The sequence below is a fragment of the Thiocapsa marina 5811 genome (assembly GCF_000223985.1).
Classification (GTDB): domain Bacteria; phylum Pseudomonadota; class Gammaproteobacteria; order Chromatiales; family Chromatiaceae; genus Thiocapsa; species Thiocapsa marina.
The window spans coordinates 187844-418529 of sequence record NZ_AFWV01000002.1; the positions used below are offsets into that span (position 1 = coordinate 187844).

195 protein-coding genes and 5 pseudogenes (2 of these 200 cut by a window edge) are annotated in these 230686 nt (G+C 63.5%); 94 read left to right on the forward strand and 106 right to left on the reverse strand.

The genetic code is table 11. The features are described from left to right. Positions 1-536, reverse strand: partial view of a transporter substrate-binding domain-containing protein gene (locus tag THIMADRAFT_RS03245; protein WP_007191532.1) — the 5' end (the start) only. It extends 565 nt beyond the left edge of the window; only the first 536 of its 1101 coding nucleotides appear in the window; it begins with the start codon at positions 534-536; its stop codon lies off the left edge, out of view. A gap of 224 nt (positions 537-760) precedes the next feature. After that, complete coding sequence (locus THIMADRAFT_RS03250; protein WP_007191533.1) at positions 761-2776, reverse strand: mechanosensitive ion channel family protein; 2016 nt, start codon at positions 2774-2776, stop codon at positions 761-763. 188 nt (positions 2777-2964) lie between these two features. Here THIMADRAFT_RS03250 and gltS point away from each other — a divergent pair, with 188 nt between their 5' ends. Continuing rightward, entirely contained in the window at positions 2965-4173 is a 1209-nt protein-coding gene (gltS, locus tag THIMADRAFT_RS03255; protein ID WP_007191534.1) for a sodium/glutamate symporter, read from the forward strand. 2 nt (positions 4174-4175) lie between these two features. After that, positions 4176-5711: a TAXI family TRAP transporter solute-binding subunit gene (locus tag THIMADRAFT_RS03260; protein WP_007191535.1), complete on the forward strand. Its 1536-nt coding sequence runs from the start codon at positions 4176-4178 to the stop codon at positions 5709-5711. 162 nt (positions 5712-5873) lie between these two features. Here THIMADRAFT_RS03260 and THIMADRAFT_RS03265 read toward each other — a convergent pair whose 3' ends face one another. The 5 genes and pseudogenes from THIMADRAFT_RS03265 to THIMADRAFT_RS27350 form a co-directional block, all read right to left on the reverse strand. Next, entirely contained in the window at positions 5874-6203 is a 330-nt protein-coding gene (locus THIMADRAFT_RS03265) for a mechanosensitive ion channel protein MscS (protein ID WP_007191536.1), read from the reverse strand. A 103-nt stretch (positions 6204-6306) separates the two neighbouring features. Continuing rightward, positions 6307-6519, reverse strand: coding sequence for a hypothetical protein (locus tag THIMADRAFT_RS03270; protein ID WP_007191537.1), 213 nt, complete (start codon positions 6517-6519; stop codon positions 6307-6309). Then, positions 6516-7319, reverse strand: coding sequence for a DUF2092 domain-containing protein (locus tag THIMADRAFT_RS03275; protein WP_007191538.1), 804 nt, complete (start codon positions 7317-7319; stop codon positions 6516-6518). The genes THIMADRAFT_RS03270 and THIMADRAFT_RS03275 overlap by 4 nt, the downstream gene beginning before the upstream one ends. Positions 7320-7419: 100 nt before the next feature. Further along, positions 7420-7716, reverse strand: a pseudogene (locus tag THIMADRAFT_RS03280) (DUF1254 domain-containing protein); the annotation flags it as partial. A 30-nt stretch (positions 7717-7746) separates the two neighbouring features. After that, positions 7747-8856, reverse strand: coding sequence for a DUF3387 domain-containing protein (locus tag THIMADRAFT_RS27350; protein ID WP_007191540.1), 1110 nt, complete (start codon positions 8854-8856; stop codon positions 7747-7749). Between the two features lie 321 nt (positions 8857-9177). On the opposite strand from THIMADRAFT_RS27350, the gene THIMADRAFT_RS03290 reads away from it, so the two are divergent. Continuing rightward, positions 9178-9432, forward strand: a complete 255-nt coding sequence (locus tag THIMADRAFT_RS03290; protein ID WP_007191541.1) for a type II toxin-antitoxin system Phd/YefM family antitoxin — start codon at positions 9178-9180, stop codon at positions 9430-9432. Further along, the gene (locus tag THIMADRAFT_RS03295; RefSeq protein WP_007191542.1) at positions 9422-9703 is read left to right on the forward strand and encodes a type II toxin-antitoxin system RelE family toxin; all 282 of its coding nucleotides are present in this window, start codon (positions 9422-9424) and stop codon (positions 9701-9703) included. The genes THIMADRAFT_RS03290 and THIMADRAFT_RS03295 overlap by 11 nt, the downstream gene beginning before the upstream one ends. Positions 9704-9796: 93 nt before the next feature. Here the strand turns inward: THIMADRAFT_RS03295 and THIMADRAFT_RS03300 are convergent, their stop codons facing one another. The 3 genes from THIMADRAFT_RS03300 to THIMADRAFT_RS03310 form a co-directional block, all read right to left on the reverse strand. Beyond that, entirely contained in the window at positions 9797-9988 is a 192-nt protein-coding gene (locus tag THIMADRAFT_RS03300; RefSeq protein WP_007191543.1) for a hypothetical protein, read from the reverse strand. A 345-nt stretch (positions 9989-10333) separates the two neighbouring features. Further along, on the reverse strand, positions 10334-10912 hold the full coding sequence (locus tag THIMADRAFT_RS03305) for a peptidylprolyl isomerase (protein ID WP_007191544.1): 579 nt from the start codon (positions 10910-10912) through the stop codon (positions 10334-10336). A 68-nt stretch (positions 10913-10980) separates the two neighbouring features. Further along, on the reverse strand, positions 10981-11601 hold the full coding sequence (locus THIMADRAFT_RS03310; RefSeq protein WP_040729486.1) for a hypothetical protein: 621 nt from the start codon (positions 11599-11601) through the stop codon (positions 10981-10983). Between the two features lie 230 nt (positions 11602-11831). Here THIMADRAFT_RS03310 and THIMADRAFT_RS03315 point away from each other — a divergent pair, with 230 nt between their 5' ends. The 3 genes from THIMADRAFT_RS03315 to THIMADRAFT_RS27735 all read left to right on the forward strand — a co-directional run bounded on the left by THIMADRAFT_RS03315 (position 11832) and on the right by THIMADRAFT_RS27735 (position 14386). Then, positions 11832-12248, forward strand: a complete 417-nt coding sequence (locus tag THIMADRAFT_RS03315) for a hypothetical protein (protein WP_007191546.1) — start codon at positions 11832-11834, stop codon at positions 12246-12248. Positions 12249-12432: 184 nt separating this feature from the next. Next, entirely contained in the window at positions 12433-13962 is a 1530-nt protein-coding gene (locus THIMADRAFT_RS03320) for a helicase HerA-like domain-containing protein (RefSeq protein WP_007191547.1), read from the forward strand. 154 nt (positions 13963-14116) lie between these two features. Then, positions 14117-14386, forward strand: a complete 270-nt coding sequence (locus tag THIMADRAFT_RS27735; RefSeq protein WP_007191548.1) for a hypothetical protein — start codon at positions 14117-14119, stop codon at positions 14384-14386. Positions 14387-14428: 42 nt separating this feature from the next. On the opposite strand, the pseudogene THIMADRAFT_RS27740 reads toward THIMADRAFT_RS27735, so the two are convergent. Continuing rightward, positions 14429-14536: pseudogene (locus tag THIMADRAFT_RS27740) on the reverse strand (hypothetical protein); the annotation flags it as partial. Positions 14537-14636: 100 nt separating this feature from the next. Here THIMADRAFT_RS27740 and THIMADRAFT_RS27745 point away from each other — a divergent pair. From THIMADRAFT_RS27745 to THIMADRAFT_RS03340, 3 genes are all read left to right on the forward strand, one after another. After that, the gene (locus THIMADRAFT_RS27745) at positions 14637-15521 is read left to right on the forward strand and encodes an SEC-C metal-binding domain-containing protein (RefSeq protein ID WP_007191549.1); all 885 of its coding nucleotides are present in this window, start codon (positions 14637-14639) and stop codon (positions 15519-15521) included. Between the two features lie 37 nt (positions 15522-15558). Beyond that, complete coding sequence (locus THIMADRAFT_RS26260; RefSeq protein ID WP_007191550.1) at positions 15559-16416, forward strand: methyltransferase domain-containing protein; 858 nt, start codon at positions 15559-15561, stop codon at positions 16414-16416. Positions 16417-16497: 81 nt separating this feature from the next. After that, positions 16498-17592: an alpha/beta hydrolase gene (locus tag THIMADRAFT_RS03340; protein ID WP_007191551.1), complete on the forward strand. Its 1095-nt coding sequence runs from the start codon at positions 16498-16500 to the stop codon at positions 17590-17592. 152 nt (positions 17593-17744) lie between these two features. On the opposite strand, the gene THIMADRAFT_RS03345 is transcribed toward THIMADRAFT_RS03340, so the two are convergent. From THIMADRAFT_RS03345 to THIMADRAFT_RS03360, 4 genes are all read right to left on the reverse strand, one after another. Beyond that, complete coding sequence (locus THIMADRAFT_RS03345) at positions 17745-19076, reverse strand: alpha-amylase family glycosyl hydrolase (protein WP_007191552.1); 1332 nt, start codon at positions 19074-19076, stop codon at positions 17745-17747. A gap of 72 nt (positions 19077-19148) precedes the next feature. Further along, entirely contained in the window at positions 19149-21125 is a 1977-nt protein-coding gene (glgA, locus tag THIMADRAFT_RS03350; protein ID WP_083829194.1) for a glycogen synthase, read from the reverse strand. Positions 21126-21309: 184 nt separating this feature from the next. Then, positions 21310-22698: a GH1 family beta-glucosidase gene (locus tag THIMADRAFT_RS03355; RefSeq protein WP_007191554.1), complete on the reverse strand. Its 1389-nt coding sequence runs from the start codon at positions 22696-22698 to the stop codon at positions 21310-21312. Positions 22699-22708: 10 nt separating this feature from the next. Then, a complete protein-coding gene (locus THIMADRAFT_RS03360; RefSeq protein WP_007191555.1) occupies positions 22709-24391 on the reverse strand; it encodes an ABC transporter ATP-binding protein/permease in 1683 nt (560 codons plus the stop codon). 219 nt (positions 24392-24610) lie between these two features. Between THIMADRAFT_RS03360 and THIMADRAFT_RS03365 the strand changes: the two genes are divergently transcribed. From THIMADRAFT_RS03365 to mdoH, 5 genes are all read left to right on the forward strand, one after another. Beyond that, positions 24611-27730 carry a discoidin domain-containing protein gene (locus THIMADRAFT_RS03365; protein WP_007191556.1) on the forward strand — a complete coding sequence of 1040 codons (3120 nt, stop codon included), beginning with the start codon at positions 24611-24613 and terminating at the stop codon, positions 27728-27730. 53 nt (positions 27731-27783) lie between these two features. Beyond that, entirely contained in the window at positions 27784-31239 is a 3456-nt protein-coding gene (locus tag THIMADRAFT_RS03370) for a GH36-type glycosyl hydrolase domain-containing protein (protein ID WP_007191557.1), read from the forward strand. A 404-nt stretch (positions 31240-31643) separates the two neighbouring features. Next, complete coding sequence (locus tag THIMADRAFT_RS03380) at positions 31644-33209, forward strand: glucan biosynthesis protein (RefSeq protein WP_007191558.1); 1566 nt, start codon at positions 31644-31646, stop codon at positions 33207-33209. Then, on the forward strand, positions 33194-33802 hold the full coding sequence (locus THIMADRAFT_RS03385; RefSeq protein ID WP_007191559.1) for a hypothetical protein: 609 nt from the start codon (positions 33194-33196) through the stop codon (positions 33800-33802). Before THIMADRAFT_RS03380 ends, THIMADRAFT_RS03385 begins: the two co-directional genes overlap by 16 nt. Then, positions 33799-35910 carry a glucans biosynthesis glucosyltransferase MdoH gene (mdoH, locus tag THIMADRAFT_RS03390; protein ID WP_007191560.1) on the forward strand — a complete coding sequence of 704 codons (2112 nt, stop codon included), beginning with the start codon at positions 33799-33801 and terminating at the stop codon, positions 35908-35910. The genes THIMADRAFT_RS03385 and mdoH overlap by 4 nt, the downstream gene beginning before the upstream one ends. Before the next feature lie 364 nt (positions 35911-36274). Here the strand turns inward: mdoH and THIMADRAFT_RS25380 are convergent, their stop codons facing one another. After that, positions 36275-36895 carry a NeuD/PglB/VioB family sugar acetyltransferase gene (locus tag THIMADRAFT_RS25380; RefSeq protein WP_007191561.1) on the reverse strand — a complete coding sequence of 207 codons (621 nt, stop codon included), beginning with the start codon at positions 36893-36895 and terminating at the stop codon, positions 36275-36277. A gap of 24 nt (positions 36896-36919) precedes the next feature. Beyond that, entirely contained in the window at positions 36920-38662 is a 1743-nt protein-coding gene (locus tag THIMADRAFT_RS03395) for a glycosyltransferase (RefSeq protein WP_007191562.1), read from the reverse strand. 302 nt (positions 38663-38964) lie between these two features. Here THIMADRAFT_RS03395 and THIMADRAFT_RS26985 point away from each other — a divergent pair, with 302 nt between their 5' ends. Continuing rightward, positions 38965-39105 carry a hypothetical protein gene (locus tag THIMADRAFT_RS26985; protein ID WP_007191563.1) on the forward strand — a complete coding sequence of 47 codons (141 nt, stop codon included), beginning with the start codon at positions 38965-38967 and terminating at the stop codon, positions 39103-39105. A 216-nt stretch (positions 39106-39321) separates the two neighbouring features. Here the strand turns inward: THIMADRAFT_RS26985 and THIMADRAFT_RS28490 are convergent, their stop codons facing one another. The 13 genes from THIMADRAFT_RS28490 to THIMADRAFT_RS03460 all read right to left on the reverse strand — a co-directional run bounded on the left by THIMADRAFT_RS28490 (position 39322) and on the right by THIMADRAFT_RS03460 (position 54725). Then, positions 39322-39711, reverse strand: a complete 390-nt coding sequence (locus THIMADRAFT_RS28490) for a GtrA family protein (protein WP_050799466.1) — start codon at positions 39709-39711, stop codon at positions 39322-39324. Between the two features lie 553 nt (positions 39712-40264). Beyond that, complete coding sequence (locus THIMADRAFT_RS03405) at positions 40265-41209, reverse strand: glycosyltransferase family 2 protein (RefSeq protein ID WP_007191565.1); 945 nt, start codon at positions 41207-41209, stop codon at positions 40265-40267. Then, complete coding sequence (locus tag THIMADRAFT_RS03410; RefSeq protein ID WP_007191566.1) at positions 41206-42072, reverse strand: NAD-dependent epimerase/dehydratase family protein; 867 nt, start codon at positions 42070-42072, stop codon at positions 41206-41208. The genes THIMADRAFT_RS03405 and THIMADRAFT_RS03410 overlap by 4 nt, the downstream gene beginning before the upstream one ends. Continuing rightward, on the reverse strand, positions 42069-42788 hold the full coding sequence (locus THIMADRAFT_RS03415) for a sugar phosphate nucleotidyltransferase (protein WP_007191567.1): 720 nt from the start codon (positions 42786-42788) through the stop codon (positions 42069-42071). The genes THIMADRAFT_RS03410 and THIMADRAFT_RS03415 overlap by 4 nt, the downstream gene beginning before the upstream one ends. An 11-nt stretch (positions 42789-42799) precedes the next feature. Then, positions 42800-43798 (reverse strand): NAD-dependent 4,6-dehydratase LegB, encoded by a 999-nt coding sequence (locus THIMADRAFT_RS03420; protein ID WP_007191568.1) that lies wholly within the window; start codon positions 43796-43798, stop codon positions 42800-42802. 294 nt (positions 43799-44092) lie between these two features. Next, positions 44093-45640, reverse strand: coding sequence for a hypothetical protein (locus THIMADRAFT_RS03425; RefSeq protein WP_007191569.1), 1548 nt, complete (start codon positions 45638-45640; stop codon positions 44093-44095). Then, complete coding sequence (locus THIMADRAFT_RS03430; protein WP_007191570.1) at positions 45637-47937, reverse strand: glycosyltransferase; 2301 nt, start codon at positions 47935-47937, stop codon at positions 45637-45639. The genes THIMADRAFT_RS03425 and THIMADRAFT_RS03430 overlap by 4 nt, the downstream gene beginning before the upstream one ends. Beyond that, a complete protein-coding gene (locus THIMADRAFT_RS03435; protein WP_007191571.1) occupies positions 47924-48685 on the reverse strand; it encodes an ABC transporter ATP-binding protein in 762 nt (253 codons plus the stop codon). The genes THIMADRAFT_RS03430 and THIMADRAFT_RS03435 overlap by 14 nt, the downstream gene beginning before the upstream one ends. Then, a complete protein-coding gene (locus tag THIMADRAFT_RS03440; RefSeq protein WP_007191572.1) occupies positions 48682-49464 on the reverse strand; it encodes an ABC transporter permease in 783 nt (260 codons plus the stop codon). Before THIMADRAFT_RS03440 ends, THIMADRAFT_RS03435 begins: the two co-directional genes overlap by 4 nt. After that, positions 49461-50453: a sulfotransferase family protein gene (locus THIMADRAFT_RS03445; protein ID WP_007191573.1), complete on the reverse strand. Its 993-nt coding sequence runs from the start codon at positions 50451-50453 to the stop codon at positions 49461-49463. The genes THIMADRAFT_RS03440 and THIMADRAFT_RS03445 overlap by 4 nt, the downstream gene beginning before the upstream one ends. 387 nt (positions 50454-50840) lie before the next feature. Further along, positions 50841-52208: a DegT/DnrJ/EryC1/StrS family aminotransferase gene (locus THIMADRAFT_RS03450; RefSeq protein WP_007191574.1), complete on the reverse strand. Its 1368-nt coding sequence runs from the start codon at positions 52206-52208 to the stop codon at positions 50841-50843. Positions 52209-52332: 124 nt separating this feature from the next. Beyond that, positions 52333-54177: an Hsp70 family protein gene (locus THIMADRAFT_RS03455; protein WP_007191575.1), complete on the reverse strand. Its 1845-nt coding sequence runs from the start codon at positions 54175-54177 to the stop codon at positions 52333-52335. Further along, complete coding sequence (locus tag THIMADRAFT_RS03460) at positions 54174-54725, reverse strand: DUF2760 domain-containing protein (protein ID WP_007191576.1); 552 nt, start codon at positions 54723-54725, stop codon at positions 54174-54176. The genes THIMADRAFT_RS03455 and THIMADRAFT_RS03460 overlap by 4 nt, the downstream gene beginning before the upstream one ends. A 209-nt stretch (positions 54726-54934) precedes the next feature. On the opposite strand from THIMADRAFT_RS03460, the gene THIMADRAFT_RS03465 reads away from it, so the two are divergent. From THIMADRAFT_RS03465 to THIMADRAFT_RS03500, 8 genes are all read left to right on the forward strand, one after another. Further along, positions 54935-55213 (forward strand): DUF2934 domain-containing protein, encoded by a 279-nt coding sequence (locus THIMADRAFT_RS03465; RefSeq protein ID WP_040729502.1) that lies wholly within the window; start codon positions 54935-54937, stop codon positions 55211-55213. Between the two features lie 369 nt (positions 55214-55582). Then, positions 55583-56119, forward strand: a complete 537-nt coding sequence (gene msrA, locus THIMADRAFT_RS03470; protein WP_007191578.1) for a peptide-methionine (S)-S-oxide reductase MsrA — start codon at positions 55583-55585, stop codon at positions 56117-56119. A gap of 41 nt (positions 56120-56160) precedes the next feature. Then, a complete protein-coding gene (locus THIMADRAFT_RS03475; protein WP_007191579.1) occupies positions 56161-56874 on the forward strand; it encodes an HAD family hydrolase in 714 nt (237 codons plus the stop codon). 6 nt (positions 56875-56880) lie between these two features. Beyond that, a complete protein-coding gene (tgt, locus tag THIMADRAFT_RS03480) occupies positions 56881-57990 on the forward strand; it encodes a tRNA guanosine(34) transglycosylase Tgt (protein WP_007191580.1) in 1110 nt (369 codons plus the stop codon). Positions 57991-58214: 224 nt separating this feature from the next. After that, the gene (gene yajC / locus THIMADRAFT_RS03485) at positions 58215-58547 is read left to right on the forward strand and encodes a preprotein translocase subunit YajC (protein ID WP_040729699.1); all 333 of its coding nucleotides are present in this window, start codon (positions 58215-58217) and stop codon (positions 58545-58547) included. Between the two features lie 147 nt (positions 58548-58694). Then, positions 58695-60551 (forward strand): protein translocase subunit SecD, encoded by a 1857-nt coding sequence (gene secD / locus THIMADRAFT_RS03490; RefSeq protein WP_007191582.1) that lies wholly within the window; start codon positions 58695-58697, stop codon positions 60549-60551. A gap of 252 nt (positions 60552-60803) precedes the next feature. Beyond that, on the forward strand, positions 60804-61754 hold the full coding sequence (gene secF, locus THIMADRAFT_RS03495; protein ID WP_007191583.1) for a protein translocase subunit SecF: 951 nt from the start codon (positions 60804-60806) through the stop codon (positions 61752-61754). A gap of 114 nt (positions 61755-61868) precedes the next feature. Beyond that, positions 61869-62900: an FAD:protein FMN transferase gene (locus tag THIMADRAFT_RS03500; protein WP_007191584.1), complete on the forward strand. Its 1032-nt coding sequence runs from the start codon at positions 61869-61871 to the stop codon at positions 62898-62900. An 80-nt stretch (positions 62901-62980) separates the two neighbouring features. Here the strand turns inward: THIMADRAFT_RS03500 and THIMADRAFT_RS03505 are convergent, their stop codons facing one another. From THIMADRAFT_RS03505 to THIMADRAFT_RS03520, 4 genes are all read right to left on the reverse strand, one after another. After that, positions 62981-63304 (reverse strand): P-II family nitrogen regulator, encoded by a 324-nt coding sequence (locus THIMADRAFT_RS03505; protein ID WP_007191585.1) that lies wholly within the window; start codon positions 63302-63304, stop codon positions 62981-62983. 72 nt (positions 63305-63376) lie between these two features. Further along, complete coding sequence (locus tag THIMADRAFT_RS03510; RefSeq protein ID WP_007191586.1) at positions 63377-64387, reverse strand: sodium-dependent bicarbonate transport family permease; 1011 nt, start codon at positions 64385-64387, stop codon at positions 63377-63379. A 92-nt stretch (positions 64388-64479) separates the two neighbouring features. Further along, positions 64480-65607 carry an NAD(P)/FAD-dependent oxidoreductase gene (locus tag THIMADRAFT_RS03515; protein ID WP_007191587.1) on the reverse strand — a complete coding sequence of 376 codons (1128 nt, stop codon included), beginning with the start codon at positions 65605-65607 and terminating at the stop codon, positions 64480-64482. A 209-nt stretch (positions 65608-65816) separates the two neighbouring features. Beyond that, on the reverse strand, positions 65817-66455 hold the full coding sequence (locus THIMADRAFT_RS03520; RefSeq protein WP_040729505.1) for an arylesterase: 639 nt from the start codon (positions 66453-66455) through the stop codon (positions 65817-65819). On the opposite strand from THIMADRAFT_RS03520, the gene THIMADRAFT_RS03525 reads away from it, so the two are divergent. From THIMADRAFT_RS03525 to THIMADRAFT_RS03580, 11 genes are all read left to right on the forward strand, one after another. After that, a complete protein-coding gene (locus tag THIMADRAFT_RS03525; RefSeq protein ID WP_007191589.1) occupies positions 66454-67143 on the forward strand; it encodes an ABC transporter ATP-binding protein in 690 nt (229 codons plus the stop codon). The genes THIMADRAFT_RS03520 and THIMADRAFT_RS03525 overlap by 2 nt on opposite strands. Next, a complete protein-coding gene (locus THIMADRAFT_RS03530; protein ID WP_007191590.1) occupies positions 67140-69629 on the forward strand; it encodes an ABC transporter permease in 2490 nt (829 codons plus the stop codon). Before THIMADRAFT_RS03525 ends, THIMADRAFT_RS03530 begins: the two co-directional genes overlap by 4 nt. Positions 69630-69784: 155 nt before the next feature. Next, entirely contained in the window at positions 69785-70141 is a 357-nt protein-coding gene (locus THIMADRAFT_RS03535) for a c-type cytochrome (RefSeq protein ID WP_007191591.1), read from the forward strand. A gap of 113 nt (positions 70142-70254) precedes the next feature. Beyond that, positions 70255-70752 carry a c-type cytochrome gene (locus tag THIMADRAFT_RS03540; protein WP_139052679.1) on the forward strand — a complete coding sequence of 166 codons (498 nt, stop codon included), beginning with the start codon at positions 70255-70257 and terminating at the stop codon, positions 70750-70752. Between the two features lie 1216 nt (positions 70753-71968). After that, on the forward strand, positions 71969-73234 hold the full coding sequence (locus THIMADRAFT_RS03545; RefSeq protein ID WP_158308354.1) for a choice-of-anchor D domain-containing protein: 1266 nt from the start codon (positions 71969-71971) through the stop codon (positions 73232-73234). Between the two features lie 200 nt (positions 73235-73434). Next, a complete protein-coding gene (locus THIMADRAFT_RS03550; protein ID WP_040729516.1) occupies positions 73435-74937 on the forward strand; it encodes an ISNCY-like element ISThma1 family transposase in 1503 nt (500 codons plus the stop codon). Positions 74938-75327: 390 nt separating this feature from the next. Beyond that, on the forward strand, positions 75328-76092 hold the full coding sequence (locus THIMADRAFT_RS03555) for a hypothetical protein (RefSeq protein ID WP_139052680.1): 765 nt from the start codon (positions 75328-75330) through the stop codon (positions 76090-76092). A 110-nt stretch (positions 76093-76202) separates the two neighbouring features. Continuing rightward, complete coding sequence (locus THIMADRAFT_RS25385) at positions 76203-78611, forward strand: Lcl C-terminal domain-containing protein (RefSeq protein WP_007191597.1); 2409 nt, start codon at positions 76203-76205, stop codon at positions 78609-78611. 171 nt (positions 78612-78782) lie between these two features. Beyond that, positions 78783-80894 carry a class I SAM-dependent methyltransferase gene (locus tag THIMADRAFT_RS24380; protein WP_007191598.1) on the forward strand — a complete coding sequence of 704 codons (2112 nt, stop codon included), beginning with the start codon at positions 78783-78785 and terminating at the stop codon, positions 80892-80894. Positions 80895-80924: 30 nt separating this feature from the next. Beyond that, positions 80925-81959: a rhamnan synthesis F family protein gene (locus tag THIMADRAFT_RS03575; RefSeq protein WP_007191599.1), complete on the forward strand. Its 1035-nt coding sequence runs from the start codon at positions 80925-80927 to the stop codon at positions 81957-81959. Positions 81960-82056: 97 nt separating this feature from the next. Further along, positions 82057-84639, forward strand: coding sequence for a hypothetical protein (locus THIMADRAFT_RS03580; RefSeq protein ID WP_007191600.1), 2583 nt, complete (start codon positions 82057-82059; stop codon positions 84637-84639). Between the two features lie 240 nt (positions 84640-84879). On the opposite strand, the gene THIMADRAFT_RS03585 is transcribed toward THIMADRAFT_RS03580, so the two are convergent. Further along, positions 84880-85077, reverse strand: a complete 198-nt coding sequence (locus THIMADRAFT_RS03585; protein WP_007191601.1) for an Alvin_2107 family globule sulfur oxidation protein — start codon at positions 85075-85077, stop codon at positions 84880-84882. Positions 85078-85478: 401 nt separating this feature from the next. On the opposite strand from THIMADRAFT_RS03585, the gene THIMADRAFT_RS03590 reads away from it, so the two are divergent. The 5 genes from THIMADRAFT_RS03590 to soxZ (THIMADRAFT_RS03610) all read left to right on the forward strand — a co-directional run bounded on the left by THIMADRAFT_RS03590 (position 85479) and on the right by soxZ (THIMADRAFT_RS03610) (position 90814). Beyond that, the gene (locus THIMADRAFT_RS03590) at positions 85479-86522 is read left to right on the forward strand and encodes an AAA family ATPase (protein WP_007191602.1); all 1044 of its coding nucleotides are present in this window, start codon (positions 85479-85481) and stop codon (positions 86520-86522) included. Next, a complete protein-coding gene (locus THIMADRAFT_RS03595) occupies positions 86515-87822 on the forward strand; it encodes a vWA domain-containing protein (protein WP_007191603.1) in 1308 nt (435 codons plus the stop codon). The genes THIMADRAFT_RS03590 and THIMADRAFT_RS03595 overlap by 8 nt, the downstream gene beginning before the upstream one ends. A 211-nt stretch (positions 87823-88033) precedes the next feature. Then, positions 88034-89560 carry a M48 family metalloprotease gene (locus THIMADRAFT_RS03600; protein WP_233490176.1) on the forward strand — a complete coding sequence of 509 codons (1527 nt, stop codon included), beginning with the start codon at positions 88034-88036 and terminating at the stop codon, positions 89558-89560. Between the two features lie 414 nt (positions 89561-89974). Continuing rightward, the gene (soxY, locus tag THIMADRAFT_RS03605) at positions 89975-90448 is read left to right on the forward strand and encodes a thiosulfate oxidation carrier protein SoxY (protein ID WP_007191605.1); all 474 of its coding nucleotides are present in this window, start codon (positions 89975-89977) and stop codon (positions 90446-90448) included. A 54-nt stretch (positions 90449-90502) separates the two neighbouring features. Then, the gene (soxZ, locus tag THIMADRAFT_RS03610; RefSeq protein WP_007191606.1) at positions 90503-90814 is read left to right on the forward strand and encodes a thiosulfate oxidation carrier complex protein SoxZ; all 312 of its coding nucleotides are present in this window, start codon (positions 90503-90505) and stop codon (positions 90812-90814) included. Between the two features lie 34 nt (positions 90815-90848). Here soxZ (THIMADRAFT_RS03610) and THIMADRAFT_RS03615 read toward each other — a convergent pair whose 3' ends face one another. Further along, positions 90849-91790, reverse strand: a complete 942-nt coding sequence (locus tag THIMADRAFT_RS03615) for a lysophospholipid acyltransferase family protein (RefSeq protein WP_007191607.1) — start codon at positions 91788-91790, stop codon at positions 90849-90851. A 262-nt stretch (positions 91791-92052) separates the two neighbouring features. Between THIMADRAFT_RS03615 and THIMADRAFT_RS03620 the strand changes: the two genes are divergently transcribed. After that, positions 92053-92481, forward strand: a complete 429-nt coding sequence (locus THIMADRAFT_RS03620) for a rhodanese-like domain-containing protein (RefSeq protein WP_040729535.1) — start codon at positions 92053-92055, stop codon at positions 92479-92481. A gap of 63 nt (positions 92482-92544) precedes the next feature. Here the strand turns inward: THIMADRAFT_RS03620 and THIMADRAFT_RS03625 are convergent, their stop codons facing one another. The 4 genes from THIMADRAFT_RS03625 to THIMADRAFT_RS03640 form a co-directional block, all read right to left on the reverse strand. Next, positions 92545-93120: an iron-sulfur cluster co-chaperone HscB C-terminal domain-containing protein gene (locus THIMADRAFT_RS03625; RefSeq protein ID WP_007191609.1), complete on the reverse strand. Its 576-nt coding sequence runs from the start codon at positions 93118-93120 to the stop codon at positions 92545-92547. 111 nt (positions 93121-93231) lie between these two features. Beyond that, positions 93232-93714, reverse strand: coding sequence for a Fe-S cluster assembly transcriptional regulator IscR (gene iscR, locus THIMADRAFT_RS03630; protein ID WP_007191610.1), 483 nt, complete (start codon positions 93712-93714; stop codon positions 93232-93234). A 175-nt stretch (positions 93715-93889) separates the two neighbouring features. Continuing rightward, positions 93890-94666: a serine O-acetyltransferase gene (gene cysE / locus THIMADRAFT_RS03635; RefSeq protein ID WP_007191611.1), complete on the reverse strand. Its 777-nt coding sequence runs from the start codon at positions 94664-94666 to the stop codon at positions 93890-93892. 214 nt (positions 94667-94880) lie between these two features. After that, complete coding sequence (locus THIMADRAFT_RS03640; RefSeq protein WP_007191612.1) at positions 94881-95666, reverse strand: RNA methyltransferase; 786 nt, start codon at positions 95664-95666, stop codon at positions 94881-94883. 70 nt (positions 95667-95736) lie between these two features. Between THIMADRAFT_RS03640 and THIMADRAFT_RS03645 the strand changes: the two genes are divergently transcribed. Together THIMADRAFT_RS03645 and THIMADRAFT_RS03650 are read left to right on the forward strand one after the other, a co-directional pair. Next, positions 95737-96537: an inositol monophosphatase family protein gene (locus tag THIMADRAFT_RS03645; protein WP_007191613.1), complete on the forward strand. Its 801-nt coding sequence runs from the start codon at positions 95737-95739 to the stop codon at positions 96535-96537. Positions 96538-96920: 383 nt separating this feature from the next. Continuing rightward, positions 96921-97427: a CDP-archaeol synthase gene (locus THIMADRAFT_RS03650; RefSeq protein WP_007191614.1), complete on the forward strand. Its 507-nt coding sequence runs from the start codon at positions 96921-96923 to the stop codon at positions 97425-97427. A gap of 106 nt (positions 97428-97533) precedes the next feature. On the opposite strand, the gene THIMADRAFT_RS03655 is transcribed toward THIMADRAFT_RS03650, so the two are convergent. Beyond that, positions 97534-98505 carry a metallophosphoesterase gene (locus THIMADRAFT_RS03655; RefSeq protein WP_007191615.1) on the reverse strand — a complete coding sequence of 324 codons (972 nt, stop codon included), beginning with the start codon at positions 98503-98505 and terminating at the stop codon, positions 97534-97536. A gap of 373 nt (positions 98506-98878) precedes the next feature. On the opposite strand from THIMADRAFT_RS03655, the gene THIMADRAFT_RS03660 reads away from it, so the two are divergent. Next, the gene (locus tag THIMADRAFT_RS03660) at positions 98879-100306 is read left to right on the forward strand and encodes a GH1 family beta-glucosidase (protein WP_007191616.1); all 1428 of its coding nucleotides are present in this window, start codon (positions 98879-98881) and stop codon (positions 100304-100306) included. Continuing rightward, positions 100303-101196, forward strand: a complete 894-nt coding sequence (locus THIMADRAFT_RS03665; RefSeq protein ID WP_007191617.1) for a glycosyltransferase — start codon at positions 100303-100305, stop codon at positions 101194-101196. Before THIMADRAFT_RS03660 ends, THIMADRAFT_RS03665 begins: the two co-directional genes overlap by 4 nt. Before the next feature lie 7 nt (positions 101197-101203). On the opposite strand, the gene THIMADRAFT_RS03670 is transcribed toward THIMADRAFT_RS03665, so the two are convergent. After that, complete coding sequence (locus THIMADRAFT_RS03670) at positions 101204-101389, reverse strand: hypothetical protein (protein ID WP_007191618.1); 186 nt, start codon at positions 101387-101389, stop codon at positions 101204-101206. Positions 101390-101735: 346 nt separating this feature from the next. On the opposite strand from THIMADRAFT_RS03670, the gene THIMADRAFT_RS24385 reads away from it, so the two are divergent. Then, positions 101736-102335 (forward strand): fasciclin domain-containing protein, encoded by a 600-nt coding sequence (locus THIMADRAFT_RS24385; RefSeq protein WP_007191619.1) that lies wholly within the window; start codon positions 101736-101738, stop codon positions 102333-102335. A gap of 176 nt (positions 102336-102511) precedes the next feature. Here the strand turns inward: THIMADRAFT_RS24385 and THIMADRAFT_RS24390 are convergent, their stop codons facing one another. The 12 genes from THIMADRAFT_RS24390 to THIMADRAFT_RS03735 all read right to left on the reverse strand — a co-directional run bounded on the left by THIMADRAFT_RS24390 (position 102512) and on the right by THIMADRAFT_RS03735 (position 121633). Further along, positions 102512-106486, reverse strand: a complete 3975-nt coding sequence (locus THIMADRAFT_RS24390) for an EAL domain-containing protein (protein ID WP_007191620.1) — start codon at positions 106484-106486, stop codon at positions 102512-102514. A gap of 291 nt (positions 106487-106777) precedes the next feature. Next, the gene (locus THIMADRAFT_RS03685) at positions 106778-109159 is read right to left on the reverse strand and encodes a sensor domain-containing protein (RefSeq protein WP_007191621.1); all 2382 of its coding nucleotides are present in this window, start codon (positions 109157-109159) and stop codon (positions 106778-106780) included. After that, complete coding sequence (locus tag THIMADRAFT_RS03690; protein WP_007191622.1) at positions 109159-109440, reverse strand: circadian clock KaiB family protein; 282 nt, start codon at positions 109438-109440, stop codon at positions 109159-109161. The genes THIMADRAFT_RS03685 and THIMADRAFT_RS03690 overlap by 1 nt, the downstream gene beginning before the upstream one ends. After that, a complete protein-coding gene (gene kaiC / locus THIMADRAFT_RS03695) occupies positions 109437-111176 on the reverse strand; it encodes a circadian clock protein KaiC (RefSeq protein ID WP_007191623.1) in 1740 nt (579 codons plus the stop codon). Before kaiC ends, THIMADRAFT_RS03690 begins: the two co-directional genes overlap by 4 nt. A gap of 235 nt (positions 111177-111411) precedes the next feature. Next, entirely contained in the window at positions 111412-111906 is a 495-nt protein-coding gene (locus THIMADRAFT_RS03700) for a hypothetical protein (protein ID WP_007191625.1), read from the reverse strand. Between the two features lie 5 nt (positions 111907-111911). Then, a complete protein-coding gene (locus THIMADRAFT_RS03705; RefSeq protein ID WP_007191626.1) occupies positions 111912-112460 on the reverse strand; it encodes a chemotaxis protein CheW in 549 nt (182 codons plus the stop codon). Further along, positions 112450-114249, reverse strand: a complete 1800-nt coding sequence (locus THIMADRAFT_RS03710) for a diguanylate cyclase (RefSeq protein WP_007191627.1) — start codon at positions 114247-114249, stop codon at positions 112450-112452. Before THIMADRAFT_RS03710 ends, THIMADRAFT_RS03705 begins: the two co-directional genes overlap by 11 nt. An 18-nt stretch (positions 114250-114267) precedes the next feature. Further along, entirely contained in the window at positions 114268-114618 is a 351-nt protein-coding gene (locus THIMADRAFT_RS03715; protein WP_007191628.1) for a response regulator, read from the reverse strand. Positions 114619-114767: 149 nt separating this feature from the next. Continuing rightward, positions 114768-117068, reverse strand: a complete 2301-nt coding sequence (locus tag THIMADRAFT_RS03720; RefSeq protein ID WP_007191629.1) for a hybrid sensor histidine kinase/response regulator — start codon at positions 117066-117068, stop codon at positions 114768-114770. A 10-nt stretch (positions 117069-117078) separates the two neighbouring features. Next, the gene (locus tag THIMADRAFT_RS03725) at positions 117079-118590 is read right to left on the reverse strand and encodes a CheR family methyltransferase (protein ID WP_007191630.1); all 1512 of its coding nucleotides are present in this window, start codon (positions 118588-118590) and stop codon (positions 117079-117081) included. Continuing rightward, positions 118590-119666 (reverse strand): chemotaxis-specific protein-glutamate methyltransferase CheB, encoded by a 1077-nt coding sequence (gene cheB, locus THIMADRAFT_RS03730; protein ID WP_007191631.1) that lies wholly within the window; start codon positions 119664-119666, stop codon positions 118590-118592. The genes THIMADRAFT_RS03725 and cheB overlap by 1 nt, the downstream gene beginning before the upstream one ends. 14 nt (positions 119667-119680) lie before the next feature. Further along, positions 119681-121633, reverse strand: coding sequence for a methyl-accepting chemotaxis protein (locus tag THIMADRAFT_RS03735; RefSeq protein WP_007191632.1), 1953 nt, complete (start codon positions 121631-121633; stop codon positions 119681-119683). A 184-nt stretch (positions 121634-121817) separates the two neighbouring features. On the opposite strand from THIMADRAFT_RS03735, the gene malQ reads away from it, so the two are divergent. After that, a complete protein-coding gene (malQ, locus tag THIMADRAFT_RS03740; protein ID WP_007191633.1) occupies positions 121818-123326 on the forward strand; it encodes a 4-alpha-glucanotransferase in 1509 nt (502 codons plus the stop codon). A 179-nt stretch (positions 123327-123505) separates the two neighbouring features. Here malQ and THIMADRAFT_RS03745 read toward each other — a convergent pair whose 3' ends face one another. The 3 genes from THIMADRAFT_RS03745 to THIMADRAFT_RS03755 form a co-directional block, all read right to left on the reverse strand. Beyond that, positions 123506-123847, reverse strand: coding sequence for a TusE/DsrC/DsvC family sulfur relay protein (locus THIMADRAFT_RS03745; protein ID WP_007191634.1), 342 nt, complete (start codon positions 123845-123847; stop codon positions 123506-123508). A 255-nt stretch (positions 123848-124102) separates the two neighbouring features. After that, a complete protein-coding gene (locus tag THIMADRAFT_RS03750; protein WP_040729728.1) occupies positions 124103-125464 on the reverse strand; it encodes a DegQ family serine endoprotease in 1362 nt (453 codons plus the stop codon). Between the two features lie 290 nt (positions 125465-125754). Continuing rightward, positions 125755-126228, reverse strand: coding sequence for an Hsp20 family protein (locus tag THIMADRAFT_RS03755; protein WP_007191636.1), 474 nt, complete (start codon positions 126226-126228; stop codon positions 125755-125757). A gap of 193 nt (positions 126229-126421) precedes the next feature. Here THIMADRAFT_RS03755 and THIMADRAFT_RS03760 point away from each other — a divergent pair, with 193 nt between their 5' ends. Beyond that, positions 126422-126811 carry a YchJ family protein gene (locus tag THIMADRAFT_RS03760; protein ID WP_007191637.1) on the forward strand — a complete coding sequence of 130 codons (390 nt, stop codon included), beginning with the start codon at positions 126422-126424 and terminating at the stop codon, positions 126809-126811. Between the two features lie 27 nt (positions 126812-126838). Here the strand turns inward: THIMADRAFT_RS03760 and THIMADRAFT_RS03765 are convergent, their stop codons facing one another. Beyond that, positions 126839-127690: a Uma2 family endonuclease gene (locus THIMADRAFT_RS03765; protein ID WP_007191638.1), complete on the reverse strand. Its 852-nt coding sequence runs from the start codon at positions 127688-127690 to the stop codon at positions 126839-126841. 250 nt (positions 127691-127940) lie between these two features. Between THIMADRAFT_RS03765 and THIMADRAFT_RS03770 the strand changes: the two genes are divergently transcribed. The 8 genes from THIMADRAFT_RS03770 (at position 127941) to THIMADRAFT_RS03805 (ending at position 138891) form a co-directional block, all read left to right on the forward strand. Beyond that, positions 127941-129773 (forward strand): NADH-ubiquinone oxidoreductase-F iron-sulfur binding region domain-containing protein, encoded by a 1833-nt coding sequence (locus tag THIMADRAFT_RS03770; protein WP_007191639.1) that lies wholly within the window; start codon positions 127941-127943, stop codon positions 129771-129773. Continuing rightward, complete coding sequence (locus tag THIMADRAFT_RS03775) at positions 129770-130489, forward strand: 2Fe-2S iron-sulfur cluster-binding protein (RefSeq protein ID WP_007191640.1); 720 nt, start codon at positions 129770-129772, stop codon at positions 130487-130489. The genes THIMADRAFT_RS03770 and THIMADRAFT_RS03775 overlap by 4 nt, the downstream gene beginning before the upstream one ends. Next, positions 130489-131028, forward strand: a complete 540-nt coding sequence (locus THIMADRAFT_RS03780; protein ID WP_007191641.1) for an NADH-quinone oxidoreductase subunit B family protein — start codon at positions 130489-130491, stop codon at positions 131026-131028. Before THIMADRAFT_RS03775 ends, THIMADRAFT_RS03780 begins: the two co-directional genes overlap by 1 nt. A 274-nt stretch (positions 131029-131302) precedes the next feature. Continuing rightward, positions 131303-132787, forward strand: a complete 1485-nt coding sequence (locus THIMADRAFT_RS03785) for a Ni/Fe hydrogenase subunit alpha (protein WP_007191642.1) — start codon at positions 131303-131305, stop codon at positions 132785-132787. 304 nt (positions 132788-133091) lie between these two features. Beyond that, positions 133092-133850 carry a P-loop NTPase family protein gene (locus tag THIMADRAFT_RS03790; RefSeq protein ID WP_007191644.1) on the forward strand — a complete coding sequence of 253 codons (759 nt, stop codon included), beginning with the start codon at positions 133092-133094 and terminating at the stop codon, positions 133848-133850. Between the two features lie 134 nt (positions 133851-133984). Next, the gene (locus tag THIMADRAFT_RS03795) at positions 133985-136513 is read left to right on the forward strand and encodes a DNA translocase FtsK (protein ID WP_007191645.1); all 2529 of its coding nucleotides are present in this window, start codon (positions 133985-133987) and stop codon (positions 136511-136513) included. A gap of 188 nt (positions 136514-136701) precedes the next feature. Beyond that, complete coding sequence (gene lolA, locus THIMADRAFT_RS03800; RefSeq protein WP_007191646.1) at positions 136702-137409, forward strand: outer membrane lipoprotein chaperone LolA; 708 nt, start codon at positions 136702-136704, stop codon at positions 137407-137409. A 189-nt stretch (positions 137410-137598) separates the two neighbouring features. Next, on the forward strand, positions 137599-138891 hold the full coding sequence (locus THIMADRAFT_RS03805) for a replication-associated recombination protein A (protein WP_007191647.1): 1293 nt from the start codon (positions 137599-137601) through the stop codon (positions 138889-138891). A 95-nt stretch (positions 138892-138986) separates the two neighbouring features. Here the strand turns inward: THIMADRAFT_RS03805 and THIMADRAFT_RS03810 are convergent, their stop codons facing one another. The 14 genes from THIMADRAFT_RS03810 to ndk form a co-directional block, all read right to left on the reverse strand. Then, positions 138987-139418: a host attachment protein gene (locus THIMADRAFT_RS03810; protein ID WP_007191648.1), complete on the reverse strand. Its 432-nt coding sequence runs from the start codon at positions 139416-139418 to the stop codon at positions 138987-138989. 159 nt (positions 139419-139577) lie between these two features. Continuing rightward, positions 139578-140024 (reverse strand): DUF1841 family protein, encoded by a 447-nt coding sequence (locus THIMADRAFT_RS03815; protein ID WP_007191649.1) that lies wholly within the window; start codon positions 140022-140024, stop codon positions 139578-139580. A 61-nt stretch (positions 140025-140085) separates the two neighbouring features. Next, positions 140086-140724, reverse strand: a complete 639-nt coding sequence (nth, locus tag THIMADRAFT_RS03820; RefSeq protein WP_007191650.1) for an endonuclease III — start codon at positions 140722-140724, stop codon at positions 140086-140088. A 255-nt stretch (positions 140725-140979) separates the two neighbouring features. Continuing rightward, complete coding sequence (locus tag THIMADRAFT_RS03830; RefSeq protein WP_007191651.1) at positions 140980-141753, reverse strand: LysM peptidoglycan-binding domain-containing protein; 774 nt, start codon at positions 141751-141753, stop codon at positions 140980-140982. A 47-nt stretch (positions 141754-141800) separates the two neighbouring features. Then, complete coding sequence (locus THIMADRAFT_RS03835) at positions 141801-143162, reverse strand: TrpB-like pyridoxal phosphate-dependent enzyme (RefSeq protein ID WP_007191652.1); 1362 nt, start codon at positions 143160-143162, stop codon at positions 141801-141803. Between the two features lie 236 nt (positions 143163-143398). Then, positions 143399-145009, reverse strand: a complete 1611-nt coding sequence (locus THIMADRAFT_RS03840) for a right-handed parallel beta-helix repeat-containing protein (RefSeq protein ID WP_007191653.1) — start codon at positions 145007-145009, stop codon at positions 143399-143401. Between the two features lie 43 nt (positions 145010-145052). Further along, complete coding sequence (gene der / locus THIMADRAFT_RS03845; RefSeq protein WP_007191654.1) at positions 145053-146453, reverse strand: ribosome biogenesis GTPase Der; 1401 nt, start codon at positions 146451-146453, stop codon at positions 145053-145055. Between the two features lie 5 nt (positions 146454-146458). Beyond that, a complete protein-coding gene (gene bamB, locus THIMADRAFT_RS03850) occupies positions 146459-147760 on the reverse strand; it encodes an outer membrane protein assembly factor BamB (RefSeq protein ID WP_007191655.1) in 1302 nt (433 codons plus the stop codon). 17 nt (positions 147761-147777) lie between these two features. Beyond that, on the reverse strand, positions 147778-148404 hold the full coding sequence (locus tag THIMADRAFT_RS03855; RefSeq protein WP_007191656.1) for a YfgM family protein: 627 nt from the start codon (positions 148402-148404) through the stop codon (positions 147778-147780). A gap of 61 nt (positions 148405-148465) precedes the next feature. Next, complete coding sequence (gene hisS / locus THIMADRAFT_RS03860) at positions 148466-149740, reverse strand: histidine--tRNA ligase (RefSeq protein WP_007191657.1); 1275 nt, start codon at positions 149738-149740, stop codon at positions 148466-148468. A gap of 57 nt (positions 149741-149797) precedes the next feature. After that, complete coding sequence (locus tag THIMADRAFT_RS24395) at positions 149798-150901, reverse strand: helix-turn-helix domain-containing protein (protein ID WP_007191658.1); 1104 nt, start codon at positions 150899-150901, stop codon at positions 149798-149800. Positions 150902-150912: 11 nt separating this feature from the next. Further along, positions 150913-151707, reverse strand: coding sequence for a type IV pilus biogenesis/stability protein PilW (gene pilW, locus THIMADRAFT_RS03875; protein ID WP_007191659.1), 795 nt, complete (start codon positions 151705-151707; stop codon positions 150913-150915). After that, positions 151704-152834, reverse strand: coding sequence for a bifunctional tRNA (adenosine(37)-C2)-methyltransferase TrmG/ribosomal RNA large subunit methyltransferase RlmN (locus THIMADRAFT_RS03880; protein WP_007191660.1), 1131 nt, complete (start codon positions 152832-152834; stop codon positions 151704-151706). Before THIMADRAFT_RS03880 ends, pilW begins: the two co-directional genes overlap by 4 nt. An 8-nt stretch (positions 152835-152842) precedes the next feature. Next, complete coding sequence (ndk, locus tag THIMADRAFT_RS03885; protein WP_007191661.1) at positions 152843-153271, reverse strand: nucleoside-diphosphate kinase; 429 nt, start codon at positions 153269-153271, stop codon at positions 152843-152845. 290 nt (positions 153272-153561) lie between these two features. On the opposite strand from ndk, the gene THIMADRAFT_RS03890 reads away from it, so the two are divergent. After that, positions 153562-154518, forward strand: coding sequence for a hypothetical protein (locus THIMADRAFT_RS03890; RefSeq protein ID WP_007191662.1), 957 nt, complete (start codon positions 153562-153564; stop codon positions 154516-154518). A 61-nt stretch (positions 154519-154579) separates the two neighbouring features. On the opposite strand, the gene THIMADRAFT_RS03895 is transcribed toward THIMADRAFT_RS03890, so the two are convergent. The 9 genes from THIMADRAFT_RS03895 to THIMADRAFT_RS03935 all read right to left on the reverse strand — a co-directional run bounded on the left by THIMADRAFT_RS03895 (position 154580) and on the right by THIMADRAFT_RS03935 (position 163362). Further along, positions 154580-155836 carry a fibronectin type III domain-containing protein gene (locus THIMADRAFT_RS03895; RefSeq protein ID WP_040729558.1) on the reverse strand — a complete coding sequence of 419 codons (1257 nt, stop codon included), beginning with the start codon at positions 155834-155836 and terminating at the stop codon, positions 154580-154582. Positions 155837-156316: 480 nt separating this feature from the next. Then, entirely contained in the window at positions 156317-157825 is a 1509-nt protein-coding gene (locus tag THIMADRAFT_RS03900; RefSeq protein ID WP_007191664.1) for a bifunctional metallophosphatase/5'-nucleotidase, read from the reverse strand. Between the two features lie 114 nt (positions 157826-157939). Next, positions 157940-158809 (reverse strand): energy transducer TonB, encoded by an 870-nt coding sequence (locus THIMADRAFT_RS24400; protein WP_050799467.1) that lies wholly within the window; start codon positions 158807-158809, stop codon positions 157940-157942. Positions 158810-158816: 7 nt separating this feature from the next. Further along, complete coding sequence (locus tag THIMADRAFT_RS03910; protein ID WP_007191666.1) at positions 158817-159221, reverse strand: ExbD/TolR family protein; 405 nt, start codon at positions 159219-159221, stop codon at positions 158817-158819. Between the two features lie 6 nt (positions 159222-159227). Beyond that, a complete protein-coding gene (locus THIMADRAFT_RS03915; protein WP_007191667.1) occupies positions 159228-159617 on the reverse strand; it encodes an ExbD/TolR family protein in 390 nt (129 codons plus the stop codon). Beyond that, positions 159607-160422, reverse strand: a complete 816-nt coding sequence (locus THIMADRAFT_RS03920) for a MotA/TolQ/ExbB proton channel family protein (RefSeq protein ID WP_007191668.1) — start codon at positions 160420-160422, stop codon at positions 159607-159609. The genes THIMADRAFT_RS03915 and THIMADRAFT_RS03920 overlap by 11 nt, the downstream gene beginning before the upstream one ends. A 46-nt stretch (positions 160423-160468) precedes the next feature. Beyond that, entirely contained in the window at positions 160469-160891 is a 423-nt protein-coding gene (locus THIMADRAFT_RS03925; protein ID WP_007191669.1) for a hypothetical protein, read from the reverse strand. A gap of 126 nt (positions 160892-161017) precedes the next feature. Beyond that, the gene (locus tag THIMADRAFT_RS03930; RefSeq protein WP_007191670.1) at positions 161018-161578 is read right to left on the reverse strand and encodes a L,D-transpeptidase; all 561 of its coding nucleotides are present in this window, start codon (positions 161576-161578) and stop codon (positions 161018-161020) included. A 203-nt stretch (positions 161579-161781) separates the two neighbouring features. After that, positions 161782-163362 carry an AmpG family muropeptide MFS transporter gene (locus THIMADRAFT_RS03935; RefSeq protein WP_040729559.1) on the reverse strand — a complete coding sequence of 527 codons (1581 nt, stop codon included), beginning with the start codon at positions 163360-163362 and terminating at the stop codon, positions 161782-161784. A 261-nt stretch (positions 163363-163623) separates the two neighbouring features. Between THIMADRAFT_RS03935 and THIMADRAFT_RS03940 the strand changes: the two genes are divergently transcribed. Next, the gene (locus THIMADRAFT_RS03940) at positions 163624-164187 is read left to right on the forward strand and encodes a hypothetical protein (protein ID WP_007191672.1); all 564 of its coding nucleotides are present in this window, start codon (positions 163624-163626) and stop codon (positions 164185-164187) included. 1047 nt (positions 164188-165234) lie between these two features. Here THIMADRAFT_RS03940 and THIMADRAFT_RS03945 read toward each other — a convergent pair. Then, entirely contained in the window at positions 165235-167496 is a 2262-nt protein-coding gene (locus THIMADRAFT_RS03945; RefSeq protein WP_007191674.1) for an NADP-dependent malic enzyme, read from the reverse strand. A 158-nt stretch (positions 167497-167654) separates the two neighbouring features. Continuing rightward, positions 167655-168374: a Crp/Fnr family transcriptional regulator gene (locus tag THIMADRAFT_RS03950; RefSeq protein ID WP_007191675.1), complete on the reverse strand. Its 720-nt coding sequence runs from the start codon at positions 168372-168374 to the stop codon at positions 167655-167657. Positions 168375-168595: 221 nt separating this feature from the next. Between THIMADRAFT_RS03950 and THIMADRAFT_RS03955 the strand changes: the two genes are divergently transcribed. The 6 genes from THIMADRAFT_RS03955 to THIMADRAFT_RS03980 all read left to right on the forward strand — a co-directional run bounded on the left by THIMADRAFT_RS03955 (position 168596) and on the right by THIMADRAFT_RS03980 (position 173384). Next, positions 168596-169024: a c-type cytochrome gene (locus THIMADRAFT_RS03955; RefSeq protein WP_324603122.1), complete on the forward strand. Its 429-nt coding sequence runs from the start codon at positions 168596-168598 to the stop codon at positions 169022-169024. Between the two features lie 25 nt (positions 169025-169049). Beyond that, positions 169050-170471 (forward strand): cbb3-type cytochrome c oxidase subunit I, encoded by a 1422-nt coding sequence (locus tag THIMADRAFT_RS03960; protein WP_007191677.1) that lies wholly within the window; start codon positions 169050-169052, stop codon positions 170469-170471. 276 nt (positions 170472-170747) lie between these two features. Continuing rightward, positions 170748-171167: a DsrE family protein gene (locus tag THIMADRAFT_RS03965; RefSeq protein ID WP_007191678.1), complete on the forward strand. Its 420-nt coding sequence runs from the start codon at positions 170748-170750 to the stop codon at positions 171165-171167. Between the two features lie 63 nt (positions 171168-171230). After that, positions 171231-172091 carry a formylglycine-generating enzyme family protein gene (locus THIMADRAFT_RS03970; RefSeq protein WP_007191679.1) on the forward strand — a complete coding sequence of 287 codons (861 nt, stop codon included), beginning with the start codon at positions 171231-171233 and terminating at the stop codon, positions 172089-172091. Positions 172092-172491: 400 nt separating this feature from the next. Then, positions 172492-172860, forward strand: coding sequence for a hypothetical protein (locus tag THIMADRAFT_RS03975; RefSeq protein WP_007191680.1), 369 nt, complete (start codon positions 172492-172494; stop codon positions 172858-172860). After that, on the forward strand, positions 172857-173384 hold the full coding sequence (locus THIMADRAFT_RS03980; RefSeq protein WP_007191681.1) for an RES family NAD+ phosphorylase: 528 nt from the start codon (positions 172857-172859) through the stop codon (positions 173382-173384). The genes THIMADRAFT_RS03975 and THIMADRAFT_RS03980 overlap by 4 nt, the downstream gene beginning before the upstream one ends. 531 nt (positions 173385-173915) lie before the next feature. Here THIMADRAFT_RS03980 and THIMADRAFT_RS03985 read toward each other — a convergent pair. The 4 genes from THIMADRAFT_RS03985 to chrA form a co-directional block, all read right to left on the reverse strand. Next, positions 173916-177077, reverse strand: coding sequence for an efflux RND transporter permease subunit (locus THIMADRAFT_RS03985; protein ID WP_007191682.1), 3162 nt, complete (start codon positions 177075-177077; stop codon positions 173916-173918). Then, positions 177074-178453 (reverse strand): efflux RND transporter periplasmic adaptor subunit, encoded by a 1380-nt coding sequence (locus tag THIMADRAFT_RS03990; protein ID WP_007191683.1) that lies wholly within the window; start codon positions 178451-178453, stop codon positions 177074-177076. Before THIMADRAFT_RS03990 ends, THIMADRAFT_RS03985 begins: the two co-directional genes overlap by 4 nt. Then, positions 178450-179166 carry a CerR family C-terminal domain-containing protein gene (locus THIMADRAFT_RS03995; RefSeq protein ID WP_007191684.1) on the reverse strand — a complete coding sequence of 239 codons (717 nt, stop codon included), beginning with the start codon at positions 179164-179166 and terminating at the stop codon, positions 178450-178452. Before THIMADRAFT_RS03995 ends, THIMADRAFT_RS03990 begins: the two co-directional genes overlap by 4 nt. A 600-nt stretch (positions 179167-179766) precedes the next feature. After that, a complete protein-coding gene (gene chrA, locus THIMADRAFT_RS04000; RefSeq protein WP_007191685.1) occupies positions 179767-181182 on the reverse strand; it encodes a chromate efflux transporter in 1416 nt (471 codons plus the stop codon). 83 nt (positions 181183-181265) lie between these two features. Here chrA and THIMADRAFT_RS04005 point away from each other — a divergent pair, with 83 nt between their 5' ends. The 7 genes from THIMADRAFT_RS04005 to THIMADRAFT_RS04035 all read left to right on the forward strand — a co-directional run bounded on the left by THIMADRAFT_RS04005 (position 181266) and on the right by THIMADRAFT_RS04035 (position 187035). Beyond that, positions 181266-181565, forward strand: a complete 300-nt coding sequence (locus THIMADRAFT_RS04005) for a hypothetical protein (protein WP_007191686.1) — start codon at positions 181266-181268, stop codon at positions 181563-181565. A gap of 96 nt (positions 181566-181661) precedes the next feature. Next, positions 181662-182246 carry a cytochrome c oxidase subunit 3 family protein gene (locus THIMADRAFT_RS04010; RefSeq protein WP_007191687.1) on the forward strand — a complete coding sequence of 195 codons (585 nt, stop codon included), beginning with the start codon at positions 181662-181664 and terminating at the stop codon, positions 182244-182246. An 8-nt stretch (positions 182247-182254) separates the two neighbouring features. After that, positions 182255-182536 carry a cytochrome C oxidase subunit IV family protein gene (locus tag THIMADRAFT_RS04015; protein ID WP_040729750.1) on the forward strand — a complete coding sequence of 94 codons (282 nt, stop codon included), beginning with the start codon at positions 182255-182257 and terminating at the stop codon, positions 182534-182536. A 6-nt stretch (positions 182537-182542) separates the two neighbouring features. Next, entirely contained in the window at positions 182543-183421 is an 879-nt protein-coding gene (locus THIMADRAFT_RS04020) for a CbbQ/NirQ/NorQ/GpvN family protein (protein ID WP_007191689.1), read from the forward strand. Positions 183422-183622: 201 nt separating this feature from the next. Continuing rightward, complete coding sequence (locus tag THIMADRAFT_RS04025) at positions 183623-184036, forward strand: hypothetical protein (RefSeq protein WP_007191690.1); 414 nt, start codon at positions 183623-183625, stop codon at positions 184034-184036. After that, entirely contained in the window at positions 184029-185132 is a 1104-nt protein-coding gene (locus tag THIMADRAFT_RS04030) for a 4Fe-4S binding protein (protein WP_007191691.1), read from the forward strand. The genes THIMADRAFT_RS04025 and THIMADRAFT_RS04030 overlap by 8 nt, the downstream gene beginning before the upstream one ends. Before the next feature lie 64 nt (positions 185133-185196). Continuing rightward, positions 185197-187035: a nitric oxide reductase activation protein NorD gene (locus THIMADRAFT_RS04035; RefSeq protein ID WP_007191692.1), complete on the forward strand. Its 1839-nt coding sequence runs from the start codon at positions 185197-185199 to the stop codon at positions 187033-187035. Positions 187036-187334: 299 nt separating this feature from the next. Here the strand turns inward: THIMADRAFT_RS04035 and THIMADRAFT_RS04040 are convergent, their stop codons facing one another. The 4 genes from THIMADRAFT_RS04040 to THIMADRAFT_RS04055 all read right to left on the reverse strand — a co-directional run bounded on the left by THIMADRAFT_RS04040 (position 187335) and on the right by THIMADRAFT_RS04055 (position 190284). Continuing rightward, positions 187335-187886 (reverse strand): hypothetical protein, encoded by a 552-nt coding sequence (locus THIMADRAFT_RS04040; RefSeq protein ID WP_007191693.1) that lies wholly within the window; start codon positions 187884-187886, stop codon positions 187335-187337. 213 nt (positions 187887-188099) lie between these two features. Further along, positions 188100-188735 carry an SCO family protein gene (locus THIMADRAFT_RS04045; protein WP_007191694.1) on the reverse strand — a complete coding sequence of 212 codons (636 nt, stop codon included), beginning with the start codon at positions 188733-188735 and terminating at the stop codon, positions 188100-188102. Continuing rightward, a complete protein-coding gene (locus THIMADRAFT_RS04050) occupies positions 188732-189172 on the reverse strand; it encodes a hypothetical protein (protein WP_007191695.1) in 441 nt (146 codons plus the stop codon). The genes THIMADRAFT_RS04045 and THIMADRAFT_RS04050 overlap by 4 nt, the downstream gene beginning before the upstream one ends. Positions 189173-189312: 140 nt before the next feature. Continuing rightward, a complete protein-coding gene (locus tag THIMADRAFT_RS04055; RefSeq protein ID WP_007191696.1) occupies positions 189313-190284 on the reverse strand; it encodes a LysR family transcriptional regulator in 972 nt (323 codons plus the stop codon). A gap of 302 nt (positions 190285-190586) precedes the next feature. On the opposite strand from THIMADRAFT_RS04055, the gene THIMADRAFT_RS04060 reads away from it, so the two are divergent. Continuing rightward, positions 190587-191228 carry a TusE/DsrC/DsvC family sulfur relay protein gene (locus tag THIMADRAFT_RS04060; protein ID WP_040729566.1) on the forward strand — a complete coding sequence of 214 codons (642 nt, stop codon included), beginning with the start codon at positions 190587-190589 and terminating at the stop codon, positions 191226-191228. Positions 191229-191362: 134 nt separating this feature from the next. Here THIMADRAFT_RS04060 and THIMADRAFT_RS04065 read toward each other — a convergent pair whose 3' ends face one another. The 3 genes from THIMADRAFT_RS04065 to THIMADRAFT_RS04075 form a co-directional block, all read right to left on the reverse strand. After that, positions 191363-192658, reverse strand: coding sequence for a hypothetical protein (locus THIMADRAFT_RS04065; protein ID WP_007191698.1), 1296 nt, complete (start codon positions 192656-192658; stop codon positions 191363-191365). A gap of 201 nt (positions 192659-192859) precedes the next feature. Continuing rightward, positions 192860-193126, reverse strand: coding sequence for a DUF2249 domain-containing protein (locus THIMADRAFT_RS04070; RefSeq protein WP_007191699.1), 267 nt, complete (start codon positions 193124-193126; stop codon positions 192860-192862). A 3-nt stretch (positions 193127-193129) separates the two neighbouring features. Beyond that, positions 193130-193567 carry a hemerythrin domain-containing protein gene (locus tag THIMADRAFT_RS04075; RefSeq protein ID WP_007191700.1) on the reverse strand — a complete coding sequence of 146 codons (438 nt, stop codon included), beginning with the start codon at positions 193565-193567 and terminating at the stop codon, positions 193130-193132. Between the two features lie 204 nt (positions 193568-193771). On the opposite strand from THIMADRAFT_RS04075, the gene bchE reads away from it, so the two are divergent. Further along, positions 193772-195436 (forward strand): magnesium-protoporphyrin IX monomethyl ester anaerobic oxidative cyclase, encoded by a 1665-nt coding sequence (bchE, locus tag THIMADRAFT_RS04080; protein ID WP_007191701.1) that lies wholly within the window; start codon positions 193772-193774, stop codon positions 195434-195436. 181 nt (positions 195437-195617) lie between these two features. On the opposite strand, the gene THIMADRAFT_RS04085 is transcribed toward bchE, so the two are convergent. Beyond that, positions 195618-198275 carry a YbcC family protein gene (locus tag THIMADRAFT_RS04085; protein WP_007191703.1) on the reverse strand — a complete coding sequence of 886 codons (2658 nt, stop codon included), beginning with the start codon at positions 198273-198275 and terminating at the stop codon, positions 195618-195620. Positions 198276-198288: 13 nt separating this feature from the next. Beyond that, positions 198289-199902 carry an NADH-quinone oxidoreductase subunit L gene (locus THIMADRAFT_RS04090; protein ID WP_007191704.1) on the reverse strand — a complete coding sequence of 538 codons (1614 nt, stop codon included), beginning with the start codon at positions 199900-199902 and terminating at the stop codon, positions 198289-198291. A gap of 205 nt (positions 199903-200107) precedes the next feature. Between THIMADRAFT_RS04090 and THIMADRAFT_RS04095 the strand changes: the two are divergent. Then, positions 200108-200365 (forward strand): annotated as a pseudogene (locus tag THIMADRAFT_RS04095) (O-methyltransferase); the annotation flags it as partial. 89 nt (positions 200366-200454) lie between these two features. Here THIMADRAFT_RS04095 and THIMADRAFT_RS04100 read toward each other — a convergent pair. From THIMADRAFT_RS04100 to THIMADRAFT_RS04110, 3 genes are all read right to left on the reverse strand, one after another. Continuing rightward, positions 200455-200991, reverse strand: a complete 537-nt coding sequence (locus tag THIMADRAFT_RS04100) for a GNAT family N-acetyltransferase (RefSeq protein ID WP_007191706.1) — start codon at positions 200989-200991, stop codon at positions 200455-200457. Positions 200992-201641: 650 nt separating this feature from the next. Then, positions 201642-202382, reverse strand: coding sequence for a GIY-YIG nuclease family protein (locus THIMADRAFT_RS26430; protein ID WP_139052681.1), 741 nt, complete (start codon positions 202380-202382; stop codon positions 201642-201644). Then, entirely contained in the window at positions 202366-203820 is a 1455-nt protein-coding gene (locus tag THIMADRAFT_RS04110; RefSeq protein WP_139052682.1) for a hypothetical protein, read from the reverse strand. The genes THIMADRAFT_RS26430 and THIMADRAFT_RS04110 overlap by 17 nt, the downstream gene beginning before the upstream one ends. Positions 203821-204879: 1059 nt before the next feature. Between THIMADRAFT_RS04110 and THIMADRAFT_RS04115 the strand changes: the two genes are divergently transcribed. From THIMADRAFT_RS04115 to THIMADRAFT_RS27360, 6 genes are all read left to right on the forward strand, one after another. Further along, the gene (locus tag THIMADRAFT_RS04115) at positions 204880-205197 is read left to right on the forward strand and encodes a hypothetical protein (protein WP_007191710.1); all 318 of its coding nucleotides are present in this window, start codon (positions 204880-204882) and stop codon (positions 205195-205197) included. 468 nt (positions 205198-205665) lie between these two features. Next, positions 205666-206754 (forward strand): ribosome small subunit-dependent GTPase A, encoded by a 1089-nt coding sequence (gene rsgA / locus THIMADRAFT_RS04120; protein WP_007191712.1) that lies wholly within the window; start codon positions 205666-205668, stop codon positions 206752-206754. 167 nt (positions 206755-206921) lie between these two features. Then, the gene (locus tag THIMADRAFT_RS04125; protein ID WP_007191713.1) at positions 206922-207290 is read left to right on the forward strand and encodes a hypothetical protein; all 369 of its coding nucleotides are present in this window, start codon (positions 206922-206924) and stop codon (positions 207288-207290) included. A gap of 82 nt (positions 207291-207372) precedes the next feature. Beyond that, the gene (locus tag THIMADRAFT_RS04130; RefSeq protein WP_040729776.1) at positions 207373-208365 is read left to right on the forward strand and encodes an NAD(P)-dependent alcohol dehydrogenase; all 993 of its coding nucleotides are present in this window, start codon (positions 207373-207375) and stop codon (positions 208363-208365) included. Between the two features lie 42 nt (positions 208366-208407). Further along, entirely contained in the window at positions 208408-208692 is a 285-nt protein-coding gene (locus tag THIMADRAFT_RS04135) for an HdeA/HdeB family chaperone (protein WP_407635141.1), read from the forward strand. 52 nt (positions 208693-208744) lie between these two features. Further along, the gene (locus tag THIMADRAFT_RS27360) at positions 208745-208885 is read left to right on the forward strand and encodes a site-specific integrase (protein ID WP_040729580.1); all 141 of its coding nucleotides are present in this window, start codon (positions 208745-208747) and stop codon (positions 208883-208885) included. 77 nt (positions 208886-208962) lie between these two features. On the opposite strand, the gene THIMADRAFT_RS27750 is transcribed toward THIMADRAFT_RS27360, so the two are convergent. The 3 genes from THIMADRAFT_RS27750 to THIMADRAFT_RS04150 all read right to left on the reverse strand — a co-directional run bounded on the left by THIMADRAFT_RS27750 (position 208963) and on the right by THIMADRAFT_RS04150 (position 211853). Continuing rightward, positions 208963-209100, reverse strand: coding sequence for a hypothetical protein (locus tag THIMADRAFT_RS27750; protein ID WP_233490178.1), 138 nt, complete (start codon positions 209098-209100; stop codon positions 208963-208965). Beyond that, positions 209097-209588: an RpnC/YadD family protein gene (locus THIMADRAFT_RS04145; RefSeq protein WP_007191717.1), complete on the reverse strand. Its 492-nt coding sequence runs from the start codon at positions 209586-209588 to the stop codon at positions 209097-209099. Before THIMADRAFT_RS04145 ends, THIMADRAFT_RS27750 begins: the two co-directional genes overlap by 4 nt. Before the next feature lie 549 nt (positions 209589-210137). Further along, the gene (locus tag THIMADRAFT_RS04150) at positions 210138-211853 is read right to left on the reverse strand and encodes a winged helix-turn-helix domain-containing tetratricopeptide repeat protein (protein WP_083829201.1); all 1716 of its coding nucleotides are present in this window, start codon (positions 211851-211853) and stop codon (positions 210138-210140) included. 228 nt (positions 211854-212081) lie between these two features. Between THIMADRAFT_RS04150 and THIMADRAFT_RS04155 the strand changes: the two genes are divergently transcribed. The 4 genes from THIMADRAFT_RS04155 to soxZ (THIMADRAFT_RS04170) are packed head-to-tail and all read left to right on the forward strand — an operon-like array spanning position 212082 to position 214414. Then, positions 212082-213167 carry an alpha/beta fold hydrolase gene (locus THIMADRAFT_RS04155; RefSeq protein WP_007191719.1) on the forward strand — a complete coding sequence of 362 codons (1086 nt, stop codon included), beginning with the start codon at positions 212082-212084 and terminating at the stop codon, positions 213165-213167. Between the two features lie 35 nt (positions 213168-213202). Next, positions 213203-213538 (forward strand): hypothetical protein, encoded by a 336-nt coding sequence (locus THIMADRAFT_RS04160; RefSeq protein WP_007191720.1) that lies wholly within the window; start codon positions 213203-213205, stop codon positions 213536-213538. A gap of 41 nt (positions 213539-213579) precedes the next feature. After that, the gene (soxY, locus tag THIMADRAFT_RS04165; RefSeq protein WP_040729585.1) at positions 213580-214044 is read left to right on the forward strand and encodes a thiosulfate oxidation carrier protein SoxY; all 465 of its coding nucleotides are present in this window, start codon (positions 213580-213582) and stop codon (positions 214042-214044) included. A gap of 52 nt (positions 214045-214096) precedes the next feature. Beyond that, the gene (gene soxZ, locus THIMADRAFT_RS04170) at positions 214097-214414 is read left to right on the forward strand and encodes a thiosulfate oxidation carrier complex protein SoxZ (RefSeq protein ID WP_007191722.1); all 318 of its coding nucleotides are present in this window, start codon (positions 214097-214099) and stop codon (positions 214412-214414) included. A 654-nt stretch (positions 214415-215068) separates the two neighbouring features. Here the strand turns inward: soxZ (THIMADRAFT_RS04170) and THIMADRAFT_RS27755 are convergent. After that, positions 215069-215455, reverse strand: a pseudogene (locus THIMADRAFT_RS27755) (Rpn family recombination-promoting nuclease/putative transposase); the annotation flags it as partial. A gap of 940 nt (positions 215456-216395) precedes the next feature. Between THIMADRAFT_RS27755 and THIMADRAFT_RS24405 the strand changes: the two are divergent. After that, complete coding sequence (locus THIMADRAFT_RS24405; RefSeq protein WP_007191724.1) at positions 216396-218222, forward strand: ATP-binding protein; 1827 nt, start codon at positions 216396-216398, stop codon at positions 218220-218222. Beyond that, a complete protein-coding gene (locus tag THIMADRAFT_RS04185) occupies positions 218219-218860 on the forward strand; it encodes a response regulator transcription factor (protein ID WP_139052683.1) in 642 nt (213 codons plus the stop codon). The genes THIMADRAFT_RS24405 and THIMADRAFT_RS04185 overlap by 4 nt, the downstream gene beginning before the upstream one ends. Positions 218861-218968: 108 nt before the next feature. On the opposite strand, the gene THIMADRAFT_RS04190 is transcribed toward THIMADRAFT_RS04185, so the two are convergent. After that, positions 218969-220696, reverse strand: coding sequence for a cation:proton antiporter domain-containing protein (locus THIMADRAFT_RS04190; protein ID WP_007191726.1), 1728 nt, complete (start codon positions 220694-220696; stop codon positions 218969-218971). A 314-nt stretch (positions 220697-221010) separates the two neighbouring features. Here THIMADRAFT_RS04190 and THIMADRAFT_RS25395 point away from each other — a divergent pair, with 314 nt between their 5' ends. The 6 genes from THIMADRAFT_RS25395 to yciA all read left to right on the forward strand — a co-directional run bounded on the left by THIMADRAFT_RS25395 (position 221011) and on the right by yciA (position 227142). Beyond that, positions 221011-222747: a carbohydrate porin gene (locus tag THIMADRAFT_RS25395; protein WP_139052684.1), complete on the forward strand. Its 1737-nt coding sequence runs from the start codon at positions 221011-221013 to the stop codon at positions 222745-222747. Between the two features lie 289 nt (positions 222748-223036). Next, positions 223037-223498 carry a MaoC family dehydratase gene (locus THIMADRAFT_RS04200; protein ID WP_007191728.1) on the forward strand — a complete coding sequence of 154 codons (462 nt, stop codon included), beginning with the start codon at positions 223037-223039 and terminating at the stop codon, positions 223496-223498. Between the two features lie 80 nt (positions 223499-223578). Then, entirely contained in the window at positions 223579-224742 is a 1164-nt protein-coding gene (locus tag THIMADRAFT_RS04205) for a CaiB/BaiF CoA transferase family protein (protein WP_007191729.1), read from the forward strand. Between the two features lie 172 nt (positions 224743-224914). Beyond that, entirely contained in the window at positions 224915-225703 is a 789-nt protein-coding gene (locus THIMADRAFT_RS25400; protein WP_007191730.1) for an enoyl-CoA hydratase/isomerase family protein, read from the forward strand. A gap of 53 nt (positions 225704-225756) precedes the next feature. Further along, complete coding sequence (locus tag THIMADRAFT_RS04210; RefSeq protein WP_007191731.1) at positions 225757-226581, forward strand: enoyl-CoA hydratase/isomerase family protein; 825 nt, start codon at positions 225757-225759, stop codon at positions 226579-226581. A 123-nt stretch (positions 226582-226704) separates the two neighbouring features. Beyond that, a complete protein-coding gene (yciA, locus tag THIMADRAFT_RS04215; RefSeq protein WP_050799472.1) occupies positions 226705-227142 on the forward strand; it encodes an acyl-CoA thioester hydrolase YciA in 438 nt (145 codons plus the stop codon). Positions 227143-227282: 140 nt separating this feature from the next. On the opposite strand, the gene THIMADRAFT_RS04220 is transcribed toward yciA, so the two are convergent. Beyond that, a complete protein-coding gene (locus THIMADRAFT_RS04220; protein ID WP_007191733.1) occupies positions 227283-228842 on the reverse strand; it encodes a class I adenylate-forming enzyme family protein in 1560 nt (519 codons plus the stop codon). A 578-nt stretch (positions 228843-229420) separates the two neighbouring features. On the opposite strand from THIMADRAFT_RS04220, the gene THIMADRAFT_RS27365 reads away from it, so the two are divergent. After that, positions 229421-229681: a hypothetical protein gene (locus tag THIMADRAFT_RS27365; protein ID WP_199484203.1), complete on the forward strand. Its 261-nt coding sequence runs from the start codon at positions 229421-229423 to the stop codon at positions 229679-229681. Between the two features lie 29 nt (positions 229682-229710). Further along, a pseudogene (locus tag THIMADRAFT_RS04230) lies at positions 229711-230061 on the forward strand (chromate transporter); the annotation flags it as partial. Positions 230062-230544: 483 nt separating this feature from the next. Here the strand turns inward: THIMADRAFT_RS04230 and THIMADRAFT_RS04235 are convergent. After that, a protein-coding gene (locus tag THIMADRAFT_RS04235) for an arylsulfatase (RefSeq protein WP_007191736.1) crosses the window boundary here: on the reverse strand, positions 230545-230686 show its end. Its footprint extends 2234 nt past the window's final position; only the last 142 of its 2376 coding nucleotides appear in the window; its start codon lies off the right edge, out of view; its stop codon occupies positions 230545-230547.

Sequence of the window (230686 nt, forward strand, 5' to 3'; positions counted from 1 at the left end):
CCGCCGTGAAAGTGGGCGTTTCGGCGGCGCTCGGCCAGCCAGATCAACACTCCGATCAAGGTCAGCAGTCCGAGCAGGGCTGCCACGCTGTGCAGGAAGCGACCGGAGAAGAGGCGCTGCAGGGTCGCCACGAAGCCACCCTCGGGGTGCTGCACGACCGCGATGCCGAGCCCCGAGGTGTAGAAGGGTTGGGTGAAGTCCACCCGCTCCTCGCGCGCGCCGGTGATGGTCAGCGCCGCGGCGACGGCATCGACCTCGCCCGCGGCCACGGCGTCCACCATCCGGCTTAGATCCAGCTCCACCAGCCGGTAGTCCAGGTTCAGCCGCTCGGCGATCTGCGCCCACAGATCGATGGCGATGCCGCTCCAGCTTCCGTCGGCGTCCCGCATCGCGAACGGCGGGACCTGGCGGGTGCCGATCATCAGCGGTGCCCGGCCGGCCCCGACGGCTTCCGGCTCCGTTTCCGGTTGCGCACGCACCAGCCCGGAGGCCGCCAGGCAGGTCACCAACAGCAGGGCGGTCAGCAGCGGGTGCATGCCCCGACGGGCATCGATGAGGGCCGCCGCATGCGTGTCGGCGTTGGAGCTGAACCGCGTCCGGAGCGGTATGCGTCGTCTCTTTATTGGATCTGCCTCGGCCGGACCCTGGAGCGTTCGAGGTGACGCGGTTCAGGATCGTGGAAAAACGCCGTCGACCTGCGTCCGTGCCGAGCTTCGGGGGTGCACTCACCGTCGGACTCATCCGGCGCTCGACAGGTCGTTCATGGCGTAGTTGACGGCGATTGCCGCGTATTTTCACACGCTTTCTGCCCGTTGTCCTCGCGCAGATACAGCGTCTGACTCGGGAACGCGATACTCAGCCCGTTGGCCTCGACGATGGCGCAACAGCGAAAGAGCACGTCCTGCTTGACCTCGAGCCAGCCTTGCCAGTCGAAGGTCTTGGAGAAACAGTAGATCAGGATGTCGATCGAGCTGTCGCCGAGGGCATCGAGATAGACCAGCAGCGTTCGCTTGATTCCCTGTCCGTCCATAGTGTCGGCGATCTTGGCCAGTTGTTGTTGCGTGTAGCCGGAGATGTCGGTGGTCGCGTCGGCAATGCCCTCATGGGCGATCAGCATGGTACGGATGTCGTCGACGGTTTTCTTCACCTGCGCCATGTCGCTGCCGTATTCCAGTCCGAGCGTGAACTTGATGCGCCGGCCTAGTTTGCGCCGGCTCCAGTTGCGGACATCGACACCGGCCAGATAGGCGTTGGGTAGATAGATCACCGCGTTGTCGAAGGTCCGGATCTTGGTACTGCGCAGGCCGACATCGATCACCATGCCCTCGCCGTTGGGCGTCACGATCCAATCGCCCTGCCGGCACATGTCGTCGGCGATGATGGAGATGCAGCCGAAGATGTTTGCGATGGTCTCCTTGGCGGCGAATGCGACGGCCAGACCGCCGATTCCGAGCGAGGCCAGCAGGGCGCGGATGTCGAAGCCGAAGCGCTGCAAGAGGTACAGCGCGGCGATCACGACCACCGTGAAGCGGATTATGCTGGACATGAAATTGACCAACTCTCCGCGCAGTGTCGGATAGCGATGCCACAGCTCGCTCGAATAGAGCATCACGAAGTTGTCGATCAGGCGAAGCAGCGCCCACACGATCAGCACGACGTACAGGCTGCCGAGCACGTCCAGGATCCGCTCGTCGGATTCGCGCAGGAACAGGATGCGCGTTGCCTGGGCGATGGCGATCAGCACCAGCAGGACGCGTAGCGGACCATAGAATGATTGCTCGAGCAGGCGGACGAAGCGCTCGGATTCGGAGGGGTCCGCCAGTGCGCGCCGCGCCTGTTTCGGAAAGGCGCGTCGCAACAATCGCAGCAGCACCGGCAGCAGAATGAGGCCGATTCCAGTCAACGCCAGAAACAACGCGGCGGCGGCGAAAAGTTGGCCGACGCTGATGAGCTGGCCGATGCGGTATGGACTGCCGGGTATCCTCCGGGCGTTGATGTCGCTGGCCCAGGGCCGCGCGTCGATGGCGCCGATCAGTGCGCTGATGCCGACCCAATCCAAGAGTTGGTTGCTGATCGCCGCGCCCTTGACAAACCCGAGCAGCGACTGCGCCACGGCGCCGTAGACCTCGGCGTGTTGGCTGTAGTCGCGATAGGTGTCGACCAAGGTTTGCTCGGCGCTGCTCAGCGTAGCCGGCTCGGCCGCTTGAAGACGCCGCACGGCGTGCCCGAAAGGGGCCAGGTTGAACAGGGTTCGATGCGCGAAGCGGTCGAATGCCTCGTTGAAGTCCGTGGTCGGTGCGAACCGGATCCAGTCACGCGCGACTGTCGTGAGCAGATCCGTAAAACTCTGGCTCAGAATCGCGCTGTTGAGGCGCAGGATCGCGGTCATCTCGGCGATCTTGTCCCCGCCGGCTCGGGCCTGCGACACGGCGTCGCGCAGACGCTCCAGGGCGGCCGCGGTCACGCTCGGCGCCAGGTCATCGCCGTTTCCGGAGAGGATGGTCCGGGTGAGTTGCTCCAGAATCGCGTCGCGCTCGTGCGTGAGCCGCGCCCTGCCGACGGCATCGGCGGTGGCGGCAATCCGCTGGTCGAGGTTGGCGACGGCCAGCAGTTGCGGCTGCATGAACAGTGGGCTGCTGCCGAGGTTCTCCGCGCGCATCGCGGGCGCATCGCTTGCCGATACGATCGCCGAGTACACGAGCAGTCCGATGAGCAGCACGGCGAGCGTTCGGATGCCGTGGCGGTCTCGGCTCGGGACGGTCGGTGGTCGGCGCATGAATCGCTCCTGATCGCGGATCGGACCACGCCCGCGGTGCGCGCCGGATTGTGCGGCATCATCGGGGCTCGCGGCTGACCATTTCGCGCCAAATGAAGACGACAGCCATGCTGCGCAGGATGGTCACCGAATAGACTTATCCGATAGACTCGGAATCTGCAATCGGCGACGCAGAGGTGTCAGACGCCATGGCCATCGAAATCCCGCTGCCGCTGACCGTGGTATTCGCCATCCTGGTGCTGTTGGTCGGCCGTTGGCTGATCGGGCGTATCGACTTCCTGGCCCGTTACAGCATCCCAGATCCGGTGGTCGGCGGGCTGATTGTCGCCGTGATGCTGACGGCCGTGCGGGTCGGCACCGGTGCCGAATTGTCCTTCGACATGGGACTGCAATCGCCGCTGCTGCTGATCTTCTTCTCGACCGTCGGGCTCGGCGCCGATGTGCGTACGCTGGGGCAGGGCGGTCGCAAGCTGCTGTTGCTGTTGGGTGCGGTGGTGGTCGCGCTGGTGCTGCAGAACGTCGTCGGCGTGGCCATCGCGATCGGGCTCGATCTCAACCCGCTAATGGGCATCCTCGGCGGCTCGGCGACACTGGCGGGCGGGCACGGCACCGGTGCCGCCTACGGGCAGGTTTTCGGCGAGGTGAACGGTCTGCAGGGTGCCGTCGAGGTGGCCATGGCCTGCGCGACCTTCGGGCTGATCCTGGGCGGTGTCCTCGGCGGACCGGTTGCGCAATGGCTGATCCGCCGGCACCGGCTGCAACCTGGGGTTCAGACTCCGGGGCTGCTCGGTCCCGGCGAGGTCCCTCGGGACGAGCGCCGCGCCTTGAGCCCGGAATCGCTGATCGAGACCATCCTGATCCTGATGTTTTGCATGGGGGTCGGCACACTGCTGGCCGAGCATCTGGTCATCCCCGGCATCACCTTGCCCACCTTCGTCTGGTGCCTGCTGGTGGGGATCGTCCTGCGCAATGCCCTGAGTCTGAGCGGGTTGTACCGCATCGACGGCCCCACCATCGAGCTCATGGGGACCGTCAGCCTGTCGCTGTTTCTGGCCATGGCGCTGATGTCGCTGCGCTTGTGGGAGCTGGTCAACCTGGCCCTGCCGATCCTGATCATCCTGCTCGCCCAGGCCTTGCTTGCGGTGCTCCTGGTGGTGTTTCTGACCTTCAATGTCATGGGGCGCAACTATGACGCCGCCGTGATTGCCGCCGGTCAGTGCGGTTTCCAGCTCGGCGCGACGCCCACCGCGATCGCCAACATGCAGGCCGTGACCAGTCGCCACGGGTTGTCGCCGATGGCCTTCCTCTTGGTGCCCATCATCGGCGCCTTCTTGATCGACATCTGCAACGCACTGGTCATTCAGGGCTTCCTGGCGCTGCCCTGGTTCGGGTTCTGATCATGCCGATATCAAGCCGCAGCCTCGTTGTTCTCGGCGCCGTCCTGCTGGCGCTGCTCCTGGTCGGTTGTGCGGAGGGGCCGGATGAGTCCGGCGTCACCCAAGTGGTGCAGGAGCGTCTGACCCGGGCCCTGGGTGCCGACACCATGGAGATCACCAGCCTGCGACGTCTCGGAAGCGGCCCGCTGGACCCCGGTGCGGACGGACGTCAACGCCGCATCGTTTACTACAACGCCGTGCTGACCTTTGGTCGCGATTTGGACTTCTCCTCCTGGGACACGCTCAACGTCGCCGCCTTCAGCACTCTGCTCGGTGCCACCGAGCGCGGCATCGAGGGCCTCGCACAGGACGGCAACCGTGCCGGCGACCGAGTCTATGTCCGCGGCAGCGTCAGCTTCGAACGCGGTGCCGAGGGTTGGATGCCGGTCGATGTCTTCCGCCCGGAGGTCGGTGTCGCCACTGCAGGCCCAGCCGGCGCTGCGGAGTCGCGCCGCATCATCGAGCAAATCAACGCCCTGCTGGCGAATGCCGGCGACCATTCCCTCGAGCGCGAGCGCATCATCACCGAGGTGCTCGACAGCGCCTACACCGACATTACGCTGCGGCTCGACCGGCTGGATCGGGCCCTGATCATTGCCGGCGGCTCGCCGGACGGCGAGTACGCTCGCGTGGCGCAGTTGCTTGCCGCCGAGCTGATCGCCGAGGGGACGCTCTCGAACGCCGTGCAGAGCCGCGGCAGCAAGGAAAATCTGGAACTGCTGCGTGCCGGGAAGGTGGACATCGTGCTGGTGCAGAACAACGTCGCGGCCCGGGCAATGCTCGGCGGCGAGCCGTTCGCCGCGCTTGGCCCACAGTATGACCTGCAGGCCCTGGCCAGCCTGTTTCCGGAGCCGCTGCACCTCGTCGTCGCGGCCGACTCTCCCATCGGCAGCGTGCAGGAGCTGGTCGGCAAGCGGGTGGATATCGGCAACCCCGGTTCCGGTTCTTATCTGAATGCCGTCGCGTTGCTCGCCGCGGCCGGCATCGATCCGGCCGAGCTCGGCGCCGTCTACGAGACCGGTCTTGCCGGCGGGCTGGAATTGCTCGACAAGGGCGAGGCCGACGCCGTCATCGCCACCATCGGCGCCCCGGCCCGCGCGCTGCAGCAGGCCGCAGCTCAAGGCCGCGTTCGGCTGCTGCCGCTCGGCGCCGAGCTGCGTGAACTGCTGACGCGAGAAGGTACAGGCTATGTCCCCATCGAGCTGCCCGCGTCCACCTATCCAGGTCAACGTGAGCCGGTGCCCACCGTCGCCGTGACCGCCCTGCTCGCGAGCGGCGATGCCTTGCCGAAGGCCGACGTCGATCGTGTGCTCACGGCACTGTTCGACCGTATCGACTTCCTGCGTGCCGGCAGCGCAGCCGGCTCGCTCATCACACGGGCCAGCGCCCGGATCGGACTGACCATTCCGCTGCATCCGGCGGCGATCGACTACTACGAGCGCTTGTCGCAGCCGCCGCCGCGATCGCCATCACCGGAAACGACCCGTCCGGGCTCCTAAAGGTGATTCACCCAGACGCGTTGCAAGACCACGAACAAGAACGCCGTCGCGCAGCCGAATTTGCAGCGGACCTGATAGCAGGTACGCCTCGAAGGTGTTCGGTGTCATTCGGCTGTCATGCTTGTTCACGTAAGGTAGCCCCAAGCCCTGCCGCCACAGCTGCTAGGTGACTGGTGCCGGCGCGAGCGCAGCGCGGATGGCCTGAATCTCCGACGGGGCGCGCTCGGCCCTGCGCCCGAACGTGGCCGCGGATGCCGCGTTGTCATGCGCCGCTTGTAGATTGCTCAAGGCCTTGCGGTACAGCGCGATCAGCTGGGTCTTGGCCTCCTCGGTCCTGTCGGTCTGCGCCTCCGCTTCGGCGATCTTCGACTCCAGCGTCGAAGAGGTCACCAACCATGCGGGCAAGGGGCTGTCGGCCTCCTGAGCATAGGCCGACGTCAACCAGGCGGCCCACAGGATGCAGGCGGTCACGACAAGGAGACGGGTTCGCATACGCTTCGGCCTTTCGGGGAGCTAAACCGTGTCCCCGCCGAGGTTCGGGATGCACCGAGGAAATGGGCTCACCCCGAGCTCGGCATCGCGCTTCGGCTGCGGGTTAGCAGTTATACACGCCGACCGCGCAACGCCGCACGGTGCGGCGTCCCACCCCGGCAACGCTCACGGGTGTGAGCGGGCGCCCGACGATGGCTTCGGCATTCGGGATGAAGCTGTGAAAACCGGGGATAGAAAGCCGCTCGCCGAATTCAGATCCGCCGATGGCGGCGAGCGCCGCAATCAGCATCACGGCAAATCGTTTCGATGCCTTCATTGCGCTTCTCCCATTTGGAAATGTTTCGGTAGTTCATCGGTACCCTCGAGATTCTTCAGGTCGACCTTCTTGGCATCCGTTGGGTTCGTGAAGCTGAAGTCCGTGGCCGCGACCGCGTCGCCGGTCTTCCAGTCCCTGATCTCGATGCTGTACTGCGGTTCACCGTTCATGAGCTTCGAGCTGATCACATATCGGCATGGGTAGGGGTGCTCCCCTTGAGCGATCCAGATCTGCCAGTCGACCTCTTTGGCGCGAAACGCGAGATAGTCGCATTCGACGCCACCGATCACGCCGCTGCCGAGATCCTTCACGTCGACGACATCCGCCATCAGCGCCTCGTAGGGGTTCGGCAACAGCAAGTCCGCCGCAGGGAGTGGCCGGTTGTGCTTGCGCAATTCATCGACCAGGTGCTCCACGGTACCCGGTACGTCTTCCTGCGCATAGATGTTCAGGTCCTTGCCCAGCAAGGTCAGCGTTTTGCCGTCGAAGGACATCTCGACGTTTGCAAATCCGCTGGAGCGCGTCGCCAGGATCTTGTCGGGGCGATCAAGCGTCACGGTACCGGACCCCGCAAGCGCGAGTTTCTGGTCATCTTTGGTGACGACCTCGAGGATGGCGTCGTAGTCGAAGGCGATGGCCAGCTGCGCCGTCAAGTAGTCCGACATGGCCTTGAGCAACCGCTTGGCGTCCGCCTCGTCGGCACTTGCCGTCACGGACGTCCCCAGCAAGACCATCACGGACAGCGCCGCAGCAGGCAGGCTGTACGGGGAGAGATTAAGAAACATGCGCGAGGTGGTCATTTAAGCGCACCTCTTCGAGCCGAGATTTCCCGTGGGCTGATCTTCAATGTCTATCTCCTGTTGGTGTGGACTGTCGGTGTGGAATGGATCACTGAACCGTTCAGCCGACATCGGTTCCGTCCGCATCGGTGCGGCCCGGGATGACCATGTCACCTGTCGCAACCTTGATGTGGATCGTGTCATCGGGCATCTCGACGCTCCGGTCGGGGACGCTGATCAGGAAGGTCTGCGTCAGCGCGACGCAGGTGCGGCTACCGGCCGATTCGATCACCGGCATCCACAGGCTATACATCGGGAACAGGACGTGGCGCTTGCCCATGTCGGGAGGCGAGAAGACCATCGGCTCCTTGCCCGGATCGAGCCATGCCAGCGAATAGAGCCTGTCGGCATTCGCTTGCTCGGCGTTTCCGTGCTCAGGGCTGCGGACTCAGGGCTGCGGACTCAGGGCTGGGATGGAACGTACACGTAGGCCGTCGGAACATTGGCCCCGACCACCTTGATGGCGTTGCTTGACCAGAAACTGCCGAGCGAGACGGTCTCGCCGGCGGGAAAGTCGCCGATCTTGATCTCGTTGCCGGTCACCTCGTAGGTGCCCGAGCCCGGCGGCATCTGGAAGGACACCTGGCATGGGCTGGAGTCGCAGTTCGCGGTGTCGCCGGGTTTGATCGTCACCTGCATGACGCCGGAGACCTGATCCCCGCTCGACGCACAGGCAGTCAGTCCGGATAGTGCCAGGGCGGAGACCAGCCAAAGGCCGTTGCGCGGACGGGCCCGCAGGTTTTGCAAGGATTGCGCTGTATTCATCGTCAGTGTCCTCAACGCCGGTCGCCGCAGCGGCGACGAATGTGTTCGAAATGGTCCGCGTGATAGCCTCGTATTTCCGAGGATTCTGCCAGGCTTCGTCGCCTCGGTCTGACCATTTCACGCCAATCTGCGGGGGGCGTCCCCCGTCCGATCCGACCACGGAGTCAGCGACTCGAGCATACCACTCGTGCGGGCGCAGCATCTCGGTCAGCTCGCGGGCCATCAGCCGGAGCGCGCCGCTTTGCATGACCTCGCGCGCCGAGGCATTCTCGGCCAGCGCGTCGTAAAACGCGATCTCTTCGGTGCTCAAGCCCAGCGCCTCGTCCTGCCGTTGCGCCTCGCGCAGGTCCCGCGCCAGGTCGATCAGACGGGCGATCATCTCCGCTGTCGTGATGGCCTTGTTGGTGTAGCGCAGCAGGGCGTCTTCCAACGCCTCGCGGAATTTAAGGCTGCGCACCAGGTTGCTGCGCTCGGTGCTGCGGATCCGATCGTTCAGCAGCTTGCGCAGCGTCTCCAGGGCCAGATTCTTCTGCTCCAGCGCGGCGACACGCTCCAGGAACTCATCGCTCAGGATGTCCAGCCGCGCCTCGTCGAGGCCGGCCACCGCGAAGAGGTCGATCACCTCGTCCGCATCCACCGCTCCGCCGATCACCTGTCGCACCGCGGCATCGATGTCCCGCTGCCGGGCGCGACTGTCCGGACCCTTGCCGTCGTCCGCCCATGTTGCTCCCAAGTATCGCCCTCAAAGACGATGGATCTCATCAAGCTGCTCCGGTGTCGGGCAGTAGCCGGTCGACAGTGCGTGCGTCTGCGAAGAGCGAGCGATTTGATCCATCAGTGATCGGTTCTGGAGAACTTAGAGTGTTTCTTGCTCGCAGTGCAGGATCCCGAAAAGACAAAGCCCGACGTCTCTGGTTTGGAGAACGCGCGAGCGCTACCGCAGTCACTACCCCGGCTTTTCGTAGCTCATGGCAGGTTACTCCGAGGATCTCGACTTGCGCAGAGACCTATTGCGGATGCTATTCTGAGCGCCTTGAATCGAGCGGAGATCGTCATGACCCATACCATCCTAGCGGAGGTTACCGCCAGCGTGTCCGAATTGAAGAGGAACCCCATGGGGACGGTGGCGGCTGGCGACGGCTTTGCGGTCGCCATCCTCAACCGCAATGAGCCGGCCTTTTACTGCGTGCCGGCTGATGCATACGAGGCGCTGATGGATCGGCTGGAAGACTTGGAGCTCAATGCGCTGGCAGATGCCCGCCTCGCGGACGGACAGGCACCACAGAAGGTGTCGTTGGATGATCTATGAACTGGCCTTCCATCCGGAGGCGCTGAAGGAATGGGTCAAACTGGATCCATCGGTCAGAACCCAGTTCAAAAAGAAACTCGCCGAACGCCTGCTCAATCCGCGCGTCCCGGCGGCACGACTTTCGGGGCGCTCAAACCGCTACAAGATCAAATTGCGAACGGTGGGCTACCGACTCGTCTATGAGGTTCGGGACGCCGAGTTGCTCATCCTCGTCGTGGCCGTGGGAAAGCGCGATCGCGATGCGGTCTATCGAATCGCCACGAGTCGTTAGGGCAGCTACGCTGTGTACTGCGCATCGCCGTCGTTGCGGGTGCATAAGGGTTTGGGACCGGCGGGATACATTGCCTGTCCCGCCGGGTACGGGTCAGCCGAGGCTGCTCAGGACATCGGCCTCGATCTGTCGGGCATAGGGGCCGAAGCGATTTTGCTGCTCGCTCGCCCACTGCACGTCGGCCCACGTCTGCATCCGCAGCTCGGGCTGGCCTTCCGGGCGGAGACATTCCGCCGAGCGGGGTCGGGCATCACGATAGTCTCGGTCGAGATCGATGTCGTACATGGCTGGATCCTCGGTGCTTCTGGCTGAAAAAGGTCGAAGACGCGGATCCTGAGGCAAAGACTGCACCAAAATCCGACGACGCCTGTCATCTTTCGGAAACTCTGAGTCCATTCATCGGGAAATTCAATCCCGAGCGGCTGTGTCGCCGTCGGAGTCGTGCTTGGAGATCAATCGGATCTTGCAAGGTCGGGAGTCGATGAAGGGCGGATCGTGACCAGGCGATGCGCGCCCGCCAGGATTATCGCGATGCGGAGGGTTCGGTCGGTCGGGCAGCGGCTCGGGGCCTTTGGCGGCCCCGAATTGGTGCAGCCCTCGACCCGAAACGGGTCGAGGGTTCTACCGACCTTAGAGCGCGCGGCAATCCGAGAGGACGACCTCGGTCTTGGTTCCGCCGGAGCGCGAACCCTGTGCTTCCATCGCCTCGACGACATCCATTCCCTCGACGACCTTGCCGAAGACCACGTGCTTGCCGTCCAGCCAAGGTGTCGCATCGACCGTGATGAAGAATTGCGACCCGTTGGTGTTGGGACCGGCGTTGGCCATCGAGAGCATGCCGGCCTCGGTGTGCTTCAGCTCGAAGTTCTCGTCGGCGAACTTCTCCCCGTAGATGGATTCGCCGCCCGTGCCGTTGCCGCGGGTGAAGTCCCCGCCCTGGATCATGAAGCCCGGGATGATCCGATGGAAGGGACTGCCGGCATAGGTGAGCGGCTTGCCGCTCTTGCCCATGCCCTTCTCGCCGGTGCAGAGCGCGCGGAAGTTCTCGGCCGTCTTCGGGACCACGTCGGCGAACAGCTCGATCGTAATGGTGCCGGCGGGCTCGCCGCCGATCGTCACGTCCAACGCGACCTTGGGGTTGTCAGCAAGAGCGGGTGTCGTCATAGCAGCTAAGAGTACCGTGGTGAGGTAAAGGGATGGTTTTGACATGGTCAATTCCTGTCGTGGTGGAACCTTGTGGGTGATCGTCGGATAAAAAGGCCGGGGGCGGCCGCGTATTATGCGACAGGCGGCTCCGTCTCGCTCCCGACGAGTCCCTCCGGCGGAGGACACCGTGCAACCAACGCATCGGGCAGCTCTCCGCGGCCGGCTTGGTAGAGCGCGCCGGACTCGAGCATGATGGTCACCATCACGGCAAGCAACAGGGGCACAACGCCGATGCGTGCCCAGATGGCGCTGGCCATGTCTTGGGACTCGATCTTGTGCCGCTCCATCTCCTGCATCGCCGGCGGAAGCGTCCTCAGCTGTGCCGCGATCTCGGTCTCGTCCGGCTTGCCGATCAGGGCGATGCTCAGGATCGCGGCGCACACCAGGTAGGCGATCACGATCAGCCGATAGCGGCTTGCGGCCAACCGCCAGTGGGCTGCGGCGAACCAGCTCGTGTTCTTGCCGCGTTGCCTGGACCGCATCCAGGTGACACCGATCAGCACCAATGAAAGGGCGAGCGGGATCGAGACCGCAAGCCACTTGTAACGCCCGATCATCGAATCGGGCTCCGCCATCGAGCCCGCGAGCAGCGCAACCCCGATCATGAGGTTGAAGACGATCAGGTTGACCATCGCCAGCTCATGCGGCGTCTTGGCCTTGCGGCGGGTTGTCTCATCGACGGGGAAGAACATGGTTGTCGCGTCCGTGGAGGTCAATCGGAACGTCCGATCCGGGTCGCGCGAAGACCGCCCCGGAAACGACTTCATTTTGGAGCCTCTGCTCCCGAGAACGCAAACCCGAGAGACGGGACAACGCGCGGTGCCGGTCCCTGAACCGGACCCGGGCGCGGCGGTGCGGTCGGGTTTGTGCGATCATCGCTCGACCGTCACGAAAACGAAATCACCGAGGAGCCAGGACGAGGATGCCCGAGATCACCACTTACGCGGACAACAGCGCCGAGGCTATGCTGCGCGTCATCTCACTTTTCATCATCGGCGACGGGGAGGTGAAGGACGAGGAGATGGAGATGCTCGAGCAGCTCGGCGTGTTCGAGCGCTTCGGCGTCGACCGCGATGACTTCGCGCGGATCTTCGACGGTTACTGCGACGATCTCATCGCCCACGCGGGCACGGCTCGCTTCGTCGGGCTCGCCGATCCGGATTGGGTCGACACCATCCTGGCGCCGGTCACCGACCGCGTCTCGCGCCGGACCTTGGCGCGGATGCTCCTGCTGCTGGCGCGCTCGGACGGCTTCTTTGCCGACGCCGAGCTCGCGATCTATCGTCAAATGCTCGACCGTTGGGAGATCGAGATCGACTCACTCGCCGACCCGGACTGAGCGGCGGCCGATACAGGCCGCCGGCCGTGCGCCAGGCAGGGCTCGGCTCAATTCAACAAAGGTGACGCCTGAATCCGGCATTTAGAACCGAAAAGGCACAAAGGACGCAAAGGAAAACAAGATGTTGCAATGCGAATATTGTTCACCCCTCGGCTGAATAGCGTCATTACACGGAGTGCCTGACATGACCCAGTCCATCCTCGTCGGAAAAGGGCCCGAGCCGGTCTCGATCCTCTCGCGCATGGCCAACCGGCACGGTCTGGTCGCGGGTGCGACGGGCACAGGCAAGACGGTGACCTTGCAGCGGCTCGCCGAGCAATTCAGCCGCATCGGCGTGCCCGTGTTCCTCGCCGACGTCAAGGGGGACCTCGCGGGTATCAGCCAGCCGGGCGGCGGCAACCGGCGTGTCGCCGAGCGGGTTGCCGAGATGGGCTTGGAGCAGGAGGAGGGCTTTGTCTTTGCCGGCAATCCGGTGATGTTCTGGGACATCGAGGGCCGACAGGGCCATCCGGTCCGCACGACCCTGACCGAGATGGGGCCGGTGTTGTTGTCGCGGCTTCTGAATCTCAACGAGGTGCAGGAAGGCGTCATCAACATCGTCTTCCATGTCGCCGACGAGAACGGCTGGCTGCTTCTGGATCTGAAGGATCTGCGCGCCTTGTTGGCGCATGTGGCCGAGAACGCCGCGGAGCTCCGGACCCGTTACGGGAACGTCTCCTCGGCGAGTGTGGGCGCGATCCAGCGGCGCCTGCTGGTCATCGAGAAGCAGGGCGGGGATCTCCTCTTCGGCGAGCCTGCGCTCGCGTTGCAGGACATGATGCAGACCGACGAGCGGGGCCGCGGTTATATCAACATCCTGGCCGCGGATACGCTCATCCACACCCCGGAGATCTATTCGACCTTCCTGCTCTGGCTCCTCTCCGAGCTGTTCGAGGAGCTGCCCGAGGCGGGCGACCAAGACAAGCCCAAACTGGTCTTCTTCTTCGACGAGGCGCATCTGCTCTTCAAAGACGCGCCCAAGGTCCTGCTCGACAAGATCGAGCAGGTCGTGCGGCTGATCCGTTCCAAGGGTGTCGGGGTCTATTTCGTCACGCAGAACCCGATGGATGTCCCGGACACCGTGCTCGGGCAGCTCGGCAACCGAATACAGCACGCCTTGCGCGCCTTCACGCCGCGCGATCAGCGCGCGGTGCGGGTCGCCGCCGAGACCTTCCGACAGAATCCGGCGCTCGACACCGAGGCCACCATCACCGCGCTCGGCGTCGGCGAGGCGCTCGTCTCGACCCTCGACGAGCAGGGGATCCCGGGCATCGTCCAGCGGGTGAACGTCGCGCCGCCCGGAAGTCACCTCGGCCCGATCGAGCCCGAGGCGCGCAAGGCCGTCATGGAGCAGTCGTTGGTGAAGGGGGTCTACGACGTCACGATCGACCGAGTCTCCGCCTACGAGATCCTGGAGCAGCGCGCCGAGCAGGCCGCCGCGGCCTCGGCCGCGCCCGAGATCCCCGATCTGTCCGAGTACTTCGGCCGAGGCGGCAAGACCGCCCCGACGTCGTCGACCGGCAAGGCCCCCGCCCGACGCGCCAGCACGCGTCAGACCCCCGTGGAAGCCTTCGCGACCAGTGCCATGCGCTCGCTCGGCAGCCAGATCGGTCGTCAGCTTGTCCGCGGGATCATGGGCTCGCTGACCGGCGGGGGTACGCGCGGGCGCAGGTAACCAGCCCCGGCAGTCGACCGCTTCGCGCCGCATGCAAGGGTTTGACGCGGTCGGTGATCTCGTCTATTAAATTTCTCATACATCGGGTGATGGCCGTTCTACGGCCGGATCCGGGGTATCGGACACACACGAGACGCTCCCGAACGAGGTTCGGATGGGCAGCACAGCGCAGGGCAGGCCGCCCGAGAGTCGGGCCCGGCTGCTGTTTGATCGGTACGCGCTTGCAGGAAACGACGACTACGAAGGACATTATTCCGCCGCTCTCGGCGTCGAGATCCTCTCGGACGGAGACTACTGGCTGGCTGTCGGCGTCGTCGATCCACCGAAGCCGCTCTCGACATGGATCCTCGCCCGTACAATCAGTTCGACCCAGAGCGAGGCGGTAGGCGATACGCGTCTTATTGGTGTCGAACCATTCCGTTAGGCCTTTCGCAAGGGGCTCGCTCTGGCACAGAACCCCGAGCTCCGTGTTCAGCTTGCCGGAGCGCGGATCCGGATTCGGGGATCCGACGAAGAGAGCCTCTTGATCGAAAACCGAGGTCTTGGCGTGCAGGCTGACCCCCGATGAGCCGATGAGCCGATGAGCTTGGTGAACTTGCCCCGTTCCACAAGGCGCGGTCGGTTCAGTGTCGCGTCATGAACGTTAGGCAATTATGACCTGGAGATGATAAACAATGCTCGAACAGCTGCCGGCGCCTGACAACGACAGGTATCGATTCACCTGCTCTTCCGGAGATCATGCCGACGAGCAGTACGAACTGCGCCTCAGCGTTTGTCCCAACCCGGTTTGTCGATGCGGGTCCATCTCCATCCAGATGACCTCGGACGCCTCGACCGATCACGGGGTCTCGCTTCCGCCGGCAACATTTCTGATCGACGTGATGAACGGTTGCCTCGATACGACGGGCGACAAGACGATGCAGGCTGAGCAAGCCCTGGGGGAGCTCTTTGTTGATCGCTTATCGGACGAGGATTGGGCATCGCTGAGAGGTATTTTCTTCTCCGTGAAGCGCTTCCTGACGGAAAACGCCGCGGATGAAGATCTCGATGTCTATTTCCCGGTTTCTGAGATCGATCGCGACAGTTTAATGGTGGATTTCCACCAGATTCTGCCATATGCGGAGATAAAGCTTGTCGAAGCCTGCGACAAGCGATTTGCGCTGATGGAGCACTATTGCGTCAAGCCGGGGTGCAGCTGCTCGGATGTCTTCGTCACCTTGGTGAACGCGGACGTCGTCAGCGAGGTTCCGTCGGCCGACGACGAGCCCGTGCTGGTCATCGATTACAAGAGCAGGAGTTGGCGCGTTGAGAGGCTTGGTCGTGAAAACGCCGTTCTGTTGGAGCACCTCGGAACAAGGCTCAGCACGGAAGACGATGCACGCCACTTTCAAGCTCGTCACGATCGACTTCGGTCGCTTTACCTCTTATACAAGCAGCGCCATCGCTCGGGTTCTTCCACCAGGGTTCGAGATGCACGCAAAGTCGGTCGAAATGATCCTTGTCCCTGCGGTAGCGGCAAGAAATACAAGAAGTGCTGCTTGGGCTCCGCGGGTCGCTGATTGCTACATCAGGAACAACCGGACGTCGGACCGCGCAATGCCGAAGCACATCACGAGCGTGATCGACAATTTTCGTGGAGATCCATCCGAGACCTATTCGGTGCGCTGTATCGAGTCGTTTCGGACGGTGGACAGGATCTTCCGGGCTCTCGCGGATGATTCGGTCGATCCGACCGAGGGCACGAAGATCGAAGCACGGGCGGATGTCGAAAGCGATCGGCCTGACCCGGAGCCGACGACTCAGGCGTCGGTGCAAACGCGGTGGCGCTTCGATCAGGAAGTTGCCGAGAATTTTCCCGTCGAGGCGCGTCAAAATATCCCCGATTACGCCCGCGTGCTTGACGTCTGCATCGAGGTTGCAGACATGTTCTTGGAGAAGGACGCCCCGGTGATCGATGTCGGTTGTGCCTTGGGCGAGGCATTGAAACGTCTTTACGCGCGCGGTTATCGGCGTTTGTACGGCATCGATAACTCAAGCGATATGCTGGCGCGAGCGTTCAATACGACGGATCGCGCAATAACCTATATCCTTTCCGACAAGTTTTCGTCCGAGCATGGCCCCTATCGGCTGGTGACCGCCAACTGGACGCTCCATTTCATCAAACAGCGGGAGGCGTATTTAAGGGACATCCATGCAGCGCTCGAAGACGGCGGTTTTCTCGTCTTGACCGAAAAGGTGATGCTGTCATCGATGATGGATCGTCTCTATAAGCAATTCAAGTTGGACGCGGGACTGAGTCAGGACTATATCGATTACAAGGAAGAGGCGTTGAAGGATGTCCTCGTGACCTATCCGTTGGATTGGTATCTGGTCAAGCTCAGGCAGATCGGTTTTCGGTCGGTGGAGATTCTCAACGCGAGACTGTCGTTCGTGACCTTTCTCGCGCGCAAGTAGAGGGTTTTGTCGTCCGGACCGATGGCGATACGGTGATGTTTTCGGGTGTTTTACGTCGAAGGCAATCAGGAGGGTATCTCGATGTTTGTCGTGACGAACCGGAAGGTCAACACGCGCAAGGAAGGACTGGATCTCTTCGGCGATACGCCGAATACCGTCGGTCCCAACGAGTTGCGGCTCGTCAAGGTCACCAAACAAGGCTCGCACTACACCACCGAGCTACTCACCGACAGGCTGACGCAGGCCGAGGTGCGTGAGCTGAAGCGACGCCATGCACTCGACATCGACGAGCGGGCGGATTGGTACGCGAGCTTACGGGTCGCCTGCGATCTGATGGAGCAGGCGGCACGCGAGAAGCGCCATCTGCTCGTCTATGTCCACGGTTACAACAACGACATGAAGGACGTGCTGGGCACGGCCGAGACGCTTCAGGCGATCTACAACGTCATTGTCCTTCCGTTCAGCTGGCCGGCGAACGGCGGCGGAGCGGTCAGCGGGACGGCGGCCTATCTCGACGATAAACAGGATGCGCGGGTCTCGATGGACGCGCTCAACCGCTTCTTCGAGAAGGTGCAGCTTTACCATGAGAAGCTGACCGAGGCACGTCGCGATGCCTTTTGGCAGCAGGCGATTGCGGAGGACGGCGGTCGGGGCAATCGAGAGGCCGTGCAGGCGCGTTTCACGCAACTGTTGGCCGATGACTGCAAGATCACGCTCAATCTGATGTGCCACAGCATGGGCAACTATGTGCTCAAGTACGCCCTGCAACCGAGCGCCGCGGCCGCCGCGAAGCTTATCTTCGACAATGTGTCGTTGGTCGCCGCCGACGCAAACAACGCGGCGCACGAGAACTGGGTTCAGCGCATCCAGGCCCGAAATCGTCTCTATGTCGTTATCAACGAGAACGACTTCGCGCTTGCCTGGTCGCGTCGCAAGCCGGGCGATGCGCAGCGGGCGCGGCTCGGCCACTACCTCAAGAACCTATTCGCGGTGAATGCACGCTATATCGACATCACCCGTGCCGACGGTGTCGGCAACGCCCACGGCTATTTTGCGGGCGAGCCGGTGGCGCGCAACGCGGCGCTCAAGGCCGTATTCAGCGATGCCTTCGAAGGCAGGCGGGCCGAGGAGCGGTTGTCTTATGCGGCCGATATCAACGCCTATCGGTTGATGTAAGCCGCGTTCGGAGTGACGACGAAGGTTCGGGTGAGAAACGGGCTTTCGTGTTCCATTAGGTCTTGCAGGTGACGCGGCTTAAATGAGTGAACCGCGCCGACACGAGGGCTGATGGCGTTCGCGTATCTGTACGCTTTGCTTCTGAACCGTCTCTAAGCGACCTGCGCCCGGTCTTCGTTCCCGCGCTCTGCGCTACGGGAGTCGCCGTCGGAGCGCACGGCCGGGGTCACCCAGACACGTCCCATGCCGGGCCCGAGATCGAACTCGAAGGGTGTCGGGATGCGATCCATGGGTGAGTCGGGCGAGACGTCCTGCATCGGGTCGGTTGTTCGGGCGACCTGGCAGATGTCGTCGATCCGAAGGTGTTGGTGGTTCCAGGGATCCTTGTTCAAGGCGAGCAATGCCGTGTCCCGACTCGTGTCGGACCCTTTGCGGAGCAGGAGGATGGCCGGATTCGGATGATGGAGGCGCTCGATCGGTCCTTCCTGACGGAACACCGGGGAACGGTCCTTGATTCCGTTGACCTCGGCGATGAAGTCGGTGAGATCGGCGTTCGTGCCCTCCCAGTCGTCGGGGCAAGTGTTCACGACGTCGAGCCGCCGTCTGAAGCCATGCTCGAAACCGATCGGGATCATGACGCCCGCGGAGAAGAGCGCGGCGAACAGGTAGCGCTGCTTCATGGCGTCGGGGTTGCCTCCGCACTCCTGAAAGAGCCGCTCCGTATCGTGGCTTTCCGGAAAGCTGATCGAGGGGACCAAGCGGCGCGTCTGCTCGTATTGCTCCAGCAGCCATCCGCCCTCGAAGTCCCACCATTTGGAGCTGTTGAAGATGGCGTCGAAGCCGGCGGCCGCGGTCTCTCGGGTTTGTTCCGGCGAGCAGCCCAGTGTCTCGGCGACGAAGACGACATCCGGATGCCCCTTGCGGATGTGCGCAATCAGCTGCTCCCAGACCGGTCTCGGGATCTGGTAGGCCGCGTCGCAGCGAAAGCCGCGAAAGCCGAGCGCGACCAGGTACTCGACCATCTCGATGCAGTAGGCCAGAAGCCCCGCGCGATCGGGCGAGCCGCGGTGATCGAACTGTGCCAGGTCGTGCCAAACGACCCGATTCCCGTCGGACTCGACACAGAAGGCGCTGGCGACCTCGTTGCCCTCGCGCACGAACCAATCGGGGTGCTCGTGCACCAAGCGCGAGTCCTTGGCGCAATGGTTGATCACGAGATCGATCATCATGCCGAGACCGAGTCGATCGGCTTCCGCGACCATGGCGCGAACCTGCTCCTCCGCTGTCCGATCCGTATCAGGCGAGACGAAGGTGGTGTTGATGGCGAAATGATCCGCGATCGAGTAGAGGGAGCGGGACTGACCGAGGATCTGGATCGGGTTGACGAAGATCCAGTCGAAACCCATACGCGAGGCCCGCTCGAGGTGGGGCGTCCAGTCCTTGAAATGTCCGGCGAGCCGGGGAAACAGATTGTAGATCTTCATCGAGCCGATGCGCTCCTTGCCGCGCCCGGGCGCGGCGGATTGGGGGCTGGGGCGAGTCCGTCGCGCGGCCGTTCAGCCTTCGCGGATATAGTCGTAGATGTTGAGGTAGTCCTGGCCGGGCGTGCTCCAGGAGTAGTCGGTGCGCATCCCGTTCTTCATCAATTCCCTGAAGTGCTCTGGATGGTTGCGATAGCAGGCGATGGCGCGTCCCAGGGCTGATTCGAGGCCGGCGTTGTCGAAATCGCGGAAGACATAGCCGTTGCGCTCGTGCAGCGGGCGGTGCGAATAATCCTTGTCGAACACCGTGTCGGCGAGTCCGCCGACCTCCCGGACGACAGGCACGGTGCCGTAACGCAGTGCGATCAACTGGGTCAGCCCGCAGGGCTCGAAGCGACTCGGGACCAGCATCATGTCCGCGCCGGCATAGATGAGGTGAGAAAGATCTTCGTCGAAGCCGATCTCCAGATGACAGTCGGGGCTGTCGTTGAGCATCCGTTTGAGGCCCCAGAAATCGCCGTTGATTCGGTCATCCGGACTGGATCCGAGCAGCACGAACTGGGCGCCGCGCTCCAGCGTGTAGAAGATGGCGTGGCGCACCAGATCCAGGCCCTTTTGCGGGTCGAGTCGGCCGATGAAGGCGACGATCGGCTTCTCGTTGTCGGCGAGCATCAGGCGATGACGCAAGGCGCGCTTGTTGTCGTACTTGCCGTCGATGCTCTCGACGCTGTAGCGCACCGGGATCTGGTGGTCGACCTCGGGGTTCCAGATGTCGTAGTCGATCCCGTTGACCACCCCGCCGTATTTCATCTGATGGGTATGCAGGGTCGGCTCCAGACCGAATCCCTGGCCCTGGTCCTTGGTCTCGAAGGCGTAGCGCGGCGAGACCGTGGTGATGAAGTTGGAATAGACGATCCCGGCCTTGAGTAGATTCAGTGCCTTGGGATGTGTGTTGTCGGCCATGCGATCCTGATTGAAGAAGCGTTCGGGTCGATGCAGGCCCGTTGCGTGCAGGATCTCGACGCCCGTCACCCCTTGATGCGCAAAGTTGTGAATGGTCAAGCAGACCCGCGGATGGGTCATCCCGAGCGGCTGATAGAACTCGTAGAGGAACACCGGGACCAGCGCGGTCTGCCAGTCGTGCACATGGATGACGTCAGGGTGCTTGCCCGCCTTCCAGAGGAACTCCATCGCGGCACGCGAGAAGAAGGCGTAGCGCAGCACGTCGTCCTTGAAGCCGTAGATGCTGCCGCGGTTGAAGAAGTTGTCCTGCGAGTGCGGCTCGATGAAGAAGCACTTGCGCCCGTGCACGAAGCCGAAGAAGACCGTGCAGTGGATGGCGCCGTCGTACCAGGGGACCCAGAGATCCTTGTAGACCTCGTGCATCTCGAAGATCTGGTCGTGCCGCAGGGTTGCGTACATCGGCAGGATGATCTCGACATGATTGCCGCGGATCGCCAGCTCGCGGCTCAGGCCGAAGACGACGTCGGCCAGCCCGCCGACCTTGGCGACCGACGCCAGCTCGGGCGTGATATGGACAATAAAGAGGTTCGGCCGCGCGGGTGCGGGCGGCGGGGGTTCCGGCTCGTGGATGGGTTCGGGCTCGGAGGGCTGCTCGGATTCCGGCTGACGCTCGGGTTCGGCCACCGGTTCGGCCACCGGTTCGGAAGGCGGCTCGGGTGGCGGTGCCGACGGCTTCTCGGGTACCGGCTCCGAGACTGGCTCTGGCTCCCTCGGAGGTATCGGCGCAGGCTTGGGCGACGGCTCCGGGTCGCGCGTCGGACGGGGTCGCGTCGGGGGTGGTGCCGGGTACCCCGCGGGAGCGGATGTCTCGGTTTCGGCCGCAGTGCTCACGGGTGTCTCCGCCGGAGGCGATACACCTTGCTTCGGCACCGGCGAATCCGAGCGGACCGGGGCGCCCCTTGTCGCGTCTGCCGGCAGGGGCGCACGGCCTGCTGCCGCGGAGTTGGAGGCGGTGTGCTTGGATGCGCCGCTGCGTGCGGCGTCTCTTTTCGATCCGGTTGGCTTGGATCCAGTCGGCTTTTTCGCCATGCCTGTTTTCTTCCTGCAGCGGTGTTCGTTCCGGGTACGACTCAGCGACCGATGACTAGTGTACCCCGGGCGTCGCGCCGCGGCGTCCCTGGACGGGCGATCGCGGGAACCGATCCGAGGGACTCGATCGAAGCTCCCGCGCGACCCGGTCCGCCCCGATTCACTCTGCTCCGCTCTGCGCCGCTCATTTTGCTGCGGTCGGGTCGCCGTGCTGCCGGCCGCCGCCGTAACGGCGAATCGCGTCGCGATAAAAGCGACCGCTGTCCTTGATCAGGCGTTGCCGATCGACGGGGTCGACGCGGACCAGGCCGAAGCGCTTCGCGTAGCCGTAGCTCCACTCGAAATTGTCCAGCAGCGACCAGGCGAAATAGCCGCGCAGATCGACCCCTCGGCGCAGCGCGCGGGAGGCCGCGCGCAGATGGCTGCGCAGATAGGCGAGGCGCTCCCGGTCGCGGAGACGCCCCGCGACCGGCTGCGGGTCCTCGAAGGCCGCGCCGTTCTCGGTGATGTAGACGGGCGGGTTGCCGTAGCGTCCCTGGATCCAGACGAGGATGTCGGTCAGCCCCTGCGGATGGACCTCCCAATCCATTGCGGTGTGCGGGCGCGTGTCTTGGCGCACGCGGCGGGCTCCGACCGGCTGCGCGGTCGGATCGGCGCGCACGACCGAGCGTGAGTAATAGTTCACGCCGACGAAATCCGGCGGGGCACGCAGGGCGTCCAGCTCGCTTGCGCTGAAATCGGGCCAATCCGTTCCGAAGATGGTCTGCATCTGCGCGGGGTAGCGGCCGAAGAAGACCGGGTCGAGAAACCAGCGATTGATGAAGGCGTCGCGTCGCGCGGCGGCGTCTTGGTCTTCGGGCGAGTCACTCGCCGGGTCTTGCGGCTCGAGGTTGACGGCAAGCCCGATGCGTTCGATGCCCTCGGCGCGACCACTCGCCGAAGCCGCCGCATGGGCGCGCAGCAGGTTGTGCGCGACGATCGCGCTCTCGCGCGGGTTGCAGTGCCCGGGCGCCAGGTCCCCGTAAAGATAGCCGCCTGCCGTGATGACCCAGGGCTCGTTCAGGGTGATCCAGAGGCGCACCCGATCACCGAGGGCGCGGTACAGGATCTGCGCATAGTCCGCGAACCACCCCGGACTTGCGTCGCTCGCCCAGCCACCGCGCGCGTCGAGCGCCTCGGGGAGATCCCAGTGGTAGAGCGTGAGCATGGGTTCGATCCCCTGCTCGAGCAACGCATCGACCAGGTGTCGGTAGAAATCCAGGCCCGCCTGATTCACTCGCCCGGTGCCCTCGGGGAGGATCCGCGCCCAGGCCACGCTGAAGCGATAGGCGTTGAGCCCGAGCGACGCCATCAAGGCGACATCCTCGCGCCAGCGGCTGTAGTGATCGCAGGCGATATCGCCGGTGTCGTCGTTCAGGACGCGACCGGGCGTATGGGCGAAGCGATGCCAGATGCTCGGTCCGGCACCGTCCGCGAGCGGCGAGCCCTCGATCTGGTAGGCCGAGGTCGCCGCGCCCCAGAGAAAGCCGTTCGGCGGCGAGTCGGTCGGCATCGCGGGTGTCCGTTCGCTCATGTCTTCTCGCTCATGTTTGGGCGCTCCAGGAGCCGTCTTGTGCGACCAGCAGCACCTCGTCGTAGGCGGCGGGGTCATCGTCCTCGTCGCCGAGCGTGATGTAGGTCATCCCGCGCTCGCGCAGCATCCCGAGCAGCTCGTCGATCTGGCATTCGCTCAGCGCCCGGGTCGGGTGGTCGAGCATGACGAAGGCGGGCTCGGCGAGGATCACCCGCGCGAATGCGAGCAGCTGTTGCTCGCCGAGCGAGAGCAGCTCGTTCCAATTGCGCTCCATATCGAGCCCTCCCGCCCGAACGAGCGCGGGCTCGAGCTTGAGTGCCCGCAGGTTTGCGAGGATCCGCTCGTCGGTGAAGGAGCCGTTGGAGTCGCTCGGCGTGACCAACTGCCGCAACGTCCCGGGCGGCAAATAAGGCCGCTCCGGAAGGAACATGAGGGCTCGGTTGTTCGGGCGCAGGATTCGCCCTTCGCCCGCGTCCCAAAGTCCGGCGGTCGCGCGGAACAGGGCGGTCTTGGCCGACTCGTTCGGCGCGATGATCAAGAGCCGTTTACCGCGCGGGACCGTCACGGACAATGCCTTGACCAGATCACGCCCGCTGCGCGGCGAGCGCAGGGTGAGTGCGTCGAATGCCACGCGGTCGCCGTCGTCGCGGATCTCGATGTTCGAGGACCGTGGAGTTTCGCCGTCGCCCATCGCCTCGCGCAGCCCCGCCAGGCGTGCGATCACGGCCGTGTAGGCCGAGATCGACTGGAACTGGGTGACGATCAGCGAAAAGGCGCCGAGCAGGTGGGCGAAGGCGATCGCGGACTGGGCAATGACCCCGAACTGGGCCTCTCCCTTGATGAACAAGGGGGCGACGACCAAGGCCGGGATGATTTGGATCATGTAGTTGTAGCCGGTGGTGAAGAATCCGAGGTTGCGGTTCACCAGGATGATGCGCTGGAAATTCGCGGTCAGATCGGCGAGGCGCTCGAGTAGCTGGTATTTCAGCCGAGCCTCGCGTCGCAGGAGTGCGATGGAGTCGGCGTTCTCGCGGACATGGATCAGCCGCGAGCGAAAATTCGCCTCCTTGTCCAGCTGGTCATAGTTTAAACGGATCAACGGCTTGCCGAGGAGAACCGTCATGAACGAGCCCAATGCCGCATACGAGACCGCGACGATGAACAGGAGCGGGCTGATGCTCCACATCACGCCCGAGAAGGCGATCACCGTGAAGCTCGCGTTGAGCAGCATCAACACGAACGACAAGGTGGTCGCGGTCAGGGAGCGGATGTCCTCGCTGATACGCTGATCCGGATTGGCGAGATCCCCCGTGTCCTGCAGGCGAAAATAGGTTCGATTGTCGAGATAACGCTCCACCGCCCTGGCGGTGAGCCAGTTGCGCCAGACCAGACCCAGGCGCTCCTCGCAGTAGCGAAAATAGACCGCGACCAGGGTCGAGAGCGCGAAGACGCCGACATAGAGGAGGGCGAAGTGCATGAAGCCGCCCATGTTCTTGTTTTCGATCGACGTCATGAAATCCCGGCCGACGTAGCTGTTGAGCACGTTCAGGCCGTTGATGCCGAACAGGAGCAGGATCAGCAAAGCAAACAGCAGCTTTGCTTTGCCGCCGACCTCCGAGCGCGCCAGCATGGCGAGCATCTCGAGAAAGCGTTTCCAGGTCGTGCGGCTGATGGTTGTGCGCAGTGCGATCATGTGGAGCCGGGCCTTCGAGAGCGTAGAAGCGAGTGCCGGCGGAGCGCACGACGACCCTTCCGGCTACACTGGCCGAACGTCGCGGATGACGCCGGCCGGGCGCGAGTATAGCCTTACGCCCCGATCGGTTGCGTGATCGGTTGCGCGGGATTCTCGACGCGATCCCGCCGACCCCCGAACCGACGCCCTTCAACCCCCACCCCGCGGGATCCGCAGCCCATGAGGACCGAGATACCGGAAGACTTTGTCGACCCCTCGCGCTGGCAGGCCTACGCCTCGGGACGGGCGCAGCTCCGGCTGCAGTGCGATACCGGTCCCGACGCATCGGCGCTGCGGCTCGACTTCGACTTCCACGGCGGTGGCGGCTTCGTCGTCGCCCGCCGTCCCGTGACGCTGACGCTGCCGCCGGCCTACTGTCTTCGGCTCGCCCTGTGCGGCGCGATGCCGCCCAATCGGTTCGAGCTGAAGCTCGTCGATCCGGGCGGGACCAACGTCTGGCGCTACCAGCAGGAGATGCCCGTACTCGACGGCGACTGGCATGTTCTCGAGATCCCGAGCCGCCTGATCGACTTCGCCTGGGGGCCGGCCGGCGGCGGTGTCGCGCGCGAGATCGGTGCGATCGAGATCGCGATCGTCGCAGGCTCCGGCGGGCGAGGCCATCTGTGCGTCGCCGACCTTCGCATGGAGGACCGCACGCCGCCCTGGCCTCCCGAGATCGAGGCATCGGCTGCCCTGCCTGGACATCCGCCGCTGGCCGTCCTCGACACCGGATCCGAGAGCGACTGGCGTGCCGGCAGCGGTTGCGGGGAGGCATGGCTCACGTTGGATTTCGGCCGCGAATGCGAGTACGGCGGATTGATCCTGCACTGGAGCGACCCCGCGTACGCCCCGGCTTGCGCGCGCGCCTTCCGCGTGCAGGCATCGAACGACCGGGAGCAGTGGCGCCTGATCTACACCGCCACGCGTGCCGGTGGCGCCTGTAGCTTCGTCGGCCTGCCGAACGCGTCCTCGCGCTATCTGCGCCTTGCGCTCGATCCGGGGCCCGACGGCACCTATCCGGCGCTCGGATCGATCGAGCTTCAGCCCGATGCCTTTTCGCGCTCCGCCGACGAGCTCTTCCATCATGTCGCCGCGCGCGCGCCGCGCGGGCGCTATCCGCGTTGGCTCTATCGCGAGCAGACCTACTGGACGGCGGTGGATGTCCCCGACGGGGGGATTCCGGCCCTGCTCAACGAGGACGGCTCGATCGAGGTCGGTCCCGCCGCGGGCCGGGGCGCCGGCTGGACGCTCGAGCCCTTCCTGTTCATCGACGACGATTTGCTCGGCTGGGCCGAGCTGGCGCCGATACCGTCTCTGGAGCAGGGCGAGCTGCCGATCCCCTCGGTGAGCGGGGCGGGGGCCGGTCTGGTCCTCGCAACCATCGCCTATGCGGCCGGTGCTCTTGGGCAGCGGGTGCTCTATGCACGGTATCGTCTGGAGAATCGACGAGACACCCCGGTTGCGGCCACACTCTTCGTCGCGGTGCGCCCCTTCCAGATCTCGCCGCCGTGGCAGGGCTATGCCGACATCGGCGGCGTGAGTCCGATCCATCGGCTTGATTATCGCGACGGTCGGGTGCGGGTGAACGACGCGGAGGTTCTGATCCCGCTGAGCGCGCCGAGCGGCTTCGGCACGGCGACCTTCGATCAGGGTGCGATCATCGATCGGCTCGCCCTCGGCCGGCTCCCGCCGGACCAAACGGCGGACGACCCGCTCGGCTTCGCCTCGGGTGCGCTGCGGTTCGATCGGGTGCTCCCGCCCGGCGGGGTCGAGGAGGTCGTGATCGCGATCCCGTTCGCCCGAGACTGTGCGGGGTCGGACGTGGAGGCGCTGCGTCTCGGGCGCTGGCTCGATGCGGACGCAGGATTCGCCGAGGCGGTGCGCGACTGGTCGCAGCGGCTCGGCGCCGTTGCCTTCACGCTGCCGCCCTCGGCCCGCATCCTCGCGTCGACCGCCAAGACGGCGCTGGCCCACATCCTGGTCAACCGCGACGGTCCCGCCTTCCAGCCCGGGCCGCGTCGCTACACCCGCTCCTGGATCCGCGACGGCGCGGTCATGTCCGCCGCGGTGCTGCGCATGGGCTGCCGGACCGAGTCGGCCGACTTTATTCGCTGGTACGCAGGGTTTCAGACCGAGGCCGGCGAGGTGCCCTGCTGCGTCGATCACACCGGCCCGGATTGGCTGCCCGAGCACGACAGTCTCGGCGAATTCATCTTCGCCGTCGCCGAGCCGGTGCGTTTCACCGGCGATCGGCAGCTCGCGGCGGATCTCTGGCCTGCCGTGTGTCGCGCGGTGGCCTATCTGGAGCAGCTGCGCGCCAGTCGGTTGACCGATGCGGAGCGCACGCCCGAGCGTCGGGCCTGTTTCGGTCTTCTGCCCGAGTCGGTGAGCCACGAGGGCTATCTCGCCCAGCCGGTGCACGCCTACTGGGACGATCTCTGGGCGGTGCGCGGGCTCAAGGATGCCGCCTGGCTCGCCGAGATCCTCGGCGAGGATGCCGAGCATGCGCGTCTGACCGCGCTCTGCGAGGATTTTCGCAGCACGCTCTACGCCTCGATCGCGCTGACCATGTCCGAGCGCGGGATCGACTTCATCCCCGGCTCGGTGGAATGGGCCGACCCCGATCCGACCGCCATCGCGGTGGCCCTGACCCTGATCGACGAGGGCCATCATCTGCCCGAGGCGGCCTTGCAGCGCACCTTCGAGGCGCTGCTGGATCGCTTTCGCGCCATGCACGATCAAGGCGTGGACTGGACCAACTACAGCCCCTACGAGGTCCGCGTGGTCGGAGCCCTCGTCCGGCTCGGGCGCCGTCGCGAGGCCCATGAGGTTCTGCGTGTCCTCCTTGCCGATCTGCGCCCGCCGGCCTGGCATCAGTGGCCCGAGATCATCTGGCGGGATCCGCGCGCGCCCGGCCATCAGGGCGATCTGCCCCATGCCTGGATCAGTGCCGAGTATGTCCTGGTCTTCCGCGATCTGTTCGCCTACGAGCGCGAGGCGGACTGCTCGCTCGTGGTCTGTGCGGGGATTCCGCGTGAGTGGCTGGATGAGGGCCCGGTGAGCGTGACCGGTCTGCCGACCCGGGACGGCCACCTGGATCTTCATCTCGGGCGCGGGGCGGGGGATGCCTTCGAGCTGAGTCTCTCCGGACTCGACCGGATCCCGCCGGGCGGGATCCGCTTCGCCCCGCCGCTCGATCTCGCGTCGCGGTCGATCTGCGTGAACGGCGAGCCGGCGGACGAGGTCACGGCGACCGAGCTGGTGATCCGGGCCTTGCCGGCGCGCGTCGTCGTGACCTGAGCCGAGTCTCCGGCTGCCGGGTTTTTTTGTCACGCCTATCACGGACCCTCACGATGGACACTGATCGCTACAACCGACCGCAGGTCGCGCCCCCCGTCGAGTATCGGCTCACGAACGGGCGCTATGCGGTGTCGTTTTCGGAGGTCGGCAGCGGTGCGTCCTCATTGGACTGGATCGGCCTGACCCGCGGACGGACGGATCCCGTGATCGACGATCTGGGCTCGGTCCTCTATCTGCGCGATCTGGAGACCGGGCGTTTTTGGTCTGCGGGCTATCAGCCGACCCGCGTCCCGGCGACGCTCTACCGCTGTCGCGCGATCGGCGAGGGTTCCGAGGCACGCGTCGAGCTCGAACGCGAGACCGAGGAGCTGCTGACCCGTCTGAGCCTCGGCGTCGAGGCCGCGTCCGATCTGGAGTGTCGCCGTCTGAGCCTGCGCAATCGATCCGCGCGTGCGCGGCGCATCGAGGTGACCAGCTATCTGGAGGTCGTGCTGAACGACCCGAACGCGGACGCCGCCCATCCGGCCTTCAGCAAGCTGTTCGTCCAAACCGATCGCGACACCGACTCCGGCGCACTCTTGGCCCGACGCCGGCCGCGTGCCGCCGAGGAGCGATGGCCCTGGCTGGTCCACGCCGTTGCGGGCGCGCAGCCGATCGAATGGGAGACCGATCGTCGACGCTTCCTCGGACGCGGCGGCAGCCCGCATGCCCCGGCGGCCTTGATCGGCACGGAGTCCCTGTCCGGTGCGCTCGGCAGTGTCCTGGATCCGATCCTCGCCTTGCGCGTCGTCGTCGAGCTCGCACCCGAGGGGGAAGACGAGATCCTCTTCCTGACCGGGGTGGCGGAGGGGCGCGAGGCGGCCTTGGATCTGATCCAACCCTTTCGAAACGGACGCGACGCCCGGTCCCCGGCGGGGCGGTTGTCGCAGCCTCCGGAGTCCGCGACGACGACGGCGCCGCCATGCGCCGACACGGATGCGATCGACCGGGACGGGGCAGCCCTGCGATGCTTCAACGGACACGGTGGATTCTCGTCGGATGGTCGTGTCTATGTGATCCGCCTGCCTTGGCACCGGAGCGCGCTGCTCCGTCCGCCTCAGCCTTGGATCAACGTGGTCGCGAACGAGCGTGCCGGGTTCCTGGTCAGCGAGACGGGCGCGGGCTACACCTGGTGCCGCAACAGCCAGGCCAATCGACTGACCCCTTGGTTCAATGACCCCGTCGGCGATCCGCACGGCGAGGCACTCTATCTGCGCGACGAGACCGAGGGTGATTCGGAAGCGGTTGCGCGGGACTGTGAAGTCTGGTCGCCCCTGCCGGGTCCGCGCCCGGCGCCGGTGGCCTACGAGGTTCGCCACGGTTTCGGCTATTCCGCGTTTCGCTCCGATTACAAGGACCTGGAGCAAGAGGTCACGCTCTTCGTGCCGCGTCGTGACCCGGTCCGTATCCTGCGCATGCGCCTGACCCATCGCGGGACGCACCCGCGCACGCTCTCGACCTTCGCGTATCAGCATCTGGTCTTGGGCAGTCAGCCGAGCACCCCCGGCGCGATCGAGACCGCATTCGATCCGAAGCGCGACATCCTGCGCGCAGTGAATCCGGCTGCGGGCGACTTCGCCGGTGCGATCGTCTTCGCCGCGACCCTGGTCACGCGCGGTCGGGTCGAGCCGGTCGGCTTCGGCTGCGATCGCGCTGAATTTATCGGCCGTCATCGCGACCTCGTCTCCCCGGCCGTGGTCGTCTCCGGCGCCGATCTCCGCGATGCCGACGGCCCTGGCCTGGACGCCTGCTTCGCGCAGCAGTCGAGGATCCGGCTTGCCCCCGGCGAGACGGCGGAATGCGTCTTCCTGCTCGGGGAGTGTCTCGACGAGGCGGAGCTGGATGCCCTGCTCGCACGCTATCGCCGTGCGAATGCGGTCGCCGAGGCCCTCGCCGAGGTGACGGGGTTCTGGACCGACCTGACCGACGCACTCCGGGTCGAGACCCCGAGCCCGGCGATCGATCTTATGCTCAACGGCTGGCTGACCTACCAGAACCTGGCCTGCCGCCAATGGGCGCGCTCGGCCTTTTATCAGTCCGGCGGCGCCTTCGGCTATCGCGACCAGCTGCAGGACGCCTCGGCCCTGGTCGGCCTGCGCCCGGATCTGACCCGCGCCCAGATCCTGCTGCACGCCGCTCATCAATTCACCGAGGGCGACGTGCTGCACTGGTGGCATCCCGCCCCTCTGGAGCGTGGTCTGCGCACCCGTTTCTCGGACGATCTGCTCTGGCTGCCCTTCGTGACGGCCGACTACATCCGCGCGACCGGCGACATGGCGATCCTGGACGAGTCCGTCCCGTTTCTGAAGGCGCCGCTGCTCGCGCCGGGCGAGGACGAGGTCTACCTTCGGCCCGAAGACAGCGGCGAGTCGGCCGACCTCTACGCGCATTGCTGTCGGGCGATCGACCGTTCGCTCGCGCGCGGCGCACACGGTCTGCCGCTGATGGGGACGGGTGATTGGAACGACGGGATGAATCGCGTCGGGCGTCTCGGGCGCGGGGAGAGCGTCTGGATGGGCTTCTTCCTGTATCGCATCCTCGCCGATGTGCTGCCCATCTGCGAACGGCGTGGAGACGCCGCGCGCGTCGCCGCCTACGCGGCCTATCGCGACGCACTCATCCCGGCACTCGAAGACGCCGGCTGGGACGGGGCCTGGTATCGCCGCGCTTACGACGACGACGGCCTTCCGCTCGGCTCGCACACCGACAGCGAATGTCGGATCGATGCGCTCGTGCAGGCCTGGTCCGTGCTCTCGGGCGCGGTCGATCGCAGCCGTGCCGAGCAGGCGATGGCCGCGGTGCACTCCGAGCTGATCGACGAGGACCGAGGTCTCATCCGCCTGCTCGCGCCGCCCTTTGTCGACACGCCGCAGGATCCGGGGTACATCAAGGGCTACGTGGCAGGCGTGCGCGAGAACGGCGGCCAGTACACCCACGCGGCTTGCTGGGCCGTGATGGCGTTTGCCGAGCTCGGTCACAACGCGCGCGCGGCCCCGTTGCTCGAACGCCTCACGCCGGTCTGGCACACGAGCACGCCCGAGCGGTTGGCCAACTACGGGCTCGAGCCCTACGTGGTGGCGGCCGACATCTACGGCGTGGACCCGCATGTCGGGCGCGGCGGCTGGAGCTGGTATACCGGCTCCGCCGGCTGGCTCTATCGGGCGGCGCTCGAGTCGGTGCTCGGGCTGCGTGTCGAGGCGGGGCGCACGCTGCTGATCCGGCCCTGCATCCCGAGCGATTGGCCCGGATTTCGGATCCTCTACCGCCTCCCCGACGGGGCGACGCGTTGCGACATCCGGGTCGGGAATCCGCATGGAGGCACCGAGGTCGTCGTCGCCCGTTTGGACGGGCAGGACGCGGCGCTCTCGGCGGGAACGGCGCGGATCGTCCTGCCGGTCCCTGCGCGGCTCTATCGGATCGAGATCGAGCTGGGTCGGCGAGTCACCGAGGGCGATGATTTCGCGGCCTGACCCGTGTTGCGACCGCTCTCGGGGGCTTCACGTAGACCTGCTGCTCACTTAAGATGTGTAGGTATATTGACCTGATTGACGGCGGTGGAGAAGGAGCCCGAGTCCCTTGCTCCGGATCGATATCGCGTCGCACGCCAGCGTCATCCTCACCTTCGCGGTGCTTACCGCGGGCCGGCCGATCGGTCGGCGCCGCGGCGGCCGTGCGTCGACGGCGAGTCCGCGGCGATCGATCCGAATCCCTCCTCGACGATTCCGATGCAAGGGCGCGGCCGAATACCGAGCCTCGCGATGGCGGTTGTCCGGATCTCACGGGCGCCGCACCCGACACCGACGCTTCCGCCATTCACGAGACTAAAACGCTCTCCGACCGGCATCTCTTACTGGACAACCTGGCGCTTCCGACTATGAATCGATCACGCGACATCAAACGCATCTCCGTCGGCCTGCTCGTTGCTTTTACGATGGCGCTGGCGGGAGAGACCTTCTCCCAGCCCGCCGCCGCGCCGGAGGATGCCGGCGTGCCCGGTGCCTTCACCTTTGCAAGTGTCGTGCGCCGCGCCGCCGAGTTGGCGCAGGAGCCCTATCAAAGGGATGCGCCCGAGCTTCCCGATGCCTTTGCATCGCTCGACTACGACGGGTTTCGCGATATCCGTTTTCGACCGGATCACTCTCTTTGGCGCGGCGACGGGCTGCCGTTTCAGGTCCAGTTCTTTCATCGCGGATTCATGTTCCAGGACCGGGTAACCATCAATCTGATCGACGGGGATGAGGTCACACCGGTCGAGTTTTCGACCGAGCTGTTCGATTACGGCAAGAATTCCGTCCCCGAGCAGATCCCGCACGACTTGGGATTCGCGGGCCTGCGTTTGCTCTACCCGATCAATCGCGACGATCTCTTCGACGAGGTCGCGGTTTTCCTCGGTGCGAGCTATTTCCGCGCGGTGGCCCAGAATCTGAATTACGGGATCACCACGCGTGGTCTCGCGATCGACACCGGTCTGTCGACCCGCGAGGAGTTTCCGCTGTTTCGCGAGTTCTGGATCGAAAAGCCGGCCGAGGACGCCGTCGAGATCACGGTCTATGCACTCATGGACAGCCCGAGCGTCGCAGGCGCCTTTCGGTTCGTGATCAAGCCCGGGCTCGAGACGACCATGGATGTTAAGAATCATCTCTATTTCCGGGACCCGGTCGAGAAGGTCGGCATTGCGCCCTTGACCAGCATGTTCATGCACGGCGAGCTCACCGAGCGGTTCATGGATGACTTCCGCCCCGAGGTGCACGACTCGGACGGACTCATTATCGAGACCGGAACGGGCGAGCGCATCTGGCGCCCCTTGACCAATCCGCTCGGTCTGCGCATCAGTACCTTCCAGGTCGAGAACCCGCGGATGTTCGGTCTGCTGCAGCGCGACCGCGACTTCGCCCACTATCAGGACCTCGAGGCCCACTACCACAACCGCCCGAGCGCGCAGGTCGAGCCCATGGGCGAGTGGGGCAAAGGTGTGGTCGAGCTGGTCGAGATCCCGAGCACATCGGAGCGCTACGACAATATCGTCGCCTTCTGGACACCGGAGCGTCGCGTCGAAGCCGGCGACGAGATGGAGTTTGCCTATCGTCTGAGTTATGCGGCCGATCCCGAGGCGCGCCTGACCGGAGGCCGCACCTTGGCGACGCGCATCGGCGCTGCCGGCACGGACCAGCTGGATTCGGATCGACGCAAGTTCGTCGTGGATTTCGTCGGCGAGACCTTGTCGGAGCTGCCCCCGGATACCCCGGTCATGGCGACCGTGACCACCTCCTCGGGCGAGCTGTCGCCCCCGATTGCACAGCACAATCCGGAGACCGGAGGCTGGCGCCTCTTCTTCGAGCTGACACCCGAGCGCGGTCGAACCGCGGAGCTGCGGGGCTTCCTCTATGACGGGAGCGATGTGCTGTCGGAGACCTGGAGCTTTGAATGGATCCCGCAGTGAGTGCGCAGATCGCCGACGCATTGCATACGCCATTCGACGGCGGCGAGCCGGTGGCCGCATCGCCCGCCGACTGGGGGCAGGCTGCGCCACGTGTCGCCCGTTATCTGCGGGCGCTCGGGGTTCGCGACCGGCGTGATTCGGAGCTCTTGATGGCGAGAATCCGCGACCGATTCGAGCATCGGGTCGAGACAAACCTCGTCGCAAGCGCCGTGGAAACGGGTATCGAGGAGGCATCCGATCTGCTCGATGAGTGGTTGGCCACCGAGCTCGGTTCGGACGTCCCGGGGCCGATGCGGGGCGTGGCCCGCGCCGTGGTTCTAAGCGGCGCGGTTCCCGGCTGGGTCGGCGTCTGGTCGGGACGCACGCCCCAACACGGTGATCAATCCGGCAATCGGCCGATCGGCGAGCGCATCCGTGCCGGCAGTCTTGCGCCCGTCCCGGATCTAGCGCCTCTTTCCATGGTGACGCAGCGCATCGATCCCTGCTGTTATCGTCTCTTCCGACGGCTTGCACGCCGGCTGCGCTGGGCGCGTTCCGGATCGATTCCCGGCTCTGTTCAGCGTCGGCAAGCGAATCGCGGACGATCCGTATGACGGGCGTCTCCTCGCAAGTGCGTGCCGACCCCGCCTATCGTCGGATCATCTTCTTTTCCCTCGTGTTGCTGACCACCTTCGGTGCCATGAGCCTGCTCAGCGGCGTCTTCCAAGAGGGCGGCATCACCCCGCTGGAGTTCGCGCTGTTGCTGCTCTACGCGATCTTGATCCTCTGGATCAGTGCATCGTTCTGGACCGCTGCCATTGGCTTTATCCGATTGCTGGTCCGTGTGGAGGCGCCGCCGCCGAGCGCGCGCTCTGTCGGGGCGACGCCCGGCGCGGCTTTCAAAACGGCCCTTGTCATGCCTGTCTACAACGAGGATCCCGAGCGGGTCTTCGCCGGCTTGCGTGCGATCGACCGATCGCTGCAGGAGACCGGACAGGCCGAGGGTTTCGATATCTTCGTCCTCAGCGACACGCGCGACCCGGACATTTGGGTCGAGGAGGAGCTGCAATGGCGAAAATGGGCCGTCGAGGCAGGCCTGCCCGAGCGCGTCTTCTATCGCAACCGTGTGGAGAACACGAGCCGCAAGAGCGGCAACCTGGCCGATTTTTGCCGCCAATGGGGCGGGCGCTATCGCTACATGATCGTGCTCGACGCGGACAGTCTCATGTCGGGCGAGACCCTCGTTGAGATGGTTGCGCGCATGGAGCGCAATCCGGACGTCGCGCTGATCCAGGTCCCTCCGGTCCCGGTCAACCGGGTCTCGCTCTTCGCGCGTGTCCTGCAGTTCGCCAGCAGCCTCTACGGGCGAATCTTCGTCGCCGGGCTGAGCTATTGGCAGGGCGATACGAGCAACTACTGGGGTCACAACGCCATCATCCGGGTCGAGGCGTTCGCGGCCCATTGCGGTTTGCCCGAGCTGCCGGGGCGCGAGCCGTTCGGCGGCGAGATCCTGAGCCATGATTTCGTGGAGGCCGCGCTCCTGCGGCGCGCCGGCTGGAAGGTTTGGCTCGCCGACGATCTGGGCGGGAGCTACGAAGAGATCCCCCCGACCCTGATCGACTATGCCAAACGCGACCGCCGCTGGTGTCAGGGCAACCTCCAGCACGCGCGTCTCGTCTTCGCAGGCGGTTTCAGGCCCTTGAATCGGGTCCATCTGGCGATGGGCGTCATGTCCTACATGGCCTCGCCGTTGTGGCTTCTGTTTCTGCTGCTCACGGGCGTGCAGGCGTACCTGAACAGCCTGGATGTGCCGGTGTATTTCTTCGGCGACTATCTCCTGCCGATCTGGCCCGTGTCTTACGTAGTCGAGATGGCCACGGTCCTCTGGGTGACGCTGGCCATGCTCTTTCTGCCGAAGCTGTTCGCCCTGGTTCTTCTCGCCGTGCGTCCGCGCCTGGGCGCAGCCTACGGCGGCCTGGCGCGCGCCGCGCTCAGCGTCCTGCTGGAGAGTCTACTGTCGGTCCTCTATGCCCCGGTGCTCATGCTCTTTCAAAGCAAGTTCGTGGCCTCGATCCTGCTTCGCAAGGTCGTCGGCTGGCCGCCCCAGCAACGCGGCGATCACGGGACCGGGCTGAGGGAGGCGCTCGGCGCCCATGGCGGCCAAACCCTGTTGGCGGTCGGGGCAGGGCTGTTGACCTACTTCTACGTCCCGGCGTTTTTCTGGTGGTTCACGCCTGTCTTGGCCGGACTCCTGCTTGCGATCCCGGTCTCGATGGCGACCAGTCGGGTCTGGCCCGGAGAGCGGGCGAGGACGCTCGGACTCTTCCTGACACCCGAGGAGCACAAGCCGCCGCGTGTGCTCGAGCTGCTGACCGAGCAGATGAGGAACACCGGAAGCGCCCTCTGCTCGGCAGACACGGGTTCGGATGAACGCGGCTCGGAGGAGATCGCCGGCGATCTCTGGTATCGCGCCGTCATCGATCCCTGCGCCTATGCGCTCCATGCCTCACTCCTGCCGGAAGAGATCCCCAACCGGCGACGCAGGCATTATCTCGAGGGTCTGATCTTTCAACTCCAGGACGAGGGACCGGACAGTCTGAGTGCCGCTGAAAAGCGGGTCCTCCTCTCGCATCGCGACGGGCTCGAAGAGCTGCATTTGCTGCTTTGGTCGGCGCCGGCGGGTCAGGCTGCCGTTAACGCGCCATCCCCGCAGCCGAGCTGAGGCGATCTCTGTCAACTTTCATAACATCTGACTTGTCTAGACTCTCGCCTTCGGTGGCGAGCTTGCGGCTGTCACATCGCTTGCTATGCTCCGGCCAGAACTCGCTGAGCGCTACCGTCTATCCTGCATCAGTTAGTGTGAAAGTCTCCGGCAAAGGCTTAATGAATAAAGTCAGCCCGGCTTCGCCTATTCGCGTGGCGCTGTTCCCGGAGGATCGTCCGGCGCCACGCCGCGTATACGCGAAACTCATTCAGACCTAACTATCCGCCAAGCGGTTCGCCTTTCCAAGGACCCGAGTGCATGTTAAGCGTACCTTGCGAAACGCCCTCCGCTTTTACCGAACGAAACACCCGATTGAGGCCTTTTAACCAATCATCCGGGCAGGGCAGCCGACAAAAGTACCTGGCGAAGAGATGGGTTTTACCACCACGGACCCAGCGCCAACAACCACCTCGTCGGTTACCTCGATACCGTCGATAATTGTTGCCCCGGCACCTATGAAGCAGTGCTTTCCGACCTTACTCCGACCCGCAATTGTCGTATTCACTGAAATATGCGTGAATTCGCCTACAACACTTTCGTGCTCGACTGAGCATCCGGTATTTATAATGCATGCTCTCCCTACGCGTGCCATCGGTCCCACATGAGCATGATGGGCGACAAAGGTGCCGGCTCCGATCTCTGCACCGACGCCGATCGTGGCAGTTTGCGCGATCAGGGTCGCGACGGCCCAACCTCGGCGCGCCACCGCCTCCATCTGCGCCTCGCGCTCAATGCCAACGCCTGACGCCGGCAGACAGCTCCATCCAGCACCGATGGTCTCCGGCCAGGCCTTTTGAACTACGAAATCGAGAAATGTCTCGCCGACACGCGCATTCTTATCAACGAACACGAACCGATCATAGCCCGATGAAAGCGCGACGTCGGCAACTGAACGGGCATGGCCGCCGAAACCGAGTACGATCAACCCCTTCTTCACTGCCATGAAATCACTTAAGGTCGTGCCTGATCACGAGCAGAGTGCGTCAAGCTCGTCGATGTGCTCGGCGACGACATCGTTCCACGTTCGCTGCGACAGGCGCTTGAACACCGGACGTTGCAGTCTGAGCAATTCCTCCCGATTGAGAAGTCCCCACTCGATGACACGAACCATGTCCCGCCAGTCATAGGGATCAAAAAACATTGTCTCCCGCAACGGAGCATCGTCCAACACCTCCAACGCAACGGGGATTCGGGACATTAACACGGGTGTTCCCACTGACAAAGCTTCGGTGAAGGTGAATGGACATCCGCCCTCGCTAAGACTGGGACAGATCGAGAGGTCGGCGAGCCGATAACACGCGGCTAACTCAGAAACATTCAGCCCTTTAAGGCACAGCACGTCGTGCTGAAGCCGGCGTTCTAGGATGAACTGAGCGATTTCCGGCAGTGACCATGGGTCACCCGTCAATACTAGCTTGTGCTGCACAAATCGCTGACGCAGTAAATGCTCATACGACCGCAATAAGGTCAGTACATTCTTGTTTGGGCGAAACTGGCTCGCATAGAACAGGAAGCGTGCCCCCGTATTCTCGAATCCTGCCGGCTCAGCAAAAACGGATCGCCTGAGCGCGGCGCCGAAAAGGCTTTCGCAATAATTCTTGGACGCAGCTCGACTGTCCGGAAAACCCTTGACGTCTATACAGTGAGCCAACCCATTCGGTGCATGCTTAATCGTTCGAACGGTCTTATCCGACACATGGAACTGCGTAACAAGGGTGCTCCACTTCACGTGATCGCTGTAGGTCACGATGCGATCGGCTCCGTCAATCGTTTCGCAGATGTCTTCGAAGGTCTCCATGGTGCGCTCGCCCCCGATCTCCGCGAAAGCCACAGGAAAGTCCGAGATCACAACGTCTGGCACACACAGAAGTCGCGGTGCATCGATGCGGTTAAACGAAGGCCAGAACGCTGTCGGGCAGTACCAGGCCGAAACATGCGATAGACTGTTCGCAATACGGACTAGCTCATCTACCTCGCTTTGCTCCATCCGGCGGTACAGACGGTACACGAACGAGTCGCCCTCCGGGCGCTGCCATACCCCTCGCAATCTATCGGCGAGCGCCGAGATCGGAGGGCGCTGCTGTATTTGTCGAGACGGCACCTTTAAAAAGAGAGTAAACTCCTTTATGAGCACATAGACTAGTAGCGGTGCAGCCGCAAGCGCCGCTAGTAAAACCCAATAGATCGCTACGCCGGAAAATACCCAGATTCGCTTCGTCTGTACCAGCGTCGTCTCGATCCATCGGATATGCTCTGCGCCCATCGACTTCGCACTGGCAAGCAGTCTGCCCAAGAATGTCATTCGATACGTACGATCGCGTAGCGATTTCAATTTGTCATATAAGCGCAGTGCGACGTACTGTGCATCCGGAGAGACGATATAAGTCTCTTCGATATCGACGCGCTCGTCTTCAAATAGTTTGAGTATAGCCTCGCGTGACCAGCTCGGGCAAAGCACAACGAAGCGAACGTTGTCGCACCGGTGCGCTGCCTTTAGGAACGCGGCCAAATAACGTCCTAAACCCTGTGCGCGGATGTCGACAGCAGGCGGATAAGCCAGATAGATACCGTAGTGCTTCACTGACGCTTCAGAATCACGTTCAGAAATGTAATCGTTGCCGCCACCGTTTACGGCAGGAGCGGTTGGGGCAGCCCCGATCGCCACTTTACGATCGCCGGAATCAAGCGACACTAAGACGCCTGCCCGCATTGGCGATCCGCGTCAGTGACACTGGTCGTGAGCTGTTGCTGAGGTCTTGCTGCAACCTGTGCCGGGTGTGATCCAGAAACGTTGACGACATCTGTGCCAACGCCTCCTTCGGACGGCGTTGCAAATACCCTTAATTCGATGATCCGAAGATCCTGTTGAGTCAGCATCATGGCTTGTATCCGATCGAGTGAGTATCAACAAATCTGGTCGATGACTTAAGGGCGCTATCAGGTTTGGGCGGTGGCGCAACGTTGCCTAAAATGTGCTTGTGGAGACACGCAACCGCAACGAGGAGGTCCAGGATGGGTGACGATACGGCCAAGCGGGGGATCGGTGCAAGTCGGCGGGAGGAACCGGTCCTCGCCCCGTTTGGGCTGGCTGCGGAGGTGATCCGCTGCGGTGCGCGGGACATTCCGCAGCTGGCGATCGACGCGGAGGTGTAGGGCTCGCTGAAGCAGTAGAGGAGGCCGTTTGCTGGCGAACGGGGAATCGTTATGCGCGTCGAACGTGTCTCGTCTTGTAATCATAGTGCTTTGGGGAAATGCGCCGCGACGCGCCGCAGAAGAGACTGCGGCGCGGAGCGGCAATGCCGCACCGGCGACCGACGGGCGTGCTCCGGAGCGGAAAAAATGCGCGTGACCGTTGTAGACAATCAAGAGTCAGCCGTTGCCTCGAGGCCGAAAAACCATGAGCTTGTTGAGACTATAGGACACGCTGACATAGACCGCGCCCGCCAGCACCTGCGCCACGTACGGATTGGTGTCTGTTTCGTGTACTAGCACTGAAAGTGAAACTAGATTAATGGCGTATGCAAAAAGGAAAATAAGAATAAAAACTACGAATTCTCGGCGCTTTGGGTTTTGACTCCGAAAGGTATACCTTCGGTGCAGAAGATACGAGCCGCCAACAGTCACAACGTAGCCGATCACGTTCGCCCACTCCGCTGTTAGGCGAAGAAAGTACATGCTCGAAAAAATTATGAAATAGCCTGCGACTGTATTGAAAACGCCGACCAAGATAAACCGGCTCACCTCTTTTATGGATTGCACATGAGCACCCAGTAACGACAGCTAAACAACAGTCGACTCAGTGGAACCCCCGTCCCAACCAAAGCGGAAGCTTCAGGTCGCAAGATCCGGAGCGGGGGCCCGAGGAGTTCAATCTGACGGTTTTCACGCACTTTTCGGTCCCGCGCTCCCGTGCCGGAAAAATGCCGGCCTGCGTTCTTCAAAATAATGATATTTCTATGAAATACCGCTTTTCTGGGGTCGGGCGAGAGCTGCGTGAGCGGAACATGGGCTAGAGCAGGCGAATTGAACATCCTAGCGGGGCCACGGCGAAATTTCAGTAGACCATAGGATCGCTACTTTGACAGATGGACCAAGTCCGCCGATCAACCGAGAGCGGTATATTCATCATATCCGCAAGTAACCAACGGTTGAACGGGTGCCGGATTTTTTGCGACTGTTTCGAGCGGGACGAAACACATGTCGTCGGTCAAGCGAAATCAGGCTTTCTCTTCCGAGAAGACACCAGCGTCCTTCTTCTGTCGTCTGGACGGTTCGCAGATTTACGCACCGATCACAGTTGGCCTTATTAATGCTAAATATTGATCCTTTGTTCGACGATATAGTGCGGGCGCCCCTTGACTTCCTCATAGATTCCGCCGATGTAGATCCCTATGATACCCATAAAGATCAGCTGAATCCCGCTGAAGAAGACCAGCAGAGTGACCAGCGTTGTCCAGCCACTGGGCAAATCTGAGCTTACGAAATACTCCCAGACCGCATAGATACCAATAAGGAAGCCGAAGACGGCAAGCGAGATGCCGACGATTATGCTTAACTGCAGTGGCTTGGTGCTAAATGAAAGAATGCCGGCCGCAGCTAAGTTGAGCATCCGGCCGAACGAATATTTTGTTCTTCCCCCTTCCCGTTTGGCTGCCACGTAATTGACGGAGCCCTGCTGGAACCCTATCCACGCGAAAATGCCACGCAGGAACAGATTGCGCTCTCGTATCTGATGGCGCAAGATCTTGGCGACCCGGCCCGAGATTAAACGAAAATCCGCCGCGTTCGCTGTAATATTCGTTCGCGAAACGATGCTTAGCGTGTGATAGAACAGATTTCCTAACACACGTCGTATCAGGTGACCGCCTTCTGTGTCCTTTCGGATGGTGTGCACGATTTCATCGCCGAGTTCGTACCGTTCCAAGAGCGCCGGGATCAGGCTTGGAGGATGCTGGAGGTCGCTGTCCATCATGATGATCACATCTGCGTCCCGCGCTGCGTCGATCCCTGCCAGTAGCGACATCTGATGCCCGAATCGAGCAGACAAAGCCAGTACCTGTGCGTCGGGGTCGTCCGTGGCTACTCGCCGCAGTATGGCCAACGTATCGTCCGTGCAACGGTCTACGACAAACAGCATCCGTGTGCGGTAGCGTCCTTCCAAGGCTCGCAAGACTTCACGGGTTCTCAGGTAAAATCGCTCGATGACTTCCTGCTCGTTGTAGACAGGCGTCACGAGCGTGAGCGCTTTTCTTTTCATCTTGTGGTGTCTTCGGGCTGCAGCGCAATAGTCTTGCGGACGTCGGCATAGATGACCGGCACATCGCATCCGGCGCGCGGCGCGTGTGATGCCGATGACTCGACCGCCCCCCAGTCCAAGCCCGCCTCTCGCAGCATCCGGTCCAGCAGATCCCTCATCGAGGTCGGCACGCCACTGGCGACATGATAGATTTCTCCGGCCAGGCCGCGATCGGCGATCGCACTGAGCTGCTCGAACGCCTGCTCGGCCGACACGTAGTCACGTACGGACTCCAAGTTGCCGACCATAAAGCGGTCCCGTGTACCTTGCTTGATCGCGTCGATCATGCGCTGCACCCGACCGACGAACAGTCGATCCGGCAGGCCTGGTGCGTAAAGGTTAAAGAGACGTGCCACAACCACGTCCCGACCGTGCACACTGGCAAAGTAGCTCCCGACTTGAGTCTGAAACGCCTTCGTCAGCCCGTAAATAGACATCGGCGCGAGGCGCCTGGACTCGGGCACGGGATTTTCAGCGGGGTTGACCAGACCGTACTCCGCCGCGGAGCCCAAGAGCACGAGACGCGCGGAAAACTCTTGCTCCCCAAGCAGCTCAAGCAAGGTACGGGCCGACCAGGCATTGACTGAGAGGTCGGAGTCCAGATTCCCACTGTAACGCGCAGCGAGATGAAAGATCAGGCTCGGCCTAACGGCATCTAGCGTCGAAGCGAGTTGCTCGCGAACACAGACGTCGCAAATGTTTAGCTCCGGATTGGTCCCTGTGCGCCGAGCCGTGGCGACAACGTCTTCACCGCGACGTGTCCTCAGCCACGGGACGAACAAACGCCCCAACGGGCTTGCAGCACCCGTCACCAACACAGTCATGGAGTAAGCCCAATGCCAAGACGACCCGACAACTCAGCGAAATGCTCGTCGGCGTACTCGTAGTCATCCGGCCGTCCGATGTCCAGCCAATAGCCGTAAAACGGCCTTATCCATATGTCGTCGCGACGACGAATGCCGTCGAGCATCAGGTTGTCGAAACCATAGGGCGCCCCGCGCTCTAACCGCTCGATGACGCGTTTGCTGATGCAGTAGATCCCCATGCTGACATCGAACTCATAAACTGGCTTCTCGCGGAATCCCTTAAGGCACTGCCGGTTGTCGAATTCAAGCACGCCGAAGTCGATGCGAACATCGCGTCGATATGCCGATACGGTCACGTCTGCCCCTCGTTTCAAATGGGCGTCGATGAAAGCGGCGTAGTCGAGATCGCACAAAATGTCCCCGTTCATGACGAGAAAATCGTCCGGAAGGTCGGGGATGAGGGTCAGAGGTCCGATTGTGCTCAGCGGTTCCTGTTCAAGAGAGTAGTCCAATTTCAGTCCCCAGCGCGACCCATCGCCGAAGTAGGCCATGATTAGGTGGGAGAAGTGATTTACCGCCAGCGTGACATGGGTAAAACCGGATTTTGCAAGCTGAATCAGGACGATCTCCAGGATGGAGCATCGCCCGCCCAAAGGCACAAGCGGTTTGGGGATCAGCGTGGTAAAGGGCCGCAATCGAGTCCCCTTGCCTCCAGCGAGAATAATGGCGCGCATGCGTTAGTGGTCTATATGTTGTAGTGCCATGCCTTATACCTGGCACGGTTCTCGGCGTTACGAAACCAGTCAACGGTCTCGGCGAGTCCGCGCTCAAAGGAGTACTCGGGCTGCCAGCCAGTGAGCTCTCTCATTTTGGACGGGTCGCCAAGAAGCCGTGAGACTTCAGAGTTTTTCGGACGCAGTCTCCTGACCTCAGTATCAATGCTGACCACGACCCCCAAGGCCTTGCAAACAATTTCGACGACATCAGCAACCGAGTATTCCGTCCCCGTCGCAATATTGACCTCCTCCCCGACTGCAGCGTCACACTCCGCCAGCGCGAGGAATCCTGTTGTGATGTCCGTGACGTAGTTGAAGTCGCGCGTCGGCTTCGTGCTGCCCAGTTTCAAGTCTGAGTCCCCGGAAAGCAGCTGTGTAATGATAGTGGGAATCAACGCTCGGGCCGACTGGCGTGGGCCATAGGTATTGAACGGTCGAGCGACAACTACCGGCGTATCGAAGGAACGATAGAAGGATTCCGCCAGTCGGTCCGCGCCAATCTTGGTTGCACTGTACGGCGACTGTCCTTGCAACGGATGATTCTCGTCGATCGGCACGTACCGTGCAGTGCCGTAGACCTCGGACGTCGAGGTCACGACCAAACGCTGGACTCCGAGCTGCCTGGCAGCCTGCAACACGTTCAACGTCCCCTTGATGTTCGTATCGACGTAGGAGTCCGGCGAATGATAGGAAAATGGAATCCCGATCAGCGCCGCCAGGTGAAACACGACGTCACAATCTTTCATCGCTTCGCGAACGCCATTGGGATCCCGAATATCTCCCGCGAAGACCTCCATCGTATCCAGCTGGGACTTATCAAGCGCATCCAGCCAACCCCAGCTACTAAACGAATTGTAGTAGACGAACGCCCGAACCGAACATCCGTGCGCGAGAAGCGCCTGCGTCAAATGACTCCCGATGAAGCCGTCGGCGCCAGTGACAAGTACCTTTTTGTTCCGCAGTTCCATAAGCTCCTCTCGTTTAGATAGGGCCTGCCTTGGTGACGCGCTAGTAACACGATCTTGATGTCACAGCCCCACCAAAAAACGCAAGCCGCTTTCCGGGCGGATTCGCCTCCTCTGCTCAAAAACGATCGTGAAAGACCAATCCGTAAGACAAGTCGTGTTTAGCACGTATCTCGAACAGGAACTTGACCGCACGCCCAACATCCGAGTTCCGTCACACCGGAGTTCGGGCGGCCGTCGCACGCACGCGCTGACAACCACCGCGGTCTAGCAGCCCCTGAAATTGTCAACAGCCACTCACTTGTCCACCAGAATAATCTCCCCGTTTTTGTCGAGTCGAGCAGACAATATTAGCGTTTCCCCACCTGGACCGCCGATATCCTGACAGCGTTCGGTTGTTGGAACCGGAAAGCGGCGTGCAACAGAGTGCAGGCGATCGACATTCGCAGGTGTGCAGATTGTAGCTGAGACGTTCTCTCCAGAGTGTTGCATAGCCCCTTCCAGTATGGGGTTCAGGAACGTATATACATCGCCAAGGAAGCCAGTGTGGTCCTTTATTAGCACATTGTGCTTGTTTGATAGCTCCACTACTGCGAGAGCTTGCCGCAAAACGGATTGCTCGATCTCTTTGTATCGATGGGCCTCAACAGCAAACAGCGAGCTAATAATAACGATCGCAGAGACGACGGCAGAGGCATGGAAACGGTCAAGATCTGCCGGGCGGCGAGATCGCAAGGAACTCATTAACGTGAGAACGACGAGCAAATAACCTATAGACACGGGAAAGAGAACGCGATCAATATCGTTTAATTTCGAGCCGAGGAAAACTACTGCAGACAAAGGCAGCAAGAAAATTGCGACGGCTGTTATCGATAGGGCGATCAGCGACGGAGCTATCTCTCTATGATTCAAGATACTGCCTGAAAATAATAGAAACGCAAACAAAAGAAGCACGGGAAATGTAAAAATATTGTATCGCCAAGCGGTTTTGAGGCAAGCTTCAATGGCAGCGGTGATGCCCTGCACTGAAAGCAGATCAGGCGCAAGGGACAACGCCATACCTTCAGACCCGAGGTGCCCCGCCAGGAGATAGGCGATCAACACATACGCACTATAAAGCGCAAAACCAGCAAAGATCGGCAGGCCGATGCGTTGCGCATGCAAAAGCTTGAAATTTGCAGAGCGCTTCTCAAGAGAGTTTGATGGAATCCAAAAAAACGAAGCGATCGGCAAAAAGATCAAGACTAAAGCGAGTGCCTGGTAGATGCAGAGCAAAACACACACGGTCACGGCGGAGCTGAATGCCAAAAACACAGACCGACTGCGGAGCTGCCGAATCGCAAACCCTAGTATGGCGAGAAATAGTACGGCGGTCACTTGGGCGGCCGCAAAACGTCCATACCAAGCCCCCGGCCAGAGGGGAAGTGCCCCGGCTATCGTGGAGATCACCCAGCGGGAGTAACCGCCGCACAAGGGAGACACTGCCCAGCGCGCAACGAAATAGCGTGCTACCGCCAAACATGCAGTTGCCATCGCAACTCCGACGACTTCTCCATTTCCAAGAAGCCATTGCAGGTAGTATCCGGTCGGATGCAGCGGCCGTGCGGGAAATGACGTAATCCATGTTCCAAAATAGCGGATTCCGTACGCATCGAACGCACTAAACATACCCCATTCTTCGGTCAAAGGGTAAACGGACCAAAGGATAAGGGAAACAATAGCGATTAAGGTGAGCCCTTCAAGCGAGATCAGTGACCACTTTACAGAGGCGCCATTTGCAGGAGAATCGTCGGGCCTACTTTCCAGTTCGCCGGACGATGATATGGTGTTCTCGTTCTGCATCATAAGCATTCCCGAACTGCTGCCCAGTATTGCCCGGCCAGCCGGGGCGAATTTTGCTCCAGGAGCTGCTCCGCACTCGGTAGCCCAGCTACCGCTTCGTCAGTGTGGGTTTCCATTCGTTTCAGCTGGCGCGCCATGTCAGCGGTGTCCGATGCGTCCATCCAATTAAGCCCTAACGAGAACTGGGCGTCGATCTCCCGCATCGCCGGATAGTCACTCGACAGCGAAGGAACACCCAGCTGAGCGGCCTCTAAGACGCTAAAAGTGCCGTTGTCCTGCCGTGCGGGATGCCACAGGAAGACCGCGCCAGCGAGCGCTTCCCCATAGGCCTTTTCAGAGATCTCCCCTGACCAGTCGATATTCTCGCGAAGACACGAATTGCGCTCGGCTATAGTGGCGGCGCGCTTCTGGTAGTCGTTTTGGGGCTCGTGCAGCCAATCGCTCGACAATAGTCCAGTCACTTTGCACCGCAAGCTTCCACCAAGCTCATCGTAATACATCCGCAGCGCAATGATCGCATTGAGGTGATTCTTGTGCGGGGAGGCGTTGGTCGTCCAGATAAAATAGGGCTCGCGTTCTTTATTTTGGGCAAAATTCGGTATTTTGCCTAACCGCGGCATCAGCATTGGGACCCGGTACAGCTTTTCGGCAGTAATCCCAGCATACTGCTTGGCATCCGATTCGGTAGAATGGGTGGTCACGAGCACTCTTTGGGCCTCGCGTACAAAACGCAGGAATGCAATGTTTACGGAAGGATCGATCACATCGAAGTAACGCTGCAGGTAATCGAAAACGACCGTGATGTACGGGCGGATCGGCAAGAGTGGTTTCGAGACCCGGTCACTGATGAACAACCAAAGGTCGCAGTCGGCGAACTGGCGTATCCCGTCGTCCGGAACGAGATATTGCTCGGATCCGGGATCCCAGGCGTGGCCCTGAAAACGCATAGCACGCCGAGCAGAGTCGGCATCAAGGACGCGCCACCGGAAGCGGCGACGTGCGATCGGCCGGGGCAAATCGCCGAGCACATCGTCGTCGTAATGCGGGTCGTCCGGATAGGCCAGCACGATGTCTGCCAACTCGCCCGCGGCGCGACTACCCTCCAAGAGTGCTTCCGCCACGAGCTTGGCGGCCCGCAGCGTCCCACCGCGGTAGGCTAGCGGCAGTATCACCGCAATGCGCCGTGGGCCTGAATATGATAATGGGCGTCTTGCGTCTTCTGCCCGCCCGGCTTCGATATCCGCCGCGATACGCACGAACCCTTGGCGCCAGAAGGGTTCGCAACGATCCGGATGCATCAGCTCGATCAATCGCAACTGGCTCTTTCGTATCTCCTCAATCAGAACGGCATCACCCGAGAGTATCGCCTGAAGCTTTGCACGCGCTTCGGTCGTCGTCTCGCAGCGCCCCGGAAGACCAAGGCCTCCCAGGCGATCAAGCATTCCGCCGCTCATAAACACTAGCGGCATTCCGAGGCGAACCGCCTCGAAGGGATGATAGTGCACATGATTGGGCTCACGTGATTGGTAATACATCACGCGGAGTTCGCGCATACTTCGTGCATAAGCATCAGCGGGCAAGTAACCCAGCACCTTTGGATCCTGGAAGTGAAGCGGCTGGGCGCCAGCGATCTTGTAGGGCAGATCACCGAAATCGGCAACGAAGTCATCATAGATCCGCCTATAGTATTCATTGAATGCCAGGTCCGGGCACACGAACATAACGGTTGGCTCCGAGCCGCGCCATTCATCTGCACGCGGTTCAGGGTCTGACATCCCGAGTGGGAGAAACAACGCACGGCTCCGCAAAAAACTGTCCTCAGCTTTGGGCAGGTGTTCGTAGGCGACTGCAAAATAAAAACGCCCCCCCATCGTCTCGACTGTCGCTCGCCCTCGGGAATACCAGTGCAAGATGCGCGTGTAATTCATCGATGAAAATTGACCGTATGCCCTCAACAGGGCCACCCCTTGGAAGTGGCGACTGATCTCCTCAAGAATTTCGGGTTTGTGTACGATGAAGAACAGGACGTCGAAATATCGGTTTGCGATTGCCCACGCGTCCCTCCCGGGTCTGCCGTACCAGTCCGCCGCGTTGAGTATGGCGAGCTCGTCAGCGGGAATGGTCAATGACGCGTCCAACGAGTCGTCGACGGACGCGCTACGGAAACTAATATCATTTGGAAAGCGCTTGGGAAGAAAAATCTCCGAGATACCGACGCGATTCAGCATGGCGATCTCAAAGCGACGCGCCGCCGAATGGTTCAATAACCACATCACGCGAATTTTTTTATCGGTTTCCACTGAGCTCGCTCACCCGTTTGAATTCTTCTATTGCGCTTGAGATTGGTCCATCGTATAGCAGCCGACCACCATCCAGAACGATGCCGCGCGCGCACATCGCGGAGAGGGAGCCGACGTCGTGAGACGCTAGCACAAGAATCTCGGATTGTTCGATCAGAGAAAAAATGCGCTGCTTTGCCCTTACCATAAATGTAGCATCGCCTGCACCGATCACCTCGTCCAATAGCAGGATGTCCCCGCCGACGGTGGTCGAGATGGCAAAAGCGAGCCGTACCTGCATTCCCGCCGAATAGGTCTTTATCGGGTAATCGATGTATTCGCCGAGCGCCGCGAAGGCGACGATCTCGTCCTCCTTGGCCCGCATTGCAGTAGGCGTTGCACCAAGCAGTAATCCGCGGTAAAGGATGTTCTCGCGACCGGTCGCATCCGGTTCGAAACCGAGCCCGAGGTTGAACAGCGCTCGCAACTCGCCATGAACCTCAATGTTGCCTCCGGATATCGGATACAGTCCAGCGACCGCTTTTAGGAAGGTGCTTTTGCCCGCCCCGTTGCGGCCGAGGAGCCCCACGCGCTCACCCTGTCCGATGTCTACAGAGACGTTGCGGAGTGCATGAATATCTGCCACCTGTGTTCTATTATCGCCGAGGCGGAAGCGTTCCCCAATCCATGCAAGTAGCGAGCGCTGCTTGAAAGCGCTGCAGGCGTAATGGAGATCGACGTTGAGGAGCCGAATGCGGGGTGCGTTCATAGATAGAAGATCACGCTGCGCTCGACTCGTCTTCCGACGAAGATCGCAAAGATGCCAAACAGCGCAGCAGTACCGAAGCAGAACAAATAGTTCGTGGCGGTTGGCCATAGGCCATCCAGCAACGGTGCGCGCACGATCTGCAGCAGGTGATAGATCGGATTGTAATCCACGAGAAAATCCAGCCCCCCCTCACGAAACATGCGCACCTCAAAATAGACAGGAGAGACGAACCAGCAGGCTTGCAGGACCAACCCCATGGCATGCGGAAGGTCACGAAAGCGTGCCCCGGAATACGCCAACAGAGTGGCTAGCGGCCAACCAATGAGCAGTGCCGCCGGGTACAGCGTTGCGATCGCGAGCCAACTCCAGCCAAAATTCTGCGGCAATACGACGAGGGTCCAGCCAAGCATTGCGAGACTGGCTGTACATAAGACCAGCGTCGCAGTCAACACGGTACGCAGCGAGTATATCGCCAGCGGCTGGCGGAATTGTTTGATATAGGCGTCCGCCTGGACGAAGCTCAGGGAACCCCCCGCGCAGCAGGCGCCGACGAACTCCCAAACGACGACACCGGATAGAATGTGTACCGAGAAACGCACGATGTCGGCACCAAACAACCGACTTAGGACAAGGGAAAGTAATAAGGTGAGGCCGAGCGGCTGGATTATCGTCCACAGCACGCCGAAATACGATCGGCGCCACCGCGAACGTAAATCGGAAAGCGACAGATGCATCCAAAAATACCGCGCGGCCCAAACCTGCGCGAGGTAGGCGCTCATCGTCCCCGTATCCGTCCGCTCAGCCAATGTAAGGATTCCAGTAATCTCCATCCGCGCGAGCTCGTAATATCGCGGTAGAGTGCGCTAAGTTGTTCATAGCTCGCCGACAGTTCTTCGAGGCGAGCCTTCAGATGCGCGTTTTCGCGCTCAATGTGTTTGCAGCCGCCCAAGAGTTCGGCCGTATCCGCGCCGCGACGGGCCTTGACGGTGTCCGAGAGCGAGGCGCGCGGCAGGTCCTGGCCCTGCAACCGGGTTTCGAACAACCCACAAGCAAACCGGTAAAGTTCGGTGTCGCAGGGCACTTGTGTGCGGATCCTGGCGATGAGGTCTTCGGAAGGCTGCTCGATTGCGACCGATGAGCGGTTCTCCGCCTGGGGTGCGACAGCATACTCCGGTGCATCCAAAAAAATCCCGCGAAACAGGTCAATTGAGGCGGAAAACCGCTCGGTGAGCCCGAAGAAGGGCATCGCCTCGATATTTCGTTTGGCACTTTCCAGGTGGCCCGTCATGTCGCTGCCGTCGAAGGTCGACAACATCTTGGTCTGCACATCCCCGAGGGCGGCCGCACGGACATAGGCGTTTTTGGTACTAACGAACTCATCCAGGCTGGCGCCCTGTGCAAACGCCATAGCGACCTGCAGCTCATGGCTCGCAACCCGACTGTGAGGATCCGAGCCGTTGAAGTTACGTGGGTCGTGCCACGACCTATAATTGGAAATCGTGCGGGCGACGGGGTCGCGCAGAAAGGTCACCACGCGGGCGTCGGGATAGTACTTACGGAACAATCCGAGAGGCACGTGCCCAAATACGAACGGACTATGACGATTCGCCTCGACGTACTGCTCGAAAGTCTCCGTTCCTCCTTCTGGCGCCTCGCCCGTTAAACATCGCACCCTCGCGCCTAACTGATCGAAGCTGCACTGCAGGTAAGCCTCGAACGCCGTTCCGGAGCATTTTGGGATATGCACAAATGCGAGCGGTTGTCTCAAAAAACGTTTCTCCTGTTGCACAGGTAGGAAGGTGGTCGCAGTGCCGAAGGAATCGCATTACGCGTAAGTCTGCAGCACCCGGATTTCCATGAATGTTGCTCGGCTCGTGTGTCGCGTTCGCTGTGGCTTACGGGGATAGTTGATGCGATGGATTGAGGCCTATCGAAAAGCAGGGCGATCGAGGCAACAGCTTCATGCCCCGCATTAAACCCCGGAGATCTGGTCCGTGTCGCAACATTCAGGCAGGGTCTCATCCCAGGCAGGCACCCGTCGTCCGCGCTTACCAGCCTTATGTAAATGGCAATACTTTCGAATAGGTGATCGGCCCAGGAACGACGTTGGGTACCATCGAGCGAAAACGATTGACGATTCCTTCTAAGCGCAACTCTACGACAACGCTCGACTGATCGTCGCGCAAATGGTTTCCACCTCCGATTCGGACAAGTCCGGATAACTTGGGAGATTAATGCCGCGGGCCGAAATGGACTCCGCGACGGGCAGCGACTCACCCGTCGCATGATGAGGCATGGTATGAGCCGGATGAAAAACCGGACGGGTATCGATCCCGGCATTCCTAAGGTGCGCGCGCAGCGGATCGCGAGCCAGCGGATCGTTTAGCGCAATCGAACACATCCAAAAGGAGTGCCGCGTGCCGGGGAGTGTGTCGTGAAAGCTGAGCGGAAGTCCGCGGAGACGTTCTCTGTAGCAAGCGGCGATCTCGCGTTTACGAGCAAGGATCGTTTCTGCAGCTTCAAGTTGGGCGACGCCGATCGCTGCACAGATATTCGTCATCCGGTAGTTGTAAGCGAGGGTGTCGTGCCAATACTCGCGTGATCGCGATACTCCCTGAGTTTTCAGATGGATTGCTTTCTCGATGACTCGGGGGTCCGTGGAAACCACCATCCCGCCTTCACCGGTGGTAATCGTCTTGTTGCCGTAGAAGGAGAATGTTGCGACGTCGCCGAAGGTGCCGACATGTTGATCCCTGTAGAGCGTACCGAAGGCTTCAGCGCAGTCCTCGATCAGCAAGAGGCCGTGTTCACGGCAAAGTTCGACGATAGACTCCATGTCGCATGGCAGCCCATACAGGTGAACAACCATCACGGCACGCGTACGCGGCGTGATCTTGCGCCGGATATCATCCGGATCAACCTGCCAGCTATCAGCTCGCGAATCGGCAAAAACCGGCTTAGCCTGCGTTTGCAAGATGGTGTTCACCGAGGCGATGTACGTCAGCGAGGGCACAATAACTTCGTCGCCCTGACCAATACCCAGGGCTTCGAGCGCGAGGTGGAGAGCTACTGTACCGTTGCAAACCGTGGTGGCTGCCGCAATCCCCACGTAATCGATAAAACCAGATTCGAATCGCTCTATGTAATCACCTTTGGAAGAAATCCATGTCGAATCGAGGCAGCGATTAACGTATTCTTTTTCACGGCCGGTAAGGAACGGTTTATAAACTGGAATCATTGGCTGTTGCTTAGGTTGGAAATGCTTATGCACACGCCCCTTCTGGCGATTAGCGCGATGGCTGGAGCTATAATCAAATCTGGTCGATGTCTTAATGGCGCCATGGTGTTGGGGCAGCGGAGTACCGTTGCTGAAAATATGTTGTTCAGGCACCCAACCGGAGCCAAGTGATACAGGATGGGGAACGATAAGGGGAAGCGCGGCTTCGGTGCAAGTCGGGGCGAGGGACCGGGTGCGACCGTAATTGATGCGCGGCATGTCAAGGACACCACAGGCGTAGGCCATCTATCCGTCTCCGTCACGCCGCCGGGCCAGCCGCAGCTCTAAGGCCGGCATGAAACATGCCGCATGCGTGACGTCCTTTTGCCGGCGCGGCGCGCCACGCATCTCCGCAAAATAGCCGGTCGGGTTATCCCCCGTTGCCGCGCGTGTTGAAGGCGACGTTCCAATGCTCGTCCGGCGTGTCGACCGGGATCGCCGTCAGCTCCAGGGTGCCGACCTCCGTCACCGTGGCCTGAAGCCGAACCGCGACGACCTCGCCAGTCTTGTGAGCCTTCGCGGGCAGCACGGTCTGGATCTCGGCAAGCTCCTCGAGCTCCTCGTCGCGCCACTCCTCGAGCAGCTCGCCGACCTCGTCCTCGCGCCGGACGCTCGAGCCGAAGAAGCGAAAGCGCACCGGCTCGCCGACCACGAGACCGAACTCCTGCGGCGGGGCGACCGGGTCGGAGCCTTCTTCCAGACCGAAGGGGACCAAGCAGAGCGCCTGGATCTCGGGCTCCATGCCGGGGATGGCCGGCATGGCGCTTTCAACCCCGACATAGTAGGAGTGCGAGGTGCCGCCGCGGATGCGCACCCCGCCGTGGCGTCGGACATGGGCATAGAAGGCGGCCCCGCGGGCCACGGCCAGGTCCAGATCGCGTGCGTCCAAGAGCCGCGCATGGGGCGCGTCCTCGGCGGCCAGCCATTGGTTGAGCACCTCGAGTACGCGCTCCCGGAGGATCGGCGCCTTGAAGACGCCGCCGTTGAAGAGGACGGCGGTCGGATGCAGGAAGCTCGCGCCGGGCGTTTGGGCGACGAAGCCCTGCAGATCCTCGGTCGCTCCGGTTTGTCGGCCGAGGAAGGCAGCCAGATGGCGGGTCACGGCCGGATCCTGCGCATAAGGCAGGCCGACCTTGGTGATCGCGCCGCGCGCGCGGCTGGCGGGGCGGCTGTCGGCGCTGACTGCCGGGAAGAAACCCTCGATGAGTGTCGATCGAACCTCGTCGCGGGTCAGCTCGGTACGGATGCTGCCGCCGATCAGACGGGAGCCGCGGCTCGGGACCACGACCGGAATGCTTTCCAGGTCGGGATCTGCGAGCAGTGATTCCTTGGCGATGCGGCAGCCGTGCGTCAGGGCCTGCAGCTGCCAGCGATCCAGCTCCACGCCGGTCTTCGCCAGCTTCTGTTTCAACAGGTGGGCGAGGGTCAGGTCCATGTTGTCGCCGCCGAGCAGGATGTGCTCGCCGACGGCAACGCGCGTCAGCTCAAGTGCCCCGTCCTCCTCCGTGACCGCGATCAGCGAGAGGTCCGTGGTCCCCCCGCCGACGTCGACCACCAGGATGATGTCGCCGACCTGCACCTCATGCCGCCAATCGCCCTTGGTGTCGTTCACCCACGAGTAGAGCGCCGCCTGAGGTTCCTCGAGCAGAACCAGGTGCTCGATGCCGATCGCACGGGCCGCCTCGGCGGTCAGCTCGCGTGCGGCCGGGTCGAAGGAGGCGGGTACTGTGACCGTGACCTCCTGACGGCTTAGCGGGTCGTAGGGAAACTGCCCGTTCCAGGCATCGCGCAGATGGGCGAGGTAATGCACGGTGGCATCGAAAGGCGAGATCCTCGGGATCTCGTCCGGTGCGCCGGCCGGCAGGATCGCGGACTTGCGGTCGACGTCCGGATGACAGAGCCAGCTCTTGGCGCTCGAGACCAGACGAATCGGCGTTGTGGTGCCTTGGTTGCGGGCCATCTCGCCGCAAATGCGAGTGACATCGGTCTGCCAGGGCAGGCCCAGATCCGCGGCCTTGAGCTCGTCCGGATGCGGCAGATAGAGACAGGACGGCAGCAGGGGGCGTGCCTCGACGGAGCCGGGCCCGATCAGCTGCGGGATGGAGACGAGACCCTGGACGATGTTCTCGCCCTCGCTCTTGTCAGAATCCACGAACGAGAGTGCGCAATGGGTCGTCCCCAGATCGATGCCGACGGCGTAGCGATAGTGGCTCACAGCTCCACCTCCGCGGCGGCAAGGATGCGCAGGTCATGTCCGCCGGTGGTCTTGGGAAGATCCATCTCCACGACACGCCAGCCGCGATGCACGAGCGTTCCCTGGAACGGCGGTTCTCCGAGGACGTTGCCGGTCGGTCGGTTGGCGGAGGCGTCGAAACCGGGCGCCAGGGTGACGCGGCTCCCCTCTGGTTCCTCGCGCACCGGAGCGATCTTCAGATGCGCGTTCAGCACATCCCGACAGCCCTGATGAACGATCCGCGCGGCCGCGCCGATCTCCTGATCGGAGGCGCCTTTGATGTCTTCTTTCAGGAAGTCCACCAGGCGCCCTTCTTTTTGAAGCAAACCGAGCAGGAGCAAGGCCGAATCAGGCGCCGCGCTTGCCGGAGGCCGCGCGGCGGGCGCTGCGGGGCGTGCCAAGGCGTGGTCGGTGCCGCCCTCGGCAAGTGCCTCGACGCTGCGTGCGAAGCGCGGATCCTTCAGGATACGTTTGAAACTGGTGAAGGCGATGAAGGCCCTCCGGAAGAAGGAAGGCGTTGCTGAGCCCATGGAAGCATCCTCATTACGGCCGATTTGATCAGTTCGGGCGGCGGGCAATCGCGCGCCGTCCCGAGGTGCGCATGGTACCGCGCCGCTCGCCGTCACTCGACCGCGGATTTCAACGAAACCGCTTGTATACCTCTCCGACAGCGGCGCGATGGCATAATCGGGGCATCACGAACCGCCCGGATCGGGCGAGACCAGGGGTCCCCAGTCAGATGAATCCGACGAACCGTTCGGCGTTCCTTACGCCCAGCAGCGACGAGCGACGCAAGATGATCGAGATCGCCGCCTACTATCTCGCCGAATGTCGCGGCTTTGCACCCGGTGGAGCGGAAGCCGATTGGCTGTGTGCCGAGCAAGCCATCAACGCCATCATCGCCGACAGACGCGCCGACCGCACCGATGGCGCTTCGGCGCATCGCGGAGGGCATCCCGACGATGTGGTGGAAGGGATTCGCAACGCCCTCAAGCTGAGCGGCGGGTTGTCCGGCTGACCTGCACCAGGGGCGGAGCAGGAATGAGCCGGCTGGTCCGGCGACGTCGAATCCCCGTTTGACCGAGCGACGGCCAAAAAAAAAGCGCGACGGGCGTCGCGCTCGGAAGTTACCACCAAAGGAGGATGGAGGAGTGCACCGAAGCGCGAAGCTTCAGTACATCACCAGTTTCTTATTTACCGTTTCTCTTGTCAAGCCATTCTTGAAGGGTCGCCAAGCCGATCCGAAATCCCGATTTGCGCGCAAGGCTATTGCGGGATTGGTCTCGCCCCCAATTGTCCGGTCCGGGAGGGGCCGAAACGGGTGATGATTTCACAAGGCCTCGGAGCGCTACGGCGCGGTGACGAAGCACAGCTGGAGCGAAGAGAGATGGCGATTGAAACAGCGACACTCGGCGGTGGGTGTTTTTGGTGTCTGGAGGCGGCCTTCCAGGGGCTCGAAGGCGTGCAGTCCGTCGTCTCCGGATATGCCGGAGGCGCCGGTGCTCAGCCGACGTACCATCAGGTCTGCACGGGCACGACCGGCCATGCCGAGGTGGTCGAGATCGGTTTCGACACGACGCGGATCGACTTTGAAACACTCCTCGAGGTCTTCTTCACGATCCACGACCCGACGACCCTGAACCGGCAAGGCGCCGATGTCGGCAGCCAGTACCGCTCGGTGATCTTTTATCAATCCGATGCGCAGCGCGAGATCGCCGAACGGGTGATCGCGCGGCTGAACGCCGAGGGCGTGTGGCCCGAACCCATCGTCACGCAGGTTCAGCCTGCCCCGACCTTCTACCCGGCCGAGGCATATCATCAGGATTACTACCGCCGTAACCCGAGCCAGGGCTACTGCCGGGTCGTCATCTCGCCCAAGCTCGCCAAGCTCAGGGCGCATCATGCGGCACTTCTGGCCGAGTGATCCCGGTCGACGAATCGGCGCGGTCGGCGCAGGATAGAGCGATGCCCGCTCGCCCCATTCGACTCATCACACTCGACCTGGACGATACCGTCTGGCCCTGCGTGCCCGTGATTCAGGCCGCCGAGGAGGCCTTTCACGCTTGGCTGCATCGGCATGCCCCGCGTCTGGCCGAGGCCCACGATCTGGCGAGCATGCGCCGTCACCGTCGCGAGCTGATGGACGCCATGCCCGAGATCGCGCATGACCTGGGCCAGATCCGTCGCCGCTCGCTGGCCATGCTGTTGGAGTCGTTCGACTACGCGGTCGGGCTCGCCGAGGAGGCGATGGCGCTGTTCGACGAGCATCGCAATCGCGTCGAGCCCTTCGATGACGTCTCCTCGGCGCTCCGAACACTGTCGGAGCGTTACCGCTTGGTCTCGCTCACCAACGGCACCGCCAACCCCGAGGCGACACCCCTGCGCGGGCTGTTCGAGCGCAGCATCACGGCCGCCGATGCCGGTGCTGCGAAGCCCCATCCGGCGCTCTTCGTTCTCGCACTCCAGCATGCAGGCTGTGCACCCGGCGAGTGCCTGCACCTCGGGGACGATCCCTGGATGGATGTCGAAGGGGCTCGGGCGGTCGGGATGACCGCGGTCTGGGTCAATCGCTACGGGCGGACCTGGCCCGACGAGCTGGCGCCGCCGACCCTGACGGTAAGCACGCTTCATCAACTCCTGGAATGGCTCGACGCCGAGCCGCAGCGCGACCCGAGGTAAGCACGCATGGATTTCGATCTCCTGGCCAACGATGGATTGGCTCGGCGCGGCCGTTTGACCTTCGCGCGCGGGATGGTCGAGACCCCCGCCTTTATGCCGGTCGGCACCTACGGGACCGTCAAGGCGATGACCCCGGAGGAGTTGACCGATCTCGGGGCCGAGATCGTGCTGGGCAACACCTTCCATCTGATGCTGCGCCCCGGCACCGAGATCATCCGCCGCTGCGGCGACCTGCACGCCTTCATGCACTGGGAGCGGCCCATCCTGACCGATTCGGGCGGTTTCCAAGTGTTCAGCCTGGGCGAACTGCGCAAGATCACGGAAGAGGGTGTGCATTTCCGCTCGCCGGTCGACGGCAGTCCGGTCTTCCTGAGTCCCGAGATCTCGATGCAGGTCCAGCGCGAGCTCGGCTCCGACATTGTCATGATCTTCGATGAGTGCACGCCCTATCCGGCGGACGAGGCGCAGGCGCGGGCCTCGATGGCGCTCTCGCTGCGCTGGGCGGCGCGCTCGCGCGTGGCCCACGGCGACAACCCCTCGGCCCTTTTCGGCATCGTCCAGGGCGGCATGCACGAGGAACCGCGAGCCGAATCCTTGGACGGGCTCATGACCATCGGCTTCGACGGCTATGCCGTGGGTGGCTTGTCGGTCGGCGAAACGGAGGCGGAACGGTTGCGCATCCTCGATTTTCTGGCCGACAAGCTGCCGAAGGATCGCCCGCGCTATCTGATGGGTGTGGGCACGCCGGAGGACATCGTCGCCGCCGTCGGTCGCGGTATCGACATGTTCGACTGTGTCATGCCCACCCGCAACGCACGCAACGGCGACCTCTTTACGCACCAAGGCAAGGTCAGGATCCGCAACGCTGCCAATCGCACCGACGAGGGTCCGGTGGATCCCCTGTGCGACTGCTACTGCTGTCGCCATTACAGCCGCGCCTACCTGCACCATCTGGACAAGTGCAAGGAGATCCTCGGCGCGCGTCTGCAGACGATCCACAATCTCCACTACTACCAGACCCTGATGCGCGGTCTGCGCGAGGCCATCGCCGCAGGCCGCTATGCCGACTTCGTCCGCGAGTTCGAGGCGTTGCGCGCAACACCCGATCCGGCATGATCCAAGACGCGTCCTTCCGAGGCCAAGGTTCGCCGCGACGTCGGGCCGATCTCGAAACCAGGCCCGTCGCGATCGACGCGTCTTGCGCGACGCTGCAACTTCCTCCGCGCTATGCCATAATTCGGCGCCGAGTTTTCCGGAGGTTGTGCGGCCTTTTCGGCCCCGTCCTCGTCCTAAACCGCCGGATCGCAACCGAGCGATCCCCAGACCATAGGCACTGAATGATGAGCTTCCTGATCTCCGATGCCGTCGCCCAAGGCGAGGCCGCCGCCGGTGCGGGTGACCCCTTTCTGGCACTTCTCCCGTTGGTGTTGTTTGCTGTCGTCTTCTACTTTCTCCTGATCCGCCCGCAGTCCAAGCGCCAGAAGGAGCACCGCAAGATGGTGGAGTCCTTGGCCAAGGGTGACGAGGTCGTCACCATCGGCGGGATTGCCGGCCGCATCGCCGAAATCGGAGACAATTTCGCGCTTCTGGACATCGCCGACGGCGTCGCGGTGAAGGTCCGGCGCAGTGCGGTCGAGTCCGTGATGCCGAAAGGGACGCTGAAAGACCTGTAAATCCTTCGCCCGCACCTCGGCCGCGGCGCCTCGGGCGCCGCGGCGTCTTGGCCGGAGTCCTCCGGCTCAGGGCGCGGGCGCCCTCCTTGGCGCCGGCCGATGTCCGGTCCATCCCCGATCGCGCCCGCTGTTGCGACTGGAATTGCAATGAACCAATATCCCTTGTGGAAGAATCTCCTGATCCTGGGCGTCATCCTCGGCGCCTTGCTCCTTGCGGTTCCGAACCTATTCTCTCAGGACCCGTCGATCGAGATCACCGCGGCGCGTGGCTCCGAGGTGACCGAGGCCAGTCTTGCCGAGGTGCGTGCCGCGCTCGAAACCGCCGATGTCCCCGTGAAGGACATCGAGACGCGCGAGGGCGGCAAGCTGCTGGTGCGTTTCGCCTCCTCGGGCGCTCAGCTGGCGGGGCAGGATGCGATCGAGCGGGCCCTCTCGGAGCGTTACCGCACCGCGCTGACCTTGTCGGCAGACCTGCCCGGCTGGGTGCGGTTTCTCGGCCTCAACCCCATGTCGATGGGTCTGGATCTGCGCGGCGGCATCCATGTCGTGATCGACGTGGACATGGAGGCGGCTCTGGACCAGGCGCTCGAGCGCTATGTCGGCGACATCCGCACCGAGCTGCGTGACCGCAAGATCCGCTACCTCACCGTTGCACGCGAGGGTTCGCGCATCCTGATCAAGTTCAACGATGCGGCGATGCGCGACGATGCTCAGCGGGCGCTGAACAACGAGTTCCGGGATCTCGACATCCAACCCCTCGACGAAGGCGGCGATTTCGTCATCGCTGCGAGCCTGCCCCCGGCCCAGCAAGAGGAGGTCCGCTCCTTCGCGCTGCAGCAGAACATCACGACCCTGCGCAACCGCGTGAATGCGCTCGGTGTCGCGGAGCCCAGCATTGCCCGGCAGGGCGATCGCCGCATCGTGGTCCAATTGCCGGGCGCGCAGGACCCCGGGCGCCTGAAAGAGCTGCTGGGCGCGACCGCGACGCTCGAATATCGCCTCGTCGATACCGAGCACAGCGTCGCCGATGCCCTCGATGGCCGTGTTCCGGTCGGCAGCCGGCTCTATCGCGAGCGCGACGGCACGCCGATCCTGCTCAATCGTCGGGTCATCGTGACCGGCGATCAGATCACCGATGCCTCCGCCGGCTTCGACAGCCAGAGCGGGAGTCCCGCGGTCTTCGTGAACCTGGACGGGCAGGGCGCCCGGCGCATGCGGGATGTCACGACCGAGAACGTCGGCAAGCCGATGGCCGTGGTCTTTATCGAGAACGTGACCACCACCGAGGTTGTCGACGGGGAGGCGGTCAAGCGAACCCGCAAGGTCGAGGAGGTCATCAGCGTCGCGACCATTCGCGAGCCCTTCGGGCGCCGTTTCCAGACCACCGGATTGGACAGCAGCAACGAGGCGCACAATCTGGCGCTGTTGTTGCGCTCGGGCGCCTTGGCGGCCCCGATCCAGATCGTCGAGGAACGCACCATCGGTCCCAGCCTCGGACAGGACAACATCGACCAGGGCTTTCTGTCGGTCATGATCGGTCTCGGGCTGGTATTGGTCTTCATGGCGCTCTACTACCGCGTCTTCGGGCTGGTCGCGAACGTCGTCCTGGTGGTGAATCTCGTGATGATCGTCGCGATCCTCTCGATGCTCCAGGCCACGCTGACCTTGCCCGGGATCGCCGGCATCGTGCTGACCGTTGGCATGGCGGTCGATGCAAACGTTCTGATTTACGAGCGAATACGCGAGGAGATCCGCAACGGCAGCACGCCCCAGGCGAGCATCCACGCCGGATTCGACAAGGCGCTATCGACCATCGTCGATGCGAACGTCACGACACTCATTGCGGCCGTCGTGCTCTTTAGCTTCGGCACCGGACCGATCAAGGGGTTTGCCGTCACGCTCTTCATCGGGATTCTGACCTCGATGTTCACGGCAATCTTCGGGTCTCGCGCAGTTATCAATCTGATCTACGGCGGCCGGCGCGTGAAGAAGTTGGCGATTTGAACCGCGCTCTCGGGTGGCGCTCGATACCCCGGTGCCTGGTGCGCCGTCGAGGCCGCCCGAGGTCTCGACGTCGCGCGGTTCAAGTGAAAACGGGATAAAGACTTCAATCGTGTTTCTCTCCGAAGCTCGGAGATGAATTTCTAGCGGATTTCACGCTGAATCGGTGCAGGCCGCGCCGAACGCGATTGAACCAATGACGATCTCAATTCAGGGCGCTCGATGTCCAGAGCGCCCTAAACCAAGGGCGATTCGATGAGAGACCTGAGTGTCATCAATGAGCTGAATATCGATTTCATGGGTATTCGCCGCCCCGCGGTGATCTTATCCGGGGTCGTGCTGCTGCTGTGTATATTGGCCATGGTGATCCGTGGCTTCAATCTCGGATTGGACTTCACCGGTGGCACCGTCCTCGAGGTGGGATACCAAAATCCGGCCGAGCTCAGCGATGTCCGAACGGCACTCGAGGCGAAGGGCTTCACGGGTGCAACCGTCCAGCACTTCGGCACGCGCAGCGACGTCTTGATTCGTCTGGCCCCGGAGGCAGGCGAGGAGGCGAGTGCTGAGCTGAGCGACAGTGTGTTTCAGGCATTGAGCGAGGCGGTCGGGGGGCAGGTCGAGCTGCGTCGCGTCGAGTTCGTCGGGCCTCAGGTCGGCGAGGAGCTTCGCGAGCAGGGCGGACTCGCGGTCCTCTTCGCGCTGATCGGTATCCTGGTCTATGTCGCCTTGCGCTTCGAGTGGCGCTTCGCGGTGGGTGCGGTCGTTGCCATTGTGCACGACGTCATCTTCACTGTCGGGATGTTTGCACTCTTTCAGATCCCCTTCGATCTGACCGTCCTGGCCGCCGTGCTCGCGGTCATTGGCTACTCACTGAACGACACCATCGTCATCTTCGACCGCATCCGCGAGAATTTCCGCCGGATGCGCAAGGGAACGGTCATCGACATCACAAACGTCTCGATCAACCAAACCTTGTCGCGGACCGTGGTGACCTCGGGGACCACCCTGCTCGTGCTCATCGCGCTCTATATCTTCGGCGGCGAGGCGCTCAATGGTTTCTCGCTGGCGCTCATCATCGGCGTCGTCGTCGGTACCTATTCAACCATCTTCGTGGCCACAGCCGCGGTGATCCTACTCGGCGTGAGTCGCGCCGATCTCCTTCCGGTTCCCAAGGAGGGTGCCGAGGCCGGCAGCAGCCTGCCCTAGCCACGCGGCGACGTGGCGCGGCAAGCGCAACTCGCGATACCGGTTGTCGCCCCGCATGCCGGGCGGGTCGCGACCGTCGTCATGAGCAGTTCTTCTTTCGCGAGGTGAGCTCATATGGGTCTCTTTCCCGTCCTGGTCGCCTTGTGCGCGTTGCTTTTGGCCGGCTGCGGCGAGCGTGGCGCCCCTTCGATCGAGATCGAAGGTCCTACGATGGGGACCTACTATTCGGTCAAGGTCGCCCGCCCTCCGTCGGGGATGACCGCGGAGGCGCTCAAGCTCGATGTGGAGTCGGTTCTCGACCGGGTGATCGCCGAGATCTCGACCTACGAGCCGACCTCCGAGCTGTCCCGCCTCAACGCGAATCCCGGCACGGATTGGATCCCCATCTCGCCCGAGCTATATGCCGTGATCGCGCAAGGCCAGCACATCGCTGCCCTGAGCGACGGTGCCTTCGATATCACGGTCGGTCCCCTGGTCAACCTATGGGGTTTCGGGCCCGAGGCGCGACCGGCCGTGCTGCCGACCCCCGAGCAGATTCAGGCCGCGCGCGAACGCGTCGGCTGGCACAAGATCGAGCTGCGCGCGTCCCCGCCGGCCATCCGCAAGGCCCGGGGCGATGTCTACATCGATCTCTCCGCGCTGGGTGAAGGCTATGGCGCGGACCGGGTTGCGGCGGATCTCGATGCGCGAGGCGTGGCCGATTACATGGTTGCGGTAGCCGGCACCATCCGCGCGAAGGGGCTCAACCCCAAGGGCCAACCCTGGGCGATCGCGATCGAGGAGCCGCTGCCGGATCGACGCAGCGTGCATCGGATTGTCCCGGTATCCGATCGTGCCATCTCGACCTCGGGTGATTATCGCAATTTCTTCGAGAAGGACGGCAAACGCTATTCGCACGAGATCGACCCCGCGACGGGTGCCCCGATCGAGCGTAATTTGGGTTCGGCGACCGTCGTTGGAGACCGTGCGATCCTCGTCGACGGGCTTGCGACCGCCTTCATGGTACTCGGCGAGCAGCGCGCGCCGGCACTCGCCGTCTCGCAGGGGATTGCCGCCTATTTCATCGTCCGCGACGGTGATGCGCTGCACGGTGTCGCAAGCCCGGCCTTCGAGGCGTATCTCGCACGATCGACGCAGGACGAGTGACCATCCGGCACATCGGAGCCGCAAGGATCCCTCGGTCACGCAGCAACCCATCCCCTCTGCCGCCGGCTCACCGGGTTTGCTCAGGTCGTCATCGGCCGCTCGAATTTCTCATGGTTGAGCACCGCGACATCGGATACGAACACGGTCAGGTGGTAGCCCTGGCCGATCAGTGCGTTCAGGTCATCGAGCAGGCCGGACATGCGATCCGGCGGCAGAATGACCTTCAGAAGCAGGTTCGTGTCGATCTCCAGGTTGCCCGACTGCAAGCCGTCGGAGCCGGCGCCGCGCGCGCGCAGCAGGGTGTAGCCACTTGCGCCGCGGCGCCGCACGAGGGCGACAAGGCGTTGCTCCAGCACATCGGTGGTGATGACGGTAACGAGCTTTTCGGGGACAAGGCGGTGCATCTGCGAGGGCTCCTGCGGCTTGCGATATGACCGGCGGACGGGGCGCGAGGGCCGCCGCGTCGTCTGTGATGATCAGGCCCCGCCGGCCAACATCTGCGCCAATTGGTGATAGATCGGGATGCCGACGACGACGTTGAACGGGAAGGTCACGCCGAGCGATAAGGTCAGATAAAACGACGGATTGGCCTCCGGCACCGCCAGGCGCATCGCGGGCGGGACGGCGATATAGGAGGCGCTTGCGCCCAGCACCCCGACCAGCGTCGTGCCGCCGACACTGAAACCGAGCATCAGGTCTCCGACCAGCACGCCGATCGCGCCGCCGATCAGCGGCATCGCCAGCCCGAAGGTCACGAGAGCCCATCCGACGCGCCGGAAGTCGGCGAAGCGCCGCCCCGCCTCGAGCCCCATCTCCAGCAGGAAGAGGCAGAGCATGCCCATGAAGATATCGGTGGTGAAGGGGTGCAGCGACTCCATCGCCTTCGGGTTCGCGATGGCCCCGATCAACATCGACCCGATCAGGAGCACCACGCTGCCGTTTGTGAAGGCTTCGCGCAGGATGTCGCCCAGGTGACCGTTCCCGTGATCGGCGCGCGGGGTGCCGCGCTCCGGTGCGGTCTTGGCGATGCGTCCCCGGCTCCAGCTCGCGAGCAAGAGGCCGACGACGATGGCGGGTGACTCCATGATCGCGAGCATGATCAAGGGATAACGCTCGTACTCGATCCCTTGGCTGCCGAGAAAGGCGATCGCGGTGAGGAAGGTTCCGGCGCTGACCGAGCCGTAATGCGCGGCGATCGCGGCGGCGTCGAGCGGACCGACCCGCCGCGTTGCGAGCAATAGCCCGAAGCCGATGATCGGCAGCAGGAGTCCGAGCAACAGTGCCCAGACCACCGCCGCCACGGCCTCGCCGAGGTCCGCCTTCGCCAATTCCACGCCGCCGTGCAGGCCGATCGAGACCAGCAGGTAGATGGATAGGATCTTCGCCAGATCGGGCGGAAAGCGCAGATCCGATTTGATCAGACGTGCGACGAAGCCCAGTGCGAAGAAGAGCACGGCCGGGATCAGCAGATTGGAAAACGCGGACATCGTGCCTCCAGGGTGCCGGACGGGGCTTGGATGGTCGGTCACCACGTCGAGACACACCCGCCGCGTGCCTCCGCCCGGCTTCGGCCGGTCGATTAACGGTAGGGGCGCAGATACCACCATTCGAAGCCGAGCTTCATCCAATGGAAGAGCCGCGTCGAGGGCAGCACCAGATTGTATTTTTCGGTCCGCGCGACCAGCATGCCCGTGTCGTTGGCGTCCACGATACACACCAGCTCGACCTTGAAGGTCTCGCTCGGCGCGCGGCCCTGCAGCTCTCCGAGTAGATTCTTCACCGCCGCGCGGGCCTGTAGATCCGCCATGTGGGCCTGTTTCGGCATCCAGTCCGGACCGGGAAAACTACCCGAATCCCCGGCGACATACACCCGCTCGTAGCCGGGGACGCGGCAATGCGCATCGGCCTGCAGGAGTCCGCCGGGCGAGCGTGGAAGATCGGTCTTGTCGAACCAGGTGTTGCCGGTCATGCCGGGCATGAAGAGGATCAGATCGGCGTCGAATTCGCCGGCCTCGGTCGTCACCTTCGACGCCGAGAACGACTTGAGCTTGTGGCCCAGATGGGTCTCGATGTCGCGGCGCTTCATCTCTCTGAGGATGCCGTCGACCGCCTTGGGGCCGAGCCGGTTGCCCGGGCGCTCCGCCGGCGTGAAGAAGTGCAGCTTGAAGCGGTCGCGACGGCCTTCCTTGCGCAATTGGCTGTCCATCCCGAAGATGAACTCGAAGATGGGGCCACCGCGCATGGAGCTCGGCTCGTTGGGGTTTCCGGCGAAGCCCATCGCGATGCTGCCCCCGTCCATCGCCTTGACGCGATCGCGGATCGCCTCCGCCGCGGCGATGCCCTCGCAGGGTGTGATGGCGTGCTCGATGCCGGAGAGCTTCTTGATAAAGCGCCCGCCGCTGCCGATGACGAGGCCGTCGTTTTCGATCGGACCGGCGGTGGTTTCGAGCGTGCGCCCGTCGGCACTCAGTCCGGTCGCCTCTGCGGCGACATGGCGCACGCGCATCCGCTTGAAGAAGGGGCGCAGATCGATGCGCAGGTCCTCGCCGCTGCGGATCCCGCAGGGGACCCAAATGAGGCCCGGGTAGTAGACGAACTCGGCTTTACTGCTGACGAGCGTGATCTCGGCGTCGGGGGCGGTCCGTCGGATGCTTTGAACGGCCGTGAGGCCGGCGAATCCGGAACCGACGATGGTGATGCGATGCATGGATGACTCCGGTGACCCTTAAACCGCGCCCTGCGCGGTATGCGTTGTTGTTGGATGGGATCGGCCGCGGCCGACTTGACGCGCGTTGAATCCGGCGCGGTTTGTCAGGTTCATAAGGATGCGTTGGATTGTATACCGATCCGGCACTGAGACCGGGACAAGTGGACACGCATCGGGAGTGGGCTTCGGATCGGGCGCGCCGCCGCGATCTATCGGCTCGACTCCAGCAGAGGCTCCAAGACCGGCCAGACGTTGTCGAGTATCCGCGGCTGCGCCTCGGCGGTCGGGTGCAGCCCGTCGGCCTGCATCAGATCCCAATTCTCGGCCACTCCGGCGAGTAGATCGGGCACCAAGGGGACGGATTCGGCCTCGGCGACCTCCCGGAACACCGCTTGAAAGCCGTCGGTGTAAGCCGCACCGTAGTTGGGCGGCAGACGCAGACCGGTCAACAGGACGCTGCTGCCGGAGGCTCGGCTACGCTCGATCATTTGGGCGAGATTGTTGCGGATGATCTCGAACCCCAGGCCGCGCAAGCCGTCGTTCGCACCGAGCTCGATCAAAACCAGGGCGGGTGCGTGATCCTGGAGCAGTGGCCCGAGCCGCGTCAGCCCCCCGGCGGTCGTATCGCCCGAGACACTCGCATTGACGACGCGGAAAACCATTCCACGCTCGCGCAGACGCTCTTCGAGGAGCGATACCCAGCCGCTCTCGCGATCCAAACCATAGCTCGCACTCAGGCTGTCGCCGAGGACCAGGATGACCGCAGGAGCGGCCGTCTCGTCGGTGGTGGTTTTTCCGAGCGTCAGGGTAGGCAACAACATACAGGTCAGCAGGAGTAAACGGATCATGTCGGGACAAAGACCTCGGGCCGTGTCGAAAGCGGTCGCAGTGGGGAAGCATGTTACGGGGCCAGCCGGCGGCTTGACCATCTTGGAACGCCTCGACCTGGAGATCCAGGCCGGCGAGGCGGTGGCCATCCTCGGTGCTTCCGGTTCGGGCAAGTCCACATTATTGGGGCTCTTGGCCGGTCTCGACAGTGCGACCTCGGGCGAGGTGTGGCTGTGCGGCCAGCGCGTCGACGATCTCGACGAGGACGGACGCGCGGCCCTGCGCAGCGGGCGCGTCGGCTTCGTCTTCCAGAACTTCCAGCTCCTGCCGACGCTGACAGCCCGCGAGAACGTGCTGCTGCCGCTCGAGCTCACCGGGACGCGCGACGCCGCGCGACGCGCCGACGACGCGCTGGATCGGGTCGGCCTGACCCCGCGTGCCCGCCACTATCCGCGTCAGCTCTCGGGCGGGGAGCAGCAGCGTGTGGCGATTGCTCGGGCCTACGCCCCGCGCCCCGAGGTGCTCTTCGCCGACGAGCCGACCGGGAACCTCGACCAGGTCACCGGCGAGCACATCATCGATCTCCTCTTGAACCTGCGCAGCGACGCCGGTGCCGCGCTGGTGTTGGTGACCCATGATCCGCGTCTTGCCGAGCGCTGCGATCGGCGTCTGCACATGAGCTCCGGCCATCTGGAGCAAGGCTCGTGAAGACCTGGCGGATCACCCTGCGACTGCTCGGTCAGGATTGGCGCAGCGGGGAGCTCTATCTGCTCGCCTCGGCGCTCATCCTGACCGTTGCCGCCATCACGGCGGTGGGATTCTTCACCGACCGCGTCGAAAGCGCCATGGCCCGTCAGGGCGGGGAGCTGATCGCGGCGGATCTCGCCTTGGAGTCGGCCACCCCGCTGCCGGTCGCCTACCGGGAACAGGCTGATCGCTTGGGGTTGGCCACCGCCGCGATTATCGAGTTTCGCAGTGTGGTGACGGGCGAGGGCGGGCCGCAGCTCGTCCAGGTGAAGGCTGTGGATACCGCCTATCCCTTGCGCGGGCGTTTGAGTGTTCGCGATGCGTTCGATGCGCCGGATCGCGAGGTGGAGACGGGGCCGCCGTCCGGCGAGGTATGGGTCGAGTCGCGTCTCTTGCCCTTGCTGGGTGCTGGGCTCGGCGACGAGGTCGGTCTCGGCGAGTCGCGTCCGCGCATGGGCGCCATCCTGAGCAACGAGCCGGACCGAGGCGGTGCGCTCTTTGCTCTGGCCCCGCGGGTCATGCTGAGCCAGACCGATCTCGCAGCGACCGGGCTGATCACCGAGGCGAGCCGGGCCGAGCATCGCCTCTTGGTCGCCGGCGAGGCGGCGGCCGTCGAACGGTTCAAAACGGCTATCGAAGCGGATCTGCCGGTCAATATCGACTTGATCGACGGCAGTACCGCCCGGCCCGAGTTCGAGTCCGCGGTCGATCGTGCCTCGCGTTTCCTGCACTTGGCTACCCTCGTCACCTTGCTGGTTGCCGGGGCCGCGATCGCGCTGGCCAGTCGTCGTTTCGTCGAGCGCCAGACCGACGCCGTCGCCGTGATGCGCTGTCTGGGTGCGCCCAATCACCTGCTGATGCGGGTCTTCATGATGCGCCTGGTCCTCTTCGGGCTCATCGCCAGCTTGATCGGCTGTCTGCTCGGCTGGCTGGGACAGCTCGGGCTGATGAGCCTGTTGTCGGAGTGGTTTGCGGCGGATCTGCCGACCCCCTCGCTCGCACCCGTCGTGGTCGGCGTAGCGACGGGTCTGGTCGCGCTCTTGGGCTTTGCGCTCCCGCCGCTGTTTCAATTGGCGCAGGTCTCGCCCTTGCGTGCGCTGCGGCGCGACCTGGGTGCTCCGCGCGGCTCGGCCGTGCTGACGGTGGTCGGTGCCGCGTCGGCCTTGGCCCTCTTGATCGTCTGGCAGGCCAATGACTTCCAGCTGGCCTGGAAGCTGATGGCCGGTGTGCTCGGCGCGGTCGCGAGCCTGGTCATCACGGTCCTTGTCCTGGTGCGTCTCGCGGGCGGGCTCGCCGGGCGTGCCCGCGGGGTCTGGCGGCTCGGTCTGGCGGCCCTGGCGCGACGTCCCTCGGCGGCCGTCCTGCAGATCTCCGGACTGGGGCTCGGCATCCTGGCCTTGCTGCTGCTGGCCGTGGTGCGTGTGGATCTGCTCGAGACCTGGCAGGAGACCTTGCCCGAAGGTGCCCCGAATCACTTTCTGATCAACATCCAGCCGCAGGATGTCGAGCCGCTGGGCCAGTTCCTGCGCGAGGCGGGCTTGGGCGAGTCGGCCATCTACCCGATGATCCGCGGCCGATTGGTCCGGATCAACGACCGCGAGATCGTCCCGTCCGACTTCGAGAATCCGCGTGCCGAGCAGCTCGCCTCGCGCGAGTTCAACCTGAGCCAGGGCGCGGATCTTCAGTCCGACAACCGGATCGTCGCCGGCGCCTGGTGGCCCGGTGCGGATGCACCCCCGCAGTTCTCGGTCGAGGAGGGCATTGCCGAGACGCTCGGTATCGCCTTGGGCGACGAGATCGCCTTCCTGGTCTCCGGGCGGGAGGTGAGCGCACCCGTGACCAGTCTGCGCGAGGTCCAGTGGGACAGCTTCAACGTCAACTTCTTCGTCATCTCCTCCCCGGCGCTTCTGGGCTCAGAGCCCGCGACCTTCATCACCAGCTTCTACCTCCCGGACGATCGCGAGACGCTCGTTCCGGAGCTGGTCAAACGCTTCCCGAGTGTTACCCTGCTGGACGTCGACGCCTTGCTGACGCAGGTCCGTCAGGTGGTCGACCGCGGCGTCATGGCAGTGGAATACGTCTTTCTCTTCACGCTCGCGGCCGGGATCCTGGTCATGTACGCCGGCATCCAGGCCAGCCTGGAAGAGCGCCGACTCGAGCACGGCATCCTGCGCACCCTCGGTACCGGACGCCGCGCGCTGCTGACCAGTCTGGCGGTGGAGTTCACCGCGGCCGGCATCCTCGCGGGCGCGCTCGCCTCCGTCTTCGCCGAGCTGACCGGCTGGCTGCTGGCCGAGCAGCTCTTCGGCCTGACCTTCAGCTTCAACCCGATGCTCTGGCTCTTCGGGGTCTTCGGCTCCGGCGCCTTGATCGGAATCGCCGGAACCTTGGCAACCTATCCGTTGTTGGTTCGTCCGCCGTTGCAGACGCTGCGGCAAGCAGGCTGAGTCGAGGCCGGCCGCGGTCCGAGGGGTTTTATTCCCGACGATCGGCGTTGGTTTCTTCTTCATTCTTGTCTATGCTTTCGATACGGTCGAGTGTTGACCGGGTGGTTTGCACTTCACGAAGAGTGAGAGAGGCTAAACATAGAGGAGTCGTATCCATGTCCAAGAGCATCTTGCTGCCGGCGGCCTTTGCCGCCACGCTCGTTACTGTCGCGCCCTTCGCTTGGTCGACCGATCGCCCTGACCTGCAGGGCGAGCAGTTGTTCATCTATCACGGTTGTGTGAACTGTCACGGCACAGCGGGAAAAGATCCCAGCAGTAAGTTAGTCCCCAAGATCGGCGGTCTTGAGGCCGACGAAATCCTTGAGCGAGCCCAGAAGATCCTGCGTGGCGAGGGCGAATCGGAAGAGGCGAAGCTGATGCATTCGGCCGTCGCCTACAGCCAGTCCTGTGATGCACCTCCGACCCAGCCCGAGCTCCAAAAGATCGCGGTCTGGCTGGCGCTCCAGAAGTGACCCCCCGCGCAAGGTGCTCCGGACCCGGACTGCGGGTTTGCCGCCTTGCATTGATGTTCGTGGTCTGCTGTTTCGGTGTGGACGCGGTAGCGGCCGCATCCCCCGAACGGCAGATGCTGGCCGCGCACTGCAACGGTTGCCATGGCCTGAACGGTGTCAGCGCAGGGCCGGCATCGCCGAGCTTCGCCGGCTTCGACCGTCAATTCCTGATCCGCGTTCTCCAAGAGTTCCGCAACGGCGAGCGCGTACCCACCATCATGGATCGCATCATGACCGGCTATACCGCCGGTCAGATCCGCCAGTTGGCAACCTACTATGCCGAGCAATCCTGGCAAAGTGCCGACGTGCCCTTGGACCCCGGCGCCGTCGCCGAGGGAAAACGTCTACATGACGAGGCCTGCGCCGAGTGCCACGAGGAAGAGGGGCGATACCAGGACCGCGATACCCCGCGGATCGCGGGCCAATGGCCGGACTATCTCGTGTTTCAGCTGCTGACATACCGCGACCGACCGGAGGCGATCCCGCAACCGACCAAGATGCGCGAGTCCTTGGTCGGCCTCGCGGATGCGGATCTGCAGGCACTGGCGCAGTTTTACGCGAGTCAGCGGTAGGTCGCGAGGTCATGCGAGTCGTGTAAGTACCGCGAGGCGAACCCTTTCTCGCATATGCTGACTTGGGACATTTTCGTTCCCCGTCTTCCCTCCTATCCTCGCAAGGCGTGTTTCAATTCGCTCTGTGATCAGGGCGAAGACGCGATGCAGCGTAAGTACAAGTCATGCGTCGCGACCGCGTGTCAAAATCAACTCAAGGACGAGATAGCTGTGACCCTGTCGCTTCCCCTGCCCGCCGTTTCGTTTCAGTCCCCTGCTGTGTCCGTTGACCACCTCTGTCTCAGTCGGAACGGCTCAATGCGTCTGCAAATTCAGTTGGGCCTACTTGATCAGACCGGCCACCGAACCGACCGGAGTCCCTCGTGACACTGGTCGAGGAGCATAACGCTACTCCGGGCGCTCCACGCAGCGTGACGCTCCGGTCGGAGTTAGGGACGAGCTCATGTAATCAGATCCGTTTGCCGTTGACCGAGGAATTCGCGACGTTCGGCAAATATGAGTGCCGAGGAACTGGCGTTCGTCGAGTAAGTAGTCCCTTTCCTATTTCACGAACTGAAAGCGTCGCTAGCGATGAGAAATATCGCGGTACGTCCCAGGGCTGCAGTAGTCGGCGCAACCCTGAGCCGCGACGGCGTGGTTCGCCTGCCAAGCCGCGATGGGACCGGCTTCTTCGCAACGGCGACGGTGAACATCGGCAGATCACGGTCAGCGCCGACGACGGCGGGCGCAGTCTACCGCTGAGCCTGCGGGTCTGCGAGACCACTCAGGCAGGGAAATGGATCGTTTGCGGAAACAACCTGACACGTTCCGTCGGCGCTGACCAAACGGCTTATTACACCGTTTTTGCCACAGGCAACGGATAGACCATCGCCTTTGATCCGGCCAACAACCGACGGTTCCTGCGCTTCGCCGCGAACGAGAGGACGGTGGGTGCGACTAATGTCGCGGTGACGGCGCCGTAGCCCGGCACCTGGCTTTGGAGAGAACTCTAGGTCAATGCGAACAACCTGGCAGTGGCAGCAACTCATCATCCGGTCTTTGCGACTCGATCGCGACTCATGAACTTGATCACCAGGAAGTTGCTTTAAAAATGGGACATTCACAGGACGAAGCCGTTATGAATTCATTTTTTCGGTTCGACAGCAATGCACTATCTTCGATAAGGACAATGTTTCGATCAATGCCTGCTGGAGACTCCTCCGAGCGGAGCCGACGAGTGCAATGCGAGGAAGAATCCATGTCTCCCCGGCTTGTTTGGCTTCCTTTCATACCAGAGAAGCACTGCACCGCAAGCATTTTTTCCTGTTTGATGCTGATGATGAGCTTGTCGATTGGCGACGCCCTGGCTCAAGATTCGCTCTCGATGAATGGGATGTTACGGGTCGATGGATCTGAATCGAGCGGGTCGTTGGCGACAGAAGACGCACTGCGCGAACGTGTCGCCCGCGAGGGCTGGATGCGCGTGCGGGTGGACCTCATCCAATCGGCGAGACTCTCGGTGCCATCCGACGCGGTCGAGTCAGGCATCCTTGAAGACCAGTTGGAGCGAACGACGCAAGACCTATTGTTCGCGTTGCCCGCAGGCTCCTACGAAGCGGTTCATCGTGACGCCGATTCGCCAACACTTACCCTGAGAGTCGATGCTGTCGGCCTGGACGAATTGCTGGTTTCACCCTTGGTGGCGAATGTTGATGCAGCCGGTATTCCGGGCGAGGCCGGAATGGACTTGGCAATAGTTGTCGAGCAGGCGATTCGGTCGTATCAATTAGCATACACTATAAGCCCCGATGTCGAGGCTGCTGCTTACAGCGACTCTTGGTCGGACAGTTTTGCGGACATTTCATTACTTGAGGATCTCAGGGCCGAGATCATTGCTACCTTGGAGCAGTTGGACACGGGTAGCCTCGAGGCGCGCGATCACCTTCATGTCGTCCTTCAAAACTTGGATGATGAGTTAGCAACCGATGAAGCACAATCACTTTCTGCCCTCCCTGCGACAACGGATGCGGTCGACTACCGTGTTGATTTTATCCCCTCGTCCTACAGTTTTGGTCAAGTGCCGGTCGGCAGCAGCAGCGCGCCCCAAACGGCGACGATCAGGAATATCGGTACCGGGATGGTCACCTTCGAGAGGGGCATTCTTAACTACCCATACGTCTCGGCCGGGTACAGCATGAGCGACAGTACCTGTGGGGCGACTTTGAGTCCGGGAACTTCTTGCGAAGTCAAGATACGGTTCAGCCCGCAAGCGACCGGCAGTCCGAGCGCCTACTTGTTTGTCAGGGTCAATGAATCGACCACCCTTTTTGCAGCACGCCTTGATGGTACCGGAACCGCGGATCGGACCTACGGCGTTGGATTCACCCCCTCGTCCTACAGTTTTGGTCAAGTGCCGGTCGGCAGCAGCAGCGCGCCCCAAACCGCGACGATCAGAAATACCGGTACCGGGACGGTTACCTTCGGGAGAGGCATTCTTAACTAGTGCCTGAACAGAAACCACGTTTTCTATTTCCGAACAGTGGGTTATAATATGTCCCCATGATCGAAGATCATGCCGATTTTCGATCGAGAGGGGCAGAGAAAACGCTAACCTATTGATTTCCTGATGACTCGAAGGCGATTTCGGCCGATTTTCGCCGGGGCATGCCATGAGTCTTCATGAACGTCGTGATTCGAGCCACTATGCGCAACGTGATCGATCCGCAATTGAAACTCGGCGAAGAGGATATCGCCGCCATCGCTCTGGATCCGCGCTCGCGCGACGATATCCCGCAGCTCTTGCGTGGACTGCAGCACATCTACACCACCCCGCAGGTGCGTGAGCCGGTGTTCGCGATCCTCGCCGAGCTGCGCCCGCCGGGCAGCGGCGAGGACGGCAAGGCGAGCCCCGAGACCGGCCGGCCCGGTCTGTCGCAGTGGGCGATCCTGGTGCTCGGCGTGCTGCGCTTGGGACTGAACGCCGATTACGACCGCATTCTCGAGCTGGCCAATCAGCACACCACTCTGCGCAAGATGCTCGGCCATGCCGACTGGGCCGACGACACGACCTACAATCTGCAGACGCTCAAGGACAACCTGAGCCTGTTCACGCCCGAGCTGCTCGAGCGCATCAACCAAGCGCTGGTGGGTGCCGGCCATGCCTTGGTAAAAAAAAGTCCGGACGATTCCCTCGCGGTGCGCTGTGACTCCTTCGTGGTCGAGACCCACGTGCATTATCCGACCGACATCAACCTGCTCTTCGATGCGGTGCGCAAGGCCATCGAGACCAGCGCCGGATTGTGCGAGGACGCCGGCCTGAGCGATTGGCGGCAAAGCGCCTACAACGTGCGCTGCCTGAAGAAAGCCTATCGGCGGGCGCAAACCCTCAAGCACTCCACGGCGCAGGATCCGGAGAAACGGGCCGCACGGCGTATCGAGATCGAAGCGGCCCATGCCGCCTACCTGGACCTGGCCGGGGGCTTTCTGATGCGGGCGCGCGAGACGCGCATCCGCCTGCACCTGATCGCCGCGTTGCCGGACGTCCAGCTCGCGCCGCTCGATGCCTTCATCGCCCACGGCGAGCGGCAGATCGACCAGATCCGCCGCCGCGTGCTGTGCGGTCAGACCATCCCGCATGCCGAGAAGGTCTTCTCGATCTTCCAACCCCATACCGAGTGGATCAGCAAAGGCAAGGCCGGCGTGCCGGTGGAGCTGGGTCTGCGCGTGGCGATCGGCGAAGATCAGCACGGCTTCATCCTGCACCATCGGGTCATGGAGCGCATCACCGACGATCAGGTCGCCGTTCCCTTGGTGGAAGAGATCGTGGCGCGCTTCCCGGCGGTCGGGAGCGTCAGCATGGACAAGGGCTTTCACAGCCCCGCCAACCAACGCGCCCTGGCCGAGGTGATCGACTTTCCGGTGCTGCCGAAGAAGGGCAAGTGCTCGGCCGCGGAGCGCGAACGCGAAGGCGATCCGCGCTTCATCCAGCTGCGCCGCAAACACTCCGCCGTGGAGTCCGCCATCAACGCGCTGGAGGTCCACGGGCTCGACCGCTGTCGCGATCACGGGATCGACGGCTTCAAGCGCTATGTCGCCTTGGCGGTGGTGGCGCGCAACCTCCAGCGCATCGGTACGCTGCTGCTGGCGCAGGAGGCCGAGGAGGCGCGGCGCGAGCGGGAACGACAGCGCCGCCGACGCGCTGCTTGACCCTTTCGATCGGATCCGGTGCCGACCCCCACGGGAGTGGTGCGCCTGCGGAATGCCGGTGATGCGAGTCATTCGCATTAATCCGGTTTAATTCCACGAATCCGCATCGAATGCGGCTCGATTGAATACGCTGGCCCCGGCCCGCCATTCAGGGCGAGGTGCCGGGGCGGGAAAAAACGGGGTTTTCGGTCGAGCACTAACTACCCATACGTCTCGGCCGGGTACAGCATGAGCGATAGTACCTGTGGGGCGACTTTGAGTCCGGGAGCTTCGTGCGAACTCAAGATACGGTTCAGTCCGCAAGCGACCGGCAGTCCGACCGCCTACTTGTTTGTGAGGGTCAATGAATCGACCACCCTTTTTGCCGCGCGCCTTGATGGCACTGGCTACATGCCTATCGAAGACGCGCAGATTAACTCAGCCGTCTTGCCGTATGCCCGAGCAATACCCGTCGGTGCAACCGCGACGGCATTCGCAAGCGTCATCAATAGCGGCAACGCAACGGCGACCGACTGCTCGATCGCACTGCCTGGGGGCATCCCGGCGACCTTCAGCTACCAAACCACCAACGCCGCCAACGTGCTGATCGGGACTCCCAACACCCCGGTCGACATCGCTCCCGGTGCCACCCAAGGCTTCGTCTTCGGCATCACCCCGAGCCAAGCGATGGCCGCGACCGAGATTCCGATCGTGTTCGACTGCGCCAACACCGCCCCGGCTGAGAGTAACCCGGGCCTAAACACCTTCATCCTCTCCGCTTCGGCGAGCGCCCCCCCGGATCTCCTCGCCATCGGTGCGACACCGAGCGGCGACGGCGTAGTGCGCCTGCCGAGCCGCGACGGGACCGGCTTCTTCGCCACGGCGGCGGTGAATATCGGCAGTATCGGTTCGATGACCGTCGGTGCGGACGACGGCGGGCGCGGCCTGCCGCTGAGCCTGCGGGTCTGCGAGACCAACGCCCGAGGCGACTGGTTGGTGTGCGGTAATCAGCTGACACGCTCGGTCGGTGCTGGCCAGACGCTCTATTACACCGTTCTGGCCACCGGGACCGGTCAGCCGATCGCCTTCGATCCGGCCAACAATCGGTTGTTCCTGCGTTTTCGCTCGAACGAGACCACCGTGGGGGCGACCAATGTCGCGGTGACGGTGCCGTAGCTTGGATAGATGAATGGAGGCGCGGTGCCGGCTCGCTTCGGGGGGCTTGCAATGCCGAGAACCGTGCGAACAGGCATAGGCAGAAAGACGCAAAAACACAGGACTAAATCATGGAACGGATAAACCATTGGACGAATCGAAGCCCGGCAATGTTGGCGGCGCTTGCTCTGGTCTCACTCGGGATTGCCTCATACGACGGCACTGCCGCGATCAATGATACAGGTCAGCTCTTCTGCGACGACGGTGCGGAGCTGACGAGCTGTATAGATGCCGGCACCGGGGATCAAATCTTGCTGTTGGGTCAGGATGGTCACGACGGGCGCGACGCCCAGGCTCAAGCGGGCTTGATCGCCAAAATCGGAGGCGGCGCCGGCGGTTTCGATTTCTCGCCTTTGGATCAGGACGGAGCGCCGATTGCCGTCGTCGAGAATATCCCCGCGAGCTTCCCAACCTGCGTACAAGACAATGTCACCGGATTGACTTGGGAAGTGAAAACCCGGGACGGCGGGCTGCGCGATCGCGACTGGACCTACCGTTGGTCAGGTACAAACGGCAACGGCGTAACCGCGCCAAGTCAGGTGCGGTCGATTTGCGGCGGACATGTGCACGGAGGATCGTGTGATGTTTCTGCCTATGTCGCTGCGGTCAACGCAGCCGGACTCTGCGGCGCGCGGGATTGGCGTCTGCCGACGCTACAGGAACTGCAGGGCATTGTCTCGGCAGGCAGTATCGCTCCCGCGATCGACTCGGAGTATTTCCCGAACACCCGAGTCGGTGCGTATTGGACCGCCACGCTTGATGCCGCCGATGACACGCGCGCCTGGCGTGTCGATTTCAACCGAGGAGACTCAGGCACCGAGCTGTCATCCGACCCTTCGGGCATTAGATTGGTGCGCGGATCGCAAGCCCCGGATGCCTTGACCGACAATGGCGACGGGACCGTGACCCAGGCATCTACGTGGCTGATGTGGGCGCAATGCAGCGAGGGGCAGCAAGGACCGAGCTGCAGCGGCGGCAGTCCGACCGCGATGACCTGGCCCGAGGCGCTGGCTGCCGCTCAAGCGTCGCGGCTGGCCGACTATAACGATTGGCGCCTGCCGAATAAAAAAGAGCTTCAGTCCCTTGTCGATCATCGTCGATACGGCCCGGCCATCGACGAGACGTTTTTCCCTGCAACGCCTGACGAACGGTATTGGACCAGCACCAGCGACTTAGCCGATCTTGCCCTTGCTTCGTTCATCGACTTTATTGACGGCACGGATGCTTCGTTCGATAAATTAAGCCCTCTGCATGTGCGCTTTGTGAGGGGTGGAGAATCCCATGAGTCATCTTATTCAAAGACAGCCGTTAAGGGTTCATTCAGCGCTTCGCAAGTAGAGAATCTCGCAGCTCCCGGAACACCTGAACAGTTGGCGGGAAGCTGGACGACATCACAAGGAAAGCGATTTACGATCAACGAGAACGATGTTCTTTCAGGTTTGTCGATTGATGTGAATGCTGGCGGAGCCTATGTTTGCGGTGTAACTGTTCCCTCGGGTTTTACGGCAACGTTCTCGGATATCCAGGTCACAGAAACGGGTTCTTTTCCGTCGGCTTATTTTTCAACCAGCGACCGATATACGAGCATTTCCACAACTCTCAACGCGGGTCAATTTAACTCCGACGGAGCCTCGGTAACATTTAGATTCAATTTTTATCGGGAAACACGTGTCGGAGGCTGTACCGCTATCAGTTCCGGTAGTGGAATCGTGACCGCTACGCGCCCAGTACCTCGCATCAACACTGCAGTGCTCCCGTACGCCCGTGCCGTTGCACTAGGTGAAACCGCGACGGCATTCGCAAGTATCATCAACAGCGGTAACGCAACCGCAAACGGCTGTTCGATCGCACTGCCAGGGGGGATCCCGGCGACCTTTAGCTACCAAACCACCAATGCCGCCAACGCCCTGATCGGAAATCCCAATACCCCGGTCGATATCGCCCCCGGCGCCACCCAGGGTTTCGTCTTCGCCATCACCCCGAGCCAAGCGATGGCTGCGACCGAAATTCCGCTGGTGTTCGACTGCGCCAATACCACTCCGGCAGCCAGCTATCCTGGTCTCAATACCTTCATCCTTTCCGCTGCGGCGAGCGCCCCTCCGGATCTACTCGCCATCGGTGCGACGCCGAGCGGCGACGGCGTGGTGCGCCTTCCGAGCCGTGACGGCATCGGTTTCTTCGCCACGGCGGCGGTGAACATCGGCAGTGCAGCGGCGATGACCGTCAGTGCGGACGACGGCGGGCGCGGGTTGCCGCTGACGCTCCGGGTCTGCGAGACCAACGCCCAGGGGGTTTGGCTGAACTGCGGTAACAGTCTTACGCGCCAAGTTGGCTCGGGCCAGACGCTCTATTACACCGTTCTGGCGACTGGCAGCGGTCAGCCGATCGCCTTCGATCCGGCCAAAAATCGGTTATTCCTGCGTTTTCGATCGAACGGGACTACCGTGGGGGCGACCAATGTCGCGGTGACGACACCCTAGCTGCACCTTATGCGGCGAATCGCGAGCGCCGGCGTCCACCGGCGCGTTGCATCGGCTATTCTTACGCGTTCACTGGAACTGCGGTTTGAAGCAGGAGTAACGATCTCCCGGCAGAGCCGGCGGATCGCTCGTCTCGGTTAAGGGTGCGCCGACATCTTCAGGGGGTTGTTTATGTGGGTCGACTGGACACCCGCGCCAGCACGGGCGTTTGCCTGTCCGGTCTGCGGTTCGGACGGTGCCAAGCGCTCGGTGCTGGCGGTCGCGTCGCCGTTCGAGAGCAAAGAGCTTTTGCGGCTCCACGCCTGCGATGTTTGCGGAACCCTCAGCTTTCCGGGGCTGACGCCCCCGGCCTACGAAGATGACGGAGCGGCTACGGATGCCGGTGCCGACACGTCCCTTTCGCAGGCCGCGATCAAGTTCTATGTCGAACAGGGTGCGGCGCCCGATACCATGGTCGAGCCTCTGTTTTGGTTCGATCACGCCGATATCGGACGTTACGCGGAGGTTGGCTGCGGTTTCGGGTTCGGTTTGGACTTCGCCCGCGAGGCACTCGGTTGGGAGGTCCGCGGGTTCGATCCCTCGCCGCTTGCGCGCGCCGGGCGACGATTGCTGGATGTACCCGTGACCTCCGACTATCTCGGGCCGGAAACCTTGCGTGGCGAGGCGCCGGTCGATGTGCTGCTGGCCTCCGAGGTCATCGAGCATGTCGTGGACCCGCACCGCTTCCTGGACGACATTACCCCGACCTTGGCCCCCGACGGCTGGTTGGTGATCAGCACCCCGAATGCCGCCGGGGTCAGTCGCGAGGCGTCCTCGGGCGCGCTTCTGCCGCTTTTGACGCCCGGATATCATTTAGTGCTCTTCAGCGAGGCGGCGCTGCGCCGGTTGCTTGAGGCGCATGGCTTCACGCAGGTTCGAATCCGAGCGTCGGAGACGAATCTGACTGCGCTCGCCTGCCGTCGTCCTCGGCCTTGTGATCTCTCTCGGACGCTCGACCGTGCGCTCTACCGCGACTATCTGAAGCGCCGACTCGGCGCCCTGGATCCGGACGAGCCGCTCTCCCACGGTTTTTCCGGCCGCTTGATCAAGGAGTGGGTCAATGCGGGCGACATCGACGCGGCGAAGGCGGAGCTCGACGGCCTGACCGACACCTACCGGCGTCTTTACGGCATCGATCTCGACCGCCCAGAGACGGTCTTGGCCGAGCCGATCAAGATCGAGAGTTTCGGGAGATTTGCTGCCGCGATCCCAGCCAATCTCTGCGGTCTGGCCTATCGCAGCGCCTTCATCGCGTTGCGTCACGCGAACGATCCGAAACGGGCGCTGGCGGGTTTCGAGCTCGGCGAGCGTGCCGGGGTCGCGCTGCGCGAGGCTTTACAGTCGATCGGCTCGGACGACGGGGAGACCGAGCATCTCGTCGAGCTGTGCCGGCTCGGCGCTCTGGAGTCTTCGATCCGCGTGGCCCCGGCCGAAGCTCCGAGGCGCTTAAAGGCTGCCCGCGAGGCATTCATCGGAACCGACGGCGACGGCTCGCGCGCATCGCGCCGCTTCGAGGTCGGGCTGGAACACTGCTTCGTCGATTTGGTCTTCGGTGGTGCCTACGCAGCGGCGAATGCCTTGGCCGACGCACGTTGTGAGCGAGGGCGGGACGAGCCGGAGGCATTCGGCCGGGAGTCAGACCCAGCGACCGACCTCGCGCCGCACGAACGGGCGCGTTCCTGCCACGCCCGTGGATTGCTGGCCCTGAACGACCGAAGCGATGCGGCGGCGGCGCTTGCGTGGTTCCGCGTTGCCGGCGAGTATCTTCGGGACGCGACCGTCTCCGACAGTGCGGTCGAGGATCTCGCGGGAGCGATCGAGATGGCCCGCTTCTCGGCGTGGGCCGTGGCCGAGCCCGCGGGCGCCGCGCTTGAATGTGCGGAGCGCTTGGCCGCGAACCCGTCGCCCTCCGCGCAGCCGTTCGGCCTTTGTTGCGAGGTCTTTCAGCGCCTGATCCACGGTGGAGCCTATGCGGAGGCGGCGACGCTCGAGCCCGCCATCACAGATCGACTAAGCTTCGCGCCCGAGAGGTTGTCGGCAGAGCTGGCCTTCGTGCTCGGGATTCTCGCGTTGAATCATGCAGCGGCCCCGATCGACGCCTTCGGGTGGTTTTCGCGAGCGGCGCAATTGGCCCCTCCCGAGCACCCGCTGAACGATCTCGCCCTCTTACATGCACGTCGCGCCCGGGCGGCAGCCGGTATTGAAGACGCGGGCATCGGTTCAGAGTCGCGCACGCCCGAATAACCCTAACCACGCAGTCAGAAAGGATCCGATATGGGTTTGCGCGACTTCCGTCAAACGCTCACTAGGCGCCGAATCCGCAACTTCATCGAGCACCGAACCTCTTGGATGCGGGTCCGTCTGGCGCGGGATCCGACCTGGGTCGTGCAGCGGTGGGACGGCGACGGCGGATTGGCCGAGGCCAAGCGGATCGCTGTCTTCGTGCACTACGACGACAAGGGCCTGGTGCATCCGTACGTTCTCTTCTATCTGGAGCAGTTGCGGGAGGCCGGCTACAGTATCCTGTTCGTGACCAACAGCCCTCGGCTGTTGCCGGCGGCGGTCGATGTCTTGCGGGCGCGCTGTGGGTTGATCCTACGGCGGCGCAACCGAGGGTATGATTTCGGGGCCTATAAGGATGCATTGCGCGAGATTCCGGACCTCGCCGCGCTCGACAGCCTGATCCTCGCCAACGACAGCGTCTACGGGCCGTTCCACGCCTTGGGCGCGCTCCTGGAGAAGGCAGACCCGAATCAAGCCGACATCTGGGGAATCACGGATACCTTCCAACACTACTATCACTTACAGAGCTATTTCCTGTTGATGCATCGCCCGGCCTTGGCGGCGACCGAGTTTCATCGGTTCTGGAAGGATGTCTGCTACACACAGTCGAAAGAGTTGGTCGTGCATCATCATGAGATCGGTTTCTCGCGTCGGATGCTGGCTGCCGGACTGCAGCTCGAGGCGATCTTTCCCTACCGCACGGTAGCGATGGAGCTGATCGACGACCTACAGCGGCGCTCGTACGACAATCCCGACTGGGCGGCCGGCCTGCCGCAGCGCGATTATCTCAAATGGTTGTTCGAGGCCCTGATGGCCGGTATCCCGGTGAATCCCAGCCACTTCTTTTGGGAGCCGTTATTGCGTCGGCATGGCTATCCCTTCCTGAAGCGCGAGTTGCTCACGCGCAATCCCTGCAGCGTGCCGTTGACCCAGTACTGGGAGAGTGCAGTGCGCCAGGTCAGCGGATACGATACCCGCTTGATCTCTCGACACCTGCAGCATGTCCTGCGAGACCGCAGCATCTGAGGCGAAACCGAGGCCCCCGCGCCGAGTCTTAATTTATGCTAAACGCCACGCCGCTCTCAGCCGCTGGACCGGGCTATCGTTCTAGGAGTCGTATGTCATGAAAGCACTGCCGAAACAGATCCTCTCGGGCTTTGCCGCACTCTTGATCTGCACGTCGGGCTATGCTCAGACAACCCCTGCCTGTTGCGAATCCTCTCGACCGGACACCGAAGTCGAAGCGACCGATCGAGCGCATCCCGTCGCCGGCGCCTTCTCTGCTGCTGTCGCATCGGACACGGATCCCGAAGTCCTCTACCGGCGCGCAGCCGATCACGAGACCTGGATGCGCGAGCACCTGATGCCGGCCGGCGGGGTCATGTCCGGGCAATTCACGGACGACACCTATGCGCAGGTGAAGAGCTACGGCGGCGAGCGGGATCCTGCGATCTGGACCGGCTCCTATCTCGCCGCGCAGGCCCTGCGGTTGGAGGCGACGGGTGCGGCCGATGCGGCCGATCAGCTCGCCGAGACGGTCAGGGTGCTGCATCGATGGTGGCGGATCTCGGGCGATGCGGGCTATCTCGCCCGTTTCGCGGCGCCCGCCGACAGTTCGGAGGCGATCTTGGCCACCTTGCCGGCCGGCGACCCGGAGGTCATTCGGGACGTCCCCTACGAGGATGCGCTCTGGCACTGGCGCGGCCGGGTCAGCCGGGATCAATACCAAGGCGTATTGCTCGGGATGTCGCTGGCCTACGAGGCGACATCGGATCCCGGCATCCGTCAGCTCATCAGAGAAGACGTCGCGACCTTCGCCGAGCAGCTCATGCGGCGCGAGCGCAAGCGCGTGAAGGTCATCATCAACGGGTCGAGCAACTTCTCGACCACGCTCGAACTACAGCATGCGGTCTACACCGACGACGAGACCCCTGACGGAATACCCATCCTCAACGTTCGCACCAGCCCGTTCGAGGTGGAAGCCTCGGGGATGGTGGTGTTTTGGCCGAACCCGAGCGAGTTCATTCGCCAGATCCCCGGTCTGGGCTGGCTACCCGATGTACTCCTGCCGAGTCAGGCGATCCAACTTGCCGCGGCCTTCCGGGTTGCGTTGCAGGTCACCGCGGGCGTTCCGGGGTACGAGGCGCGTCATGCCGCGCTGTCGGCCCATTACGACGAGCAGGTCGACGACTGGCTCGACATCGCGACGGGTTGGGAGAATACCAACGAATGCGGAGACGCCTACTACGGTCTCAATGTCGCCTTTATGCCGATGTACAACTGGGTCAGGCTGGAGGACGATCCGGTGCGGCGCGCGCGACTGCAGCGCGATGTCCTGCGCGATGCGCTTTGGTCTGCGGTCGAGGATCATAAGAACGTATTTTTCGCGTTTCTCTATGCCGCGCAGGCAGCGCCCGAGGACGCCGTCGAGGCCATCATCGAGGCGCATCTTGCTCAGCTCGCCTTGTTCCCGAATCCTCCGCAAACGGCAGAGCCGATCGACGTGCGTTCGGAATACCCCGAGGATCCGGAATGTCCCGGCCTCTCGGCCATCGCCACCGATGTCGACGATCGCCCCGGCGCGACCTTCCTCTGGGAGCGCCAGCCCTGGAAGCTATTGGATCCGGGTGCGCCCGAGTTTGCGTTCGCGGGTGTCGACTATCTACTGGCGTACTGGCTCGGGCGTCAGTCCGGCTTCATCGACGGGAACGGACGCCTCGGGGTCTCGCAGACGGGCACGGGTGGCGGGACGATCACCTCGAGTCCGCCCGGCATCGACTGCGGCAGCAGCTGCGAGGCCGATTTCGCTCTCGGCTCCGAGGTGCTCCTTCAAGCCTTCCCCGCTCCCGGCTCGGTTTTGATCGGCTGGTCCGGTGATCCATCTTGCCCCTACATCCATCCGCTGGAGGGGGCGACCGACTGTGTCGCGACCTTCGCGTCATTGCCGAGCGGCGAGACGCGGATCGAGGCGGCGGTGCTTCCGTATGCCCGTGCCGTCGGTATCGGCGAGACCGCAACCGCCTTCGCCAGTCTCATCAACAGCGGTGATGCGACGGCTACCGGCTGCTCGATTGCGCTGCCGGGTGGGCTCCCCGCAACCTTCACCTATCAGACCACCGATTCCGGCAACGCCTTGATCGGGATGCCGGATACACCCGTCGATATCCCCCGGGGCGGGACGCAAGGATTCGTGTTCGGGATCACGCCGAGCCAAGCCCTCGCTGCGACCGAGATTGCGCCGGTATTCGACTGCACGAATACGGCGCCCGCCTTCAGCCACGCCGGACTCAATACCTTCATCCTTTCGGCGGCGGCAACGGCGCCGCCGGACCTCCTCGCGGTCGGCGTGACCCCGAGCGGGGACGGCGTGGTTCGGCTGCCGAGTCGCGACGGTACCGGGTTCTTCGCGACCGCGGCGGTAAACATCGGCAGTGCGGGCACGGTGAGGGTCGGCGTCGACGACGGTGGTCGCGCCCTGGCGCTGGCCCTTCGCGTGTGCGAGACGGATGCCGCGGGGACCTGGCTGGTATGCGGCGACAGTTTGTCCCGCACGATCGGGGCCGATCAGACGGTCTACTACACCGTCTTGGCCAGCGGAAACGGGCAGCCGATCGCCTTCGATCCTGCGATCAACCGACTCTTTCTGCGTTTCGAGGCAAACGGGACAACCGTCGGGGCGACCAACGTTGCGGTTGCAACGCCGTAGAAGCGATATGGGTCGGTGGACGCCGGCGGGTGCCTGACCGGCGAGGAATCCGGTGATGGCCTCCGCCGGACCTGGAGGGTAGGCACTCGGGAACAGCGACGACTGCTCCGCGAAGAGAGGGCCCGGCACGAATCGGTTGTGCCGTGCAGATGCAAAAAAGGCGGGTTGCCCCGCCTTTCGGTCTGTGCGTCTCGAGGCGATCGCGCCGCGGCGCTTACATCTGACTCAAGACATTCGGACTCAGGCCTTGACCCAGTTTCCGAAGTTGTCGGTATTCTTCTCTTCGCCGTCCCCGTAGCCGGCCTCGTAGGCCTCGGTGAGGCGCTGCTCTTCGCGCTTCGGGTTCTGGAGGAAGCCGCACTGCCAGCCTTGGATGTACTCGTCGTCGACACCGAGTTGTTCCATTTTGGTTACAGCGTCGTAATAGAACTGGTTCATGTCCGCTCTCCGGGCTCTTATCGTTGGCGAAGGGTCGGCTTGGTAAGGCCTCGCCTTCAAAAACCTTGATCTTATTGGCGACGTGGATTCGGGTGCTTCGACCCGGACCCTCGGGTCCTCTCTCGAGTCTCGTAGGGAGCCTTGCCCGCACGACCCGCATGGTCATGAGGGGGCGAGAAGGGCCATAAGAATACAGCGTTTTTCTTATGTGTGACAAGGCGATCGCGCACCCGACCGAGCAGCGGTTGCATCGCATTCGGGTATTGCCTTGTGAAGGCGAGCGCCAAAACCCACTCTATTCCCGACCGAATTGCGGTGGCCGCAGGAAATCGGGCCGCCTTTGCCCCGGCCGCCGCGGATCGGGCCACTTCGTATCAGACCCAAGAGGAAGACGACCTGCCATGCGTCCAGCCCAGTTGCTCCGCGTCCTCGAGCGCGAATTTTCGAGTACCGCGGAAGGCCACCATACCCCGGTCATGCTCTGGGGCCCTCCGGGCGTCGGAAAGTCGCAGATGGTCGCCCAGATCGCGGACCGCCACCGCGTTCCCGTGATCGATATCCGCCTCTCGCAGATGGAGCCGAGCGATCTGCGCGGGATCCCGTTCCGCTCAGGGGAGCGGGTGGAGTGGGCGATCCCGGCCATCCTGCCGGATGCCGAGCGCCACGGCCCGGCGGGTATCCTCTTCCTCGACGAGATCACCTCGGCGCCTCCGGCGGTGTCTGCGGCGGCCTATCAGTTGATCCTCGATCGTCGACTCGGTGACTATTGCGTCCCGGACCGGTGGGCGATCTTCGCGGCCGGCAATCGTCAAGGCGATCGTGGCGTGACCTACAGCATGCCCGCGCCGCTGGCCAACCGCTTTTCGCACTTCGAGGTCGAGACCCACCTGGACGACTGGGTCGGCTGGGCCTATGCGCAGGGCATCGACGAGCGCGTCATCGCCTTCCTGCGCTTCCGCCCCGAGCTGTTGTTCGATTTCGACCCGGCCCACAACCCGGTCGCCTTCCCCTCGCCGCGCTCCTGGGAGTTCGCGCACCGCTGTCTGAAGAAGTTCGAGGACACCCCGGAGCTGCTGCAGGGCACCTTGCAGGCGTGTGTCGGGCCGGCGGCGGGGATCGAGGTCGCCGCCTTCGTCGACAGCCTCGACCAGATGCCCGATCTGGATGCCATCCTGGCGGGCGAGGTCGTGCCCGTGCCGCGCGAGATCGATCTGCAATACGCCGTCGCCGCTGCCCTGGTCGGCCGTGCCATCCGCGCGCAGGCGGAGCCGGACAAGGATCGGGTGATCGGCAACATCCTCGCCTACGCGGGGCGTTTTCCGCAGCGCGAGATGGGCGTCATGCTGGTGTCCGATCTGCACCGCGCGGTCGGCAACAGCCTCTTCGAGGTGCCGGCCTTTGCCGATTGGGCTGCGGTCGTCGCCGACGTGATGCTCTATGACTAGCGGCGTCGGCAGCAGGGTCGGCAGCGACCTTTCCGATGCGCAGCGGCGTGCGATCGAGACCAAGCTCGCGGCAGCCCGCACGCGCTTGATCCTGGACAAGCCTTTTCTCGGTGCCTTGGTGCTGCGCCTGCCGATGCATGCGTCGAATCCGGATTGGTGTCCGACCACGGCCACCGATGCGCGCGCCTTCTACTACAACCCCGACTATATCTCGAGCCTGAGCCTCGATCAGACCCAGTTCATGCTCGCCCACGAGGCCCTCCACTGTGCGCTGTCGCATTTCGCACGGCGACAGCATCGCATCAAGCACAAGTGGGATCTCGCCTGCGATTACGCCATCAATCCGCTCTTGATCGACGAGGGTCTGAGCCCCCCGCCGAATGCGTTGGTGATGCCGCCCTACAAGGGCATGACCGCGGAAGAGATCTATCCGCTCATCGACGACAACGACGAGTCCGAGACCCTGGACACGCACGCCTACGATCGCGAGAACCAGCAGGGCGGCAGCGGCTCCGGCATGAGCGAGAAGGATCTCGATCGCAAGCCCGCCCAACCGCAATCGCAGCAGAACGAGTCCGACGCGGGGCAGGGGACGCAAGGCTCCGCGCCATCGAGTCACGCCGAGGGGTCGGGCGGCGACGCGGGCGAGCCCGAGCCCCTGACGCAGGGAGAGCAGGAGACACTCTCGGTCCAATGGCAGCAGCGTCTCGCCGGCGCTGCGCAACAGGCGCAGCAGGCCGGTAAGCTCGGCGGCGCGATGGCACGCATGATCGACCATCTCCTGCAGCCGCGCCTGCCTTGGCGGATGCTTCTGGCCCGCTACATGACGGCCGTTTCGCGAGATGACTACAGCTACGCGCGCCCGTCGCGTCGCGCCGGCGACTTCATCATGCCGAGCCTGCGCAGTCATCAGACGGATGTTGTCGTGGCCGTCGATATCTCGGGCTCGATCAAGGCGGCTGAGCTGGAGGAGTTCATCGGCGAGATCGATGCGCTCAAGGGCCAAGTGCGGGCTCGCGTGACCCTCTTGCCCTGCGATGTCGCCCTGTGTGAAGGTGCACCCTTCCGGTTCGAGCCTTGGGAGAGCTTGCGGCTGCCCGAGGCGATCCGCGGCGGCGGGGGAACCAGCTTCCGGCCGGTTTTTCAGTGGATCGATCGGGAGGGCATCCGCCCGGATCTGCTCGTCTATTTCACCGATGCGCAAGGCGAATTTCCGCCGGTCGAGCCGACGTTTCCGGTGATCTGGCTCGTGAAGGGGCAGGGAAAGGTGCCGTGGGGTCAGCGGATTCAGCTCAACTAGCGCTGAGTCGCGTTCGGGGTGACAGGGTTTGTTTCGAGGTGGATGTCGCGAATGCGTGAACAACGACACCTCGGTGCGACGCGATTCAGGAGTTTTTTTGTGTTCGGGAAGCGCCACCGAAACGAAGCCCGCGGGTCGTGAACAGCTTTACGTCGACGAAGCCCTTGATGGTTTGCGCACGGCGCGCGCTCTCAGGAACTACAAGGTGCGGATGACGTCTCACCAAACCATGATGATCCGGATGTTTATCGGTCGGTGTCGGCGGTTGGCCTTGGGTGGGCTTACGCTCCTGGCGGTCGTATCCACCTCGGTGTCGGCCGATGCCTACAGCCTTCCCGACATGGGCAGCTCGTCCGACAGCATGATGACCCGATCGGCAGAGGCGCGTCTCGGCAAGCTCTTCATGCGCAGCGTGCGAAGCGCCCTGCCCGTGATGGACGATCCGCTCGCCACCAGTTACATCGAGTCCCTGGGCACCGCCCTGGTCGAGTCCGATCGGACCGCCGGAGGAAGCTTCACCTTTTTCCTGATCGATGAGCCGGTCGTGAACGCCTTCGCCGGCCCCGGCGGCTACATCGGCATCTACGCCGGCTTGATCTTGGCGGCGCAGACCGAAAGCGAGCTTGCTGCCGTGATGGCGCATGAGATTGCCCATGTCACCCAGCGTCATTTGATGCGCTCCTTCGAGGACCAGAGCAAGCTCAGCCTTCCGACCACGGCCTTGTTGATCGCGGCGGCCATTCTGGGCGCCCAGGTCTCGCCCGACGCGGGGATGGCTGCGATTGCCGGCGTGCAGGCCGCAGCGCTCCAGAGACAGATCAACTTCACGCGCGACAACGAGAAGGAGGCCGATCGGATCGGGATCCAGACGCTGGCCGGAGCCGGTCACGATCCCTTCGCGATGGCCGGCTTCTTCGAGCGGCTGGCCAAGGCCACCCGCGTCTACGAGTCCAGCGCCCCGGAGTTCCTGAGGACGCATCCGGTGACGGCCGACCGAATCGCGGACTCGCTCGGTCGAGCCGAGGGTTTCGGTGCGCGGCAGCGCGCCGATAGTCTGCGATTTCAGTTGACGCGCGCGAAGCTGCGCGAGCGCTCCTATCGCCGTGCCGAGCAGTCGGTGGCCCATTTCGAGGACACCTTGGGTGGTGGTCGCTTTCGCGAAGAGATTGCCGAGCGATACGGCTATGCCCTCGCCCTGCAGCGCGCGCGACGCTTTACCGATGCAAAGCGCGAGAGCGACACGCTGATCGCCGCTCATCCGAGCCAGGCCGAATTTATCGTCCTCGATGCCGAGCTCGACCTGGCGCTCGGCAAAGGCACGGAGGCCCTCGCGCACCTCAAGCAAGCCGTGAGCCTATTTCCGAGTCAATGGCCTCTGCGCGTCGCCTATGCCGATGCACTCATGTCGGCGGGCGAGCCTGCACGCGCGCTCGACGAGCTGAAGGCCGTGGCGCGGGTGCGTCCGGCCAACGCTTTGCTTTACGAGATGATTGTGCAGGCCGCCACCAAGGCGGGCGATCAGGCCGACGTCGACCGCTATCGCGCGGAGAAACTCTATGTCGAAGGGGATCTCGAGCCGGCCATCAGGCAGCTCGAGATGGCCTTGCGCCGACGCAATGTGCCGTATCACGATGCCGCGCAGATCCAGGTCCGGCTCGACGCCTGGCGTGAAGAGGGACGCGAGGAGAAGAAGCGAGGCGGAAATCCTCTGCGCGCTGCGCCCTTGAGCGCGCGATGAAGTGCGTTCCAAGTCCAGTTGGAGTGCGGTAACATTGTCCGGGTGCAGATGTCGGGAAAGCGCACCGGCGCCCCTGATTCAGTCTCCGGCACTGCCGCGGCGACGGGCCTGATCCGCAGAGCTCGCCAAGCGAATCAATAATAAGATTGATAATGATGTGGAGGATCTCGCCGTTCAAACCCCACGCGGGTCGGATCGGGCTGCAAAGGGCCCGGGCGTCCAAGCCGTACGTCGGAAACCCGGTCGAGCGCCTTCATCCAGGTGGATCGGCCGCGCGCATAGCCGGTTGTCGACATCGGGCCGTGTCGGTCCGTCGGGGACGTCCTCGGTGAGCCGGCGTTCGCGAAATGACCCGATACGCGTGATGCTTCTCGCAACCCAGACCACCCAACCATGCTCCATAGGAGATGTTCCATGATCGATGCAAAACGTCGAATCCTGCTGAAGGGTTCACTCGCCGCCGGTACCGTCGGAGTCGCCGTCGGCGCCGGTCTGCTGTCCCCCAGAATGGTCCTTGCGAGCTGGAACGAGGCGGCCTTCCACGCGAAGGATCTGCCCGCAGCCCTGTCGAGCCTGATGGGATCGGATGCGACCGAGACCAACGATGCGATCAAGATCAAGGCCCCGGATATCGCCGAAAACGGTGCAGTCGTGCCGGTCACCGTCGAGACGGACATGGAGGGCGTCAAGTCGATCGCGATTGTTGCCGACCAAAACCAGACACCGCTCATTGCCTCGTTCGACCTCGGCGAGTCGGCGCTGCCCTTCGTTTCCACGCGGATCAAGATGGCCAAGACGTCCAACGTCGTGGCAGTGGTTCAGACCGCCGACAAGCTCTACAGCAACGCCAAGGAGGTGAAGGTCACCATCGGCGGCTGCGGCGGCTGATCGAATCGACCCCCGCGGTACACGGCATAGACACCAAATTCGAGGTATAGAGAGATGTCAGACATCAAGATCCGCGCCAAGCTCAAAGACGGCGAGACCGAAGTCAAGTGCTTGATGAGTCACCCGATGGAAACCGGGTTGCGTAAGGACAGCAAGACCGGCGAGCTGGTTCCGGCGCACTTCATCCAGGAAGTCGTCTGCAAATCCAAGGATCAGGTCGTCATGACCGCCAATTGGAGCGGCGGCGTGTCCAAGAACCCCTACTTGGCATTCAAATTCTCGGGCGGCGCTGCCGGGGATCCCATCGAGATCACCTGGACGGACAACATGGGCGAGACCCAAAGCGCGACCGGCGAGATCTCCTGATCTCGGGTTCGCTTATCCGAGCACAGGGACGTGCTCAGCTCGCGTCAGGCACCCCGCGGCGTATTCGCGACACCTGCTCGAGTGCTTGGCGATCCGACAGTGGACCCTTGTAGACGCCCGGTTCGCCGGCGGGGCGTCGTCTGAAGCGTTTATACGGCCACGCATATTGCTCCGGGCAGACCGAGACGCACTGCTCGATTCCTGTGTTGAGCGCCGCTGCCGCCTCGATATCGTCTTCGCTGTCGATGCCGCTCGGAGCCGGGATGCAATGCATCCTGAATCCCTTCGCCCCCTTTAAGCGCTCCGCGAACATGAAGATCACGGGTGCGCCCGTGCGGCGCGACAGTCGGTTGACCAAGAGCATGGTGAAGGCCGGAATTCCGAAGAAGGGTGCGAAGACAGCGCCCTTGTCGGCCTTGGGTTCCTGGTCGGGTAGGATGCCGACATAGTCCCCGCGCTCGAGTGCCTGAACCAGCACCCGGATCCCCTTCGCCGTGATCGGCGCCAACTCGGCCCCGCTGCGGGCACGCGAGGCGAGTATCATGTCGTCGAGATATTTCTGCGGTTTGTAGAAGATCGCCGTCGGGCCTTGTGCCGCGAGATGCAACCCGGCCAGCTCCCACGCGCCCAAGTGCGGGGAGAGCACGATCAAGCCTTTGCCGTCGCGCCGCTCCAGCAGATCCCCGCCTTTCACCTCGCGGACCAGCGCGAGCACCTCATCGGCCGGTCGTAGCCACAGATGGGCGATCTCGACATAGGTCTTGCCGAACTCCCGCAGATTCCGGTTGCGCAACCGAATCTGCTCCTTCCTGTCGAGCTCGGGGAAACAGAGTGCGATATTGACCAGCGCGTTGCGTCGTTGCTTGTTGGGCCATAGCCCGATCAGCAGTCCGATGCCCGAGCCGAGGCGGTGTGCGGCCCCGAGCGGCAATCGGTTCAGCAGATGCATGAGGCTACGCGCCACGGCGTCCTTCATGCCGGCATGTCTCGGCCCTTCGACAGGTTGCCTCTTGTGCCCCAAACCCCTCTCCTTCTTGCTTCGCGCCCTGCCGATCCTTCTCGGAACCGACGAGGCGCTGCGCTGCGCTTCGGATTCGAATGACAGATCCGAGTAGCTTGTTAAACTGCTGCACGCCGCTTGCATTGACCGCGGGGCCGCCGGGACCGCCGGCGCTCCGGCGGCGGGCGATGCGCCGATCAATCACAAAAACGACGACCACCAAACGAGGTATCACCGCGTGAATGATGACCATCCGAGATCACTGACGCCCCAAGAGGCCTTCGACATGCTCCAAGAGCATCCCCAGGCGGTTCTTGTCGATATTCGTTCCTCGATGGAGTTTCTGTTCGTGGGACATCCCAAGGGCGCGGTGCATGTCCCCTGGATCGACGAGCCGGATTGGGTGGTCAACCCCCATTTCGTGACCGAGATCCGCAAACTCCTGCTCGGCGGCGCCGTGTGCGAGCCGGGCGCGGCCTGTGCGCCGGTCGTCCTGATCTGTCGCAGCGGAAAGCGCTCGCTCGAAGCCGGTAAGGCGCTGCTCCAGGACGGGCTCAAGGCCGTCTATCATGTCGACGAGGGCTTCGAGGGCGATCTCGACGAACAGCACCACCGAAGCACCCAAGGCGGTTGGCGCTTTCGCGGTTTGCCGTGGGAGCAGTGTTGAGACCGATCGGCGCGACGCCTGCCCCGATCCGTCCCGGGTCCGTCGGTCACTCGACGGCGGATCTCAGGATCGGGGCGTCAAGGCCGCTCGACGGTCCTCCGCATCACGTCGACAGGTTCCGACGAGCTCGAGTCGGCGCAGGATCTCGCGTGCAGCGGTCAGGTTCTGCGGCGACGGATCGCCGAGCACACGCTGCAGATCCTTTTCCAAAGACGCTCCTTGTTCCGCCAGGTGGGTCAGGATCCCGGCGACGGCAGCAGCCGGATCAGGCCGACTGGTTGCCTCGTCGAGGCTTTCCCGAAGCTCGATCTCGGCCATCAGAAAACCCTCGAGGGCGCCATACTCGGCGGCGCCCGCGCCGTAGCTGTCGCCTCGGCATTCCAGAAGATCGAGAAGATAGGCTGCGCGCGCCAAGGGGTCGAGCAACGTCCGATAGGCCAATTGGATCTCGATCGGCGACTGCCCCGGCGTCGAGTCGGCCGCCGATTCAGGATGGCCGTACGACGTCGCCGCGTCCCCGTCGAGCAGTGCTCGGTAGCGCTCGCAGAGGCGTGATTGGTCGACCATGAACCCGACCGGTAGATCGAACAGATCGAAATAGTTCTTGGGGCCGTTCAAAACGGCGGAGATCGTTGCCACCTGCGGCGCGCCTCGACCCGGAATCCGACAACCGAACCCGAATCCTAGTGCTTGCAGGTCACCCAAGGCAAGCCGCCGGCGTCTTCGGCGGTGCGCGCTTGCGGCGTTCGGTCAGGCGTTGGCGACGATGCGCTGCACGCCGAGCTTCACGTCGACGGCCGTGCAGGTCGTGCCCGGACGGTTGCCCATCTCGTCACGGCGGTCCACGAGCTGCTGAAGGCTGATGCGGTTGAGGTAATCGTAGATGCGTTCGCTCAGATCGTGCCAGAGGTCGTGGGTCAGACAAGGACCATTGTTCTGACAGTTGTGCGCACCGCCGCAGCGGGTCGTGTCGACGTTCTCGTCGACCGCCGCGATGACCTCGGCGATGTGGATCTCGGCGGCTTGGCGCGCCAGATTGTATCCGCCGCCAGGCCCGCGGACGCTGGTCACGAGTGCGCGACGACGCAGCTTCGCGAACAGCTGTTCGAGGTAAGACAGCGAAATGCCTTGGCGTTGGGCGATATCGGCCAACGCGATCGGCCCTTGGCCTTGATGGATGGCCAGATCGAGCATCGCCGTAACCGCATAGCGGCCCTTCGTGGTCAGTCTCACGTGCACCTCGCTCCGTTAATCGATATCTCGCAGCATGATACGGTACCCGACCACGGCGATCAATTAATCCATACCGAAATTACGACTAAATCGAAACCGCGCCCGGTGCGGTCTGTGTCGTTCGTTGGATTGACTTGGCCGCGCCGGCTCCGAGACCTGTCGGAGCCGGTGCGGTTTAGGTCCGGTCGGTTGCGGGCGAGTCGGTTGCGGGCGGGATCTCGACCTCGTCGAGCGTGGGGTCGTGCTCGAAATGCTGCATGATGCCTCGGCTTTCGAGCGCTCTGGACATCTGCTCGACGCGCTGATCCATGTGGTGGATGTGATCGAGCATGCGGTTGATGGCGTTGGCGATCGGGTCGGGAGCATCGCGTGTCGCTCCGTAGGCATCGAAGCCGATCCGCTTGGCGGTGTCGGCGCGGCGGCGGGTGGTCGCGTCCTTCGCCGGCTCGATGATCCGGCCGGGGACGCCGACCACCGTCGCGCCTGCCGGAACGGATTTCACGACAACGGCGTTGGAGCCGATGCGCACGCCGTCGCCGATCAGGAGCGGTCCGAGGACCTTGGCCCCGGCGCCGACGACCACGTCGCGCCCCAAGGTCGGATGGCGTTTGCCTTTTTGCCAGGTCGTGCCGCCCAAGGTCACCCCGTGATAGAGGGTGCAGTCGTCGCCGATCACCGCCGTTTCACCGATCACCACGCCCATGCCGTGATCGATAAAGAAGCGCCGGCCGATCACGGCGCCCGGATGGATCTCGATTCCGGTAAAGAGTCGGGCCAGATTGGAGAGTACGCGGGCGAGCCACTTGAGATTGCGTTTCCATAGCCGGTGCGTCAGCCGGTGGACCAGCACGGCGTGCAGCCCCGGATAGGTGGTGAAGACCTCGAACCCGGTGCGGGCTGCCGGATCGCGCTCGAAAACGCACTCGATGTCTTCCTTCAATCGTTTGAACATAAATCCAAGCCTTTAGACCGCGCCCGGCGCGGTGTGCGATGTTTTTGGATGGGGTCGGCCCCGGCAGACATGGCGACCGCTGGAGCCGGCGCGGTCTAACCGATTAAAAACAGATCATGTTGAATCGCGTCCCCGCTAAGGGCTGTGGATGCACCAAACGGCGAGCCGACTCGAAAATATGCATCTTGCTCTGGAAGCGGTTTATGACGTCTCGTCAGTCGGCCGGAGGCGTCGACCGTTTCCCGCTCTTGCGCCCCTGCGCAGCACTCAGGATGCCCCGCAGGATGTTGATCTCGACGCGATCCGGGCGAGCGCGATTGAAGAGGTGGCGCAGGCGCAGCAGCAGCTTCTTGGAGCTGTCCGGATCGCCGAAGCCGATGTCGCGCAGGGTGTCGGCGAGGTGACCATGCAGACCTTCGAGCTCCTGCGCAGTGGCGAGATCGCGCCGGAGCTCGTCTGACGGCGCGCGAGTCGCATCCGCACGATCCTCGCGCCAACAGCGACGGATCTCGTAGGCGAAGACTTGTGCCGCGGCCGCCAGATTGAGCGAGCTGAAGTCCGGGTTCGTCGGGATGTGCACCAGAAACTGGCAGCGCGCCAGCTCGGCATTGGTGAGGCCGGAGCTCTCGCGTCCGAGCAGCAGCGCGACCTCGCCCGCGGCTGCTTCGTCAAGCAGTTTTCGGGCCGTTTCAGGCGGTTCGAGGGTCTCCCACTCGAGCGTGCGCCGGCGCGCGCTCGTGCCGATCACGACTCGACAGTCGGCGATGGCCGCGGGCAGGTCGGTATGGACCCCCGCGTGCTGCAGCAGGTCGTCCGCTCCGCAGGCACGGGCCAGGGCCTCGGCATCCGGTGGCTGCTTGGGTGCGACCAGCTCCAGGCGCGAGAGGCCCATGGTCTTCATGGCCCGGGCGACGGCGCCGATGTTCCCGCTGAGGGAGGGTTCGACCAGGACGAAACGGATGCGCGCGAGCGCGTTGTCGGTGTTTTCAGTCATCATCATGCAAGTTCTTCAGAACATCAGTAGATTGTCAATCTTTGATCGGTGACGCGCATCGGTTATCTTGCACGCTATGCAACACCCAAGCCTCAATATCGCCATCCGCGCCGCACGCAGTGCCGGCAAGCTCCTTCTGCGCTACATGGACCGCGTCGACTCGCTGAAGGTCGAGTCCAAGAGCCGCAACGACTTCGTGAGCGACATCGATCGCGGTGCGGAGGCGATCATCATCCAGGAGCTGCGGGCGCGCTTCCCGGATCATGCGATCCTCGCCGAGGAAAGCGGCGCACAGGGTCGAGGTGATTTTCAGTGGATCATCGATCCCCTCGACGGCACCACCAACTATCTGCACGGTTTCCCGCAGTTCTCGGTCTCGATTGCGCTCAAGCACAAGGGCCAGCTCGAATGCGGCGTGGTCTACGATCCGTTGCGCGAGGAGATGTACAGTGCCGCTCGCGGCCAGGGCGCGCAACTGAACGACCGCAAGATCCGGGTCGCCAATCGCCCTTCGCTCGAAGGCGCACTGATCGGGACCGGATTTCCCTTTCGCGATCAGCGCCACATCGACGTCTATCTGCGCATGTTCAAGGATATGACGCTCTCCACCGCGGGCTTGCGCCGCCCGGGCTCGGCCGCGCTCGATCTCGCCTATGTGGCGGCCGGACGTACCGACGGTTTCTGGGAGATCGGTCTTTCCGAGTGGGATTGTGCGGCGGGCGCGCTCCTCGTCACCGAAGCCGGCGGGACCGTCACGGATCTCGCCGGGGGAAAGACCTTTCTCGAGACCGGAAATCTGATTGCAGGGAATCTCAATGTGCATCGCGCGATGCTGAGCCTCCTGACGCCGCATCTCACCGAGCAGCTCAAGGCCTAGACCGAGATCCGGCCGTCGACCGTTTCGTGCCGCACGCAAGGGCTCGACGCGGTTGACGATCACGATCATCCAGCGACTCACCTGCCGGGTGAGGGCCACTGCGACTCCCCGGGGGCGTCTTCGGGTGGATGCGGAGATTCGGGCGAGCGACGGCCAATCTCGGTTCGAGGGTCTAGACTTCCCAGTGGGTCAATCCACCGGAGGTCTACTTCGAATCCGGCGACCATGAGCACCTGATCAAGATCTCCGGGGCTCGATTCGCGGATCTCATGCATGCAGCCGAAGTCGTCGACGTCGGTACACACCTCTGATAACTCTCGGGATGCCGCTCGGGTGCGAGCGGCTTTTTTGCGGGGCGACCGTTCGAAGATCATGCCGCGCCGATGACTCCGACCCTTCAATTGCTCGCGTTGGTCGTCTGGGCGAACGGTGTCCCGGTCTTGTTGCGCCTGCTCCTCGGGCATCGCTTTGCGCATCCGCTCGATGGCGGGCGCCTCTTTCGCGACGGGCGCCCTTGGCTGGGTGCCTCCAAGACCTGGCGGGGGCTCTGCGCTGCCGTGCTGACGACGCCGCTGCTCGCCGTTCTGCTCGGTTTAACCTGGCTCATCGGTGTGGTCGCTGCCCTCGGCGCAATGTCGGGAGATCTCCTCGCGAGCTTCATCAAACGACGCCTGGGGCGGCAGCCCAGCGAATCCGTCTTCCTGTTGGATCAGGTCCCGGAAGCGCTCATCCCGGCGATCGCACTGATGCCTGTCTTGGATCTCTCGGCCTCCCGGGTCGCGATCGTCGTGATCGCCTTCACCTTGATCGATCTGCTCTTGACGCCGTTCGCGGCGCGGCTGCGTCGCATGCTCGAGAGGATTCGCGGATTGGGGCGACGACCTTTTTGATCGCCGGGATAACGGTCTTGTCGGCTAAACCGCGTCTCACCAAGATCGAGGACATCTCCAAGGCCAAACGCAAAATGAAAATGACGCCTGTCGCTCCGGACGCGGTTTAGCGCGCCCGCCGCAGCTCATGCACCGTGACTTCGGGTAGGCAATTGAGCCGGGCGTTGACCACCGAGGTGCCGGCGCCGACCGAGGTGTAGCCGGTCAGCGTGCCGTAGCGCCAGGGCCCCGAGGCCATGGCGCGTGGACACCGGGCGTCCCAGACGACGGGGATGCCGCCGGGCAGACAGATCTGACCGCCGTGGGTGTGACCGCTCAACATGAGGTCGAAACCGGCGTGAGCCGCCAGCCGATAGATCTCGGGGGTATGCGAGAGGAGGATCGAGACGGCCTCGTCCGGGATCTCGGCGGAGGCGCGGTCGATGTTGTGGACCTGATAGTAATGGGCATCGTCCACACCGGCGAGGTGGATCGTCTCGCCGTCGCGCTCGATGACGACCGCTTCGTTCAGCAGTAGTCGGATCCCGAGCGCCTCGAGGCCGGGCACCAAGCGCAGGGTGTCGTGGTTGCCGAGCACGCCGTACACCGGCCCCTTGAGCTGGAGACGGATCGTCGCCATGCCTGAAAGCACGCGGTCGATCGGCCCGAAGGTGCGGGCGCGATAGTCGCCGGTCAGCACGCAGAGGTCATAGTTCAGGCCGCGCACGCACTCGCTGATGGCGTGGGTGTTGCGGCTCTCCATATCCACGTGCAGATCGGTCAGATGCAGGATCCGAAAGCCCTCGAAGGCCGAGGGCAGGTTTGTGATTGCGACGGGGTGGTGTTTCACCTGGATGCTGCGGGCGTTGCGTTGGGCGCGGGTATAGAGCCCGCTGAGACGCAGACACGCACGAATCACCCCGTGGACCGAGTACCAGTTCTCGGGGTAGAAGAAGTGGGCGCCGGGGCGGCGCAGCACGAAGACCTCATGGTCGCCTTCCAGCCCCAGGCGTTGGCGCAGATGGGTGCGGCCGATGCGTGCGGCCATGCCGGTGAGGTCGAGCCCGTTGAGATCGATTGTCGTGTCTTCGGTGTCCATGCGGTGCTCGATGGCTTGGCGGTCGTGGAAAGACCGGGTTGAGATGCGTCATGTCCGGGCCGGTGCTTTCATCTCACGCGAACCTAAACCGCGTCTAGAGCGAGAAGCGCACTTTCGAGTGAGCTTGACGTTTGGCGCATCCACGACCCTTAGCGGAAACGCGGTTTAGAATAATATATTTTTTAATCTCTTAAACCGCGCCGGCTCCAGCGGTCGTCAAAACGACCGGGGCCGATCCCGTCTGAAAACATCACATACCACACGGGGCGCGGTTTAACATAAGTCGGTGGTCGAAAACGTGACCCGGATCCTGCACCCGGGCGTTCTCGTGCAGCGCCCGCATGCAGGATCCGCTCGGAGAGGCTTCAGGACGATGCGAATCCAATTTCCCGAGAACCTGACCTGGGGAGCCGCGACCGCGGCGTTTCAGATCGAAGGCGCCCCGGATGTCGACGGCAAGGTGCCCTCGATCTGGGATCGCTTCACCGCGCGCCCCGGGCGTGTGCAGGACGGCAGCGACGCGGGTATTGCCTGCGATCATTATCGCCGTTACGCCGAGGATCTTGATCTGATGGCGACGCTCGGCCTCGGGGCCTATCGTTTCTCGATCTCCTGGCCACGGGTGATGAGCGGGCCCGATGCTCGGGTGAACCGGCGCGGCCTGGATTTCTACGATCGGTTGGTCGACGGACTGCTCGAGCGCGGGATTCGGCCGTTCGCGACCCTGTATCACTGGGATCTCCCCTGGTTCGAGGAGCAGCGCGGCGGCTGGGAGTCGCGCGCGACCGCTTGGCGTTTCGCCGATTATGCAGAGGTCGTGGCGCGCCGTCTCGGGGATCGCGTCAAGCATTGGGTCACCGTGAACGAGCCGCTGACGGTCGTCGCTGCGGGGTATGTCTCCGGGGATCATGCGCCGGGCCGTCGTAACCCCTTGATGGCGTTTCGTGTCGCGCATCATCTACTGCTGGCCCACGGTGCGGCGCTGCAGCGTCTGCGCGCTCTGGTGCCGAATGCTCGGGTCGGAGCTGCGCTCAATCTTTTTCCGGTGATCCCGCGGCGGCGCGGCGATGTCCGGATCGCCGAACGGATCGATGCGTTGGCGAACCGGCTCTTCGCCGATCCAATCCTGACCGGTCGATACCCGAATCCGGTTCGGCGGCTCCTCTCTGTCTTCAATTGGACCTTGCGCCCGGGTGACCTCGACCTGATCGGCCAGCCGGTCGACTTCGTCGGCGTGAACCACTACTCGCGCATCATCATCGAGCGTAGCCGACTGCCCTGGCTCGGCTTTCGGCTGGCGCGCAGTCCGGACCCGAATGCGGTACATACCGACATGGACTGGGAGATCTACCCGCGCAGCTTTCTCGACACACTCACCTGGCTGCGCGAGCGCTACGACAACCCGCCGGTCTATGTCACCGAGAACGGTGCGGCCTTCGCCGACCGTGTGGAGGCCGACGGCAGCGTGCAGGACGCGGCGCGGCGCGACTATCTGGAGGCCTATCTCTTCATGCTGCGCAAGGCGCTGGATGCCGGGAGCGACATCCGCGGCTATTTCGTTTGGAGTCTGTTGGACAATTTCGAATGGGCCTTGGGCCTGTCCAAGCGCTTCGGGCTCGTTCATGTCGACTACGACACCCTGAAGCGCACACCCAAGTCGAGTGCCTACTGGTACGCATCGGTCTGCCGTACGGGCGGGTTCGATCTCCCCGAGCCCATGTACCGATCCTTGCTTGCCACGGCGCTCGACGACTCGCTCGATCTGATCGAAGAGCACGACCTCGCGAGGGCAACACCATGAAGGCAAGCATCGTTATTCCGACGTTGAACGAGTCCGGTCTGCTGCCCAAGCTGCTCGATCGGCTCGACCGACAGACCTTTCGGGACTTCGAGATCATCGTCGCCGACGCCGGCTCGACCGACGGCACGCGCGAGATCTGTCGCTCGCGCGGCGTGACACTCGTCGAGGGAGGGATGCCCGCGGTCGGGCGCAACCGGGGCGCGGCCGTCGCGCGCGGCGAGCGTCTGTTTTTTTTCGACGCCGATGTGCTGCCGCCGGATGACTTTCTGGAAAAGGCGCTCGCCGAGATGGACGCCGAGGACATGCGGCTCGCGACCTGTTGGTTCGAGCCGGACTCGAACAATCCGCTCGACGACCTGCTTTTCGAGCTGGCCAACACGTTCGTCAAGCTCAGTCTGAAGACGGATCCGCATGCGGGAGGATTCGCGATCTTCGTCGATCGCGAGCTGTTCGATCGCGTCGGCGGGTTCGACGAGTCGTTGCGTCTCGCCGAGGATCACGACTTCGTCAAACGCGCTGCTCGGCATGCGTCTCTGCACATGCTCGAATCCACGCGGATCCGGATGAGCGTGCGCCGTTTGGAGAAGGACGGGCGCTTCAGCTACAGCGCCAAGTGTGTCCAAGTCGAGCTCTACCGCCTCTTCAAGGGCGAGGTCACCGAAGACATCGTCGACTACCGCTTCGGTTACGAGGAGAAAGGCACGTCGGGTCGGCCGGACGAGGCCCTGAAACGTCTAGGCGAGCGCATGGAGGAGTGGAGAGACGCGCACGCCGCCGCGATCCGCCGGATCTCCGAAGAGGTGACACCTGAGGTTCAGGATGCCATGGCGGAGATCCGACGGAATTTCGATACCCTTAAAGAGTCCGTCCGGGCCTATCTCTCGCGCTGAGGCGCGATCAGCTCTGGTGTCGGGGCGGCTCGTCGCCTGCGGCCTGCGCCGCCGACTCGCCGTCGTGCTCGGCCTCCGCCTTCGCTGCGCCCGGGGTGGGTTGCTTCAACGCCTTCATTTGAGAGTAGGCGAACCAAAAAAGGCCGCCTGCGATCAACAAGACCTCGATTCCCTTAACGGCTCCGGCTGACATCGCTGTTGCTCCTCTGGTTGTAGGTCGGTCGGTGTGAGTCTGGTGTGCAAACGCTGGGCAAGAAATCCGCTCGTGCTGCCCGTCATATTTGCGGATTCCAGGCAAAATCAAGAATGAAGCTCGGCACGGGCGATCGGATGCGTGCCGGACAGGGTTCCGGTTCGGGGTTTCTCAACCCGCAAAGGCTCAAATGACCATGTTCTGAAAATAGGATCTCTTGTCTCTGTTCAGGTCGCCCTAATTCTTGACCGTGCTGGTAGGTAAATGCGGTAGCCAAGCCTCTTCGACCACCTTGGCTCCCGTCGTACTCCTTCAATCCGTTCAAGCATTGCAGAGGTATTCGACGATGAGCACCGAAAACGCACCCGAGAAGAATCCTTGGACCATTGCCGTCGTTCTGGCCGTGGCACTGGGTCCGCTGACTGCACTGGCACTCGGCAGCAAGTATGCGGACGAGGAGACCCGCGAGCGGGCACGCGCAGGACTGGTCAACGCCACCCCGTCGGATGTACTCGATGCATACGACACCACGCGCGCTCCCGGCTATGCCTCGGAGAAGACGCTCGGCGACATCACCGGCGGCTCGGCGATCTTCAGTCAGCTCCAGGCGGCCATCGAGGCGGCGGGATCCAAGGCGATACTCGAGGGCGAGGGCCCCTATACCGTCTTTGCACCCAGCAACGAGGCCTTCGCGCGGGTTCCCGAGGAGCAGCTCGCGGCCCTGTTGGCGGATCCCGTGGCACTCCAGTCGCTGATCTCCGCGCACATTGCCCCCGGTCGCCTGAGCGCGACCGAGATGATGCAGGGTCTGACCGCCACCAATTTGGCCGGAGAGACGGTACCGGTGGGTGTGCAAGGTAATCTGAAGGTCGGTGATGCGACCGTGTCGCAGTCGATCGTCGCCAAGAACGGTATCGTTCATGTGATCGACCGCGTGATGCTCTAATCGCATCAGGCGCGTTTGCGCCATGCAAGCTCGAAGGGCGTACCGGTGCGGCCAGGCGCTGCGCGGTGCGCCCTTCTTCTATCGACAGGCCGGCTGCTCGATCTCCCGAGCCTTGCCTTCAGTCCAGCCGGCCGATCCGGACACCGCTTGGAAATCGCTCGTGTGCCCGACGCGACTCAGTCCGTTGTCTCGGCCCCCGGCACGACGATCTGCTCTCGAAGCAGCCTCTCGATACGATCGGCTGGCCCCGGTCGGCAGAAGAGAAAGCCTTGCGCCTCCCGACAGCCGTGAGAGATCAGGAAGGTTCGCTGCTCCTCGGTCTCGACCCCCTCCGCAATGACCTGAAGACCGAGGTTCGCACCGAGCCCGATAATCGCCTTCACGATCGTCTCCGCCTGAGACTCCCCGAGCCCTCCGCTGCCGATCTCGGCAAGGAACGAGCGGTCGATCTTCAGTGCCTGCACGGGCAGTCGGTTCAGGTAGCTCAGGGAGGCGTAGCCAGTCCCGAAATCGTCGAGCGCGAGTGTAAACCCCAGATTGCGCAGCTCCGATAACACCTCGACCGCTTGATCGATCGAGCGCATGGCCGCGCTCTCCGTCACCTCGATCTCCAGGAGCCCCGGATCGACCCCGACCTCGGCCGCGGTTTTCGCGATCCGCCCGACAAGGCCGCTCTGATAGAGCTCGGTCGCGCTGAGGTTCAACGCCACCGGCACCGCAGGCACCCCGGCCCTGCGCCAGGCGGCGATCTGCTCGCAAACGAGCTGCACGACGATGGGTCCGACGAGCAGGATCAGTCCGCTGGACTCGGCGACCGGGATAAAGCGGCCCGGCGGGATCAAGCCGAGCTCCGGGTGATTCCACCGGACCAATGCCTCCAAACCCCGGATACGGCCGGTGAGGATGTCGACGCGCGGTTGGTAATGAAGCAGCAGCTCATGACGGTCGATCGCGCGACGCAGGGCCTGCTCGATGCGAAACTGCTCCTGCAGATCATCGTTCAGCGCCGAGGTAAAGAACCGATGGAGACCGCGGCCTTCCATCTTTGCGCCGTGCAGCGCGGTGTCGGCATGGCTGAGCAGCTCTTCGGCCGTCGTTGAATCCTTTGGGTAGAGCGCGATGCCGATGCTGCAGCTCACGACGACGCCCTGCTCCCCGAGGGCGATCGGTTGCGCCAGCGCCTCGCGAATACGATCGGCCAGCACGGAGGCGTCCTCGGCCCGTCGCAGACCGGTGGCGAGGGTGATGAAGTTGTCGCCGCTGAATCGGGCCAGGGTATCCTCGTCTCGCAGGAGCGGCTGCCAGCGTTCCGCTACAGCGCGCAAGAGCTGATCGCCGGCCGGGTGACCGAACGAGTCGTTCACCGACCGCAGGTCGTCCAGGTCGATCGAGAGGAGCGCGAGGATCCTGTCGGAATGACCCGAGGCGACCAGGGCCTGCTCGATGCGTTCGCGCATCGCTGTCCGATTGGGCAGGCCGGTGAGTGGATCGTAGCGGGCCAGGTAACTGACCTGCTGCGAGAGTCGCTTGCGGTCGCTGATGTCCTCGGCGAGCTTGACGTAATGCGTGATGAGGCCCTGTCCGTCGCGCAACGGCGTGATGTGTGCGTACTCCCAATAGGCGTCGCCCGACTTCTTGCGATTCTGCAATTCCCCGGTCCAGAACTCGCCGTGTTGCAGCGCGCTCCAAATCGCCGAGTTTTCGTCCAGGGTGCGGGTCTCGGATCGCAGGATATCCACCGGCTGACCCAGGACCTCCTGCGGCCGATACCCGGTGCTCTCGCAGAAGCGTGCATTGACGTACTCGATCGTCCCCGCGATGTCGGTGATCAGCACGATGCTCGGGCTTTGCTCGACCACCAGCGCAAGCCGCTCGATCTCGGCCTCGCGCGCCTTGTGCTCGGTGATGTCCACGAGGCCGCCATAGAGTCGACGCAGCGCCGTAGCGCCGTCTTCGGCAACGCATTCGGTCGTGGCGCGGAGCCAGCGTACCGTCCCGTCCTTGCGGCGCAGACGCAGCTCGCACTCTGTCCTGCTTCCCGGGGCGAGTCCGGCGACCTTGTCGTTGAAGATGCCGAGATCCTCCTCGATGAGCAAACAGCTCCAGCATCCCATCGTCCGCATCTCGGCCAGGCTGTAGCCGGTCAGCGCATCGACCGAGTCGGTCATCCAATCGATCCGGAATCCTTCGCCGGGACGCTCCAGGCATGAGTAGGCGACGTCGCTCATCATGGCCGTGACGCGCCGATAGAGGTTCTCGCTGGCTGCCAGGCCGAGCTCCGAAGCCGTCCTGAGCAAGGTCCCGGCGATCACATCGCCGATGACCTGCAACATCCGAATCTCGTCGTCGTCCCAGTTGCGCTGCCGCGTGACCGTTTCGATACCGAGCGCACCGCAGATCCGGCCACCGCTGGACATGGGCACGGTCAGCGCCGATCGGACGGATTGACGTTCGAGCTCCGCGCGCTCGGCAGCGGCCTCGTCCGGAAGCGCCGAGACATCGGGAATCGAGACCGGCGAGCGTGTTCTCAGCTGCGCGGCCCACCAGGGAAACCGTTCGAGTGGCGTGTTCCGAAACTCATCGATGAAGGGCTGGATACCGGCGGCGCACCACTCATGGCTCATGCCCATGCTTGCGTCGTCTTCCTCCAACCGGAGCAGATAGCAGCGATCGACGTCGAGCACGCCGCCGATGCGCTCGAGCGCCCAGCCCACGATCGAGTCGAGCGTGTCGCCGGTGGCGTCGATGAGCCGCGACGAGATCCGAGCGACCAGCGCTTGCAGATCCAACTGCCGTTTCAGATCTCGTCGTGACCGCTCACGCTCGGTGACATCGGTCACGATCCCGTGAAAATAGGCAAGTCGCCCGTCAGGGCAAAAGACGCAGCGCGTTTCCTCGTCCACCCAGTGTTCGGAGCCGTCCGCCCAACAAACCCGGTAAGTCGCCCGGAAGACGTCTTGCTTCTCCCGCACAAAGGTCTCGAAGGTCTCGACCAGACGGTCGCGGTCTTGCGGATGAACCAGATCGAGGAAGGTCAAGCGCCGCGCAAGGATCTGCTTGAGCGAATAGCCCCAACGGCGCACGTTCGGCGAGGCATAGACGACCGGCCAACCCGGCTCCGGCGCCCAATGAAACGCGATCGTGGAGCTCGCATCGATGACCTCCGAGGCCATGCCGAGCGCCGTTTCGAGCGCGACCTTCTCGGTCACGTCGACATTCGAGCCGCGGTGCCCGAGCGGGCGCCCGCCCTCGCCGCTGACCGGTACGCACAGATGCTCGATCCAGCGCAGCTCGCCCGTGCGGGTGTGGATCCGAAACCGCATCGGCTTGAATCGGTGGGTTGCGTGTTCGCCGTGGAGATGCGTGGAATATGCTTCGCGGTCGTCCGGATGGATGACCTGCAACAACAGATCCGCGTCCTTCAGGAAGGCCGCTGCCGGGTAACCGGTGATGCGCGCACAGGCCGGAGAGACATAGCGGAAACGCCCGTCCTCGCCCATCCAGTAGGCCCAGTCGGGGGCAAAGTCGGCGACGATGTGATAACGCTCTTCCTGGATCCGCAGGCGTCGGTTGGCGGCGACCAGATCCTCGCGTTGCGCGACCTGCTCGGTCTGATCGACAAGGTTGCAGACGATCTCCGCCTCGTCTCCGTCGATTTCCGGGAGGCGGATCAGGCGCAGATCGGCGGTGACGATGCTGTTGCCCTGACCCCGTAGGCGAACCTCCCTGCAATCCGCGCGGCCGGTTCGACGTGAATCGAGCAACGCATTTTCGAGGACTCTTGTCTGTCCCTCGGCGGCGAGATGGATGAAGAGTCGACAATCGAACGGCAGCAGCCGCTGCGCCGCGGCGTTGCCTTCCTTGAGTTGGCCTTGTGCGCTGATGAGCAAGACCGGGAAGGGCAGCTCGCGATAGAGTCGGGTGAAGCGCGCGAGTGCACGCTCGGTAATCTGCCGGCTGTCGTTCAGGGCCTGTTGCTGGATGTAGAGCTCGGCATGGTAGATATGCAGCTCTTCGAGGAGCCTCTCGAGATCGAGATTACCCCGCTCGAAGGCATCCATGGTCTCGTCGAAGGTGTGGTCGCGCAGGATCCGGCGGGCTCGCTCGCGCAGATCCGTCATCTCGGCGACGTCCAGTGGAGATTTTGTCATCGCGTCGTCACGCCTCGCCGAGCGGCCGCTCGGTCCTCGGAACAGGATGCTGTGGCTCTTCGCCGGCCTGCGGAGGCGCGAATAACGCTATCCGCCTGCCGGCGTCTTTCAAAACCCGGCTACGCTGCTGATCCGAGCCCAAGGGCGGACCACATATGGACAAGCGCCGTAGGGTGGACAAGCGCAGCGCAGTCCACCAGCTCCGGGCTCCGTCGACCGCGCTCGTTCACCCTGCCGTTGCATGAGCAAGGCCTGCGTACATTCCGCAATGATAGTCCCATCCTGACCGATTCATGAACTGCTCGTGGCGTGTCGTGCCGCTCGAGTCAAGAGCCGAACGACCGCCTCCGGCGCAACCGGCGGGCTGAAGAGATAGCCCTGCGCACGTCGGCATCCGACCCCGATGAGAAAGCGGCGTTGTGCCTGTGTCTCGACCCCTTCGGCCAAGACCTCGAACCCGAGGCTGTTGCCGAGTGTCGTGATGGCGGTGACGATGGCTGCGCTGGCGGGGTCGTCCGGAAGCCCGCCGATAAAGCTCCGGTCGATCTTGAGTGTATCGAAGGGCAGCCCCTTGAGATAGGCGAGCGAGGAATAGCCGGTGCCGAAATCATCCATTGCCAATGCGATCCCCAGGTCCTTGAGATCGCCGAGGAGTTGCTGCGCGTCCTCGCGCAGATCCATGACGAAGGTCTCGGTGAGCTCGAGCTCGAGACGTTCCGCGCCCAGCCCGGTCTCGTGAAGGATGGATTCGAGCGTGCGTGCGAAATCGCTGCGCTGGATCTGAACACCGGAGACGTTCACGGCGATGCGCCCGAACGGGATCCCCGCGGCCTCCCATTCTCGGGCCTGGAGGCAGGCATGTCGCAACACCCAGGCGCCGAGCGGGATGATGAGTCCGGTTTCTTCGGCCAACCGAATGAAGCTGTCCGGCAGGACCATCCCGCGCTCGGGATGTTGCCAGCGCACCAAGACCTCGAGCCCGGTCACCCGAGAGCTTGCGGTATCGACCAGCGGCTGATAGTGCAGTTGCAGCTCGTCGCGCTCGATCGCGCGGTTGAGCTCCGAGCTCATGGTGACACGCTCGCGCGCATAGTCGGTCAGGCCGCGCGCATAGTGGCGGTAGGTATTGCCGCCGGCCTCGCGGGCTTGATAGAGGGCCGCATCGCAGTTCTGCATGAGCTCGGAGACATCGGTGCCGTCATCGGGATAGATGGCGATGCCGATGCTCGCGCTCATGAAGAGCTCCGAGCCATCCACCGTAAAGGTCTTGTTCAGGCTCTCCCGAATGCGCTCGGCCATCAGTGCGGCACGGGTATCGACGTCATCGTCGCCTTCGAGCAGCAAGGCGAGCTCGTCGCCGCTCATCCGTGCCACGGTCTCTTCGACGTGGGCCAGCAGGGTCACGCGCTTGGCCACCTCGCGCAGTGCGAGGTCGCCGACCGCGTGTCCGAGGCTGTCGTTGATGTGCCGGAAGCCGTCGATGTCGACCAGGAGCATGCCGACGCGGGCTCGGCTCGCGCCGGCGCGCAGCAGGGCCTGCTCCAAGTGGGTTCGGAACAGCAGCCGGTTGGGGAGGTCGGTGAGCGGGTCGCGGTGCGCCAGGCGCTCGATCTGCGCCTCGGAGCGCTTGACGTCGCTGAGATCCGAGAAGACGCCGACATAGTGTGTGGTTTGGCCCAGCTCCGAGCGCACGGCGTTGATGTTGACCCATTGCGGATAGATCTCGCCGTCCTTGCGGCGGTTCCAGACCTCGCCGCGCCAGTGTCCTCGATCCAGCAGGGCCTGCCACATCTCCTCGTAGAAGGGCTGCTCGTGCCGTCCGGATTTGAGCAGGCTCGGGTTGCGACCCAGCACCTCCTCGGGGGGGTAGCCGTTGATCTCGGTGAAGGCCGGATTGACCGCGATGATCAACGGGGTCGTATCCGTGATGACCACGCCCTCGCTGGTGCTCTCGAAGACGGCGGCCGAGAGACGTAGGCCCTCTTCGGCGGTCTTGCGCTCGGTGATGTCCTGAAAGGCGCCTTGCACATGGGCAATGCGGCCCGAGACGTCGCGAACCGCGGCACCGATGGTGCGGACCCAGACCCGCCGACCCTTCGCGGTGATGATCTGCAGCTCTTCGTCGTAACCGACACCCGCGCGCGCGCAGGCCGTGAAGACGCGCGTGATGCGCTCTCGCCACTCGGGCGCATAGTAAGAGATGCCGTCCTCCACGGGCACCACCGTGCCGGGCGGCACCTCGTGGATTCGGCAGACCTCGTCCGACCAGGTCACCCGGTTGGCGAGGAGGTCGACATCCCAAGCACCGATCCGTGCGAGGTCCGCGGCCATCCGCACCAGACGGTCGCGTTCATTTAGCCCGGCCTGCGCGAGCTTGTGCTCGGTGACATCGCGCAGGTAGACCACGAAGACCTCATCCCCGTCCATCGCCATCTCGACGCAGCGCATGTCCGCCGAGAGGATGCGGCCGGCGCATGGAATCTCGATCTCGGTCGGCTCGTCCGGGATGACGACAAAGCCGAAATCAGCGCCCAGTAGCGCTTGAACGGAACGACCGAAGAGAGACGCGGCAGCGTCGTTCGCGTATCGGATGACGCCCTGCCGGTCCAGCATCAGGATGGCGTCCGATGCCAGCGCAACGATTCGCTCGAAGTCAACGCGGCACGCGGCCATCAATCGACCTTGAGATCGAGACCGATCAAGACCTTCTCTCGCTCGGAGAGATCGCCGACCACGCGTCGCATCGGAGGGGGCAGCTTCCTGATGACCACGGGTGTGGCGAGGATGCGCTCGTCCTCGGCGAGCTGGGGACGCTTGAGGATGTCGATCACCTCGATCTGCAGGACCAGATCCGCGGTGGCGACCTCGACGGCGAGCTGCTCCAGATTGCGCACGGCCCGATCGGCAGCGGGCGTCCGACCGGCGATGTAGAGTCTCAAGAGATGGGTCGTCATGCGCGGCCTCGTCCGATCGCGGTCCGCGTGCGCTCGATGGCCGCAAGACGGCGCTCGATCTCGGCGGCCTGACGGTCGAGAGCGGCGGTCTTCACCTCGTGCTCGGCCCGCGCCAGGCGCTCGTTGGCGGCCTGGATCTCGCCCAGCTCGGCGCGCAACTGACGCGCGCGCTCGAGATCGAGATGGAGTTGGCTGATCGTCTCCTCGTCTTCCGTTTGACGCGCCATGCGCGCGGTGCCGTAGACGATGCCGCCCTCGCCGACATAGGGGTCGACGATCTGCAGCCCGTCGCGGCTCATTCGAAACTCCTTCACCTGATCCGAGGTCGGCAGGCCGCGGGCCTTCACGACCGTGATCAGCCGGTTCATTTCGCCGTCGTTTTCGTGTCGGCGCAGCTTGATCCAGACATCGATGATGGAGGAGACATCCAGATGACTCACCCCGGAGCCGTCGTCGGCGAGCAGCTCGGTCGCGACCGTGGTGACGCCTTCCTCCTTGATCAGGTGGAGCAGGCGCAGCAACATCTCCTTGGCGACAGGGTCGCGGCTGCGCGCGGCCAAACCGCTGATCGGATCGAGGATGACGAGCGCCGGGCGATGTTGGCGGACCGAGCGGATGGCGCGCATCAGATGCTCCTCCAGACCCAGCTCCACCGCGCGAACCGGCTGCAGCAGCAGGGCGCCGAGCCCGTCGACGGTGCCGCCGTCCGTGCGGTGATAACGGGCGAGGTCGATGCCGAGACTGCGCTGGTTGCGGATCAGCTCGTCGAGGCTCTCCTCGAAACTGATGTAGAGGACCGACAGCCCGGCCTCGCACGCGGCGCGGGCAAAGCTGCACGCGATGCTGGTCTTGCCGGTGCCGGCCTGCCCGGACAGCAGTGTGATCGAGCCCAGGTAGGGGCCTTGGCCGCCGAGCATCGCGTCCAGCCCGGAGATGCCGGTCGACAGACGCGTGTCGGACACCTTGGCGCTGAGAACGGAGCCGGTGATCGGAACCAGGAAGATCCCGCCGCGATCGAGCAGGAAGGGATACTCGTTGGAGCCGTGCGCGGCGCCGCGGCGTTTGACCACGCGCAGCACGCGCGTCATCACGCGGTTGCTGACCTCTTGGGTGAGGGCGATGACGCAATCGGCGATATAGTCCTCGAGTCCGTAGCGGGTGCTGAAGTCGGCATATTCGCCGACCGTGATGAGACAGGTCACGGCGCGCTCGCGGATCCAGTCGAAGACATGCGTCAGCTCGCCGCGCAGGCTCGGCAGATCCGCGAAGCCCGTTTCCATGCCGTCGACGGCGTCCAGCACGAGACGTGTTGCGCCCAGACTGTCCAGCGCAAAGCCGATGCGGGCGAGGACGGCCGTCAGCTCGATGGTCTCGCCGACCTGCACCTCGTTGCGATCCGGGCGCATGTCCAGGATGCGCAAACGCCCTTCGGCCAGATAGCGCCGGGCGGGAAACCCGAAGCCCTCGGCATGACCGAGCAGGGCCTCGGGGGCCTCGTCGAAGGTGACGAAGACCGCGGTCTCGCCCGCCGCGATCCCCTGGCAGAGAAAGGTCAGCGCGATGACGGTCTTGCCGGTGCCGGCGGCGCCGCGCAGCAGGGTCGGGCGCCCGGCCGGGAGACCACCTTGAAGAATGAAGTCGAGCCCTTCGATGCCGGTGGCGATCGGGGGCTTGTGCATGGATTCCAAGGCCGAGTCCGATGCGGGGACGTCGGCGTTGGTCGGGAGTCTGGTCATCTCGACCTTGGTTTCTCGTATCGTAGCGATGTTGATAGTCCGATCAGCTTGGCTCGGGTTTGCGCGCCGCTGCCGTTTGGTCGGTCGGCACACGCACACCCTCCATTATGGACCAACTCTCCGGGAAGGCGGCTGCCGCCAAGGGTCGACCATACAGGTAACCCTGCCCTTCGTCACAGAATTCCGTGCGCAGGACATCCGTGATCCACGCCATCGAAGAAGGCCAACGCATCCTTTACTGGTGGATCATCCGAGGGGCCGTGCGTGCCTCGTTCGGGAAGCGCCGAGGGTCGAGCAGGATGGCGAGGTCGTCCGCGTTCGTCGTGGAGAGTGCGACCATGCCTCGCACGCAGGGCAGCGCGGACAGGGCCTCCATGAGTGCGGGCAGTGGATGGATCGCGTCGAACGGCACGTGCCGTAGCGAGATCGGCTCCCCGATGCGCATCCCTCCGGTCTGCGATGCGTCTTGCGCGGCGTCCCGCGGGCCGTTTCGAAACCGGAGCAGACGTTCGCGCGATCCATGCGTGTCGGGCGACGTCGCGGAGCGTGCGTGCGCGAGGCCGAGCAGATCGGCCAACGCGGGCGCCTGCACGTCCGGGGTCTCGGCGGGATCGGCGATGCCTCGGATCTGCTCGGAGTCAACGGCGAACCTCAGTGCGCCGAGGTTGAAGAGCACCAGATCGATGCCGCCCTCGACGCGCGTGTCTTGCGCTTCGTCTGTGCGCGTCATCCGCGTCACCGCTGCTCGGGCAACAGGGTCTGAAACAGCCGATCCAGATCGAGCAGGATCACGATCTGTCCCTGATGCTCGAACACCCCGGTTGCGAGCCCGCGCAGAGGCTCGGGCAGGCTGTCCGGCGGGGCTTGGATGGACTCCTCGGTCACGTCCAGCACGTCGACCACCCGATCGACCCGCAACCCGCTGCGCACCTGCGTGCCTTGGCCGAGCAGGATGGCCGAGCGACGGGCCGACGGCGCATGCGTCATGCCGAGCAGATCGCCGAGTCGGACCACCGAGGCGATATCGCCGCGGACATTGATGACGCCCTCCAACGCCGGCGGACAACCCGGGACGAAATGGATGGTCGTAAGCGGGAGGATCTCCACCAGCACGCGCGCGGGCAAGGCCAGCGGCGTCTCGCCGACGACGAAGATCACGAGCTTGACCTTGGCGGTCTCGACCTCGAGGATCCGGGCGCCGGCTTCGCGCCGTCGATCCAGGATCATGTCCAGGGTGTCGCGCTCGGAGGGCTCGGCGTCTGGTTCGGTGCGCTCAAGATCCATCGGATGTCTCCGCCGAGTCGGGCGATTGCTCGGGTAGCGCGTCTTGCTCGGTCGCGATCTCGACCCGATTGCGACCGCCCTTTTTGGCCCGGTAAAGCGCCCGATCCGCGGCCTCGGTCAGGGCGTCGGGGGTGGCGAAGGTCGGAAAGTCCGACACCCCGACGCTGAAGGTGCAGTGGAACTCTTGTCCGTCCGAGAAGAAGGTCACGTTGGAGAAGCTGGTGCGCAATGCATCGAGGATGCGCTTGGCCGGCTCGACGCCCGCGCCGTTGAGGACCACCGCGAACTCCTCCCCGCCGTAGCGACCGACCAGGTCGTCCTCGCGCAGGCGCATGCGCAGCGTCCGGCTCAGCGCCATGAGAACCTGGTCGCCGGTCGGATGGCCGTAGGTGTCGTTGACCGATTTGAAGTGATCGACGTCGATCATGGCGAAGCACAGGGAGGTCCCGCCCCGGCGCGCATTCGCCACTGCGACCTCGAGAAACTGCATGATGGCGTTGTGGTTGAAGAGCCCGGTCAGACCGTCGCGGACCATCAGCGAGTGCAGGATGCGCATCCGCTCGGCCCGCAGAGCAACCTCGGCGACGAGTCGCGCCGGCTCGATCGGCTTGGTCAGGAAGCCGTCGGCACCGACCGCGAGCGCCTTGTGCTGGCGCTCCACGTCGGTCTCGGAGGAGACATAGATGATCGGCAGGCTGACGTGCCCCGGGATCTGGCGCAGGATCCGCGACAGCTCCGGACCCGAACAGTCCGGCATGTACATGTCCATCAGCACCAGGTCTGCATCGAAGGTGTCGAGCAGACTCAGCACCTGCTCCGGGTTGCTCACCGCTTTGGCGACCATGCCGGCCTCTTCCAGGACCGTGGCGTGGAACTGGGCCAGCTCGCGGTCGTCGTCCACCACCAGGACGTTGATGGGCTCGGGCGGATGCGGGTTGGTGAGCGCATCGAGGAATTCCAGCAGCTCGACCGTCTTGATCGGCTTGGTGCAGTAGGCACTGCCGCCGGCACGCACCGCCTGAAGGCGACCCTCGAAGTCGTCGCGACAGGAGATGAAGATGCAGGGGATCGTCTCCTGCTCTGCGCTCCGGAGCTCGGCCAGCATCTTCGGCCCTGCGTTCTCGTCCTCCGGGAAGACGATGTCGAGGATGATCGCCGCCGGGCGTTCGCTCTCGACCGCCGTGCGCAGGTCGGCGAGGGTCGTGAAGGCCCGCACGCGATAGCCGAAACAGCCGAGCTGACCGGCCAGTTGCGCGGCAAGATCCGGGTCGTCGTCGCAGAGATAGACCATCCGCTGACTGCGATCGGCAGGTTGTCCGGGGTGTGCGTCGGGCGCTTGTCCGGGTGCGGGTTCGGGCCGGGACTGCGGCCCGGGCAGCTCGAATCCGGGAGCCGTGTCCGGATCCGCCTGGACATCGGCGGCGAGCGCCAACGCGTCCAGATCGTCCAACAGACACGCGAGCTCGGCCGGCAGTGTCGGCTCGACGTGACCGCCCGAGTCCATGGCCCGGCGCACGGCCTGCTCGGCGGTTCTGGCGGCGTCTCCGATCTGTCGAAAGCCGAAGGTGGCGCCTGATCCCTTCAAGGTGTGGAACAGGACGTAGAGTGCGTCGAGCCGCGCGTGCTCGATCTCGCCCGCGCGCAGCTCGGCGACGGCGCGGCGCGCATCGGCAAGACGCCCGGGCAGCTGGGACAAAAAGGACGCGCGCAGGCGCGCCTTGCGGCTCTGAAAGGATTCGGCCTTGTCCGGCGCGGCGGGCTTGGGGGCCTTGTCCCGTTCGGCGTCCATCGTTTTCGCGCGACCTCGTTAGAGTCCGGCGACGGCCGCCGGCAATGTGACCTCGAGCGACGCATCCTTCGTCAGGCAGGCGGCAAGGCCGGGGACCTGCTCGCGCAGCGGCTCCGGGTCGTCACCGGTGAGGAGGACGAAGGGGATCGGGATGCCCCGATCGCGCATCTCCCGAAACAGGTCCAAGCCGCTCGAGAGCGGCATGTGCATGTCCGAGATGACAAGCTCGAATCGCTCGTGTTCCTCGCCGAGTGCGTCGAGTGCCTCCACGCCGCTCTCCACGAGCTTACAGTCGTGTCCTTCCGCATCCAGAATGGCCTCGGCCATCGCTCCGGCGAAGGGATCATCGTCGACGATCAAGATACGCATGACAAACGGTCCTCGGTAACGTGTCGGAAATAAGTCGAGCATCGAAACAAATCGCTGTCGATTACGACAACGACAGCCGTGGCAAAGGAGCGCTCCCGTCGAGAGTTGTTTCAATCATTTTTGAACCGTTCCTCATCGGCTGTGTGTGATCAGCCGAGCAGATTCCGCAGGGTGTCGACGAGATTCGATTGGTCGAAATCGCCTTTCACGATATAGGCGTCGGCGCCGACCTGGATGCCCCGCTGTTTGTCCTCGCGGGTCTGACGCGAGGTGACGATGATGATGGGCGTGGAGCGGTATTTGTCGTTCTCGCGCAGCTTGGCGGTGAGTGAAAAGCCGTCCAGACCGGGCATCTCGACATCGGTGAGAACGGCGTCGAAGCGCCCGCCCACGGCCTTCTGCCAGCCGTCGAGGCCGTCTTCGGCCAGGGTGACGCGATAGCCCGACGCCTCGAGGACCTCCTTCTCGATCTCGCGCGTGTTCAACGAGTCGTCCACCACCAGGACGTGCTGGCCCTGTTGTCCGTCATGCCGACGTGCCGAGTCCTTCACCGCTGCCTTGATCGCCTCGCCGCGCATACGTCGTGCCGCGTCCAGCAGGGCGGGGGCCTGGAGCAGGCTGACCAGCGCTTTGGTGCCGGTGACGACCACGCCGCCGACCAGTCCGCCGAGCGGACCCCGGCCGCGCATGTGCTCGGGCAGCGGCTTGAGGACCATGTCGCGCTCGTCGACGAGCTGATCCACCACAAGCCCGAGTTTTGCCTGTCGTACCCCGATGATGACGACCAGGAGGGACTCCTCGTCGAGTCCGCGCCGCCCGTGCGCGGATGACTCGCTCGGTGCGGGCAGACCCAGGAGGTCGGCCAGGGGTATCAAGGGGACCAGCTCGTTGCGGAGCACGACCGCCGGGCGTCCGGCGACCTGAATCGTCTCGGAGCGGGAGGTGCGGATCAGCTCGGAGACGTGCGGGGCGGTCAACCCGAAGCAGTGCCCGGCCGCTTCGAGCAGCAGGATGCGCATCACCGCCAGGGAGAGCGGGAGCTTGAGCGTCAGGGTGGTTCCGGCGCCCGGTCGCGTGTTGATCGAGACCGAGCCTTGCATGTCGTCGGTAATGGCGCGCTTGACCACGTCCATCCCGACACCGCGTCCCGAGACCTCGGTGATGATTGCGCTGGTGCTGAAGCCGGGTTGGAAGATGAGGTCGGCGACCTGCTCGTCGGTGATCTCTCGGCCGGCACCGGTCTCGATCAGGCCCTTTTGGATTGCCTTCTCGAGGATGCGCGCGCGGTCGAGTCCGCGGCCGTCGTCGCTGATGGCGATCAGCACGGCGCCGCCTTCTTGACGCGCCGAGAGACTGATCTGCCCGAGCGCCGGCTTGCCGGCCGCCAGACGATCCGCGGCCGACTCGATACCGTGGTCGATGGCGTTGCGCACCAGATGGACCAGCGCATCGCCGAGGTGGTCGACGATCTGGCGGTCGAGCTCGATCTCGCTGCCGCTCGTCTCGCACCGAATCTCCTTGCCGAGCGAGCGCCCGAGCTCGCGCGCGACCCGGGCGATCGGGTCCAGGACCGTGCCGAGAGGCAGCATCCGCATGCCGAGTGCCCGGTCGTTGAGCTCGCCGGTCAGCCGCTCTTGATCGAGTGTCAGGTCGCGCAGATCGAGCGTGAACCGATGCAGTGCGCGGGCAAGCTCCGCCGACGTGCTCCCCGTTTCGGCAACGCTCCGTGCAGCCACCGCTCCGGCCGCGGCGTCGAGCAGGCGCGCCTCGCTCAGTGCGTGACGCAGCCGCGCCTGGTTGGAGACCATCTCGCCCATCAGTTTGACCAGGGCGTCGAGCTTGTCCATCCGCACGCGCACGCTCTCGGGTGCACGGATGCCGGTCGCGGCCTCGGGGCCTGTCGGCTGCGGGAGCTGCGGCGTCGGGTCCGGTGCCGACACGGGAGGCGCGGGCGGTCCGGCCGGTATGTCGCCTCGGGTCGAGCACGGCGTTGCGTGCGCATCGGCGGCGGCCGACCGGTCTGCAGCCGATATCGGGCCCGGCTCGGACCAATCGCCTGCGGCGGCCCGGGTCAGACGCTCGCACAGGGCTTGATCCGGTGGCCCGGAGGCCGCGCCGGCGCCGGAGGCGGCGACCTCTTCGATCATTGCCCCGATCCCGTCGACGGCGCGCATCAGGAGTGCGGCGAGTGCCGGGTCGGGCTGGATCTTGCCTTCGCGCAAGACACCGAGCACGTCTTCGAGATGGTGGGCGGTCTCGGCGATGCTCGCGAGCTTGAGCATGCGCGAGGATCCCTTGATGGTGTGGGCGGATCGGAAGAGGGCGTCGATGCCGTCTCGGTCGCCCGCGCCCGCCGTCCCGAGCGTGGCGAGTCCGGTCTCGAGCCGGGCGATATGCTCGCGCGCCTCGTCGACGAAACGACCGATGAATTTGGTGATGTCGAGCGCCACGAGGCGTGTCTCAGGCCGCGGCGTCGGCCAGACGGGCCAGGCGCGTCTCGCACAGGAAACGCAGATCCTTCACCGACAGGAGCGAGGGCAGTGCGCCCGCGCGCTGCATCGCGAGCGTCTCGTTCTGCAGCTGGCGCAGCACGATCCGGTATTCCCGCTCTGCCGCGCCGGTCTCGCCGCGCTGGCGATAGGTCTCGGCGAGCTGGTAATGGGCCCGCCAGCAGCTCGGCGTGTCGTAGACCACCCGACGCAAGGCGTTGATCGCTCCCAGTGTGTCGCCGCGCAGACGTGCGCAGCGCCCGAGCAGAAGGAGCGCGTCCGAAGACCAGGGGTCTTGGGTCAGCACGCGCCGCGCGGCCGCTTCGGCGCCGGCCGTGTCGCCGCGCTCGAGCAGTAGATGGGCTTGGAGCGCGAGGTGCTCGGGCGCAGCCTCCTTGCGATCGCAGAGCGGGGCGAGATGCCGAAGCGCCTCCTCGAAACGTTCCGAACGGGCCGAGGTCATGGCCTGCGCGTAACGTTCAGGATCGGCCGGGGTCCCGGACGGCACGATCGGTCCGGCCGTGTCCGGACGAGGGTCGATCGCGCCCGGATCGCCTCGGTCGGTCGAGGCGGGCCGAGTCGATCCGGCTCGGAGATCACGGGCGCTCGCGGGCGTCGTGACCGCCGTGCCCGAGCGTGCGACGAATCCGCGGCTCGCGCGTCCCGGCGTGGGTTCGACGGGGGTTTTGTCGAACAGGAAGACGCCGTCCAGGTCACGCAGGCGCATCAGACCGAAGTCGTTGGCCAGCGTCTCCGAGGTGCCGACGATCAGATGCCCCCCTGGTTTGAGCAGGTCACGTAAACGCGTCATGACCGCCTTGCGGGTCGCCGGGTCGAAATAGATGGAGACATTGCGGAAGAAGATGATGTCTTGTCCCGGTATGGCCGTCGGGTAGGTCGGTGCCGCCAGGTTCCAGGAGACGAAATCGACCTGTCGCCGGATCGTCCCGTCGACGCGGCGATGCGTCCCGTCGACCCTGGAGAACCAGCGATCCCGCAGCTCGGCAGGCAGTGCCCGAAAGGCGAACGGCCCGTAAACCGCGGCGCGGGCGCGTTCCAGTGCTGCGTCGTCGACGTCCCCTGCGGTGATGCGGAACAGATGCTCCGAGAGCTCGCCGTAACGCTCGCGTAAGGCGATGGCAATCGAATAGGGCTCTTCTCCGGTGGAGCATCCCAAGGAGAGTATTCGGATCGGATTGCCCTTCGCGGCTTGTGCCATGCGCGCGGGCACGAGTCGCTCCACGAGCAGTTTCAGATGTGCCGGCTCGCGGTAGAAGTAGGTCTCGTTGACGGTCAGGAGACCGGTCAGACGACCGAGCTCGACCGGATCGGCAGCGGCGGATTGGAGATAGGCCTCGATGGATCCCGCGGCGGTCGCACTCATCCTGCTCGCCAGGATGGAGCTGAGTCGCTCATCCGCGTCCGGGCCGAAGTGCAGTCCGAGCCGATCGTTGATAAAGGACTTGAACGAGCGGATCGGCATCAGACGATCCCGCCGCCCTGCGCAGTGCGACGACCGGCCAGCATGCAGAGCTTGGCTGCGATGAGATCGAGCGGCAGCGTCAGCTGCACGCCGCCGGCGAGGATCGCCTCGCGGTTCATGCCGAAGATGACCGAGGTGGCCTCGTCTTGGGCGATGGTCGTCCCGCCGGCCTTGGCGAGCGCGAGCATCCCTTGTGCGCCGTCGCGTCCCATCCCGGTGAGGATCACGCCCACGGCATCGCGCCCGACCTGCGCCGCGACGCTCGCCAGCAGCCGATCGCAGCTCGGGCGATACATGTCGGTCTCCACGCGTTGCTCCAAGCGGATACGCCGTCCGGCACCCAGCGTCATGTGGGTGATCGAATCGGCGAGATAGATCTGCCCCGGCACGAGTGCCTCGCCCTCGACGGGGATCTTCACGGGCAGCGCGCAGAGGTGGCTCAACCAGTCGGCCATTGCCCCGGCGAAGCCATCGGAGATGTGCTGGGCGATCAAGACCGGGGCCGCAAAGTCTGCGGGGAGGTCCGGTAGGATGCGAGCGAGGGCCTGAGGTCCGCCGGTCGAGGAGGCGATGGCCACGACCGGCGAGCCGCGGCGGCTCGGCTCGGTGGGTGTGCGCGCGTCAAGGTGAGCGGGGGGCGATGGATCTTCGGGTCCGAATTTGACCGTGAGTGCGCCATTGCGGCGGATATGGCGGATGACCGGAATCCGCGCCAGGATGCGCAGGCGCATCGCCAGTCCCGGCCCCTCGTCGAAGGCGGGCTTGCGCGCGGCCTCGAGCGCGCCCCGGGCGACCGCGGCGATCGCATTGCGGGCGTCGGCCAGGTCGGAGAGGACCAGGATGGGCACGGCATGGCGGGACATGATCTCCTCGATTGCCTGCATCCCGTCCATTTCGGGCATCTGAAGGTCCATGGTGACGATATCCGGCTTGAGCGCCAGGGTCTTTTCGACCGCCTCTCGACCATCGGCGGCTTCGCCGCAGACGATGAGCCCCGGCGCCGCTTCGATCAGCGCCCGGATCAGGCTCCTCGCAGAGCGGCTGTCGTCGACCACCAAGACCCGTACCGGTTGCATCCATGGCTCCGTCGTCAGGACAGGCTCGATTCGCCGGGCGCGGCGGACGTCGCGTGTGTTTCGTTAAGCACGAACTGATCCAGACGCGATTGCAGGGCACTCGAGAGCTCGCTCATGTCGCGCGCGATGTCGGCGATTTGGCGCACTGCGCCGGCGGTCTCGGAGCTGGCGGCGACGATCTCGCGCAAGGCGATCACCACCTGACTGCTGGCGGTGCGCTGTTGTTGGGTCGAGAGACTGATCTGCTGGGCCGAGGTCGAGGTCTCGCTCGCGGCCTCGACGATGGCCTGAAGGATGTCGGCCGTGCCGGCCGAGTCCGCGATCCCCTGCTGGATCCCGGTGGAGCCCTTTTCCGAGCTGATCACGAGCCGGTTGATCGACTCTTGGATCTCGGCGACCTTGCCGGTGATCTCTCCGGTGGATGCGGTCACCGAGTCGGCGAGTCGACGGATCTCGGCGGCGACGACACCGAAGCGTTTTCCCGCCTCGCCTGCGGAGGATGCCTCCAGGGCCGCGTTGAAGGCGATCAGCTTGGTCTGATCCGCGACCGTATCGATGATCTGCATGATCTTGGAGATCTCCTTGGAGCGGGTGCCGAGCTCCAGGATCTCGTTCAGCGCGGTCTGATTGTCCTCGCCGATCCGTCGCATCTTCTCGACCAGGTGCTGCATGGCATCGGAGCCGCGCAGGCTGTCGTCGTAGGTCCGGCCGGCGATGGCGACGACGGACTCGGAATACTCCGCGATGTGGGTCGAGGAGGCGGAGAGCTCTTCCATCGTCGAGGTGATCTCGGCCACCGAGGCCGACATCTGACTGGATGTCGCGGCCTGTCCGTCGATCGCCTGCGCGATCTCGCGCGATGCCGCGTGGACCGAAAAGGCGCTGGTCTCGACGCCCGTGACCAAGGCGTTGAGGTGCCCGCGCATCCCGTCGAGCGCGCGGGCAAGATCGGCCAGCTCGTCGTTGCCGTCGATCGCCTCGCCACTGCTCAGATCGCCGTTGGTCACACGATCGATCTCGTCGGCCAGACGGCGGATCCGTTTGGTGATCGCATGGGCAGTGATCAGCGAGATGCCGATACTGAAGAATGCGACCAGCACGCCGATGATCATGGCCTGCATACGCGTCTTGTCGAGGACTGCGACGTACGGGGTGCGATCCATCGCTACCTCGAGGACGCCGAACGGCTTGCCCGAATAGTCCGGAACCATCTCCGCATAGGCCGCGAACGGAGTCGTTTCGCTGTCGATCTCGGCAATCTGGGGCTCGCCTGCAAAGGCTGCCCTCAACGCATCCGGACCCAGGAAGGGCTGGCCTGCATGGGTACTTGCAAAGGTCTCGACCTCGCCGTCGCGTAGGATATACAGGGCGGCCTCGACGCCGTAGTTTGCCTTGAAGTCGTCGAAGAAGGGTTGGCCGAACGACATGCCGAATTCCACCGAGCCGAGGTGGCGCCCTGCCTGGAGGATCGGCACCACGCCGCGGGCGCCGAGACCCGCAACACCGACCTCCAACCCGCGGTGAGGCTCGCGATCGCGGTTGGTATCCACCACCGACTGGCGGAAGCTCGACAGGTCGTCGCCGAACTTCTCCAGCATGTGCAGTCGCAGGAAAGACATCGCCGGCGCGGTATGAAATTGGAACTGAACCGCGCCGAAGTCGCGCGCGAGGGCCTCGAACGGCGGGTGGAATTGCTCCACGAGCCAGTCGCGATCGCCCGCGGCGAAGCGCGTCTGGACCTCCGGCATCTCGGCGACCAGGACGCCGAGTGCCTCCGCCAGGCCGACCTCCTCGCGGATCTGCGTCTGGACCATCGCCGCGAGCTGGCGCAGCTCGGACTCTTCGGCCGTGCGGCTAACGGTCTTGAGATTGTGAAGACTCACCAGCGTGAGCGTGGTGATGGCCAGGATGATCGCGGCGCCGATCACGAGGAGGATGTTGGCCCACAGGCGGATTTGCTTGAACATCTGGACGCGTCTCTCGTGTGGAAGCAGGCGCCCGACGTCGGTCCGCCGCGGTAAATACGCAGAGAGTTTAGCTGAATTCAAATCGGCGACAGTGAGAACCTGCGAACAATCCGGCGCGGCTTTTCGTCCGCGCTTTGGGTAGACTCGCGAGTTTTATCCCTCGCCCAGACTTTGGAGTCACGGCATGCACCGCACCAGCGGCATTTTGCTTCACCCGACATCGCTGCCCGGTCCCTTCGGGATCGGCGATCTCGGGCACTCGGCCCGGCGTTTCGTGGATTTTCTCGCGGCAGCGGGGCAGGGGCTGTGGCAGATGTTGCCGCTGGGGCCGACCGGATACGGAGAGTCGCCCTATCAGTGCACCTCCGCCTTTGCCGGTAATCCTTTATTGATCAGCCCGGAACTCTTGGTCGAGGCGGGTTGGCTGGGTCCGGACGCGCTCGATGCACCGGATTTTCCGACCGACCAGGTGGATTTCCATTCCGTCATCCCGTGGAAGCGTGCGCTGATCGCACGCGCGGTGCATGCGTTTCAGGAGCATGCGAGCGAGGCCGAGCGCGAGGACTATCTCCTGTTTCGTCGGGCGCATGCCGACTGGTTGGATGACTTCGCCCTTTATCACGCGCTGAAGGTCCACCATGGCCATCGTCCCTGGACCGAGTGGCGTGCCGACTTGGCCCGACGCGAGCCGGAGGCCCTGGCCCGCTGGAGCAAGTCGCATGCGCGCGAGCTCGATGCGCAGCGCCTGATCCAATACTTCTTCTTCACGCAATGGTCCGGGCTACGCGCTTACGCCAACAGTCGCGGTGTGCGCCTGATCGGCGATATGCCGATCTTCGTCGCCCATGACTCGAGCGAGGTCTGGACGCATCGGGAATGGTTTCAGCTCGACGAGGAGGGTCATCCGACGGTCGTCGCCGGGGTTCCGCCGGATTACTTCAGCGCGACCGGTCAGCGTTGGGGCAATCCGCTCTACGATTGGCCGAAGGTCGCGGCGGACGGCTACAGCTTCTGGGTGCAACGCCTGCGACGGGTCTTGGAGCTGGTCGACCTGGTGCGGATCGATCACTTCCGCGGGTTCGCCGGTTATTGGGAGATCCCGGCGGCGCAGGAGACCGCCGTCGAGGGCCGATGGATGCCGGGCCCGGGGATGGCGCTCTTCGACGCCTTGCGTGCGACGCTGGGTGATGGACTGCCCTTGATCGCCGAGGATCTCGGTGTCATCACCGAGGACGTGGAGGCCCTGCGCGACGGGCTCGACCTGCCCGGCATGGCGATCCTGCAATTCGGGTTCGAGGACACCGAGGGCGGGTTCGGACGCTCGTCCTTCCTGCCCCACAATCATCGTTCCAGCCTCGCGGTCTACACCGGCACCCACGACAACAACACCCTGCTCGGGTGGTGGGCATTGCGCGATCCGCAAACGCGACAGAATGCGATGCTGTATCTCAACAGCGACGGCAGCGAGATCCAGTGGGATTTCATTCGCAGCGCGCTCGGCTCGGTCGCAGCGCTTGCGCTTTTCCCGATGCAGGATGTCCTGGGTCTGGGCGCCGAGGCGTGCATGAACCGCCCCGGGACGTCCGAGGGCAATTGGCTGTGGCGGTACCGCGACGCGATGTTGACGGACGACGCAGCCGAGCGGCTGCGTGTCCTGAGCCGGATCTACGGTCGGTTGCCCTATCCGACCTGAAACGGCATGCCTGCCCCGAAGGTTGCGCTGACGATGGGACGCGCAACAACTGCCGGCTGAGCTGCGCGCGGTTTAGATGTCCATAAGCTTTCGAATCTAAACCGCGTCAGCTCCCACGTTCGTTGTTGCGGCCGTCGTCGATTCAACTCACGAAGCAGGCATGCCGCCCCGGACGCGGTTCAGCAGGAATGGCAGTAATATCGCGGCAACCCGGCAAGACGACAGGCCTGCTTGCAGCCTCCGTTCGGAAAGAGCCCTTCCAGATGCTTGCGCGAGCAGGGCGTATGGGGTGAAACATGCGCGCCGACGGTCTTGATGATGACCTTCGGGGAGGGGGGCATCTCGTGGGTTGCGTAATACTCGCGAAGGAAATTGATGACCGCCCAATGACATTCGGTCAAGCTCAGACCTTCCTCTTCGGCCAAGGCCGTCGCGACCGACGGCTCCCAATCGTCGAAATAGGCCAAATGGCCCTGCTTGTTGACCTCGAGCTGCCGTCCGGCGATCTGCATGGCTGACATCGCGTGCTCCTCCACCCCGCGGGTGGTCTGATACTGCTTTGGTGGTTTTATGCCTGTCCGATGGCTTTTGGTCCGTGTTCGGGGTCGTGTCGGAGGTGTAGCCTGCCCGACTAGACAATTGTCAATGCAATTTCCGCTAATCATGGACCGAAATCCGGCAGATGCAACCGGATCCAGATCAACGGGAGGCCGAATTTCGATGTAAACCGCGCCGGGCAGGGTATGCGATCGCCTGAATCGATCGCGGACGGTCGGTCAGCGCCGGGCCAGAACGACCAAATCATCGCCGCGCTGGACGCGCAGGCTCAGGATGTCTCCGGTTTGGTGCAGGACCTCTGCAACGTCGCGCAGGCTCGCGACGCGTTGGCCGTTGACTTGGAGCAGGCGATCGCCCTCGCGTAGACCGGCGTTCCATGCCGGGCTGCCGGGCTCGACCGTGCCGACAGGCAGTGCCGGAATGCCGCTCCGACGATCGAGCTCGCCGAGCAAGGCACCCCTCAACCCGGGCGCGAGACGACGCCCCTCGACGAAGGCCTCGTAGGGGTCCGCGATGGTTCCTTTGATTCGACGGGTCTTACCCTCGCGCGAGATCTCGAGCTCGACGCGTGCGCCGACGCGCAACAGACCGAATCGGTTGCGCAGATCGTCGGCCCCTCGGACCGAGGCTCCGTTGAGCGCAAGGATGACGTCGCCTTCCCGGAGGCCGGCCGCCGCGGCGGCCGAGTCGGGCTCCACCGCGTTGACCACGGCCCCGTCGCGTCCCGCGATGCCGAGTACGGCCGCGAGCTCGGGCGTGAGGTCCTGTATGGCAACGCCGAAGAGACCTCGGCGAACCGACCCGTGCTCCACGAGCTGCGCCATGATGGCCCTCGCCATGTTCGCCGGGATGGCGAAACCGATCCCGATATTTCCGCCGCCCGGTGCGAGAATCGCCGTATTGACGCCGACCAGCTCACCGCGCAGGTTCACCAGCGGACCGCCGGAGTTGCCGGGATTGATGGAGGCGTCGGTCTGGATGAAGCTCTCGTAGCCCTCGATGCCGAGACCCGAGCGGCCGAGTCCGCTGACGATGCCGGAGGTGACCGTCTGGCTCAGACCGAAGGGGTTGCCGATCGCGACGACGAAGTCGCCCACCCTGAGCGCATCGGAGTTCACCACCGGCAAGGCGACCAGCTCCTCGGCCGGGATGCGCAGGACCGCGATGTCGGTCTCGGGATCCGCACCGACCAGCTCGGCAACCAGCGTTCGAGCGTCGTGCAGGGTCACGCGGATCTCGCTTGCCTTGGCGATGACATGGTGGTTTGTCAGGACCAGACCGCGCTCGGCATCGACGATGGTCCCCGAGCCCAGGCTGTTCTCCTCGCGATGCCGATGTTCGGGCGGGATCGCGAAGAAGCGCCGGAACAAGGGGTCGCGCATCAACGGATGCTCGGCCGCTTCGATGCGGGTGACGGTGGAGATGTTGACCACGGCCGGCACGGCCTGCTCGAGCATGGGGGCGAGGCTCGGTAAGGGCTGGTCCGCGACCTGGAGAGGCAGAGCCGCGCCGGCGCTGCCGGTGCCGCCGGAGAAGGCGAGCAAGATCCAGCATAGACGGATCGAGACGGAGAAACGCATGGGAACGATCGTGATGTCGAGGGGTTGATCGAAGGGCTTATTTGAACCGCAAAGGCGCGAAGGGCGCAAAGGCTTTGAATCTGTCGGGTGATCGCGCGTCGGGCGGGAATCGTACTCCTGACGCAAGCGCGGATCGGAGACCGCTCGCAGCTCGCACAAGAGGAAGCCGGGCGATGGCCCGGCTTGTTTCACGATCGACCTAAACCGCGTTCAGAGCGAGATGCTCAACTTCGAACGAGCTCGACGTTTGATGCATCGATGGCCCATAGCGGGGACGCTCCGCCTTCGAATCAGGCGGCGGCTTGGGTCTTTTGGGCCTCGCCCTCGAGATACCGGCCCGTCTCGCCGCGGATCTCGATCTTGCGGGGCTTCATCGCCTCGGGGATCTCGCGACGCAGGTCGACATGCAGGAGGCCGTTTTCGAGTCGTGCATCCAGGACCCGCACATAGTCGGCGAGCTGGAACTTGCGCTCGAAGTTGCGGTTGGCGATCCCCCGATAGAGGAACTTGGCTTGACCCTTGTCCTCGTCATCCGGCCGCGCACCCGAGACGGTCAGGATGTTCTCCTTGACCTCGAGGGTGAGATCCTTCTCGGTGAAACCGGCGACCGCCATGGTGATGCGGTAGTCGTTCTCGCCGCTGGCCTCGATGTTATAGGGAGGGTAGCCGCCGGGCTCGGAGCGGTAGGCCGTCTCCAACGCGGACGACATCCGATCGAAGCCGATCATGGAGCGGAAAAGTGGTGAAAAGTCGATGTTTGTCATTGACATATCCTCGATTGAGCAATATGGAAGTTGCGCGTTCTTGCGAACCGCGGTTTCTGCAGACCTCTTGCGAGCGCCTGCGTTATGTAAAGTAGAATCCGTCGTAGCCGATGTCAAGAGGTGCCGTGAAAAATATTATGTCAATTTGTTTTGCAGGTGCCGCACGCTCCGAGCGTCGGCTAAAAGAGACCCTATGAAACTCCTTGATCAGTGCCCGTGCGGCGCCGCTGCGCAGTATCCGGCCTGTTGCGGGCGTTATCTGGACGCCGATCTGCTTGCGGATACCGCCGAGGCGCTCATGCGCTCGCGCTATGTCGCGTACGTCCGGGGACGCACGGATTATCTGTTGCGCACCTGGCATCCTTCCACGCGGCCGCCGATGCTCGATCTCGAGGGCAGCGAGCCGGTGCGCTGGCTTGGCCTGCAGGTGCGTCGTGTCGAGGCCGGCGGTGCGGATGACCGGCACGGGATCGTCGAGTTCGTGGCCCGCTACAAGGTCGGCGGCCGCGCACATCGTCTCCATGAAACCAGCCGGTTCGCGCGCGAGGAGGGTCGGTGGTTCTATGTGGATGCGATGGTCTGAGTTTCGATGCCGGCGTCCGGTCGTTGCTCAGGCGCCGTTGGCCGACGCCCCGAAGATCTCTGATTCCGAGGTGGCGCCGATCGCCAGTTGCAGCCATCGGCGTAATTGGTCGGGATCGACGCACTCCCGAACCGCTGTATGTTGCTCGGGGCCGATGCTCAAGGCCCGCTGATCCAGGATCAGGACGAGTGCGTCGCGCAAGGCTGCCAGCTCGCCCTCGTGACGTCCCTCGGCTTTGCCCTCTGCCTTGCCTTCCAGCTTGCCTTCTATCTTTCCGTCGTTGCGTACCTGCTCCAGATCACGGTAACCCTTGCGTTGCAAGAGATTCCGTAAGGTCACCTCATGCGCGGCGTCGCGGTCGAAGAGGGCCGCGACCGGCACGGGATTGCGCAGGATGCCGGGGGCTGCAAGCACCTCGCCGGGATAGGCGAGTTGCATCGCGCCCTCGGGTGAATGGATCTCGACGCGGTGCGGGCCGATCAGCCGCACGACCCAGATCAGGCGCGTTCCGGCGGCCAGTAGGTCGGCGATCTTGGCCGTCAACTCCGCTTCGTCTTGGCCGGTGTCCGCATACTCGACCGCCAACGGCGGTGCCGTGCCCTTCAGCCAGCCCGGCGCGTCGGTGACATTGCCTACCGCGACATCCGGCGCGCGTAGGGTGTCGGGCGTCAGTGCGAAGCCGGTGTCGATACCGGCGGATTCGACGTCGGGATCGGTGTCGAGGATGGTGGCGCCGATCAGATTGGCCCGCGAGCCGCGTCCCCCGACAGGCAGGCATTCGATGGGGTGTCCCCCCGAGAGCTCGTAGGGGTCGCCGGGCTTGAGCTGATCCGTCCGGAAGGGGCCGGGGAGGTTGAAACCGGCAAGCTTTCTGGTCATGGCGCGCGACTCCGTCAATGAGGATGTGCGATTTGCGTGTCGAGGGTCGAGGGTCGAGGTCGTGCCGGTTTGCCGGAGCCGATGCTTCCGGAAGTGAACAGGGTCGGGGCGATGCGTCTCGGCGTCTACTGTCCGGGTCGCCCGGCGCGATCGACCGAGCCGCACGGCCATAAGTCCCCGTCACCATGTTCTATACTGCCATGAGGCAGCACGATGTCCAGCCCGATGCTCAAGCCCGCGGGAGGTGTCGATGAACGTGTCCGCAACCGTCACGGTCGAGGGGTTCGTGGCGGAGTCGCTTGCAACCCATGGCCGAGATCCGCGGCACCTGCTCCAGCATCTGATCCGCGTCCAGCAGCGTTTTTCCTATGTGCCCGACGCGGCCGTCGAGGCATTGTCCGCGGCATTGGATGTCACGCGCACCCAGGTGCGCGCCGCCATCGCCTTCTACGCCTTCCTGCACGACCGTCCTCGCGGCGCCTTCGAGATCCGTTTCAGCGACAATATCACCGACCGGATGCTGGGCAGCCGGCGTCTGATTCGTCTGTTGATCGAGCGTCTCGGCTTGGCGGGTCTACCGGCGTGGGGCCGCGACCTGGTCCGCGCGGACGGGCGCGTGAGCGTCGGTCTTGCCTCCTGTACCGGGATGTGCGACCAAGGCCCCGCACTCCTGGTCAACGGCCAAGCCGTGACCAACCTGGATGCGCAGCGGGTCGATCGGATCGCGGATCTGGTGCAGGAGGACACCCCGCTCGAGCGTTGGCCGGGCGAGTTCTTCCGAGTCGAGAACAACATCCGTCGGCGCGGATTGCTCCTGGGTAATCCCGCGACCGACGGCGCCGCCGTGCGTCGACTACTCGATGCGGGTGCGGAGGCGGCGCTCGCCGAGGTCGAGCGCTCGGGGCTGCGCGGACGCGGCGGGGCGGGTTTCACGACCGCACTCAAATGGCGCTTTTGCCGCGAGGCTCCGGGGACCGATCGCTACGTGGTCTGCAACGCGGACGAGGGCGAGCCCGGTACCTTCAAGGATCGCGTCCTGCTGACCGACTACACGGACCTGGTCATCGAGGGCATGACGGTCTGCGCCGGGGTCATCGGTGCCCGTCGGGGCTTCCTCTATCTGCGTGGCGAGTATCGTTACCTTTTGCCGCATCTCGAGTCGGTCCTCCAGCGCCGCCGCGCCGAAGGTCTGCTCGGCACGCGCATCCTCGGTGCGGACGGCTTCGACTTCGACATCGAGATTCACCTGGGTGCCGGCGCCTACATCTGCGGCGAGGAGTCCGCTCTGATCGAGTCGCTCGAGGGCAAGCGCGGTGTGACGCGCAAGCGCCCGCCCTTCCCGGTGACCAGCGGCTTCGACGATCAGCCCACCGTGGTGAACAACGTCGAGACCTTCCTCGCCGCCGCGCGGGTGGTCCAGTGGGGCGGCTATTGGCTCCGCGGCGAAGGCACCGATCAGTCCGCCGGCAGCAAGATCCTTTCGGTCAGCGGCGATTGCGCGCGCCCCGGTATCTACGAGTATCCGTTCGGCACGCCCGTCCATCAGGTCCTCGCCGATTGCGGTGCGGAGAATACCCAAGCGGTTCAGATCTCGGGTGCCGCGGGTGCGACCCTGTCTCCGGCCGACTTCGATCGCATCATCGCCTTCGAGGACCTGCCGACCGCCGGCTCCTTCATGATCTTCGATCACAGCCGCGACCTGCTCGACATGGTCCGCAACTTCGCGGCCTTCTTCGCGCACGAGAGCTGTGGTTTCTGCACCCCCTGTCGGGTCGGCGGGGCGCTCCTGCGTAACCTGGTCGAGAAGGTGGCCGCGGGCCAGGGCTCGGAATACGACCTGAGCGAGATGCGCCGGATCGGCACAGTGATGCGCCGCGCGAGCTACTGCGGTTTGGGTCATACGGCGCCCAACCATGTGCTCAACACGCTCGACAAATTCCCGCTGATCTACGGTCGGCGCCTGGCGCGCGCGTCACACACCCCGTCCTTCGATCTGGACGCGGCGCTGTCGCAGGCCCGCGCACTCACGGGTCGGGACGACATCGGGGCCCACATCGAAGACGGCTCGGAGGTGAGCGCATGAGCAAGACCTTCAAGCTCGACGGTCGCGAGATCCCGTTCGAGACCGGCCAGACCATCATGGATGCGGCGCTCGCCGCCGGGGTCTATATCCCGCACCTGTGCCATAACCCGGAGTTTGCGCCGCACGGCAGTTGCCGTGTCTGCGTGGTCGACATCGGCGGTCGTCAGGTCTCGGCCTGCACCGCCGCGGCGAGCGAAGGCCTGGAGGTCGACAACAGCTCCGAGGCGATTGGGGAGACGCGCCGGGCCATCCTGCAGATGCTTTTCGTGGAGGGCAACCACGTCTGCCCGGCCTGCGAGAAGAGCGGGGCCTGTCAGCTCCAAGCGGTCGCCTACTACACCGGGATGCTCGCACCGCACTTCACCCACTTCTTCCCGCGCCGATCGGTCGATGCCTCGCACCCGGACGTCGTCATCGACTTCAACCGCTGTATTCTCTGCGAGCTGTGCGTGCGGGCCAGCCGCGATCACGACGGCAAGCGTGTCTTCGCCATCAGCGGGCGAGGTCTCGAGAGCCATCTGGTGATCGACTCGCCGAGCGGTCTGCTGGGCGATTCCAGCTTTGCCGCGACCGACAAGGCGGCCCATGTCTGTCCCACCGGCGCCATCCTGCCGAAGGGTCGCGGCTACGAGACCCCGATCGGCGAGCGTCTCTACGACCGCGAGCCCATCAGCATCGTCGGCGACGTGCGCGCTCAAGAGGAGGAGGTGCTCTGATGGCCGCAAAGCCCCGTGTCGCGACCGCCTCGCTCTGCGGCTGCTTCGGCTGCCATATGTCCCTTTTGGATATCGACGAGCGCATCCTGCAGCTGGTCGATCTGGTGACCTTCGACCGCACCCCCTTGACCGACATCAAGACACTCGGCGACTGCGATCTGGGTCTGATCGAGGGCGGGGTCGCCAACGCCGAGAATGTCGAGGTGTTGCGCGAGTTCCGGCGTCGCTGCAAGACCCTGGTCGCCGTCGGCGCCTGCGCGGTCAACGGCGGGATCCCGGCGATGCGCAACCAGTTCAGTCTCGCCGAGTGCCTGCGCGAGTCCTACTGCGACGGCGTCGGGGTGCACAATCCGGGCATCCCGAACGACCCCGAGATCCCGCTGCTGCTCAATCAGGTGCATCCGATCCACGAGGTGGTTGCGATCGACTACTTCTTGCCCGGATGCCCGCCCTCGGCCGATGCCATCTGGACCTTTCTGACCGAGTTGTTGGAGGGCAGGCCGATCGCGTTTCCTTATACGCAGGTTCATTTTGATTAAACCGCGCACTGCGCGGTATGCGACTTTTTTGGATGGGATCGGCCCCGGCAGACTGGACGAGCGTTGGAGTCGGCGCGGTTTAAGACATTGAGAAATGATTCATTGTGAACCGCGTTCCAGCGAAGGGTTGTGGATGCACGAAAGGTCGAGATCACTCGAAAACGAGCATCTCGCTCTGGAAGCGGTTCAGAGGGTGAGGTCCGGGGTCCAGTAACCTCAATGCCGAACCCCGAACCCCGAACCCCGAACCCCGAACCCGCCCGAGGTTTCGACCATGAGCACGAATCTGGAGACCGCCCGGCACCCCGAGACCCTCAAGCGGGTTTGTATCGAGCCGCTGACACGTGTCGAGGGACATGGAAAGGTGACCCTTTTTCTCGACGAGGACAACCACGTCAAGCAGGCGCGGCTGCATATCGTCGAGTTTCGGGGCTTCGAAAAATTCATCCAGGGCCGGCCCTATTGGGAGCTGCCGGTGCTGGTGCAGCGTCTGTGCGGGATCTGTCCGGTCAGCCACCATCTGGCCGCGGCCAAGGCGTGCGATCGGCTGGTCGGCGTGGATCGGCTGACGCCGACGGCCGAGAAGGTGCGCCGCCTGATGCATTTAGGGCAGGTGCTCCAATCCCATGCGCTGCATTTCTTCCATCTGTCCTCGCCCGATCTGTTGTTCGGCATCGACGACGCGGTGGCCCACCGCAACATCGTCGGCGTGATTCGGGATCATCCCGAGATCGCGATGCAGGGCGTGCTGCTGCGCAAATTCGGCCAAGAGGTCATTCGCGTGACCTCGGGCAAACGGGTCCATGGCACCGGCGCGTTGCCGGGCGGGGTCAACAAGAACGTGAGCCTCGAAGAGCGCGATCTGCTCCTGGCCGAGATCGACCGCGTTGTCGACTGGGCCGAGAAGGGGGTTCAGCTCATCAAGCGCATCATCCTGACGCGCCCGGACTTTCACTATCGTTTCGCGAACGTGGATGCCAACACGCTGAGCCTGGTCGCGCCGGACGGCGGCTTCGAGCTCTATGACGGGGGGCTACGCGCACGGGATCCGCAAGGCGAGACGATCTTCGATCATGCGGACGACCAGGGTTACGCGGAGCTGCTCCACGAGGAGATCAAGCCCTGGAGCTACATGAAGTTTCCCTTCATCGTGGCACTTGGACCCGAGAAGGGCTGGTATCGGGTCGGCCCGCTCGCGCGCGTCAACAACTGCGAGCGTTTCCACACGCCGCTCGCCGAGCAGGAGCGTCAGGACTTCGCGGCCGCCGGCGAGGGTCGCCCGCTGCAGGCGGCGCTGACGACGCACTGGGCGCGGATGATCGAGTTGCTGCACTGCGCCGAGGCGATCCGCGAGCTGCTCGCCGATCCCGACCTGCAGGGCACCGACCTGCGCCGCGAGGGTGCGATGCAAACCACCGGAATCGGCGTGCTGGAGGCCCCGCGCGGGACGCTCTTCCACCACTACGAGATCGATTCCGACGGGCTGGTGACCCGCGCCAACCTCATCGTGTCCACCACCAACAACAATCAGGCGATGAACGCGTCCATCCGCCGCGTTGCCGCCGACGATCTCGACGGACATGCGCTCACCGAGCCCTTGCTCAACCGCATCGAGGTCGCGATCCGGGCCTACGACCCCTGTTTGTCCTGCGCGACCCATGCGCTCGGGAAGATGCCCTTGGAGCTCGAGCTGCTCGACGCCGAAGGGCGGCGTGTCGGTCGGCTGGTGCGGCACGCCGACGGCTCGGTCGCTGCCTGATGCCTGAGCGCAAGGGTGGACAAGCGCTGTAGGGTGGACAAGCGCAGCGCAGTCCACCAGCGTCGGCGCGGGGTTCGGTGGACTTCGCTGCGCTCGTCCACCCTACGGCTTGGCCACGGCAGGTTTCAGGTTTCATGATCAAGGCCACGCGCAAGTCCCGCGATCGGTCCGGCGTTGCACGGCGCCTCGCGCGGTGCGGCATCGCCGACGACCCCGAGGGACAGCCGTCGGCCGGCCCTTGCGAGACGCTCGCCCTCGGTGCATGCTCCGCGCCCATCAACGCACACACCCGGAGCAAGCAGGCATGAGCAAGATCCATTTCATCGGCGGGGAGAAGGGCGGGGTCGGCAAGTCGGTGCTGGCCCGCCTGCTCGCGCAGCATCATATCGACAACAACCAACCCTTTACGGTCTTCGACACCGACCAATCCCACGGGGCCATGCTGCGCTTCTACGGCGACTACTCCAGAGCCGTCTTGCTCGACGCCTTCGAGGATGCCGATCAGTTGATGGAGGCGGCGCTTGCGGCACAGCAGAATGTGTTGGTGGACCTGGCGGCCCAGACCTCGGCACCCTTGTTCCGCTGGATCGATCAGAATGACTTCCTGGCGCTCGCCGCCGACGAAGGGGTCGGAGTGGTCTTCTGGCATGTCATGGACGACGGCGCCGACGGCATCGGTCTGCTCCAGCGACTCGTCGACCGCTACGGTGACGCGGCTGCCTATGTCGTGGTCCAGAACTATGGTCGAGGGAAGGACTTTTCCGCGTTCCGGAGCTCTCCGGCGCGAGCGGCTGCCGAGGCCGTCGGCGCCCGTTTCATCGAGCTCCCCGAGCTGCATGCGGCCACGATGCGCAAGGTCGACCATCTGGCGGCGAGCTTCTGGGCCGCCGGCCAAAGCCGACCGGGCGGGCTGGGCTTGATGGATCGTCAGCGCCTCAAGGTCTGGATGCGCAAGGCCAACGAGCAGATCGCCTCCTTGGGTCCGGTCCTCGCCGTGCAGTCTCCGGTCGAGCCGGTCCAGGCGTGGCTGACCGGAGCGGCCGACGAGACGTCGCCCGGCTGAGCGCACATACGAGGCGACCGCCGGAGCGATCATCGCCCGGAATCAGGAGGGGCTCGGGCCTGCGTCTGGCATCGAAACTACCCTAAGAAGCGCTAGTAACGGTATCATGAGGAGCCAAAATTTCGGAGAGAGTCATGGCGCAGGCAACACGATACGGGCAGTTGACGTTCAGCGACTACGTGGAGCGCGCACTCCGCGAGGGCGCCATGTGGACCCTCATGGTCGTGGCGCTCTATCTGGTGCTCGCACTCGTCAGCTACTCTCCGAATGACCCGGGTTGGTCCTACGTCGGGGATGTCTCGCAGGTCAGCAACGCGGCCGGTCGGGCAGGGGCCTGGTTCGCCGATGTCACGCTCTTTCTGTTCGGGTTCTTCGCCTATCTGCTTCCGGTGATGGTCGGCTGGAGCGCCTGGCTGGTGTTTCGCGGTCGCGGCGAAGAGCCGGCGCCTCGCACCTGGATTCTGGCGCTGCGCTGGATCGGATTCTTCATCACCATCGTCGCCGGTTGCGGTTATGCCGCGATTCACCTTGCGGACCTCGGCTCCCATTTGCCGAACGGGGCCGGCGGTGGGCTCGGGTTGCTCGTGAGCGGCAACATGCGTGCCGCCTTCAACACCACGGGGACCGATCTACTGCTCGGTGGCGCCCTTTTGGTCGGCTTTACGCTCTTCTCCGGGATCTCCTGGCTCAGGGTGGTCGACAACACGGGCGCTGCCGTTCTGCAGGCCGCCGGCTGGGTCGCAAACGTCGTGCAGGGTGCGGCGACGGGCCTGGTGTTGCGTCGGCAGGCTGCCGCAGCGGCGGAATCAACCGGGCTTCCGGAGGCGTTGAATCTGATCGATGCCCCGACGCCGTCGGATGGGGAGTCGATGCGTTCGCGCTCGCAGGACGCGTCCGGCCCCGAGGCGCCGGGACACGAGCCCGGCGCGCGCTCCGGTCGTCGTTTCGATGGGGTTCCGCGGCGTGTCCGGGACGCCATGACAGAACCCGAGACGCTGTCGCTCGATGACCTCAAGCGCGGTCAAAAGCCCGTGCCGGCGGCGGCGCCGCGGATCAAGACGCCCTCGCGCCCGGTGACTCGGCCGGAGCCGCCGAGCTCGCCTTCCCAGGTCGCTTCGGTGCAGGCGTCTTCGGCCGCCCATACAGCGACCGGCCGGACCGAGGAGGTCAGTCTTCCGCCGCTCGATCTACTCGATCTCCCGCGACCGAGCGGCCGGGCCTATTCGGACGAGCAGATCGAGGACCTCTCCCGTCAGGTCGAGCTCAAGCTCGCCGATTTCGGCGTCCAGGTCCAGGTCGTCGCCGTCTACCCCGGTCCGGTCGTCACACTCTTCGAGCTGGAGCTCGCACCCGGCATCAAGGTCAGCAAGATCACCGGACTGGCAAAGGACCTGGCGCGCGCGCTCTCCACGATCAGCGTCCGCGTGGTGGAGGTCATCCCGGGCAAGTCGGTGATCGGCATCGAGATCCCCAACCAGCAGCGCGAGACGGTCTTTCTGCGTCAGACCTTCGGCTCGGCGACCTATCAGGATGCCAAGTCGCCCCTGACCTTGGGTCTGGGCAGCGACATCTCCGGTCTGCCGGTGGTGGTGGATCTGGCCAAGATGCCGCATGTGCTGATCGCCGGCACCACCGGCTCGGGTAAATCGGTTGCCATCAACGCCATGATCCTGAGCCTGCTCTACAAGGCAGGGCCGCAGGACGTGCGGCTCATCATGGTCGATCCGAAGATGCTCGAGCTCTCGGTCTACGAGGGCATCCCGCATCTGCTCACCCCCGTCGTGACCGACATGAAGGAGGCGGCCAACGCGCTGCGCTGGTGTGTCGGGGAGATGGAGCGTCGCTATCGCCTGATGGCGAAGCTCGGGGTGCGCAATATCGGCGGCTACAATCGCCAGATCGCGGATGCCGCGGCACAGGGCCGCACCATCCCGGATCCTACCATCGCCGCTGATTTCGCCGCCGAGCAGGGTATCGAGGTGCCGGCCCTGGAGCATCTGCCCTACATCGTCGTGGTGATCGACGAGCTGGCTGACATGATGATGGTCGTCGGAAAGAAGGTCGAGGAGCTAATCGCTCGTCTCGCACAGAAGGCGCGCGCATCCGGGATCCATCTCCTGCTCGCCACCCAGCGGCCGTCGGTCGATGTGCTGACCGGTCTCATCAAGGCCAATATCCCGACCCGCATCGCTTTCCAGGTCTCGTCGCGGATCGACTCGCGCACCGTCTTGGACCAGATGGGTGCCGAGCAGCTGCTCGGGAACGGCGACATGCTCTATCTCCCGCCGGGCGGCAACATCCCGCAGCGCGTTCACGGTGCCTTCGTCGACGATCACGAGGTCCATCGGATCGTCGAGCACCTCAAGCAGTTCGGTGCCCCTCAGTATCTGCAGGACGTGCTGCGCGAGCCGACCGAGGTCCTGCCCGGCATCGACCCCGAGCCGCGCGGCGACACGGAGGACACGGATCCTCTGTTCGACGAGGCGGTTCAGATCGTTGTCGAAAGCCGCCGCGCCTCCATCTCGGGGGTACAGCGGCGTCTGAAGATCGGCTACAACCGAGCCGCGCGCATGATCGAGGAGATGGAGCGTATCGGGATCGTGGGCGCAGCGGAGACCAACGGAAACCGCGAGGTCTTGGCGCCGCCGCCGATCGAGGATTGAAGGCGATCGGGTTCGGGGTTGGCCGGTACTCGCGGCACCGCTCCGCGGTGACGCGAGTCTCCCCGGCGCTCTGCGCCGCGCCGCCTGCCTTTGACTCGAATTCCGTCGTCGACGCCGGTTCCACCGATAGAATCTTTGGCGTTTTTTCGTGTCTCTCATGGATCCATTCGCCGTACTCAGGGCTTCATATGACAGATTTCCTTCCCTTGGTTGATCGGTTCGGGCATCGCCCGAGGCGTCTCGTTGGCTCCGGTCAATCATTGCGCTCGCGCCTTGTCGTGCTCGCCTTGCTCGTGCCGCTGATCCTCCTGTCCGGGATCACGAGTGCAGCCGCCGCCGAGGGTGCGAAGCGGGTGAATGACTATCTGGCGGGCCTGAGCAGCCTCCGCGCCGAATTCGAGCAATTTACCTTCAATGCCGAGCGCACGCGGATGATGGAGTCGCGCGGCACCCTCTATCTGCAACGCCCCGGCCGTTTCCGTTGGGAGTACAGCACGCCGAATCGCCAGGTCATCATCGCCGACGGCAGCCGAGTCTATCTCCACGATCTGGAGCTCAAGCAGGTCTCGCATCAGAGTCAGAGCCGCGCGTTGAGCGGAACCCCGGCGCTGCTTCTGGCCGACGGCGGGCCGATCGAGAAGCACTTCGAGGCGTCGCCGATCGAGAGCACGGATGGCCGGACCTGGGTCGAGCTGATCCCCAAGGCGCAGGACACCGACGTGGTTCGGATCGAGCTCGGATTCGGCAAGGACAACCTGGAAAGCCTCATCATGGAGGACAGCTTCGGACAAACGACCCGGTTGAATTTCACGGGGGCGGAGCGCAACGCCAAACTCAGTCCGGATCTGTTCAAGATGGAGCAGGGGGCGATGGACGATTTCCTCTCCTTCGACTGAAGCGCGTCTCGGTATGACCTGTGCTGTTTGCTGTTCGGATCGCCCTTGCGGATTCCAATGGGCGTCGGCTCAGACGCGCTTCAGGAGTCTGATTTTGTCTTCTGAACCGCGCTCGCCGCGACTGTCTCGAGGACTGCCGGGAGTCGGGTTGCGGCGAACCGGTGGTCACTGCTGCGGGCGCGGTTCAGGATGACTGACGCGCCGCTCGCCGAGCGGATGCGCCCGGCCACGTTGGAGGGATTCTTCGGTCAGCAGCACCTGCTTGCGCCGGGCAAGCCGTTGCGTGAGGCGATCGAATCGGGCCAACTCCATTCGATGATCTTCTGGGGGCCGCCCGGCTCGGGCAAGACCACGCTCGCGCGTCTCATCTCGCGGGTCTCGGGTGCCCACTTCCTGAGTCTGTCCGCCGTTCTTGCGGGCGTGAAGGACATCCGCGATGCGGTCGCTACGGCGCGGACGGTACGGGATCTGGAGCAGCGACCCACGCTGCTCTTCATCGACGAGGTGCACCGCTTCAACAAGGCCCAGCAGGACGCCTTCCTGCCGCATGTCGAAGACGGCACCCTGACCTTTATCGGCGCCACGACCGAGAATCCGTCCTTTGCGCTGAACAATGCGCTGCTCTCGCGTGCGCGCGTCTATCTGCTTCATGCCTTGGAGACTGAAGACATCGAGCGCGTCCTGGCGCGCGCCCTCTCGGATCCCGCGCAGGGGCTCGGAGACCTTGGGTTGCGTCTATCGGGCGATGCCGCGACTCTGCTTGCTCGCAGTGCCGACGGCGATGCGCGTCGGGCGCTCAATCTGCTCGAATTGGCGGCCCGAATGACGGTGGGCGAGGAGATCGCACCGGAGACCGTCGCCGAGGTGATCGCCGGCAGCGTGCGACGCTTCGACAAGGGCGGGGACATCTTCTACGACCAGATCTCGGCGCTGCATAAGTCGGTCCGCGGATCGGACCCGAACGCCGCGCTCTATTGGCTGGCGCGGATGATCGACGGCGGCTGTGATCCGCTCTATGTGGCGCGGCGCATCGTGCGGATGGCCAGCGAGGACATCGGCAACGCCGACCCGCGCGCACTGGACCTGGCGCTCAATGCCTGGGAGGCACAAGAGCGTCTCGGCTCGCCGGAGGGCGAATTGGCGCTCGCTCAAGCCGTCGTCTATCTCGCCTGCGCAGCCAAGAGCAATGCGGTCTATCTGGCCTGGAACGAGGCACTGGCCGATGCGCGGTCGTCCGGCTCGCTGGATGTGCCGATCCATCTGCGCAATGCCCCGACCAAGCTGCTCGAGGCGCTGGGACATGGACGGGCCTATCGTTATGCCCACGACGAGCCGGAGGGTTATGCGGCCGCAGAGACCTATCTCCCGGATGCCTTGGCGAGACGACGCTATTACCGGCCCGTCGATCGCGGACTCGAGATCAGGATCCGCGAGAAGCTGGAGCGTCTGAAGGCGCTGGACGAGGCAGCGAGACGAGACTGAGCGCGGCGCACTCGGGAACCGCGCCAGCTCAGTCGGTCGTCGCGTCTGCCCGGGCCGATCCCATCCAAAACATCGCATACAGCACAGGGCGCGCTTTAGAGGAAATCCGGCAGACTCTTGCGGATGGCCTCGGGGCTATGGGTGGTCAGGTTCTTGTCGATCTCCCCGGCGACCAACTGTTTGAGCGAAGGGGACTGATGTTTGCGCAGCATCCCCAAAAAAGCCGGAGCAGCGATGACGTAGAGCTTTTGCATCTCCCCTTTGTTGCGCGCGTTCTCCAGCGTCTCGCAGACCAGGCCGGCGAAGCGTTCGGCATTCTCCTGCTTGTGCGCCTCCTCGCCGTTGACACCGTGCGCCCCCGACATGGGGTCGTGACCGCGACCGCCCTTGTCGGTTGTCAGATCACCCTCGTGAAGCCGGCCTTCCGGGGAGGTCAGCGTGTGGATCTCGCGCAGCGTGCCAGCTGATTTATCGGTGGCGAAGATGCGTGCGCGGCTGTTGTCGGCGGCTAGTATCCAAGTCAACATGATGTCACCTTACTCCCGTGCTGAGCCCGACCGCGATGCGGTCGGAACCTTGGGTAAGACGGGACGATCGCCTCCGCGATGCGCGGCTTTGCGGTGCCGCGCCCCTCCCTAGGTCGGTCAGCTCCCGTCTCTTTCAGTGTAACAGGCCCGTCACGGAAGTCAGTGGCCCGGCCGATGCGTGCCGGCAGCGCGTTCGACGCACTCGAGGTAGCTCGCGGCGTCGAAGGGTGCTTGGTTGCGTTGCAGTGTCCAGAGTGCCTCGGCGAGGCATTCCATGATGCGATGCTCGGTCTCGTGCGGATCGCCGGTGATCTGCATGAGGCGGCTATAGAGCCCACGGATGCCCGCCGGTTGATCCACGCTCAACTGCTCGAGGATCGCGATGTGCAGACCCATGTGCAGAAATGGATTGGACTCGCCGTGCTCGGGGAGATAGTCGCGCCCCAGGGTCTTGTCCGCATCGGTCATGAGCGGATGATATTCGGGGTGGCGGCGCAGGACCTCGACGATCTGTGCCTCGACGGGCTCCAAGGGTCGTCCGGCTTGGGCCTTCTCCCAAGCCGTGATGAAGATGCGACGATGGCTTTCACGGTCGTTTGCGAGCATGGCGTCGAGCTCTCGATGGGGCTGGGGTTCGGGCGCGTGGCGATTGCGTTCGATCCTTGCGTCACGCCGGTGGCGTCTTGTCGCGATAATCGCACAGATCGGCAATCGGACATTCCGGGCAGCGCGGTTTGCGGGCGAGACAGACATAGCGTCCGTGCAGAATCAGCCAGTGATGGGCGTCCTTTAAAAAGATCTTGGGGACGTGGCGCAGCAATCCCCGCTCGACCGCGAGCGGGGTCTTTCCGGGTGCAAGTCCGGTGCGGTTCGAAACGCGGAAGATATGGGTGTCTACGGCCATGGTCGGCTCGCCGAAGGCGGTATTGAGCACGACATTTGCCGTCTTGCGTCCGACGCCGGGGAGCGCCTCCAATGCGTTGCGCTCGCGCGGAACCTGACCGCCGTGCTCTGCGACCAGGATCGCGCAAGTCTTGATGATATTGGCAGCCTTGCTGTTGAAGAGTCCGATGGTCCGGATATGCGCCTTGAGGCCCTCTTCGCCGAGGGCGAGCATCTTCTCGGGTGTATCGGCAACCGCGAAAAGATGCGCCGTGGCCTTGTTGACCCCTTTGTCGGTCGCCTGGGCCGACAGGATCACCGCCATGAGCAGCTCGAAGGGCGTGCGATAGACCAGCTCAGTCGTCGGCGCCGGATTGGCGGCACGAAGACGCTCGAAGAGACGACCGCGCTTTTCCTTGTTCATCGATGGATCATCCGGAAAGACTGTCCGAAGTGACAGCCCAATTCGTCGAGCGACTCTCCGACACGAGCGATGACTGGCCTCTTTCGTCAGCTGAAAATCCTGGAGCGGATCAGCTTCCGGAGAATTCGAGCGTCGAGCCGATCTCGGTCGTGCTGCGCACCCCGGAGCTCGTCATCGCAGGAACTCATCATCGCAGGATCTCGTCATCGCAGGATTGGGGATCGGCGTGATTCGGCGTTTCGCGAGCGAGCGGACTCAAGGCACGACCAGGGTGACCCCGGGCATCAGCTGATTGGGGTCTCCGAGGACATGGCGATTGGCCTCGAACAGCGCACGCCACCGACTGCTGTCGCCGTAGCAACGGCTGCTGATCAGTGCCAATGAATCGCTGGGGCGAATCCGATAGGCGCCTTGTGCGTCGAGTACACGTGCTAGAGCGAGTTGGTGTCGGTGCAGCAGGGTTTCGGCGTCGGTAATCGCCTGCTCGGCGTTGGCGTCCCGTTTCGGGTCCGGGATGCTCAGCGTCTCGCGCAACCTCTCGTAGGCCTCGCGGGCGGCCTGCCGTGCCTGCTCGGCATCGAGTGTGCCGCCGTCCTGTCGGGGAACCCGTGCGCGGAGCGCCTCGAACCGGCGTTCGAGCGCCTCGTGGGCCGTGGTCAGCGAAAGCCTGCGGGCGTCGAGGTCCGAGAGTTGTTGGTCGCGCTCGCTCAGGGCCTGCTCAAGCTCGAGCAGCGCCTCTTTCAGGCGCTGCACCTCGCCGTTCAGGCGCTCGATCTCCTGGGTCCCCTCTGCAAGCCGGCGCTCCGCCTCCATGCGGGCTTGGTCGGCGCTCTTGCGGGCATGGGCCGATTCCTTGAGTTTTCCCTCCATGCCCAGGAGTCGCAGAGTCATCGCTTCGATCTCTGCATCGGGCGCAACCGCGGGCTCCCGATCTGCCGACGGATCCTCGATCCCCCATGATGCAGCGGCGACGAGCAGCAGCAGGATCGCGGCGATGGCGCCGCTGTGCCGAGAACGATCCCGGGTCATGGTGAATCTCCTGGCATCGTCTCGGCTAGAGGTCTAATGCCCCGTGTCTAAGCGACGCTGGGAAGCCCGGACAGGGCCATGGCGACCTCGTCCTCGGCATAGGTCAGATCCTTCAGCTTGCCGGCCAGGTAATCGGTATAGGCCTGCATGTCGAAGTTGCCGTGGCCGCAGAGGTTGAACAGGATCGTCTTGGCCTCGCCGGACTCGCGGCACTTTTCGGCCTCGACGATGGCTGCCTTCACGGCGTGATTGGCCTCCGGCGCGGGGACGATGCCTTCGGCCTTGGCAAACCGGATGCCGGCCGCGAAGCAATCCAACTGATTGTAGGAGGTCGGCTTGATGTAGCCGAGCTTGGTCAGGTGGCTGATCTGCGGTGCCATACCGTGATACCGCAGTCCTCCGGCGTGAAAGCCCGGCGGCACAAAGCTGGACCCGAGGGTATACATCTTGACCAGCGGGGTGAGTTTTGCGGTATCGCCGTAGTCGTAGGCGAAGAGACCCTTCGTCAGCGTCGGGCAGGCCGATGGCTCGACGGCGATCAGCTCGATGTCGCGCCCGCCGCGCAGCTTCTCGCCCAGGAACGGGAAGGCGATGCCGGCGAAGTTGCTGCCGCCGCCGGTGCAGCCGATGATCATGTCCGGGTAGTCTCCGGCCATCTCCAACTGCTGTTGTGCTTCGAGGCCGATGACGGTCTGATGCAGCAGCACGTGGTTCAGCACGCTGCCGAGCGCGTACTTGGTGTCGTCACGCTGGGCGGCCAGCTCCACGGCCTCGCTGATGGCGATTCCGAGACTGCCGGTGCTGTCGGGATGCTCCGCGAGGATGGCCCGTCCGGACGCGGTGGTTTCGCTCGGACTGGCGATGCACTGAGCCCCGAAGGTCTCCATGAAGGCGCGTCGGTACGGCTTGTGGTTGAAGCTCACCTTGACCATGTAGACCACGATCTCGAGGCCGAACATGGATCCGGCCAAGGCGAGCGACGAGCCCCATTGACCCGCCCCGGTTTCGGTGGTGATCCGCTTCACGCCTTCCTGCTTGTTGTAGAAGGCCTGCGGGATGGCGGTGTTGGGCTTATGGCTGCCGGCCGGGCTGACACCCTCGTACTTGTAGTAGATCTTCGCCGGGGTGTTGAGCGCCTTCTCCAGTCGACGTGCCCGGTAGAGCGGGGACGGGCGCCATTGCCGGTAGACCTCGCGCACCGGCTCCGGGATTTCGATCTCGCGCTCGGTGCTCATTTCCTGCTCGATCACGGCGCGCGGGAAGATCACCGCCAGATCGTCCGGTGTAATCGGCTGTTGGGTGCCGGGGTGCAGGACCGGATCGAGAGGCGTCGGAAGATCGGCGTTGATGTTGTACCAGGTGCGCGGGAGATGCTGCTCGTCGAGCAGATATTTGACTGAGTCGCTCATGCTGTCGTCGGACCTCAGGGTGAATGGGTAACCGGCTGTCGTTGCGGCCGGTCTCTTGCGTCCGTCGGCAAGTGTGCCAGTTTTGTGACCGATCTTGAATCCCGTCCGGGCGTCGATATCGGCCGAGCGACTTGCCGCGATCCCCCTACCGCGGGGGATCGGGACGAAAATCCGTGTCGGGATTGCCTCGCCCGAGCATCGGAGGTCGCGTTCCGGCCGGCGACCGGTCTCGGAAGTCAGTAGGCGAGCTCATGGGCGCCGACATCGAAAGCGCCCCGTTGCGGGAGTTGTGTGCCGTAGAAATCTCGCGTGCCGGTCGACAACCCGAACTGCGATTTAAGATTGATCCCGCGGTTGATGAGCGGTGAGCTTGCCTTCAAGCGATACTGGAGCATTTTTGTCAACGCGCTCGGATTCCCGACGATTCCGCCGACTCCGGGATTAACCATTTCGGGATCGGCGAAGAGTCCGGTCGAAACCCCGTTGAGTTTTTCTTGCCCGGTGCTTCGGAAAGCCGTGAGACTCGAGTAGAGGGTCGATCCCCAACGGATTTTAAAGGGCGATCCATTCGACCAATAGTTGTTGCCCTGAATCGACAACCCCTTTTGGCCGCCCACAACACAAAGAAGAGGTGCGCCGCCGGTCGTGAAGATGATGTTGTTGCGTATGCTCATCGTAGAGGTCGGGGATGCCACCCTGATTCCGCAAACGTTTCCTGTCGCCGACGGGGAGATATAGATAGTGTTGTTGTAGATGTGGCTGTTGGAGATCTCGAGCGGCGCTTTGCTCCAGACCATGATCCCGCCATAGGTGTTGCGGCGCCCGTCGTTCTGGGAGATGTTGTATCGTATAACATTGTTCTTGAACGAGGGGGCCGAGTCATACTGCGCCAAAAGATATCCTGCGCCATCGTTCTCGTGCGAATAGTTGTACTGTAGGATCGAATTCGTCACGCCGCCGTCGAGATCGAAGCCGCCGCCGTCGGCGGCTCCCGACGTCGTGCGGTTTCCGTATGACTCATTGAATTGGATTGTTATTCTATTCGCGCGCCACGCCCAGATTCCGATCGGGCCGCTGCTCGATGTGTTGCGCACACCATTGGAATGAGCCACGCAACGGGCAATTCGCCCGCCATCGACGTTGGAAATGACGATGCCGTTGCCGGTTGGTTCTCTCGCCCCGGAGATCCCCTCGTTTCGGTACGCAAAACTTCCGGTAATGTAAACCTTGGTATGGGCGTAACCCTTGAAACCGGGTGCGTCATAGCCCCAAACAGTGATGCCGTTTTTGGCGTTGTCGTACGCACGTACGCCGTCGATGGAGACGTTCTTAAACCCGGTCGTTCCGTTCCATGCGCCGATCTCGACCCCTGCATGATGAAACCCGCTTGCATCGATCTTGCTCAAGGTGACCTTGTCGAGCTTCACGCCGCCCGGTAGGTCTGTGTAGAAGATGATGCCGGCGCCCTCGTTGACGTTCGCGCCCGATCCTCTGATGTTGAGGTTGGAAATGACGAATCCGGCGGTGTTATAGGCAAATATTCCATCGCCGTCCCCGGCGAGGATCGTCGCCCTGCCGCTTCCATAAGAGCCGATGCGGATCGGTGATGCCGCCGTCCCTCGATCGAACGCATCGAAATAGAGATTTCCGGAAAAGCTGTCCCCGCCTCGCAAGAACACGCGATCGCCGGGATCAAGAATCAAGTCATTGATTTTGTCCAAGGATCGCCACGGGGCTTGCGAAGATCCTCCGGAGTTTGTATCCCGGCCGGCGGCGCTCACGTAGTAATCGGTGCCGAACGACGCCGAAGGCAGCAGAAGCAGGATAAGCAGCAACGGGTAGAACATCGAAGGTCTCCTGAGTCCTCGTTTTGCTTCCTTCGGAGATCCGTTACCGCTTGCGGTTGACGAATGTCTTCAGGCGCTGGCGGTGCTTGATCTGGCTGGGTGTGAGCTTATTGCGACGCCCTTCGAAGGGATTGGTGCCGCTTTTGAATTCGATCCGCAGCGGGGTACCGAGGAGCTTGAGCTCGCGTCTGAAGCGATTGATCAGATAGCGCCGGTAGGTGTCCGGGACCGAATCGGTCTGGTTGCCGTGGATGATGATGATGGGCGGGTTGCGTCCGCCTTGGTGCGCATAGCGCAGCTTGATGCGCCGCCCGTGCACCAGCGGCGGTTGATGCTCCTGGACGGCGTCCTCGAGCAGGCGAGTCAGCTCCGGGGTCGAGAGGTTGCGGGTGGCGTTGGTGTAGGCCTTCTCGACCTCGTCGAGTAGGAGGCCGACACCGCTGCCGTGCAGTGCGGAGACCAGGTGCATCTTGGCGAAGTCGAGGAAGGCGAGCTTGCGCGCGAACTGTGTCTTGATCTGCTCGCGTTGGTCGGGGGCCAGCCCGTCCCACTTGTTGATTGCAACCACGAGTGCCCGCCCGCGCTCGATGATATGTCCCGCGAGTGTGGCGTCTTGTTCGCCGACACCCTCGTGTGCGTCGAGCACCAGGATGACGACATTGGCCGCGTCGATTGCCTGTAGGGTTTTGATGACACTAAATTTTTCAATGACGTCGTCGACCCTGGAGCGGCGACGCATGCCCGCTGTGTCGATCAGGGTGTAGTGGCGACCCTGTTGCTCGAAGGGGACGAAGATGCTGTCGCGGGTAGTGCCCGGGCTGTCGAAGGTGACCAGCCGGTCGTCGCCGAGAATCCGATTGATGAGTGTCGATTTGCCCGCGTTCGGGCGCCCGACGATCGCGACCCGGATGCCTTCCTCCGTCTCTGCAGCCCCGATCCCCTCGTCGTCGACCAGCGGGAATCGGGCAAAGACGGCGTCGATGAGATCCTGCACGCCGCGTCCGTGGGTGGCCGAGACCGCCATCGGCTCGCCGAGGCCGAGCCGATGGAAATCCGCCGTAGCCAGTACCGGGTCCATGGTGTCGCTCTTGTTGACCACCAGACTGACCGGTTTTCCCATGCGACGCAGGCGTGCGGCGATCTCGATATCGCCCGGGGTGCAACCGTCCCGCGCGTCGACGAGGAAGAGCAGATGGTCTGCTTCGTCGATCGCGAGCCGGACCTGTCGTTCCATCAGGGCCTCGACACCGTCGATGGCTTGGCTGATGCCGCCCGTGTCGACGATGACATAGCGGCTCGGCCCCACGACGCCGATCCCGTACTGGCGATCCCGGGTCAGACCGGGAAAGTCCGCAACCAGCGCATCCCGCGTATGCGTAAGGCGATTGAAGAGTGTCGACTTGCCGACGTTGGGCCGGCCGATCAGTGTGATGACGGGCAGCATGCCGTTCAGGGGCTGGACTCCGGTGGCGCGGATCCCGGCAAATCGGCCGGTGCGGTATCGACATCGCGCGACGCGGCGCCTGCATCGGCGGGTGCGCCGCCGCGCAGGCCGATCTTGGCCGCGGGCGCGCCGCCGATGCTCAAGGCGGTCAGGGTGCCGTCGTCGGCGAAAACATATAGACGGTTGCCGACGACCAAGGGGCGCGCCGTAATCGCTCCTTTTCCGGTGATGCGGGTGCGCCCGACCAGACGGCCGTCGGAGCGCGTGAGCAGGTGGACATAGCCATCCAGATCGCCGACCGCGATCAGGTTGCCGACCAATGCGGGGGCCGTCACCTGACGGTAGCGCAGACCCTCTTGGCGCCAACGTCCGGCGCCGTCGCTCGGGTCCGCACCCCAGATCTGATCGCTCGAGTCCGTCACGAAGAGGTCGGATGTATCGGCCGCGAGTCCGGCGTGCGCCGAGAGCTCGCGTCGCCAGATGACGGTGCCGGTCGTGATGTCGACGGCGGCCAGATCGCCGTTGTAGGAGCCGACGAAGGCGATGGTCCCGATCACGACCGGGTCTGCATCGATGTCGGCGATGCGCGAAAGCTCCGAGCGCCCGCTGGGGCGGGTAATGGCGACCTCCCAGAGCGGGGTGCCGTCTGCCGGGTCGAGGTTCAGAAGCTTTCCGCCGGAAAGACCGACCAGGATCCCGGAGGGCGTGAGGACCGGACTGCTGCTGCCGCGCAGCGTCAGCACGGGAGCGGGATAGTTCAGGCGCCATTGCTGGACGCCGGTGTCCGCGTTCACGCCGTAGATGCTGTCGTCAAGGGTATGGACGACCGCCTGGGCCGTGTCGGTCATGCGCGGGACCGAGAGGATTTCGCTGCCGAGCTGTGTCCGCCAGAGCTCTTTGCCGTCGCTGACGGAGAAGGCGACGAGCTCGCCCCGGCTGGTGCCGATGACCAAACGGTCGCCTTTGACGTCGGGTCCGCCGCTGAAATGCAGATCGGTATCGCGTTCCCAGAGCACGCGTCCGCTCTGGGCGGCGACGGCAACGAGTCGGCCGCGCGAATCCGCCACATAGATGCGCTCTCCCGAGAGCGCCGGAATCAAGTAGAGTCGCCGCCCGGCAGTGCCGCGCGTGACACGCTCCGACCAAAGTGTCGTCAACCCGACCGTCTGGACGATGTCGGTCAGCTTGGTGGGCGGTGTGGGATCCTTGTCGGCGCCGATCCAGGGGATCATGCTGCATCCGCTCAACAGGCCGGCGAGAAGCAGCACCCCGAGTCGGGCGGCGCCCGCTGTCGATTGCATGGCCATAGGCGGATCTGCGACCACTAGCCGGCTGCGGGTAGGTTGTCGAGCTTGAGCCGGATCAACTGCGAGAACCCGGTCCCTTCCGCGAGCGCCTGCTCATAGGCCTCGCGCGCAGCGACGGTGTCCTCGCGAGCCGCTGCGATGTCGCCCCGCACTGCGGCGAAGTCGCCGGCAAACTCCGGACTCGTTCCGTACTCGGCAAGGGTCTTGGCCGCTGCGTCCAACTGGCCTTCCGCAACCTGAATCCGCGCCAGGCGCAGCGCGGCGATATGTGCCATCGCTGGCTCCGGAGGGTTGGCGATCACCTCCGTCAAGGCGGCCATGGCCGCCTCGGCTTGGCCGGATTCGTAAAGCGCCTTCGCCTCGACCAGCGCGCCGAGTGCGGCATATGGGGTCGACGAGAAGTCGTCGCTCAGCATCCGGACCTGGGTCACGACCGCCTCGGTTTGACCGGTTGCGGCGTTGGCGAGCACCTGATCGAAGACCATCGAGCCTTGAGCGGCGACGCTATCGCGATAATCGCCCCAGTAACGCCAGCCGACGATCGCGCCCAGCCCGATGGCGATGCCCATGACGACCGCCACGCCGTTTTCTTTCCACCAAGCCTTGATGGCTTCGACTTTTTCGTCGTCGGTTTCGTAACTCACTTCTCTCTCCGTGGTGACGTGGATGCGCGCGCGGCTGGACCGATGTCGTCGCCTGCCGCCATCAATCCGGGCTCTCGATTTCTCGGGACAGAAAATCGACCAAATCGTCGAACCCCAGCTCCTGTTGATCGCTCTCGTCGCGTAGGGGTTTGACGCCGACAATACCCTTCGCAATTTCCGCCTCGCCGAGGACGAGCGCGAAGGTTGCTCCGCTCCGATCGGCCTTCTTGAACTGGCTCTTGAAGCTGCCCCCGCCACAGTGCGCAACGAGGCGCAGACGAGGCAGGAGGTCGCGCAGGCGCTCGGCCAGAAGCGGGGCCTCGAGCTGGGCCTGATCGCCCACCGCGACCAGGTAGGCATGGACCGCGGGCTCCCCGGCATGACCGGCGAGCGCCAGCAGCTCGACCAAGCGCTCGAGACCCAAGGCGAAACCCACGGCAGGTGTTGCCCGGCCACCGAGCTGCTCGACCAGGCCGTCGTAGCGGCCGCCGGCACAGACCGTGCCTTGGGCGCCGAGATCCTCGGTGATCCACTCGAACACCGTGCGGTTGTAGTAATCCAGGCCGCGTACCAGCCGCGGATTCAGTCGGTAGGGGATACCCGCCTGATCCAGGCCGTGACGCATGCCCTGAAAGTGGGCCAGACTGTCCTCGCCGAGGTGATCCATCAGCGTCGGTGCATCGGCGACGATCTTCTGTGTCTGCGGATGTTTCGAGTCCAACACGCGCAACGGGTTGGTGTGCAGACGCCGCAGACTCTCGGCGTCCAGATCCTCTCGCCGCGCCTCCAGATAGGTCACCAGCTCCTCGCGATAGAGTCGGCGCTCGTCGGGATCCCCGAGACTGTTGATCTCGAGACGCAGACCATTCAATCCGAGCGCGCGCCACAGGCGCGCCGTGAGCAGGATCAGCTCGAGATCGATGTCCGGTCCCGTGAGTCCGAAGACCTCGGCGCCGATCTGATTGAACTGCCGGTAACGGCCGCGTTGCGGGCGCTCGTGCCGGAACATCGGACCGCGATACCACAAGCGTTGGGGTTGGACGAGCAGGCCGTGCTCGATGGCGGCCCGCACGCAGCTCGCGGTGCCTTCCGGACGCAGGCTCAAGCTCTCGCCGTTGCGATCCTCGAAGCTGTACATCTCTTTCTCGACGATGTCGGTGACCTCGCCGATCGAGCGCTTGAACAGATCCGTAACCTCGAGGATCGGCGTACGGATTTCGGCATAGCCATACGCGGCGAGAATCCTGCGTGCGGTGTCCTCGATACGATGCCAGGCTGCGACGGCCTCGGGCAGGATGTCGTGCATCCCCCGAATCGCCTGAATATGCTTACCCATGTTCGGTGGCTCGATGTGTGCGGACGAGGGTCGGAGTCGTTTGGCCCGGGCGCGCCGTCACTCGGGTAGCTCCGGATCGAGCGAGAAGCGCGCCACGTTGCCGCGCGAACGCGCCTCCAGATCGAAGGGTTCGCCGTCGACCGTCATGCTGCTGTTGTTGACCCGTCCCACGGTAAACCGGAAAGGACCCTGCCCGGTGACCTCGCGCCGATCTCCGGCCTTCATCTCGCCGACGATGAGGCGCTCTCCGGCGGCATTGCGCACCTCGAGCCACGAGGGACCGGTGAACTCGAGGACGATGCCCTTCTGCGCTGCCGCAGACGGGGCGAGAAGGGGGGGCTCGACCTGCGGATCGCTCGCCGTCCCATCGGGCGTGTCGGCCTGCGCTTGGGTCGGCGGATCGATTGCGGGGCTTGCTGCGCTCGCGGGCATCGGCTGCGACACTGCCTCCGAGGCCGGTTCGACGTCCGGCTCGGATGCCGACGAGGTCAACGCCGTCGGTGTTTGCCGCGGAGGCGTTTCGGGAGGACGTACGGGCGCAGGCTGCGTGGTTTCGGGGAAGCTCACGCCCGTTGGGTCGCTCCGGTCGGCCGATTCGATCGCCGCGTCGGGCGTTTCGGGATCAGCCTCGGGGGTGCTTGCGATCAGTGACTCGGAAGCCGGGTCAGGTGCGATCGAATCCGGCTGAAGCTCGGCCGTTTCGGTCTCGAGCTCCGGCGCGATCTCGGGTCGTTCGTGCCACCAGAGCGCGATGACGGCGACGACGGCGGCCGCCAGGGCAAAGCTGACAAGGCGCACCAGAATGCGGGTGCCGCCCGAATCGAGATCCGAGCCCGAGCTCGATATGCGGCGCGAGGGCACGACGGTGTCCGTGCTCTCGTCGTGGGACTGGTAGGCCGCAATCAGCGGTGCCGGGTCAAGTCCGAGTACCCGCGCATAGTTGCGCAGATAGCCGGTGATGAAGACCGGACCGGGCAAGAGGTCGAAGCGGTCCTGCTCGAGGGCCTCGATGATCTCGGGCTTGAGGTGCAGCTGTGTTGCGATCCGCTCGATCGCCAGGCCGCGCGATTGGCGTTGTACCCGTAGGCGTCGCCCGGGGCTATCGCCGAACTCGACCACGTTTTGGTCGTTCGGGTCGGTGGATTGTGTCTGGTTTGTCACTCGTGAGGTCCCTACAGCTCGCGGGTCTCGGGTGAATCGGGAAAGCTGGCGCGCAACGCCTTCTCGTACTCGGCTGCGCGGGCTCGGTTACCTAGTGCACGTTCGGTCGTGACCGCGGCGGCGAGTGCCTCGCGGGCCGTCGCCGGGGTGCGCACGGTCGTCGGCTCGAAATAGCGGTCCAAATAGACCTTTGCCCCCTGCATGTTGCCGCGTTTGAGCTCGAGCTCCGCAAGCTTCACCAGCGCCGGGCCGAAACCGGGGTTGGCGGCGATCGCAGCGCGATAGTAGCCTTCCGCCTTGGCCGCGTCACCGGCGCTGCCCGCGCAGGTCCCCGCATTGGTCATCGCGACCCATGGCGTTGCGTAGAGTGGGTTGTCCAGTGCCTTTTTGAAGTAGACGTCCGCCTCCGCGTAGCGCTTTTCTCGACACTGATAGGCGCCGAACGCGTACAGGACATCCGAGTTGTTCGGTGCGAGCCTGACGGCGCGCTCGTAGTGCGTCGCCGCAAGCGCGGGCTTGCCCATCTCCTCGTACATGAAGGCGAGCCACACGTGGGCCTTGGGATAATTCTTGTCGGCCTCGATCGCCTGTTGAGCGCGACGGAAGGCGACCTCGGTCTGGCCGCGGCTGTAGTACTCCTCGGCCATCTCGACATAAAGCTCGGCCGGGCTGTCCTGCGGATCCAGCCCGAGTGGATCCGTGCCTGGCTGCGCCGTTTTGCTCGCGCAGCCGACTAAGCCGAAACAGAGCGCGCTCGGCATCAGCACGGCATGCGTGACCAGGCGGACGCAGAGAGGACTCGTCATGGCATCGCCGCCTTACCGGCCCCGGCCCTGCCGTCCAACGGGATCTCCGCCGGAATCGCGACCGCGACGCGTCCGAGCCGACGCGTACGATCCTCGACGCGTCCGACGAGCTGTCCGCAGGCGGCGGCGATCTCGTCGCCGCGTGTCTTGCGGGTCATGGTAAAGATGCCGGCGCCTGCGAGTCGCGCGCGGAAGGCCTCGATACGCTCGGGCGGCGAGGTGCCGTACTGGTTTCCGGGAAACGGGTTGAACGGGATCAGGTTGACCTTCGAGGGGATCCCTTCGAGCAGGCGGATCATCTGTTTGGCGTGCGCAAGGCTGTCGTTGATGCCGTCGAGCATCACGTATTCCCAGGTGATGCGGCGGCGCTTGTCGGCGCCCACGTAAGCCTTGCAGGCCGGCAGCAGCTCGGCGAGCGGATATTTGCGGTTGATCGGGACCAGCTCGTCGCGCAGGGCATCGTTGGGTGCATGCAGCGAGACGGCCAGCGAGACGTCGCTGACTTCACGCAGCCGGTAGATGTTCGGGACGATGCCCGAGGTGCTGAGCGTCAGGCGCGTCTTCGCGATCATGTAGGCAAAGTCGTCCTGCATGATGTCCATCGCCTTGACGACGGCATCGAAGTTGGCCAGCGGCTCGCCCATGCCCATCATGACGACGTTCGACGGCGCGGCTCCCGTCTGTCGTGTCGCATGCCAGATCTGACCGGCGATCTCGCCGACCGTCAGGTTGCGGTTGAAGCCCTGCGTGGCGGTTGCGCAGAAGGAGCAGTTGAGCGCGCAACCCACTTGCGAGGAGACGCAGATGGTCGTGCGGCGGCCCTCCGGGATGAAGACGGTCTCGATGCGCTGACCGTCTTCCAGCTCCATGATCCACTTGACCGTTCCGTCCGCGGAGGGCTGATCGTGGATGATCCGCGGCAGGCGGATCTCGACGCTCTCGCGCAGCGCATCGCGCAGCGCCCTGGACAGGTCCGTCATGGCGTCGTAATCGACGACGCCGTGCTTGTGGATCCATTTAAAGAGGCTGCGTCCGTGAAACGCCTTGAAACCGAGCCCGAGCACCAGTCTCTCGCAGTCGGCAAGATCCAGGTCGAGTAGATTGGGCTTGAGCTCGGCGTTGGTCACGGGGATCCTCAGCGGGTGCGCGGGCAGACGCCTTCCGGGAAGAAGAAGGCGATCTCGACGGCCGCGGTATCCACGGCATCGGAGCCGTGCGCTGCGTTTTCGGTGAAGGAATCGGCAAAGTCCGCACGGATGGTGCCTGGCGCGGCATTGGCCGGGTTGGTCGCGCCCATGATGTCGCGATTCTTGGCAACCGCGTCTTCGCCTTCGAGCACCTGCACCATCACCGGACCGGACGTCATGAAGTCGACCAGCTCGTCGAAGAAGGGTTTACCTTGGTGGATCCCGTAGAAGGCAGACGCCTGCTCCTTGCTCATGTGGAGCATGCGCGCGGCGACGATACGCAGCCCGGCGGCTTCGAAACGGCTCAGGATGGCGCCGATGGCGTTTTTCGCGACCGCATTGGGCTTGATGATGGACAGGGTTTGCTCGATGGCCATGTTGGTTCCGAATAAGGGATTCGTAAAGAGGTCGGGTCGGATCGCCGGAATCGCGAGCTGGGTTTCCCCGGGCGATCTGCCCGTCGGCTCGCCGCGCGGCCCGTACCCGTCGGAGACTTGAGTGGATTACGAAGTCTACCGATCGCGAACGCCTCGAGCAACGCCGGCAGAGCCGTGTTCGGCGTGAGCGGCGTCGCGAGGCGTCCGCGATCGTCGTCATGGATTTGGACCGCTCGCGTGGTTGGGCGGATAATCAGTGGACATCCATTTGCACGCAAAGGGTTTTCCAGATGAGTCATTACGATGTCTTCAACGGCGACGCCGACGGTCTCTGCGCCCTGCAGCAACTGCGCTTAGCCGAACCGATCGACACCATTCTGGTCACCGGCGTCAAACGCGACATCGCCCTGCTCGAGCGGGTCGAGGCGGTCAAGGGCGATCTGGTCACCGCGCTCGATATCTCCTTCGACAAGAATCGCGGCGCGGTCGAGCGCTTGCTCGGGCAGGGTGTCCGCATCCGTTATTTCGATCACCACTTCGCCGGCGAGATCCCGGCCCACCCGTCGCTCGATGTCCACATCGAGACGCTGCCCGACAAGGGGACGAGCCTGTTGGTCGACGATTACCTGCATGGCTCCCAACGGGCCTGGGCCGTCGTCGGGACCTTCGGGGACAATTTCGACGCGTCCGCCCGACGTGCCGCCGAGCCCTTGGATCTGACCGAAGGCGAGCTCGGTCTGCTGCGCGATCTCGGCATCTATCTCAACTACAACGGTTACGGCGAGACCGTCGACGACCTCTTGTTTGCCCCGGACGTCCTGTTTCGCAGTTTGCAGCCCTACGCCGATCCCTTGACCTTTATCGTCGAGGATCCGACGTTTCCGGCCCTACGTGACGGCTATGCCGACGACATGGCCCGAGCGCGCGCCGTTGCGCCCGCGTTCGAGAGCGAGCGGCATCGGCTCTTTGTCCTGCCGGCCGAGCCTTGGGCCCGCCGCGCCAGCGGCGTCTTCGCCAACGAGCTTGCGCAGCAGGCGCCGGATCGGGCGCACGCCATGCTGACCCGGCTGCCCGCGGGCGGGTTTCTGGTCAGTGTCCGCGCGCCGCTCGCGCGCCCGGACGGGGCGGATGTACTCTGTCGGGGATTTGCGAGCGGCGGCGGGCGCAAGGCAGCGGCAGGGATCAACCTGCTGCCCGAGGCCGAGTACGACACCTTCCTGGAGCGGTTCCGCGCCGCGTTCGGATAACGAGAAGTCGCAGCGCCTCCGAAGAGGCGCTGTGACAGCGGGCACGGGCTCGATTCGGGTCCTATTCGACGTCGGCGACGAAGTACCCGACGTCCTCGAGCACGTGTGTCGTCTCCCGATCGCGCGACCCTTCTTCTTGGACTCGCAAGGCTACGGATTCGACGTTCAGATTCTTCCACCGCAGGGCTGCCGTATCGTCGCCGTGTGTCGTCTGCATGTCGGCGACGAGCACCGGAGACCGTACGAACGCGGTTTGGTAAACCAGGTTGTGCGCGTCGTGGTCGACGTTGCGTCCGGTGCGTCCGACCTCGTATTGCATCCCGTCGACGACACCGGTGGACGCCTCCCAGGCGATGAAGTCGACACGTTCGGGCAGATGCCGTTGGCTATTGGCCTCTTGCTCGCGCAGTCCGACGTCGAAGCCGTCGGACTCGATGGCGTGCAGCCGTGCTGTCACGGCATCGCTCTCGTTGAAGCTGACGACGGTCGCGAAGATGACCGGGGCGTCTTCGAAGGCAGCAGTGAAGGTATGGCGTTGGAATGCCTGTGTTGTGCCCGTGATCAGCGAGCCGGCCTCGACCTGGGCTCCGTTGGACAGCTGATGGCGTCCGCGCTCCATCACCAGGTAGGAGACCGTTTCCAGGTCATGTGCATCGTCGAGAGAGTCCCATTCCTGAACGCGAATCGAGAAGCCGTCGGCGTCGATCGCGTCGACCCTGACGATCGCCGGTTCGGTGTCGTAGCTGCTCAATGACTTGACGACGACGACCGGGTCTTTGAATTCACGCTGGAACTCGATACGTTGCCATTCCTGATTGATCTCCGCCTCGCCGATCTCGATGGCCGGGTCGGTCGCCGCGAGGGTATTCTCGGCGGCTACGCGCGTCGGCCGAGCGGATCGAGCAGTTGATGCCTCGCCCATCTCGATGGCCGTGCGAGTCCTCGCGAGGGTGTTGTCGGCCGTTGCCGACGCCGTCGGCCGTGCGGATGGAGCATCGGCTGCACCGCTCATGGTCACGACCCCGGAGGCCGAATGCGCAGCCGCCGGCATATCGACATTCACCTCGTTGGAGAAGTCGCTGCAGAGCTTCCCGTCGCTCGTACATGCCCGTGTCGCGAAGAAGTAGTGCGAGCCGCCCTCCAAGCCGGAGACGGTCGCCGATGGGGTGGTAACTCGAACCTTCGCGTAGTAGGTCTCGCTGGCGGTCCCGTAGTGCACCTCGTAGTTCGCCACGCGACTGTCGTTCACCGCATTCCATGCGAGTCTGACCTCGTCTGCTGCGGAGATGCCGCTCGCCGACGACAACAGGAGCAGCAAGAACAGCTTAACGTACAGGACAAAACCGGTGTGAATGGTGGTCCTTGGGTCATTTTGGACGGTCCGAGCAGGTCGCATAGCGTTCACCCTGTCCATTCGCGTGACGAGGCCGGTCCCCGGAATGACCCTATTCAGCGTGTGCCTGACGGTTGCGATGGGCTCCGGAAGCGAACCCGATGGTCGTTTCGGATCCGCCCCTTCGCGGTTCCGGCCTCCTTTGAGCTGAGTTAACCAGTAGTTTCGGGAGGGTTCTGCGACCTGGACGGCAAAATGCCGGCGACGACGAAGGCGAGGGGGCGAAGTGTGCGGTCGGTCACATCGCAGAAATCGGACGGCGAGCCGTTTGCGGCGGTACTGCGGATGCAGGGTGGCGTGCTTTCGTGTGCGGCAATGAATGTGCCGATGTCCCCGAATAACGCGTGCCGGTTTCTTCGGCACGCGCGAGGGGCGTTGCGAGAGGCGTTCCGAGGTTTCCCCGATTCAGTATCGTAGGATCCGTCCGTCTGTTGCGACGCTCAACGGGCTTTCGGTGCGGAAGCCCTCGATCACCATGTCCGAGATCAGGCGTCCGGTCATCACGGGCTCGGTCATGTTTTTGAGCATGCCGTAGCCGTCTCCGCCGGCCGCGAGGAAGTCGGAGGTCACGATCCGATACCGGCGGGCAGGATCGATGGGGGCGTCGCCGATCGAGGCGTTCGCAAGCCGCCCGTCCGCGATCCCGTAGCGCACGCCGGAGACCTGGAGGAAGCCGCCGGGGTTGTCCGACGGGTCCAGCGCAGCGCTGCGCTCGAGCGCGGCGAGCAGTCGGGCGCCGGTCAGCTCGCCCAACACCAGCTCGTTTCGAAAGGGGAAGGCCTGATAGATCGATTTGAGCGTGACGGGTCCGGCGGGGATGCTTGACCGAAAGCCGCCTGCGTTGAACAGCGCGACATCCGCCAGGGTGATCTCGCGCGCCAAATCGGCCACGAAGTTGCCGAACGGGGCTTCTTCGCGACGAATCAGCTCGCGCCAGGCGCTCAGCTCTTGCGCGCTGAAGCCCACCTCCCTGCCCATCTCACGCTCGGCGTCCAGCGTGATGCGGCGGACCTCTTCGGCGATCTCCGGATCCTCCGGGCTTGCGGCATCGATTGGGATCATGGCGTGGTCGGTGGGCGCCAAATGCCCGTCGCTGCAACGGAAATCCATACGTCCCAGCCATCCGCCACGTTCTCCGGCCTGGACGATGGGTACGTTCTGCACAAGCACCGGTCGTGCGTAGAGGTTGTGGTTGTGGCCGCCCACGATCACGTCGATGCCGGGTACGGATTCGGCCAGTCGGCGATCGTCTGCGATCCCCATGTGCGAGAGCACCACCACCAGATCGGCGTCTTCCCGGAGTGTCGGCACCAGGCGTCTGGCGACGGCGACCGGCTCCTCCACGCTGATGCCTTCGATGTTGCGCGGATGGGTGGCGGTGGTCAGCTCGGGTGTGGTGAGTCCAAGGACCGCGACCTTCGGCTCATCCGGCCGTCCGATCACGACTGAAGACAGCACCGGCAGCGGCTCCGGGTCCGACGCCACGTTGGCGCTCAGAAAAGGGAACGCGGCCTCCTCGGCCAGACGGCGAAAGACCGCTTGGCCGTAGTCCAGCTCGTGATTCCCCATGACGGCGGCGTCGACGCCGATGCGCCCGAGCAGCACCAGATCGGGCACGCCCAAAAAGAGGCTCGAGGTGAGCGTTCCTTGGAGCAGATCACCGGCGAACAGCACGACAACCGGGCGGCTCGGGTCTTCCGCCCGAACCTCGGCAACGGTTGCGGCGAGGCGGGCGATGCCGCCGCGCTCGGTCCCGTCACGAGGGTCTTCGTAGGGCTCGAGTTGACCATGGAAGTCGTTGAAATGCAGGAGTGTCAGTGATTCTCCCGGTACGCAGGCCGCTGCGGCGACGGAGGGGGCCAGACCCAGGAGCAGGAGCCATGACCAAACGCGGATGGGCCTTACGGACTGCATTCTTGTATTCCTTGGGATTGAGTCGATGGATGGCGATTCGGGTTGTCGAGGCCGGATAATACAGGTCGCGACCTCGGCGAGGCCGCGTCATCGCCGTTTAGGTGCACTCCCATCTCAGCGCAATCGGTAGGCGATCGGCACCACGATCTCCAGTCTCGACCGCCCCATGCTTGCCGGGATCGCGGGCATCGGGGATGCCCGTCTCAGGAGCTCCGATGCGGCACGATCGAGCGCGCTATGGCCGGAGCTCGCTTCGATGCGATGCGAGATGACTTTGCCGGTGCGGTCGATCACGAAACGGACCCTGACGACGCCTTCCTGGCGCAGCTTTCGGGCTTGGGGCGGGTAGCGTTTGTGTCGCTCCAGCCAGGCCGCGAGCTGCGCGTAGTAACGGTCTTTGGACTTGCCCCCGTCGGCCTTTCCGCCCGTTGCGCCGCCGCCCGTTCCGGCCGCGGCCGGGGTACCTCCGGCGCCTGCGCCTTGTTGGCCGAGGGCTTTGCCGGTTGCTTTCGGGTCGACGGAGGCCGTCTTCGCCCCGGTCGGTCGGGGCTGCGTCTTCTGCGGCCGCTTCTCGGGTCCGGGCTCGGGTGTGACCCGAGCGGTCCGTGGCGGCGGGGTCTTACGGCTGCGAGCCGTTTCGGCCTTCGGCTTCGGGGTTGCGGGCTCCACTGCGGTGATCGGTGCGGGAGGGCGTGGCTCCGCGGCCCGAATGGTCTCGGTGACCGTGGCGAGAGTGTGGGATCCGACGGGCCGCAGAGCGGTCGCTTCCAGGGTTGCGCTCGGGAGGAATTCCGCCGCGATGGGTTCGAGTGCGTTCGCGACGCCGTCTCCACCGGCAGGACCGGTCCCTCCGAGTGCAATGCGGATGCCGGGCGCGTCCAATTCGACCGGCGCAGCCGGATCGAGCAGCTTTGCGAGGACGAGATGGGCGGCGAGGGCGAAGAGCAGCGCGAGCACCCACTGATAGCGTCGCGGCTCCATCATCCCGGAATCATTCATCGCGCGCCAAGGTCAAGAGGTCGATTTCCTCGGCCCCGGCCATGCGCAGGGACGCGAGCAGATCGACCAGACGACGTGCTTCGAGGGTCGCGTCCGCCTTGATCTGCAGGCGCGGAGGGCCGTCTGCGAGCCTATCGGCAACCCGTGCGGCAAGGGTCGTCTCGTCGAGCGGCTCACCGTCGAGGCTGATCTGTCCCGTTCGGTCGATCAACAGGACCAGCGGCATTGCTCGCGCGCTCTGCGGGCTGTTCGAGCGCGGGGGATCCAGGGCGACCGACTCGGTCGGGGCGAGTCGGCCGGCCAACATGAAGAAGATCAACAGCAGAAAGACGACATTGATCAGCGGAATCAGATTGGCTTCGCTGTCGGCTGCTGGCTTGGAGCGTTTCAATTGCATGCGAATTCAAAGGCGCAGGAGGGTCAGGTGTGTTGCTCCGGCGTCGCGCAGGAGATCCAGCACGTCGACCAGACGCTGGAGGCTCACACCCGGCGCGGGCTGAACCAGGATGCGTTGCGCCGGGTCTTCGCCGATCCGTGCGGTGACCCGTCCGGCAAGTTCGGCGGCGGCGATCGTCTCGGCGTTGAGGTCCAGCTCCTCGGGCTGCACGCGCACCAGCCATGACCCGACCACGGGGGTTTCGGCACCCGCCGAGGCCGGCTCGCCCATCTCGACGGCCTGCCATTTGATCAGACTGGAGGCGAGCATGAAGAAGACCAGCAGGATGAAGACCACGTCGATCAACGGGGTCAGGCCGATCAGTCGGCGACGCGGCGCGGGCGACTCAAAGCGCATGCGGGATCCGATCCGCGCAGACCGGCGGCGACATCGAAACGGCTGGCCCCTCGAGTCGCAGTCCTCCGGTGAAGACGCGGGTCACCTGATCCTCCAAGCGGCCCGTCACGCCTTCGAGAAGACGCTCCAGCCAATTGAGCGCGACAACGGTCGGGATAGCGACCGAGAGCCCTGCGGCCGTGGTCAACAGGGCGACCCAGATCCCGCCGGAGAGCACCGACGGATCGACCTGATTGCCGGCCGCTTCGAGGGCGCGAAAGGCGTCGATCATCCCGATGACGGTTCCCAGCAGACCCAGCAGGGGGCTCAAGCTCGCGATCACCTCGAGCCCGCGCAGATGGCTCCGCAACGCGGTCAGCACCCCCAGAGACCGGCGCTCGACCTCTTCGCGCAGCGCCGCCGGATCATTCGCGTGAAGACTGCCGAGCATGGCGGTCCTGACCACCTCGGCCAGCGGATTGCGTGCTCGGGCGAGTCGATCGACCGCCTCGCGACGTCGACCGGCCTGCCAGTCGCTCAGCGCGTTCTCGATATGCTCGGCGCCGTCGTGTCGCAAGCGGGCAAACTGCCAGAGCTTGATCAGGACGATGGTCAGGGCGAAGACCGACATCGCCGCCAGGATCAGCATCACCGGGCCACCGGCGTCGAGCAGGGCACGCAGCGGCTCGGGGATCGCCGTCGCGATCGGGAGGGGCGCGAACATACCGAACCAGGATTCCGTCGCCGTGGTCGTCACCGGATCCGGTATGGCGGACGCCGCTGCGGTGACCGGAGCGAATGCTGCGGCGGCAGCGGTTTCAGACATCGGTTCTCTCCTCGGGGTGGGCGTCTGCGCGGTGCGGCATCTTCGGTCACTTCACCAGCTGAGTTTCGGCGCGCGTCGACAGTGTCAGGCGCTCGATGCAGTCGGCGTGTGCACCATCGGCATCCCGACACTCGAGCACCTCGTTGATCAGGATGCGACCGACGTCGTTGCAGTCGAGATCGGGAATATCGAACAGCTTTACGGTCGTCTTGGCTGCCCGCAAAGGTGCCGTGTCGACCGCTAGGCGTCTGGCAATCACGCCCGTTCGGTCGAACAGAATCAGGTCGAGCTGCAGCGCCTCGATCGCCGCTCCTGCGCTGTTGTCGAAGACCAGATAGGCGCGACAGGCCTTCGTCTCCGGCTGGGGCTCCATCTTGTTGAGCTCGAGCTTGATCTCCTGAGCGCTGCCGATACCCGTGTAGGTGCCGATGGTCAGCAGGAGGGCCTGCAAGAGGTTACGGTGATTCATCCGAGGGATCCTATCGGCTTTCGAGCCGGAGATCTTCGCCGCACTCGCGGGAGGGGTCAATCGGGGCCGATCGGATATCGAGATTCGACGGGCCACCCGACCCGGAATCGGAGGGTGTCGGTGAGCTTAGTCGACGACGCTGACGAGATCGCCGATTTTAAGGCGCTCGAAGAGAAAACGCGCGTCTTTCTCGCCGACGCGCACACAGCCGTGTGAATCCGGATAACCCGGAAGCCAGCCCTCATGCAGGAAATAATGGCCGTAGAATTGGATGGAGTAGGGCATCCATGCCTGCATCCCGAGCTGGTTGGTGTAGCGCGAGGAGACCTTGTCCTTCTGCTTGCTGAGCACGGAGAAGGTGCCGCGCGGCGTGCCGTAGCCCTCGCGTCCGGAGGAGATGGGGCCGGTGCGGACGACTTGATCGTCCTCCGCGTACAGAAACGACTGGCTGCCGATCTGGATCGTCAAGGACCGCTTTGCCTCTTCCGAAGCGGGTTCGGCGAGGGACTGCGGCGCAGCCTCGCTCCCGGCAGACTCCGTTTCCCGATCCGATGGGCGTGTGCGCTCGGCGGTCTCGGGTGCGTCGCCGGTTTGGCGCTCGGGCGCCGGCCTGGTCGGAGACTGAGCGCAGCCGACAAGGACGGCGGCCGCGATGAGTAAAGGTAAGATCCGTGGGAAGAAAACCATGAGAGGCGAGGGCTCCTGTTGTCGGACTCCTGTCCCGTAACCCGGTTATATGTGGTTTCGGTTGTCTCGACACCAGCGACACGGTCAAGCGCGAGCTGCCCAGCCATCGGATTCCGGAGCCTCCGGGCATTCATTGACACACAGCCGCTCTGCGCCGAGCTCGTGGTCCGAGCAGCTCCGGTCGTTTCAGCGCGCCCTCTGTCTCACGCGGCGGCCGCCGCGGCGGCTTCTCGTGCCCGATCGTCGATCGTCAGGCTACGCCCGGCCAGCCAGACCAGAAGGACCACCGGGACGCCGATCAAGGTCGTGAAGACGAAGAAACCGGGATAACCGATCCCGTCGACGATCGAACCCGAATAACCGCCCAGGACCTTCGGCAAGAGTGTCATGAGCGAGCTGAAGATGGCGTACTGCACCGCGGTGAAGGACACGCTGGTCAGGCTCGACAGGAAGGCGACAAAGGCCGCACTGGCGAGTCCGGCGGCGAGGTTGTCGGCTGCGACAGCGATATAAAGCCACGTTGTTTCCGGTCCCGCAAGCGCCAAGACAACGAAGACGAGGTTGGTCGCCGCGGATAGGATTGCCCCGAGCATGAGGATCCGCATGACCCCGTAACGGGTTGCCATCAGCCCGCCGAGGAGCCCGCCGAGGATGCTCACGATGACCCCGAAGGTCTTGACCGCGGTCGCGATCTGCGGCTTGGAGAAACCGATGTCTTGATAGAAGACATTGGAGATGACGCCGAGCACGATGTCCGAGATCCGATAGAGCCCGATCAGGGCAAGCAGGAGCAAGGCGGTCTTCAATCCGTAGCGGCGGAAGAAATCCAGTGCCGGCTCGATCCAGGTCTCGCGGGCCATCGCGGCGTTCACGGCACCGGCGGCCACCAACAGCCAACCGGCGGCGATCGCCGCGGATACGGCAACGGCGAAATGCAGGCTCTCCAAGAGGAATCCGCTGATCGGTCCGCCGCCCGCCCACGCCTTGAGCCCCGCGAAGGCCCCGCCCGAGACGAAGAACCCGCCCGCAAAGGCAGCCGCGGCCACGAGGAAGACGCCGACCAAGCGCAGATAATCGGAGGCGCCGTAGACATGGGCGTCGGGACGCCGGGTTTCGGGCTCGGAGATCAGGAGCGTCGTCACCACCCCGATCAGCATGGTCGATGCCATGACGAGATACGTCAGCTGCCATGCCCGAAAGTCGTAGTCGCCTGCCTCCGAGCCGAAGAGTGCAGCCAGATAGAGCGCACCCGCGCCGGCGACGACCATGCCGATCCGGTAGCCGGCGATATAGGTCGAGGACATGAGTCCCTGCAGGCGCGGCGCGGCGGATTCGATGCGGTAGGCGTCGATCACGATATCCTGGGTCGCCGCCGAAAAACCGAGCAGCACGGCGGCCAGCGCCATGCGCGTGACGTGACCGGTCCCGGTCGCCGGATCGATCAGCGCCATGGCGACGATGGCGGAGATGATTGCGAGCTGAGAGACCAACAGCCAAGCGCGACGCCGTCCGAATCGACGGGTCAGCAAGGGCAGGGGGAGCTTGTCGATCAGGGGCGCCCAGACGAACTTGAACGAGTAGCCCAGTGCGGCCCAGCTGAAGAAGGTCACCGCCTGACGCTCGACGCCGGCCTCGCGCAGCCACAGCGAGAGCGATGAGAAGATCAACAGCAGCGGGATTCCGGCCGAGAAACCGAGAAAGAGCATCGAAAGCACTCTCGGATTGGAAAGCTCGCGTGCGGTTGCCCTCCATCCCCCGTTGTTGCTGGTGTCGGCTGGCGTCATGGGGTTCTCGATGGCGCCGTACCGGACGTGGCCGGTGCAACGACAATTGCAAATGGGCAAAAACGCCGCGGAGGATACCGTTCGGCGAGTCCTCGGCTCAAGGTCGAACGGACAGTCTTCGCCTGACGCCGGGCCGCGGACGTACTACCATGGGCTGCGTACGGGAACCCGCATCGCCGGCGTGGTCAGCCGGCAGGCGGGTCGTCCCGGTACACTGCAAGCCGCGACTCGAGTGAAGGACAACCATTAGGAGACTCAAACGTGACGAATGCAAACCAACCCAGTCTGACCCAACCCGATGCCGGCCAGCGAAGCGGCCTTATGCGTCTCATGCTGGAACAGTGGCCCTATGTTCTTCTCTTCGTCGCCGTGATCGCAGGCGTTGCCTTTACCGATATGCGGTTGGAGTTCGCGCTGCTCTACTGGCAGATCTTGATTCCGTTCTTCGGTCTCGTTGCCTTGGCGATCGGCTGGAACTCTGCGGGCGAGGATACCAAGGCGCGGTCCGCCTTTGTGCTCAAGACTGTTTTGCATTGGGGGGCTCTGTTTGTCTTGGTTTGGATCCTCTATCTGCCGCAGCTCAAGGATGTCCTCAACGCCGAGCTCACCGGACTGCAGATCATCTTCCTGCTTGGCCTGACGGCGTTCCTCTCGGGGGTTCACGGCAATCCGCGGATGTCGGTCATCGGTGTCTTTCTGATCGTCAGCGGCATCGTCGTCGCGTTTCTCGACGACGCAGCGCTCATGATGTCCGTGCTCGCCGTCGCGGTGCTGGTCGGATTGATCTTGTGGCAGAAGTTCGCGGGCGGGAAATCCGCCGGCTGAGGGGGCTCGAGCGCCCGTGGGCTTCTCGGAAGGCGGGCGTGCAATGCGGCGGAAGATCCGCGTGTGCGCGCTATCGACCTTCCGCGACAGGTGTCGATCCGGGTAAGAGGCGGCCACTGCAACCGACGGCTGCAGTGGCCTACGCCGGACCCGTGCGCGTGGAGCTGTGCGTCCTCGGCGGAACCGCCTTGGGCCTCCCTGCTCACGAGCCCGAACGTTGAAGGGTCAGATCCGTATCCTCGAAGCTGACCACCTCCCGTGAACATCAGTTTTCGTGCCAGGCGTTGGTTCGCAGTCTGGCGGGGTTCCGGCAGCCATGCGCCGGACCGACTCTGACCCAGCCTGTCATCAGGTGACGGTTTGCGGCTAAGCGCTGTCGTCGCGTCCGCTTGTCGTCGGATCATCTTCTAATACAATGATCAAGAAAATAAAAAGGCCATCGTGGTCGCCTTGGCGAATCACGATGGCCTAAATTCGGAGACGGGCGGAGGAGGGGACCCGACCCCGATGGCTTGCTTGGCATGGCTGAATATCGCTGTCGGGTGTGGGTTCGGACCACATCTCCGATCGATCACGTTTTGTGCGTCCCTCGGCGTCTGCGAATCTGTCCCCTTCGGCGCGCCTGTGATCGTGTTTCCGATCACCCCTGTCGCCCTTGCTCGGGGGGCGCGTCGCCCGGCTCTATCGAGCGAGCGACGCGCCGATGCTCCCTGCTCGGTACCGTCCTGGTCCCTGCCGAGTCCCTTGGGCTCCTGTCGACTCTTGGTTTCTGCCTTCGCCTGTCTATAAGCAGTGGATGTGCCAATGTTCGATGACGTGCGACGTTAGGCCGGAATCGCCGATCGGCCGGTCTCTCGGATCGTTTGTCATACAGCGTTGATCGAATGTAAGGCACCGAATTTTATGAACATAAAAAACCGCCCGTTGCGGGCGGTTTTTTCTTCGGCAGCACCCGAAGTCGTCGTGCGGGGCGGGCGGTGGACATCCATGCGCGATGCCGGGGTGCGTCGTCGATGACCTAGGTCGTCATCTGATGACCCGTTTCGGTCATTCAGCCTGCACAGCGGCCAAAGCCGTCATATTGAGCAGTCCCCGCACGGAGGTGCTCGGCGTCACGATATGTGCGGCACGGTCGGCACCGAGCAGCATCGGGCCGAAGGCCCCGCCTTCGTTGATGGTCCGCAGCAGGTTGAAGGCGATGTTGGCCGCATCCTGGTTCGGCATGATCAGGAGATTTGCGCGACCTTCCAGCTTCGAGTCAGGAAAACGCGCCTCGCGAACGGCGGCGTCCAGGGCCAGGTTGGCGTGCATCTCGCCTTCGACCTCTAGGTTCGGGGCGCGGGTGCGGAGCAGTCGCATCGCTTCCTGCATCTTGCGTGCGGCGGGGGACTCGTGACTACCGAAGTTCGAGTGCGAGAGCAACGCGATCTTCGGGCGCAACCCGAAGCGTTGGACCTGTGCCGCACACAGGAAGGTGATCTCGGCGAGATCCTCGGCACTCGGGTCCGATTGCACATAGGTATCGGCGATGAAGAGCGGCCCCGCCGGCAGGACGATGGCGTTCATGGCGGTCAGGTGACGCACGCCCGGCGCGGTGCCGATCACCTCCTCGACATGTTTTAGGTGTCGCGCAAAGCGTCCGACGACGCCGCAAATCATGGCATCGGCATCGCCGCATCGGACCATGGTCGCGGCCAATACGGTGGGGTCGTTGCGGATATATTCGCGCGCCTCGTCGGGAGCGTAGCCGCGTCGTTGGACGCGCTCGTAGAAGGTCCGCCAGTGTGTGTCGAAGTTGGTGTTTTCGCACGGCACGATCAGATCGAAATCACGCTCCGGGCGCATGGTGAGGCTCAGATCCTTCAAGCGGTTTCCGATGACCTCCGGACGGCCGATCAGCATCGGGCGAGCAATCCCTTCGAGGATGGCCTGCTGAGCCACCTGCAGGACGCGCTCGTCCTCGCCCTCGGCATAGATGATGCGTTTCGGTGCGGCTCGCGCCTGATCGAAGACGGGCTTCATGGTCATCCCGGTGCGATAGCCCCGGAGATGCATGGCGGTGCGATAGGCGTCCAGGTCGGCGATCGGTCGCGTTGCGACCCCGCTCTCCATCGCGGCACGCGCGACCGCGGGGGCCAGATTCTCCATGAGACGCCGGTCGAAGGGCTTTGGAATCAGATACTCGGGCCCGAAGGTCAGCTCGCCCCCGCCATACGCCGCGCGCACGATATCCGACGGCTCCGCCATGGCGAGATCCGCGATCGCCTTCACACAGGCGATCTTCATCGCCTCGTTGATCTCGGTGGCACCGCAATCGAGTGCGCCCCTGAAGATAAAGGGGAAGCAGAGAACGTTGTTGACTTGATTGGGAAAATCCGACCGCCCGGTGGCGATGATCGCGTCCGGCCGGGCAGCGCGGGCCAGATCCGGCATGATCTCGGGGACCGGGTTGGCGAGCGCCATGATGATGGGTGCATCGGCCATCTTGATCAGCCACTCGGGTTTGAGGATGCCCGCGGCGGAGAGTCCCAGGAAGATATCGGCGCCCTCGATGGCCTCCTGCAGGGTGCGCTGCTCGGTCTCGATTGCATACCGCGCCTTGTAGGGGTCCATCTCATCGGTGCGTCCGCTGTAGACCACGCCGGCGATGTCCGTGAGGGTGACGTTCTCCTTCGGCAGGCCCATGCTCACCAGCAGATCGACGCAGGCCAAGGCGGCAGCTCCGGCGCCGGCCGTGACCAGGCGGGCCTTGCCGATGTCCTTGCCCACCACGCGCAGGCCGTTGAAGATCGCCGCGGAGACGACGATGGCGGTCCCGTGCTGATCGTCGTGGAAGACCGGGATGCCCATACGCTCCTTCAAGGCGCGCTCGATGATGAAGCACTCCGGCGCCTTGATGTCCTCGAGGTTGATGCCCCCGAAGCTAGGCTCCATGCGCGCGACGGTCTCGATGAACTTCTCCGGGTCGCGCTCCTCGATCTCGATGTCGAACACATCGATGTCCGCGAACTGTTTGAACAGAACCGCTTTGCCTTCCATCACCGGTTTGGAGGCGAGGGCGCCGATGGCGCCGAGACCCAGCACCGCCGTGCCGTTGGTGATGACGGCGACCAGGTTGCTGCGCGCGGTGTAGAGCGACGCGTTCATCGCGTCCTTCTCGATCTCCCGGCACGCAGCCGCCACGCCGGGCGAATAGGCGAGCGCCAGATCGCGCTGATTGCCCATGGGTTTGGTCGCTTTGATCTCCAGCTTGCCGGGTTTGGGATAGCGGTGATAGTCGAGCGCGTTCTGGTCGAATGAGTCCGGCATCTGGGTCTCCGTGGGGTGGTGTGCGGCGTGCGTGAGCGTCTCGGCCGGTACGGCCGTCCGTCATGTCGAGGTCATTATGCTGCGGCGCAGCAGAATGCTGCAAAGTTTTCAATTACGCTCGTCTCGAGCCTCATCCGCCGGCAATGTGTCTTTTTGAATCAGCGCTTGAGCAGATTCACCGATCCACTGCTCGGCGAACCCAGCTCGACGTTGTCTTGGAGCTCCGCGACCTCGCCGAGGGCGGCACGGTCGAGGATGGTCACCTGGGCGCCGTGGACCTCGATGATGCCACGGCCGGCAAGCTCCTTCATCACGCGCGAGAAGGTCTCCGGCTGGATCGACAGGCGCGAGGCCAGCACCCCTTTGCGCACATCCAGCTTGAGCGATCGCCGCTCGGGCGGGGCCTTGGCCAACAGATAGCGAGCGACTCGGCTGCTCGCGGTGTGCATGGTGAGATTGTCGATCTCGCCGATCAGGCCGCGCAGGCGCTGACTCAGCGAGCCGAGCATCAGAAAACAGGTGTCGACCGACTCGCGCAGCATCAGTGCGAAGTCCCGGGCATCCAGGCTGAGCAGCTCCGAAGGCGCCAGAGCACCGGCGCAGACCGGATAGCGCGGGGCGTTCAGAAACATCAGTGCTTCGGCGAAGGTCTGACCCGGGGAGACCAGCTCGATGACCTTCTCCGCCCCGCCCGGCGAGAGACGAAAGAGCTGAATCTGGCCCTGGAGAACCAGGTAGAAGCGCTCCGCGGGATCACCCTGACTGAACAGAAGCTGCTCGGCGCCGAGGACGACACGCGTCGCGTGCTGGCTGACGCGCTCGAGTTGGCCGTGGCTGAGGCCGGCGAGGAGGGGGGCAGTCTTCAACTCGTCGATCATCGGATGCCTTGTCGGGCGTTCGCCGTTGGTTGGAATCTCGGATCGATCTACGGGAGCGGGACGGATGTGTCAAGCCGACCGGCCGTGATCGGCTGCGTGATCTGCCGCAGGATCGGTTTGATTTGCATCAAGGCGGCGGATGCCTCCGGAACGTGCAATGCGCCCACGGTTCGATCCATTACCGAGGGCTTTATCCCGTGGCGCAAGTCTTCACGAAATCCATGGCACGGAACATCTTCTACGGTGGCTCCGTGTTCTTCATCCTGCTCTTTCTCGCCCTGACGCTCGACACCTCCTTCGCCTTGCCGGAACGCGATCAACGCCATCAGCTGGACCTCTCCACCGAGGTCGGACAGCGTATCGCCAGGGGCAAGGAGCTCTGGGAGACCAACAACTGCATCGGCTGCCACACCCTGCTCGGCGAAGGAGCCTATTTTGCCCCCGAGCTGGGGAACATCTACACCCGCTTCGGCAACAATAAAGAAGCGATCAAGGCGTTCATCCAGAGTCGCCCTGCGATGGGTATCCCCGGTCGGCGCAGCATGCCGCAATTCAACTTCAGCGACGAGGAGCTCGACGCCATCGCCGAGTTCCTGAAATATAGCTCCGAGATCAATACGGCAGGCTGGCCACCGAACATTCAAGGCTGATTCGCAGCACCGGAGAATCCATTCGATGAAATATAAATCTCAAGCCGTCGCCAAGCCGTACTTCATTGCGGCGATCGGACTCTTCCTCGCCCAGGTGATCTTCGGGATCATTCTGGGTATCCAATACGTCGTGGGCGATTTTCTCTTCCCGGAAATCCCCTTCAATGTCGCCCGCATGGTTCACACCAATACGCTGATCGTGTGGCTGTTGATGGGTTTCATGGGCGCGGCCTATTACCTGATTCCGGAGGAGAGCGAGCGGGAGCTGTATACCCCCTGGCTGGCTCTCGTGATGTTCTGGATCTTCCTGATCGCCGCCGCACTGACGGTGATCGGCTATCTGGCGGTCCCCTACGCGCGCCTGGCCGAGATGACCGGGAACGATATCCTGCCGACCATGGGGCGCGAGTTCCTGGAGCAACCCACGATCACCAAGGTCGGTATCGTGATCGTCGCACTCGCCTTCCTGTTCAATATCGGTATGACGGTGCTCAAGGGGCGCAAGACGGTCGTGAGTCTGGTCATGCTGATCGGTCTCGTCGGTCTGGCGTTCTTCTTCCTCTTCTCCTTCTATAACCCGACCAACCTGGTACTCGACAAGTTCTACTGGTGGTGGGTGGTGCATTTGTGGGTCGAGGGCGTTTGGGAGCTCATCATGGGGGCCATGCTCGCCTTCGTGCTGATCAAGACGACCGGCGTGGACCGCGAGGTGGTCGAGAAGTGGCTCTACATCATCATCGCCATGGCCTTGATCACCGGCATCATCGGCACCGGACACCACTTCTATTGGATCGGTCCGCCCGAGTACTGGCAATGGTGGGGCTCCATCTTCTCGGCACTCGAGCCCTTGCCCTTTTTCATGATGACGGTGTTCGCCTTCAACATGGTGAATCAGCGTCGGCGCAATCACCCGAACAAGGCGGCCGTCCTCTGGGCACTCGGCACCGCTGTGCTCGCCTTCCTCGGAGCAGGCGTCTGGGGCTTCCTGCATACCTTGGCCCCGGTGAACTACTACACCCACGGCTCGCAGATCACGGCCGCACACGGGCATCTCGCCTTCTATGGGGCCTACGTGCTGATCAACATCACTATGATCTCTTACGCCATGCCGCTCCTGAACGGTCGGGAGGCCAACAGCATGCGCTCGCAGGTCTTGGAGATGTGGGCGTTCTGGCTCATGAGCATCTCCATGGTGTTCATCACACTGTTCCTCACCGCGGCGGGCATCCTTCAGATCTTCCTGCAACGCTACACGGAAACGCCGCTGCCCTTCATGGTCGTGCAGGAAAAGGTGGCGCTCTTCTACTGGCTGCGGGTGATCTCCGGGCTCGTCTTCCTGGGCGGCTTGGGCACCTACATCGCGTCCTTCTTCGTCGCGGCGCGTGATGCCAAGTACCCGCAGCCGATCGAGATCGGTAAGGTGCAGCCGAGTCCTGCAGCCGTCTGAGTCACCGTGTTCAGAGCGGTGCCGGTCGCGGCAATCCGGCCCCGAATCGGCCCCGGACGCGAGGTCTATGCCCAGCGCGACGTGCCGCAGCCAGCCGGCTGCGGCACGTCGAGGCCGATACTGAATCGGCTTCCGAACACCTTTCGGGGCGACGTCTTCTCGCGTTACGCTGCTTCGGCCCGATCGCCTCTTCGACGCGGTGCTCGGGTCCCTTGCAGATCCAACGATCACCTGGATCGCGACGACCATACCAACCACAACCTCGAGGACATCACCATGCGTCTTTTATCCACGCTTCTCGTGGCCTTCGCCTTGACCGCCGGCGGCCTGATGGCGCCCGTCTTGGCGAGCGACGACGACCCGCTCTTCATCAATCTGACCACGGATGACCCGCACCGCGCGAACATGGGCATCACTTTCGGGAAGAATCAGCTTGAGCGAGGCCACCCCTTGACCGTCTTTCTCAACGACAAGGGTGTCTTCGTCGGCGCGAAGGCGAATGCCGCGACCTTCGGCGAGCACCAAGAGAAACTGGCCGCGATGATCGACAAGGGCGCCCTGGTGCTGGTGTGCCCCATGTGCATGAAGCACTACGGCGTTGCCGAGGCCGATCTCATCCCCGGTGCTCAGGTCGGCAACCCCGATCTGACCGGCGGCGCACTCTTCAAAGACGATACGCAAACCTTGACCTGGTAGTCCCCTTCGAAGGGCCAAGCCGTCGACGGCTTTCGCCCTTCGATCACCCTCGAGGACGGGTCGATGAAGCGCATGCCACTCTCGACGGCTCTCTTGTTGGCATCCTTTTGCTCGAACGTCCCGTCATCCGCCGAGCCGCCCGGCGATGTCGCCCCGGGTTCGCCTGCGGGTCTGCCCGAACCGCTGCGCGATGCGCTCGCCGGCGGCGGACTGGCTCCGGAGCTTATGGCCCTGCCGGCAGGTCGCTTTATGCGCGGCGATCTGCAGGGAAACAGCACGGATGTCGATGAAAAATCTCCGATCGATGTGACCCTGTCGAGGCCCTTCGCGATCGGGGTCTACGAGGTCACCTTCGATGAATTCGATACCTTCTGCGACGCGACCGGTCGCGACAAGCCGGACGACTCCGGCTGGGGTCGTGAGCGGCGCCCTGTCGTGAACGTGACCTGGAACGACGCCGTCGCATACACCGCTTGGCTCAGCGAACAAACGGGCCGGCGTTATCGGCTGCCGACCGATGCCGAATGGGAGTACGCCGCCCGCGCCGGCACTGCGACACGCTTTTGGTGGGGCGATGATCTCGGTGTGGATCTCGCCAATTGCGCCGGGTGCGGCAGTGCGTGGGACGGTTACGAGACGGCGCCGGTCGGCTCCTTTCAACCCAACCCCTTCGGCCTCTACGACACGGCGGGCAATGTCTTCGAATGGGTCGCCGATTGCTTTGCGGAGACCTTCGCGAAGGCGCCTGCCGACGGCAGCGCCCATGAGAATCCTGCGGGCTGTGGTCAGCGGGTCTATCGGGGCGGCAGTTGGAGCTTTCCGCCCCGCGAGGTGCGCTCGGCGAATCGGTGGCGGGACTTCCCGACCGGTTCAAGCGACGACATGGGATTTCGGGTCGTGCGCGAGCTGGATCCCGAGCGCTGATCCACGGGAGCAGCCGATCCGGCCGCTCGCTGTTCGGCTGTGGCTGACCTCCTCACGCATTGCGGTCACCCACGATCCTGAGCCTGGGCGCGCAATCACGACCCGGAGCGGTTGGTCAGCCGGGAAGGTTACGGGACTACAGTCGGCGTTTAAACCGCGCCCAGTGCGGTATGCGATGTTTTTGGATGGGATCGGCCCCGGCAGTTTTTGACGACCGCTGGAGACGGCGCAGTTTAGCTGACATTCGAAGGGGCCGCCTGGATGTGCCGGAACCGCTCGGCTGCGGGTGCATAGCGTGCAGCTCGCCGGTGAGATGGGCCGCGGGACGGGCTGGAACTTGAGCTATGCTTGTACTGTGCGTAGAATGTGCATTTCATAAATACCCCTCAGGTGCAATGCCATGGCCGCCATCTTCGCGGACGTGCTCGAATCGACGCGTGAACCCGGGACGTCGCGGTTCTCTGCATCGGGCGTCGCCGACATTCTCGGCATGCAACAGCAGGATCTGGCCGAGCTGGCGGGGGTCCATCGCAACACCCTGCGCACTCACCCGGAATCGCCAAGACTGCAATCCGCACTGCGTGACCTGATGCGGGTGTTGTCGGCTGCCGCGGCGGTGCAGCCGGACCCGCAACGCGCCATCTTCCTGGTCAAGAATGAACCCATTCCTGCGTTTCGTCACAAGACCCTGTTGCAACTGGTACAGGAAGGCCGGACCGAGGATGCGATCGGCTACCTGGAGTCCATCAGTACCGGGTTCGTCGGTTGATCCTCTCCGATCTGCCACCCGGCACCACGTTGTTCCGGGCGCATACCCCGCAGTGGGCCAGCCGGCCCACCAGCGGCGCAGGCGCCGCAACCCGAGGAGGGCGCTTCAACCGAGAAGGCGTCGAGGCGCTGTACCTGTCGTTGGATGAGGCGACCGCCTTGCGCGAGTACCAGCAGACCTCGCCCTTCCTTCCACCCTGCACGATGTGCTCGTACACCGCGGCGCTGCGCGACCTGGTCGACCTGCGCCGGCTCCACGACGGGGCGCCCTGGGACGCGCTCTGGCACGACTGGCGCGAGGACTGGCGCCACCTGACGTTCGAGTTGCATATCGAACCCCCGACTTGGGTTCTCGCCGATCTGGTGCTGGCCCATGGCTATACAGGCATCCTCTTTCCAAGCCAGGCACACGAGGGCGGAACCAACGTCGTGGTGTATTCAGACCGGCTCGTGGATGGCAACTCGGTCACCGTCAACGACCCCGACGGGCGACTCCCTCGCGACATGTCCAGTTGGGCGCGATGATCTCTCCCCGGTTGCTGGCTCCCAGCTCGCTGTGAACGACGGGGGAGTTGTCAATGGCCGGTTCCGGCCAGGTCCTGCGGCCAGGTCCGGACGCTCAGCCGGCGTCGGGGAGCGGCCGCAAACGCTTGTTTAGCGGACCGTCAATCGGACAGGGCCGTCCCCACGTTGCTCGACCCGCACTACCGGGCGTCTCAGCTCGTATGGGTGGCTCCGATTTCTATGCAGCACTGCCGTGTCAACTTGTTCACGGGTGCCCGCCTCTGGCAGACCGATGCGCGGATCTCGCTCGTTACCAAGTACTCTCGATGTTGGGTTCGATACTGGGCTCGCGGTTCACGTTTACCCAGGCGGGACTCCCTCCCGCTAGAACGTGCGGCCTTGCCAGGGCGCACCGCCCCCTATTTCTCCCCCGATTTCTCCCGGTAATTCGGCGGCCATGTTGGCGTTCGCGTGGCACGCGGTTCACGCACAGCCTTTATGTACCCTAGCGCGGGTGAGCCGCAGCCAGAAGAAGGTCTACAGCGGATGCCGCTACGCGCGAACTTCGTGGACCGCCAGCGTTTCACCGTCCGCCTCCGCCTCCAGTGCCCCCAACGCCCCAAAGTCGTCAAGAATGACGTAGGCCGCCGGCACCAGAAACAGCGCCGCGATGGTCGCGGTGACCAGCCCGAAGGCGAGGCTGGTGGCCAGCGGGATCAGGATCTGTGCCTGTAGGCTCTTCTCCAGCAGCAGCGGGGTCAGGCCGGCGACGGTGGTGATGGAGGTCAGCAGGATAGGGCGAAAGCGGGCGCGGCCGGCCTGTTTGGCGGCGGCGATGGTGGCCATGCCGCGCAGGCGCTCCTGGCGGATGAAGGTGACCAGGAGAATACTATCGTTGACGACGACGCCGAACAGCGAGGCCATGCCGACGATGCTGGGCATGGTCAGGTCCAGCCCCAGGGCCATGTGGCCGAAGACGACGCCGATGAACGCGGTGGGAATCACCAGCATCACGGTGATCGGCGCCAGATAGCCGCGGAATTGCAGCGCCAGCAGCATGTAGACACCGATCAGGCCGAGCAGCACGTTGCGGCCGATGGATTGTCCGGTCTCGGCGGATTCCTTGCTCTCGCCCTCCACGTCCAGATGCACGCCCGGGAAGCGCTCCAGCAGGCCGGGGATGAATTCGGCGCGGGCCTGGGCGAGCAGTTCCTGGGCGTTGGCAAGATCGCGATCGACGTCGCCCTGCACCGTGACCGCGCGCTGGCCGTCGACGCGATGGATGCGCGCCCAGCCGCGCACCTGCTCCACCTCGGCCAGGTTGGCGAGCGGGATCAGCGCGCCGTCACGGCCGGTGATGGTGAATCGTTCCAGATCGGCCGGGCCGGTACGGTCGCCGGCGTCGATGCGCAGATTGACCTCGTAGGTCTCGGCGCCGAGCGGGAACTCGTCGATCTTCACGCCCTGGAAGGCGGCACGCAGTTGCTCCGAGACCTGGCGCGCGTCCAGACCCAGCACGCCGGCGTCGGGCTTCAGGCGCAGCCGATATTCGCGCTTGCCGGGGCGCAGGTCGTCGGTGAGGTCCTGCACGCCGGCGAAGCGGTTCAGATAGGCTTGCAGTTCGTTGGACGCCGCCTTGAGCTGGTCCAGGTCCGCGCCCACCAGGCGCAGGTCGATGGGGCGTCCGCCGGGGCCAATGGCGGGCTCGGTGTACTTGATACCGATGACGTCCGGCAGCTCGCCGACCGCGGCCCGCCAGGTGTTGAGCACCTCGCTCAGCGCGGCATCGCGCTCCTCGGCACCGAGCAGGTCCGCGACCACGCGGGCCACATGCGGGCCGGTCTCGTAGGCGTCCGGGTTTTCGCCGAAGATCACGGTGACCGATTGCACCAGGTCCTGCCGGTCCGGCTGGCGCGCGCGGAAGGCGGCGTTGACCTCGGCCAGCGCCGTCTCGACCCGCGCCACCACGGCCTCGGTGCGTGCCAGCGGGGTGCCCTGGGGCAACAGGATGCGAGCCTCCACCACGTCGCCGTCCAGGTCCGGGAAGCCGACGAACTTCAGCTTGCCGCCCACCGGCATCGCCACCGCGACGATCAGCAGCATCAGCACCAGGCCGACGGTGAGATAGCGATAGTCCACCGCGCGGTCGAGCAGCCGGCCGAAGGTCCGGTCGCGCAGGCGCCCGAAGCCGCGCTCGAAGCCCTGCCGAAAGCGCGATGGCCGTTGCCCGTCGCCATCTAGCCCCCCATCGGCGCGCTGATGCGCCAATGAATGATTCAGATGGTGCGGCAGGATCAGAAAGGCCTCCAGCAGGCTCACCGAGATCACCAGGATCAGCACGATGGGCATGATGCGCAGGATCTGCCCGATCTCCCCGGAGATGAACGCCAGCGAGCCGAACACCAACAACGTGGTCGCGAACGACGACAGGATGCCAGGCAGCACCTCGCGCGAGCCCTCGATGGCGGCCCTGGCCGGGCCGTCGCCCTTGGCCATGCGCGCGGCGATGTTCTCACTGATGACGATGGCGTCGTCCATCAGCAGACCGACGCCGATCAATAGCCCCACCATCGAGATCATGTTGATGGTGATGCCGAAGGCGGGCAGCAGGAACAGCGCGCCGAGGAAGGACACCGGCAACCCCATGGCGACCCAGAAGCTGTAGCGCAGCCCGAAGAACAGCCACAGCACCAGGAACACCAGCGCCAGACCCTGCACGCCGTTGCGCACCAGCATGTCGAGCCGATCCTGGACGATGGAGGCGCGGTCCTGGGTCAGGTACAGCGCGACGCCGGCAGGCGTTGCGGCCTGCTCGGCGGCGACGAAGTCGCGCACCTGCCCGAGCAGATCGAGCACGTCTTGGTCGCGGGTCTTGGCGATGTCCAGCACCGCGGCACGCTGGCCGTCGAACAGGATCTTGTCCTCGTCGCGGTCGAAGCGGTCGGTGATGGTCGCGATCTCGCCGAGCCGGATGCTGGCACCGCCGGCGCCGGAGATGACCACCAGATCGCGGAAGTCCTCCGCGCGCTTGCGCTGATCGTCGAAGCGCAGCAGCAGGTCCTCGGCGCCGCCCTCGAGCCGCCCCGCCGGGCTGCCGAGGCTTTGCCAGCCAACGGCATCGGCGATGTCCTGGGCGGATAGGCCGTACTGACGCAGCCGCCAGGCGGGCACCTCGATGCGTATGTGGTGGTCGGAGAAGCCGACGACGCTGACCTCGGCAACCTTTGTGTCGGCCAGTATCCGGTCCTTCAGATCCTCGGCGTAGGCCTTGAGGTCGACCGGGTCTTGCGGTCCGGTCACCGCCAGCGAGATCACCGGCTCGGTGCGGCCGAGCTCGGTGACCACCGGCGGTTCCACCTGGTCCGGAAAGTCGTCGATGGCGTCCACCTCCGACTTCACGTCGTCGAGAAAGCGCACCATGTCCGCGCCCTCGCGCATCACCGCGGTGGCGGTGCCGATGCCCTCGCGGGACTCGCAGCGTAGCTCGTCGAGATCGGTGATGCCCTCGATAGCGTCTTCCAGTCGTCGGCACACCGCGTCTTCGACATCCTCCGCCGTGGCGCCGCGGTAGATCAATTGCACCTGGACCTTGTCGCTCTGGATCTCCGGCAGGGTCTCGCGCTGTAGGCCCGGCAGGGCGGTGAGACCGAGGATCATGATGGCGGCCATGAGCAGGTTGGCCGCGGTCTGGTGGCGTGCGAACCAGGCGATCATGGCGCGACTCCGAGGGCTTGCAATTGCTCGGCCAGCTCAAGATCCGGCCGCGGGTCCAGCAGCATGCCGTCGACCGCAGGCACCAGATCCGACAGCACCACCCGTTCGCCGGGTTCGAGACCGGAGGCGATGACGCTATTGCCGTCCTGGTCGAACAACACCTCGACCGGCCTGCGGCGCAGGCGCTGCTCATCGTCGACGACGAAGACCGCGCCATCGCGCACCGCCCCGCGCGGCACCAGCACCCGCGGCCCACGGCTGCGCCCGCGCAGCACCACCTGCACGAACATGCCCTTGGATAGCGGCGGTCGCTGGCCGGGGATGATCTGGTCGTAGGGCCGGTCGACGGCCACCACCACGCCCATGGTGCGGGTCTGCGGGTCGACCTGATCGTCCATGCGCACGAACTCCGCTTGCCATTCGGCCACGGCATTACCGAGATCCAGCCGCACCAGCGGATCGAGTCCCGCGAGCTTGGGTAGCAGCGCGTTGAACTGGGTCGGATCGACCACTCGGCTTGCGGCCTGCCGAAGGTCTGGCGCCTGATCTGACGCCCAGTCTGGTGTCAGCCCCTCGGCGGGCAGGTCCAGGAACAGCCGTCGCAGCGCGGACAGCGGCACCTGGATGTCCATCTCCACCCGGTCCACCGAGTCGCCCTCGAACAGGGTCTGACCGACACCGACGTACTGATCCGCCTCGACAGCCAGGTTGGCGATGCGCAGATCGAAGGGTGCAACGATCTGGGTCCGCTCCAGGTCACGCTGGGCACGGGTCGCCTGGCTCTCCAGTACGCGGCGCTGGGTCGGGATCAAGGTCAGGGTGTTGCGCAGATTCTGTACCGCGCTGTTGCTGGTCAGCGCGGCGCGCTCGGCCTGGTCGACATCACTGTCGGAAACCGTCCCCTTTGTCCCGAGCTTGCGCAGCCGCTCCAGCTCTTGGTGGGCGAGGTCGCGATTGCGCTCCTCGATCTCCAGCGATGCAAGGGCGTTTTGCTCCTGCACCTCCAGCTCCGCGAGCTCGGCCTGGGCCTGTGCCAGGGCCAGCTCATAGTCGATGGGATCGATGCGGATCAGCTCGGTCCCCGCCGCCAGGATCTCGCCGTCGCGCAGCCGCGGGTGGATCTCGATGATGCGCCCGGACACCTGCGCCACCGCCTTCCAGACCCGCGCCGGACGCACCGGGCCGTAGCCCTCGGCACTCGGCGCCAGCTCGACCGCGGGCGCCTCGATGACACGCACCGGACGCGCCGTTTCGCCCTGCTCGGTCCGCGCCGGCGGTTCACGGCCCTGGGCCATCCAGACCAGGATGCCGATGCCGATGGCAATGGGCGGCAGGATCAGCCAGCGGTGCTTGCAGACGGGTCGCTCGGCATTCATCGGTCTGCTCCTGAATTGGGCTTGATGGGACTGGGTTGGGGGGCATTGCAGCCGGGCGGACGATAGTCCAACGCGGCCTCGGTCATCGCGCACAGCAGCGCCTGGATCTGCGCCACGTCGTCGTCGGTGTAGGCGTCCCGGCCGAGATGGCGCAGCAGCGTCGTGCGCGCGGCACGGAAGGCAATGGTCGGTCCGGTCAGCGCATGTGCCACCAGGCGGCACTCGGTATCCACCTGCGCCAGGCCGCGGGCGCCGGCGACCAACTCGGCCATGACGGCGTGCATCGGACCGAAGAGGTTTTCATAGAGCACATCGAAGGCCGCGGTGGGTTGGTTTTGTTCGCGAAAGATAAAGCCGGGCGCGTCTTCACTGAGCGGACCGACCAGCAACCGCAGCGCAAAATCCCCCAGCAACTGCCCGAGCAGGCGCCGACAGTCGTCTGCGGACGCGTCGGGCAGCGCCTGCTCGATGCGCACCAGTTGTTCGCGCATGCCCTCGCCGAGCTGCTCCGCGAGGTAGGCGGCGGTGGCCAGGTAGAGCTCGCGCTTGCCGCCGAAGTGATAGGAGATCGCCGCCACATTCGCCCCGGCGTCCTGCACCAGCTGGCGGTTGGAGACCGCGTCGTAGTCGTTGTGCCCAAAGGCGCGCAGGGCACTGCGCAGCAAGCGCTGGCGGGTGTCGGGCGTTTCGGGATTTGCGGATCGGTCGGACACGATAGCGCTCAAGCTGGGGCACGGGGATGCAGGAACCTGCGGCATGTGGCCTAACTGTAGATCAATCGATTGATTGAATCAAGCCGCAGAGATCAGGAGACTTCGCGGAAAGAGAACGGACAAATCCGGTGCGGCGGACCTTGCTTCCCTGAATGCCGCAACGTAACCGAGGTACCGGCACTTCTAGCAGTTCAGAGGACAGCCTAGACCCGGTAGACGTAACTCGTAGACGTGGCGAGTGTCCGCTGTTCATTCCAACGCGAACTTGGGCCACCGGAGAGCCCGCGGCTGGAATGGGTCGTGACTTGTCCCCCGTTGAGCCGTGAGCGACTTTCCGGTATCGGGATCGAAGAGTCAGTCGCTTTCGGTTGATGGGAGACGGCTCCTGGCCGTTCAGAGTCCCTCACAGGGTCGAATGCGGCCGTCCGCAACATGTCCCGAGCGATCACTCCGGATCTGTCACCGAGCGACTGGTCTGACTCGTCAGGTCTTGCGAACACCCCCTGGGCGGTGTCGCATTGTGCGATAGATGGCCGGTGGCGAGGTCCACAAATTCCAGACGTTCGTGACGAAATCCTTTTGGAAACAACACGGGCCAAGTTACGCCATGAAAGAGTAGCCCAGCCCGGCCAGCGCACACGCCGCGATCACCGGTATGATGCCGACCTTGAAGCGCCACAGTGCGACCAAGGCTCCAATCGTGAGCACAAGAGAGAACCATTCGAAGGGGCCGGAGAAAGGCGCTTCCTTGGTCGCGCCGGGCCAGAGGACATGCCAGGCAAAGAACACCGCCAGATTGACGATGACGCCGACGACGGCCGCGGTGATGCCGGTCAAGGGCGCGGTGAACGTCAGATCATGCCGCGTCGCTTCGATTGCAGGGGCACCGATCAGGATGAAGAGGAACGACGGCAGGAAGGTGAAGAAGGTCGCCACGCTCGCCCCCGCGATCCCGGCGAGCAGCAGGGCATCGGGGCCGAAGATCTCCTTGGTCCAGGCACCCACGAAGCCGACGAAGGCGACCACCATGATGAGCGGCCCGGGAGTGGTCTCGCCGAGTGCCAACCCGTCGATCATCTGGGTCGCGGTCAGCCAGCCATGGGTCTCGACCCCGCCTTGATAGACGTAGGGCAGCACTGCGTAGGCACCGCCGAAGGCGACGAATGCCGCCTTGGTAAAGAACCAGCCCATCTGGGTCAGCGTTCCCTGCCAGCCGTAGCCGAGCCAGAGTAGACCCTCGATCAGGCACCAGAGCGTGAGTCCGATCAGGGCGTAGCCCAGGGTATTCCGCCACGAGAGCCGCCACGAGAAGCGAGCGCACGCCGGCAGCGGCGTGTCGTCGTCGATGATCGCCGGACCGTAAGCGGCGTCTCCGGACCTATGCCCGCCGCCGGTCTTGAATCGATCCGGCGCGATCCGCCCGCCCAGAAATCCGATCAGGCCCGCGCCGAGCACGATCGCCGGAAAAGGCACGTTCAGCGCGAAAATGGCGACGAAGGCCGCCGCGGCGATCGCCCAGAGAGCGCCGTTGCGCAGCACTCGGGATCCGATGCGCCAGGCCGCGAACACCACGATCGCCGTAACCGCCGGCTTGATCCCGTAGAGGATGCCGGCGACCACCGGAAGGTCTCCGTACGCCAAATAGACGAAGGTCAGCGCGATCAGGATCGCGAGCGACGGCAGCACGAAGAGCACGCCCGCCATGATGCCGCCGAGCGTGCCGTGCATCAGCCAGCCGATATAGGTCGCGAGCTGCTGCGCCTCGGGTCCGGGCAACATCATGGTGAAGTTCAGCGCATGCAGGAAACGATGCTCGCTGATCCAGCGTCGGCGCTCCACCAGCTCGGTATGCATCATCGAGATCTGTCCGGCCGGTCCGCCGAAGCTGACGAAGCCGAGCTTGAGCCAGTAGCGAAAGGCATCTCCGAGGGTCACGGGTCGCGGCGGCGAGGATGCAGGGGCTTGCGCGGGCGATCGACCGGGTGATGTTTTGGCGGTCTCGCGTGTCGTTGCCATGAAGGATCTCGGAGCGGGAATCCTCTCGGACCTGTTCGTGTCCTGGAGGGGCCTCGCTCAGGCCAGCGATGTGATGGGACAGTATGATCACCTGGTCCTTGGGCCTGCTGCTCATCACTCTATGCGTCGTAACCAACGCCCAAGCCACCGAAGATCAGTCGATGGGCCTGTTCGTCAATCTGTCGACGAGTCAGACTGCCACTGCCGGTCACGCGATGCACTTTGCATCGAACATGCTCGAGCGCGGGCACCCGGTCGTTTTCTTCCTGAATCATCAGGCGGTTGCCTGCGGCTTTCGTCTGCGGGGACTCCGCAGAAGATGCGCGCGGTCGGCTGGTTGTCCGAAGGGCGCGCAGGACTGGATCCCGGTTTACCCGATTTGATGTCGATCAAAGCCGATAACCGACAGCCCATCTAGGATGCAGGTCAATCAAGGGCCGCCGATGCCCGCACCGATCCGACCTGATCAAGAGCCCTCGATGTCCGCAACGCTCACGGCAGCGCCGCCCGTCCGTTACCCGCCGGGTGATTTGGCGATTTGGATCTTCATCCTGGCCGAGCTAGCGGTCTTCGCCATTTTTTTCGCCTCCTATGCCTTCGCGCGCATGGGCGACGTGGCGATGTTCAACGAATACCAAGCCACGCTCGACAAGGGTGCGGCGCTGATCAACACCCTGGCCCTGATCACCAGCAGCTATTTCGTAGTGCGCGCCATTGCCGCGATCCGCGAGGATCAACCCAAAACGAGCGTACGTTGGCTGCTCGCCGCGCTGGCCATGGGCGCCCTGTTTCTGGTCGTCAAATCGGCGGAGTACGCCCACCATTTCGGCGAAGGCGTGCGGCTGAGCAGCAACACCTTCTATATGTTTTATCTCTCCTTGACCTTCTTCCATTTCCTGCATGTCGTGCTCGGCATGGTCATCCCGGCGGCAGTGGCGCTGAAGACGCACCAAGGTGCTTACTCCGCGAGCGAGCATACCGGCATGGAGACCGGCGGTGTTTATTGGCATATGGTCGATCTGGTGTGGCTGATCCTTTTCCCCTTGGTCTATGTGATGCGATGAACACCATCATGAAAACCCAAATCGCGATACGTCCCTGCACACGGATCTATCTGCTGCTCGTCGTGCTGACGGTGGTGACCTTCGCCGTCGGCTATTTCGAGCTGCTCTCGGGAAACAGGGCCTTGTTTTTGTCGCTGCTCGTGCTCGGCTTCGCCTTGATCAAGGGTCAGCTCATCGGCGATTTCTTTATGGGTCTGAAGGGTGTACGCGGACCCTGGCGCTTCGTGATTCTCCTGTGGCTGTTGATCCCGGGAACCCTGATCACCATCGCCTTCACACTCGCCGGCTGAGCACAGATGACATCCAGACACGCCGCTCGTCCGATCTCGATTCCGAACACCGGCGCGATGGCCGGTCACGCGGCGCAGGCGTCCGCCGAGACCCAGCGCGAGACCCGGCGCGAGTCGATCTTTTATCAGCCGCAAGGCCGCGAGGTCGCGCTCTTCGAATACGCCTTCCAAAATCGCCTGCCGGTGATGATCAAGGGGCCGACGGGCTGCGGGAAGACCCGCTTCGTGCGCTATATGGCCGAGCGCTGGGAGCGCTCGCTCTACACCGTCGCCTGTCATGACGATCTGACCGCGGCGGACCTGGTGGGACGCCATCTGATCGGCGCCGAGGGGACCTTCTGGAGCGATGGTCCGCTCACGCGTGCGGTGCGCGAGGGCGCCATCTGCTATCTCGACGAGGTGGTGGAGGCGCGCAAGGACACCACGGTGGTGCTGCATCCCCTCACCGACGATCGACGTATCCTGCCGTTGGAGCGCACCGGCGAGACCCTGCAGGCGCCGCCCGGATTCATGCTGGTCGTCTCCTACAATCCCGGTTACCAGAACCTGCTCAAGGGGATGAAACCGAGCACGCGTCAGCGCTTCGTCGCTGTCACGCTCGGCTTTCCCGAGCCACGCCTGGAGGTCGCGATCCTGATCGGAGAGACCGGGATCGAGAGCGCATGGGCCGAGATGTTGGTGCGGATTGCCGGCTCGCTGCGCGCACTCAAGGACCACGACCTCGAGGAAGGCGTCTCGACGCGATTGCTCGTCTATGCGGCGACCCTGATCCAGGCCGGCATGGACCCACGCGACGCCTGTCTCGCCGCGCTGGTCGAGCCATTGACCGACGATGCCGAGACCATCGCGGCACTCGCGGAGGTGATCGATGCGACACTTGTTTAAACCGCGTCCAGAGCGAGATGCTCATTTTCGAGTGAGCTCGACGTTTCGTGCATCCACGGCCCTTAGCGGGGACGCGGTTTAAAATGATATATTTTTTAATATCCTAAACCGCGCCTGCTCCAACGGTAGTCAAGTCTGCCGAGGCCGATCCCATCCAAAAACATCGCATACCGCACTGTGCGCGGTTTAGGTCGAAGTCTTATGAAAAGTACCCGGCCTGTAGGTCAGCGGATCGCCATCGCCGCCGAGTCGCTGTATCTCGCCAACCTGCTCATCCTGCCCGGGATCGGCTTTCTGCTCCTGCTGGTGCTCGCGTTTTGGGGGCGGGAGGGTCGCGCACCGCTGGCGGCTGCACACCTGGATCAAACAGTCCGCGCGAGTCTCTGGGCCGGAGTGCTACTGATCATCGTGATCTCCGCGGTCATGGCGATCGCCGGTGCCGGAGCCATGTACGTCTGGACGCTGGTGATCCTCTATTTCATCGTCTGTCACACCACGCTGGTCCTGCTCGGTGTCTTCGGCCTGACCAAGGCGTTGGCTGGACACTGCTGGCGCTACCCCTTGGTCGGGCCGCCGCTTCCGGGCGGGTGTCCTCAGGCAAAACGCCATGTCTAGAACCCGGCTGCAACAACGGCGAGCCTGGTTTCAGGTCGGTTTCTTTGCGCTCTTCCTGCTGGCGCCGCCGCTCGATCTCTTTCGGATCGATCTGACGCTCGGTCACGCGATCCTGTTCGGGCAGCACTGGACGCTCGGGATCGAGGACTTTCTCGCCGGTCGCACCGGCATCGGCGATGCGACGCTCAACCTCTTCGTGCGCGGCTTTCTGCCGATCTTCGGCGGTGCCGCGCTCTTCTTGTTCATTGCCTGGCGTTACGGGCGTCTCTATTGCGGTTGGCTGTGTCCGCATTTCTCGGTTGTCGAGACGATCAACGCGCTGATGCGCCGGGCCTCCGGCAAACCCAGCATCTGGGAGCGCCGCACTTTGCCGCCGCCGCTGCGCGGTCCGATCCCGATGACGGTGACCGGCGCGCCGGATCCGAGCCCGAAGTCCCCGGCGTCGGCTCCGTATTGGAACCGCTGGTACTGGATCCCGACCCTACTCGCCGTGGTCGGCTTCGCCTTCCTCTGGGCGCTGGCCCTGCTCACCTATCTCCTGCCGCCCTTCGAGATCTACCACAACCTGCTGAACGGCACCCTGACCCGTAACCAGAGCATCTTCCTGACGGCGGCCACCATCGCGCTCACTGTCGAGTTCCTGCTCGCGCGCCATTTCTTCTGCCGCTATGTCTGCGCGGTCGGTCTGTTCCAGAGCCTCGCCTGGATGGCCAACGATCGGGCGATGGTGGTCGGCTTCGACACCCGCCGCGCAGCCGCCTGCGCCGATTGCGACAACGCCTGCGACCATGCCTGTCCGATGCGTCTGAAGCCGCGCACGATCAAACGCAAGATGTTCACCTGTACCGAGTGTGCCGAATGCATCTCGGCCTGCACACAGGTCCAGCACGGCGACCCGCAGCAGAGCCTGCTGCGCTGGGTAGACGGCGCGGAGGCGTTGTCGGTCGTCACCGGACGCCCGAGCACGCCGAATCAGGAATCCGGCCTGCCTTCCGAGTCACGACACAGGCCCGGCAGACAACAAGACAAGCCGAACCACGCGATGGGTCCGTCCTGGACCGCGCAGACAGGCGGCGCGACGGCTCGAAGCGCATGAACACCGTCGCATCCCGTGCGCCTTTGCGGCTTGACCACCTTTCCACGAGCCGCTGAACGCCGACATGGAAGAGCAAGTCGGAGCACTCTGGCATCGCGCCATCACCCGTCTGTCGGAGCGGCGGCATCCCTTTGCCGCGGTGACGCTCGAAGAGGTGGCCGTCCCGATCGGGATCTTCTTCCGTGCTCTGGGCGGCGACGGCGGACTGCAGGTCGAAGCGGCTGAGGCGAGCGCACACGGCGCCCGTCGTGGATTCCTGCAACGACTCGCCGGGCTCGACGAGAAGGTCGAGCTGGCCTGGCGCGACGAGCGCTCCTTGCGGCTTCCCGCCCGGATCGACCTCTTCGCGGAGCGCGCACTCAATCGCGATCTCTACATCTGGCTCGCCGCGCTCGCGGCCCAGCAGACAGGCCCGACCCGAGATTGGCTCGTCGAGAGTCAGGACCAGGCTCGCCGGACGCTCTCGCGATTTCCGGGCCTGCGCCCGCGCTACCGGCGGCTGCTCGACGCCCATCTCGACCTGCGCCCGGATCCGCGCGCCCTGCCGGCAGACGAGCGTGCGCGTGAAGAGGCCATTCGTCTTGCGCTGAAGGATCCCGGCAGTGTCACGCGGCTCCCGACAGCGCGCCGTCCGCCGTATCCGGTCGTGCTCTGGCTGCATCCCGATCCCGAGCTCCCGGCCGGTGCCTGCTCCGATCCCTCCGGCGGCGAGGCGCAGGATATCGATCGCGATGCCGCCGTCGAGTCGCTCGGCGAGCGCCGTCGGCGACGTGCCGAGCGGGTCGCCATGCCGGAGAAGGACCAGGGGCTGATCACGATCCGGATGGAGAACATCCTCACCTGGGGCGAGCACGTCCAGGTCGACCGCGGGACCGACGAGGAGGACGATCTGGAGCGCGCCCGCACCGCCGCGGCCGATCTCGATCGCATCTCGGTCGCGCGTGACCGTCAGGCATCCGGCGCGCGTTTGAAATTCGATCTGGATCTGCCGGCCGAGTCCGAGGACGATCTGGTCCTCTCGGAGGGGATCCTCTTGCCCGAGTGGGACTGGCGAAAGGGTACACTTTGCCCGAATCAGTGTCGCGTGGTCCCGCTCATCGCCGCGGACGCGACACCCTGCGCGCTGCCCGAGCACCTGCGCCGTACGGCCCATCGGCTGCGCCACCAGTTTCAGGCCCTCGCCCCGGCGCGGGTCTGGCAGCGCAGTCAGTCCGATGGACAAGAGATCGATCTGGACGCCTATCTGCGTTTCGCCACGGACCGCCAAGCCGGTGCCGGCACCCATGCCGACGGACTCTATCGCGACATGCGCAAGGGGGCGCGCGATCTGGTGTGCCTACTGCTTTCGGATCTGTCGCTCTCGACCGACACCTGGGTTGACGACCACGCACGCGTCATCGATGTCATCCGCGACAGTCTCTTTCTCTTCGCCGAGAGCCTGGCCGCGACCGGCGATCGCTTCGGCATGCTCGGCTTCTCCTCGCGTCGTCGCGACCCGGTGCGCATTCACAGTCTGAAGGACTTCGACGAGCCGCACGGCGCCGGCGTGCGCGGGCGCATCGCCGCCATCAAGCCCGGCTATTACACCCGCATGGGCGCAGCCATCCGCTACTCGACTCGCCTGCTCGCCGCGCAACCGGGCGGACGCCGTCTCCTGCTGATCCTCTCCGACGGCAAACCCAACGACCTCGACCGCTACGAAGGCCGCTACGGGATAGAAGACACCCGCCGCGCCGTCCAGGAAGCCCGCGCCCTCGGCCTGACCTGCTTCTGCGTCACCATCGACGAGCGTGGCAACGACTATCTCCCCCACCTCTTCGGCACCGGCGGCTATGTCGTCATCCGCCGGCCAACAGAGCTTCCGGCGCAGCTCCCGGTTCTTTACGCGCGGCTGACGGCTTAAACCGCGCCCGGCGCAGTATGCGACGTTTTTGGATAGGATCGGCCCCGGCAGACTTGATGGCTGTTGGAGCCGTGCGGTTTAAAGTATTAAAAAATATATTATTTTAAACCGCGCGCCCGCTAATCGTTGTGGATGCACCAAACGTCGAGCTCACCAACTCTCCGACGAGGTAAGACAGGATGCCGAGGCGCAACTCGCGGAGCCGGAGAAGCGTCTTCGGCGGTAGGTGCGTGGTTTGAGGCACACTTTGGCCGCTCCCGTGTCCGCCTTGGGCGGACACGGGAGATCGCGACGTGCCTCTAACCCGGATAGCAGGGCAAGGTGCAGGGGGCGTCCGGGGTGACACGCAGTCCGACGCTGCACTGTTCGGCCAATGCGGTCGGCTTCGGGGCCTCTTCGGAAGATTCCAGGACGGGAAAGCTGGATTCGACTCGGCGAAGAACGACGCCTTCCTGAAGCGTCGTGCCGACGACGAGATCAACGGGTCCGTTCGCCTCCTGCTGCGTCGAGCCGATGTCGAGAATGCCGCAACTCACGAATGCCGAGCCGGAGGCTGTCGAGATCGTCAGGTCGTAACGAGCGGCCCAGGACTCTTGCGTCAGATAGGTCGAGCCGAAGATGGCGCCCGCGGCGATTAGAGCGACACCTCCCTGTTTACTGCGCTTGTGCAGGAAGGCGTACGTCGCCGCGACAAGCAACAACCCGAGAAGGGCCGTGGCCCATGGACTCAAGGGCACCGGCTGTGCCGTTCCCCAAGCCACATTCCACCCGAAATCCTGCTGAGCAAACGCGGACGACACGGCACCTGCGGACAGGCTGATTGCAACGAGGATCTTTGCGGTTGTTCTCATTTCGACGTCTCCCCTGATTTGATTCGTGCGCGGCGCGACCCGGCCGATACCCCGTGTACCGCCGTATCGGCGCCGCACGCCGGAGTTTGACGCGGAGAGTCCGGCCATACAAGCGCAAAGCGGGGCAGCGGGGCAGCGGGGCAGCGGGGCAGCGGGGCAGCGGGGCAGCGGGGTACGTCGGACGCGTCGCCCGGCCGAACCGAAACGTGCGCTTCAGCCCGGAGGCAAAAGGCGCTGGGTCATCTCTGACTCGGGCGTCTCGGACAAGAGTGCCTCGATCCGCTCGGCGATCTCCACCGCCGGTGTCGAGTAACCGAACTTACGAATATAGCTTCCGTCGGGGCCGAGGAGATACATCCCCGCGCTGTGGTCGACGTGGTAGCGATCAGGCGGTGCTCCAGGCTCGGTGACCTTCTCGTAACGGGCGTTGAAGTTTTGGGCGGCGCGCGCGATGAGCGACGCCGAGCCGGTGAGGCCGATGATGCGCGGGTGAAAGTAGGCCGTATAGGTCGCCAGCACCTGCGGGGTATCGCGCTGCGGATCGACCGTGATGAAGATCGGCTGGACGCGATCCGCGCGATCGCCCAACTGCTTCAGTATTGCCGCGGCCTCGACCAGGGTGGTCGGGCAGATGTCCGGACAGTAGGTGTAGCCGAAGGCGATGAGCTGGAATTGGCCGGGGAAATCGGCGTTGGTGACGGCACGTCCATTGGCGTCCATCAGGAGATAGCGCCCGCTCGGCGGGGACTCGTCATCGGCGGGCGCTTCGGCGGCTTCGATCGATCCCGTGGCTATCCCGGCGGCCAGAAGTAGTGCTGCAACCAGCGGCGCGACGACGGGAATCGTCATGATCCGGTCTCGTCGTTCGGCAGGGACGTCTCGGCGCCGGGCGGTTGCGGCGCAGACGCTTCCGGGCTCGCTTGCTCCGGATTCGCGTGTTCGGGGAAAACCGCCTTCAGTGCTGCCGCCGATTTCGCCAATCGCGCCGCCAAATCGGCCTCGGTCGGGCAGGGCGTACCGTCCTTGGTCGCCGCGAGGAAGGCGGCGTTGGTCGCCGTCTCGAAGAGGGTTCCGTAGCGGCGGGTCTTGGGTGCATGACCGATCATCAATGCCTTTGCATTGCTGGACGTATCGAACTGCCGACAGGCGAGCGCCTGGCCGTTCAGCGTTCCCAACGTCCGGACCTCTGCAAAGCCGATCTCGGTCGAATCGGTCGACGGGGTCGGATCGGCGACAGCGAGCCCCGTGGACATCAGCACTAGACCGGTCAGGATCGGAAATCTCATGCGGGGCCTCCAAGGCTTCGGCGGGGTCGGTGTCTTCGCGGATGCGCTCGGGTTGCCGACGACCCCTTTTTTATCATCCGGATCAAAACCAAGCTCGCTTTTCAGCATAGCGTAAGGGGACTCCGATCCCTTGACGGAGATCAAGTGCGGCAGACCGGCGCGGGCTCATGGTCGTGAAGCGCCTGGATCCGCTCCAGTTCCTCTGCCCCCGGGGCAAGCTGTGCGGTCTCGAACAACTCCTTTTCCGTCGGCGTGCCGCCGTCGGCGGGCGATCGTTCCGCGATGACCGTATGCAGGGTCGACAGCGCCGCATCGAGCACGGGCGACTCGCTCTCCAACGGATAGACCACGTAGGCCGGCAGCAGAAACCGCGGGCTTTCGGGTGCCACGTGCAGGCAGCCCGCACGCACGTAGGGTGCGGCGACGCGCTCGGGGACGAAGCAGGTTCCCCCGTTGGTCAAGATCAACTGCAGACCGAGCCAGCCGATGTTGGCCATCTGGGCCGGCCGTTCCAGATTCGGGTAAACCTTGCTGTGCTGGGCATAGAAGGTCGGCCCCCAGTTCACGTAGACATAGCCGTCGTCGAGCTCCGTTCGCTGCGGATCGCTGGTCACCAGGACCAGTGTCTCGTCGAACAAGTGCTCCACCTGAAGGCCGGCGCTGTGCTGCGGCGTGTACATCAAGGCGAGGTCCAGCGTGCCTTCGACGATGCGCCGCATCAGATCGTCCTCGAAACCGATCTCGCTGCTGATCGAGACATCCGGTGCCTGCTCGCGCATCCGCCCGGCCCACAGCGGTAGGAAGCCGTCCCAAAGAGCGATACGCGCGCCGATCGTGATGCTGGCCCGAAAGCGGCTGGGTAGACCGACGTCGTGGCGGGCCTGCTCGAGCGTCAACACCAGCGTCTTCGCATGCCGAAGAAAGCGCCGACCCGCGGGCGTGAGTGTCGCGCCCGAGCGGTTGCGCACGAACAGCCGGGCGTTCAGGTAACGCTCGAGACCCTGAATGCGCGCGCTGACCGTGGATTGGGTGACGTGCACGCGGTTGGCGGCCTCCTGGAAACTCCCGTGCGCGGCGACCGCCAAGAAGGTTCTGACCTGGTCAATATCCATAAACCGCGTCCATCATGGCTGGGGCACGATGCGTCTTGGGTGAGCGTTGTCTCGATCCATCATCGTCGGAGCGAACGCGGTTTAGGTGATTGACCATGTCTTTGGTTGATGCTCCTTCGTGGATAAGGTTTGAGGTTCCCGCGTCCTCGAGGTTGCGGGTTCAGACGAAGCATACCGCCATGAAGCCGGTTCTCGAATCGAAAACATCGATATCTAACGCCGAAAGGATTCGTTTGTCTCGGGGTCCAGTAGAGGCTAATTTAATGATATGGATCAAGATCGATGGAGTTGGAGACGAGACCATGATTGACGTAAAGGTGTCCATGAAGGTCACGAATGAGCCGCTGAAACGCACGCCCGTGGTCCTCAAGCTGGATGCGGACGGCTCCGAGACGGCGCCCGTCTTCACCGACCGCGCGGGCGTGGCGCACTTCGACCTGCCGCCGACCAGCGGCAAGGTGCTGGTATCCGGGGTGGAGCGTTTCGACGGGCGCCTCGACGGCGAGATCCCGATCGAGCTGTGGTCGATCACCCAATCCGAGCGCAACTCGAAGGGTCTGCCGGGCGAGTTTCCCTCCGGCAGCAACGCCTACCCGGGCATGACCACCCGCAGCATCCAGGTCGGTGAGCGTACGATCCTCACCGACAGCGAAGGTTACCTCGTGGATCCGTCGGATTGGTCGGAGGAGTTTGCCCGCGCCCTGGCGGCGCATGACGGGCTCGCGCTGAATGCCGAGCACTGGGAGGTCATCCGCTTCCTGCGGGCGAGCTATGTCAAACGCGGCACCCAGGCGACGGTGCGCGATATGATCGCTCATTTCCGCAAGATCTGGGGCAGCGAGAAAGGGAGCAACCGCTATCTGCACCAGCTTTTCCCGCGCGGCGGCCCGCAAAAACAAGGCAATCGATTGGCTGGTCTACTTCGCACGAAGGGCGAGCACTGAGCGGCCGTCGGGAACGGGTCAAAACGACCGAAACAAGTCGCCGGGGCGTGCTTGCGAACCCCGGCTGGGCGCCGACGACGGGGTTTCCGAGGTTGGCGCTCGGTGAGCGGTCTGCGCAGTCGGATCGGGACGATTCAGGATTGCGGTTCGACTCTCGAGGGTGCCGGCCGGAGCAGGACAGCGCCCCGTCGATAGGTGCGAGCGACGCCGATCAACAATACGAGCAACAGGATCGAGGAGAGCGCGAGCGCGATGCCTGCCGGGCGGGCCAGCACCGGAACCCACAGGCTGCCCGCGAGCAGCATCAGCGCGGCGAGATGCAGGCCAAACTGGATCCGTGCCCACCGTATCGACAGCAGGCTGCCCATATGCGGTATGCGCAGGTCGAACCGTCCGCTCGAGAGTTGGCGATGCTGGAGGTGAAACCAGGTCAGGAACGGCAAGATCTTAAAGAGCATGCCGGCCGGCAGTCCGACCCCGAGTCCCACCAACAGGAGCACGCCGACGAGGGTCGGCGGCGCCGCGAAGACCCACGCGAGCGCTGCGCAGCAGAGGCTCAGCATGGCCGCCCACCAGTGCAGCAATGTCGGATCCATCCGGGGTCGCTCGCGACGGCTGATCGAGCTCAGGGTGACAAGCGCAAAGCCGACGAACCCCAGCGCGACTCCGCCGATGACGGCCCGCCCGACGAGCTCATCCCCCATGATCCAAGCCGTGCTTGCTGCACCGATCCCAACCAGGACGGCCGGCGCGAACCAACGCCGCATGGGCGCCGGATAGGCCGGGGTGACATAGAACATCGGCAGCACCTGGATGGCCACGCCGACCACCAGCAGCCCGACCCAGCCCATCAACCCCCAGGCGACATGTGAATCGACCCAGGGGGTGTGATGCGCAACCCGGAGCCACCCTTGCAGGACGGCGACCAGCAGCAACCCCAAGGCGACCGTGACCGCCAAGGCCAAGGCGGCCGTGCGCAGCGCCAGCAAGGTTCCCGGGGCACCGCGCGCCCGCATCAGTGCGATGGCGACCGGGACGACGAAGACCAGGAATCCCAGCGCAGAGGCCCCGGCGCCGATCCAGATCAGGGTCGGACCGCCTCCCCCCAGCCCCCAAGCTAGTCCGGCGGCGCCGACGGTGAGCAGGAGATGCGTGGCCGTGCCGACCAATCGCACCCCGGGGACCGGTGCGCCCGCGACGACGGGCAACATCTGAAGCAGCGCACCGCACATGATCGATCCGAGATAGCCGATCGCGATCAGGTGGGTCGCGGCGAGAGCGCCGGGCATCCAGCGCGAGACCAAGAGGGTCGGTCCCTCCCAAGCCAAGAGCAGCCCGGCGGCGATCGCAAACAGCGGCGCGGTCAGAAAGAAGCGTGCGGGGATGTCGATCGGCGGGGCCTGATCGAGTGAGAGTCCGCCGGTATCCATTATTTTTTTGAGCCGCGTTTGGAGTGCGTGTGGTCGCTTTCTCGTTTGGGTTTAGCGTCGAGGACTCTGGCAGCGCTCGGCGCGACGCGGTTCAAAAAAATGAATAATTTACTCTTTTTAAACCGCGCAGCTCCGACGCCGGTCGGCAGGGACGAACCCAGAATCCGAGCACTGAACATCGCATGGCCCAACGCGCGCGGTTTAAAAACGGCTCACGCCCTGTTGCCGGATTCGACTGATCGGACGTTGTTGCTTCGGCACGGGTGAGATGAGGATGCGATAGCGATCGTCCTCGGAGCTGATCTCCCAGCGGTAACCCATCCGTCGCAGCATGTCGTAGAGCGGATAGGGCTCGCGACGATGAAGTACGCACAGGCGATCGCCGGGCGGCAGGTCGGCGAGTGCATCGAGGATCCGCTCCATCGGCTCCGGAGCGGGAAGAGCGCTGACATCGAGTGTTCTGTCCATCGTCTAGCCCGCCTGCAGCCGGTTCAGGATGTCCGGTGTCTGGTCGCCCAGACTCTCCTCGGCCATCGGATAGAGGATGCCCTCTTCCTTCGCGTTGTGCTGCTGGGTCACCAGATGGAGCGTCTCGAGGATGCCGAGACAGGCGTCGGCATCCTGGGCGTGGACCGCCTCATCGAGCTGCTCCACCAGGGCACGCATCTGTCCGTGTTCCATCGTCATCATACCGGTCGGTCCGCTTGCCCAGGGCATGACGGCGACCAACTCCGGAAAGAGGATCTGCTCCTCCATGTCGAAATGGCCGATCAGGGCCTTCGAGAAATCGGTTGTTTGCGCGGCGAGTCGATTCCAATCGCCGCCCGAGACGGCCCGCTCGCACGCGGCAAGCAGATGATCACAGCGCTGGTGGTCGTCGGTCATGTAGGTCGCGATCGAGTCGGTCACTGTCAATCCTCCGTTTGAATGCCCCGGCATTCTCCCTGCATCGAGAGGATCGTCCTTGACCTAGGTCAGATCCCGTCGCATGCGCTCGCGCGCAGAAGACCCGCAATTCCGAGTCGCCCGGGCGGATTTGACCTGTGTCAAGGACGACAAATCACCCGACTGTCAACCTTCATTGACACTCACCATAGGCCGGGGGCTTCACGCATGCGCATTCTCTTCATCCACCCAAACTACCACTCGGGCGGCGCCGAGATCGCCGGCAATTGGCCGCCGGCCTGGGTGGCCTATCTCACCGGTGCGCTCAAGACCGCCGGTTACACGCAGGTGCGCTTCGTCGATGCCATGACCAACGACCTGTCCGAGGAGCAGGTGCGCGAGGCCGTTGCCTCCTATGCCCCGGACATCGTCGGCTGCACGGCCATCACCCCCTCCATCTACAAGGCCCAGCGTCTGCTCGAGATCGTCAAGGAGGTTGATCCGAAAATCGTGACCGTCCTCGGCGGCGTGCATGCCACCTTCATGTATCAGCAGGTGCTCGGCGAGGCGCCCTGGATCGACGCCATCGTGCGTGGCGAGGGCGAGGAGATCATCGTCGATCTGGTCCGCACCATCGCCGAAGGCCGCTGGCCGGAGGAGCGCGGCAAGGTCAAGGGCATCGCCTACGCCGTCGACGGCAAGATCATCGCCACCCCGGCCGCGCCGACCGTGAAGGACCTGGATGCCATCACCCCGGATTGGAGTGTGCTTGAATGGGATAAGTACAACTACATCCCGCTCAACAAGCGCGTCGCCATCCCGAACATGGCGCGCGGTTGTCCCTACACCTGCTCCTTCTGCTCACAGTGGAAGTTCTGGCGTGACTACCGCATCCGCGATCCGAAGAAGGTGGTCGACGAGATCGAGACCCTGATGCGCGACCACGACGTCGGCTTCTTCATCCTCGCCGACGAGGAGCCGACCATCAATCGCAAGAAGTTCATCGCCTTCTGCGAGGAGCTGATCGCGCGCAATCTCGGGATCCTCTGGGGCATCAATACCCGCGTCACCGACATCCTGCGCGACGAGGACGTGCTGCCGCTCTATCGCAAGGCCGGCCTGATCCATGTCTCGCTCGGCACCGAGGCCGCGGCGCAATTGAAGCTCGACCGCTTCAACAAGGAGACCACGGTCGCCGACAACAAGCGGGCGATCGGCCTGCTGCGCGATGCCGGCATCCTCACCGAGGCACAGTTCATCGTCGGGCTCGAGAACGAGACCGCCGAGACGCTCGAAGAGACCTACCAGATGGCGCGCGACTGGAAGCCGGACCTCGCCAACTGGGCCATGTACACCCCCTGGCCGTTCACGGATCTCTTCCGCGAGCTGGGCGACAAGGTCGAGATCTTCGACTACGAGAAGTACAACTTCGTCACGCCCATCATCAAGCCGGCCGCCATGGATCGCGCCGAGCTGCTCGACCGCGTCATGCACAACTATCGCCGCTTCTACATGCACAAGGCGCTCTTTTCCTACCCCTGGGCGGGCAGCGGCGAGCGGCGGCGTTATCTGCTCGGCTGTCTGAAGGCGTTCCTCAAGGCCGGCTTCGAGCGCAAGTTCTACGATCTGGGCAAGGTCAACTACTGGGGCCCGCAGTCCAAGAAAAAGGTCGACTTCCACTTCGACCCCAAGCGCACTCGCGTCGCCGAGGGCGGCACAGACTGGAAGGCCAAGCACAGCCGCAAGATCAAGGGCGACGTCCAGGCGCAGATCATGGCCTGCGGCGGCGGCAAGGATCAGCTCGATCAGGCCGAGATCGATGCACTGACGGTCGCGCCGCCGACGCTGCCGAACGCAACCGGCAAGGCGTCGGTCAGGGCGATGAACGAGTAGGGCCCGGAGGCCCGGAGCGTCGGAATCACGGATCTCGTCGTCGGGATCGTCTCCGCAGTCAACCGCTTTACGCGGCAGATGGCCGCCATGGGCTCGCGTCGCACATGGCCCGGCCGATCCGGCCGAGAGACACCGTTCCGGCATCCTGCCGGAACGCTCTCGCACCGTTGCCTTGCTCGCTTCAGGCGTCGATGGCCTCGCCTTCGTCCGCTCCGCAGATCACCCAGCCTTGCCCCGGCAAGCGCCGCTGGATGCCGCCGTCCCGATCCTCCATCCGGAAGAGATGCAGCCAGCCGTTGTCCAGAAGCTGACGCACCAAGTCGTTGCGGGCGATGATCTCGTCGATCGGCGTTTGGGGTGCCTGCAGGAAGACGCTGAGACGCAGCGGTTCGTGGATCCAGCGTCGGCCGTCGTGCAATGACTGCATGGGCAGCCCGACGCGCAGGTCTCCGGCGTTGCCTTCGAGCACGCCGATGGCACCTCCGACTACGTTGTGCAGGACCTTGTTGCCGCTGCCGAAGCGCCGGTTGTCGACCGTGGAGCCGTAGTATTGAAGGTTGATCCAGGTCGCGACCACCATCGGTGCGGTCATGATCAGCTCCAGGGTTTTGAAGCCGGCATCGGCGCGCCAGTCATAGTCGTGCAGGAAGGTCCGACCGCCGAGATCAAGGCCGTGTGTGCGTGTGCGCGGTGCGGCGATGAAGGCGGCGTTGCCGGCCAGGCCCCACTCGGGGCGAACCTGCGACCAATCTCGGCTGCGCTGGCGGATGCTGGCCTCGAGGCTTTGCCGGCGGCGGCCGCCGAGCCCCAGCAAGGTGGCCCGTTGCAGGCGCGTCAGCTCGCCGGCCTGCTTGAGCCAGCTCCTCAGCTCGGCCAACTCCTCGGCGTAACCCGCGGGAAGCACATCGGTGTCGAACAGGTGAACGTCGTCGACCGTGGTGTCGTGTAGACCGGGCAGGAACCAGGTGTCCGCGGGGACATCCAGACCACGCTCGAGCAAACCCCGGCGCACCGCCGGGTCGTTCAAGATCGCGGCGACGACACGGGCGCTGGCCTCGCCCGTTTGACCCGCGCAGGCGCCGCAGTCGAGCCCGGCGGCGTGCGGGTTGTTCACCGAGGTGCTGCCGTGACCGACCAGCAGCACCAAGCGGGCGAAGCCGTCGGTGAGCGACATGGCGCGGAGAATCCCTTCGGCGAGCGCGACACGATCCGCCTGCGGGATGCCCGCGGTCGTGCCGTCGAGTAGACCTTTCGCGCCGCACGCGCCGGCGTGGTGATGGGCGTGTGCATGCGACGGTGCGTCCAGCGTCGGGCCGACCCGAGACGCCTCGGTCGCATCCAGGCGCAGATCGTCGGGGGCCGGGACGGGCCGGCTCCAGCCCAGGGTGTCGCCGATCAGTTTAGGCGCGTAGAGCCAGATGCCCGCCGATTCGACGAACGAGAAGCATGAGGAGGCGCCCATCTTGAATGCCTTCCAGGACTTGCTGATCCCGAACCGGCGGCGCTGGGTGGCCAGGGCACGATCGGCCTCCTCGGGATCGGCGCCGTGGATCTCGGAGCAGACCCGGTAGGACGGCGTGAGCAGGACAGGCACATGCGTTCGCGCGGTGACGGCGCCGAGCGGGACATGCTCGATCGGCACGCCGAAGAAGCCGGCAAAACCGAGCGTGCGCGCCTGTGGGCAGACGGTCTCGAAGGCGCGGCGCACCACCTCGGAGCGCACGTCGATGCAGAAGGCGGCCTGGACCGCGGGGCGGAACGCCGTGTCGCCGTTCGCCGCCGTACGCAACTGCCCGATCAGACCACGCTGATAGGCCAGCTCCGCCGCGCTCAGGAGCACCTGGTCGATCTCGCGATCGCCTGCGTCCTCGGAGGCGGTCGCGGCGGCGGTCGCGGGGCCCCCTTTCGACGTCCCGAGTTTGCCCAGATCCGCGCAGACCCGGCGCCAGCGCTGGCGTAGCTCCGGGCTGGTCTTGTGCTCGTAGACCAGCACGTCCCAGGCGAGGCGGATCGCGAGCAGCTCCTCGATGGTGTCGTCGCTGCCGCCGGCGAGCTCCGCCTGCCAACGCAGCAAACGGGTCCAGGCGGCCCAGCCGCCGATGTCCATCAGGGCCGCGTGCATATAGTCGAGCGCGGCGGCGGAGGGGATGCCCAGACGGTTCAGCGCCGAGCGAATGCAGTCGCGCGGCGCGTCCGGCAGCGCCTTCACCCGAGCCCGCATGCCGCCTTGCCCCATCATGGTGGCGCTGAAATCGAGCGCCGCGAAGCGCCGCCAGGAGGCGTACAGCGACAGACCCTGCCAGGGTTGCTTCCAGGTGGCCTGACCCATGTCGAAGAAGGCCGCGCAGTGATGGCTGATGCGGTCGACGACGAAGCTCGACCAGTCGTCGGCGTCCATCTCGTCGAGCACCGCGGTCAGCAGCGGAACGCGTCCGGCCGGTCGGGGCTCGACATCGACGGCGCGTTGGAGCGCGGCGGGGTCGAGCCCGCTTCCGCATAGCTCGGCGGCCCCGCGCAGATCATCCGCCGTGATCCGGCCGTCGGCGATCTGCTCTCGATAATAGGCCCGCGGCATGTACATCTGGGCGCCCGCCACCCGCCGCATGATGGCGGCAGCCTCTTGGAACGGCGCATCGCGCAGTCCGTGGAAGGGGTTGACCGCCACGAAGCGATCCAGCGGCCAGAGTGGTGCGATGCGCTCGCAGGCTGCCGCGATCTGTTTGGCGAGGACAGCGTCCCCGGCCGCGCTGGACCACTTGGCCGCGGGTGCTCGATCGGTCGTCGGGGTGATCGCAGTGGCCGGCGTCTCTCGGAGCGTGTCGAGATCCTTCAGGTTCATGGCTTCGTCCCCCTTATGAAACGGCGGGCGCCGGGCGCAGCGGCCACAGACGCGTGATCAAGCGGGTCACCAACACATCGACGTAGAGTCCGTTGTAGAGATGCACCTGGATGGCTTGACGCAGCGGCGGCGCCACGCGCATGAACAGATGCTGCAACAGGATCAGTCCGATAAACACGGCGACGATGGCGATGCTCAGGATGAGGTCGAAGGTGCCGCCGGACGGCGCCACCGCGCGCATGCTGTCCGCGACGGCGTGCTCGAAAGCCGCGTGCAGACCGAAATACCCGAAGCAGACCAGCGCGCCGATTGCGCTCGCCCGCAGGAGCAGAGCGGCGTTGTCTTCCAACTGCAAGGCTTGGAGCAGCAGTTGCGCGACCGCCACCGAGATGATGGCGCCGGTGACGATCAGTGCCGGTTGGTGAACCGGATCCACCCCGAACGCAAATCCTGCGACGATGGCCATCAGGATCGCGCCTTGGAAGGCCACCAACCAATGCCAGGGCTGCGGGCCCCCGTCCCGGAACTTCGGGGTCGCCGCGCGGAAACCGTCCACGCTGCTGCCCGAGGCAAGAAAGGCGTGCGCCTTGTACAGCGAATGGGCGACTAGGTGCAGCAGCGCCAGGCTGTAGAGTCCGAGACCCGCCTCCAGCAACATGAACCCCATCTGAGCCGAGGTCGACCAGGCCAGCGACACCTTGATGCTGGTCTGCGTCATCATCACCAGCGACGCGACGGTGAGCGTCACCAGGCCGACCACGGCCAGGGCATCCATCGCCGAACCGGACAAGGACATGATCGGAGCCATTCGAATCACCAGAAAGGCACCGGCGTTGACGATACCCGCGTGCAGCAAGGCCGAGACCGGTGTCGGTGCCTCCATCACCTGCAGGAGCCAGCCGTGGAAAGGGAACTGCGCGCACTTGAGCGCCGCGCTCAGCACGATCAACCACGCCGCGGCCTGGAGCGTTGCCGGTAGCGGACCCTCGAAGCCCTCCATGGCCATATAGACGCCGGCAAAGTCCAGCGTGTGCAGGGTTGCGCCGATCAAAAGAACCCCGATCAGCAGGCTTGCGTCACCGATTCGGCTGAACACGAACTTCTTGTGCGCGGCCATCACGGCAGCGGGGCGCTCCGGATAGAACAGCAGGAGTCGGTGCAGGCTCAGGCTCGTCGCAATCCAGGCGAGTACGAACATGAGCAGGTTGCCCGAGACGATGAGCGTCAGGATGGAGGCCAGGGTCAGCAGCAACCACTTGTGGAAGTGCCCCTCGGCGGGGTCGCCGCTCATGTAGTTTCGCGCATAGGTCGAGACCAGCGCGCCGACGAAGGAGACCAGCGTGAGCATGATCACGGTGACGGCGTTCACATAGACGCTCACGGCGAAGGCGCCGATGTCGAACGGCAGGTCGATCGACAGCAGGGTCAGGGACTGGGTCGGCCCGAAGCCGTGCCCCGACAGCACCGCCAAGGCCAGCGCGAAGGCCGTCCAAGCCAGGACGTTCGCGAGACGCGCCATCCGCGGCCCCGAGCGGTTCCCGATCCGGCTCGGTATCGCCCCGGCCGACCATAAGACAACCGGCGCGGCAACCGCCGCGGCAGTGACAAGCGTGAGTGCTGACGACATCGATGCCTCCCGGGCCTGAGCCCTGTGATTGGGTTCAACGAGATCCTGGGGGCGAACGGATGCCGGTAAAAATCTATCTTTTCGATTCAACTCATCGACAATGCTCTAAGTGTGGTGGGTGACGTCTTGCGCGAGTAGGCGAAGGGACGGGACGTCTCGGGGGCCTGCGAACGTGTGCCGACCTCGACGTCCGCACCGCTTCATCCGAGCGGAGGCGGCCTTCATCGACGCCGACAAGAGCAACTACAACCGGTACTTCGATCGCTGCCTGACGCTGGTGCGCCCCGGTGGCCTCATCCTGTTCGACAACACGCTCCGGGACGGCCGCGTGGCCGATCCCGATGTCCGGGACGCGGATGCCCGGGCGATCCGCGCGCTCAACGACCGACTGGTGAGGGACCCGCGCGTGACCCTGAGTCTGGTGCCGATCGACGACGGACTGACCTTTGCGCGCAAGCGCTGATCTGCGCGCGAGGGACCACCCGACTGCCCGATGCGGTCACTGCAGGCCGGGTCCCCTTCGATCCGCGCCATGCGCGTCTCGCCCCGCAGTCACACCTCGTTCGCGCACGACGACGGACCGACCGCGCCGAATCCTTCGCGGAACGCGACAGTACCCCGCGGCAGCGTCCCGTCGAAGGACACGGCGAAGAAGACCTCCGGCGGGACGCCCTCGAGGACGAGCTGCGGGCAGTTCTCGAACCCGAACCTTCGGTAGTACTCCGGGTGCCCCACCAGGCAGCAGCCGCGCGCCTGCATGCGCCTGAGCCGCGACAAGCCTTCGCGCACCAGGGCTTGACCGATCCCTCGGCGCTGCACCTGCGGCAAGACCGACACCGGGCCGAGTCCGTACCAATCCCGTGTGCCGTCGGACAGGGTGACGGGCGAGAACGCGATGTGGCCGACGACACGGCCATCGACCACCGCGACGAGCGAGAGGGCGAGGGCCTCGGCGGCACGGAGCGCGTCGATGATGACGTGTTCGGTCTGGTTGCTGATCTCCAGGTCGCGAAACGCCGCGATCGTCACCGCGGCGATCGCGGCGATATCGTCGCTGGTCTCGTTTCTGATCTCGATGTCCGACGTCATGATCGCGTTCTCCGCTGCGCAGAAACCACCGGACGTCGTCCTACGCCAGCGCCCGCGATCCCGCTTACGCGTTCGGTGGCGTCGCTTTGGTGGACCTGGTCGGCGGGTGGAATGCCTAAGTCTCGCAGTATCCGGTCAGGGTCTCGGGTTGTCGATTCGGGATGGCATCCTTTGCGGCTTACGCTCTTCTGCACTCCCTTGAATGGGTAGATTGCCGGGGCGCGGACCGCCCGGTGATCGACACTGGTCATGATGGTCAAGCAGACCGGGGCGGTGTCGGGTAGATCCTGTTTGTTGCTGACCAATCCTCCGCGTTGCGTGACTGAATTGGACGCATTGCGGCCCGACGCATTCAGCCCCGTTTGCGACTCTGCACGGCCAGAACGGGTTACGAGATCGAACCGAACGTTCGTCATGCCGCACAAACACAAAAAGCCCTCGCCGATCGGTACCGCATGATGGCCTACTTCGAACTTTTCCAAGGCGGCGTCGAGGGCCAAGCGTCCGTCGGCTCGACGGCTGCGCACGTGGGCATTCATTACAACACCGTTTTCTGCATCCTCGCGCTTAGCCAACGCTCGCGTGTGACCGAGTTCAGCCAGGCATTAAAACGCATCGCCGTTCGGCTCAAGAATGCGGCTGATCTTGTGCTAGAGCGCCCCCTGGAGCAGCGCCAGTATCATTGCCCGAATCTCTTTTCTATCCGTTGTATTAAACCACTCCCGCGCCCTTCCTACCTTTCCGTATCTCCGCGAGACTCTCGCGAGAATCCTATCCTCCACGGACTTGAGGCTCTCTTTGTTTACCTCGGCGATAGGCCAGAACTCTACTTCGCCGTCGAAGGTACCGACATACGACCGTTTACGTGCCTCAAAGCAATCACGCGCGATTCCTATTTTTGTGTGCTGGTCGTTGACTTTCGTTTTGTATCCGGCATAAATCGGCTTAAGTTCTGCTGACGTTGGGAACGCCAAATATACCCCCGGTCTCCCCCATCGGCAATCTGCGCTAAACTCTCGTTTTTTTTCCTTATTCGAGGCAAATATCGGCTTGCGTTCGTGTCTGGTTTCTAGGTCTACTGTATGGCTTTCGCCTCTACTCTCTGTCCTCGCGCCTAGCGCAGCTAACACAGATACTATTCTCTCAGATCTCCACTCCGGGTTGCCTTTTGAATCCGAGGATGTTCTTGCAATAATGTGTTCAACCTCCCGCAAGGCACCCGTGGCGCTGATGTAGTTCTCTTTTACATAAAGACTACCAGCACCCGTTTCTCCGACCATGCGCACATAACCGGAGGTCCTAGCGGCCACGTGATAGCCGGCGCGCTCTAGCGCCAAAGCAATAGTCTTCTTCGTCGTTGCCATATTGCGCCCCTCAAACATTATGTTCATCTAAAGCGTTACCCCAATCGGCGATATACTTCATGCCCATATCCAACTTTCGATATCGCTTCAGCAATGGATGCTCTTCGATAAACAAGGCTGTTCGCTCAAGCTCTGAAATCACCTCGGGTACGGCCCTGCTGTCAGAGACCCATAGAATCTCCTCCAGCCTCTCCAGAATTGTCTTCCCTCCCAGTAGCGTCTGCCTCACAAAGCTCTCGGAGATCACGGCTTCGGCCTCCGCTACAACGAGCTCACCGTTCGCACCGGCACCGCCATAGTTTCCTACAATCACCGGAATCAGGTTGGTGACCCTCCCACCTTCGGACTGCCAGGACGGATACAGGCACAGCCATACAGCATGCTCACACACGACTTCCCCCTGATTCCGCCCCCAATCAGGCTGAAGACCGACCTCTTTAAAATACGCCATCATATGCTGCTGATTTATCGAAATATACTCTTCCTCTGGAAGATCGTTGATCATGAGTCGCTCATTGTCCCATGAAATCCGTTGCACTGACGGATCGCCAACAAATCCCGCCAGGCGTTCACGATTGGATTGCTGAATGGTGTTTGCATGTTTGTGCTGGCTGAGCGTCGCCCCAAACAATCCTTTCACATCCCCATTCTGGATATCTTTCTCGGATATGGCCCAGTCAGAATCAAAGTTGGCATAAACACCCAAGAGCAAATGCGGTATGTAGCGTACAAAGTGATGTAGCGACGTATCCTCGACCATCAGGTCTTCATTCCAAACCCCGATATCGTCTTCGCTAATTCGCCAGTAATTAAATTGAAACGGATCTTTCTCTCCATTCTCCGCGCGAAAACACGTTCCATTGGGCCAGCACGCAAACGGTTCCTCTTGGGAAAGCATGCGCTTTCTTGCGGACAATTTTGAGAAACGCTCTGAGAGCTCGAACTTAGTGTCGATTTTGTCTGTAATCTCGTAGAGCGTGTGGATGATCTGTTGCAGGCCATCTTGATTTAGGCTGTTAACAGGATGGATGGATGTTCCGGTAGCGACGCGATGGGCGAGTATGTCTGGATCCATTTTCGTGACCTCGGCAATACCTAAGATAACGGGCTGATATTTTCGAATGTCCGCGCGCAATCTGTCTGCGCGAACGATTCCTTCATCAGAAGGAATCACTAAGCGATAGAGTTCTTGCGGCGTTATTCCTGCATCCTTGCAAGTTTTTGTTTTGGATAGAGCTTTTCGGTCCACCTTTAGTCTTTCCATTTGAAGCCCAATATTACGGGCTAATCTCTCTCGATCTCTTACCGTAACTTTGTTAACGTTCCGCGCTTGCGCCGGGCTCTTCCTCTTGCCAATTTCGAGTATGTGTCGGCCATAGCGTTTTAGCCTTTCCCTTTCCTCCCGCTTTTCGTCGCGTTCATCTTGAGAAGAAGAAAGTGCTTCGCTCTTATTGCTCTCGCTCATGCAGCATTCCTCTTTAGGTCATTCCAATAGGCTTTAAGGTTACGTCGACCGCCCTTATCTCGGCCGGTGGCTTGACGTCGCCAAGTTTTATTGGAACGAAAGATGGTTACAAGTTTGCCTGTCTGTTCAATGACAACTGCACCGAGAAGCCGCTCAGCACGGGGACGTCCGATGGATGATTCAAGCATCTCGGGCAGATCCTCACGGGTGACCAGATAGCCGTCCGCGACCGGCGTTCCATACAGGCAGACCAGTGCAATATCACTGTTCGTGAAACCTCGTTGGCGGCTTCGCTCCTCACAGTGCCTTGTCAGGCCTGTCAAGGAACTGTCATAAATTTCGTTTCCCACCATCTCCTTAGCCTCTTCTGGCCTGACCACAGCTAAGATGCTAGCAGGGTATTTACTAGAAAAAATAACTATCTACTGCATCTCCAGGTATCTTTTTCGGAACGTTTCCGGGAAGGATCTGGGAAAAAACAGGGAATATTTTGAGAAGTTCTTTGGATTGGCGAAAGGGACTAGTCTTGGCGTTGCCCATGCCGGCGGCTCTTGACGTGGCTCCGTGGCCAATCGAGCCATCCCAAGTAGTGTGCATAAAGGAAAATACAATAGGTATCAGAGACCTAGGTTCAGCGGCGGCGCAGGCATAGTGAAGTTGGCCAGCCCCCGATGCTTAGTTCGATGAGCGAGAGCGGGCGGGTTCCGACTAGCGGAGACGGGTCGAGCGTGTCGCACGCTAGCAAGGCATCGCGGCGATTTCGCTCTTGTTCGCTCTGGGTCGTAAGCACGCGCCTGCCTGGACTCCGGGTCGTGGGTGACCGCAACGCGCGTCGAGCGGTCACCTATGTCGGCCTGAGCGAATGACGTCCCTCGATCAAACCATTTCTCTCGAAAGCCACCCTTTTTGAGACGGAGTTAGGTCGTGGCGCCCGATCTCACCGCGGGCTACCGACGGTTTCGATCTTGAGGCGCTTGCCGGCGATGGCCGCCGGTTCAGGGTGCCGATCTGCACCTTGTCGTCAACCGACCCCAACGGCGGAAACCCTCGAGAACAACGATGACGAGCAGCTGTAGTATCCCCGGCGAGTTGTTCGCCGAGTTCCAGACCTCTTTCTACGCCGATCCTGTGGAGGCGGTGTTTAAGGCGTTGAGGATGGGGTATAGGGTAGGGGTGCGGGATACCGTTCGCCACAACCGAAGACAGTCCGACGCCTACGCCGTTCGTCAGATCCATGCCGCCACCGGACAGCGTTTGGACAACCAAGCGCTTGTTGGAATCGCCGGATTGCTGCTTTGCACCAAACAGCGACTTCCGCCACTCTCTGTCCAGACCTATCCGGCTTGCGCTTGCCCAAGCGGTTACGGTTTGGCATAAAATCCGAGACATCCACAGAAGCTGGGGATAAGTCTGTGGATGAACCGAAGCTGCACTCTCTAGCGCAAGGATTTGTGACGATTCTGCTCGATTGGTTGAATTTTGACCGACCGACTTTTTTTGGTAATACAATTACATACGGGATATTAGCGTTTACTGAATAATCCCGCGCCTGGTCCAGGGTTTCGGGGCAATGTCAAGCCGCTGCTGTGCAATGCGGCTTGCTCTGCGTCGGTCAAGCGATCGGGCCGGCGTTCGCGATCCTTTTCAACGGAGAAGACACCATGGAGTTTTCGACAGGCGCCAACGGCCGAGAAGAGGACATCATCGACCTTTTCATCGCGACCTTCACCGCGTCCGAGGCTGGCTGGCACAGCCGTTGAACGGTCATGAGACAACGCCGCTGCAAGGCCCGTCCCGCTGCGTCGAGGCGCTTAATGATCCCGTGTTCAGGTAAGCCCAACAGTGATGGACTCTGACGACTCCAAACGCCCTCACTGCAGCGCAACTGCGGGGGCTGCCAGCGGCAATCCGGCGACGCTCGAAACGCTTGGCTGGGACCCGTTCTTCGCACAACAGGCCAGCGTCGAGGCGCTCTCGGAAACGCCCCCGGTGCGCGTCGTCGCGGTGCACCGCAGCGGCCTGCAGATCGTCGGCGTCGACATCGACGAGCACCTCCCGCCGCGCGCCGACGCGACCGTAGGTGACTGGCTGCTGCTGGATCGCGCCCTGCCTCCGGCAAGCCGCCTCCTGTCGCGGAAAAGTCTGGTCAAGCGCCGCGCGCCGGGCACGAACCGGCAGATGCAACTGATCGCGGCGAATATCGACACGGCCTTCGTTGTCACCTCCTGCAATCAGGATTTCAACCTGGCCCGGCTGGAGCGCTATGTCGCGCTGGCCTTCGAGGCGGAGATCCCACCCGTCATCGTGTTGACCAAGGCCGATCTCGCGACGGATCTGCAGTCCTGGATCGACGCGGCGCGCACCATCTCGGAGCGGGTGCCGGTCGTTGCGCTCGACGCCCGTGGGGACGAACCAGCGCAGGTGCTGTCGCCCTGGTGTAAGCCAGGCCGGACGGTCGCATTCCTTGGGTCGTCGGGTGTCGGGAAATCCACCCTGACCAACGCCCTGGCCGGCACCGATGCGATCGCGACCCGGGCCATCCGCGAAGACGACGCGAGAGGGCGCCATACGACGACGCGTCGCGAGCTACATCGAATCGCCGGCGGCTGCCTCGTCCTCGACACACCGGGTATGCGGGAACTGCAGTTGACAGATGCCGCGTCCGGCATCGCCGATACCTTCGAGGACATTCAGGCCCTGTCGGCTCAATGCCGGTTTGGCAATTGCCAGCACGAAGGCGAGCCCGGCTGCGCTGTCCGGGATGCGGTCGAGCATGGCCGACTCGACCCTGCGCGAGTAGCCCGCTGGCGCAAGCTCCTGGCGGAGGACAGCTTCAACTCCGCGAGTCTCGCCGAGCGCCGGACAAAAGAACGCGCATTCGGAAAGATGGTCCGACGGGTGATGAAGGAGAGCACATCACGTCGACGACCTTGATCAAGGCCCGCTCTGCAACGTCGCGTGATGGCTATGGCTGGACATCGCGCCGACCCACGCGGCAAAGACGGTGGTCTCAAGACCGGCGATCAGCGCTTAGACCTGCCTCGGCTGTTCGAGCGCATCGATGCGATGCCGATGCGGCGACGGGAGATGGAGGGCGGTGAATGAAAGACACGCGCCTGACCTTGACACGATCGGCCGCAACCTGGAACCGCCCCATGTTTCGCGCAACGCTGATCGACGAGATCCAAACGCTCGGTGCCGACCATCCGGCGCTGCAACCGCTCCTGCAAGAGGGCCTGCGGCAAACGAGCGCGGTGGCCGATGACGCACTCGCAGTCCACCTGCTCAGCAGCCGCGAGCATGAGGGCCACATCCTGGTGCAGTTCGGTATCTTCTACGCCATCATCATCGCCGGCTGCAGCTGCGCCGATGATCCGTCACCGGTCGACACCATCACGGAGCACTGTGAGTTGCTGCTGGACATCGATCTCGCCACTGGCCAGGCACGGGCGGCCTTGTGCGACGGGTAACCCAACCTCGGTCGTGCGTTGTCTGTTGACGCTCGTCGATCGAATCACCGGGAGAGCGATCTTGATCAGCACGCATCAGGTGATGAAGGCGATCACCTACAGCGAATACGGCCCGCCAGAGGTGCTGCGGGTCGAGGATGTGCCCAAGCCTGCGTGTGGCGACGACGAGGTGCTGGTGCGGGTACGCGCGGCCGAGGCCACCAAGGCCGATTGCGAATTGCGCCGCTTTCGCTTCGCCGTGAACTGGTTCTGGTTGCCGCTGCGTTTGGCGCTGGGGGTGCGCCGCCCGCGTCAGCGCGTGTTGGGCGGATACTTCGCCGGTGAGGTCGCCGCGGTCGGCAAGGCCGTTACAGGGTTCTCGATTGGTGAGCGGGTCTACGGCGGGACCGGGCTACGCCTGGGCACTTATGCAGCCTATGTGGCCCTGCCGGCCCGTGGTCCGGTTGCTCCGATGCCGGCGACGATGGACTTTACGGAGGCCGCCGCGGTGCCGCTGGGCGGTTTGAACGCGCTGCATTTTCTCGGCCGCGCGACCATTCAGCCGGGGGACGACGTGCTGGTCAATGGTGCGGGCGGCAGTATTGGCGCCCATGCGGTGCAGCTCGCCAAGTCCTCAGGCGCGCGCGTTACGGCGGTCGATCATGGCCGTAAGGAGGGGTTTCTGCGTCGCCTGGGCGCTGATGCCTTCGTCGACTATCGACAAACGGACTTCACCGCCGGCGGGCAGACCTACGACATCATCCTGAGCATGGTCGCCGGCGCACCCTATGGTCGCTGTATCCGCGCGTTGCGGCCCGGCGGACGTTACCTGATCGCCAATCCCCGCCTGTCCGATATGTTGCGAGCATTGATCACCAACCGTTTCACGCGCCGGCGCGTCGTCGTCGCCTTCGCCCCGGAGACCCGGGCCGGGTTGGACGCGCTGCGAGAACTGATCGAGCAGGGCAAGATCGGCCCGATCGTCGATCGCGTGGAGCCCATGGAGCAGGCGTCCGAGGCCCATCGTCGCGTCGAGCGCGAGGAGCGCATGGGGGCGATTGTGCTGGCGATCGAGGATCGCCTCGAAGCGAGATAGCGCGTCCGGCACGCGTTCGCGGCCGCCGCGATCACGTCGGCGCTGTTCGCCGGGGGCTTGGCCTTTGCTGTCGAGGAGGCGTCAACCCAGAAAGACCTCGAGGAGCTCGCGTGCAAGGACGTCATGCGCCTGTCCGGCAACCAGCGCGAGTACGCACTGGCATTTGTACACGGCGACCGGCTCGTTAAGATGAACACCACGCAGTATGAGATCGAGGTCTTGGCAGCGATGACCGATCAGTACATCGACCACTGCCTGGACAACCCCAAAGACAACGCGCTGGCGACATTCGAGAAGATCGGCAAGTCACAACGGGGCTGCCGTTGAGCGTACGTGATCGAACGGCAGGACCTCATCGGTGTTGACAAGGTGTCCGGGATTGCCCGCAATCTACCGTCAGACCAAGAACGTGCGTGCCGTCCAGCTGCTGCTTGGGTATCGCAAGATCGAAAGCACAGTGCGCTACTTGGGAGTGGAGGTTGACGACGCTCTCGACATCGCCGAGCACATCGAGTGCTGAAGGAGAGGCGGGTGCTCAGCCATCGGCTGGGCGCCACTCGGGGACTCTGCCCATAGGTCCCGGCGCAGAACCCGCTCTCAGCCCGGATCCTTGAGCACGTCTTCCAGCGTCCCGCACTCCAAAACGCGATCGGCCCAAACCTCGAGCTCCGCTTCGCCCGCCTGCTCGAGGCGTGCCTCGGCCCAGGTTGGCAGTGCTCCGAAGCGCCGAATCAAAACCGGCGCAGCAGCTTTGCCTGTCCCCGGGACAATCCTTCCTTGATACCTTCCTTGATACCTTCCTTGATACCTTGCTCCAGTCCCTGTTGTTTCCATTCTTCGGTCCAGGTCTTCACCCGTTCGGCCAACATGGCGCGCATCTCCTGAAGAGTGTTGACGTTCGGTAGCTCGGCGCCCGGTACTCGAGCCGGCAGCAGCACGCGTTTGAGCCAGACGACAAAGGCACGGCGCAGACTGCCCTGCTCGGGTGCGGCGAGCCAATCAATCAGACTCGCCAGAACCCGCTCGATATCCTCGGGCCGGCGACTGTTCTCGAGCCGGAACAAGGCCGCGGCGGCATTGCGCTGTCCCGCCAGCTCGGTATCCGCAAGCCGCTGCTCGTCCAGCAGCAAATCCCAATCCTCGTGCACGAAGTCTCGGATCAAGTCCGCGACCAGATCGCGATGCGAGAACAGGAGCTTGTAGGAAGGATCGTGTTCAGCCATCAGGGAGCGCGGGATAATTCCGTCGTTTCGGAGACATACCCCAAACCGATCCGCATGACAGCGTTCGCGTAAGGCAGATGCCTCAAGAGCGTCGGCAAGCCGCCGCTCAGGACAGACCGCTGACGGACAGGTAGATCCTGACAGCGGAAAGTCCCTCGCGGCTCATCGAGTGACAAGTCGCTACCCCAACCGGACGCAGGCGCTGCGAACCACAACGGCGGAAAGGTAAACCACAGCGGACGTTAGGGGGCCAGCTGCTGCCTACCAAGGAAAGCGAAGCGAAGGTCGGTAAGCCCCGGTAGGGCCGGCCACCGTTTCAGGGAGGTGCAGAGGATTGCTCCAAGCACCAGCCCTCGACGCGTCGTTCAGTCGACGCGTATCCGGACTTTCAGTCCGTAAGGCAAACCCACCGGCTTTAGCCGGTGGTTGTTTAGTAGGGAAGTCAGAGCAGAACCGGTCAATTATCGTCATCGGCCTAGTCGCCGGCCGCCGTCGATGGAGCTCACAGGGTTAGCAGCGTTGCGCGGGTTGTATTGCCTGCCGGATCTGCTAGTCGGGCAGCCCTGCCGCACGCAGATCGTCCAGGAATGCCTGCTTGAGTTCCGGGTCGGCAATCGGAATCGCCTTGTCGGTATGCGAAATCGTCTCTTCCGGATTGACCATTTGAAGCTCTTCCGCCTGCCACTCGGCATCGCCTTCGCGGCCCGCCCGCATATAGCTGGCGATGAGAAACAACTTGATGGGGGCGGCATTCTCGTTGCGTTCCAGGGCCTTCTCCAACGCCGCAATCGCATCCTCGTAACGGCCCAACGTATAGTAGGCGCGCCCGAGATTGTAGGGATAGTCCCAGGTGAAATAGGGATTCAGCTGGACACCTTTGTTGATCTGCTCAATCGCCTTTTCCGGACGTCCGAGATTGTTGTTGATGAGCGCAAGCAACCCGTAGCCGTCCGCATAGTTCGGTGCGACAGCAATCGATCGCATCGCCGCCGACTCTGCCTGCTCGAGCTCCTTGCGCATCAAATAGACATAGCCGAGTGCCCAATGCGTCTGTGGGATCGAGTCGTCCAGTGCGACCCCCCGTTTGGCCAGATCCAGTGCGCGAGCCATGATCTCGAGCGGGGTGTCTGTCCATCCCCGGCGGAAGGCGACCGCCATCGTGAACGCCAGGGCGCCATAGGCCCGCCCGTAGCCGGGATCGAGCTCGATTGCATGCAGATAGGCACGCTGCGCCTGCCGGTTGGACTCGATCGTGCCGAGCTTGGATAGGGCTTGTCCCTCCAGAAAGGCATCGTAGGCCTTGAGGTTGTCGGTGCTGCGTTGAGCCAAGCGTTCTCTCTCCTGGTCCGAAATCCGCAGCGCGAGTGCCTCCACGATGCGATCGGTCACTTCGTCCTGAACCTCGAATACCTGGCTGGTCGGCCGATCAAAGCTCGCGGCCCACTTCTGAAATCCGCTCCCGGCATCGACGAGCCGTGCGTTGATCCTCATCACATCGCCCCGTCGTCGGACACTGCCATCCAGGACGAAATCCACTTCCAGCTCCGCTTTCAGCTCCTGCGGTTGGACCTGCTTGTCCTTGTATGTAAATGACGTATTGGCGGCGATGACCTGCAGTCCGGAGAGTCTGGAGAGGTCTGTGATCATGTCATCCGTCATCCCGTCGACAAAAGACGCCTGATCGGGATCGCCGGTGAGGTTCGTAAACGGAAGCACCACGATCGACGGCGGTGTTGATGATGTTGAGGCGTTGCCGTCTTGTGCGTGCTTGTCTTGATAGGACAGTACGACCAGGCCGAGTAGCAGCATCATTACAAGCGCCCCCAGCAACCATCTCGATCGGCTGGCGTTTGATGCCGTTGGTCCGGAAGCGGAACCCCCGGCGCCGAGTGTCCTCTCGGCCCCGACCTCTGCGACACGCTCTCGCACCGCTGCGATCAGGCGGTAGCCCCGCTTGGGAATGGTGGCGATATAGCGTGGCTGCCGCGCGTCGTCTGTCAGCGCCTTCCGTAGTTTGATCACCGCGGCCGTGATCGAATCATACCCGACCACGGCACCCTTCCAGACATCGCGCTCCAGGTCCTCCCGTGTGACCAACTCCCCCTGCCGGAGGGCCAGGTAGCTCAGAACCTCCATGACCTTCGGCTCGAGCTTGACTGCGCGTCCGGCCCTGGCAATCAGTCCGGCTGCGGGGTCGACCAGCCATTCACCAACTTGAAATGACGTGGAGCTTGCTTTGGCTGCTGGGATTTCGGGTCTAATCATGTCGGTGCACAGAGTTTCAGCGTCGGGGGAGATGGCCGCAAACTATGCCTTAAGCTTCTGAATAAATGAGTTCTTTTGTGTCCTTCTGTTTTCCTTCGTTGTTCGGTCGCCTTTCGTTCGAGACAGCAAATCCAGTATAGCCGAGCCTCGGTTCAAGGCCCCGGAGCTCGACGCCTCCGAGGTGCTGGACGAAGACCGTAACAACAACCGACCTCGACGGAGGCTGTGATGGCGACTACCCACTCCTGCTGCAAGTCACCCTATCTGCAACTGGCTCTGCCCTTGTTGTGCCTGATGATCAGCACTCAGACCCAGGCGACAGAAGAAGTTGGCCTGATCACTACAGACTACTTCCTCAGCCACGAGAGCAAAGAGCCCTTTTATCGGGAGCAGAATCTTGACCCAAACGTGGTCCTGCATGTGCGGGAGGTCGTCGCGGCCGGAACCGAACGGACGGCGGGCAAGGACAACAAAGTCTTGCTGTTTCTCCACGGAGGAACCTTTCCCGGCTACGTCGCCTTCGATTTGGACTATGAAAACGTCTCCATGATGCGTCACTTCGCGAAGCTCGGATGGGATACCTTCGCGTTGGACCTGGAGGGTTATGGGCAATCGACTCGGCCACCCATCATGGATAAACCTGAGCAATATCCGGACAGTCAGGCGCCCATCGGCCTGGATGTGACGCTCGCCAATGTCGAACGCACCGTCGATTTCATTCGCGATCTTCGGGGCGTCGAAAAGGTGCATCTGCTGGGGTGGTCGAGTGCGGCGATGGCGGAGGCGCCGCTCTATGCCATTCAGCAGCCCGAGAAAGTGGCCAAGCTGATTCTGTACGCATCCAACTACCTGGGCAAGGGTAAGAGCGAGGAAGAGCGCCGACAACAAGATGCCAAGCGCGAGGCCGAAAAGAATCGCTACGGTACCCCCGGCGACCTGCAACGCTGGATCAAGTTGGGTACCAAGGAAGAGTACCTGATCCCCGGGGCTTTCGAGGCGTATGTCGAAGCCCATCTGGCGTCCGATCCAAAATCCGCTGATCTTGGCGGGCGGGTCCGCGCTCCCTGGGGGCGATTTATCGGCTGGCCGGAACCGCATTTTGACGCCGGCAGCATCAAGGTGCCGACACTGGTGATTCGCGGCGAGTCGGATACGCTTGCCAGCCGCGATGATAATCAGCAACTCTTGGACGACCTGGGAAGCACGGAAAAACAGTACGTCGAGATCGAACAGGCCGGCCACATGATCCAATTCGAGAAGAACAATACGGCGTTCTATCGTTCCATCGCCGAGTTTCTGGAACCGACGAAGTGAGCCGATGCAAGGCCAACCAATGGGAGCCGATTGCAATGAAGAAATCCCGCGTCGTCGGCGCCCGCGCGCTGATCCATCCACTGCTTGGAATCTGTTGTCTCGTGCCCGGGATGGCAGCGGCGGCAGACGTTTCCGAGATCGAGCTACGACGTCTCTTCGATCCGACCGAGGCCGAGATCGCGGCCGAGTCCGGCGGCCGGATCTATATCTACGAGGGATTGCGTGACATCGACGTGAAGCGTGCAATGGACGAAGAGTTCGATCGCGTCGACTACATGATGTTTATACGGACCCAGAAGACGAAAGACACGGGCGAGCTTGCAAAAGATCCGGAAACCGGCGTGGTCGAGACGGAAGACGATGGCTGCTGAACAGGGCGGAATCCCCGATCTTACACAGCGCGACAGGGGCTATGATGCAACGACGAAACTTCATTAAAAGCGGGCTCGCGACCGCCCCCTGGATCGCGATGGCCGCGACCGGCCTGCAATTGAGAACGGCGATGGCGGCTTGGCCTAGTGCTGTCTTTCATCTGGAGGATCTCTCCGAGGCCGAGAGGCTGCTTTTCGCCGACACTCCCGTCGAGGATTCGGATCGGATCGCCGTGACCGCGCCGGACATCGCCGAAAACGGCCGCGTGGTTCCGGTTCAAGTCGTGATCGATCTCCCCGATCCGAAGACCCTCACATTGCTTTCCGACGGCAATCCTTTCCCCTTGTTGGCCAGGGCTCGATTTACACCTGATGTCGATCCGACCCTGTCGATCCGAGTCAAGTTGGGCCAGAGCGCCAATCTCATCGCGCTGGTCGAGGCCGATGGAAGGCTCTATCGGGCCACGCGTGCCGTCAAGGTCACCTCGGGTGGATGCGGTGGATAGGGCAAACGCCAACGTCGGAGAATGCGATGAAGAGCGATGGAGTTAGACGATCATGAGTGCGGATCTCGGCAAGATTCGATTGAAACTCAAGGACGGCGCGATCCTGGTCAAGGTGATCCTGAATCACCCTATGGAGAGCGGAAGCCGCAAGGATCCCGTCACGGGCGAGCTCATTCCGCGCCATTTCATCCGCGAGGTGGTCTGCGAGCACGACGGCAAGCCGGTGCTGACCCTCGACTGGGGCTGGGGCATTTCGGCGAATCCCTTCCTCTCCTTCGTCATCAAAGAGGGGGCGAAGGGCGATACCGTGACCGTTCGCTGGACGGACAGCCAGCAGATGACGGGCGTGCTGGAGGCCGTCGTCACTTGATCGCGACCCGCCGTTCGACGGGCCGATCCGGTATGATCGGAGCCTGCTCCGTCTCGCGCTTTTCATCATTCCCATCTGGCTCGCCGGCGTCACGGCGGGCCATGCCGGGGACTTCGAGGACGCGGCCCTGATGCACATCGACTATCCGGATGGGTGCGAGGACAGTTTCCTGGCGATTCCAGGTACGGTGTACGCAACACACTGCCACACATCATCCTTGTAGGGACTGAAGTTGGCCGGGCCCGGTCCCTCCAGGCGCAGAAAGCTTCGCCCCGCGCGGTGGCGCGGCAGGCCTCGCCTCGATCCTCGGATGACTGTCCGTTTTCTGCTGGGCGGCCTGGCCGCTTACGCCGCCGATCGCTGACCGCTACGCGTCCAGAACCGCCGCTCGACAGGGTAGGATCGAGCGGCAGCTTCTGGCCGACTCGGGGCTGGCCCGATGATCGAGCCCAGTGACCGGTCATGGGTCCGTGCTGCCGATGAGCAGTCAAACGGCGGTGTCTGCTTTCCGAGTGCTGAGGGAAGCATGGGCGCTCAGTCACGGCTGAGCACCGCTCGGGGAATCGGCGCGAGACCCTGCCCGCGGCAGGAGATCCGTTAGATTGGTTCCTTGACGACCGCTTCCAGGGTCGTGCCGTCCAGGACGCGATCGGCCTAGACCTCGAGCTCCGCTTCGCCCGCCTGCTCGAGGCGTGCCTCGGCCCAGGTTGGCAGTGCTCCGAAGCGCCGAATCAAAACCGGCGCAGCAGCTTTGCCTGTCCCCGGGACAATCCTTCCTTGATACCTTCCTTGATACCTTGCTCCAGTCCCTGTTGTTTCCACTCCTCGGTCCAGGTCTTCACCCGTTCGGCCAACATGGCGCGCATCTCCTGAAGAGTGTTGACGTTCGGTAGCTCGGCGCCCGGTACTCGAGCCGGCAGCAGCACGCGTTTGAGCCAGACGACGAAGGCACGGCGCAGACTGTCGCCGGAACAAGGCCGCGGCGACATTGCGCTGTCCCACCAGCTCGGTATCGGCAAGCCGCTGCTCGTCCAGCAGCAAATCCCAATCCTCGTGCACGAAGCCTCGGATCAAGTCCGCGACCAGATCGCGATGCGAGAACAGGAGCTTGTAGGGCGGATCGTGTTCAGCCATCAGGGAGCACGGGGTAATTCCGTCGTTGCGGAGACATACCCCAAACCGATCCGCATGACAGCGTTCGCGTAAGGCAGATGCCTCAAGAGCGTCGGCAAGCCGCCGCTCAGGACAGACCGCTGACGGACAGGTAGATCCTGGAAGCGGAAAGACGATCGCGCTTCAACGAGTGATAAGTCACGACCCAAAGCCGACTGTGAAGCAAAGTTTCCAGTTAGGGAGAGAGTACTTTCCACTTGGCTCCGGAGAATCATCGCAGGCTGCCTCAGGTGAGCGCACGACGCCTGGTGCTCAGATTTTCGCTGAGTCCGAGTTACGGTCTTTCGGCGTGATCGGTGGAAGTGCCCGGTCTTCGATGGAGAGCGGACGCTGAGGACTATTCTGGCTGGGGTCGGGTATTTGCCAACGGATTCGCCCATTGGCGTTCGTCCGGGAAGACTCCTGGATGCCGGGAGCCGCTTTCAAAGTGCTCTGATATCCGGCAACATCCAAGTGACCTTGATCTTGCTGCTGCGGATCAGCGGCCGACTCGTGACTAGCGACTCCCGCCCGGCGATTTTCTAGCCACGCGGATCGGACAGACTGTGGTGTTGCAGCTCATCCCAACTCATCGGCGGTCGGAGCACAACCTTTGCCGACCCGCACGGTTGCCCCAAGCATGCCGCTCAATTCAGCGCCAGTCCGCCAGGAATCAGCATTCGAATCAGAATCGATGGTCATCGGCAAGCACCTCTGTATGCGCCTTCGCGAGTTCAACGGGTATCGCGCCACGGGGTTGGTGCCTACCTGCGGCACTGCGGGCCGACGTGTTTGCTCATTGACGGGGGACCGATAGGCTGACTCATCAATGAGCTGGATCACCGTCATTTGGTCCATGGCGGCCGGCGTCTCCTTGACGCTGGCAGCCGTGAATCTGCTCGTCTGGCTTCGCGATCGTGATGCGGTTGCAAACGCCCTGTTCTCGGTCAGCGCCGTGGCGGCCGCGGTCCTCGCCATGCAGGAGCTCGCCGTGATGCGGGCGCAGACACCCGCCGAGTTCGGCGCCATCTTGCGCTGGATGCACGTCTCCGCGGCCACGATCGTCATCGCCACGGTCTGGTTCATTCGTCTGTATCTGGGTGCCGGACGGCGATGGCTGGCGTGGGCCATCACCGGTCTGCGTCTACTGGTGCTGATACCAAACTTCATGCTTTACCCCAACGCAACCTTTGCCGAGGTCCATGCGCTGAACCCCGTCTCTTTGCTCGGTGAGACGCTGTCGGCGCCGGTGGGCGAGATGAACCCCTGGCGTCACCTTATTCTTCTGAGCACGGTGCTGTTGTGCATTTTCGTCGTGGATGCCGCCCTAGCCGCGCGGAAGCTGGGCAAAGGGCGGCAGGGTATGGTGTTGGGCGCGTCGCTTCTGATGACCATCATCCTGGCCGCGCTCTTCTCGGCACTGATGGTGCGAGGGGTCTTGCCGAGCGCGTTTATTGCGTTGGTTTACTTGGTCTTCGTGCTCGCCATGGCCTTCGAGCTGAGCGTGGACATGATCCGGGCGAGACAGGTTGCCGGCGAGCTGCGGGACAGCCGCGAGCGCATGCGCCTGGCCGCCCGGGCGGCAGACCTGGGGTTGTGGGAATGGGACGTCGTGAGGGATGAGATCTGGTCCAACGATGTCGACCATACCAGTGCCGGAGTCTTTGGCGGCAAGCGGATCGGCCTGGCGGATTACCTGGAGCTGGTCCATCCCGATGATCGTGACCGCCTTGAAACAACGATCCGCCGAACGATGGCGCAAGCGTGGGAGCTTCAGGTGGAGTACCGGATGATCGGCGCGGATAGCACCGAGCGTTGGATCAGCGCGTGGGGGAAGGTCGAATACGGCGAGAGCCGGCAGCCGCTGCGCCTTCGCGGGGTGTCCGTGGACATCACGGCGCGCAAGCAGCTCGAAGCCGAGGCGCAACGACATTGCAGTCAACTTGCACGCGTCCAGCGTGGCTTCGTTCTGGGCCAGCTCTCCTCCGCATTGGCACATGAGCTGAATCAACCGCTGGGGGCGATTCTGCGCAACGCCGAGGCGGGTGAAGCCTTTCTGCGACAGGATCCGCCAAACCTTGCGGAGGTCGGGGAGATCCTGGCCGATATTCAGAAAGACGATCAAAGGGCGGCGGCGGTGATCCAGCGGATGCGCTCGTTGCTCCAGCACGGAGAGCTGTGCTTCGGGGTGATGAGGCCGCTGGAACTCGTCCAACAAGCCGCCGCGTTGCTCGAAGCGGAGATGGGGGCGCAGCATGTGGCACTGGGTATTGCGGTGCCGGCTGATCTGCCCGAAATTCGGGGAGATCGCATCCATCTCCAACAGGTCCTCGTCAACCTGTTGCTCAACAGCCTTGATGCCATCAATGCAGCGAAACACGGACAGCGTCAAATCGATTTGCACGCCGCCCGAGCCGGGGAGGCCATGGTCTCATTGGTCGTCGAGGATAGCGGGACCGGTTTCGCCCCAGCGCGACTTGCGGACCTGTTCGAGCCGCTTTACACCACCAAGCCCGATGGGATCGGCCTCGGATTATCGCTCTGCAAGACCATTATCGATGCACATGGCGGGCGCATCAGCGCGGTCAACCGGCCACGCGGCGGCGCTCGCATCGAGGTTTTGCTGCCGGTCGCGGCAGCGGACGAATCGGCGTGAGTGATCGCTCGCCAATGGTTTTCATCGTGGACGATGACGCCTCCTTTCTCAAAAGCATCGAACGTCTGCTGCGCAGCGCCGGCTTCGTGACCCAGTGTTACAGCTCCGCAGTCGATTTCATCGCGCAACAGGCACCGGATCGCGTGGGCTGCGTGTTGGCCGACCTGCGCATGCCCGACATGGACGGCATCGCCTTGCAGGCGCACTTGGCGAGGTCTGGGAATCCGCTGCCGGTGGTTTTCCTCACCGGTCACGGCGACATTCCCACCAGCGTCGAGGCGATGCGGCAAGGGGCCGAGGATTTCCTGGTCAAGACCGCACCGAAAGAGGCCATCATCGCCGCGGTGGAACGGGCGCTTGCCCGCGGCGCCAAGGAGCGTGTATTTCGTGCGCATCGCCGTGCGCTGCAAGCTCGCCTGAACACGCTGACACCCCGCGAAGAGCAGGTGCTGTCCCATGTCATGAATGGGAGCAAGAACAAACAGATTGCCGCGGCCCTGGGTATCGACGAGCGCTCGGTCAAGCGCCATCGCAGCCATCTGATGCGCAAGCTCGAGGTCACCTCCATAGCCGAATTAGCGCAACTGGTCTTCGAGGCAGGAGCACGCGAAGACGACTCGTACAGGACGGCCAAGTGAACGTCAGTGATCGTTTGAAATGAGCTTCCTGGCGAACCGCAGGCACACTGGCTGAGGCCATCCAATCGCCGTTTGCAGGCTCGATGCCCCCTGAGCTGCGAACGCGACCTAAGCCCTTGCGTCTTCGGTATAGGCCGCGCGGATCAGGGCGTAATCGTCGCGTCGCAGTGTACTCAGCAGTTCGCCGACATCGGCTTCCGAGACGCCGAGATCCTTCAGCAACATCCCACCGCGCGCCAGCGTGCTCTCGATGTAGCCCGTGCCCGCGTGCTTGATGCCCTTGGCAACAAGCGCGTCCTGATCGGCGATGGTGCGCACGCGCACGTAAACGTCCAACTGCGGATAGAGGCGATGCAACGTCAGGGCCAGCGCCTTGGCGGCCTCCGAATCGCGCGAGGTCACGAACACCGCGGCGGCCTTGGCGAGCTTGGCGGCTTCTTGGGTACTGACGCTGTACAGGTCGCCGAAATAGACCTCGCGCCCGGCCCGCTTGGCTTTCTGCACCACGCCGATGTCCCGCTCCACGGCAACGTGGGGGATGTTCGCCCGTTCCAGTATCAGGTCCATGAGCTGACCCACCTCGTCGTAGCCGACGATGACCACATGCCGTTTCAGGTCGGCGGACGGTTCCGACTTTGTGGGGGCAGTGGCGGGGACGGGGGCCGACCCGAGGCGGCCGGCGAGCGCGGCGCCCGCTTTGACCATCAGTGGTGTCGCGATCATGCTCACCGCCACCACCAGCATCGCCAGGGTGTGCCCGTCGCCGCCGAGCAGTCCGGCAACGGTCGCCGCGCCCAAGAGAACGAAGGCGAACTCGCCGACCTGCGACAGATAGAACCCGGTACGGATGGCCGCCGACCGGCCGATGCCGAACGCCAGCGCGAGCCCGGTCAACACCGCAAGCTTGAGCACCAGCAGGATCGGGACCTGGATCAGCAGTGTGTCCCAATCGACCAGCAGGGCGCCGACGTCGATGGACATGCCCACCGCGATGAAGAACAGGCCCATCAGGGACTGCTTAAAGGGTGCTACGGTCGCTTCGATCTGATACCGAAGGTCCGAGGCCGAGAGCAGCATACCGAGCAGGAAGGCACCCAGGGTCATCGAGATGCCCACCTGCTCAACCGCCCAAGCCGCAAAGAGTACGGCGAGAAACAGCACCAGACCGAAGGCGTCCATCTGACGTCGGCTTGCGCAATAGCCGAGCGCGGCCGGCAACAACCAGCGTCCGATCACGAGGATGCCGGCGATCACGCCGACCACGATCGCCAGCGTCTGCCAGAGAGGTGTCGGCGCGCCCTCAGAGGTGGTGTGGGCGAGGATCGGGACCAGTGCCATGATCGGCACGATCCACATGTCCTGCGCCATCAGGACGGCGAAGGTCGTCCGCCCATGCTCGGTCGCCAGTTCACCGCGCTCGCCCAGCGTCCCCATGACGATGGCCGTCGAAGACATGGCGAAGGCCAAGCCGAGGATAGTCGCGGATTCCCATGGCGCTTGCAGCACCAGAATCATGTACGCGGCAAGCACAGCCGCGGTCAGCAGCATCTGCGCGGAGCCCAGACCGAAGATCAGGCGGCGCATCTGCCAGACCTTCTCGGGGCGCATCTCCAGACCGACGCTGAACATGAACAGGACCACGCCGAGCTCGGCGATGCTCTGCAACTCATCGACCGCATGCACGGGGACCGGGCCCCGCGTATGCGGCCCGATGAGCACACCGGCGACGATGAAGCCCAGGATCGAACCGAAGCCGAGTCGCTGGAACAGGATGACGCAGGCCGCCGTCGCGGCAAGAAAGACGACGATCGCGAGAAGGACTGCCGAGATGTCCATGGTGACTCCGGTTCAGGGAAAGTCCGATGCATCAGCGTATTCCCTGATTAACTTCCGAAGCGTACTGCACTCCCCTGACGCGCGCCACCGTCCCGAAAGGGACTCTAGTCACCCGTGTCGCAGCAGGTTAGCGTTCGGCCCTGTTGAGCCGTCGGTCGAAGTCGGGCACGTCTGAGGCGGTAGCCTTTTTCGGCACCGCTCTCTGATGCCGGTCGTGCTTGGTTCATCAAAATCCCGTAAGAGCGATTGAAGTACCGCTTGGCCACTAGCCGGACGGGCTAGCGCAGCAGCTCTTGCGCCTTAGGGGAAAAACCTTGGCGGATGAGATGATCGATTGGTTTGTAGAAACGCTGCGGGCCTATCCGCAGCTTGCCGAAGTGGTCGCCTCATCAGCGGCGACGCCGGGTGAGACGAATGCGTACTCGTGCCGTGAACTCGTCCTTTCACGCGGTTCCAGAACAGTATCCGATCAGAAAGGATCGCCAGAGGAGCAAAGCCAGACCATTCGACAAGCATGGGCAGCGCCCGACCGTCCACCCGAACGGGCGCTTGTCGGCGGCAGCAACCCACTAGAGCCTCGTCTAAGCCTTGCTGCCATGAAACGCAAGGCTCGATGGTCACGCAGCGTCCGTCTAGGGTTGGTCGCTGCCCTCAGCACGATGCGCAGACGCCTCGACCAGGTCGGCTGTTGCTCTTGTCTGAGAGCCGAGCGAAACGCCCAGCACCTCCCTGCGCACCGTTACTGTGCGGCAGACGCCCTGTTGTCACCAAGGCTGACAGTCGCGCCACTGGCTGTGCTCTCGTTCTTTATGTGCTGGCAACCTGCCTTCGCGGAGAACGCAGAGCAGGGCGCCTCCCGCACCGGGGCGCCGGTGCAAAATGCTTTTGACCTTGACCCTTTCAGCGGCCCTCGAGCGGTGTCCACGATCCTGCGCGATGATCGCGAGGAGAAGGCGGATCTTCTCAATCTCAATGTCCTCAAAGCGTGGGAAGGATGGAAGGCCGGTATCGCCGAGAGCACAGGGCTCAGCTTCGGCGGCGATTACTTCGCAGTGGGTTTCGCCGCGACCGACAGCCTCGGCGACGACACATCGGCCTCTGGGGTCGCGCGCTTCTTTGGCTCCTGGGCGTTGCTGAACCGCGGCGCGGCGAACACCGGCAGCCTTGAGTTCAAGATCGAAAACCGGCACGCCTACACCGACATCCCGCCGTCTGCCTTCGGCGTCGAAGTCGGGTTTGTCGGTACGCCAGAACCCGTCTTCAACAACGACGGCTTTCGCGCGACCACTTTCTATTGGAAGCAGGACTTCGCCGACGACCGCGCTGTCTTGCGTGTCGGCTTTCTGGATATGAAGGAATATTTTGATGGTTACGCGTTGGCTAGTCCTTGGACCGGCTTTCTCAATCTCGCCTTTACGGTCGGCTCAAACACGATGATCGTGTTGCCGGACGCCGCGCTTGGCGCGATGTTCGGCGGCTATCTGACCGACAACATTTATGCGGCAGCCAGCATCATGGACGCCGGTTACCAGCCGACAAACATGTTCGACGGCTTCGATACCTTCTTCGGTGACTTCAACACCTTCAAGACCGCGGAGATCGGGATCACCGGAGGTGGCAAGCGATTTTTGTTCGACAATGCGCATATCGCGGTCTGGCAGACCGATGAGAGTGACGTTAGCGGCGTGCAGAGCGGATGGGGCGTCAATGTCTCTGTCTCCCGTGTTGTGGCCGACCACTGGTTGCCGTTCTTGCGTGCCGCTTGGGCCCATGAAGGCGGGGGCCTTTACGAAAGGTCGGTGAGCGGCGGTTTTGGATACCAGAACAAGCCCGGCGGCAACCAGCTCGGCGTCGGCCTCAACTGGGGCCGCCCTAATTCGGATACGTTTGGGGTCGACCTCAACGACCAGTGGATAAGCGAGGTCTACTACAGGGTCCAGCTTACCGAGAACATTCAGATCACGCCCAACCTGCAAATCGTTGTGAATCCGGCTTTGAACCCCGCAGATGCTCTCGCCTTGTTCGGATTGCGAGCCCGAGTGACGTTCTGATCCCGACAGGGGCACGGATGCGCTCAAATTCTCCCAGGGGCCGAGTGATGGCGACGCGTGAGACGGGTCACCGCCGTGGCGATTCAGACCTGCGCGAAGTGGGCCGACCGTCGCTATCTCAACATGGTCTCGCTTGAGCAAAAGGAGCCGAAGGCCGCCGCTTAGCATGCAACCCGCACAAGAGGCTTTCCGTCAAACTACATACACATAGGTCGGGACTTAACCCCCGGTGAAAGCTGATTTACTGTCGGCGGCGAAAGTTAATTAAACTAAAAAATAGGAAAACAACATGAACAAAATCGTACCTAAAGATGAACTCGTCAATTTTGTAGGGACGAAGGTTGAACCAACCGGATGGTATGAAGTTACGCAGGAACGCATCAACATGTTTGCCGAGTGCACAGGCGATAACTACTTTATGCATGTTGATGTCGAAAAAGCGAAAAAAACTGATTTGGGTGGAACCATTGCTCACGGCTTGTTGACGCTGTCGTTGACACCTTATCTGATGGATAACTTTCCAGTACCTGAGAATATGCCACATGGTCTGAACTATGGGTATGATAAGGTTCGTTTCCTGGCCCCGGTACGCACAGGTAAGCGGGTACGCATGCACGGCGAGGTTCTGGATGTCCATTGGAAGGATGAGCACAACTGCAAGTTCAAGGTTGGTGTGACCGTTGAAATTGAAGGTGAGGAAAAGCCAGCACTGTACGCCGAATGGATACTTTACTACGAAACCGAAGCCTAAGATTACCGCCGAATCTGTTCGCTCACCCGATACTATAGGGTGAGCAAGCCATCATCTAACCATCTTCTAAGGAGATGACCATGACAGATACTACAAACCTTCCGTTAGACGGAATTCGCGTTATAGATTTCACGCAGGCCGAGCAGGGCCCCATCGCCACTCTACAGCTCGCTGATTTTGGTGCCGATGTCATCAAGATCGAGCGCCCGGGCGTGGGTGACCTGAGTCGGCATACTGTTGGTGGGACTTCTATAGAGGCGACGAACAATCCGACGTATGTAGCCATGAACCGCAACAAGCGTTCGATGGAACTTGATACGAAAAGCGAAGCCGGAAAACAGGTTATTTATGAGCTCGTTAAAGTGTCGGATGTGGTCGTAAACAATTTTCGCCCTGGTGTGATGGATAAGCTCGGCTTCAGCTATGAGAAGCTTAAAGAGATTAATCCACGCATTGTTTTTGCGTCCGCAACCGGCTACGGACCTGTCGGGCCATATGCCAAAAGACCTGGGCAGGACATGGTGGCCCAAGCTGTAACGGGCTTTATGTATGAGACCGCGGACCCGTCAGTTCCACAATCGATAGTTCCAACAGCTATCTGCGATTATACCGGCGGAATGCATCTCTGTCAGGGCATTATGGCCGCGTTGATTGGACGGGAAAAAACCGGTCTTGGTCGAAAAGTGGATGTGTGTCTTTATGATTCGATGATTCATACGCAACTGCAGGAAGTGGCCTACTGGAGCAAATACAAACAGGTTCTGAACTGGGCGGCAATGCCACTCGCTATTCACTCCGAGGCCAAGGATGGACCAATTGTGGTGATTGGTGCGTTTATGCCTAACCCATTAAAGGCTATGTGCGCTGCAATGGAAATAGATGATCTTACCATACCCTACCCAGACATGGCTTCTCAGATTAAAAACAAAAAGATTATACAGGACACACTGCGCAAGGAAATTGCCAAATACACTATGGAGGAAGCTTTGGCACGTTTTGAAGGGCAGGATGTACTTTGTTCCCCGGTCCGCAAATTAAGTGAAGTAATGGATGACCCACAAACGAAGATTAACAATATGATAATAGATTTAGATCACCCGATTCTTGGCAAAATTAAGACCCTCGGTTGCCCCGTTCATATCAGTGACGCCCCTGTTACTGTGAGAATAATGCCGCCACAGCTCGGTGAGCACACCGAAGAGATCCTTCGCGAACTTGGTTTGGCCGCGGGTGACGGTAAGTAAGAGCGCCGGATGAGTGTCTTGTTTGGCGCAAGTGACGGCGTACTCGGGTTACGATTGATCATCCAGCGAAGATGAATGCAATTGATAACTCCAGCCGCAGACGCGGCTGGAGGAAATCCGGGATCAGATTAAGCCAGCAGAAACGCAAACACTAAAAGAGAGCGATGAAGACATGACTACTACTTATGAAACGATCAATACATTTGAAAAAGACAGCATTTTCTATTTAGAAGTAAACAGGCCCGACAAGCTGAATGCTTTGAACAAAACGGTTTTAGATGAGATGTTGGATGCGATAAATAATATCGATGTTTCAAAATATAAAGGCGTTATTCTAACAAGTGTTGGAGAAAAAGCTTTTATGGCAGGTGCGGATATAGCTGCCATGTCTGAAATGACTCCGCAAGAAACCCAAGTCTTTGCCGAAACAGGACAGGCCGTCACCTTGGCCATGGAAGATCTGGCCCTGCCTATGATTGCCTGTGTTCATGGCTTTGCACTTGGCGGTGGATGTGAAATGGCAATGTCTTGCGATTTCATTTTTGCTTCGAAGCAAGCAGTTTTTGGACAGCCTGAGGTTAAATGGGGTGTGTTACCTGCTTTTGGTGGAACCCAAAGACTTCCGAAGTACATTGGTCGAAACCGAGCAAAAGAGCTGATCTATTCGGGCACTTTTATAGATGTTGATAAAGCCTATGAGTGGGGATTGGTGAATAAAGTAACAGATGACAAAGCAAGCTGCCTGGAAGCAGCAGTTGAGTGTTTGAAAGTTATTGGAAGAAATGGCCCACTTGCCGTCGCAAGCGCAAAACAGGTCATGAATGCCGGAAATGACATGTCAAATAGAGATGGCATCCACCAGGAAGCATCAGTCTTTGGCGTAGTTGCCAACTCCAATGACAAGGCGGAAGGAACCAAGGCATTTGTAGAGAAAAGACACCCGGTCTTCACAAGAAGCTGAAATGATCAGCGTGTAACGCACATACGACACATAGCTACTTGAGGAAGAATAAAATGAGTGACCAAAAAGTACGCGTGGAGATCGATGGCGGCGTGGCGACCGTGTTCCTGGTCAACCCGCCGATGAACGTCATGACACTGGATATGAGGCGCGAGTTGGACGCGGCCCTGACCACCCTTGAGGCTGACGCGGCGATAGGAGCGATTGTACTCACAGGCGACGGTGACCGCGCTTTCGGCACCGGCTCCGACATCAAGGAATTTCCCGGACTCTTGGCGGACGGTTCCGTCGTGTCTCGCAAGCTCGCTCCTGAGAACGAAACATTCACCAAATTCGCCAATATCCCGAAACCCACAGTTGTGGCCATTGAAGGCTATGCGCTGGGCGGCGGCATGGAACTCGCAGCCGGCGCCGACATCATCGTGGTCGCCGAAAATTCAAAATTCGGCGTACCCGAAATAAACCTTGGCGCCATACCCGGCAGTGGAGGCACAGTGCGTATAACACGGCGTATCGGTATTGGCCGCGCCAGTGAGTTGTTTTTGCTGGGTGATATGATCGATGCGCAGCAAGCGCTCGCGTGGGGCTACGCCAATCACATTAAGCCTAAGGGCGAGGTGCTCGCACACGCGCAAAAACTTGCTGCAAGGCTTGCAAGCGCTCCGAAGCAGGCCATTTGTGCCGCCAAGCAGGCGTTGCGGTATGGCATTTACTTGCCCGAGGAGCAGGCAATCGCGAAGCTGCTTAACGTGCTCGATGTGCTACAGCGTACGCAGGACCTCCGCGAGGGAGCCGACGCCTTCATGAATAAGCGCAAAGCGAATTTTCAAGACCCGCTGGACACATCAAAATTCGTTGGCTGCATTTTTCCAAAATAAACTCGCCCCGTACGAAACGGGGTTCGAAGTGACTCAGGTGGTGAGGCCCGAGCTGGAGAACGAATTGCACAAGAAGGCCGAGGATCTCGGCCTTCTTGCTTTGGGTTTGCAATGAACCAATCAATGAAGAATGACGAGGAGCATGCTTCCGGAACTGCCGGACCACACGGCGAATTGCTCTTGCGCACGTTGGCCATGCCGGCGGATACCAATCCGAGCGGAGATATTTTTGGGGGCTGGCTGATGTCGCAGATGGACATGGGCGGGGCCATCCTGGTGCGGGAGCTCACCCGCGGACGCTGTGTCACCGTGGCGGTGGACGCATTCAAGTTTCATCAACCGGTCAAGGTGGGGGATGTGGTGTGTTGCCATGGGCGGGTGATTCGGATTGGAACCACGTCCGTGACCCTGAAGCTGGAGGTTTGGGTCAAGCCGCGCACACCAACGGGCGAGCCCCAGAAGCCGACGTTTCAGGTGACCGAGGCCAACTTCACCTACGTGGCGGTGGATGAAGCCGGAAAAAAACGACCGGTGCCGGACTCGGCGCGTGCGGCCGGGTAACCGAAACGGCGATACTCCTTTCGTCCGGTATCGAGACTCTGGCACCCGGTCAGGCTGCATTTCATTTGGCGATTATCTTTCTGCCCTGGCCAAGCGGGTCAGCGAGAAGGTCTTCGTGATAGTGCCGATGTCCTGATCGATTATCTTCCTGGGCCTGGCTCTTCAGCCGGCCTTTCAAGTGCCTGCCTTTCAAGAGCCTTCAGGTCGGTTTTCCCGGTCCCCAAGAGCGGCATCTCGTCAATGAAGTAGATATGGCGCGGATGGGAATACGCGGGTCCGCGCTCTATGTAGTAGTCGGTGAGTTCCTTCTCGCCGAGGTTCGACCCGACGTTGCGCACGACGAAGGCCACCGGAACCTGGCCCTTCACCTCGTGGGGGACAGGAACGACACAGACGTCCCGCACTTCCGGATGAGTGGCGAGGATGTTCTCGACTTCGGCCGGGAAGACGTTCTCGCCTCCCACTTGCATCTGGTCATCGACGCGCCCCCTGAAGGTGAACCAGCCGTCGGGGTCGCAGACCACGATATCCCCGGTATACACCCAGCCGTCCCGGAAGCGCTCCGCCTGGGCGTCCGGCCGGTTGTAATAGCCGAGGGCGTTGCACTCGCTCCGCACGACAAGTTCGCCCGCCTCTCCCTGTGGCAAAATGTTCCCGTCGGAGTCGATGACCTTGCACTCGAAGCCCGGAAGAGCGGGACCGATCGTGCCCAGCTTGTGTCGGCCGCGTGGGTTGAGGGTGATGATGGGCCCACACTCCGTCAGCCCGTACCCTTCGATCACATCGACACCAGGCAAGGTCTGGACCAGTTCGTCGAGAAGCGCGCGTGTCATGGGAGCAGACCCCACTGCGATGAACTCGAGGCTGGAGACATCCACGTGCGTTCTTTGTCGCGCGGCATTCAGAATCAGCTTGTACGTGGCCGGTACACCAGTGGTGTACGTGCAGCCGTGCGTCTCGATCGCATCGATCACGCGCTCCGCGTCGAACTCCTTGAGAATGACCACCGAGCCGCCCTGGCTCAGGCACGGGAGGAGTCCCGAGCCAGTGGCGTTCATGTGGAAGAGCGGCGTCGACAACAAGACCCGTGAGTTCTCGTCGATCCGGTTGGACTCCGCTTGGAGCTGAACGTTACGCAGTAGGCCACGGTGCGCGAGAAGAACCCCCTTGGGCCGTCCGGTCGAGCCCGAGGTGTACGCCTGGATGCAGACGTCGCTGCCGGCCGACCCATGATCGCAGCGTTCGGGCGAAGATGAGGCCAGCCAGTCGTCATAGCTTCGAAGCGGACTCCGGTCGGCATCGACGACGATACCGACCTCGGCACCCCCGTCGGCCAGGCAGGCGAGGACGGATTCGGCCATCCCGGCGCTGCCGAAGACGATGCGACTCCCACAGTCTCGAGCCAGATCGATGTGCTGCGGCGGCGGGAACTTGAAGTTGACCGGGACCGCTACGGCGCCGGCCCTGACGATACCGAGCAGGACTTCGGGGAAGCGGATGTCGTTCTCGAAGATGACGAGGACGCGCTCGAACCGCTCGACTCCGAGCGAGATCAGCCCATTGGCGACCCGATTGATGCGCTGCTCAAGCTCTGCATACGTCATCGACCGCTTGCCCTGGATGAGGGCGACTCGCTGCGGGTCTAGGGATAGGCCGGTGTCGCACAGCCGCGCGAGGCTGGACGCGTCGTCATCGAACATATTCGTCATCTCCAATTTCACTCGCCCAAAACCACGCCGAGGCCTTCTGCGGCAAGCCGAGACTACGCAATAAGTGATAATGACTTCAACCTCATATTTTCCGCTGCCCCGCTGCCCGCTGCCGGTCCCTCGTTCTGAACGGTCGGGATGATTTGATGAAGCGCCTCGGACAGCGGTATGTCCAGCACGTTAAACCGCGCCCAGAACGGTATGCGATGTTTTCCAGATTGGATCGGTTGCGGCAGACTCAACGATTGTCGGCGCTGACGCGGTTTAAAGTATTAAAAAATATAAAAGATTAAACCGCGTCGACGCCGACGCCAAAGATGAGCGCCAACCTGGTTGATCACCTGAAACTACGCATACCGTCATAGACGCGGTTTAACCGCACTTACCGACGCACCGGCGGCTTGTTCGAAGGCCGGTTCCGCTCGTCGCTGATTGAGGCCGACGCCTACCTCCTCGCCTGCCAGCGCTACATTGAGCTGAACCCAGTCCGCGCGTCGATGGTCCCTGCGCCGGGGGCGTATCCTTGGTCGAGTTACCGGGCCAATGCTTTGGGCGGAACGGATCCCGTGGTGACGCCACACGCGCTCTACCGGGAACTGGCGGGCTCCGACGAGACGCGTCTCGCCGCGTATCGTCGGATGTTCGAGGACGTGCTCAGTGCCGAATTGCTGCGGCGCCTGCGCGATTGCACCAACGGCGGATTCGTGATCGGCAGCCCGAGGTTCGAGCGGCAGGTGGCCGCCATGGTCGGACGACGGACCTGGAAGGGCTCGCCTGGACGACCGCGAAAGGAGTCGGATGTCGGAGAGCAAGGGACGCTCGGTTTGTAGAAAACGTGGTCTGTCCCTGTTTTACTGGGATCGCGGGGGCGAGCGTAGCGACCTTCTTCACCTTCCTGCCGTCGTTCCTCTTCATCCTGATCGGTGCCCCTGCAATCGAAGCGACGCGGCATGATCTGACGTTCACCGCGCCCTTGACCGGCATCACCGCGGCCGTCGTCGGGGTCATCGTCAATCTGGCGGTGTTCTTTGCGTGGCATGTCCTCTGGCCCGGCGCGACCAAGGAAGCGCCTTTCTCCGGCCCCTTCGAATGGTTCTCTCTCGTGCTCACGATTGGAGCCTTGGTCGCACTGTGGCGCTTCAACGTCGGCATCATACCGGTGATCGCCGCGTGTGCGCTGGCCGGGCTGGGCTACTCTTTCATGGCGTAACTTGGCCCGTGTTGTTTCCAACAGGATTTCGTCACGAACGTTTAGAATTGTCGGACCTCGCCACCGGCCATCTATCCCACAATGCGACAACGCCCAGAGGGTGTTCGCAAGGCCTGACGAGTCAGACCAGTCGCTCGGTGACAGGTCCGGAGTGATCGCTCAGGACGCTATGCCGTCACTGAACGCCGGAGCGAAGATCGCGTAAAGGTTTCCCAAAGCGGTCGCTGTGCGGCGATCTCCCGCAAACGGTGTCACTCTGTGACGCTCCAGGAATCCGCGCTGGGGCAACAGGCCGTTCCCGACCCAGAGCGGACTGTCCGCCCGTTCGGGCAAACTGTTCGATCGCCGCAACATCCGACGGTATCGTGCCGCCGTGCGAATCTACGTCTGGTTGATCCAGTCCTCCTACCAGGCGTGCCCTCGGGGCGGGACCGGATTGTTCCAGCCAAGATTGCCCCCGCGTTTCCGGCCCTGCGCTTTCACCTATTTGAGGTGCACTTGCACCGAGTTGATCCGCCCGTCGAACGGGAACGGCCGCCGGTCGAAGTAGTCCAGCGACACCGGTGAGCCCAGATCGACCCCGACGTCGAAGGTCTCGCTGGCGGTAAAGGCCGCCGGCACGGTG

Bases quoted from the DNA above. Each gene is read 5' to 3' on its own strand.
- THIMADRAFT_RS03250 (WP_007191533.1), bottom strand. From the start codon at position 2,776: ATGCGCCGACCACCGACCGTCCCGAGCCGAGACCGCCACGGCATCCGA.
- gltS (WP_007191534.1), top strand. From the start codon at position 2,965: ATGGCCATCGAAATCCCGCTGCCGCTGACCGTGGTATTCGCCATCCTG.
- THIMADRAFT_RS03260 (WP_007191535.1), top strand. From the start codon at position 4,176: ATGCCGATATCAAGCCGCAGCCTCGTTGTTCTCGGCGCCGTCCTGCTG.
- THIMADRAFT_RS03265 (WP_007191536.1), bottom strand. From the start codon at position 6,203: ATGCGAACCCGTCTCCTTGTCGTGACCGCCTGCATCCTGTGGGCCGCC.
- THIMADRAFT_RS03270 (WP_007191537.1), bottom strand. From the start codon at position 6,519: ATGAAGGCATCGAAACGATTTGCCGTGATGCTGATTGCGGCGCTCGCC.
- THIMADRAFT_RS03275 (WP_007191538.1), bottom strand. From the start codon at position 7,319: ATGACCACCTCGCGCATGTTTCTTAATCTCTCCCCGTACAGCCTGCCT.
- THIMADRAFT_RS03290 (WP_007191541.1), top strand. From the start codon at position 9,178: ATGACCCATACCATCCTAGCGGAGGTTACCGCCAGCGTGTCCGAATTG.
- THIMADRAFT_RS03295 (WP_007191542.1), top strand. From the start codon at position 9,422: ATGATCTATGAACTGGCCTTCCATCCGGAGGCGCTGAAGGAATGGGTC.
- THIMADRAFT_RS03300 (WP_007191543.1), bottom strand. From the start codon at position 9,988: ATGTACGACATCGATCTCGACCGAGACTATCGTGATGCCCGACCCCGC.
- THIMADRAFT_RS03305 (WP_007191544.1), bottom strand. From the start codon at position 10,912: ATGTCAAAACCATCCCTTTACCTCACCACGGTACTCTTAGCTGCTATG.
- THIMADRAFT_RS03310 (WP_040729486.1), bottom strand. From the start codon at position 11,601: ATGTTCTTCCCCGTCGATGAGACAACCCGCCGCAAGGCCAAGACGCCG.
- THIMADRAFT_RS03315 (WP_007191546.1), top strand. From the start codon at position 11,832: ATGCCCGAGATCACCACTTACGCGGACAACAGCGCCGAGGCTATGCTG.
- THIMADRAFT_RS03320 (WP_007191547.1), top strand. From the start codon at position 12,433: ATGACCCAGTCCATCCTCGTCGGAAAAGGGCCCGAGCCGGTCTCGATC.
- THIMADRAFT_RS27735 (WP_007191548.1), top strand. From the start codon at position 14,117: ATGGGCAGCACAGCGCAGGGCAGGCCGCCCGAGAGTCGGGCCCGGCTG.
- THIMADRAFT_RS27745 (WP_007191549.1), top strand. From the start codon at position 14,637: ATGCTCGAACAGCTGCCGGCGCCTGACAACGACAGGTATCGATTCACC.
- THIMADRAFT_RS26260 (WP_007191550.1), top strand. From the start codon at position 15,559: ATGCCGAAGCACATCACGAGCGTGATCGACAATTTTCGTGGAGATCCA.
- THIMADRAFT_RS03340 (WP_007191551.1), top strand. From the start codon at position 16,498: ATGTTTGTCGTGACGAACCGGAAGGTCAACACGCGCAAGGAAGGACTG.
- THIMADRAFT_RS03345 (WP_007191552.1), bottom strand. From the start codon at position 19,076: ATGAAGATCTACAATCTGTTTCCCCGGCTCGCCGGACATTTCAAGGAC.
- glgA (WP_083829194.1), bottom strand. From the start codon at position 21,125: ATGGCGAAAAAGCCGACTGGATCCAAGCCAACCGGATCGAAAAGAGAC.
- THIMADRAFT_RS03355 (WP_007191554.1), bottom strand. From the start codon at position 22,698: ATGAGCGAACGGACACCCGCGATGCCGACCGACTCGCCGCCGAACGGC.
- THIMADRAFT_RS03360 (WP_007191555.1), bottom strand. From the start codon at position 24,391: ATGATCGCACTGCGCACAACCATCAGCCGCACGACCTGGAAACGCTTT.
- THIMADRAFT_RS03365 (WP_007191556.1), top strand. From the start codon at position 24,611: ATGAGGACCGAGATACCGGAAGACTTTGTCGACCCCTCGCGCTGGCAG.
- THIMADRAFT_RS03370 (WP_007191557.1), top strand. From the start codon at position 27,784: ATGGACACTGATCGCTACAACCGACCGCAGGTCGCGCCCCCCGTCGAG.
- THIMADRAFT_RS03380 (WP_007191558.1), top strand. From the start codon at position 31,644: ATGAATCGATCACGCGACATCAAACGCATCTCCGTCGGCCTGCTCGTT.
- THIMADRAFT_RS03385 (WP_007191559.1), top strand. From the start codon at position 33,194: ATGGATCCCGCAGTGAGTGCGCAGATCGCCGACGCATTGCATACGCCA.
- mdoH (WP_007191560.1), top strand. From the start codon at position 33,799: ATGACGGGCGTCTCCTCGCAAGTGCGTGCCGACCCCGCCTATCGTCGG.
- THIMADRAFT_RS25380 (WP_007191561.1), bottom strand. From the start codon at position 36,895: ATGGCAGTGAAGAAGGGGTTGATCGTACTCGGTTTCGGCGGCCATGCC.
- THIMADRAFT_RS03395 (WP_007191562.1), bottom strand. From the start codon at position 38,662: ATGCGGGCAGGCGTCTTAGTGTCGCTTGATTCCGGCGATCGTAAAGTG.
- THIMADRAFT_RS26985 (WP_007191563.1), top strand. From the start codon at position 38,965: ATGGGTGACGATACGGCCAAGCGGGGGATCGGTGCAAGTCGGCGGGAG.
- THIMADRAFT_RS03405 (WP_007191565.1), bottom strand. From the start codon at position 41,209: ATGAAAAGAAAAGCGCTCACGCTCGTGACGCCTGTCTACAACGAGCAG.
- THIMADRAFT_RS03410 (WP_007191566.1), bottom strand. From the start codon at position 42,072: ATGACTGTGTTGGTGACGGGTGCTGCAAGCCCGTTGGGGCGTTTGTTC.
- THIMADRAFT_RS03415 (WP_007191567.1), bottom strand. From the start codon at position 42,788: ATGCGCGCCATTATTCTCGCTGGAGGCAAGGGGACTCGATTGCGGCCC.
- THIMADRAFT_RS03420 (WP_007191568.1), bottom strand. From the start codon at position 43,798: ATGGAACTGCGGAACAAAAAGGTACTTGTCACTGGCGCCGACGGCTTC.
- THIMADRAFT_RS03425 (WP_007191569.1), bottom strand. From the start codon at position 45,640: ATGATGCAGAACGAGAACACCATATCATCGTCCGGCGAACTGGAAAGT.
- THIMADRAFT_RS03435 (WP_007191571.1), bottom strand. From the start codon at position 48,685: ATGAACGCACCCCGCATTCGGCTCCTCAACGTCGATCTCCATTACGCC.
- THIMADRAFT_RS03440 (WP_007191572.1), bottom strand. From the start codon at position 49,464: ATGAGCGCCTACCTCGCGCAGGTTTGGGCCGCGCGGTATTTTTGGATG.
- THIMADRAFT_RS03450 (WP_007191574.1), bottom strand. From the start codon at position 52,208: ATGGCCTACGCCTGTGGTGTCCTTGACATGCCGCGCATCAATTACGGT.
- THIMADRAFT_RS03460 (WP_007191576.1), bottom strand. From the start codon at position 54,725: ATGGGCTCAGCAACGCCTTCCTTCTTCCGGAGGGCCTTCATCGCCTTC.
- THIMADRAFT_RS03465 (WP_040729502.1), top strand. From the start codon at position 54,935: ATGAATCCGACGAACCGTTCGGCGTTCCTTACGCCCAGCAGCGACGAG.
- msrA (WP_007191578.1), top strand. From the start codon at position 55,583: ATGGCGATTGAAACAGCGACACTCGGCGGTGGGTGTTTTTGGTGTCTG.
- THIMADRAFT_RS03475 (WP_007191579.1), top strand. From the start codon at position 56,161: ATGCCCGCTCGCCCCATTCGACTCATCACACTCGACCTGGACGATACC.
- tgt (WP_007191580.1), top strand. From the start codon at position 56,881: ATGGATTTCGATCTCCTGGCCAACGATGGATTGGCTCGGCGCGGCCGT.
- yajC (WP_040729699.1), top strand. From the start codon at position 58,215: ATGAGCTTCCTGATCTCCGATGCCGTCGCCCAAGGCGAGGCCGCCGCC.
- secD (WP_007191582.1), top strand. From the start codon at position 58,695: ATGAACCAATATCCCTTGTGGAAGAATCTCCTGATCCTGGGCGTCATC.
- secF (WP_007191583.1), top strand. From the start codon at position 60,804: ATGAGAGACCTGAGTGTCATCAATGAGCTGAATATCGATTTCATGGGT.
- THIMADRAFT_RS03500 (WP_007191584.1), top strand. From the start codon at position 61,869: ATGGGTCTCTTTCCCGTCCTGGTCGCCTTGTGCGCGTTGCTTTTGGCC.
- THIMADRAFT_RS03505 (WP_007191585.1), bottom strand. From the start codon at position 63,304: ATGCACCGCCTTGTCCCCGAAAAGCTCGTTACCGTCATCACCACCGAT.
- THIMADRAFT_RS03510 (WP_007191586.1), bottom strand. From the start codon at position 64,387: ATGTCCGCGTTTTCCAATCTGCTGATCCCGGCCGTGCTCTTCTTCGCA.
- THIMADRAFT_RS03515 (WP_007191587.1), bottom strand. From the start codon at position 65,607: ATGCATCGCATCACCATCGTCGGTTCCGGATTCGCCGGCCTCACGGCC.
- THIMADRAFT_RS03525 (WP_007191589.1), top strand. From the start codon at position 66,454: ATGTCGGGACAAAGACCTCGGGCCGTGTCGAAAGCGGTCGCAGTGGGG.
- THIMADRAFT_RS03520 (WP_040729505.1), bottom strand. From the start codon at position 66,455: ATGATCCGTTTACTCCTGCTGACCTGTATGTTGTTGCCTACCCTGACG.
- THIMADRAFT_RS03535 (WP_007191591.1), top strand. From the start codon at position 69,785: ATGTCCAAGAGCATCTTGCTGCCGGCGGCCTTTGCCGCCACGCTCGTT.
- THIMADRAFT_RS03540 (WP_139052679.1), top strand. From the start codon at position 70,255: ATGCTGGCCGCGCACTGCAACGGTTGCCATGGCCTGAACGGTGTCAGC.
- THIMADRAFT_RS03550 (WP_040729516.1), top strand. From the start codon at position 73,435: ATGCGCAACGTGATCGATCCGCAATTGAAACTCGGCGAAGAGGATATC.
- THIMADRAFT_RS03555 (WP_139052680.1), top strand. From the start codon at position 75,328: ATGCCTATCGAAGACGCGCAGATTAACTCAGCCGTCTTGCCGTATGCC.
- THIMADRAFT_RS25385 (WP_007191597.1), top strand. From the start codon at position 76,203: ATGGAACGGATAAACCATTGGACGAATCGAAGCCCGGCAATGTTGGCG.
- THIMADRAFT_RS24380 (WP_007191598.1), top strand. From the start codon at position 78,783: ATGTGGGTCGACTGGACACCCGCGCCAGCACGGGCGTTTGCCTGTCCG.
- THIMADRAFT_RS03575 (WP_007191599.1), top strand. From the start codon at position 80,925: ATGGGTTTGCGCGACTTCCGTCAAACGCTCACTAGGCGCCGAATCCGC.
- THIMADRAFT_RS03580 (WP_007191600.1), top strand. From the start codon at position 82,057: ATGAAAGCACTGCCGAAACAGATCCTCTCGGGCTTTGCCGCACTCTTG.
- THIMADRAFT_RS03585 (WP_007191601.1), bottom strand. From the start codon at position 85,077: ATGAACCAGTTCTATTACGACGCTGTAACCAAAATGGAACAACTCGGT.
- THIMADRAFT_RS03590 (WP_007191602.1), top strand. From the start codon at position 85,479: ATGCGTCCAGCCCAGTTGCTCCGCGTCCTCGAGCGCGAATTTTCGAGT.
- THIMADRAFT_RS03595 (WP_007191603.1), top strand. From the start codon at position 86,515: ATGACTAGCGGCGTCGGCAGCAGGGTCGGCAGCGACCTTTCCGATGCG.
- THIMADRAFT_RS03600 (WP_233490176.1), top strand. From the start codon at position 88,034: ATGACGTCTCACCAAACCATGATGATCCGGATGTTTATCGGTCGGTGT.
- soxY (WP_007191605.1), top strand. From the start codon at position 89,975: ATGATCGATGCAAAACGTCGAATCCTGCTGAAGGGTTCACTCGCCGCC.
- soxZ (WP_007191606.1), top strand. From the start codon at position 90,503: ATGTCAGACATCAAGATCCGCGCCAAGCTCAAAGACGGCGAGACCGAA.
- THIMADRAFT_RS03615 (WP_007191607.1), bottom strand. From the start codon at position 91,790: ATGAAGGACGCCGTGGCGCGTAGCCTCATGCATCTGCTGAACCGATTG.
- cysE (WP_007191611.1), bottom strand. From the start codon at position 94,666: ATGTTCAAACGATTGAAGGAAGACATCGAGTGCGTTTTCGAGCGCGAT.
- THIMADRAFT_RS03640 (WP_007191612.1), bottom strand. From the start codon at position 95,666: ATGATGATGACTGAAAACACCGACAACGCGCTCGCGCGCATCCGTTTC.
- THIMADRAFT_RS03645 (WP_007191613.1), top strand. From the start codon at position 95,737: ATGCAACACCCAAGCCTCAATATCGCCATCCGCGCCGCACGCAGTGCC.
- THIMADRAFT_RS03650 (WP_007191614.1), top strand. From the start codon at position 96,921: ATGACTCCGACCCTTCAATTGCTCGCGTTGGTCGTCTGGGCGAACGGT.
- THIMADRAFT_RS03655 (WP_007191615.1), bottom strand. From the start codon at position 98,505: ATGGACACCGAAGACACGACAATCGATCTCAACGGGCTCGACCTCACC.
- THIMADRAFT_RS03660 (WP_007191616.1), top strand. From the start codon at position 98,879: ATGCGAATCCAATTTCCCGAGAACCTGACCTGGGGAGCCGCGACCGCG.
- THIMADRAFT_RS03665 (WP_007191617.1), top strand. From the start codon at position 100,303: ATGAAGGCAAGCATCGTTATTCCGACGTTGAACGAGTCCGGTCTGCTG.
- THIMADRAFT_RS03670 (WP_007191618.1), bottom strand. From the start codon at position 101,389: ATGTCAGCCGGAGCCGTTAAGGGAATCGAGGTCTTGTTGATCGCAGGC.
- THIMADRAFT_RS24385 (WP_007191619.1), top strand. From the start codon at position 101,736: ATGAGCACCGAAAACGCACCCGAGAAGAATCCTTGGACCATTGCCGTC.
- THIMADRAFT_RS24390 (WP_007191620.1), bottom strand. From the start codon at position 106,486: ATGACAAAATCTCCACTGGACGTCGCCGAGATGACGGATCTGCGCGAG.
- THIMADRAFT_RS03685 (WP_007191621.1), bottom strand. From the start codon at position 109,159: ATGGCCGCGTGCCGCGTTGACTTCGAGCGAATCGTTGCGCTGGCATCG.
- THIMADRAFT_RS03690 (WP_007191622.1), bottom strand. From the start codon at position 109,440: ATGACGACCCATCTCTTGAGACTCTACATCGCCGGTCGGACGCCCGCT.
- kaiC (WP_007191623.1), bottom strand. From the start codon at position 111,176: ATGACCAGACTCCCGACCAACGCCGACGTCCCCGCATCGGACTCGGCC.
- THIMADRAFT_RS03700 (WP_007191625.1), bottom strand. From the start codon at position 111,906: ATGACGCGCACAGACGAAGCGCAAGACACGCGCGTCGAGGGCGGCATC.
- THIMADRAFT_RS03705 (WP_007191626.1), bottom strand. From the start codon at position 112,460: ATGGATCTTGAGCGCACCGAACCAGACGCCGAGCCCTCCGAGCGCGAC.
- THIMADRAFT_RS03710 (WP_007191627.1), bottom strand. From the start codon at position 114,249: ATGGACGCCGAACGGGACAAGGCCCCCAAGCCCGCCGCGCCGGACAAG.
- THIMADRAFT_RS03715 (WP_007191628.1), bottom strand. From the start codon at position 114,618: ATGCGTATCTTGATCGTCGACGATGATCCCTTCGCCGGAGCGATGGCC.
- THIMADRAFT_RS03725 (WP_007191630.1), bottom strand. From the start codon at position 118,590: ATGCCGATCCGCTCGTTCAAGTCCTTTATCAACGATCGGCTCGGACTG.
- cheB (WP_007191631.1), bottom strand. From the start codon at position 119,666: ATGCAACCGGTACGGGTCTTGGTGGTCGACGACAGCCGCTCTGCGAGG.
- THIMADRAFT_RS03735 (WP_007191632.1), bottom strand. From the start codon at position 121,633: ATGTTCAAGCAAATCCGCCTGTGGGCCAACATCCTCCTCGTGATCGGC.
- malQ (WP_007191633.1), top strand. From the start codon at position 121,818: ATGCACCGCACCAGCGGCATTTTGCTTCACCCGACATCGCTGCCCGGT.
- THIMADRAFT_RS03745 (WP_007191634.1), bottom strand. From the start codon at position 123,847: ATGTCAGCCATGCAGATCGCCGGACGGCAGCTCGAGGTCAACAAGCAG.
- THIMADRAFT_RS03750 (WP_040729728.1), bottom strand. From the start codon at position 125,464: ATGCGTTTCTCCGTCTCGATCCGTCTATGCTGGATCTTGCTCGCCTTC.
- THIMADRAFT_RS03755 (WP_007191636.1), bottom strand. From the start codon at position 126,228: ATGACAAACATCGACTTTTCACCACTTTTCCGCTCCATGATCGGCTTC.
- THIMADRAFT_RS03760 (WP_007191637.1), top strand. From the start codon at position 126,422: ATGAAACTCCTTGATCAGTGCCCGTGCGGCGCCGCTGCGCAGTATCCG.
- THIMADRAFT_RS03765 (WP_007191638.1), bottom strand. From the start codon at position 127,690: ATGACCAGAAAGCTTGCCGGTTTCAACCTCCCCGGCCCCTTCCGGACG.
- THIMADRAFT_RS03770 (WP_007191639.1), top strand. From the start codon at position 127,941: ATGAACGTGTCCGCAACCGTCACGGTCGAGGGGTTCGTGGCGGAGTCG.
- THIMADRAFT_RS03775 (WP_007191640.1), top strand. From the start codon at position 129,770: ATGAGCAAGACCTTCAAGCTCGACGGTCGCGAGATCCCGTTCGAGACC.
- THIMADRAFT_RS03780 (WP_007191641.1), top strand. From the start codon at position 130,489: ATGGCCGCAAAGCCCCGTGTCGCGACCGCCTCGCTCTGCGGCTGCTTC.
- THIMADRAFT_RS03785 (WP_007191642.1), top strand. From the start codon at position 131,303: ATGAGCACGAATCTGGAGACCGCCCGGCACCCCGAGACCCTCAAGCGG.
- THIMADRAFT_RS03790 (WP_007191644.1), top strand. From the start codon at position 133,092: ATGAGCAAGATCCATTTCATCGGCGGGGAGAAGGGCGGGGTCGGCAAG.
- THIMADRAFT_RS03795 (WP_007191645.1), top strand. From the start codon at position 133,985: ATGGCGCAGGCAACACGATACGGGCAGTTGACGTTCAGCGACTACGTG.
- lolA (WP_007191646.1), top strand. From the start codon at position 136,702: ATGACAGATTTCCTTCCCTTGGTTGATCGGTTCGGGCATCGCCCGAGG.
- THIMADRAFT_RS03805 (WP_007191647.1), top strand. From the start codon at position 137,599: ATGACTGACGCGCCGCTCGCCGAGCGGATGCGCCCGGCCACGTTGGAG.
- THIMADRAFT_RS03810 (WP_007191648.1), bottom strand. From the start codon at position 139,418: ATGTTGACTTGGATACTAGCCGCCGACAACAGCCGCGCACGCATCTTC.
- THIMADRAFT_RS03815 (WP_007191649.1), bottom strand. From the start codon at position 140,024: ATGCTCGCAAACGACCGTGAAAGCCATCGTCGCATCTTCATCACGGCT.
- nth (WP_007191650.1), bottom strand. From the start codon at position 140,724: ATGAACAAGGAAAAGCGCGGTCGTCTCTTCGAGCGTCTTCGTGCCGCC.
- THIMADRAFT_RS03830 (WP_007191651.1), bottom strand. From the start codon at position 141,753: ATGACCCGGGATCGTTCTCGGCACAGCGGCGCCATCGCCGCGATCCTG.
- THIMADRAFT_RS03835 (WP_007191652.1), bottom strand. From the start codon at position 143,162: ATGAGCGACTCAGTCAAATATCTGCTCGACGAGCAGCATCTCCCGCGC.
- THIMADRAFT_RS03840 (WP_007191653.1), bottom strand. From the start codon at position 145,009: ATGTTCTACCCGTTGCTGCTTATCCTGCTTCTGCTGCCTTCGGCGTCG.
- der (WP_007191654.1), bottom strand. From the start codon at position 146,453: ATGCTGCCCGTCATCACACTGATCGGCCGGCCCAACGTCGGCAAGTCG.
- bamB (WP_007191655.1), bottom strand. From the start codon at position 147,760: ATGGCCATGCAATCGACAGCGGGCGCCGCCCGACTCGGGGTGCTGCTT.
- hisS (WP_007191657.1), bottom strand. From the start codon at position 149,740: ATGGGTAAGCATATTCAGGCGATTCGGGGGATGCACGACATCCTGCCC.
- pilW (WP_007191659.1), bottom strand. From the start codon at position 151,707: ATGACGAGTCCTCTCTGCGTCCGCCTGGTCACGCATGCCGTGCTGATG.
- ndk (WP_007191661.1), bottom strand. From the start codon at position 153,271: ATGGCCATCGAGCAAACCCTGTCCATCATCAAGCCCAATGCGGTCGCG.
- THIMADRAFT_RS03890 (WP_007191662.1), top strand. From the start codon at position 153,562: ATGAGTCATTACGATGTCTTCAACGGCGACGCCGACGGTCTCTGCGCC.
- THIMADRAFT_RS03900 (WP_007191664.1), bottom strand. From the start codon at position 157,825: ATGCAGTCCGTAAGGCCCATCCGCGTTTGGTCATGGCTCCTGCTCCTG.
- THIMADRAFT_RS24400 (WP_050799467.1), bottom strand. From the start codon at position 158,809: ATGATGGAGCCGCGACGCTATCAGTGGGTGCTCGCGCTGCTCTTCGCC.
- THIMADRAFT_RS03910 (WP_007191666.1), bottom strand. From the start codon at position 159,221: ATGCAATTGAAACGCTCCAAGCCAGCAGCCGACAGCGAAGCCAATCTG.
- THIMADRAFT_RS03915 (WP_007191667.1), bottom strand. From the start codon at position 159,617: ATGCGCTTTGAGTCGCCCGCGCCGCGTCGCCGACTGATCGGCCTGACC.
- THIMADRAFT_RS03920 (WP_007191668.1), bottom strand. From the start codon at position 160,422: ATGTCTGAAACCGCTGCCGCCGCAGCATTCGCTCCGGTCACCGCAGCG.
- THIMADRAFT_RS03925 (WP_007191669.1), bottom strand. From the start codon at position 160,891: ATGAATCACCGTAACCTCTTGCAGGCCCTCCTGCTGACCATCGGCACC.
- THIMADRAFT_RS03930 (WP_007191670.1), bottom strand. From the start codon at position 161,578: ATGGTTTTCTTCCCACGGATCTTACCTTTACTCATCGCGGCCGCCGTC.
- THIMADRAFT_RS03935 (WP_040729559.1), bottom strand. From the start codon at position 163,362: ATGACGCCAGCCGACACCAGCAACAACGGGGGATGGAGGGCAACCGCA.
- THIMADRAFT_RS03945 (WP_007191674.1), bottom strand. From the start codon at position 167,496: ATGCCGGACTCATTCGACCAGAACGCGCTCGACTATCACCGCTATCCC.
- THIMADRAFT_RS03950 (WP_007191675.1), bottom strand. From the start codon at position 168,374: ATGATCGACGAGTTGAAGACTGCCCCCCTCCTCGCCGGCCTCAGCCAC.
- THIMADRAFT_RS03955 (WP_324603122.1), top strand. From the start codon at position 168,596: ATGGCACGGAACATCTTCTACGGTGGCTCCGTGTTCTTCATCCTGCTC.
- THIMADRAFT_RS03960 (WP_007191677.1), top strand. From the start codon at position 169,050: ATGAAATATAAATCTCAAGCCGTCGCCAAGCCGTACTTCATTGCGGCG.
- THIMADRAFT_RS03965 (WP_007191678.1), top strand. From the start codon at position 170,748: ATGCGTCTTTTATCCACGCTTCTCGTGGCCTTCGCCTTGACCGCCGGC.
- THIMADRAFT_RS03970 (WP_007191679.1), top strand. From the start codon at position 171,231: ATGAAGCGCATGCCACTCTCGACGGCTCTCTTGTTGGCATCCTTTTGC.
- THIMADRAFT_RS03975 (WP_007191680.1), top strand. From the start codon at position 172,492: ATGGCCGCCATCTTCGCGGACGTGCTCGAATCGACGCGTGAACCCGGG.
- THIMADRAFT_RS03985 (WP_007191682.1), bottom strand. From the start codon at position 177,077: ATGATCGCCTGGTTCGCACGCCACCAGACCGCGGCCAACCTGCTCATG.
- THIMADRAFT_RS03990 (WP_007191683.1), bottom strand. From the start codon at position 178,453: ATGAATGCCGAGCGACCCGTCTGCAAGCACCGCTGGCTGATCCTGCCG.
- chrA (WP_007191685.1), bottom strand. From the start codon at position 181,182: ATGGCAACGACACGCGAGACCGCCAAAACATCACCCGGTCGATCGCCC.
- THIMADRAFT_RS04005 (WP_007191686.1), top strand. From the start codon at position 181,266: ATGATCACCTGGTCCTTGGGCCTGCTGCTCATCACTCTATGCGTCGTA.
- THIMADRAFT_RS04010 (WP_007191687.1), top strand. From the start codon at position 181,662: ATGTCCGCAACGCTCACGGCAGCGCCGCCCGTCCGTTACCCGCCGGGT.
- THIMADRAFT_RS04015 (WP_040729750.1), top strand. From the start codon at position 182,255: ATGAAAACCCAAATCGCGATACGTCCCTGCACACGGATCTATCTGCTG.
- THIMADRAFT_RS04020 (WP_007191689.1), top strand. From the start codon at position 182,543: ATGACATCCAGACACGCCGCTCGTCCGATCTCGATTCCGAACACCGGC.
- THIMADRAFT_RS04025 (WP_007191690.1), top strand. From the start codon at position 183,623: ATGAAAAGTACCCGGCCTGTAGGTCAGCGGATCGCCATCGCCGCCGAG.
- THIMADRAFT_RS04030 (WP_007191691.1), top strand. From the start codon at position 184,029: ATGTCTAGAACCCGGCTGCAACAACGGCGAGCCTGGTTTCAGGTCGGT.
- THIMADRAFT_RS04035 (WP_007191692.1), top strand. From the start codon at position 185,197: ATGGAAGAGCAAGTCGGAGCACTCTGGCATCGCGCCATCACCCGTCTG.
- THIMADRAFT_RS04040 (WP_007191693.1), bottom strand. From the start codon at position 187,886: ATGAGAACAACCGCAAAGATCCTCGTTGCAATCAGCCTGTCCGCAGGT.
- THIMADRAFT_RS04045 (WP_007191694.1), bottom strand. From the start codon at position 188,735: ATGACGATTCCCGTCGTCGCGCCGCTGGTTGCAGCACTACTTCTGGCC.
- THIMADRAFT_RS04050 (WP_007191695.1), bottom strand. From the start codon at position 189,172: ATGAGATTTCCGATCCTGACCGGTCTAGTGCTGATGTCCACGGGGCTC.
- THIMADRAFT_RS04055 (WP_007191696.1), bottom strand. From the start codon at position 190,284: ATGGATATTGACCAGGTCAGAACCTTCTTGGCGGTCGCCGCGCACGGG.
- THIMADRAFT_RS04060 (WP_040729566.1), top strand. From the start codon at position 190,587: ATGATTGACGTAAAGGTGTCCATGAAGGTCACGAATGAGCCGCTGAAA.
- THIMADRAFT_RS04065 (WP_007191698.1), bottom strand. From the start codon at position 192,658: ATGGATACCGGCGGACTCTCACTCGATCAGGCCCCGCCGATCGACATC.
- THIMADRAFT_RS04070 (WP_007191699.1), bottom strand. From the start codon at position 193,126: ATGGACAGAACACTCGATGTCAGCGCTCTTCCCGCTCCGGAGCCGATG.
- bchE (WP_007191701.1), top strand. From the start codon at position 193,772: ATGCGCATTCTCTTCATCCACCCAAACTACCACTCGGGCGGCGCCGAG.
- THIMADRAFT_RS04085 (WP_007191703.1), bottom strand. From the start codon at position 198,275: ATGAACCTGAAGGATCTCGACACGCTCCGAGAGACGCCGGCCACTGCG.
- THIMADRAFT_RS04090 (WP_007191704.1), bottom strand. From the start codon at position 199,902: ATGTCGTCAGCACTCACGCTTGTCACTGCCGCGGCGGTTGCCGCGCCG.
- THIMADRAFT_RS04100 (WP_007191706.1), bottom strand. From the start codon at position 200,991: ATGACGTCGGACATCGAGATCAGAAACGAGACCAGCGACGATATCGCC.
- THIMADRAFT_RS26430 (WP_139052681.1), bottom strand. From the start codon at position 202,382: ATGAACATAATGTTTGAGGGGCGCAATATGGCAACGACGAAGAAGACT.
- THIMADRAFT_RS04110 (WP_139052682.1), bottom strand. From the start codon at position 203,820: ATGAGCGAGAGCAATAAGAGCGAAGCACTTTCTTCTTCTCAAGATGAA.
- THIMADRAFT_RS04115 (WP_007191710.1), top strand. From the start codon at position 204,880: ATGACGAGCAGCTGTAGTATCCCCGGCGAGTTGTTCGCCGAGTTCCAG.
- rsgA (WP_007191712.1), top strand. From the start codon at position 205,666: ATGGACTCTGACGACTCCAAACGCCCTCACTGCAGCGCAACTGCGGGG.
- THIMADRAFT_RS04125 (WP_007191713.1), top strand. From the start codon at position 206,922: ATGAAAGACACGCGCCTGACCTTGACACGATCGGCCGCAACCTGGAAC.
- THIMADRAFT_RS04130 (WP_040729776.1), top strand. From the start codon at position 207,373: ATGAAGGCGATCACCTACAGCGAATACGGCCCGCCAGAGGTGCTGCGG.
- THIMADRAFT_RS04145 (WP_007191717.1), bottom strand. From the start codon at position 209,588: ATGGCTGAACACGATCCTTCCTACAAGCTCCTGTTCTCGCATCGCGAT.
- THIMADRAFT_RS04150 (WP_083829201.1), bottom strand. From the start codon at position 211,853: ATGATTAGACCCGAAATCCCAGCAGCCAAAGCAAGCTCCACGTCATTT.
- THIMADRAFT_RS04155 (WP_007191719.1), top strand. From the start codon at position 212,082: ATGGCGACTACCCACTCCTGCTGCAAGTCACCCTATCTGCAACTGGCT.
- THIMADRAFT_RS04160 (WP_007191720.1), top strand. From the start codon at position 213,203: ATGAAGAAATCCCGCGTCGTCGGCGCCCGCGCGCTGATCCATCCACTG.
- soxY (WP_040729585.1), top strand. From the start codon at position 213,580: ATGATGCAACGACGAAACTTCATTAAAAGCGGGCTCGCGACCGCCCCC.
- soxZ (WP_007191722.1), top strand. From the start codon at position 214,097: ATGAGTGCGGATCTCGGCAAGATTCGATTGAAACTCAAGGACGGCGCG.
- THIMADRAFT_RS24405 (WP_007191724.1), top strand. From the start codon at position 216,396: ATGAGCTGGATCACCGTCATTTGGTCCATGGCGGCCGGCGTCTCCTTG.
- THIMADRAFT_RS04190 (WP_007191726.1), bottom strand. From the start codon at position 220,696: ATGGACATCTCGGCAGTCCTTCTCGCGATCGTCGTCTTTCTTGCCGCG.
- THIMADRAFT_RS04200 (WP_007191728.1), top strand. From the start codon at position 223,037: ATGAACAAAATCGTACCTAAAGATGAACTCGTCAATTTTGTAGGGACG.
- THIMADRAFT_RS04205 (WP_007191729.1), top strand. From the start codon at position 223,579: ATGACAGATACTACAAACCTTCCGTTAGACGGAATTCGCGTTATAGAT.
- THIMADRAFT_RS25400 (WP_007191730.1), top strand. From the start codon at position 224,915: ATGACTACTACTTATGAAACGATCAATACATTTGAAAAAGACAGCATT.
- THIMADRAFT_RS04210 (WP_007191731.1), top strand. From the start codon at position 225,757: ATGAGTGACCAAAAAGTACGCGTGGAGATCGATGGCGGCGTGGCGACC.
- yciA (WP_050799472.1), top strand. From the start codon at position 226,705: ATGAAGAATGACGAGGAGCATGCTTCCGGAACTGCCGGACCACACGGC.
- THIMADRAFT_RS04220 (WP_007191733.1), bottom strand. From the start codon at position 228,842: ATGTTCGATGACGACGCGTCCAGCCTCGCGCGGCTGTGCGACACCGGC.